This is a genomic window from Pseudomonas sp. LARHCG127, from assembly GCF_052871455.1.
In genome coordinates this window covers 259,379-453,385 of record NZ_JBIXJT010000002.1, presented here as the reverse complement: position 1 = coordinate 453,385, position 194,007 = coordinate 259,379, and the positions used below count along the sequence as shown (strand labels likewise).

Annotated in this window: 152 protein-coding genes and 2 pseudogenes; 74 read left to right on the top strand and 80 right to left on the bottom strand. The window is 60.9% G+C overall.

The window, feature by feature from the left end:
- Positions 1 to 195 precede the first annotated feature (195 nt).
- The 3 genes from ACIPQ1_RS05395 to ACIPQ1_RS05385 all read left to right on the top strand — a co-directional run bounded on the left by ACIPQ1_RS05395 (position 196) and on the right by ACIPQ1_RS05385 (position 4,498).
- A complete protein-coding gene (locus tag ACIPQ1_RS05395) occupies positions 196 to 972 on the top strand; it encodes a DeoR/GlpR family DNA-binding transcription regulator (RefSeq protein WP_060739917.1) in 777 nt (258 codons plus the stop codon).
- Position 973: 1 nt separating this feature from the next.
- Complete coding sequence (glmS, locus tag ACIPQ1_RS05390) at positions 974 to 2,806, top strand: glutamine--fructose-6-phosphate transaminase (isomerizing) (RefSeq protein WP_250961610.1); 1,833 nt, start codon at positions 974 to 976, stop codon at positions 2,804 to 2,806.
- A gap of 534 nt (positions 2,807 to 3,340) precedes the next feature.
- Positions 3,341 to 4,498 (top strand): ATP-binding protein, encoded by a 1,158-nt coding sequence (locus ACIPQ1_RS05385; RefSeq protein ID WP_250961623.1) that lies wholly within the window; start codon positions 3,341 to 3,343, stop codon positions 4,496 to 4,498.
- A gap of 76 nt (positions 4,499 to 4,574) precedes the next feature.
- Here the strand turns inward: ACIPQ1_RS05385 and ACIPQ1_RS05380 are convergent, their stop codons facing one another.
- Together ACIPQ1_RS05380 and ACIPQ1_RS05375 are read right to left on the bottom strand one after the other, a co-directional pair.
- A complete protein-coding gene (locus tag ACIPQ1_RS05380) occupies positions 4,575 to 5,282 on the bottom strand; it encodes an NUDIX hydrolase (protein ID WP_411386035.1) in 708 nt (235 codons plus the stop codon).
- Positions 5,272 to 5,829, bottom strand: a complete 558-nt coding sequence (locus tag ACIPQ1_RS05375; RefSeq protein ID WP_446533722.1) for an adenylyltransferase/cytidyltransferase family protein — start codon at positions 5,827 to 5,829, stop codon at positions 5,272 to 5,274. The genes ACIPQ1_RS05380 and ACIPQ1_RS05375 overlap by 11 nt, the downstream gene beginning before the upstream one ends.
- Before the next feature lie 180 nt (positions 5,830 to 6,009).
- On the opposite strand from ACIPQ1_RS05375, the gene ACIPQ1_RS05370 reads away from it, so the two are divergent.
- The 4 genes from ACIPQ1_RS05370 to nudK are packed head-to-tail and all read left to right on the top strand — an operon-like array spanning position 6,010 to position 9,370.
- Positions 6,010 to 6,657 (top strand): nicotinamidase, encoded by a 648-nt coding sequence (locus ACIPQ1_RS05370; RefSeq protein WP_250961626.1) that lies wholly within the window; start codon positions 6,010 to 6,012, stop codon positions 6,655 to 6,657.
- A 9-nt stretch (positions 6,658 to 6,666) separates the two neighbouring features.
- Complete coding sequence (pncB, locus tag ACIPQ1_RS05365) at positions 6,667 to 7,896, top strand: nicotinate phosphoribosyltransferase (protein WP_446533721.1); 1,230 nt, start codon at positions 6,667 to 6,669, stop codon at positions 7,894 to 7,896.
- A gap of 1 nt (position 7,897) precedes the next feature.
- Positions 7,898 to 8,731 carry an ammonia-dependent NAD(+) synthetase gene (gene nadE, locus ACIPQ1_RS05360; protein ID WP_446533720.1) on the top strand — a complete coding sequence of 278 codons (834 nt, stop codon included), beginning with the start codon at positions 7,898 to 7,900 and terminating at the stop codon, positions 8,729 to 8,731.
- Positions 8,732 to 8,773: 42 nt separating this feature from the next.
- Entirely contained in the window at positions 8,774 to 9,370 is a 597-nt protein-coding gene (nudK, locus tag ACIPQ1_RS05355; protein WP_186706474.1) for a GDP-mannose pyrophosphatase NudK, read from the top strand.
- 111 nt (positions 9,371 to 9,481) lie between these two features.
- Here the strand turns inward: nudK and ACIPQ1_RS05350 are convergent, their stop codons facing one another.
- The gene (locus ACIPQ1_RS05350) at positions 9,482 to 11,704 is read right to left on the bottom strand and encodes an LTA synthase family protein (RefSeq protein WP_446533740.1); all 2,223 of its coding nucleotides are present in this window, start codon (positions 11,702 to 11,704) and stop codon (positions 9,482 to 9,484) included.
- Positions 11,705 to 12,037: 333 nt separating this feature from the next.
- Between ACIPQ1_RS05350 and ACIPQ1_RS05345 the strand changes: the two genes are divergently transcribed.
- Positions 12,038 to 12,940 (top strand): LysR family transcriptional regulator, encoded by a 903-nt coding sequence (locus tag ACIPQ1_RS05345; protein ID WP_250961631.1) that lies wholly within the window; start codon positions 12,038 to 12,040, stop codon positions 12,938 to 12,940.
- A gap of 125 nt (positions 12,941 to 13,065) precedes the next feature.
- Positions 13,066 to 13,692, top strand: coding sequence for a glutathione S-transferase family protein (locus tag ACIPQ1_RS05340; RefSeq protein ID WP_446533719.1), 627 nt, complete (start codon positions 13,066 to 13,068; stop codon positions 13,690 to 13,692).
- 197 nt (positions 13,693 to 13,889) lie between these two features.
- Here ACIPQ1_RS05340 and ACIPQ1_RS05335 read toward each other — a convergent pair whose 3' ends face one another.
- Genes ACIPQ1_RS05335 through ACIPQ1_RS05300 form a run of 8 tightly spaced genes read right to left on the bottom strand, consistent with a single transcriptional unit; the run spans position 13,890 to position 22,896 of the window.
- The gene (locus ACIPQ1_RS05335; protein WP_446533718.1) at positions 13,890 to 15,020 is read right to left on the bottom strand and encodes a glycosyltransferase family 4 protein; all 1,131 of its coding nucleotides are present in this window, start codon (positions 15,018 to 15,020) and stop codon (positions 13,890 to 13,892) included.
- Complete coding sequence (locus tag ACIPQ1_RS05330) at positions 15,021 to 16,151, bottom strand: glycosyltransferase family 4 protein (protein ID WP_446533717.1); 1,131 nt, start codon at positions 16,149 to 16,151, stop codon at positions 15,021 to 15,023.
- Positions 16,142 to 17,512 carry a glycosyltransferase family 4 protein gene (locus ACIPQ1_RS05325; RefSeq protein WP_446533716.1) on the bottom strand — a complete coding sequence of 457 codons (1,371 nt, stop codon included), beginning with the start codon at positions 17,510 to 17,512 and terminating at the stop codon, positions 16,142 to 16,144. The genes ACIPQ1_RS05330 and ACIPQ1_RS05325 overlap by 10 nt, the downstream gene beginning before the upstream one ends.
- Entirely contained in the window at positions 17,509 to 18,774 is a 1,266-nt protein-coding gene (locus ACIPQ1_RS05320) for an ABC transporter ATP-binding protein (protein ID WP_434704388.1), read from the bottom strand. The genes ACIPQ1_RS05325 and ACIPQ1_RS05320 overlap by 4 nt, the downstream gene beginning before the upstream one ends.
- Positions 18,774 to 19,571 carry an ABC transporter permease gene (locus tag ACIPQ1_RS05315; protein WP_411386023.1) on the bottom strand — a complete coding sequence of 266 codons (798 nt, stop codon included), beginning with the start codon at positions 19,569 to 19,571 and terminating at the stop codon, positions 18,774 to 18,776. Before ACIPQ1_RS05315 ends, ACIPQ1_RS05320 begins: the two co-directional genes overlap by 1 nt.
- Complete coding sequence (locus ACIPQ1_RS05310; protein ID WP_411386022.1) at positions 19,562 to 21,013, bottom strand: mannose-1-phosphate guanylyltransferase/mannose-6-phosphate isomerase; 1,452 nt, start codon at positions 21,011 to 21,013, stop codon at positions 19,562 to 19,564. Before ACIPQ1_RS05310 ends, ACIPQ1_RS05315 begins: the two co-directional genes overlap by 10 nt.
- A 3-nt stretch (positions 21,014 to 21,016) precedes the next feature.
- Positions 21,017 to 21,985: a GDP-mannose 4,6-dehydratase gene (gmd, locus tag ACIPQ1_RS05305; protein WP_446533715.1), complete on the bottom strand. Its 969-nt coding sequence runs from the start codon at positions 21,983 to 21,985 to the stop codon at positions 21,017 to 21,019.
- On the bottom strand, positions 21,982 to 22,896 hold the full coding sequence (locus tag ACIPQ1_RS05300) for a GDP-mannose 4,6-dehydratase (RefSeq protein WP_446533714.1): 915 nt from the start codon (positions 22,894 to 22,896) through the stop codon (positions 21,982 to 21,984). Before ACIPQ1_RS05300 ends, gmd begins: the two co-directional genes overlap by 4 nt.
- A 429-nt stretch (positions 22,897 to 23,325) precedes the next feature.
- Here ACIPQ1_RS05300 and ACIPQ1_RS05295 point away from each other — a divergent pair, with 429 nt between their 5' ends.
- From ACIPQ1_RS05295 to ACIPQ1_RS05265, 7 genes are all read left to right on the top strand, one after another.
- Positions 23,326 to 24,930: a glycosyltransferase gene (locus ACIPQ1_RS05295; protein ID WP_446533713.1), complete on the top strand. Its 1,605-nt coding sequence runs from the start codon at positions 23,326 to 23,328 to the stop codon at positions 24,928 to 24,930.
- Positions 24,924 to 26,216 (top strand): glycosyltransferase, encoded by a 1,293-nt coding sequence (locus ACIPQ1_RS05290; protein WP_446533712.1) that lies wholly within the window; start codon positions 24,924 to 24,926, stop codon positions 26,214 to 26,216. Before ACIPQ1_RS05295 ends, ACIPQ1_RS05290 begins: the two co-directional genes overlap by 7 nt.
- Positions 26,213 to 27,085, top strand: a complete 873-nt coding sequence (locus ACIPQ1_RS05285; RefSeq protein ID WP_411386017.1) for a class I SAM-dependent methyltransferase — start codon at positions 26,213 to 26,215, stop codon at positions 27,083 to 27,085. Before ACIPQ1_RS05290 ends, ACIPQ1_RS05285 begins: the two co-directional genes overlap by 4 nt.
- Positions 27,082 to 28,236 carry an acyltransferase family protein gene (locus ACIPQ1_RS05280; RefSeq protein WP_411386016.1) on the top strand — a complete coding sequence of 385 codons (1,155 nt, stop codon included), beginning with the start codon at positions 27,082 to 27,084 and terminating at the stop codon, positions 28,234 to 28,236. Before ACIPQ1_RS05285 ends, ACIPQ1_RS05280 begins: the two co-directional genes overlap by 4 nt.
- A complete protein-coding gene (locus ACIPQ1_RS05275; protein ID WP_411386015.1) occupies positions 28,230 to 29,054 on the top strand; it encodes a class I SAM-dependent methyltransferase in 825 nt (274 codons plus the stop codon). The genes ACIPQ1_RS05280 and ACIPQ1_RS05275 overlap by 7 nt, the downstream gene beginning before the upstream one ends.
- A gap of 167 nt (positions 29,055 to 29,221) precedes the next feature.
- On the top strand, positions 29,222 to 30,415 hold the full coding sequence (locus ACIPQ1_RS05270) for a DUF3142 domain-containing protein (RefSeq protein WP_446533711.1): 1,194 nt from the start codon (positions 29,222 to 29,224) through the stop codon (positions 30,413 to 30,415).
- Positions 30,402 to 32,546: a hypothetical protein gene (locus ACIPQ1_RS05265; protein WP_446533710.1), complete on the top strand. Its 2,145-nt coding sequence runs from the start codon at positions 30,402 to 30,404 to the stop codon at positions 32,544 to 32,546. Before ACIPQ1_RS05270 ends, ACIPQ1_RS05265 begins: the two co-directional genes overlap by 14 nt.
- Positions 32,547 to 32,723: 177 nt before the next feature.
- Here the strand turns inward: ACIPQ1_RS05265 and lpdA are convergent, their stop codons facing one another.
- Positions 32,724 to 34,124: a dihydrolipoyl dehydrogenase gene (gene lpdA, locus ACIPQ1_RS05260; RefSeq protein ID WP_446533709.1), complete on the bottom strand. Its 1,401-nt coding sequence runs from the start codon at positions 34,122 to 34,124 to the stop codon at positions 32,724 to 32,726.
- 221 nt (positions 34,125 to 34,345) lie between these two features.
- Between lpdA and ACIPQ1_RS05255 the strand changes: the two genes are divergently transcribed.
- The 5 genes from ACIPQ1_RS05255 (at position 34,346) to cfaB (ending at position 41,668) form a co-directional block, all read left to right on the top strand.
- Positions 34,346 to 36,307, top strand: coding sequence for an SPFH domain-containing protein (locus ACIPQ1_RS05255; protein ID WP_446533708.1), 1,962 nt, complete (start codon positions 34,346 to 34,348; stop codon positions 36,305 to 36,307).
- Positions 36,304 to 37,332: a protease modulator HflC gene (gene hflC / locus ACIPQ1_RS05250; protein ID WP_446533707.1), complete on the top strand. Its 1,029-nt coding sequence runs from the start codon at positions 36,304 to 36,306 to the stop codon at positions 37,330 to 37,332. The genes ACIPQ1_RS05255 and hflC overlap by 4 nt, the downstream gene beginning before the upstream one ends.
- Positions 37,329 to 38,381 carry a protease modulator HflK gene (gene hflK, locus ACIPQ1_RS05245; protein ID WP_411386009.1) on the top strand — a complete coding sequence of 351 codons (1,053 nt, stop codon included), beginning with the start codon at positions 37,329 to 37,331 and terminating at the stop codon, positions 38,379 to 38,381. The genes hflC and hflK overlap by 4 nt, the downstream gene beginning before the upstream one ends.
- Complete coding sequence (locus tag ACIPQ1_RS05240) at positions 38,378 to 40,297, top strand: heavy metal translocating P-type ATPase (RefSeq protein WP_446533706.1); 1,920 nt, start codon at positions 38,378 to 38,380, stop codon at positions 40,295 to 40,297. Before hflK ends, ACIPQ1_RS05240 begins: the two co-directional genes overlap by 4 nt.
- Before the next feature lie 183 nt (positions 40,298 to 40,480).
- Positions 40,481 to 41,668: a C17 cyclopropane fatty acid synthase CfaB gene (gene cfaB / locus ACIPQ1_RS05235; RefSeq protein WP_411386007.1), complete on the top strand. Its 1,188-nt coding sequence runs from the start codon at positions 40,481 to 40,483 to the stop codon at positions 41,666 to 41,668.
- Here the strand turns inward: cfaB and cls are convergent.
- On the bottom strand, positions 41,665 to 43,104 hold the full coding sequence (gene cls / locus ACIPQ1_RS05230; protein ID WP_446533705.1) for a cardiolipin synthase: 1,440 nt from the start codon (positions 43,102 to 43,104) through the stop codon (positions 41,665 to 41,667). The genes cfaB and cls overlap by 4 nt on opposite strands.
- Positions 43,105 to 43,245: 141 nt before the next feature.
- Here cls and ACIPQ1_RS05225 point away from each other — a divergent pair, with 141 nt between their 5' ends.
- Positions 43,246 to 43,767 carry a DUF3617 domain-containing protein gene (locus ACIPQ1_RS05225; protein ID WP_250965403.1) on the top strand — a complete coding sequence of 174 codons (522 nt, stop codon included), beginning with the start codon at positions 43,246 to 43,248 and terminating at the stop codon, positions 43,765 to 43,767.
- Between the two features lie 93 nt (positions 43,768 to 43,860).
- On the opposite strand, the gene ACIPQ1_RS05220 is transcribed toward ACIPQ1_RS05225, so the two are convergent.
- From ACIPQ1_RS05220 to ACIPQ1_RS05200, 5 genes are all read right to left on the bottom strand, one after another.
- A complete protein-coding gene (locus tag ACIPQ1_RS05220; RefSeq protein WP_446533704.1) occupies positions 43,861 to 44,736 on the bottom strand; it encodes a metal ABC transporter substrate-binding protein in 876 nt (291 codons plus the stop codon).
- 11 nt (positions 44,737 to 44,747) lie between these two features.
- Positions 44,748 to 45,614: a metal ABC transporter permease gene (locus ACIPQ1_RS05215; protein ID WP_411386005.1), complete on the bottom strand. Its 867-nt coding sequence runs from the start codon at positions 45,612 to 45,614 to the stop codon at positions 44,748 to 44,750.
- On the bottom strand, positions 45,614 to 46,282 hold the full coding sequence (locus ACIPQ1_RS05210; RefSeq protein ID WP_446533703.1) for a metal ABC transporter ATP-binding protein: 669 nt from the start codon (positions 46,280 to 46,282) through the stop codon (positions 45,614 to 45,616). The genes ACIPQ1_RS05215 and ACIPQ1_RS05210 overlap by 1 nt, the downstream gene beginning before the upstream one ends.
- Positions 46,279 to 47,175, bottom strand: a complete 897-nt coding sequence (gene folE2, locus ACIPQ1_RS05205; RefSeq protein WP_446533739.1) for a GTP cyclohydrolase FolE2 — start codon at positions 47,173 to 47,175, stop codon at positions 46,279 to 46,281. Before folE2 ends, ACIPQ1_RS05210 begins: the two co-directional genes overlap by 4 nt.
- Positions 47,176 to 47,292: 117 nt before the next feature.
- Positions 47,293 to 47,685, bottom strand: a complete 393-nt coding sequence (locus ACIPQ1_RS05200; protein WP_446533702.1) for a glutamine synthetase — start codon at positions 47,683 to 47,685, stop codon at positions 47,293 to 47,295.
- Positions 47,686 to 47,828: 143 nt separating this feature from the next.
- Here ACIPQ1_RS05200 and zigA point away from each other — a divergent pair, with 143 nt between their 5' ends.
- A complete protein-coding gene (gene zigA / locus ACIPQ1_RS05195; RefSeq protein ID WP_411386001.1) occupies positions 47,829 to 49,037 on the top strand; it encodes a zinc metallochaperone GTPase ZigA in 1,209 nt (402 codons plus the stop codon).
- Positions 49,037 to 49,687, top strand: coding sequence for a DUF1826 domain-containing protein (locus tag ACIPQ1_RS05190; RefSeq protein WP_446533701.1), 651 nt, complete (start codon positions 49,037 to 49,039; stop codon positions 49,685 to 49,687). The genes zigA and ACIPQ1_RS05190 overlap by 1 nt, the downstream gene beginning before the upstream one ends.
- On the opposite strand, the gene ACIPQ1_RS05185 is transcribed toward ACIPQ1_RS05190, so the two are convergent.
- The gene (locus ACIPQ1_RS05185) at positions 49,684 to 50,037 is read right to left on the bottom strand and encodes an NADH:ubiquinone oxidoreductase (RefSeq protein ID WP_411385999.1); all 354 of its coding nucleotides are present in this window, start codon (positions 50,035 to 50,037) and stop codon (positions 49,684 to 49,686) included. The two genes, ACIPQ1_RS05190 and ACIPQ1_RS05185, sit on opposite strands and share 4 nt — an antisense overlap.
- A gap of 27 nt (positions 50,038 to 50,064) precedes the next feature.
- Between ACIPQ1_RS05185 and ACIPQ1_RS05180 the strand changes: the two genes are divergently transcribed.
- Positions 50,065 to 51,030: a CobW family GTP-binding protein gene (locus tag ACIPQ1_RS05180; RefSeq protein WP_250965396.1), complete on the top strand. Its 966-nt coding sequence runs from the start codon at positions 50,065 to 50,067 to the stop codon at positions 51,028 to 51,030.
- A 12-nt stretch (positions 51,031 to 51,042) separates the two neighbouring features.
- Here ACIPQ1_RS05180 and ACIPQ1_RS05175 read toward each other — a convergent pair whose 3' ends face one another.
- Complete coding sequence (locus tag ACIPQ1_RS05175) at positions 51,043 to 51,465, bottom strand: DUF3301 domain-containing protein (protein WP_250965395.1); 423 nt, start codon at positions 51,463 to 51,465, stop codon at positions 51,043 to 51,045.
- Positions 51,466 to 51,584: 119 nt separating this feature from the next.
- On the opposite strand from ACIPQ1_RS05175, the gene pdxY reads away from it, so the two are divergent.
- Positions 51,585 to 52,457, top strand: a complete 873-nt coding sequence (pdxY, locus tag ACIPQ1_RS05170; protein WP_250965394.1) for a pyridoxal kinase PdxY — start codon at positions 51,585 to 51,587, stop codon at positions 52,455 to 52,457.
- Positions 52,458 to 52,592: 135 nt separating this feature from the next.
- Here the strand turns inward: pdxY and ACIPQ1_RS05165 are convergent, their stop codons facing one another.
- Positions 52,593 to 53,078, bottom strand: a complete 486-nt coding sequence (locus tag ACIPQ1_RS05165) for an acyl-CoA thioesterase (protein ID WP_041023987.1) — start codon at positions 53,076 to 53,078, stop codon at positions 52,593 to 52,595.
- Positions 53,079 to 53,355: 277 nt separating this feature from the next.
- On the opposite strand from ACIPQ1_RS05165, the gene ACIPQ1_RS05160 reads away from it, so the two are divergent.
- The gene (locus ACIPQ1_RS05160; RefSeq protein WP_186728409.1) at positions 53,356 to 55,119 is read left to right on the top strand and encodes a cation:proton antiporter; all 1,764 of its coding nucleotides are present in this window, start codon (positions 53,356 to 53,358) and stop codon (positions 55,117 to 55,119) included.
- Between the two features lie 13 nt (positions 55,120 to 55,132).
- On the opposite strand, the gene ACIPQ1_RS05155 is transcribed toward ACIPQ1_RS05160, so the two are convergent.
- The 3 genes from ACIPQ1_RS05155 to uvrD form a co-directional block, all read right to left on the bottom strand.
- Positions 55,133 to 55,540, bottom strand: a complete 408-nt coding sequence (locus tag ACIPQ1_RS05155) for an SMI1/KNR4 family protein (RefSeq protein WP_003187120.1) — start codon at positions 55,538 to 55,540, stop codon at positions 55,133 to 55,135.
- A gap of 140 nt (positions 55,541 to 55,680) precedes the next feature.
- Entirely contained in the window at positions 55,681 to 56,556 is an 876-nt protein-coding gene (locus tag ACIPQ1_RS05150; protein WP_446533700.1) for a Tim44 domain-containing protein, read from the bottom strand.
- A gap of 304 nt (positions 56,557 to 56,860) precedes the next feature.
- Positions 56,861 to 59,044, bottom strand: a complete 2,184-nt coding sequence (gene uvrD, locus ACIPQ1_RS05145; RefSeq protein ID WP_446533699.1) for a DNA helicase II — start codon at positions 59,042 to 59,044, stop codon at positions 56,861 to 56,863.
- A gap of 261 nt (positions 59,045 to 59,305) precedes the next feature.
- Between uvrD and ACIPQ1_RS05140 the strand changes: the two genes are divergently transcribed.
- Positions 59,306 to 62,176: a putative bifunctional diguanylate cyclase/phosphodiesterase gene (locus tag ACIPQ1_RS05140; protein WP_411385996.1), complete on the top strand. Its 2,871-nt coding sequence runs from the start codon at positions 59,306 to 59,308 to the stop codon at positions 62,174 to 62,176.
- Positions 62,177 to 62,252: 76 nt separating this feature from the next.
- On the opposite strand, the gene ACIPQ1_RS05135 is transcribed toward ACIPQ1_RS05140, so the two are convergent.
- Positions 62,253 to 62,567: a hypothetical protein gene (locus ACIPQ1_RS05135; RefSeq protein ID WP_250965143.1), complete on the bottom strand. Its 315-nt coding sequence runs from the start codon at positions 62,565 to 62,567 to the stop codon at positions 62,253 to 62,255.
- Positions 62,568 to 63,010: 443 nt separating this feature from the next.
- Between ACIPQ1_RS05135 and hexR the strand changes: the two genes are divergently transcribed.
- Positions 63,011 to 63,877: a transcriptional regulator HexR gene (gene hexR, locus ACIPQ1_RS05130; RefSeq protein ID WP_003187110.1), complete on the top strand. Its 867-nt coding sequence runs from the start codon at positions 63,011 to 63,013 to the stop codon at positions 63,875 to 63,877.
- Between the two features lie 256 nt (positions 63,878 to 64,133).
- Positions 64,134 to 64,343: a PA3496 family putative envelope integrity protein gene (locus ACIPQ1_RS05125; protein WP_080675527.1), complete on the top strand. Its 210-nt coding sequence runs from the start codon at positions 64,134 to 64,136 to the stop codon at positions 64,341 to 64,343.
- Here ACIPQ1_RS05125 and ACIPQ1_RS05120 read toward each other — a convergent pair.
- The gene (locus ACIPQ1_RS05120) at positions 64,285 to 65,247 is read right to left on the bottom strand and encodes a LysR family transcriptional regulator (protein WP_411385995.1); all 963 of its coding nucleotides are present in this window, start codon (positions 65,245 to 65,247) and stop codon (positions 64,285 to 64,287) included. The two genes, ACIPQ1_RS05125 and ACIPQ1_RS05120, sit on opposite strands and share 59 nt — an antisense overlap.
- Before the next feature lie 187 nt (positions 65,248 to 65,434).
- Between ACIPQ1_RS05120 and ACIPQ1_RS05115 the strand changes: the two genes are divergently transcribed.
- On the top strand, positions 65,435 to 66,850 hold the full coding sequence (locus ACIPQ1_RS05115; RefSeq protein WP_003187105.1) for an acetyl-CoA carboxylase biotin carboxylase subunit: 1,416 nt from the start codon (positions 65,435 to 65,437) through the stop codon (positions 66,848 to 66,850).
- A 12-nt stretch (positions 66,851 to 66,862) separates the two neighbouring features.
- Complete coding sequence (oadA, locus tag ACIPQ1_RS05110; protein ID WP_186710765.1) at positions 66,863 to 68,671, top strand: sodium-extruding oxaloacetate decarboxylase subunit alpha; 1,809 nt, start codon at positions 66,863 to 66,865, stop codon at positions 68,669 to 68,671.
- A 63-nt stretch (positions 68,672 to 68,734) separates the two neighbouring features.
- Here oadA and ACIPQ1_RS05105 read toward each other — a convergent pair whose 3' ends face one another.
- From ACIPQ1_RS05105 to ACIPQ1_RS05095, 3 genes are all read right to left on the bottom strand, one after another.
- Complete coding sequence (locus ACIPQ1_RS05105; RefSeq protein ID WP_446533698.1) at positions 68,735 to 70,864, bottom strand: autotransporter domain-containing protein; 2,130 nt, start codon at positions 70,862 to 70,864, stop codon at positions 68,735 to 68,737.
- Positions 70,865 to 71,767: 903 nt separating this feature from the next.
- Positions 71,768 to 72,601, bottom strand: a complete 834-nt coding sequence (locus ACIPQ1_RS05100; RefSeq protein ID WP_250965139.1) for an amino acid ABC transporter permease — start codon at positions 72,599 to 72,601, stop codon at positions 71,768 to 71,770.
- The gene (locus ACIPQ1_RS05095) at positions 72,598 to 73,419 is read right to left on the bottom strand and encodes an ABC transporter substrate-binding protein (protein ID WP_250965138.1); all 822 of its coding nucleotides are present in this window, start codon (positions 73,417 to 73,419) and stop codon (positions 72,598 to 72,600) included. The genes ACIPQ1_RS05100 and ACIPQ1_RS05095 overlap by 4 nt, the downstream gene beginning before the upstream one ends.
- Before the next feature lie 113 nt (positions 73,420 to 73,532).
- Between ACIPQ1_RS05095 and ACIPQ1_RS05090 the strand changes: the two genes are divergently transcribed.
- The 3 genes from ACIPQ1_RS05090 (at position 73,533) to ACIPQ1_RS05080 (ending at position 85,063) form a co-directional block, all read left to right on the top strand.
- Entirely contained in the window at positions 73,533 to 74,429 is an 897-nt protein-coding gene (locus tag ACIPQ1_RS05090) for a homocysteine S-methyltransferase family protein (protein WP_411385992.1), read from the top strand.
- A gap of 265 nt (positions 74,430 to 74,694) precedes the next feature.
- Positions 74,695 to 79,590 (top strand): dermonecrotic toxin domain-containing protein, encoded by a 4,896-nt coding sequence (locus ACIPQ1_RS05085; protein WP_446533697.1) that lies wholly within the window; start codon positions 74,695 to 74,697, stop codon positions 79,588 to 79,590.
- Positions 79,591 to 79,750: 160 nt separating this feature from the next.
- Positions 79,751 to 85,063, top strand: a complete 5,313-nt coding sequence (locus ACIPQ1_RS05080; RefSeq protein WP_446533696.1) for a dermonecrotic toxin domain-containing protein — start codon at positions 79,751 to 79,753, stop codon at positions 85,061 to 85,063.
- A gap of 48 nt (positions 85,064 to 85,111) precedes the next feature.
- Here the strand turns inward: ACIPQ1_RS05080 and ACIPQ1_RS05075 are convergent, their stop codons facing one another.
- The 3 genes from ACIPQ1_RS05075 to ACIPQ1_RS05065 are packed head-to-tail and all read right to left on the bottom strand — an operon-like array spanning position 85,112 to position 86,881.
- Positions 85,112 to 85,780 (bottom strand): GNAT family N-acetyltransferase, encoded by a 669-nt coding sequence (locus tag ACIPQ1_RS05075; protein WP_411385989.1) that lies wholly within the window; start codon positions 85,778 to 85,780, stop codon positions 85,112 to 85,114.
- Positions 85,781 to 85,790: 10 nt separating this feature from the next.
- Entirely contained in the window at positions 85,791 to 86,237 is a 447-nt protein-coding gene (locus tag ACIPQ1_RS05070; protein WP_411385988.1) for a GNAT family N-acetyltransferase, read from the bottom strand.
- A 2-nt stretch (positions 86,238 to 86,239) separates the two neighbouring features.
- Entirely contained in the window at positions 86,240 to 86,881 is a 642-nt protein-coding gene (locus tag ACIPQ1_RS05065) for an FMN-binding negative transcriptional regulator (protein WP_446533695.1), read from the bottom strand.
- 97 nt (positions 86,882 to 86,978) lie between these two features.
- Here ACIPQ1_RS05065 and pdxR point away from each other — a divergent pair, with 97 nt between their 5' ends.
- Positions 86,979 to 88,523, top strand: a complete 1,545-nt coding sequence (pdxR, locus tag ACIPQ1_RS05060; RefSeq protein ID WP_446533694.1) for a MocR-like pyridoxine biosynthesis transcription factor PdxR — start codon at positions 86,979 to 86,981, stop codon at positions 88,521 to 88,523.
- 41 nt (positions 88,524 to 88,564) lie between these two features.
- Here the strand turns inward: pdxR and ACIPQ1_RS05055 are convergent, their stop codons facing one another.
- The 12 genes from ACIPQ1_RS05055 to ACIPQ1_RS05000 form a co-directional block, all read right to left on the bottom strand.
- Positions 88,565 to 93,169 (bottom strand): dermonecrotic toxin domain-containing protein, encoded by a 4,605-nt coding sequence (locus ACIPQ1_RS05055; RefSeq protein ID WP_411385985.1) that lies wholly within the window; start codon positions 93,167 to 93,169, stop codon positions 88,565 to 88,567.
- Between the two features lie 134 nt (positions 93,170 to 93,303).
- Positions 93,304 to 94,404, bottom strand: a complete 1,101-nt coding sequence (locus tag ACIPQ1_RS05050) for a polyamine ABC transporter substrate-binding protein (RefSeq protein ID WP_434704348.1) — start codon at positions 94,402 to 94,404, stop codon at positions 93,304 to 93,306.
- Positions 94,405 to 94,415: 11 nt separating this feature from the next.
- Positions 94,416 to 95,447: a histone deacetylase family protein gene (locus ACIPQ1_RS05045; protein WP_446533693.1), complete on the bottom strand. Its 1,032-nt coding sequence runs from the start codon at positions 95,445 to 95,447 to the stop codon at positions 94,416 to 94,418.
- A gap of 383 nt (positions 95,448 to 95,830) precedes the next feature.
- On the bottom strand, positions 95,831 to 96,190 hold the full coding sequence (locus ACIPQ1_RS05040) for a DUF6124 family protein (RefSeq protein WP_446533692.1): 360 nt from the start codon (positions 96,188 to 96,190) through the stop codon (positions 95,831 to 95,833).
- Between the two features lie 599 nt (positions 96,191 to 96,789).
- Complete coding sequence (locus tag ACIPQ1_RS05035; RefSeq protein ID WP_250962910.1) at positions 96,790 to 97,368, bottom strand: plasmid pRiA4b ORF-3 family protein; 579 nt, start codon at positions 97,366 to 97,368, stop codon at positions 96,790 to 96,792.
- Between the two features lie 94 nt (positions 97,369 to 97,462).
- A complete protein-coding gene (locus tag ACIPQ1_RS05030) occupies positions 97,463 to 98,359 on the bottom strand; it encodes a hypothetical protein (RefSeq protein WP_446533691.1) in 897 nt (298 codons plus the stop codon).
- Entirely contained in the window at positions 98,344 to 99,456 is a 1,113-nt protein-coding gene (locus ACIPQ1_RS05025) for a type IV toxin-antitoxin system AbiEi family antitoxin (protein WP_446533690.1), read from the bottom strand. The genes ACIPQ1_RS05030 and ACIPQ1_RS05025 overlap by 16 nt, the downstream gene beginning before the upstream one ends.
- Before the next feature lie 217 nt (positions 99,457 to 99,673).
- Positions 99,674 to 101,851: a lipase family protein gene (locus ACIPQ1_RS05020; RefSeq protein WP_446533689.1), complete on the bottom strand. Its 2,178-nt coding sequence runs from the start codon at positions 101,849 to 101,851 to the stop codon at positions 99,674 to 99,676.
- 11 nt (positions 101,852 to 101,862) lie between these two features.
- Positions 101,863 to 102,636, bottom strand: a complete 774-nt coding sequence (locus tag ACIPQ1_RS05015; protein WP_250962914.1) for a hypothetical protein — start codon at positions 102,634 to 102,636, stop codon at positions 101,863 to 101,865.
- A complete protein-coding gene (locus tag ACIPQ1_RS05010; protein ID WP_250962915.1) occupies positions 102,633 to 103,487 on the bottom strand; it encodes a DUF4123 domain-containing protein in 855 nt (284 codons plus the stop codon). The genes ACIPQ1_RS05015 and ACIPQ1_RS05010 overlap by 4 nt, the downstream gene beginning before the upstream one ends.
- Complete coding sequence (locus ACIPQ1_RS05005) at positions 103,484 to 105,547, bottom strand: type VI secretion system Vgr family protein (protein WP_446533688.1); 2,064 nt, start codon at positions 105,545 to 105,547, stop codon at positions 103,484 to 103,486. The genes ACIPQ1_RS05010 and ACIPQ1_RS05005 overlap by 4 nt, the downstream gene beginning before the upstream one ends.
- 208 nt (positions 105,548 to 105,755) lie before the next feature.
- Positions 105,756 to 105,953: a hypothetical protein gene (locus ACIPQ1_RS05000; protein WP_446533687.1), complete on the bottom strand. Its 198-nt coding sequence runs from the start codon at positions 105,951 to 105,953 to the stop codon at positions 105,756 to 105,758.
- Positions 105,954 to 105,990: 37 nt separating this feature from the next.
- On the opposite strand from ACIPQ1_RS05000, the gene tssA (ACIPQ1_RS04995) reads away from it, so the two are divergent.
- The 17 genes and pseudogenes from tssA (ACIPQ1_RS04995) (at position 105,991) to ACIPQ1_RS04915 (ending at position 126,356) form a co-directional block, all read left to right on the top strand.
- The gene (gene tssA / locus ACIPQ1_RS04995; RefSeq protein ID WP_446533686.1) at positions 105,991 to 107,547 is read left to right on the top strand and encodes a type VI secretion system protein TssA; all 1,557 of its coding nucleotides are present in this window, start codon (positions 105,991 to 105,993) and stop codon (positions 107,545 to 107,547) included.
- Positions 107,548 to 107,582: 35 nt separating this feature from the next.
- A complete protein-coding gene (gene tssB, locus ACIPQ1_RS04990; protein WP_446533685.1) occupies positions 107,583 to 108,086 on the top strand; it encodes a type VI secretion system contractile sheath small subunit in 504 nt (167 codons plus the stop codon).
- Between the two features lie 26 nt (positions 108,087 to 108,112).
- Positions 108,113 to 109,588: a type VI secretion system contractile sheath large subunit gene (gene tssC / locus ACIPQ1_RS04985; RefSeq protein ID WP_446533684.1), complete on the top strand. Its 1,476-nt coding sequence runs from the start codon at positions 108,113 to 108,115 to the stop codon at positions 109,586 to 109,588.
- A gap of 6 nt (positions 109,589 to 109,594) precedes the next feature.
- Positions 109,595 to 110,005 (top strand): type VI secretion system baseplate subunit TssE, encoded by a 411-nt coding sequence (gene tssE / locus ACIPQ1_RS04980; RefSeq protein ID WP_250962921.1) that lies wholly within the window; start codon positions 109,595 to 109,597, stop codon positions 110,003 to 110,005.
- 6 nt (positions 110,006 to 110,011) lie between these two features.
- Positions 110,012 to 111,799, top strand: coding sequence for a type VI secretion system baseplate subunit TssF (gene tssF, locus ACIPQ1_RS04975; RefSeq protein WP_446533683.1), 1,788 nt, complete (start codon positions 110,012 to 110,014; stop codon positions 111,797 to 111,799).
- Entirely contained in the window at positions 111,763 to 112,767 is a 1,005-nt protein-coding gene (gene tssG / locus ACIPQ1_RS04970; RefSeq protein WP_446533682.1) for a type VI secretion system baseplate subunit TssG, read from the top strand. Before tssF (ACIPQ1_RS04975) ends, tssG (ACIPQ1_RS04970) begins: the two co-directional genes overlap by 37 nt.
- An 11-nt stretch (positions 112,768 to 112,778) precedes the next feature.
- Positions 112,779 to 115,373 carry a type VI secretion system ATPase TssH gene (tssH, locus tag ACIPQ1_RS04965; RefSeq protein ID WP_446533681.1) on the top strand — a complete coding sequence of 865 codons (2,595 nt, stop codon included), beginning with the start codon at positions 112,779 to 112,781 and terminating at the stop codon, positions 115,371 to 115,373.
- Between the two features lies 1 nt (position 115,374).
- Entirely contained in the window at positions 115,375 to 116,895 is a 1,521-nt protein-coding gene (locus ACIPQ1_RS04960) for a sigma-54 interaction domain-containing protein (protein WP_446533680.1), read from the top strand.
- 61 nt (positions 116,896 to 116,956) lie between these two features.
- Positions 116,957 to 117,097, top strand: coding sequence for a type VI secretion protein (locus ACIPQ1_RS04955; RefSeq protein ID WP_186709547.1), 141 nt, complete (start codon positions 116,957 to 116,959; stop codon positions 117,095 to 117,097).
- Positions 117,098 to 117,117: 20 nt separating this feature from the next.
- Positions 117,118 to 117,909 (top strand): annotated as a pseudogene (gene tagH, locus ACIPQ1_RS04950) (type VI secretion system-associated FHA domain protein TagH); the annotation flags it as partial.
- Between the two features lie 59 nt (positions 117,910 to 117,968).
- Positions 117,969 to 118,472 (top strand): type VI secretion system lipoprotein TssJ, encoded by a 504-nt coding sequence (gene tssJ / locus ACIPQ1_RS04945; protein WP_250962926.1) that lies wholly within the window; start codon positions 117,969 to 117,971, stop codon positions 118,470 to 118,472.
- Positions 118,469 to 119,800, top strand: a complete 1,332-nt coding sequence (gene tssK / locus ACIPQ1_RS04940) for a type VI secretion system baseplate subunit TssK (protein ID WP_250962927.1) — start codon at positions 118,469 to 118,471, stop codon at positions 119,798 to 119,800. Before tssJ (ACIPQ1_RS04945) ends, tssK (ACIPQ1_RS04940) begins: the two co-directional genes overlap by 4 nt.
- A gap of 5 nt (positions 119,801 to 119,805) precedes the next feature.
- Positions 119,806 to 120,669 carry a type IVB secretion system protein IcmH/DotU gene (gene icmH, locus ACIPQ1_RS04935; RefSeq protein ID WP_250962928.1) on the top strand — a complete coding sequence of 288 codons (864 nt, stop codon included), beginning with the start codon at positions 119,806 to 119,808 and terminating at the stop codon, positions 120,667 to 120,669.
- A 13-nt stretch (positions 120,670 to 120,682) separates the two neighbouring features.
- A complete protein-coding gene (gene tssM, locus ACIPQ1_RS04930; RefSeq protein ID WP_446533679.1) occupies positions 120,683 to 124,156 on the top strand; it encodes a type VI secretion system membrane subunit TssM in 3,474 nt (1,157 codons plus the stop codon).
- Entirely contained in the window at positions 124,156 to 124,881 is a 726-nt protein-coding gene (locus ACIPQ1_RS04925) for a PP2C family protein-serine/threonine phosphatase (RefSeq protein ID WP_250962930.1), read from the top strand. The genes tssM (ACIPQ1_RS04930) and ACIPQ1_RS04925 overlap by 1 nt, the downstream gene beginning before the upstream one ends.
- Positions 124,878 to 125,810 carry a serine/threonine-protein kinase gene (locus ACIPQ1_RS04920; protein ID WP_250962931.1) on the top strand — a complete coding sequence of 311 codons (933 nt, stop codon included), beginning with the start codon at positions 124,878 to 124,880 and terminating at the stop codon, positions 125,808 to 125,810. The genes ACIPQ1_RS04925 and ACIPQ1_RS04920 overlap by 4 nt, the downstream gene beginning before the upstream one ends.
- A 132-nt stretch (positions 125,811 to 125,942) precedes the next feature.
- A complete protein-coding gene (locus ACIPQ1_RS04915; RefSeq protein ID WP_446533678.1) occupies positions 125,943 to 126,356 on the top strand; it encodes a PBECR2 nuclease fold domain-containing protein in 414 nt (137 codons plus the stop codon).
- Positions 126,357 to 127,072: 716 nt separating this feature from the next.
- Here the strand turns inward: ACIPQ1_RS04915 and ACIPQ1_RS04910 are convergent.
- From ACIPQ1_RS04910 to ACIPQ1_RS04880, 7 genes are all read right to left on the bottom strand, one after another.
- Positions 127,073 to 127,432, bottom strand: a complete 360-nt coding sequence (locus ACIPQ1_RS04910) for a DUF6124 family protein (RefSeq protein ID WP_446533677.1) — start codon at positions 127,430 to 127,432, stop codon at positions 127,073 to 127,075.
- 531 nt (positions 127,433 to 127,963) lie between these two features.
- On the bottom strand, positions 127,964 to 128,575 hold the full coding sequence (locus ACIPQ1_RS04905; RefSeq protein WP_446533738.1) for a DUF1349 domain-containing protein: 612 nt from the start codon (positions 128,573 to 128,575) through the stop codon (positions 127,964 to 127,966).
- 287 nt (positions 128,576 to 128,862) lie between these two features.
- Complete coding sequence (locus tag ACIPQ1_RS04900; RefSeq protein ID WP_446533676.1) at positions 128,863 to 129,333, bottom strand: hypothetical protein; 471 nt, start codon at positions 129,331 to 129,333, stop codon at positions 128,863 to 128,865.
- A 95-nt stretch (positions 129,334 to 129,428) separates the two neighbouring features.
- Positions 129,429 to 129,848: a hypothetical protein gene (locus ACIPQ1_RS04895; RefSeq protein ID WP_446533675.1), complete on the bottom strand. Its 420-nt coding sequence runs from the start codon at positions 129,846 to 129,848 to the stop codon at positions 129,429 to 129,431.
- A 9-nt stretch (positions 129,849 to 129,857) separates the two neighbouring features.
- A complete protein-coding gene (locus ACIPQ1_RS04890) occupies positions 129,858 to 134,234 on the bottom strand; it encodes an RHS repeat-associated core domain-containing protein (RefSeq protein WP_446533674.1) in 4,377 nt (1,458 codons plus the stop codon).
- Between the two features lie 381 nt (positions 134,235 to 134,615).
- Positions 134,616 to 135,038, bottom strand: a complete 423-nt coding sequence (locus tag ACIPQ1_RS04885; RefSeq protein ID WP_411385974.1) for a DcrB-related protein — start codon at positions 135,036 to 135,038, stop codon at positions 134,616 to 134,618.
- Positions 135,039 to 135,056: 18 nt separating this feature from the next.
- On the bottom strand, positions 135,057 to 136,988 hold the full coding sequence (locus ACIPQ1_RS04880) for a type VI secretion system Vgr family protein (RefSeq protein WP_446533673.1): 1,932 nt from the start codon (positions 136,986 to 136,988) through the stop codon (positions 135,057 to 135,059).
- A gap of 248 nt (positions 136,989 to 137,236) precedes the next feature.
- Between ACIPQ1_RS04880 and ACIPQ1_RS04875 the strand changes: the two genes are divergently transcribed.
- Genes ACIPQ1_RS04875 through ACIPQ1_RS04865 form a run of 3 tightly spaced genes read left to right on the top strand, consistent with a single transcriptional unit; the run spans position 137,237 to position 139,255 of the window.
- Complete coding sequence (locus ACIPQ1_RS04875; RefSeq protein ID WP_411385972.1) at positions 137,237 to 137,671, top strand: DcrB-related protein; 435 nt, start codon at positions 137,237 to 137,239, stop codon at positions 137,669 to 137,671.
- A gap of 35 nt (positions 137,672 to 137,706) precedes the next feature.
- A complete protein-coding gene (locus ACIPQ1_RS04870) occupies positions 137,707 to 138,972 on the top strand; it encodes a PAAR domain-containing protein (protein ID WP_411385971.1) in 1,266 nt (421 codons plus the stop codon).
- A gap of 19 nt (positions 138,973 to 138,991) precedes the next feature.
- A complete protein-coding gene (locus tag ACIPQ1_RS04865; RefSeq protein WP_186710278.1) occupies positions 138,992 to 139,255 on the top strand; it encodes a hypothetical protein in 264 nt (87 codons plus the stop codon).
- Positions 139,256 to 139,461: 206 nt separating this feature from the next.
- On the opposite strand, the gene ACIPQ1_RS04860 is transcribed toward ACIPQ1_RS04865, so the two are convergent.
- The 11 genes from ACIPQ1_RS04860 to tssA (ACIPQ1_RS04810) all read right to left on the bottom strand — a co-directional run bounded on the left by ACIPQ1_RS04860 (position 139,462) and on the right by tssA (ACIPQ1_RS04810) (position 152,419).
- Positions 139,462 to 141,402 carry a type VI secretion system Vgr family protein gene (locus ACIPQ1_RS04860; protein WP_411385970.1) on the bottom strand — a complete coding sequence of 647 codons (1,941 nt, stop codon included), beginning with the start codon at positions 141,400 to 141,402 and terminating at the stop codon, positions 139,462 to 139,464.
- Between the two features lie 160 nt (positions 141,403 to 141,562).
- Positions 141,563 to 144,253 carry a type VI secretion system ATPase TssH gene (tssH, locus tag ACIPQ1_RS04855; RefSeq protein ID WP_186729959.1) on the bottom strand — a complete coding sequence of 897 codons (2,691 nt, stop codon included), beginning with the start codon at positions 144,251 to 144,253 and terminating at the stop codon, positions 141,563 to 141,565.
- Positions 144,246 to 145,295 (bottom strand): type VI secretion system baseplate subunit TssG, encoded by a 1,050-nt coding sequence (gene tssG, locus ACIPQ1_RS04850; RefSeq protein ID WP_198796199.1) that lies wholly within the window; start codon positions 145,293 to 145,295, stop codon positions 144,246 to 144,248. The genes tssH (ACIPQ1_RS04855) and tssG (ACIPQ1_RS04850) overlap by 8 nt, the downstream gene beginning before the upstream one ends.
- Positions 145,259 to 147,118, bottom strand: coding sequence for a type VI secretion system baseplate subunit TssF (gene tssF, locus ACIPQ1_RS04845; RefSeq protein ID WP_250962943.1), 1,860 nt, complete (start codon positions 147,116 to 147,118; stop codon positions 145,259 to 145,261). Before tssF (ACIPQ1_RS04845) ends, tssG (ACIPQ1_RS04850) begins: the two co-directional genes overlap by 37 nt.
- Entirely contained in the window at positions 147,115 to 147,627 is a 513-nt protein-coding gene (gene tssE, locus ACIPQ1_RS04840) for a type VI secretion system baseplate subunit TssE (protein ID WP_039593609.1), read from the bottom strand. Before tssE (ACIPQ1_RS04840) ends, tssF (ACIPQ1_RS04845) begins: the two co-directional genes overlap by 4 nt.
- Complete coding sequence (locus ACIPQ1_RS04835) at positions 147,621 to 148,058, bottom strand: hypothetical protein (protein ID WP_446533672.1); 438 nt, start codon at positions 148,056 to 148,058, stop codon at positions 147,621 to 147,623. The genes tssE (ACIPQ1_RS04840) and ACIPQ1_RS04835 overlap by 7 nt, the downstream gene beginning before the upstream one ends.
- Positions 148,058 to 148,507 carry a type VI secretion system amidase effector protein Tae4 gene (locus tag ACIPQ1_RS04830; RefSeq protein ID WP_207966139.1) on the bottom strand — a complete coding sequence of 150 codons (450 nt, stop codon included), beginning with the start codon at positions 148,505 to 148,507 and terminating at the stop codon, positions 148,058 to 148,060. The genes ACIPQ1_RS04835 and ACIPQ1_RS04830 overlap by 1 nt, the downstream gene beginning before the upstream one ends.
- A gap of 81 nt (positions 148,508 to 148,588) precedes the next feature.
- Positions 148,589 to 149,077, bottom strand: coding sequence for an Hcp family type VI secretion system effector (locus ACIPQ1_RS04825; RefSeq protein WP_250962946.1), 489 nt, complete (start codon positions 149,075 to 149,077; stop codon positions 148,589 to 148,591).
- 223 nt (positions 149,078 to 149,300) lie between these two features.
- Positions 149,301 to 150,797, bottom strand: a complete 1,497-nt coding sequence (gene tssC, locus ACIPQ1_RS04820) for a type VI secretion system contractile sheath large subunit (protein ID WP_122567584.1) — start codon at positions 150,795 to 150,797, stop codon at positions 149,301 to 149,303.
- A gap of 2 nt (positions 150,798 to 150,799) precedes the next feature.
- Positions 150,800 to 151,306: a type VI secretion system contractile sheath small subunit gene (gene tssB / locus ACIPQ1_RS04815; protein ID WP_003177230.1), complete on the bottom strand. Its 507-nt coding sequence runs from the start codon at positions 151,304 to 151,306 to the stop codon at positions 150,800 to 150,802.
- Positions 151,307 to 151,387: 81 nt separating this feature from the next.
- Positions 151,388 to 152,419, bottom strand: a complete 1,032-nt coding sequence (gene tssA / locus ACIPQ1_RS04810) for a type VI secretion system protein TssA (protein WP_250962948.1) — start codon at positions 152,417 to 152,419, stop codon at positions 151,388 to 151,390.
- A gap of 416 nt (positions 152,420 to 152,835) precedes the next feature.
- On the opposite strand from tssA (ACIPQ1_RS04810), the gene tagH (ACIPQ1_RS04805) reads away from it, so the two are divergent.
- The 12 genes from tagH (ACIPQ1_RS04805) (at position 152,836) to tagQ (ending at position 170,243) form a co-directional block, all read left to right on the top strand.
- Positions 152,836 to 154,365, top strand: a complete 1,530-nt coding sequence (gene tagH, locus ACIPQ1_RS04805) for a type VI secretion system-associated FHA domain protein TagH (RefSeq protein ID WP_446533671.1) — start codon at positions 152,836 to 152,838, stop codon at positions 154,363 to 154,365.
- 68 nt (positions 154,366 to 154,433) lie between these two features.
- Positions 154,434 to 154,940, top strand: coding sequence for a type VI secretion system lipoprotein TssJ (gene tssJ, locus ACIPQ1_RS04800; protein ID WP_060740022.1), 507 nt, complete (start codon positions 154,434 to 154,436; stop codon positions 154,938 to 154,940).
- Between the two features lie 15 nt (positions 154,941 to 154,955).
- A complete protein-coding gene (gene tssK / locus ACIPQ1_RS04795) occupies positions 154,956 to 156,290 on the top strand; it encodes a type VI secretion system baseplate subunit TssK (protein ID WP_411385966.1) in 1,335 nt (444 codons plus the stop codon).
- 6 nt (positions 156,291 to 156,296) lie between these two features.
- Positions 156,297 to 157,607 carry a DotU family type VI secretion system protein gene (locus tag ACIPQ1_RS04790; RefSeq protein ID WP_411385965.1) on the top strand — a complete coding sequence of 437 codons (1,311 nt, stop codon included), beginning with the start codon at positions 156,297 to 156,299 and terminating at the stop codon, positions 157,605 to 157,607.
- Positions 157,604 to 161,104 (top strand): type VI secretion system membrane subunit TssM, encoded by a 3,501-nt coding sequence (gene tssM, locus ACIPQ1_RS04785; protein ID WP_446533670.1) that lies wholly within the window; start codon positions 157,604 to 157,606, stop codon positions 161,102 to 161,104. Before ACIPQ1_RS04790 ends, tssM (ACIPQ1_RS04785) begins: the two co-directional genes overlap by 4 nt.
- On the top strand, positions 161,101 to 161,754 hold the full coding sequence (gene tagF, locus ACIPQ1_RS04780) for a type VI secretion system-associated protein TagF (protein WP_446533669.1): 654 nt from the start codon (positions 161,101 to 161,103) through the stop codon (positions 161,752 to 161,754). Before tssM (ACIPQ1_RS04785) ends, tagF begins: the two co-directional genes overlap by 4 nt.
- Positions 161,755 to 162,486: a PP2C family protein-serine/threonine phosphatase gene (locus tag ACIPQ1_RS04775; protein ID WP_186710243.1), complete on the top strand. Its 732-nt coding sequence runs from the start codon at positions 161,755 to 161,757 to the stop codon at positions 162,484 to 162,486.
- Positions 162,483 to 165,584 carry a serine/threonine-protein kinase gene (locus ACIPQ1_RS04770; RefSeq protein WP_446533668.1) on the top strand — a complete coding sequence of 1,034 codons (3,102 nt, stop codon included), beginning with the start codon at positions 162,483 to 162,485 and terminating at the stop codon, positions 165,582 to 165,584. Before ACIPQ1_RS04775 ends, ACIPQ1_RS04770 begins: the two co-directional genes overlap by 4 nt.
- A complete protein-coding gene (locus ACIPQ1_RS04765) occupies positions 165,584 to 166,300 on the top strand; it encodes an ABC transporter ATP-binding protein (RefSeq protein ID WP_446533737.1) in 717 nt (238 codons plus the stop codon). The genes ACIPQ1_RS04770 and ACIPQ1_RS04765 overlap by 1 nt, the downstream gene beginning before the upstream one ends.
- The gene (locus tag ACIPQ1_RS04760) at positions 166,300 to 167,496 is read left to right on the top strand and encodes an ABC transporter permease (RefSeq protein ID WP_411385961.1); all 1,197 of its coding nucleotides are present in this window, start codon (positions 166,300 to 166,302) and stop codon (positions 167,494 to 167,496) included. Before ACIPQ1_RS04765 ends, ACIPQ1_RS04760 begins: the two co-directional genes overlap by 1 nt.
- Positions 167,489 to 169,216 (top strand): formylglycine-generating enzyme family protein, encoded by a 1,728-nt coding sequence (locus ACIPQ1_RS04755; protein WP_189656370.1) that lies wholly within the window; start codon positions 167,489 to 167,491, stop codon positions 169,214 to 169,216. The genes ACIPQ1_RS04760 and ACIPQ1_RS04755 overlap by 8 nt, the downstream gene beginning before the upstream one ends.
- Positions 169,217 to 169,301: 85 nt before the next feature.
- Positions 169,302 to 170,243 (top strand): type VI secretion system-associated lipoprotein TagQ, encoded by a 942-nt coding sequence (tagQ, locus tag ACIPQ1_RS04750; RefSeq protein ID WP_250962955.1) that lies wholly within the window; start codon positions 169,302 to 169,304, stop codon positions 170,241 to 170,243.
- Positions 170,244 to 170,619: 376 nt separating this feature from the next.
- Here the strand turns inward: tagQ and ACIPQ1_RS04745 are convergent, their stop codons facing one another.
- Positions 170,620 to 171,003 (bottom strand): DUF6124 family protein, encoded by a 384-nt coding sequence (locus tag ACIPQ1_RS04745; RefSeq protein WP_446533667.1) that lies wholly within the window; start codon positions 171,001 to 171,003, stop codon positions 170,620 to 170,622.
- 534 nt (positions 171,004 to 171,537) lie between these two features.
- On the opposite strand from ACIPQ1_RS04745, the gene ACIPQ1_RS04740 reads away from it, so the two are divergent.
- Positions 171,538 to 171,918 carry a helicase gene (locus ACIPQ1_RS04740; protein ID WP_250964568.1) on the top strand — a complete coding sequence of 127 codons (381 nt, stop codon included), beginning with the start codon at positions 171,538 to 171,540 and terminating at the stop codon, positions 171,916 to 171,918.
- Positions 171,919 to 172,084: 166 nt separating this feature from the next.
- On the opposite strand, the gene ACIPQ1_RS04735 is transcribed toward ACIPQ1_RS04740, so the two are convergent.
- The 6 genes from ACIPQ1_RS04735 to exbB all read right to left on the bottom strand — a co-directional run bounded on the left by ACIPQ1_RS04735 (position 172,085) and on the right by exbB (position 179,063).
- The gene (locus ACIPQ1_RS04735) at positions 172,085 to 173,482 is read right to left on the bottom strand and encodes an HDOD domain-containing protein (RefSeq protein ID WP_446533666.1); all 1,398 of its coding nucleotides are present in this window, start codon (positions 173,480 to 173,482) and stop codon (positions 172,085 to 172,087) included.
- A gap of 79 nt (positions 173,483 to 173,561) precedes the next feature.
- The gene (recG, locus tag ACIPQ1_RS04730) at positions 173,562 to 175,637 is read right to left on the bottom strand and encodes an ATP-dependent DNA helicase RecG (protein WP_411385958.1); all 2,076 of its coding nucleotides are present in this window, start codon (positions 175,635 to 175,637) and stop codon (positions 173,562 to 173,564) included.
- Positions 175,638 to 175,646: 9 nt separating this feature from the next.
- The gene (locus tag ACIPQ1_RS04725; protein WP_186706903.1) at positions 175,647 to 176,567 is read right to left on the bottom strand and encodes a hydrogen peroxide-inducible genes activator; all 921 of its coding nucleotides are present in this window, start codon (positions 176,565 to 176,567) and stop codon (positions 175,647 to 175,649) included.
- Positions 176,568 to 176,892: 325 nt separating this feature from the next.
- Positions 176,893 to 177,648 (bottom strand): energy transducer TonB, encoded by a 756-nt coding sequence (locus ACIPQ1_RS04720; protein WP_186730335.1) that lies wholly within the window; start codon positions 177,646 to 177,648, stop codon positions 176,893 to 176,895.
- A complete protein-coding gene (exbD, locus tag ACIPQ1_RS04715) occupies positions 177,645 to 178,073 on the bottom strand; it encodes a TonB system transport protein ExbD (RefSeq protein ID WP_053126573.1) in 429 nt (142 codons plus the stop codon). The genes ACIPQ1_RS04720 and exbD overlap by 4 nt, the downstream gene beginning before the upstream one ends.
- 6 nt (positions 178,074 to 178,079) lie before the next feature.
- Positions 178,080 to 179,063 (bottom strand): tonB-system energizer ExbB, encoded by a 984-nt coding sequence (gene exbB / locus ACIPQ1_RS04710; RefSeq protein WP_411385957.1) that lies wholly within the window; start codon positions 179,061 to 179,063, stop codon positions 178,080 to 178,082.
- 187 nt (positions 179,064 to 179,250) lie between these two features.
- Here exbB and ACIPQ1_RS04705 point away from each other — a divergent pair, with 187 nt between their 5' ends.
- Complete coding sequence (locus ACIPQ1_RS04705) at positions 179,251 to 180,108, top strand: SDR family oxidoreductase (protein WP_250964564.1); 858 nt, start codon at positions 179,251 to 179,253, stop codon at positions 180,106 to 180,108.
- A gap of 142 nt (positions 180,109 to 180,250) precedes the next feature.
- Here ACIPQ1_RS04705 and ACIPQ1_RS04700 read toward each other — a convergent pair whose 3' ends face one another.
- The 6 genes from ACIPQ1_RS04700 to ACIPQ1_RS04675 form a co-directional block, all read right to left on the bottom strand.
- Positions 180,251 to 180,991, bottom strand: a complete 741-nt coding sequence (locus tag ACIPQ1_RS04700; protein WP_411385956.1) for a hypothetical protein — start codon at positions 180,989 to 180,991, stop codon at positions 180,251 to 180,253.
- A gap of 55 nt (positions 180,992 to 181,046) precedes the next feature.
- On the bottom strand, positions 181,047 to 181,427 hold the full coding sequence (locus ACIPQ1_RS04695; RefSeq protein WP_186706898.1) for a RidA family protein: 381 nt from the start codon (positions 181,425 to 181,427) through the stop codon (positions 181,047 to 181,049).
- A 35-nt stretch (positions 181,428 to 181,462) separates the two neighbouring features.
- On the bottom strand, positions 181,463 to 183,568 hold the full coding sequence (gene spoT / locus ACIPQ1_RS04690; RefSeq protein WP_053126562.1) for a bifunctional GTP diphosphokinase/guanosine-3',5'-bis pyrophosphate 3'-pyrophosphohydrolase: 2,106 nt from the start codon (positions 183,566 to 183,568) through the stop codon (positions 181,463 to 181,465).
- Between the two features lie 60 nt (positions 183,569 to 183,628).
- Entirely contained in the window at positions 183,629 to 183,892 is a 264-nt protein-coding gene (gene rpoZ, locus ACIPQ1_RS04685) for a DNA-directed RNA polymerase subunit omega (RefSeq protein ID WP_003177259.1), read from the bottom strand.
- Positions 183,893 to 184,059: 167 nt separating this feature from the next.
- Complete coding sequence (gmk, locus tag ACIPQ1_RS04680) at positions 184,060 to 184,680, bottom strand: guanylate kinase (protein ID WP_053126561.1); 621 nt, start codon at positions 184,678 to 184,680, stop codon at positions 184,060 to 184,062.
- 12 nt (positions 184,681 to 184,692) lie between these two features.
- Complete coding sequence (locus ACIPQ1_RS04675; RefSeq protein ID WP_411385955.1) at positions 184,693 to 185,556, bottom strand: YicC/YloC family endoribonuclease; 864 nt, start codon at positions 185,554 to 185,556, stop codon at positions 184,693 to 184,695.
- A gap of 265 nt (positions 185,557 to 185,821) precedes the next feature.
- Here ACIPQ1_RS04675 and rph point away from each other — a divergent pair, with 265 nt between their 5' ends.
- Positions 185,822 to 186,544 (top strand): ribonuclease PH, encoded by a 723-nt coding sequence (gene rph, locus ACIPQ1_RS04670; RefSeq protein ID WP_003177262.1) that lies wholly within the window; start codon positions 185,822 to 185,824, stop codon positions 186,542 to 186,544.
- Between the two features lie 30 nt (positions 186,545 to 186,574).
- A complete protein-coding gene (locus ACIPQ1_RS04665; protein WP_186706896.1) occupies positions 186,575 to 186,943 on the top strand; it encodes a DUF4870 domain-containing protein in 369 nt (122 codons plus the stop codon).
- Positions 186,944 to 187,119: 176 nt separating this feature from the next.
- Here the strand turns inward: ACIPQ1_RS04665 and ACIPQ1_RS04660 are convergent, their stop codons facing one another.
- A complete protein-coding gene (locus ACIPQ1_RS04660) occupies positions 187,120 to 187,899 on the bottom strand; it encodes an exodeoxyribonuclease III (RefSeq protein WP_013694557.1) in 780 nt (259 codons plus the stop codon).
- A gap of 82 nt (positions 187,900 to 187,981) precedes the next feature.
- On the opposite strand from ACIPQ1_RS04660, the gene pyrE reads away from it, so the two are divergent.
- On the top strand, positions 187,982 to 188,626 hold the full coding sequence (gene pyrE, locus ACIPQ1_RS04655) for an orotate phosphoribosyltransferase (RefSeq protein WP_411385954.1): 645 nt from the start codon (positions 187,982 to 187,984) through the stop codon (positions 188,624 to 188,626).
- Between the two features lie 195 nt (positions 188,627 to 188,821).
- Here the strand turns inward: pyrE and argB are convergent, their stop codons facing one another.
- The 4 genes and pseudogenes from argB to coaBC form a co-directional block, all read right to left on the bottom strand.
- The gene (gene argB, locus ACIPQ1_RS04650) at positions 188,822 to 189,727 is read right to left on the bottom strand and encodes an acetylglutamate kinase (protein WP_003206871.1); all 906 of its coding nucleotides are present in this window, start codon (positions 189,725 to 189,727) and stop codon (positions 188,822 to 188,824) included.
- A 27-nt stretch (positions 189,728 to 189,754) separates the two neighbouring features.
- Positions 189,755 to 191,158, bottom strand: a pseudogene (locus ACIPQ1_RS04645) (phosphomannomutase/phosphoglucomutase); the annotation flags it as partial.
- A gap of 252 nt (positions 191,159 to 191,410) precedes the next feature.
- The gene (gene dut / locus ACIPQ1_RS04640; RefSeq protein ID WP_186706889.1) at positions 191,411 to 191,866 is read right to left on the bottom strand and encodes a dUTP diphosphatase; all 456 of its coding nucleotides are present in this window, start codon (positions 191,864 to 191,866) and stop codon (positions 191,411 to 191,413) included.
- Between the two features lie 4 nt (positions 191,867 to 191,870).
- Positions 191,871 to 193,079: a bifunctional phosphopantothenoylcysteine decarboxylase/phosphopantothenate--cysteine ligase CoaBC gene (gene coaBC, locus ACIPQ1_RS04635; RefSeq protein ID WP_411385953.1), complete on the bottom strand. Its 1,209-nt coding sequence runs from the start codon at positions 193,077 to 193,079 to the stop codon at positions 191,871 to 191,873.
- Between the two features lie 145 nt (positions 193,080 to 193,224).
- Here coaBC and radC point away from each other — a divergent pair, with 145 nt between their 5' ends.
- Positions 193,225 to 193,899, top strand: a complete 675-nt coding sequence (gene radC, locus ACIPQ1_RS04630; protein ID WP_250964558.1) for a RadC family protein — start codon at positions 193,225 to 193,227, stop codon at positions 193,897 to 193,899.
- Positions 193,900 to 194,007 lie beyond the last annotated feature (108 nt).

The following is a 194,007-nucleotide window of genomic DNA, read 5'->3' as shown; positions in this document are numbered from 1 at the left end:
GGGTGTGCGGGTGCTTCCTCCCTCCCGTGTCCCCCCCCCCCCCCTCTCCCCCCCCCCCCCCCCCCCCCCCCCCCCCCCCCCCGCTCCCACATTCGATTTGCGTGATTTCTGAATTTTTCTATCGGCGCCTTGACGATATCGCTGCAATAGGTTTTGATTGCTTACGTTATCTTTCGAATCGAAACTTAAGCCGCCATGTCGAAACGCAACACGCCACAGCGCCGTCACAACATCCTTGCTTTGCTCCAAGAGCAGGGCGAGGTCAGTGTGGATGAGCTGGCCAAGCGCTTCGAAACCTCGGAGGTTACGATTCGCAAGGACCTCGCCGCCCTGGAGACCAATGGCCTGCTGCTGCGTCGCTACGGTGGCGCGGTGCCGATGCCGCAGGAGTTGGTGGCCGATAACGGGCAAACCGTTTCCAAGTACAAACTCGCCATTGCCCGGGCCGCTGTGAAGCGGATCCGCGAACATGCGCGGATCATCATCGACAGCGGCAGCACGACCGCCGCCATGATCCCTCAACTCGGCCAACAGCCGGGCCTGGTGGTGATGACCAATTCCCTGCATGTCGCCAATGCCTTGAGCGAACTGGAGCACGAACCGGTGCTGTTGATGACCGGCGGTACCTGGGACCCTCACTCCGAGTCGTTCCAGGGGCAGGTGGCCGAGCAAGTGCTGCGTTCCTACGATTTCGACCAGTTGTTCATCGGCGCCGACGGCATCGATCTGGTTCGAGGTACCACCACCTTCAACGAACTGCTGGGCCTGAGCCGTGTGATGGCTGAGGTGGCCAGGGAAGTGATCGTGATGGTGGAGGCCGACAAGATCGGCCGCAAGATTCCCAACCTGGAACTGCCGTGGAGCAGCGTCCATACCCTCATTACCGATGATCGCCTGCCCGTAGAGGCCCGCGACCAGATTCAGGCCCGCGGCATTACCGTGATCTGCGCGCCTGTCAGCCAGGAGAAATAGCATGTGTGGAATTGTCGGCGCCGTTGCTGAACGCAACATCACTGCCATCTTGCTTGAAGGTCTCAAGCGTCTCGAATACCGCGGCTACGACAGCGCGGGTGTAGCGGTGCTCACCCAAGACGCGAAGCTCGAGCGCATGCGTCGCCCAGGCAAGGTCAGCGAGCTTGCGCAGGCGCTGGACGCCGAACCGCTGCTCGGTCGCCTGGGCATCGCCCACACCCGTTGGGCCACCCATGGCGCGCCATGCGAGCGTAACGCTCACCCGCATTTCTCCGGCGACCTGGCGGTGGTGCACAACGGCATCATCGAAAACCATGAAGCCCTGCGTGAACAGCTCAAGGCGCTCGGTTATGTGTTCACTTCGGACACTGACACTGAAGTCATCGCCCATCTGCTCAACCACAAGCTCAAGGACCTGGCAGACCTGACTGTCGCCCTCAAGGCCACCGTCAAGGAACTGCACGGTGCCTACGGCCTGGCGGTCATCAGCGCGAAACAACCCGATCGCCTGGTGGCGGCCCGCAGCGGCAGCCCCTTGGTGATCGGCCTGGGCCTGGGGGAAAACTTCCTCGCGTCCGATCAGTTGGCGCTGCGCCAGGTCACTGACCGATTCATGTACCTGGAAGAAGGCGACATCGCCGAGATTCGCCGCGACAGCGTGCAGATCTGGGACCTGGATGGCAAAAGCGTGGAACGTGAAACCGTCCAGTACCGCGACGGGGCCGAAGCCGCCGACAAGGGCGAGTTCCGCCACTTCATGCTCAAGGAAATCCACGAGCAACCGGCCGTGGTGCAACGCACCCTGGAAGGCCGCCTGAGCCAGAGCCAGGTGCTGGTCCAGGCGTTCGGTCCACAGGCGGCCGAGTTGTTCGCCAAGGTCCGCAACGTGCAGATCGTCGCCTGCGGCACCAGTTACCACGCCGGCATGGTCGCCCGTTACTGGCTGGAAGAGCTGGCGGGTATTCCGTGCCAGGTCGAAGTCGCCAGCGAGTTCCGTTATCGCAAAGTGGTGGTGCAACCCGACACGCTGTTCGTCACCATTTCCCAATCCGGCGAGACCGCCGACACCCTGGCTGCCCTGCGCAACGCCAAGGAACTGGGTTTCCTCGCCAGCCTGGCGATCTGCAACGTGGGCATCAGTTCGCTGGTGCGTGAGTCGGACCTGACCTTGCTGACCCAGGCCGGCCGTGAGATCGGCGTGGCGTCGACCAAGGCGTTCACCACGCAACTGGTGGGCCTGCTGTTGCTGACACTGTCCCTGGGCCAGGTCCGCGGCACGCTGGGTGAGGGCGTCGAGGCCAAGCTGGTGGAAGAACTGCGTCGCCTGCCGGCCCGCCTGGGCGAAGCCTTGGCCATGGACAGCACCGTGGAAAAAATCGCCGAGCTGTTCGCCGAGAAGAACCACACCCTGTTCCTGGGCCGTGGCGCGCAATTCCCGGTGGCGATGGAAGGAGCCCTGAAGCTCAAGGAAATCTCCTACATCCACGCCGAGGCCTACCCGGCCGGCGAGCTCAAGCACGGTCCGCTGGCGCTTGTGGATAACGACATGCCCGTCGTCACCGTCGCGCCGAACAACGAACTGTTGGAAAAGCTCAAGTCCAACCTGCAGGAAGTGCGCGCCCGTGGCGGCCAGTTGATTGTCTTTGCCGACGAGAAGGCCGGCATGACCAACGGCGAAGGCACCCACGTGGTGCACATGCCGCACATCCACGACATCCTGTCGCCGATTCTCTACACCATCCCGCTCCAACTGCTGTCCTACTACGTCGCCGTTCTCAAGGGTACCGACGTGGACCAGCCGCGTAACCTGGCAAAATCGGTAACGGTTGAGTAAGGACGTCGCGCGCAGGAACAGCCTCCCAGCTCGACGGTTTGTGGCTAGCTTTCTGGCCAAACTAACCCCCTGAGTCCAGGGGGTTTTTTATGGGCGCAGCTAAACGCTCTGGCGATTTGGATCAGCGCTCACGCTGGACCCGGCGGGGCTGATGAATCCTGGCAAGGTCTTTACTGGTGGGCTGGAGTGACTGAAGGTATTTCTCGATTATTCCCGCAATTATGAAAAAATACTTTCATATGATGATCTGACCGACATTCACCGAGAGCTGGAAAGCGCTAGAACAACAGCGTTCATTGCAACTGGTGGCCGATGGCTGGCAGCGATACGAGGCCTTGCAAGAGAAATTACATGAATGAAGCGACAGCGCTGCAAGTGTCAACAGCTTTAGAATCAGAAAAAACTGGCGCTGGGCAGGTTCAGGGGAACAGTCTATAGTCGCTCTATAATTGTCTATAATTCCCAAGGAGAAGCCGAAATAATTGGTCTATAGTCGCTCTATAATTTTCTATAGAATCCCGCCAGAGGTCCCCAATGGTCGAGATCGTTTACCACCGTCCCGTTTTGGCTGCCCGCCTTTCAAAACTGATCATGCAGGTTGCCATTGGTAGCGCTGCCAGTTCGGGCGTCTTTCTGGCTGCTCCTCGGCGTACGGGGAAGTCCACCTTCGCTCGAGAAGATTTGCGGCCAGCATTGGAGGCCGCAGGAGCGATCGTACTGTATGCCGATCTATGGAAAGACCTGACGAAAGATCCTGGCTTGGTCATCGTAGAGGCTGTCCGAGAAGCCGTTGGCCAGAGCGAAGGATTCGTGACCCGTCTGGCGAAAAGTGCTGGTATGGAGAAGGTGACTGTCGGTGGCCTGAGTTTCAGTCTGGACAAGATTGGGCTGGGCAGGGATATCGACTTGACCACCGCGCTCGCGGCGCTTTCGGATGAGTCGAAAAAGATCATCGTCCTGATGATCGACGAAGCTCAACATGCTATCACCACGGATGAAGGCGTTGCGGCGCTTTTCGCACTGAAAGCGGCAAGGGACGAGCTAAACAGTTCGAAGCACCACGGTCTTCGCATCGTGTGCACCGGATCGAACCGTGACAAGCTCGCCATGCTCCGAAACAGTAAGGACCAAGCTTTCTTTGGGGCCTCCATGGTTCAATTTCCAACCCTGGATCAGGATTTCATAAACTGGTTCTGCGCGAATATCGATCTCGCCTATCCGCTCGATCCCTCTAATGTGTTCGAGTTGTTCAAGGAGAGTGGTTACCGACCTGAGTTGCTAGGTGCCGCCGCCGATGAGATCAGGTTCGATTTTGCGTTGGATCCTGCAACCATCCCCGAGCGATTCGCAGTGTTGGTTCGGGCACAAGCTGACGAGCTCAACGCAAACCTTAAGAAAATTATTCATAGCTTGACCCCTATCCAGTCCGCCGTTATCCGCGTCATGAGCGCCAAAGGCGATAACTATGCGCCTTTCGAGGCTCCTACCATGGAGCTCTACGCGAAAGCGATGGAGCAGGCCGGTATCGCAGAGCGCGATATAAAGGTCGAAGTACCGGGTGTTCAGCAAGCACTCATTGCCCTTCAGGAAAAGAAGCTGGTCTGGAAAGCCTCTCGTGGTGTCTACGCGGTTGATGAGCATGTCATCGTGGATCTGCTGGGTGAGGCCGGATTGCTCGAAGGCCTCTCCTAGGCTGTTCTCGAATCCGGCAGAGACCCCATAGCCTTTGGTGTCGGGGTCAGGAAGGTGTGCTGGCCGCACGCACAAGTCACTCCAGAAAACACCGATCAAAAAGATAAACGCTGGCCGGTTTGAGATTTTCCACCGTGCGTTGCGGGCGTCCGCCGTCGCCGGCTTTTTTGCGGCCGGTTTCCTGCAAATAGCCCGCCTCGGTCATCTTCAGCAAACGCTGGCGCATGCTGGTCTTGAGCACCGGGCGGTCGAGTACTACGGAGAAGATGTTCACCGCTTCCGGCGCGCTGAATTCCGGGCCCAGGAACATCAGCGGCAGGCTGCTGTAGAGGGCTTTGGACAACAATCGCTCCTGTACCGCCGCCACCAGGCTGTTGTGATCGAAAGGAAGTTTGATCGAGGCGTTCGCGACGTCCTTGAATGGGAGAAAGCCCTGGTGTTCAGCGAGCTGGACCGCTTCGCTGACAATCGCCAGGTAGAACGTCGAGGACGACCAGCAGCGCGGATCGCGGAACGCGTCGCCGACGGTGCCGACCTGTTCGATCCACGCCAGCGGCATGCCGACCTTGTTTGAATTGCGCAGGCGCTCCACGGCGTCGTTCAGCGTGAGGTCTTCGACGTCCCCGTTGACCACGATCCCGGGCAGCGCCCAATGGCCGGCGAACGGCTCGGCTTCCCGTCTGTTCAGGAGGATTTCCAGCGCCTGGGTTTCCCGGCAGAAGCGCAGCACACAGAGGTCGATAGTGTGCAGATAACCGCGCGCAGGGGCTGTGCTAGTGGGCATGTCGATTTCCGTGGGTAGCGTAAAGGTCATAGTTTAACGGGTTCATGCCGGGTGCCATCCAGTCGGTGGGAAGCGGCTTGCCCAAGGCCAGGCGTTCGCGAACCCCCGTGCTGCGCACGTGGATCTTTTCCTCCACGCGAAGGATGGAAAACCGCTCCAGCAATTCCTGGCCGCGATAGAAGGTCGGCAGCGAATCCGCGACATCCTGGCCCACCACCAACGCGATCCGCTTGCCGTCCAGGGCCAGGCTGTCGGCGAGGTGTGCGAGCAGGGTGTAGCTGTAGATGGCACCTTCCACACCACGGGCCACGACTTGCTCCACCCGGCTTGCACGTACTTCGGCGCAACACAGCGGCTGCACGTTCTCGACGATCGATTCCAGCCAGTTCAGGCGCACCTCATAGTCGACCATTGGCTTGCCATAAGGATGCCGGAAGCTGGGGACCACCAGAACGCGCCTGGCCTGGCGTGAGGCCTCGATCATCACTTGGGCGTGGCCGGCGTGAGGGGGATTGAAGGCGCCGCCATACAGGGCAATCTCGAACATGGCTTATCCTCTTTTGGTACATGACATGTACTCTAGCAGCAAAGTCTTTCTGATGAAAACCTGCTTTTGCTCGCTAAACTTAATTGGTCAAGAATGACTCATCAAAAATATTTCTCCGAATGGCTTGTTATGAAAGTACACCTTATGTACTCTCGTGGCCATGAAGAGGAGAAACCCAGCATGAACAGCCTGACCCGGAAAACCGCTTCCTTCGATGTCGATGCGCAAAAGAGCTTCACGCCGCTATGCCCCGATGAGCTTCCGGTGCCGGGCGGTGACCAGATTGCCGGTGAGCTGAATTTCATCGCGTCCCTGGCCAGCCTCCGCATCGGCAGCAAGGACGCCCATTCGCCCAAAGCCCCTTGGGTGGTCGCCGATCACGCACAGATGTTCGTGCCGACCGGGCTGGAGCACGCCGACATAACCTGGGTCAGCCACTGCGTTCCCGGCACCGAAGGTTTCGCCTTGCTGGACCAACTGCCGATCCCCTACGACTACGACTATTTCGTCTGGAAGGGCGTCGAGCCGGATTTGCACCCGTACGGTGCCTGTTACCACGACTTGCACGGCAAGCTGTCCACCGGGGTGATCGAGTACCTCAAAGGCCAGGCTGTGGAGCAGGTCATCGTTGGCGGGCTGGCGCTGGATTTCTGCGTCAAGACCACCGCGCTGCAACTGGCCGCCGCTGGCTTCAAGGTGATCGTTCACCTTCCGGCCTGCCGGGCCATCAGTGAGCAGGGGGCCGTTCAAGCCACTGCCGACATGCAGCAAGCGGGCATCTTGGTCGCCGCGACACGCGAAGACATCCTCCGCCTGGCAAACGCATAAGGAACAGACATGGACAGTGCATTCGATACAAACAGCGGCACCATCCAGAGTCTTCTGGATACCGACTACTACACCTTCACCATGATGCAGGCGGTCTTGCACCAGCACCCGAATGTCGAGGTGGAATACCAGTTCATCGTGCGTTCCAAGGAGCGGCTCGGTCACCTGATCCCGGACATTCGTGTCGAACTGGAAAAACTCGCCGGTTTGCAACTGCGTGAGGGAGAGCAGCGGTTTTTGTTCAACAAGCGTTTCCGTGAGTACCTGACACCGGACTTCGAGCAGTTTCTCGGCCTGTTTCGCTTCAATTTGCGCTACATCCACGTTTCGGAAGTCGACGGCCAGCTGCACATCCGCGTCCGTGGGCCGATGCTGCACTGCATCATGTTCGAGCAACCGGTATTGGCGATGGTCAGCGAACTGCGCAACCGCGAGAAGTACCCCGAAGTCGAGTTGGCCGACGTCACTCGCAAGCTGTACCAGAAGTTCGAATGGCTGGAGAAGCATGCCAGCCGCGAAGAGCTCGCCGAGTTTCGCGTTTCAGACTTCTCCACCCGGCGGCGGCTGTCGTTCAGGGCCCAGCGTGAAGTGGTGAACGTCATGCGCAGCGATTTCCCTGGCGTCTTTGTCGGCACCAGTAACGCGCACTTGGCTTACGAGTTCGATCTCCCCCTGATCGGCACCATGGCCCACCAATGGCTGATGGTTCACCAGCAACTCGGGCGTTTGCGCGAGAGCCAGAACGCGGCGTTGGAAAACTGGGTGCGCGAGTATCGCGGCCGGCTCGGTATCGCCTTGACGGACTGCATCAGCACCGATTTTTTTCTCAAGGATTTCGACCTGTACTTTGCCAAGCTCTATGACGGCCTGCGCCAGGATTCCGGTGACCCGATCGTCTGGGCGGACAAGGTGCTGGGGCGTTACCAGGCGCTGGGCATCGACCCGCGCACCAAGGACCTGATGTTCTCCGATGGCCTCAATTTCGAGAAGTGCCTGCCGATCCTGCGTCATGTTCGCGGCAAGGCCAAATTCGGTTTTGGCATGGGCACCAGCCTGGCCTGTGATGTCGACGGTGTCGAACCGCTGAGCATTGTCATGAAACTGGTGCGGGTCCACGGCGAGCCGGTGGTGAAGTTCTCCGACGATCCGATCAAGAACGTCTGCGAGGATGCCTCGTTCCTGCGCTACGCCGCCCAAGTGTTCAACGTCGCCCTGATCAATCCACAAATGGGAGCCTGATATGACTACGCTCGCGCAAGAACGCATTGCCCGGGAACTGGGCATCGACCGCCAACTTACTCGGGGTGGCGAAGCCACTGAGATTGCCCGTCGGGTCGGGTTCATCAAGCAAATCCTGCGCGAGTCGAGCTGCCAGTCCCTGGTGCTGGGGATCAGCGGCGGCGTCGACTCGCTCACCGCCGGCCGCCTGTGCCAGTTGGCGGTGGAGCAACTGCGAGGGGAGGACTACTCGGCGCGGTTTATCGCCGTCCGACTGCCGTACAAGGCCCAGGCCGATGAGCAGGACGCCCAGGCGTCCCTGGACTTCATCCGACCGGACGCGATCACCACCAGCAACATCGCCGCGTGTGTCGACGGGCTGATGGGCAGTATCGCCATCGACGGCTTGCAGCCTTCGGCCGAACTCACCGACTTTACCAAAGGCAACGCCAAGGCCCGGGCACGGATGCTGGCGCAATACGCCATTGCCAACTTGAGCAACGGATTGGTGGTGGGAACCGATCATGGGGCGGAGGCGGTAATGGGTTTCTTCACCAAGTTCGGCGACGGCGCGTGCGACCTGGCACCGCTGTCCGGGCTGACGAAAACCCAGGTGAGATGGTTGGCGGACGCGATGGGTGCCCCCGCGCACCTGGTGCGCAAGGCGCCGACCGCGGATTTGGAAGACCTGGCACCCGGTAAGTTGGATGAAGTGGCGTATGGCTGTAGCTATGAGGAAATCGATGCGTACCTGATGGGCGAAGAGGTGTCGCCGCAGGCGCGACAGATCATTGAAGGCGCCTACCTCAAGACAGCCCACAAACGAGCATTGCCACGCGTCCCTGCATCGTTGTAATAGGGTTTTAATGGGACCTTTGACCTTGAACGGAGTGGGTAAATGACACAGGCAATCGGCATCAAGGACCGTGTACGCATCAAGCACGTCGAAGTCCTCTCGGACGACTGGTACGTGCTGCGCAAGACCACCTATGACTACCTCGGCCGCAATGGCCAATGGCGCGAACTGACGCGCGAAACCTATGACCGCGGCAACGGCGCCACCATCCTGCTGTACAGCAAGGCCAAGCAAACGGTGGTGTTGACCCGGCAATTCCGTTTCCCGGCCTTCGTCAACGGGCACGATGACCTGCTGATAGAAACCTGCGCCGGCCTGTTGGACAACGACGATCCACACACCTGCATCCGCAAGGAAACCCAGGAGGAAACCGGCTATATCATCCAGGACGTGCGCAAGGTGTTCGACGCCTTCATGAGCCCGGGTTCAGTGACTGAGCGGGTGCATTTTTTCGTCGGCGAATATTTCGACGAAGACAAGCAGCACGAAGGCGGTGGCCTGGAAGCCGAAGGCGAGGAGATCGAAGTGTTGGAGCTGTCCCTCGACCAGGCTTTGGGCATGATCGAGACCGGAGAGATTTGCGACGGCAAGACCATCATGCTGTTGCAGTACGCCAAGCTGCATCGGTTGCTGGATTAGCCCCGGGCCTTTTCGCGATAGAGGGTAGAACGCATTCAAAACCCTGCGATGATCAAGCCGGATCCTGAGCATAAAATGCGCAGCCATGCTCCATGGCTGCGCGTTTTTTGTTCAGCTGGATTGGGCCTCGCTGTCTTCCTGCATATCGTCCAGGTATTGCGGCTGGTCCGTCTGGCCTGCCTGATCCGGCAGTTCGGTCACGACGCTGAAGTCGCTGATCTCGATGGCGCCGACCCCATGACCGAGCAGATGGAAGGAAAACGCCTTGCGCTGCTGCGGGTTGTCGAAGCTGATGTTCATCACCAGCGGCTGGTCGGGTGTCACCGCCACCTCGGTCGGCAGGTCCATCGGCACATCCTGCTCGAACTCCTTGGCCTTGAGGGAAATGTAGGCGGCATGGTCAGCTTCCACGGCTCGGATGGTCAGGCTGACACGGGTCTGCGAGCCCTTGGGCATTTCCAGGTACTGGGCACCGATCAGGTTGTCGGCCCAGTCGTCGATGATCTGGGCCGGCAGTGGGATTTTATCGGCGCTGCCGAACTGATAATGCTGGTTCAAGGGCGTGCGCAACAGTGTCTGGTCCAGGGCGGTGGCCCGGGCGCTGATCAATCGGGCGCGCTGGCCGCTGTATTGCCCGCCATAGATGGCGCGGTCGGCGATGAAGCCTTCGCTGGTGTAGTCACGGCAATGCTGGAGGAAATCGCATTCGGTAAACGTGCCCTTGCCATCGTGGTAGCGCAGCTTGCCGTTGGTGAACGACATGATTTCCCGACCCGTCGGGTAGTCCCTGAACATCGAGCGGCCGGACAACGATTTGGGCACCGCAAAGCCGAAGTAATCGAGGATCGAGGCGGTCAGGTCCACATGCCCGTAGGTGCCTGACTTGATCCGGGGCAAGGGTTCCGGCGCCAGCGTCAGGTTGAACCCCCAGGACGAGGCCAGCCGCACATCGTCGATGCCATGGGATTCGTCCGAGGTGATGACCACCAGGGTGTTATCCAGGATGCCCTGGCGTTCCAGGCCCGCCAGGAAGTTCGCCAGTGCGTCGTCCAGGTAACCCACCGCCGCCTGCTTGGCCGTGTCGTAGCGTTGCAGGTAGTCGTCCGGCGCGGAGTAGGGCTGGTGCGTGCCCACGGTCAGCAGAGTCAGCATCCAGGGCTTGTCCGCCTGTTGCAGTTGCCCGACGTAGTCCAGCGCGCCTTCGAAGAACGTCTTGTCGTCCTTGCCCCAAGGAAATTCCAGATAGGCGGGGCGCGTAAACCACTCCATGCCCAGGGTCGTGTCGAAGCCGATGTGCGGCATGATCCGGTCCTTGGCCATGAAGCGCAGGCCTGCGCCTTGCAGGAAATGCGTGGAAAAGCCGTTCTGGCGCAACTGGGCCGGCAGGCAGGCTTGGTTGCGCTGGGTCTGGTTGAGCATTTCGACGCCTTTGGGCGTGCCGTCGTCGAGCTTGTCGTAATCGCCACACAGCATCGCGTACAAGCCACGAATGGTCTGGTGGCTGTGCAGGACGTAATCGGGGGTGTTCATGCCGCGCTCGGCCCAGGCGCTGAGGTGTGGCATCAGGTTTTCCTGGTAGCTGCTTTTCAAGGCCTGGCGATTGGCACTCACATAGGCGCCGGGAATGCCTTCCAGGGCGATAACCAGCACGTTGCGCGCACGCCCCGGTTCGGCCAGCAATTTGCGGCCATCGAGGTCCAGGCGGGTCAGCCCTTCCATGGGCGGGATTGGATCTACGGTGTCGCCATCGAGCCATTGCCGGGCCTGGTCCTGCCCGGCGGCGATCCCCGCCGTGACGAGTTGGTGGGGCAGGTTGAACACATTCCATTGATCCGCCTCACTGGGGCGCCAGGCTTGCAGTGCGCCGTGGCTCAGCAGGAGCAACACCGGCACGGCCCAGGCGCGGCGCGGCAAGCGTGGCGCATGGTGGGGGCGGCAGGTCCATTGGCTCACCAGCCACAACGCCAGTGCTGCCAACTGGATCGCAGCCAGCCACGGATGGGCGAAGCCGCCGCTGGTGGAGTTTTCAACGAACTGCGGGTCGGTCAGGTAATGAATATCCGAAGGACTGGGCATCCGTCCGACCGCACTGACCAGCTCGATGCTGGCCAGGGTCAATGCGCTCCAGGCCAGCAATACCGGGAATGCCAGCCACCCGGGACGGCGATGGAGCAGCACGATCAACAACCCGCCGATACCCAGGTCCGAGAGATAACCCAACGGGTCGGACCAACCCAGGGCGAGACGCAGGCCAATGGGGACCATCAATACGCAGCCAATCAGGGCGATGAGCGAGGCGCGGGGATGGGTTGAAGCGCGATAAATAATATTCACAAGCAGCAGGCCTTTCAGTTGAAGCCAATCCATTGAACAACACACCTACCCTGTGGGAGCGAGCTTGCTCGCGATAACGTCAGGTCAGCCGTGTTTATAAGGACTGACGCACCGCTATCGCGAGCAAGCTCGCTCCCACAGGGGTTCTTCGTTTCGTCATGAAACTGTCATGAAAAGAGATGGTAGCAAGGCCCGTCGCCCCTGGCCGGGCCAATGGCCCGGTGTCCGGCTGCGCTACGCTGTGGTTCACTGGCGCAGGCCCCTACAATGGCCGTGTCGCGTTGCTTTGAGGCGCGCAGAAAACTTGTATCAGGATTTCTCATCGGGGGATGGATGGACAGGTTCCAGGAAATGCAGGTTTTTCTCGCCGTGGCCCAGGCGTCGGGGTTTTCGTCGGCGGCGCGGCGCCTGGGCCTGTCGGCGGCCAGCGTTACGCGGGCGGTGGCGGCGTTGGAGCAACGCATCGGCACGCCACTGCTGGTCCGTACCACTCGCAACGTGTACCTGAGCGAAGCCGGCCAGCGCTTTCTCGAGGACTGTCGGCGGATCCTGAACGATTTGCAGGAGGCCGAGGATTCGGCGGCTGGCAGTCACGTCCAGCCCCGCGGGCAGTTGACGATTACCGCGCCGGTCCTGTTCGGGCAATTGTTCGTCACGCCGCTGCTGGTGGATTACCTGAACCGATTCCCCGAGGTCAGCATCAACGCCTTGTTGTTGGACCGCACGGTCAGTCTGGTAGAGGAGGGCATCGACGTTGCCCTGCGCATTGGCGAGCTGCCGGATAGCAACCTGCACGCCGTGCGGGTCGGTGAAGTGCGGCGGGTGGTGTGCGGCTCCCCGGATTTCTTCGTGCGCCACGGGCGGCCCCGGCATCCGGATGACCTGGAGCGAATGCCCGTGGTGGCGTCATCGGCCATTGGCCAGGTCAAAAGCTGGACCTTCATCGATTCAGGCCAACCGTTGGCCGTCCGGCCCGTGCCGCGGTTGGTAGTGACGGCCAACCAGGCGGCGATTACCGCCGCTTGTCAGGGGCTGGGGATGACGCGAATCCTGTCTTATCAGGTGGCGGGCAACGTGGCCGCCGGTGAGCTGGAAATCGTCCTGGCCGATTTCGAATTGCCGCCGCTGCCGATCCATGTGGTGTACCAAGGCGGGCGCAATGCGCCGGCGCGGGTCCGCAGTTTTGTTGATTTTGTTGTCAGTGCATTGCGCGAACATCCAGCCTTGAGCGGCTGAAGCATTGTTTCTCTGGCTGAAACAATGGATTGCATCTGCAGGTGATTCTCTTGTTTTTGCCTTGGGCGGAAGATGACCCCATCGACGCCGTTGTGCTGATGGCGTCACTTCCAGCGGAGTCGACCATGAACCCGATCAAGCATTATCACTTCCCGCTTTCCGGCCATTCCCATCGCGTTCAACTGATGCTGTCGTTACTCGAACTGCCGGTCGAGGAGATCTTTGTCGACTTGGCCAAGGGCGCGCACAAACAGGCGGATTTCCTTGCGCTCAATGCGTTTGGCCAAGTACCGGTCATCGATGATGACGGTGTGGTGCTGGCGGACTCCAACGCGATCCTTGTGTACCTGGCGCAAAAATATGGCAAGGGACGCTGGCTGCCCACCGACCCAATCGGCGCCGCGCGGGTGCAGCGCTGGTTGTCGGCGGCGGCCGGGCCGATCCATGCGGGGCCGGCCACGGCGCGGCTGATCACGGTGTTTGGCGCGGCCTACAACGCTGAGGACGTGATTGCCCGGTCCCACACTGTGTTGAGCGTCATTGATCAGGAATTGAGCGACCGTGCTTTCCTGGCGGGTGATGCAGTGACCGTCGCGGACATCGCCGGCTACAGTTACATTGCTCACGCACCGGAAGGCAATGTGTCGTTGGAGGACTACGCCAATGTGCGGGCCTGGCTGGCGCGGATCGAAGCGTTGCCAGGGTTCGTGGGCATGCCGCGTACGGTTGTCGGGTTGCAAAAGCACGCCTAAGCATTCGAGTGGGTAGGCTGTGTGGCGAGGGAGCTTGCTCCCGCTGGGTTGCGAAGCAACCCCCTGAAAAGGGCGCGCGGTGTGCCTGGCATGGCTGCGGTGTCGGCTCTGGGGCTGCTGCGCAGCCCAGCGGGAGCAAGCTCCCTCGCCACAGGGGTTAATGATGTCCCGGTCTAAACAGGGATTTCATTGGAATATCAGGCGTAGGAAAGCGCCTTTTCCTCCAGCAGTTCCTCATACAACTGCACCCACTTGCGGCCCATCTCTTCGGACGTGAACAACTGGCGGTAACGGGCTTCGGCCCTGGCACCCATTACCTGGGCCTGCGCCGGGTTTTCCCACAGGGTACGCATCGCTTCGCGGAAGGCCTCTGGGTTGCTCGGTGGCACCACCAGGCCGGTTTCGTCGTGGATGTTGATGTAGCTGGTGCCGGTGCCGATTTCGCTGCAGATCATCGGCTTGCCGAACATCGCGCCTTCAAGCAGTGAAATGCCAAAGGCTTCAGAGCGCAAATGCGAAGGGAATACGATGGCATAACTCAGTTCCAGCAATGCAACCTTGTCTTCGTCCCCGAGGCGGCCGAGGAAATGCAAATTGCGCAAGCCCAATGCCGCGGCTTGGGCATGCAGTTGTTTTTCCAGAGGCCCGGCACCCACGATGACCACGGGGTAATCCACGCCTTTGAGGGCGTCGAGCAGAATGTGCAGGCCTTTGTAGTACCGCATCACCCCCACGAACAAAAAGAAGCGTTCGCCCAGTTTTGCCTTCCATCCCGCCATGCGCTCGGCATCAGGCTGTGGATAACTCGTCTTGTTCAGGCCGTAGGTGATGACCCGGGTCTTGGCGCTGTATTCCTTGAGCACATCGCTGGTATGCACATAGTTAGGCGAGGCCGCGACGATGCGATCGGCGCCGTCCAGGAAACGTTTCATCAGCGGCCGATAAAGCTTGAGCAGTTGCCGCTGGCGAACGATGTCCGAATGGTAGGTTACGACGTAGGGTTTTTTCACGGCACTGCAAAAGTGCACCAGGTCCATGAATGGCCAAGGGAAGTGGAAATTGATGATGTCCGCTTCGGCGGCCAGCTCACGGAATTTCTTGAACACGCTGTAGGAGAAACCCGTGGACGCCAGTTGGAAGTCCATTCGGGCTTGATGGACGACATGCTGTCGAAGCTGGATCGGACCCGGTGCGGGATGTTCGCTCAATGTGAGCACGGTGTTATCGATACCCAGTTGGTCGCTGCTGTCGCACAGTTGGAAAATGACCTGTGCGATACCGCCCATGGAGTCAGTCAAATAACTTTTGTAAAAGTGCAGGACTCGCATTCAACCTCCCAAGACCTGGCGATACGCCTGAGCCGTGACCTTTGCACAGCGCTCCCAGGAAAACAGCGCAGCCTGTTGTAAGCCTGCTTCCCGACACGCCTGCCAGTGCGGGCGATCCTCAATCAACCGCTGCATGGCGTCGCGCATGCCTTGTGGATCGTCGGGCTCGCAATAAATGCCAGCCGCCCCGGCCACTTCAGGCATCGCCGAGCAGCGGGTGGTCATCACCGGCGTGCCGCTGGCCATGGCTTCAAGCACCGGTAGGCCAAAGCCTTCGTAGAACGACGGGAAAACCAATGCCCGTGCCCCCGCCAACAACTGGGCGACCTGTTCGTCAGGCAGGTAACCCGCCAGGCAGACATGACCATCAGCCAGGGCGCGTTTCAACTCATCATTGAGCTGTGCCTGTTGCCATCCGCTCATTCCTACAATGAACAAAGGAAAAGCCTGACGTATGGACTCAGGAAGCCCGGCATGGGCGCGCAAGGCCAATGACAGGTTCTTGCGTGGCTCCAGGGTGCCGACACAGAGAAAATATCGACCGTGCTCCAGCCCATGGGCCTTGAGCACGTTGTCGATCGCTTCCGGTTCGCGCGGGTGGAAACGTGCCGCCACCCCAAGCGGCGCGACCCTCAGGCGCTCGGCGGGAACGCCGAAATATTGCTGGGCTTCATCGGCGATGAACTGCGAATCGGTCAGAATCAATTGGGCCTGTTCCACTGCGCGGCTGAGCCGTCGCTCGATTTCCTTCAGGCGTGCCGGTGGCTGCGTCTCGGGGTAGCGCAGGTGCGTGAGGTCATGGAGGGTGATCACCGTCGGCCCTTCGAAAGCCAACGGCCACAGGCTGGGTTCGTGATACAGGTCGATAGCCTTTGAACGGCCTTGGTCGAAGCGTTTCTGCTCCAGCCAGCGCCGCGCTTGGTAGGCGCCCGGAACCCGTCGCAGCAACGGGCTCAGCTTGGAATAGCCTGGCTTGGCTGTTGGTGGCAACTGCGGGCTCCAGCCCCAACCGTGGAACAACGACAACTGTACGTCCGGCTCCCGCGCCAAGGCAGTCGCCAGTTCCGCTACGTAGTGGCCGATGCCCGTGCGGGGCGCCTGGAGAATGCGTGCGTTGAGGGCTATCCGCATGTTGTTTCCCTGTCGACGATCGCTGCACCAATAATGTGGCCCTCGATTCGCTCCACCAATTGCGCACTGGCCTGGCGCCAGCTCAGCCATTGCCATTGATCCAGATTGCGCTTGGCCGGGAATAGCCCGGTGTGTTCCATGTCGATGACCAGGTTCGCCAGGCTTTGGGGGTCGTCGAGATCGAAGTAGGCCATGAAATCACCGCCGATTTCCCGAAACACTTCAATGTCGCTGCCCATCGCTGGCAAGCCGCGTTGCATGGCCTCTACCAATGGCAGGCCGAAGCCCTCCACATAGGACGGGAACACCAGCGCAGTGGCGTGTCGGTAGGCGTGTTCCAGGCTTTGGTCCGCCAGGTTGTTGAACATGAACAGGCGGCTGTCGAGCTGCGGATGGCGTTGAATGCGCTCGATCAGGGCTTCGCATTTCCAGCCGATCTTGCCGACGATGCAGAGCCGCGCTTGTGAACCGGCGGCCCAGGCCCGCTCGAATGCATCGATCAGGTAGGCGTGGTTTTTCCGCGGCTCGATGGTGCTGACCATCAAGAACACTGGCTCGGGGCGCTTGAACAGCCGCAGCAAGTCCGGGTCGAGGGCCTGAGTGGCGTCAACCAGGTCCAGTTCGCTGCCCAGGTGGAAATAGTCAAACCAGCGCTTGCGCACCTCTTGCTCGCCAATGCGCCGGACCATTTCCTGGCGAAGCTGGTCGCGGATGGTGGTGGAGATGGCGATGTAGCCGTCGGCGGTGCGGGCGATCCAGTCGAACCAATGGTTGAACACCTTGACCAGTCCGGCATCGCAGAATTGCGGATGGGTCAGGGGAATCAGGTCGTAGACCACTGAGATGATCCCGACGCCATCACGCTTGAGCTGTTCGGCCAGGGGGAAGAAACCTGAGTGCCAGGAAGAGTCCAGCAACACCAGTTGATCGCCGGCCCGATGTGCCAGCGGTACGCTGCGTGCCGGGACTGGCTTGCGCTTGAGGAGACTATCGAGGATTCGAATGGGGAGGCTCAAGCACGCCAGGGCGAACAGTCGGCAAGCCACGTACAAGAAGCGGCGAGCCCAGATCGACTGGCTGAAGGGGCGCCGTTGTTCGAGGGTCCGCTGCCTGAGCCAGAACAGGTTGGCGAACTGTACCAGCCGTGCTCGCAGACTGGCCAGATCCAGTCCGTTCGTGGGCAGAGGGGCCAGGCTTTTCACTTCGTACAGCTTGCCCTGCAGCATCACCACGGGAATGCATTCGCGCCCCCGATCCTTGGCCGGCAATTCACGAATGACGTTGCGCACCACTCGCTGGATGCCGGAGTTGTCATTCGGGTGGTCATATACATAGGTGCAATCCACCAACAGACGGCTCATGGCAACTCCTTTTGCGGCACCGCCTCGACGGCCGTCTGGCTCGAACGCTGGATACTGGTCCGGGCCTGGAGCCAGGAACAGCCGACGAAATCTTCCTGGCGATTATTGATCACGTGGAACACCAATCCGTAGTCGCGCCATTCGAAGTTACGGTCCAGGTGCGAGTCCAGCCGCGACAGGCTGAGCGCGACGGAGTAATTGCCCTTGCCCAGGCGCATGTCGAAACTGAAACGGAAGGTGATCTGTTCGCCGGCCTTGAGGTCGGTCACGGCCTTGTCCTGGCGATGGGTGTTGATGCCGTACATGGGCTGGCCAAGGCGGTCCTTGATCAGAAAGCCCAATACCAGCCGCTCGATGTCTTGGCGGATTTCAACCCGCACTTGCAACACCATCGGCTGGCCGATCTCGGCCACTTCCACCGATTGCCCCTGGTTGTTGAGCAACTGCACATCGACGATGCCGGCCTCGCCGGTGCCGGAAATGGTCCGCACCTGACCATTGGCGAGCATTTCCTGGCGGACCACTTGGCCTTCGCGCTGGGCCAGCATCGCATTGTAGTAATCCATCACCTCTTCCGGCTTGCCGCGCATGGCCATGCGCCCGTGTTCGAGCAGAATCGCGGTGTCGCAGATCGACTGGATCGCCGAGCGATCATGGGACACGATCAGCAGCGTGGTGCCGGCCTTGCGGAAGCTGCGGATGCGCTCGAAACTCTTGTGCTGGAAGTAGGCATCGCCCACCGACAGCGCTTCGTCGACGATCAGGATGTCCGGGCGCCGGGCGGTGGCGACACTGAACGCCAAGCGCATCTGCATGCCGCTGGAATAGGTGCGTACCGGCTGGTCGATGGCCTCGCCGATTTCGGCGAAGCCCTCGATCTCGGGCATCAGGGCTTCGATTTCCTCCACCTGCATGCCCAGCAACTGACCGGCCATGAACGCGTTCTGGCGACCGGTGAAGTCCGGATGAAAGCCCATGCCCAGTTCCAGCAACGCGGCAACGCGGCCTTGTAGCTGGATGTGGCCGCAGGTGGGTTGGGTGGTGCCGGTGATCATCTTGAGCAACGTACTTTTGCCGGCACCGTTGACCCCGACGATGCCGACGGCTTCCCCGGGCTGGATCTCGAAATCCACGCCCTGGAGGATCCAGTGCAGTTGATGGCGCTGGCGGGAAAAGGGAACCAACCACTCCAACAGCCGGCTCCAGCGGTTCGGATACTGCTTGTAGGCCTTGCCCAGGCCGGTGACACGCAAATGTCCCATCAGAGTTCATCCACCATTTCACCGCCGCGCCGGCGAAACATGCGCAAGCCCAATACGCACAACAGCAGGGCGAGCACCAGCAACGGCACCAGCGAACTCCAGACCGGCCACTGGTTATAGAGAAACAGGTTCTGGTAGCTCTGCATCAGGGCGGTCATGGGGTTGAATGCGAGCAGTTGCTGGATCGACGGCGGCAGGATCGTCATCGGGTAGACGATCGGCGTGAGCCAGAACCAGAATTGCAGGCAAATGCCGAACAGTTGCCCGACATCGCGGAAAAACACATTGAGGATCCCCAGCAGCATGCCCAGCCCGGCGGCGAACATCACTTGCAAGACCAGCAGCGGCACCAGGGCCAGCAAGGTGACGCCTGGCCAGCGTCCGGTGATCAACAGGAAACCGAGAAACAGCCCAAGGATGATCGCGAAGTTGATGCCCGCGTTGAAGAGCACGATCACTGGCAGGCAGATCCGGGGGAAGCTGATCTTTTTCAGCAGGTTGGCGTTTTCCAGGAACATGCCCTGGCTGCGGGTGGTGATCTCCGCGAACAAGCCCCAGGTCAGCAGCCCGGCGCAGAGGTAGACGCTGTAGGCCATGCCATCTTCGACCCCCGGCAGGCGGGCACGCATGATGTGGGAAAAAATCACCGTGTAGACGAGGATCATCGACAACGGGTTGAGCACCGTCCACAACGCGCCGAACAACGAGTTGCGATACCGCGCCTGGAATTCGCGCTTGACGCTGCCCAGGACGAAGCCGCGGTAGTTCCACAGGGAGTGGGGCAGGCTCAGCAACATGCGTCGACCCTGCCGTAGTGGTCTTCGAAGCGAACGATGTCGTCTTCCCCCAGATATTCGCCACTTTGCACTTCGATGATCACCAGATCGATCACGCCGGGATTCTCCAGGCGATGCTTGTGTCCGGCCGGGATGAAGGTCGATTCATTCTTGGCGACCAGGTGCGAACCCGAGCCATTGTTGGTGACCTTGGCCATGCCTTCGACCACCACCCAGTGTTCGTTGCGATGGTGGTGCATTTGCAGCGACAGCGACGCGCCAGGCTTGACCACGATGCGCTTGATCTTGAAGCGCGGCCCCTCTTCGAGCACGGTATAACTGCCCCATGGACGGCTGACCGTGCGATGCAGGCGATAGGCTTCGTGCGCCTTGTCCTTGAGTTGCCGGGCGACGCGGCGCACATCCTGGGCGCGGTCGGCATGGGCCACCAGCACGGCGTCGGCGGTGTCGATGATGATCAGGTTTTCCACGCCCAGGGCCGCCACCAGACGGCCTTCGCTCTGGACGAAGTTGTGCTGGCTGTCGATGAACAGGGCCTCGCCGGTGGCGCGGTTGTTCTGCGCGTCGGCGGGCACCAGGCCGGCGACGGCGCTCCAGGAACCAATATCGCTCCAATCGAATGTGGCCGGGATCACCACGACATTGGCGGAGCGCTCCATCAGGGCATAGTCGATGGAGATGTCTGGCATGTCGGCGAAATGCGCCGCGGACAATTCCTGCTGCACGCACCCTGAGGTTTCCACCGCCGTGCTGGCCGCGACACAGGCGCGCGCCTGTTCCAGCAGCTCGGGCGCGTGGGCTTGCAGCTCCGCCAAGAGGGTCTTGACCGAGAAGCAGAACATTCCTGAGTTCCACAAGAAACGGCCGCTTTCCAGATACTGCGTGGCGGTCGGCAAGTCGGGCTTTTCGACGAAGCGAACGACCTTGGCTGCGCCCTTGGTGTCCAGCGGCTGGCCCCGTTCGATATAGCCGAATCCGGTTTCCGGCGCCGAGGGCAGCACGCCGAAGGTCACCAGGTGACCGCTCTTCGCCAGTTCCACGGCGTGCGCCACCGATGCCTGGAAGGCCGCCTCGTCCTGGATCAGGTGATCGGCCGGCATGACCACCAGGATCGCCTCGTCACCATGCAAGGCCTGAATGGCGAGGGTGGCCGTGGCAATGGCCGGCGCGGTGTTGCGGCCCGTGGGTTCGAGGACGAAGTGCCCACGGTGACGCTCCAGGTGAGCACTTTGATAGTGATCGCGGCTCTGGAAATAGTATTCGCGATTGGTGACCGTGACGATATCGCCCCGGCCATCGAACAACCCCGCGGCACGCCGGTAGGTTTTGCCCAGCAACGATTGGCCGTCGGGCAAGCGCATGAAAGGCTTGGGATGACCCTCGCGGGACACTGGCCACAACCTCGTCCCGGCTCCGCCGGAGAGAATCACAGGGATGAGCATGGCCTACTCCTTGGCGACGCGTTTCATGTCCGCATCCATCATCATGCGGATCAGGGTGTCGAGGTCGGTCCGGGGCTTCCAGCCCAGGACCCGTTGGGCCTTGGTCGGGTTGCCGAGCAAAACCTCGACTTCGGCCGGGCGGAAAAACGCCGGGTCGATCTTGACGAAGTCACGGTAGTCCAGTCCCACGTGTTCGAAGGCGATCCTGCACATCTCGCGCACGGTGGTGGTGACGCCAGTGGCCACTACGTAATCGTCGGGGGTGTCCTGTTGCAACATCAGCCACATGGCCTCGACGTAATCGCCGGCAAAGCCCCAATCGCGCTTGGCGTCGATATTGCCCAGGCGCAACTCCTGCTGCTTGCCCTGCTTGATGCGCGCGGCGGCGTCGGTGACCTTGCGGGTCACGAACTCGATGCCGCGCAGCGGTGATTCGTGGTTGAACAGGATGCCGCTGCTGGCATGCAGGCCGAAGCTTTCCCGGTAATTGACGGTGATCCAGTGGCCGTACAGTTTCGCGACGCCATAGGGGCTGCGCGGGTAAAACGGGGTGTGCTCGTCCTGTTGCTCGGCCTGGATCAGGCCGAACATTTCGCTGGTGGAGGCCTGGTAGAAACGGGTCTGCGTACTGAACTGGCGAATGGCTTCGAGCAGGTGAGTGACCCCCAGCCCGTCGACGATGCCGGTGGTCACCGGCTGGTCCCAGGAGGCCGCGACGAAACTTTGCGCGGCCAGGTTATACACCTCGTCCGGCGCCGACTTGATCACCGCCCGCTGCACCGAGCAGGCGTCGGCCATGTCACCGTCCAAGTAAACGATGTCTTGTTCGATGCCCATCTCTCGCAGCCGCCAGCGCGAGTCGCTGCTGCGTCGCGCTACCAGACCGTGGACTTTGTAACCCTTGTCGAGCAGCAACTTGGCCAGATACGCGCCGTCCTGGCCGGTGATCCCTGTGATCAATGCACTTTTCATTCTTGTCGTACCCGTATCTCCCAGTCGGACAGGATCGCCCGCAAGGATTGTTGTGTTGTTGTTTCGGGCGTCCATCCGGTGGCCTGTCGTAGCTTGGCAGGGCTACCACAGACGCGACGCTGTTCTGCGCGGCGAAGACGCGCAGGGTCCTGGATCAGTTGCACGTCGACCTGGGCGATATCGCCCAGTTGTTCGATCAGGCTGCGAATGCTCTGCTCGCGACCCGAACAGATGTTGTAGACCTGCCCCGGGGCGCCTTTTTCCAGCAGCCCCAGGTAGGCCGAAATCACATCGCCGACATCGAGGAAGTCGCGGGTCACGTCGATATCGCCCACCTGCAACCGGGCCGGTTGCAGGCCCAGCTTGATCCGGCTGATTTGCCGGGCGGCGCTGGCAATGACGAAGCTGTCCTTCTGGCCGGGGCCGATGTGATTGAACGGGCGAGCCACCAGCACCGGCCAGCCTTCGCTCATGCCCCATTGCAGGCTCAGCAGTTCGGCCGACAGCTTGCTCACGGCGTACGGGTTGCGCGGGGCGGGTGCTTGCAGTTCGGTAATCGGCAGCCGGTCTTCGCTGACCTGACCATAGACGTCACCGGAGCTGACATACAGGAACGTGCCGGTGAACCCCCGGGCCTTGAGGGCCTGGAGCAGGTTCAAGGTGCCCAACAGGTTGATGTTCAGGGTGCGGGCCGGGTCGCGGAAGGCTTCAGGGACAAAGGTCTGGCCCGCCAGGTGGATCACGGCGTCGGGAACCTCGGGCCAGAGGCCCTCCAGGGTCTTGGCATCCGTCAGGTCGTAGCGCGCGGCGACAGGCATCACCTGCCAGGCCGAATCATGACCGTTCAGTCGAGATTTGAGGTGACGTCCAACGAAACCGCTGAGGCCCGTAACGAACAGACGTTTTTTCAAGCACCAGCCCCCTTTACGGTGACTTCGTCTATCGCGAATGGAGTAGGAAATTTCCGTAAGATCGGGGAAAAGTCACTCAACGATCAGCTTAGCGAAGCATTTGTTGTAGTTGTTTGGTTGCCAATCTGTGCCAATTTCGCAGCAATTTCAACAGCGCAAACCGTGACTGGTCAGTTCTCATATTTATAGCGGGTTTATTCACATCCAGCGGTTCACGAACCCTTGGCGGATGTGTTTAGAATGCCCCTCGTCACACTTGCCCCTGGTTCCGATCTTCGGATCGAACCGCAAGGGACGGGACCATAAAAAAACAAGAACGAGACGGGTAGCAAGATGAACGACGCGTGGCGGCTCCCGGGCCGGCTCGATGCGTGACTCGACCGTCATGAAGTTGGGGCTGCCGGGATGGCGGCGCCATGATGGGATGCCATGAATTTCATTCTTTACTCGGATGTAAACGATCACTCCATCAGTCAGAGCCTCGGTCGCCCTGAGTACAGCTATTACTTCGTGCTCAAGGCCTATCGCCCCGTGCTGGAAAGCCTGGGGCCAGTGCATGTGGTGTCGTCGGTCGCAGAGGTCGATCCGCTTTATCAAACGTTGCGGCAGGCCGGACAGGACTGCTTGTTCCTTTCGTTTTCCCCCCCGCACAAGACCCCGCTCGACCTGCTGTGCCCGATGGTCTGCGTAGTGGCGTGGGAGTTCGATTCGATCCCGGCCGAGCACTGGGATGACGACCCGCGGCATGACTGGAGCCGCACGCTGGCCCGTCATGGCCGGGTGATTACCTTGTCCAGCCACACGGCCGAGGCGATCCGTCGGACGTTGGGTGAGGATTTCCCAGTGCTGGTGTTGCCCACGCCACTGTGGGAGCGTTTCGCGGCGGTTCGTGAGCAACACCCAAGCCGGCCGGTCAACCCCGGAACGACCTTGCGGATCAAGGGTTGCATCATCGACAGTCGGCCCCTCGGGTTGTCGGCGGATGGCTTGATCGCGCCGATTTTCGAAGGTGAGCCGGAACCAGAGCCTAGCGTTGATCCAGACATCGTACCGCCGCCGCTGACTTGGCGGCGGCGGGCATTCATTTCCCGTCATTACCTGCGCGAAGTCGTCCGCGCCTTCACCGGCAGGAGCGAGCAGGGCCCCGTCTGGCTGTTCAAGCACAGCCTGCTGTGCTGGTATCGCGAGGCGGTCCGCGACCTGATTCCGGTGCCGGTACGCGTTGCCACCAGCCGGGTCCTGAGGGGGCCAGCGCCGCCGTTAGTCGTCGAGCCCGTTCCTGAGCCCGCGCCACCGGAACATCCCCAAGCCGTCCTGCCGGACACCAGCCAGATGGCGGAAACCGACGTCAGCGGGGTGGTGTACGTCAGCGTGTTCAACCCTGATGACGGTCGCAAGAACTGGCATCAGTTGATCACCGCCTTCTGTTGGGCGCTACGCGACGTCGAAGACGCCACGCTGGTGCTGAAGATGACCCAGAACGATTTGTCGACCTACTACGTCGAGCTGCTGACGCTGCTGTCCCAGCTATCGCCATTCAGTTGCCGGGTGGTGGTGATGCACGGTTACCTGGAGGACGAACAATTCGCCCGGCTGTATGGCGCGGCGAGTTTCTACGTCAACGCGTCCCGTTGCGAAGGCCTGTGCCTGCCTCTAATGGAATTCATGTCCTGCGCGCGCCCGGCTATCGCGCCGGACCACACGGCGATGCGCGACTACATCGACGCGCAAGTGGCCTTCATCGTCAAATCCAGCCGCGAACCCACGATCTGGCCGGAAGACTCGCGCATTTTGTATCGCACCCTGCGCCATCGGCCCGACTGGGGATCATTGAAACTCGCCTATGAGCAGAGCTACGCCATGGCCAAGCAGCAGCCGCAGGCCTACCAGGCCATGGCCGTTGCCGCAAGCGAGCGGATGCGCCGCTATTGCGGGTTCGCCCCGGTGCAGCAGCGCCTGGCGGATTTCCTGGCGGCGCCAGGCTGTGATGAAGGGCTATCGCGGGTGGCCCAGGCAGGTACCGCCTCATGTTGATCATCATTTATTCGGAAACCAACCAGAGCAACATCCTGGAAAATCTCGGCAAGCCCGAGTACAGCTATTACTTCGTGCTCAAGGAGTTCCGCCCGGTGCTGGAGCGGTTGGGGCAGGTCGTCGAAGTGACTCAACCTGACGAAGAGGTCGATGAGCTTTATGCCGATTGCCTGGGGCGCGGCGAGGATTGCGTATTCCTGTCGTTTTCACCGCCGCACCGCACCGCCGCCCACTACGCCTGTCCGACGATCCCGGTGTTTGCCTGGGAGTTCAGCACCATTCCCACCGAAAGCTGGCAGGGCGAGCCCCGGCACGATTGGCGGGTGGTCTTGGGCGCAACCGGCATGGCGATCACCCATTCCAGCTTCACGGTCAAAACCGTTCGCGAGGTGATGGGGGCGGACTTCCCCATCGCCGCCGTCGCCGCGCCGGTATGGGACCGCTTTGCCGCCCGTGGGGCGGCGCTGGCCCAGCGGCCGACCGTGGATCACATGCGCCTGCAATTGCACGGCCTGTTGATCGACAGCCGCACCACCGACCTGCGGCCGTATGGCCCACCGGCGCATCAGGCCGGTATGCCGCTGGTGCTGGACGGCCCGGCCGAGGATTGCGAGTTACTGCTGGACGGTGTGATCTACACCTCCGTGTTCAATCCTTACGACGGTCGCAAGAACTGGAAGGACATGATCAGCGCATTTTGCACGACGTTTCGCGACGTTGCCGACGCAACCCTGGTGCTCAAGCTGACTCATCACGACGTCAGCGCCGCGCTGACCGACATGCTCCACCATGTCTACAAGAACCAGTCGTACCGCTGCCGCATCGTGCTGATACACGGTTACCTGGCGGACGCGGACTACGAACGGCTGGTGGAAGCCACCCGATACGTGGTCAACAGTTCCTACGGCGAAGGGCAGTGCCTGCCTTTGATGGAGTTCATGTCGTGCGGCCGTCCGGCGATTGCGCCGCTGAACACGGCGATGGCCGACTACATCGACCCTGACAACGCCTTCATCGTGGAGTCGACCGAGGAATTGACCGCCTGGCCCCACGACCCGCGTGCCGCGTACCGCACCCTGCGGTATGTCACCGATTGGGACTCGCTGTGTTTGGCCTATCGCGCCAGTTATCACGTGGCCAAGAACGACCCCGAGCGTTATCGCCGGATGTCGGCCCACGCCGTGCGCAGCCTGGAAAAATTCTGCAGCCAGGCCAACGCCGAGCAGCGTTTGCGGGCGTTTTTCGAAGCCATACCCGAGCGGCGCCGGAACGCGCAGCAGCCATGATCCGCCGATGGCTGGCCGGGCTCAGGCCACCGGTCGAACCCTCGCCACCGCCGACGGCGGCCGTTTCGCCCCGGGATGCCGGCCTCTACGACGCGATGCTCGACGGTTGGTTTTGCAGTGAAACCGGTGAGTTGCTCAAGGGCTTTGCTATCACGGCCGAGGATACTTTGCTGGATGTCGGCTGTGGCGAAGGCGTGGCGACCCTGTTTGCAATGCGCCAGGGCGCGTCCGTGATCTTTACCGACAGCGAACAGGACAAGGTGCGCGACCTCGCCCGCCAGGTCGAAGCCCAGGCCGCCGCGCCGTTCCTGGGCCTGGTCAGCAACAGCCTGCCGCTGCCCCTGGCCGATGGCTGTGCGAACAAGATCGTCTGCATGGAAGTGCTCGAGCATATCCCTGATCCAGCGCCGTTCATGGCCGAACTGGTGCGCATGGGCCGGCCCGGGGCGCAGTACCTGCTCAGCGTGCCGGCCTCGGTGGGCGAGCATTTGCAGCAAGGCATCGCGCCGCCGGGCTACTTTCAAGCGCCCAACCATGTGCAGATTTTCACTGCCGAACGATTCGCTGCGCTGGTGGAAGACGCCGGGCTGGTGATCGAGCATCGTCAGGCCAACGGATTTTTTTGGGTCATGGGCATGATTTTCTTCTGGGCTAGCGAGCGAGCGGCGGGCCGGGACCTCGAGGGGGCCGTGCGCGACCGTATCCAGGCGCCGTACCCACCGTTGATGGAGCGCTGGGCGAGCCTCTGGCAGGACTTGCTGGCGCAGCCCGACGGCTTGGCGATCAAGCAGGGGCTGGACCGGTTCATGCCCAAGAGCCAGGTCATCATCGCGCGTAAACCCGATCGTTCTTCCGGGAGTCCTTCATGAGCAGCAAGCGGATCATGGACATCGAGTTGTTGCGCGCCGTTGCGGTGATCGGCGTGTTGTTCCATCACCTGCAAGGCATGCCGTTTCCGGGCGGATGGCCGCGCCTGGCGGCCCTGGCCGACAGTTTCCAGTTGTGGTGGGGCGTGGACCTGTTCTTCGCGATTTCCGGGTTCGTCATCGGACGCAGCCTGATCCCGCAATTGCGGCGCTGCGATAACCCCCGGCAATTCTGGGCCGTCACCCGGGACTTCTGGATTCGCCGCGCGTTTCGCCTGTTGCCGTCGGCCTGGCTCTGGCTGCTGCTGGTGCTGTTCGCGGTGTTCTTCCTGAACCGCTCCGGGGCGTTTGGCAGCGTGCAGGCCAACCTGCAGGCGACGCTGGCCGGTTTCCTGCAATTCGCCAACCTGCGTTTTGCCGATGCGTTCATGCAGTATGAATACGGCGCAAGCTTCGTGTACTGGACGCTGTCGCTGGAAGAGCAGTTCTATCTGATCCTGCCGTTGCTGGTGTTCGTCTCGCGTCGCTACCTGGTGTGGGTGTTGCTGGCGGTGGTGCTGGTGCAATTCTTCACTTGGCGGGCGCTGTGGTTGTCGGTGATCCGTACCGATGCCTTGGCGCTGGGTGTGTTGTTGTCGATCTGGAGCCTGCGGCCCAGCTACTGGCGCTTCGAGCCCACGTGGTTGCGCCGCCCGCCCTTGGGCGTGCTGCTGGTGCTGGGCCTTGGCAGCGTGATGGCCGGGATCGCCACCGAGCACTTCAATTTGTCGTTCTACCGTCTCGGGGTCATTGCCGTGCTCAGCGCCGTGCTGGTCTGGGTGGCCTCGTATGATCGGGATTATCTGTTGCCCCGCGGTCGACTGAAAACGGCGCTGACTTGGGTGGGCAGTCGTTCCTATGGGATCTACCTGATCCACATCCCGGTGTTTTTCCTGCTGCGTGAGTTGTGGTTTCGTTTCGCCCCCTTGGGCTCGCCGGACCCTGCAAGCCATCCCTGGCCGGCGCTGGTGTGTGCGTTGTTATTGATCGGGCTGTTGAGCGAGCTCAATTACCGCTGGGTCGAAATGCCCATGCGCAACCGTGGTGCCCGGCTGGTTGAACGCCTGTCCGCCGCCCGAACCGTCCTTCCTCTCCCTGGAGCCCCGACATGCTGAGCCTTTTGAAGAAACTCACCACGGGCATGCCCGCGCCCGCCGAGCCGGCCGCCGAGAAAGTCGACCCGTATATGCTCGGGCTGCACGATGCGATGCTCAGCGGCTGGTTCAACCAGCGAACCGGCGAACTGTTCACGGGTTTCCCGGTGACGCCTGAAGACACGCTGCTGGACGTGGGCTGCGGCGACGGCGGCAACGTGCATTTTTGTGGAATGCGCGGGGCGAAGATCATCATTGCCGACATCGACGCGGCCAAGGTCGAAGCCACTCGCCAGCGCTTGAGCGACACCCCCGCGCGCGAAGTCGAGTGCCACGTGACCGACTGCAACCCGCTGCCGATTGCCGACGCCACGGCCACCCGGGTGGTGTCCACCGAAGTCATCGAGCACGTCGACGACCCGGCGCAATTCCTCGCCGAGCTGGTGCGGGTCGGCCAGCCCGGTGCGCTGTACCTGCTGAGCGTGCCGCACCCCAGTTCCGAAGACCTGCAAAAGGACATCGCCGCGCCGGAGTACTTCCGCAAGCCCAACCACATTCGCATCATCAGCGAAGAGCAGTTCAAGGCGATGGTCAGCGAGGCCGGCTTGGAAGTGTTGAGCCACAGCCAATACGGATTCTATTGGTCGATGTGGATGCTGTTGTTCTGGGAGGCCAAGGTCGACTTCAGCAACCCCGACCACCCGTTGCTCAATCATTGGGCCGACACCTGGCAAGCCGTGCTGAATTCGCCGCGTGGCGCGCAGATCAAGCAGGCGCTGGACGCGGTGGTGGCCAAGAGTCAGGTCATTATTGCGCGTAAGCCTGGCGCGCTCTCCTAGCAGCAAGGGCGCCTTTTGGGGCGAGGGAGCTTGCTCCCGCTGGGTTGCGAAGCGACCCCCATTCGGTGGGCGCTGCGCACCCAAGCGGGAGCAAGCTCCCTCGCCACAGATATTCGCCAGGATCCGGGGGGCGTAATCTGCCAGACTTTTATGGATGGTAAGGCTTCATGACGTTTCTTTCCCGGCTCACCCTGGCCCTCGCCGCGTTGCTTCTAGGGGGCTGCGAACAATCCCCGGCGCCGGCCCTCGATCAACAACTCTATATCTGGCAACGCCAATGGACGCCGGCCCACGGGCTGGCGCTGCGCCAAAGCCAGGGTGACTTTTCCACGCTGCGGGTGCTGGCGTTGCAGGCGTTCCCCGGGGCGGGCTGGCGTCGTGCGCGGATCGATCCGGCCTTGCTCAAGGCGGACGGTCGTCCGCTGATCGCCGTGATTCGCCTGGACGGCCAGCTCAAGGCCCTGGACCAGGACGAAGTCATCGCGCAAATCCAGCAAGTGCTGGGCGATTGGCAAGCCCAAGGCCTGACCCCGGTGGGCGTGGAGATCGACCACGATGCTGGCAATGCACGGTTGCCGGCCTATGGACAATTCCTCGGCCAATTGCGGCACAGCCTGCCGGCCAATCTGCGGCTCAGCATCACGGCGCTACCGGCCTGGCTCGACAGCCCCGCATTGCCGGGGTTGCTGGAAGCGGTGGACAGCAGCGTGCTGCAGGTCCACGCGGTGAGTGATCCACGGCAAGGCCTGTTCGATCCGAAACAGGCCCGACGCTGGGCACAACGCTGGGGTGAACTCACGTCGCGACCGTTTTACCTGGCCCTGCCGGCCTACGGCGTGGCGCTGCTGACCCAGGAGAGCGGCATGCCGGTGGTGGAAAGCGAAGTGCCGATCGATCGCGGCGGCGAGCGTCAGGAGTTGCTGGCCGATCCGCAACAAGTGGCCGGGCTTGCGGCAGATTTGCGGGCGGACCCGCCGCAACATCTTGCCGGGCTGATCTGGTTTCGCCTGCCCCTGGCCGGGGACCGACGGGCATGGAGCCTGACCACCCTCGGTGCTGTCGCTCGGGGCGATCATCTGGACAGTCGCTTGGCGTTGCAGTGGGAGCAGCAGGACGGCTTGTACGATATCCGCCTGGTCAACCAGGGCAATCTTGACAGTCCCTGGCCCCAGCGGCTGACGCTGACGGTCGGCGCCTGTGACGGTGTCGATGCCTTGGCCGGTTATACGTTGCAACAAACCCCCGGACTGCTTACCTTCACCCGCATTCAGGAAGGCCGCTTGGCGGCGGGTAGCCAACGGGCAATCGGCTGGGCGCGCTGTACGAAAATCGACCAAGGAGGTTTCAATGTTTACCCGTGAGTGGCCTCGTCATCTGCTGTGCCTGAGCCTCTGCCTGCCGTTGGGCCCGGCGCTGGCCTGCGGGCCGGATTTCCCGATGCGCCTGCTGGATAACCGCGCCCAGACGTTGGCGGAATTGCCCGAAGGCAGCTTTCGCTTCGAGGTCAGCCGTCTCGGCCAGGCGATTGCCGGGCTCAAGCCGGCCACCGAGGCGACGCGCAACCCGGACTACAGCTATGACGACCTGCCTTCCTACGTGGAGCAACGCACCAAGGCCGAACAGATTGGCCTCACACCGCCGCAACAAGCGGTGGTGGAGCGCTTGCGCGCGTTGACTGACATCGACCAGGTGGCGGCTGAAGCGGCGAATCTGCCGGACGAGCTGCGCCTGTATGCGCTCGGCGCGGCGGCTTTTAATGTCGGTGAACATCAGCGCGCCGTGGAGGCCTTCCAGCAATTGCTGGCATTGCCGGCTGATCAACGTCGGTTGCGCAGCACCTGGGCCGCGTATTCCCTGGGACGGGCCTTGTTCGCCGTGAGCACCGAGGCGGGCAGTGGCGACCCCGTGGCCTTGCAGGACCAGGCCCGCGCAGTGTTTCGCCAGGCCCGGGAAATGAGCATTGCCGGCTTCAGCGATCCGTTGGAGCTGGGTATTGCCAGCCTCGGTGAAGAAGCCCGGGTGGCCTACACCGCAGACGACTGGGACAGCGCCATCGGCCTGTACGCGATCCAGAACCTGCAAGGCTCACCGGTCGGCTACAGCTCGTTGCTGCAATTGGCACAAGGCTTGAGCGTCCAGCCAGATGAACGCTTGAGTGAATTGCTCAAGACCAAGTCGGTGCAACGTCTGGTCACCGCCTATCTGCTCAGCCGCGTCGGCTGGTGGGACGGTGAAGAACCTTCGGGTGAGAAAAGGCTGGTCAAGCTGTTACAGGCCAACGCTCGGGACAACCTGGACGATGCCGACCGTTTGGCGGCGGTGAGTTACCAGCACGGCGATTACGCCAGCGCCCAGGCTTTTGTGCAAAAGGCTGCCGACACAGGCCTGGCCTGGTGGGTGCGCGCCAAGCTGGCCTTGCGCGAAGGCGACAAGGTGGCCGCGGCGGCAGCTTATGCCAAGGCTGCCCAGGCCTTTCCGAACGATGAGTCCTGGGGCAACCGTCGCACACCGGATTGGAACTACGAGTCGGTGCAACCCAAGTGCCGGGTCGAGGGTGAAAGCGCAATCCTGGCCTTGCAGCGCGGTGATTATCTGCAAGCCTTCGATCAGCTCTATCGCGGCCAGGGCAACTATTGGTATGACGCCGCCGCCGTCGCTGAGCGGGTGCTCACGGTGGAGGAGCTCAAGCAGTACGTCGACGCCCAAGTCCCGGCGCCACCGGCGTTGAGCCAGGCGGATCGAGACAACTACGTGCCGCTGCCCGTGGCCGCGAGCCTGCGCAATCTGCTGGGTCGGCGTTTGCTGAGGGAAGGGCGCTTTGATGAGGCGCCGGCTTATTTCGATAACCCGGACCTGCAGAACAAGGCCCGTGCCTATGGGCAGTTGCGCCAGGACGCGGAGTCCAAATGGTGGCCAACCCGGCGGGCCGAGGCGTATTTCGATGCGTCCCGGATGGCGCGTAAATGGGGCATGGAACTGCTCGGCTATGAGATGGCGCCGGATTACGCCAGCCTGGGCGGCAACTACAGCCTGGAACCGGTCGAGCTGAAGGTCGGGCCGCTGGTGGCCGAAGGTGAAGTGCAACGCCAGCAGGCCAGCGCCGCGCAGCCGGACGTGCGTTATCACTATCGGTTTGTCGCTACGGCGCTGGCGAGCCAAGCGGCGGATTATCTGCCCCATACCAGCCAGGCGTTTGCGGCGGTGCTGTGCAAAGCCGTGGGATACAACTCCAGCCTTGAAGAGCAAAGCGTGTTGTACCAGCGTTATGTGAAGGACGGTCCGTATGTGGTTTGGGCCGGGGATTTCGGCCATCAATGCCAGGAACCGGATTTCAGCTCGGCGAACAAACGCTACGTGACCCAGGCCTTGGACCCGATTCGCTCGACGCTGCGGCCTTACAAGGTTTGGCTGCAAGTGGGCGGGGTCGTGCTGGTGGTGGCGATGGGGCTGATCAGCCGGCGCCGGCGCAAGGCGCGGATGTCGGCCAGCTAAACTAACGGCCAGCCGAACACAAATTGTGGCGAGGGAGCTTGCTCCCGCTCGGCTGCGCAGCGGCCGTCATTTTGCGAGTCTGCTGCCTGACCTGGGAAACGATGGGGACCGCTTCGCGGTCCAGCGGGAGCAAGCTCCCTCGCCACAAAAGATTGTTCGCTCCAGCTTTGCGTGTTCCTACATCTGCGTCGCCATCCCCTCCACATCCATGGCCGCCTGGCGCAACGCCTCCGAGCGGGTAGGGTGGGGGTGGCAGGTCAGGGCAATGTCCTCGGCCGAGGCGCTGAACTCCATGGCCACGCAGTACTCACCGATCATCTCGCTGACGCTCGGGCCCACCAGGTGCACGCCAAGGATTTCATCGGTGCGTTCATCGGCCAGGACCTTGGCGAACCCTTCGGTCTCGTGGTTGATCTTGGCCCGGCTGTTGGCGGTGAACGGAAACTTGCCGACCTTGTAGGCCCGGCCTTCAGCCTTGAGTTGTTCCTCGGTCTTGCCGACGCTGGCCAGTTCCGGACGGGTGTAGATGACGCTGGGGATCAGCCCATAATTGACCTCGGCGGCCTTGCCGGCGATCTGTTCGATGCAGGCCATGGCTTCGTCTTCAGCCTTGTGGGCCAGCATCGGTCCGGCCGTCACGTCACCAATCACCCAGACGCCGGGCGCTTCGGTGCGGTGACGCTGGTTGGCGAGCATGCCGCGTTTGTCGGTGCTCAACCCGACGTTCTCCAGTCCCAGCCCTTGCGTGTAGGGCCGACGACCGATGGCGACCAACACATAGTCGGCGTCCAGGGTCTGTGCTTCTCCGCCTGCCGCCGGTTCGACCTGCAATTGCACGCCGCTGGCCGAAGAAGCGGCGCCGGTGACCTTCGCACTCAACTTGAATTGGATGCCTTGTTTAGCCAAGGCCCGTTGCAAGGTCTTGCCAGCTTCGGCGTCCACGCCCGGGCAGATGCGATCCAGGTATTCCACCACGGTGACCTGGGCGCCCAGGCGCCGCCAGACCGAGCCCAGTTCCAGGCCGATCACGCCGGCGCCGATCACCACCAGATGCCGGGGCACCTCACCCAGGGACAAGACTCCGGTGGAGTCGAGGATGCGATGGTTATCGATGGTCACGCCTGGCAACGGCATGGGTTCCGAGCCGGTGGCGATGACGATGTCCTTGGCGCTCAGTTCGGTCTTGGTCCCATCGTCAGCGGTGACGGTCACCTTGCCCGGCCCGTCGATGTGGCCCCAACCTTTGATCCAGTCGACTTTGTTCTTGCGAAACAGAAACTCGATGCCTTTGGTCAGGCCCGCCACGCTGTCGTCTTTCTGCTTCATCATTTGCGCAAGGTTGAGGGTGGGGCTGACCTCAATGCCCAGGTTGGCGAACTCCGCGCCCGTGGCCGCTTCGTACAGTTCCGAGGCATGCAGCAGCGCCTTGGAGGGCATGCAACCAACGTTCAGGCAGGTGCCGCCCAGGGTGGCTCGACCTTCGACGCAGGCGGCCTTCAGTCCCAACTGCCCGGCCCGAATCGCCGCGTTATACCCGCCAGGGCCGCCGCCCAGAATGACCACGTCGTAGTTGCTCATCGCTGTTCTCCCGCTTGGCCTGATAAAAAATTATGGCTGTAATATGAGCGTTTCCAGAGATTTCGGTCAAGGCTTAAGTCAAGCGGCCAGCGGGGGCCTTGCCATGAAGAATTCAAAACGGAAATTTCACAGCAATCGTTATAAGGTAACGACCTATAACAGCGTGTCGGTGGCGTCTGCCCACGGGCCCGGATTTTGATCGCCACAAGTGCTGGGGTGGTATGCAAGTCGATCTAGCTATCGAGGGGGCACAAGTCGCCGAATGGCCGCGTTTTCAGCGAGCGTCGTTCCAAGGGCGCCGCTTGAAACGGATCGCCTTCGCCTTGGGAAGCGTGGCGGGCGTGGGCCTGGTACTGGCGTTTTTTATCGGGGTGTTTTCGCCGCAATCGCTATGGCCAGCCTTGTTGGTCAGCCAAAGTGCGGGGCTACTGGTGCTGGTGGCAGGTTTGCAATCGGCCTGGTGGGTAACGTTATGGCGCAGCAAAGCGCTGTTGCCGGCTGTGGATAACCTGCCGATTGAAAACGTGCCTGTTGATAACCTGGGTTGGTATGAGCGGTTGCTGGACCGCATCGGCGCACGCTCGGTCGGCCTGCTCAAGCAAATCGGTGCGCCTACGCTGTGGCTGGCCGGTTGGGCGGTGCTGGCATTATTGAGCCTGGAGCAAGCCTGGGACTTGCAACTGCCCGCCGCCGTCCTCGGGGTCTCGGCCAGTGTGGGGGCGGTGCTGTCGTTGTTGTTGGCGTTCGGGTTATTGGTATTCGAGCGGCAATTGGCTCAGCAATCCACGGCGCAATGGCCGGAAGCGCCGGCGCTGGCGCAACTGACCCGAGTGGCGATCATCGTGCTGGTGCTCGGCGCCTTGTGCTTGCTGTTCGCCACCGAAACGTCGCTCTGGCCGATGCGCCTGGCGGTACTGATGGGGCTATTGCCGGGGCTGGTGGCGGCGGAGTTGTTGCTGCGCGCGGTGCTGTCCTTATTCATTCCGCGCCGGGACAGCCTGGAACCGACGCTGTTGGGGCGCAGCGTCATCGCCGATCTGCTGCGCTGGCCGCCGCAACCGTTGCTGGCCTTGCAGCATGAGCTGCACAACCGTTTTGGCATCGACCTGCGCCAGATCTGGGCCTTCAGCTACATGCGCCGGGCTTTTTTGCCGGTGTTGGCGCTGGTGGCGCTGGTGGGCTGGTTGTTGACGGGCGTACATGAGGTGCCGCTGCAAGGGCGGGGCATCTATGAGCGTTTCGGTAAACCGGTAGAAGTATTCGGTCCCGGTTTGCACGTCGCGTTGCCTTGGCCGTGGGGCAGGGTGCTCAACGTCGAGAACGGTGTTGTGCATGAACTGGCGACCAGCGTCGCGGATAACCGGGCGGTGGTCGAGGCTGCGCCGGCGGAAGGCCCGGCGCCGGCCATTGCCAATCGGTTGTGGGACGCCAGCCATGTGAACGACAAGTCCCAGGTCATTGCCAGCCGTCGTGCCAACCAACAGAGCTTCCAGATCGTCAACATGGACGTGCGGTTTGTCTATCGCATCGGCCTGACTGACGCCGCGGCATTGGCGGCGACCTACAACAGCGCCGATGTGCCAACGCTGATCCGCAGCACCGCTAGCCGCATCCTGGTGCATGAATTTGCTTCGCGCACGTTGGATGGTTTGCTGGGTGCGGACCGTGTCAGTCTGGCCGACGAAATTGGTCGCGCCGTGCAGGCGGATTTGCAGTCGCTCGACAGCGGTGTGGAAATCCTGGCGACGGTGGTGGAGGCGATTCATCCGCCGGCCGGTGCAGCCAATGCCTACCACGGCGTGCAGGCAGCGCAGATCGGCGCCCAAGCATTGATCGCCCGGGAGCGTGGTGCGGCGGCGGAACAGACCAACCAAGCGCAGTTGCAGGCCAGCATCGCCCATGACCAGGCCACTGCCACCGCCCAGGAAATCAACGCGACCGCCCAGGCTGCCGATTTGCGTTTCAGCGCCGACCGCAGAGCCTACGCCACGGCGGGGCATGCTTTTATGCTGGAACACTATCTGAGCCAACTGAGCCAGGGCCTCGGCAATGCCCAGTTGTTGATTCTCGATCATCGCCTGGGCGGCAGCAGCAACGCGCCGACCATCGACTTGCGTACCTTCACGCTGCCGGCCGACCCCGCGTCGCCGCGTAACCCTGCCTCACCAGGAGCTGCCCATTGAGCCAGTCCTCTTCACACGGTCACCACGACCACGCCGGTCACGATCACGGCCATGGCGGTCATCACCACCACCATCACGGCGATCCGCAGCAAGCCGGTCCGTTTCCTTGGCGACGGATGGGCTGGGCGGTGTTGTTGGTGACATTCGCCGTCGCGGCCGCGAGCCTGGTGCAGGTGCGTTCGGGGGAGGCCACGGTCATTACCCGTTTCGGTAATCCGGCCCGGGTGTTGCTGCAACCCGGCCTGGGGTGGCGCTGGCCGATGCCGTTCGAGGCAGCGATCCCGGTGGACCTGCGATTGCGTACCACATCCAGCGGCCTGCAGGACGTCGGTACTCGCGACGGACTGCGGATCATCGTCCAGGCGTATGTGGCTTGGCAGGTGCAGGGGGACCCGGATAACGTGCAGCGTTTCATGCGCGCGGTGCAGAACCAACCGGACGAAGCGGCGCGACAGATCCGAACGTTTGTCGGCTCAGCGCTGGAAACCACGGCCGCCAGTTTCGACTTGGCGAACCTGGTCAACACCGATGCCAGCCAGGTGCGCATCGCCGATTTCGAAGCCCAGCTGCGTCAGCAGATCGATCAACAGTTGCTTACCACTTACGGCGTGCGTGTGTTGCAAGTCGGTATCGAGCGCTTGACCTTGCCCTCGGTGACACTGACCGCAACGGTGGATCGCATGCGAGCCGAGCGCGAGACGATCGCCACCGAGCGCACCGCCATCGGCAAGCGGGAAGCGGCGCAGATTCGCTCCGCCGCGGAACGTGATGCCCGCGTGATGCAAGCGGATGCAACGGTGAAAGCTGCCGATATCGAAGCGCAGTCCCGGGTAGAAGCGGCCGAGATTTATGGTCGGGCATACGCTGGTTCCCCGCAGCTCTACAACTTGCTCCGTTCGCTGGACACCTTGGGCACCATCGTCGGCCCTGGCACCAAGCTCATTTTGCGCACCGATGCCGCGCCATTCCGTGTGCTAGTGGACGGCCCTGCTTCCGTGGAAGGCAAAGGTGGAACACAACCATGAGTGTGGTTCCACGTGGAACAAACGAGTTATCCAGTCCGTGGATCCAGGCCGGGCGCCTGGCGTTCCTGGCGCTTTACGCCGTGACGGTGTTGGCGGCGTTGGCTTGGGTCTTTTCCAATGTGCGGCAAATCGATCCGCAGAATCGCGCGGTGGTCCTGCACTTTGGCGCCTTGGATCGAGTCCAGAATGCCGGTCTCTTACTGGCGTGGCCGCGTCCCGTGGAACAAGTGATCCTGCTGCCTGCCGCGGATCGGGTGCTTGAGCGGCGGGTGGAAAATCTGCTGCGCTCGGATGCGGCCTTGCAAGCCGATCGTGTCGCCAGTTTCGCCACGCCGGTCAGCGATGCGTTGGCCGGTTCTGGTTATTTATTGACCGGTGATGCCGGCGTGGTGCAACTGGATGTGCGCGTGTTTTACAAAGTCACCGACCCTTACGCTTTCGTCTTGCAAGACGAACACGTCCTGCCGGCACTGGATCGGCTGACGACTCGCAGTGCCGTGGCGCTGACGGCGGCCCGGGACCTCGACACTATTCTGGTGGCTCGCCCCGAACTGATGGGCAGCGATAACCAGGCCGCCGAACGGCGCGAGCGCTTGCGGGGTGATCTGGTGCAAGGCATCAACCGACGCTTGGCTGATTTGGCGGCGACGGGGCAGGGGCTGGGTATCGAAGTGGTGCGGGTCGATGTGCAATCGAGTCTGCCGGGACCGGCGGTGAGTGCGTTCAACGCGGTCCTGACCGCCAGCCAGCAGGCCGACAAAGCCGTTGCCAACGCCCGCACCGAAGCGGAAAAACTCACCCAGGCCGCTCGCCAAGACGCAGACCGTGCCGTGCAAGTCGCTCACGCCCAGGCCAGCGAACGGCTCGCCAAGGCTTCGGCCGACACGGCCACGGTGCTCGGCCTGGCGAAGACCCAAGGCAGTGATCCGCAAATGCTGCTGCGCCTGTATCGCGAACGCATGCCTGCCATCCTTCGACAGGCCGGTTCTGTGACCACGGTCGACCCGAAAGACGATTCTCGTCTGATCATCCAGGGAGCTGGCCAATGAGCGCCCAAACCCCCGCAGCACCGATATTGTCCTCGGCGGAACAACGCACCGCTGCTCGGCAATTGACCTTGGCAATGGTCGCCCTCGGCTTGCTCGCATTGGGCCTGGCATGGCGCGGCTGGTCGCCGGAGCAGAGCGGTGTCAGCCAACTGCTGTTGGGGGTCGCCTCGCTGCTGGTGGCCGTGCCGGTGATGCGTTCGGCCTGGTACAGCTTGCGTTACCCAAGCCTGCACGGGATCACTGACCAACTGATCGCCCTGGCGATGCTCGGCGCCTGGGCCACTGGCGATCTGCTGACGGCGGCGTTACTGCCGATCATCATGATCTTCGGTCATGTGCTGGAAGAGCGCAGTGTCATTGGTTCCCAGGAAGCGATCCATGCCCTTGGCCAATTGACCCGCAGCCAAGGTCGCAAAGTGCAGGCCGATGGCTCGATCATTGATGTCGACAACGCGACTCTCCAGCCTGGCGATGTTGTCGAGGTGCGCGCCGGCGACCGAGTGCCGGCCGATGGCCGGGTGTTGTCCGGCCAGGCCAGCCTCGACACCGCGCCCATCACCGGTGAATCGGTGCCGCTGGAGGCGGTCGTTGGCACCGAGGTCTATGGCGGGGCGATCAATCTGGACGGCCTGCTGCGCCTGGAAGTGACCCGCACCGGCGAAGCGTCCACCCTGGGCAAAGTCATTGCCCTGATGCAAAACGCCGAACGTTCCAAGCCACCCATTACCCGTTTGTTGGAGCGCTATGCCGGCAGCTACTTGGTACTGGTGTTGTTGCTGGCAGCCGTGACCTGGTTCGTCACCAACGATGCCCAGGCGATGTTGGCGGTATTGGTGGCGGCGTGTCCTTGCGCATTGGTGCTGTCGGCGCCAGCCACGGCCATCGCCGGCATTGCAGTGGCGGCGCGCCACGGGATCCTGATCCGCAGCTCGGCCTTCCTGGAAGAACTGGCAGACCTGACCTCGTTGGTGGTCGATAAGACCGGCACCTTGACCTACGGCGTGCTGCGTCTGCAATCCATCGAACGTGCCCAGGATGCCCACGCATCGTTGTTGCTGCCATTGGCCGCCAGCCTGGGTTCGGCCAGCAGTCATCCGGTCAGTCGTGCATTGGCGGGGTTGGTGGAACAGGAAAACGGCCTGCCGCTGTCGGATATCCGTGAGCGCCAAGGGTTGGGTGTGGTCGCCATGACCGCACAGGGGGAAGCGGCCCTCGGTCGGCCGGAATTGTTTGCACAGCTGGGCATTCAAACGTCAGCGATCCCTGAACACGACGGTCCGATTGCCGGGCTGGCCCTGGACGGGCAATTTCTTGCCTGGCTGCTGCTGGCCGACAGCGTCAAGCCGGAGGCGCAGATGGCCATGGCTGAACTGCGGGAGTTGGGTCTGGGCCGCCAGCTGCTGTTGACCGGCGACCGTCAGAGCGTGGCTGCGACCCTGGCCCGGGACGTCGGCATCAGCGAGGTGCAAGCCCAGGCCTTGCCGGAAGACAAACTTGAACGGGTCATGGCTGAAATCGACCATGGGTTCCGCCCCATGGTGGTAGGCGATGGCATCAACGATTCCCTGGCGCTCAAGGCCGGGGTGGTCGGTGTGGCCATGGGCGCGGGCGGTGCCGACATCGCCCTGGCGTCGGCGGACATCGTGTTGATCGGCAGCGACCTGCGGCGCCTCGGCACCTGCGTGCGGTTGAGTCGCCAGTGCCGTCGCACGTTGCAGGTCAACGTGATCATTGGCTTGGGTTGGACGTTGGCCATCGTTGCGTTTGCCGCTTTCGGTTGGCTTGGCGCGGCGGGGGCAATGATCGCAGCGTTGCTGCACAATTTGAGTACGCTGCTAGTCTTGGGTAATGCCGGGCGCTTGCTGCGCTTCCATGAGCCATTGCTCAAGGTCCAAGCGAAAGGCACCGTTGGATAGCTCCAGGCGAACTGTGCGTTCCACGCGCAGTCTGCTGTTGGAGAGGGCATACCGCCGCGGGACTTACCCGTCACAGGGAGTGTTATGGGACAGCGATAGAAAAAGGCTATAAATTCGATAGCCAGCTATTTTTCTAACATGGTCTACCCTCATTTCAGACGTCTGAAACAAGGGGGATTATCCATGCTCGCGCAACTTCCACCGGCCTTACAGAATCTGCATCTCCCGCTTCGGCTGCGGCTCTGGGATGGCCATGAATTTTCATTGGGTGCCGATCCCAGCGTCACGATTGTGGTCAAGGACCCACAAATGGTCGCGCAATTCACCCACCCCAGCCTGGACGCATTGGGGGCGGCGTTTGTCGAAGGTAAGCTGGAACTCGAAGGTTCGATCCACGAAGTCATTCGGGTCTGCGATGAATTGAGCCAGGCATTGGTGGCGGATGATGCCGGTAACCAGCCGGTACGTTCGGTCCACGACAAGGAAACCGACGCCAAGGCGATCTCCTACCACTACGATCTTTCCAATGCGTTCTATCAGCTGTGGCTCGACAGTGACATGGTCTATTCCTGCGCTTACTTCGAGACGGGCAGCGAAACCCTCGAACAAGCCCAGCAGGCCAAATTCCGTCATCTGTGCCGCAAGCTGCGATTGCAGCCAGGCGATTACCTGCTGGATGTCGGCTGCGGCTGGGGCGGTCTGGCGCGATACGCCGCGCGGGAGTTCGGTGCCAAGGTCTTCGGTATCACCCTGAGCAAGGCGCAGTTGGCCCTGGCCCGGGAACGGGTCAAGGCCGAAGGCCTGGAGGGTCAGGTCGAATTGCAACTGCTGGATTACCGCGACCTGCCCCAGGACGGCCGCTTCGACAAAGTGGTCAGCGTCGGCATGTTCGAGCATGTCGGCCATGCCAACCTCGAGCAGTATTGCAAGACGTTGTTCGGCGCCGTGCGAGAGGGCGGGTTGGTGATGAACCATGGCATCACCGCCAAGCACACCGACGGGCGTCCGGTCGGTCGCGGCGCTGGCGAGTTCATTGAGAAGTACGTATTCCCCAACGGTGAGTTGCCGCACCTGTCGATGATTTCCGCGCAGATCAGCGAAGCCGGGCTAGAGATTGTCGACGTGGAAAGCCTGCGCATGCACTACGCACGCACCCTCGATCACTGGAGTGAACGCCTGGAGGACAACCTTGAGGCGGCGTCCAAGGAAGTGTCGGAGCAGGCGTTACGGATCTGGCGACTGTACCTGGCCGGCTGCGCCTACGCGTTCGCCAAGGGCTGGATCAATCTGCACCAGATCCTGGCGGTGAAGGCGCACGCCGACGGCAGTCACGAGTTGCCCTGGACCCGGGACGATCTCTACGTCCCTTAAAGAATCGGCGAAATAAGCCGGGCGATCCGCATGCCGATCTTCTGCAGGCGGTGGGTCTCCCGGCTTTCCTGTTTGTCGATTTCCTGGGCCTGGGCGAAGTCCTCTTCAAGCATCTGCTCGACCTCGCTGGCGAACGGAATATCCACGGTGAGCAGCATGACTTCGAAGTTCAAGCGGAACGAACGGTTGTCCAGGTTCGCACTGCCGATGGCGCTGATTTCCCGGTCAATCAACACCACTTTCTGGTGCAGGAAACCCGGCGCATAACGGAACACCCGCACGCCGGCCCGAACCGCTTCAAATGCATACAGGCTGGACGCTGCGTAGACGATCTTGTGATCGGGCCGCGAGGGCAGCAGGATGCGCACATCCACGCCGCGTAGTACCGCCAGGCGTAAGGCGGCGAACACGGCTTCATCGGGGATGAAGTATGGCGTAGTGATCCACACGCGTTCGCTGGCGGCGTGAATGGCCTCGACAAAAAACAACGAGCAGGTTTCATAGTCATCGGCCGGGCCGCTGGCTAGCAACTGGCACAGTACGCCGTCGTCTGGGTAGCTGTCTGGCAGGATCAATGGAGGCAGCGAACGGGCCGCCCAGAACCAGTCTTCGGCGAACGACTCCTGCATGCTTGCCACCACCGGCCCGCGCACTTGGATGTGGGTGTCGCGCCACGGCGCCAAGGGTGGTTTTTCGCCCAGGTATTCGTCACCGACGTTGTGCCCGCCGACGAACCCCAGCACGCCGTCCACAACGACGATCTTGCGATGGTTGCGAAAGTTGACCTGGAACCGATTGAGCCAGCCACTGCGGGTGGCGAACGCTTTTACATGGACGCCGCCGTCGCGCAAGGCTTGCACATAACGGTGGGGCAGGGAGTGGCTGCCGATACGGTCGTAGAGTAGGTATACCGCCACGCCTTCGGCGGCTTTTTTCAAGAGCAGTGTTTGCAGGCGTTGACCGAGGCGGTCGTCATGGATGATGAAGAACTGAATCAGCACGGCCTGTCGTGCCTGGTCGATGGCCTGGAAAATCGCTTCGAACGTGGCATGGCCGTTGACGAGCAACCGCACCTGGTTATTCGCCAGGCACGGTGCGCGCCCCAGTTTCGGCATGGCCCGCAATGAAGCGTAGGCCTGGGAGGCGCGAGCGGTCAGGGCTTCTTCGACCCACGGCCGCCAGTTCAGCTCGGAGATCGCCTTGCGCATTTCCTCGTTGGCTTGCCGGCGCGCCTTGATGTAGCCATCGAAGGTGCTGCGGCCAAACACCAGATAAGGAATCAACGTCAGGTAGGGAATGAAGGTCAGCGACAGGGCCCAGGCAATCGAGCCTTGGGCGGTGCGCACCGTCAGTACAGCATGGACAGCGGCGATGGAACCCAGGGTGTGGAGCAGCGCGATCAGGTAACCGAAAACATGCGGGCCGAAATAATCCATGGGGCAGCCTTGCTCCTGAAGTTTCAATGCTTAACAGACCATGTTCCAAGGTGAATGTCGCTATTTAATTCACAGGTCTTGGCCCTGAACCGAAGCCTGTCGGTGGCGTCTAACGGCCACTTGTCCTCTGGAGTTTGTGCAATGAATGTTCGTCTGCTGGGTGTGGCCTTGGCGATGGGTTTGTCGGTTCCGATGGCGGCTCAGGCGCAGATGCTCCAGCCGGGTTTGTGGGAATTGACCACTAGCAACATGAAGGTCGATAACCAGAACCTGCCGGACCTGCAACTGATCCTCGGCCAGTTGCAAACCCAGATGACCCCGGAGCAACGGGCGATGCTGGAAAAGCAGGGGATCACCATGGGCGGTAAAGGCATTCGCGTGTGCCTGACCCCGGCGCAGGTGCAGACCAATGATATTCCGCTGCAAGACCCGCAATCGGGTTGTAAACAGGAGATCACCGAGCGCACCGGCAATCAGTGGAAGTTTCGCTTCAGTTGCCCGAAAGCCAAGGGGAATGGGGTCGCTACGTTCCAGAGCGATCGTGAATTCACCACCAAGGTTAACGGCACCTTTAACGCCACCGGCATCCAGCAGAACGGCAGCCTCGACACGCGCGCGGTGTGGCTGGGGCAGGATTGCGGAACGGTCAAGCCGAGGGCTTGACCCTTTCAGGCGACAGCAACCCTGTGGCGAGGGAGCTTGCTCCCGCTGGGCTGCGCAGCAGCCCCCATGCTCCCCACCCATTACACAACCTGATCACGGCCGACTCAGCGCTCCATACAACGTATTGAGGTTGTACTCGAACAGGCCAGTGAACGTACTGGCCGGTCCGCTGGCGGCGAGTGCATCGGAGTACAGCGTGCCACCGATGTGGGCGCCGCTCTCGTTGGCGATCTGCTTGAGCAGGCGGGCGTCCTTGATGTTTTCCATGAACACCGCTTTGACCTTTGCCTGCCGGATCTGGGTAATCAGCGCCGCGACTTCTGCCGCCGAGGGTTCGCGATCGGTGGACAAACCCTGGGGCGCCATAAACTCGATGCCGTAGGCCTGGCCCAGGTAACCGAATGCATCATGGGACGTCACGATCTTGCGATTACCGGCAGGCAATGCGCCGAGCTTGGCCTTGGCTTCGGCGAGCAGGGCGTAGATCTTCTTCAGGTACGCCTGGCTGTTGCGTTCGTAATCGGCTTTGTTGGCCGGGTCGGCCGCTTCCAGTGCCTTGGTGATGTTGCTGACGTACAGCTCGGCGTTCGCCAGGTTGTGCCACGCGTGCGGATCGGGAATGGTCTCGCCATCCTCATCCAACGACCGCGGGATAACGCCGCGGCTGGCGCTGATCACCGGGGCGCTGGTTTCGGTGCTGGTCACCAGGCGGTCCAGCCACGGCTCGAAGCCCAAGCCATTCTTGATGATCAGTTTTGCCTTGAGCAATGCCTTGGCGTCGTCTGGCGTGGGTTCGTAGGTGTGTGCATCGGCGTCCGGCCCGACCATGTTGGTGATTTGAATATGCTCACCGCCGACCTGCCGGGTCATGTCGGCGAGGATGCTGAAGCTGGTCACGACCTGGAGTTTTTCGGCGGCGGACAGGGACATGGACAGCATCAGACTGAGTAGCACGAGCAGAACGCGCATCGGGAGACACCTCATTGGGATGTGAGCAAAGGCGGGCGGCGCAGCAAACCGTGCACCGGACCGAATACCACCGACAACAGATACAACACGCCTGCCACCAGAACGATGGACGGCCCGCTGGGCAGTGAGTAATAGAAGGACAGCAACAGGCCAAGCCAGACTGAGAGGCAACCGAGCAGTCCGGCGATGAGCATCAGCAGCGGCAGGCGACGGCTCCAGAATCGCGACGCGGCGGCCGGCAGCATCATCAGGCCGACCACCATCAGTGCGCCGATGGCCTGGAAGCCGATCACCAGGTTCAGCACCACCAAGGTCAGGAACACGCCATGGGCCAACGGGCCGAGACGACTCACGGTTTGCAGGAACAGCGGGTCCAGTGTATCGAGCAGCAACGGTCGATAGATCAACGCCATCGCCACCAGGCTGGCGCCGGAAACCCACAGCATGCCGTTGAGCGTCGGGCCGTCCACCGCCAAGGCCGAGCCGAACAGCAGGTGAAGCAAGTCCAGGCGTTTGCCCGCCATGCCAAGGATCAGCACACCCGCGGCCAAGGAAATGGGATAAATCGCCGCGAGGCTGGCGTCCTCTCGCAGGCCGGTGCGGCGGGTAATCCAGGCGGCGAGTCCGGCCATGCTCAAGCCCGCGCCCAGGCCGCCGATGGTCAACGCTGGCAGGCTTAGTCCGGCAAACCAAAAGCCGAGGGCGGCACCAGGCAGGATGCCGTGAGCCACCGCGTCACCGATCAAGCTCATGCGCCGAAGAATCAGGAACACACCCAACGGCGCCGTGCTGCACGCCAACACCAGGCCGCCCAGCAAGGCCCGACGCATGAAGACAAACTCCAGGAAGGGTTGCCAGAAATGCGTGGCCGTGAGCATCAAGCCACCCACGTTTGGGGTTGTTGGGCAATCAAGTCGATACTGCGGCCCAGCACGCAGCCAGTGTTTTTGATCAGCAGCGTATGGGGGACATGTTGGCGTACCGCCGCCAAATCATGACACACCACCACGATCGTTCTGCCTGCGGCATGCCAGCGTTGAATGTGTTTCCACAGTAGCGCCTGGCCTTGTTCGTCGAGGGCGGCATGGGGTTCGTCGAGCAACAGCAAGGGCGCTTCGGCCAGGCTCAGGCGAGCGAGCAGGGCGCGTTGCAACTCGCCCCCGGACAACGCCATCAATGGACGATGTTCAAGGCCGCTCAGTGCCCAATCCTTGAGTACGGTTTGCAGCAACTGTCTTCGCATCGCAGGCGTGTGCCGATTGCCCCAGGAGCCGGCGGCCACCAGTTCTTGCAAGCTGATGGGAAATTGCCGATCCAGATGTTGCTGCTGTGGCATGAATGAAACGCTACCACGTCGTGGAACATTCAGGGTGACCTTGCCGGAGAGCGGTTTTTGCAGGCCTGCGAGCACTTTCAGCAAACTGCTTTTGCCCGAGCCGTTGGCACCGATGATGGCTGTGAGGCTGCCTTCCGGCCGCTCCATGGCGAGCGGCGGCGTGAGCGGTTGGCCGGAAATGCCCCAGCGCAGTGCTTGGCAGTTGATCATGATGGGTCTCGGGTCCAGCGGCTTTGAGCCACGGCGTCATGGGCATGGAGGCTTTCGGCATGAACGACGCGTACCTCCAGGGCAGTGATCCCGGGGGACCGGGCCAGGGCCGTGCTCAGTCGCCGCGCAGCGTCTTCGCAGAACATCAGGTTTTGGCCGTTGGCCAGGGCGAATGCTTGTTCATCGGCGCGTTTGACGGCGGTCTGCACAGGGGTGCCGAGGGCTGCTTCGGCTTCGTCGATGAACGACTGTAGAGGCAATTCCTCAACATCGGCGTCCAGGCGCAGGGTCAGGGTTGCGGTACTGCGCTGGCTATGTGGGGTGGCGACGATGCCCTTCGATGAACCCAACCAAGCCAGGATTTCAGCGTGCTCGGGTTTCTTATTGGCGAAATCGTCGACGAATTGCTGCTGAATCAACTGCCGGGAAAGGGCTGCCGAGCATGGGCAAGTCGAGGAATAGGGAATCTGGATTTTCAGTTCCACGTGGAACATTGTGTTTTTCAAGTGAGCTTCAATGCTCACCGGATAGCCTTTCCAGCCCATCAACGGGCTGATTAACGCCGGACGCTTGAGCAGCAGATCGGTGTGCACGCTGAGCGAAGCCGCAACGGACAAACCTTCATGACTGTCGAGGAATTGCTCCAGGATTTGGCGCATTAGCGATGGTGAAAGTGGCCTTTCCTCAAGCAACCCTAGCGCCAGGTATAAACGTGACATGTGGATACCGCGCGCTTCACCGTCATCAAGGCTGACGCCGGCGTCGGCCGTTGCACTTAGACGCTGACCGTCAATCAACACCGGTGTGGCGATGCCGCACATACCCACCCAATCAAGGGGCAGGGTTTGACGTGAAACCTGCGCAGCCACGTCGGGCAGCGTTAACGCATTCATGGTCAAGGCCCATCGAAGGTTCAAAATTAGATGTTATATTATAACGGTAAAATTAAAGAAGCCTTTTTCCATGAAAGGAGTTTCATCTTCCTAAACGTTCACGTTCCACGTGAAACATCAGCGCGGTGAAGCCTGACAACCGTTCATACGACCGCATACAAATGATCCGCCGCTACCGCCCGAGCTTGAAAAGCGATTAAGGGTTGTCCAGCCCACACGCCGGCTGTAGCCAACCCAACTTTCTCCATCCGATGCCAAGCCCGTAAAGAACGTAAGCTGACCGTAACGGCTGTTTGTTTGCGCCCAATAGCGGCGACTGGTGGCTTCGAAACCGCGCAAATAAATCGTATTCCCCGCCGTCGCGACGCTGTAGGCATTGCCTTGGCCATCCACGCAGGCCAGCAAATTCGCGCTTCGGGTGCAGTTCGCCAATAGTGGACTTTGGGCCGCCGCACTCAGCGCCCATAGCAAAAGCGGACCCGCCAAAACAAATTTCAGATGGTTGCGCATGGATTGATCTCGGGCCAATGAGAGCCGGCGGGGCTGGTTGAATAGTGTTGTTATACTATAACATAAAAAGAACCAGGCCCTGAACCCAGCCAAACCCTGGAAACGAGCCGTCGTCGAAGCGGCCGCCCGATGAGGATATACCGATGCCCAATCGCCTACCCGTAACCGTGCTTTCCGGATTTCTCGGTGCCGGTAAAAGCACGCTGCTCAACCACGTCCTGCGTAATCGCGACAATTTGCGGGTCGCCGTAATCGTCAACGATATGAGCGAAATCAACATCGATGGCAGCGAAGTCCAGCGAGATGTCACCCTGAGTCGTTCCGAAGAGAAATTGGTCGAGATGAGCAACGGCTGCATCTGCTGCACGCTGCGTGAGGACTTGCTTGAAGAAGTCGGGCAGCTCGCCAGGGAAGGGCGTTTCGATTACCTGTTGATCGAATCCACGGGAATCTCCGAGCCGTTGCCCGTGGCGGAAACTTTCACGTTTCGTGATGAAGAAGGCCGAAGCCTGGCCGACGTGGCGCGACTCGACACCATGGTCACGGTGGTTGATGGGGTGAACTTCCTGTTGGATTACCAAGCTGCCGAAAGCCTGGCCTCAAGGGGCGAAACCTTGGGAGACGAGGATGAGCGCTCGATCACCGATTTGCTGATCGAACAGATCGAGTTTGCCGACGTCATTCTGATCAGCAAAATCGACTTAATCAGCCAACACGAGCGGGAAGAGTTGAGCGCGATTCTGCGGCGCCTCAACGCCCAGGCACAGATTATTCCCATGGTCATGGGGCAGGTGCCCCTGGGCCGAATTCTCGACACGGGGCTTTTTGATTTTGAACGCGCCGCCCAGGCGCCCGGCTGGCTACAGGAACTGCGTGGTGAGCATGTGCCAGAAACCGAGGAATATGGCATCGCCTCGACTGCCTACCGTGCCCGCCGGCCGTTCCATCCCCAACGGTTCTTCAGCTTCATCGACCGTCCGTGGCCCAACGGCAAGCTCCTGCGCTCCAAGGGTTTTTTCTGGCTGGCCAGCAAGCCTGAGGAGGCGGGCAGTTGGTCCCAGGCGGGAGGCTTGATGCGGCATGGTTTCGCCGGGCGCTGGTGGCGGTTCGTGCCGAAGAATCAATGGCCGCAGGATGAAGAGAGCACGGCGACAATCATGAAGAACTGGCTGGCCACCACGGGCGATTGTCGCCAGGAACTGGTCTTCATTGGCCAGGACATCGATTTTGCCCAACTGACCGCTGAGCTGGACGATTGCCTGCTCACCGATGCGGAGATGGCCCTCGGCGCCGAAAGCTGGCGGCTGTTGCCCGATCCGTTCGGCCCATGGCATGAAGAGGTCGCAGCGTGATGCTGGCGCCGACTCTGAAAAGAATGATGCAGATCCGGCAGGTCCAAGGCGACACGCCAGGCATCTTCACGAAGATCCTGCAGGACGGCACCAACCTGGCGGTCTGGCAGCGGCAGCTTCCTGCACACATCGGCGATTTTGCCGCCATGGTGCTGGCGATGGACCAGCCACTGGCCGAATCCCGTGTGCTCGACTTGCCAGAGGAAGACACCCAGCCGGCGCTGCACGGCCTGGCTGCGGGTTTCAGCGACCTGCAAGGCTATGAAGGCTTTATCGCCGATGTTTCCTGGCTCGTCAGTGCGTTTGCCTGCCTGCTGGGCGCCCAACGTGTCGGTTTGCGTCTACGCACCTTGGATAAGGCCATGTGCCCGCGCTTCCATGTCGACCACGTGCCGGTGCGGTTGCTGACTACCTATGCGGGTGTCGGCAGCCAGTGGCTCAAGGAGGAAGCCATGGACCGCCGGCGCCTGGCACAGCCTGAAGCCGGGCCGGTTGATCCGCGCGTGATCCAGCAGTTTGGTTGCGGTGATGTCGGCTTGCTTAAAGGCGAGAAATGGCACGGTAATGAGGGGTTTGGCCTGATCCATCGCTCGCCGGAGCCCGCGCCGGGAGAGCGTCGCCTGATTCTCACCCTGGACTGGCTGGCTTAAGGCTTGAACCAGGTTCCCTGGCTTTGCCCTTCGCAAAATGGCTGCAGGTAAGCGGCATCGGTCGCCACGCCGTAATAGTGAATATCCTGGCGGTAAGGCATATTGGCGACCTGGGCGTTGCTGCACACGCCGAACGCGCCGCCAGGACATTGATCGACGTATTGCACCTCGACTTTCTGACCGGCAAGGTTTGGCTGGCAGAAACCGTCGGCAAACAGCTTCTGCGGGATGTTGCGGTTCTGCTGGCAGACTTTCACATCCAGTCGTTCCGCCTGGCTGTGGACCACGCAAGCCTGGGCCAATGCCTGGTTCGAAGTCAGTGCCAGTAACAACCAACCGATCATTCGCATCTTCACCTCCATCGAAAGTCGTCGATTATGTTGCAGCACATTCCCACCCATGTCATCGCCGGTCCCTTGGGCGCTGGCAAGACCAGCCTGATCAAGCATTTGCTGGCCCAACGCCCGGCCAATGAGCGCTGGGCGGTACTGATCAATGAGTTTGGCCAGATCGGCCTGGATGCCGCGCTGCTGACCCAGGCTGGCGATGGTATCGCACTGGGCGAAGTGGCCGGCGGCTGCTTGTGCTGCGTCAACGGCGCGCCGTTTCAGATCGGTCTTGGGCGTTTGCTGCGCAAGGCCAGGCCCGATCGGCTGTTCATCGAACCTTCGGGCCTGGGTCATCCGGCGCAGTTGATGCGGCAGTTGAGCGAGGCGCCATGGCTCGGCGTGCTGGCGGTGCAACCCTGTGTGCTGGTGTTGGATGCCCGGGCGATGTTGGACGGCAAGCCCTTGCCCGATGCACAGCAACAAGCCTTGGCGGATGCCGGACTGCTGGTGCTGAACAAATCCAACACCCTCACCCAAGCCGACCGCGAACGGTTGACGGCGCAACTGCCAGGGCGGGCGTTGTACTGGACGCAACACGCGGCATTACCGATCGAGCGATTGCCAGGCCTGATGGCGCTGGGCCACGGGGCTGTGGATAACTTGACCCTGCCCAAGCGCTTGGGGCAGATACCGGCCATCTGGTCCGACCCAACTCAGCCAATCTGCCTGCATCAGCAACAGGAGGGTGGCTGGAGTATCGGTTGGCGCTGGCACCCAAGCCAACGACTCGATGCAGCGGCGCTGACACGATGGCTACAGGGCCAGGACTGGAAACGGGCCAAGATGGTTATCCACAGCCTCGACGGTTGGGTTTCAGCCAATGCGTTGGAAGGGACGGCGCTGGGCTGGCAGGCCAGCGAATGGCGCCAGGATTCCCGGATCGAGCTGATTTTCGATCAGCCGCAAGACGTCGATCACCTGCAAGCCGGACTGGCGAACTGCCGGTGTGCCTGAATCAACCCTGTTTCAAGGCTTCCACTTGTTGTGTTCCTGGCGCCACTGGCTCAACTCGATGACTTCGGCCCTGGGCCTGGTCTGGACCGGTTCAATAGGGGTTGGTGGTGTTTCTTCGAACGGCATCGGGTAGGGCGCCAGTTCTATGTGGGCGCTGTGGGCACCGAACTGAGTGATGGTGCCCGAATGGCGGCTTTCGCCGGTGACGGTGAACTCGAAGGTGTAGACGCGAGCCAGGCGTCGTCGACCATTGGCGTCCTTTACGAAGCCGATTTTTTTCAGCGCCACGTTGCCGTCCAGCAGCTCGATCTTGAGGTTGGCGCAATGCTGCATGACCCTCGCCAACGCCCGTTCGCGCAAGCCATGGTTGTGCCACAGCCAGGCGCCGCCGCTAGCCAGCAGCATCAGCACGAAAATGTTTCCAAGGGTCAGCATGAACGAAGTGCTCCGACAAGTTGCTGTCAGCTTAACTGTCTCGCCGGTCTGTCGTACAGGCTGCGTTTAGTCGCATACTGCGCGGCTTGAATTTCAATCGTTTTACGGAAACTTCCCGCATGAAACGTACGCCTCATCTGCTTGCCATTCAGTCCCACGTGGTGTTCGGGCACGCCGGCAATAGCGCCGCAGTGTTTCCGATGCAGCGGGTCGGCGTGAACGTCTGGCCGCTCAATACCGTGCAATTTTCCAATCACACCCAGTACGGCCAATGGACCGGCGAGGTGCTGGCGCCCGAGCAAATACCCGCATTGGTAGAAGGCATCGCCGCCATCGGTGAGCTGGGGCATTGCGATGCGGTGTTATCCGGTTACCTGGGCAGCGCGGCCCAGGGGCGGGCGATTCTGACGGGCGTGGCGCGGATCAAGGCGGCCAATCCAAAGGCGCTGTACCTGTGTGACCCGGTCATGGGGCATCCAGAGAAGGGCTGTATCGTGGCGCCCGAGGTGAGCAAATTTCTCTTGGAAGAAGCCGCTGCCGTGGCGGATCTCATGTGCCCGAACCAACTGGAACTGGACAGTTTTTCCGGGCGCAAGGCGCAGTCGTTGCTGGACTGCCTGGCGATGGCTCGCGCGCTGCTGGCCCGTGGGCCGAAAGCGGTGCTGGTCAAGCACTTGGCCTACCCCGGCAAACCCGATGACAGCTTCGAAATGCTGTTGGTGACCGCCGAGGGCAGTTGGCACCTGCGCCGTCCACTGTTGGCGTTCCCGCGCCAGCCGGTGGGTGTGGGTGACCTGACCTCGGGGTTGTTCCTGGCACGGATACTGTTGGGGGACAGCCTGGTGGCGGCGTTCGAATTCACCGCCGCTGCGGTGCACGAAGTGCTGCTGGAAACCCAGGCCTGCACAAGCTATGAACTTGAACTGGTCCGTGCCCAGGACCGGATCGCCCATCCACGGGTGCGGTTCGAGGCGGTGCCGATCAGCCTCTGATCGCCCCTGTGGAAATGCTGCAAAACCCCTGTGGGAGCGAGCTTGCTCGCGATAGCAGCCGATCAGTCAATACTGATGCTGACTGACACACCGCCATCGCGAGCAAGCTCGCACAGTTGATTTTTCATTGACCGATCAAGGCCCGTCTGCCTTGATCTCCTGGTAGCGCTTCTCCAGTTCCTGGCGAATCTGCCGCCGTTGCTGGGCTTGTTCGTAGCGGCGCTTTTCTTCGCTGTTTTGCGGCTGCAAGGGCGGCACGGCAGCGGGTTTGCGCTGGTCATCCACCGCAACCATGGTGAAGAAGCAACTGTTGGTGTGACGCACCGAGCGTTCGCGAATATTTTCGGTCACGACTTTGATGCCCACTTCCATCGACGTGTTGCCGGTGTAGTTCACCGAGGCCAGGAAGGTCACCAGCTCGCCGACATGAATCGGCTCGCGGAAGATCACCTGGTCAACCGACAGGGTCACCACGTAGCGCCCGGCATAGCGGCTGGCGCAGGCGTAGGCGACTTCATCGAGGTATTTGAGCAAGGTGCCGCCATGGACATTGCCAGAGAAATTGGCCATATCGGGGGTCATCAACACCGTCATCGACAGCTGGGCGTTTCCGGGTTCCATAACGTACTCACGGTTCAAGGCAGTCATTCGGGAGTGCACCTCTGCGGATGCTGGAGAGTGGCCTGCAAACAGGTCACCCCGTTTTAAAACCACCGATATCGGGACGCTGCGCCTGTGCTTGCCGTCACGCGCCGATGGATCTGTTTCCATATATTGCACCGTCTTTTTGTCGGAAGTCGCGGTGTTACCCTTCAAAAGCCCCTTGTGAGGGCAATTCCTACAGCGGAAACGGATTTCTCCAGCTCGGCAGTGCGTCATTTGAACAGGGAGCCCCGACATGCATGCCATCAGTTTCATCCAGGATCTGGCGATCATCATGATGGCTGCGGGGCTGGTAACCGTACTCTTTCATCGTTTCAAACAACCGGTGGTACTGGGCTATATCGTGGCCGGCTTCATCATTGGCCCGCACACGCCGCCGTTTGGTTTTATCCACGACGAAGACACGATCAAGACCCTGGCCGAGCTCGGGGTGATCTTCCTGATGTTTTGCCTGGGGCTGGAATTCAGCCTGCGCAAACTGTTCAAGGTCGGCGCCACGGCCTTCATCGCGGCGTTCCTCGAAATCGTGTTGATGATCTGGATCGGCTATGAAATCGGCCGCTGGTTCGAATGGAGCACCATGGACTCGCTGTTTTTGGGCGCGATCCTGGCCATTTCCTCCACCACCATCATCGTCAAGGCCCTCAACGACCTGAAGATGAAGAACGAGCGCTTCGCGCAGTTGATCTTCGGGGTGTTGATCGTCGAGGACATCCTCGGTATCGGCATCATCGCCTTGCTGTCGAGCATTGCCGTCAGCGGCACCGTGAGCTCCGGCGAGGTGTTTTCCACCGTTGGCAAGTTGTCGCTGTTCATGATCGTCGCGTTGGTCATCGGCATTCTGCTGGTGCCGAGGTTGCTGGCCTACGTGGCGAAGTTCGACAGCAACGAAATGCTGCTGATTACCGTACTGGGCCTGTGTTTCGGCTTCTGCCTGCTGGTGGTGAAGCTGGAATACAGCATGGTGCTCGGGGCGTTCCTGATCGGTGCGATCATGGCCGAGTCCCGGCAGTTGCTGAAGATCGAGCGGTTGGTGGAGCCGGTGCGTGATCTGTTCAGCGCGATTTTCTTCGTCGCCATCGGGCTGATGCTCGATCCGGCGATATTGCTGCAATACGCCTGGCCGATTGCGGTGATTACGGGCGCCGTGGTGCTTGGCAAGATGTTGTCCTGCGGCCTCGGTGCCTTTATCGCCGGCAACGATGGACGCACCTCGTTGCGCGTTGGGATGGGGCTTTCGCAGATCGGTGAATTCTCCTTCATCATCGCGTCGCTGGGGATGACCTTGCAGGTCACCAGCGATTTCCTCTACCCGGTAGCGGTCGCCGTCTCGGTGCTGACCACACTGCTGACGCCTTACTTGATCCGGGCCGCCGACCCGCTGTCCGTCAAGTTGGCAACGGCCATGCCGCAACGGCTGACGCGAGTGCTGGGGATGTATGGCGAATGGCTGCGTAGCATCCAGCCCCACGGCGAAGGCGCGATGCTGGCGTCGATGATCCGGCGGATTCTCCTGCAGGTAGGCGTCAACCTGGCGTTGGTCATCGCCATTTTTGTCTCGGGGGGATATTTCGCCGAGCGGATGTCGGCTTACCTGCAAGCCTGGATCAGCGATCCGAGCTGGCAAAAAGCATTGATCTGGGGCGGAGCGTTACTGCTGTCGCTGCCGTTCCTGATTGCCGCTTACCGCAAGCTCAAGGCGCTGTCGATGCTGCTGGCGGAGATGGGCGTGAAGCCGGAGATGGCTGGCCGCCACACCCAGCGCGTGCGCCGGGTGATCGCCGAAGTGATCCCGATTCTCTCGCTGCTGGTGATTTTTCTGCTATTGGCAGCCTTGTCGGCCAGCATCCTGCCGACCAACAAGTTGCTTGTGCTGATTGCCGTGGTGGCGACTGCCGTGGCGGCACTGCTCTGGCGCTGGTTCATCCGCTTGCATACGCGGATGCAGGTGGCCTTGCTTGAAACCCTGGACAACCACAAGGAGTCGTCCGGCCATTGACCGGCGGCGGGGCTCAGCTTTCCAGCCAGACGTCCCGGGCCCAGTGCCAGACCGATTCCCAGGTTTCCTCGGCGATCAGTTCTTCCTCGGCTTGCCACAACACCACCGTGCCGTCCTCTTCGACGCAGTAATAATCATCGCCGTCCTGGCAGATCGGGATCAGGCTGCGGTCGACACCGGCATCCCAGGCATTGGCGGCCACATCCGGCAGGTAGGTGTGGGACTGTGGATCGGTGACGGTTACCGGTTCCAGGCTGCCGTAGACGACGTCGCTGACGGTCAGCAAAAACTCCCTGAAGACGAACGGGATATCGATGAACAGCTGCTCTTCGATCTCTACCAGCAAGTCTTCGTCGGGCAATTCCAGCGGGACCGGTACGGGCTCGTTGGCTTCACGCAATTGTTCGATGATTTCTTCCACGTCCGGGGATCCTCTTTCTCGATGGCGCGGTTTTATATGGAGCGGTTTATACAGTAGCTCGCTATAGATGCAACCGCGAAATAGAAAACCCCGGCCTGAGCCGGGGTTCTTTTATTTCAACATGCAAAACCGGTAAAGGTTCAACCGTTCTGGCGGATACCGGCCACCAGCCAAGGCTGGTCATCGCCCTGGGCACGTTCCATGTTCCAGCTTTCGCTGAACGCTTCGCCCTTGTCGAAGCGAGAATCCTTCGACAGACCGCTGAAGGTCAGGGTGGCGATGGTCTTGTCGGCGCGATCGTCGACACCATCCAGTTGCACCTGGAGGTTGTCGATGTAGGTGGACTGGAAGCCGTCACCCAGCTCGGCCCGCTCGCGCTTGAGGAATTCCAGCAATTGCGGGGTGACGAACTCGGAGATCTTGTCCATCTCGTTCGCGTCCCAATGTTGCTGCAGGGCCATGAAGTGGTTGCGCGCGGCTTCGATGAAGCGTTGTTCATTGAACCAGGCCGGCGCATTGATCACCGGACGAGCGGCCACAGGCGCTGCCGAACCACCGAAGATCGAAGCGCTGGCAGGCTGCTGGTTGAACACTTCACGCTGCATCGGCGCGTGGCCAGCTGGAGCGAGTTGCTCCTGCTGCTTGCGACGACGAGCGGCAATGAAGCGGAAGACCAGGAAGGCGATGACCGCCATGATCAGGATGTCGAAGATCTGCATGCCCTGGAAGCCGTCACCCATGAACATGGAGGCGAGCAGGCCACCGGCAGCGATGCCGGCCAGGGGGCCGAGCCAGCGCGACGCGCCGCTGGCCTTGGTGGCAGCGCCCGCGGCACCGGCCGCGCCTGCGGTGGCAGCGGTAGAGCCGGCGGCAGAAGACGGCGCCATCTGGCTGGTCTGGTGAGTCGGGGCTGCTCCCGAGCTTTTACCACCGCCAAAGCGCTTGGCGGCATTGGCGTCGATGGCCATCGTCAGGCCGATGCACAACGCCATGGCGATGCTAAGAAAACGTTTCATATAAAGGCATTCCCATTTGTGGATAGCACGCGCGCCATGTTGCACAGCAGAACTGTTGCTGGCTAGCAGCAGAGTGTTTCGGGCTTTTGCGTGACAGGTGAGGTTCAGCTTCAGCTGCGCAAGAAAGCTTGTTCGCTTTGGGCTGTAGGAAAGGGGAACAAGTTCTATCGGAAATGTTTGGCGTCCCCAGAACAACCTGTGGGAGCGAGCTTGCTCGCGATAGCGGTGTGTCAGTCAGCAACAATAGTGACTGATCCACCGCTATCGCGAGCAAGCTCGCTTCCACAGAGTTCCTGCAAGGCCTTTAGATCGCTTCGAGCTTGGCATATCCCAGCATCAGCCACTTGCTGCCTTCGCTGAAATTCACCTGCACCCGGGCCTGGGCGCCGGCGCCTTCGAAGTTGAGGATAACGCCGTCGCCGAATACCGAATGCCGCACGGTCTGGCCGAGGCTGAAGCCGGTTTCCGGGATATCGCTGCCGCCAAACAAGCTGCTGGTGCTTTGTTGCTGGCCGCCGCCGAACGGCCGGCTGACACTGTTGGACAGCCGCACTTCCTGGATCAAGCCCTTCGGCACTTCACGTACGAAGCGCGACACTTTGTTGTAGGTCTCGCTGCCATACAAGCGTCGGGTTTCGGCGTAGGTCATGACCAGGTTCTGCATGGCGCGGGTGATGCCGACATAGGCCAGGCGTCGTTCCTCTTCCAGGCGTCCCGGCTCTTCCAGGCTCATCTTGTGGGGGAACAGGCCTTCTTCCATGCCCACGAGAAACACGTAGGGAAATTCCAGGCCCTTGGCGCTGTGCAGGGTCATCAGCTGGATGCTGTCTTCATGTTCGTCGGCCTGGGTGTCGCCGGCCTCCAGCGAGGCGTGACCGAGGAAGGCCGACAGGGGCGACAGGTCTGCGTCTTCTTCGGTGTTCTCGAAGTTGCGCGCGGCGCTGACCAGTTCCTCGAGGTTTTCCACCCGGGCCTGGCCTTTCTCGCCTTTTTCCGCTTCGTGGTAGGCGATCAGGCCGGACTGCTCGATGACAGTCTGGGTCATCAAGTGCAGGGGCATTTCCCCACACTTGGCGGCCAGGTCTTCGATCAGGTCCATGAAGGCCTTCAGGGCACCGGCGGCGCGACCGGTCACGCCTTTGTTGGTGACCAGCTGGCGCATGGATTCCCACATGGACACATGGCTGTGGCGCGCGTGATCGCGAATCGCCTCGACGGTTTTCTCGCCAATGCCCCGCGTCGGCACGTTGATGACCCGCTCCAGGGCCGCGTCGTTGCCCCGACCTTCGATCAGGCGCAGGTAGGCCATAGCGTTCTTGATTTCCGCACGTTCGAAGAAGCGCTGGCCACCATAGATGCGGTAAGGGATCCGTTCCCGCAGCAATGCCTCTTCCAGCACTCGCGACTGGGCGTTGGAACGGTACAGGATGGCAATGTCGCTACGGGCCAGGCCGGTTTTCAGCGCGCTCTCGATGGTTTCCACCACGTAGCGGGCTTCATCGTGTTCGTTGAAGGCGGCATAGAGGTTGATCGCTTCGCCTTCGCCGCCATCAGTCCACAGCTCTTTGCCCAGGCGACCGGTGTTGTTGGCGATCAGGGCGTTGGCGGCTTTGAGGATGCCGGCGGTGGAGCGGTAGTTCTGTTCCAGGCGGATGACTTCGGCGTCGGGAAAGTCCGCCGAGTACTGGTGAATGTTCTCGATCTTGGCGCCGCGCCAGCCGTAGATCGACTGATCGTCGTCACCCACCACCATCAGGCTGTCGCCGCCCTTGGCGAGCAGGCGCAACCAGGCGTATTGCACGGCGTTGGTGTCCTGGAACTCGTCTACCAGTACATGCCGGAAGCGCTTTTGGTAGTGAGCCAGCAGGCCCGGGTGGTCGCGCCACAGGTCCAGGGCACGCAGCAGCAGCTCGGAAAAGTCGATTACCCCGGCACGCTGGCACGCCGCCTCGTAGGCTTCGTAGATGCTGCGCATGGTTGCCAGGAACAGGTCGCCGCTGGCCTGGATATGCTGCGGGCGCAGGCCTTCGTCTTTCTGGCCGTTGATGAACCATTGGGCCTGGCGGGCCGGCCAGCGTTGTTCGTCCAGGCCCAGCTCGCGGATCACCCGTTTGACCAGGCGTTGCTGGTCGTCGCTGTCCAGGATCTGGAAGGTCTGGCTCAGCCCGGCCTCCTGCCAATGCGCCCGCAACAAGCGGTGCGCCAGGCCGTGGAAGGTGCCGACCCACATGCCGGCGGGGTTGATGCCCATCAGTTGTTCGATGCGATGGCGCATCTCGGCCGCGGCCTTGTTGGTGAACGTCACCGACAGGATCGAATGGGGCGAGGCGTTCTCGACCTGGATCAACCAGGCGATACGGTGCACCAGCACTCGGGTTTTACCGGAGCCGGCACCGGCCAGGACCAACTGACGACCCACGGAGGCGGCTACGGCCTGGCGTTGGGCATCGTTGAGGGAGTTCAGCAGAAGGGAGAGATCATCGCGCATCGGAGCATTCTAGGGTGCAGCGTCACCCCGGGCAAACCGAGCTTTGCATCGGCCGATAAAAGACCGTTTGGTGATGACCGGCGAGTCACGGGCTACAGGCGTTGGCGGGACTCGCTCGGGAGGGGCGCCATCCAATGAAATAGCGACTTTTTTCAATGTTTTTATGAGCTGGGGCAGTGTGGGATGGCCCATGGCTTGTGTATGCTCGGCGCTTGTTTCGGGTTCTCCACGCTCCTCTCTATAAGAACAAGAACAGTGCCAATGACCCTCAATTCCGATCCGGCGGGCCCCTGTGTGGAACCGCGGGTCATCTGCAAGCAGTACGCCACGGAGATGGCGGTCGAGCGCACACGTCTGCTGTATCAGGGCTCACTGCTTCCTACATTGTTCATGCTGCTCAACGGTCTGGTCTGCGCCGCACTGTTATGGGAGCCGCGGCGCTATTTCCTGGTCAGCGTCTGGCTCGTCTGGTTGTTGTCACTGGTGGCGTTGCGGGTGATCCAGGTGGCGGCTTTCGATTCGGCAATGCCAAGCCGCCAGGCCCACCCGATCTGGTTGCGTATGTTTTTGCTGGGCTCGGCGATGACCGGCCTTACGCTGGCGGGGGCCGGCATCGCGTTGGTCCCGGCCGACAGCTTCCAGCAGCAGGCCTGGGTGTTCGGCCTGATTGGCGCGGCCGCGTTGTCGGCCAGCGTGGCCTATGCCGTGAGTCTTCCGGCGTTCCTGTCCTTTGCCTTGCCCTGCCTGTTACCGGCCATCGGCTATCTCTTCTGGGGCGGCGATGAGCAGCAGCGGGGTTGGGGCTGGCTCGGGCTGATTGTGTTGGTTTCCTTGAGCGTGGTGGCTTGGCAAGTCAATCGCCTGATCCAGAATGGCATGTTGCGCCGTTTCCAGAACCAGGCGTTGATCGAGCATCTGCAGCAAACCCAAACCCGCGGTGCGATGCTCAACGAGGCGCTGGGCCGGGAGGTTGAGCAACGGCGCTCGGCCGAGGAAAAATTGCGAGCGGCCCAGGTGGGCCTGGAGGCGCGTGTCGCGCAGCGCAGCCTTGAACTGGAGGCCGCCAGCCAGGCCCTGAGCAAAAGTGAGGCGCGCCTGGCCCTGGCCCTCAAGGCCAGTGAGCTGGGGTTGTGGGATTGGAATCTGCAGACTGACGAAGTCCATCACACCCAGCTCAAGGAGCTGTTCGGCCTGGAGCCCGAATACGTCACGGCGATGCTCAGTCATCTCACCCCGCGCCTGCACCCTCAAGACCTGCCGGCGCTCAAGCGGGCCCTGGTCGAGCACCTCAAGGGCCGCAGCGAGGATTACCAGATCGAATACCGGGTGCGGCACGGCGATGGCCATTGGGTCTGGATCGAGGACCGTGGCCGAGCCGTGGAGCGCAGCGCCAGCGGACGGGTGCTGCGCATGGTCGGGACCCGGCGCGACATCAGCGCGAGCAAGGAACTCGAGCAGCAACGGCAGCTGGCGGCCACGGTGTTCGAGGCCGCCAGCGAAGGGATTGTGATTTTCGACCCCAATTATGTGCTGCTCGCGGCCAATCAAGCGTTCACGCGAGTCACCGGTTTCAATATCGATGACATGCTCGGGCGCAATGTCGTCAACCTGCCATGCAGTCGCGACGCGCGCCGGCACTATCCCATCATCCGCCAAGCGCTCAAACAGCATGGCACCTGGCAGGGTGAGCTGGTGGAGGCGCGGGCCAACGGCGAGTTGTACCCGCAATGGCTGCAACTGAACGTCGTGCGCGATGCTCGGGGAAATATCAGCCATATCGTGGGCTTTTTCGCCGATCTTTCGGCGCGCCGCGAATCTGAAGAGCGCATGCGCTACCTGACCCATTACGACGAACTGACCGGGCTGGCGAATCGCTCGCTGTTCCGTGAGCGCCTGAACGAAGCTCATCAGCGGGTGCGCCAGGGTGGACGGCGTAGCCTGGCGTTGCTGCATATCAACCTGGACCGTTTCAAACTGCTCAACGATAGCCTGGGCCATGACATCGCCGACCAGTTGTTGCAGAAAATGGCGCGGCGCTTGATCAATGCACTGCCCGAGGCCGACACCATTGCCCGGTTATCCGGCGATGAGTTTGCGGTGTTGTTCGATGCCTACGGCAGCCTTTCCAGCCTGGCGCGGGTGGCGACCCGGCTGGCCGCCAAGCTGCGCGTGCCGTTGACCATCGAAGGTCATGAATTGGTGCTCAGTGCCTCCATCGGCATCAGCTTGTTGCCGGACAACACGCGGGAAATTGCCACGCTGGTCAGCCAGGCGAACATGGCCATGCAGCACGCCAAGCATCTGGGGGGCAACAACTTCCAGTTCTACACCGAGAGCCTCCAGGCCAGCACGCTGGAGCGCCTGCAACTGGAAAACCAACTGCGCAAGGCCTTGGAAGAGCAACAACTGAAGGTCTTTTATCAGCCCAAATTGTGCCTGGCCACCGGTCGCCTGAACGCCGCCGAGGCGCTGGTGCGTTGGGATCATCCGGCCATGGGCCGAGTCCCGCCGGGAGATTTCATCGGCTTGGCTGAAGAGACCGGGCTGATCGGACCGATTGGCGAGTTCGTGTTGCGCCAAGCCTGTTGGCAGGCGTGCGAATGGCAGCGCCAAGGGCTTGAGCCGATCAGGGTGTCGGTCAACCTGTCAGTGCATCAGTTGCGCCAGGGCAAGCTGGTCAGCCTGGTGCGACAAGTGCTGGAGGAAACCGGCCTGGCGCCCCAGTACCTGGAGCTGGAGTTGACCGAGAGCCAGTTGCTCGACAGCGTTGAACACATCATCGCCACGTTCCAGCAATTGCGCGACCTTGGGGTCAAGCTGGCGATCGACGATTTTGGCACCGGCTACTCATCCCTGAGCTACCTCAAGCGTATCCCGGTGGACTACGTGAAGATCGACCAGGCGTTCATCCGCGGGCTGGGCGAGGGCAGCGTGGATACCGCCATTACCCGGGCAATCATTGCAATGGCCCATGGCTTGTCGCTCAAGGTAGTGGCTGAAGGCGTTGAGCGTCAGGAGCAGCTTGAGTTCCTCAGGAACGAGGGTTGCGATGAGGTGCAGGGGTATCTGATCAGCCGGCCGGTGGAGGCAGACGGTTTGGCCGGGTTGTTGCGGGCGCAGCACCTGGGTTGAATTAACCTGAACGACGACGATAACTTCCCGGTAGACGACGAGCGCGTCTGCCGGGAAGTTGTTTATGGGCGAATGCTTAGTGGGTGATTAGAACTTCATCAATGTGGTGCAGCAACTCGCCTTCGAAAAAAATACTGACGCCCGTGACGTTGGATTCACCCAGCTCTTTGTATTCGACAATCTTGTCTGTGAGCACTTGTAGTGAAACCCCGTCGGAGTTTTGAAGTATCAACTCCAATCGTAGATCAAGAGATTTGTCCTGATTGGCGCTCCGGACCAGCGTCGGGATAACGCCGGAATTTGCTACGGTTACGGTGCCAAAGGTGCGGAAAGATGCAGTGCCCGGCATACGATCGATTTGTGCGGTCCAACCTTTAGTTGTGATTTTCATAGTGGTAACTCCTTTAGTTAAAGTTGATTGCTTCCTGCGGGAGCCAATATAACGGCTTTGACTTGATGGTGTTAGTTAAGTGGCGGTTGGGATTGTAAGGAGAAATGAACTTTCAATGGCCTACTTGGTTTTGGCTTGAGAGCTACTGCCTAGGGTTGTAGGGATATATATTGTTAAGGGCTGCAAGTTATCGAATGTTTGGCTCATTGGAAATAGGCGCTATTGCCTACGTTGGAAGCTCTGGCCGGGTCAGGAAGTCAGGCGATCGACAGCGCAGAGGGTTTGCGCTACGGCCCAGGCTGCTACATCGGGCAATCCTCGGCCAAAACAAAGGGGCAGCGAGGCAATCCAGTTACGTTTTGGACGGGCAAAGCGCCAATTCTTGTAGTATAACTACAAGCTTGCTACATCCCGGCATCTGCCCATAACAAGAGTCCAGCCCCTTGAACCTGTTGCAACACATCGCCCAGTCACGCCACTTGCTGCGCAAGTCGGAGCTGAAAGTCGCCGATCACGTACTGCTTGATCCCGCGGCCGTGATGCATAGCTCCATGGCCGATCTTGCCCACAGCGTCGGCATCAGCGAACCGACCATCGTGCGCTTCTGCCGGGCCATCGGTTGCTCGGGTTTCCAGGATCTGAAACTCAAGCTGGCGCAAAGCCTGGCCGCCGGCGCGAGCTTCGGTCAGTTTGCGATCCATGAAGATGATTCAGTGGCGGACTACAGCCTGAAAATCTTCGACACGACCCTGCATACGTTGATGGAGGTTCGCGAGAAGCTCGACCCGGTGGCGTTGCAAAAAGCCGTCACGGCCATGTCCCAGGCCCAGCGAGTCGAGTTTTATGGCTTCGGCGCCTCGGGCGCAGTGGCGGCCGATGCCCAGCACAAGTTCTTCCGGTTGCTGCTGACGGCAGCAGCCTATTCTGACCCGCACATGCAGGCCATGTCGGCAGTGACCTTGAAACCCACCGATGTGGCGATCTGCATTTCCCAATCGGGGCGCTCCAAGGACCTGCTGATCACCGCGAACCTGGTGCGCGAAAGCGGTGCTTCGCTGATCACCTTGTGTCCGAGCCAGACCCCCTTGGCGGAGCTGTCCACGGTGAACCTGGCCATCGATGTGCATGAAGACACTGAGATCTACACGCCGCTAACCTCGCGCATCGCCCATCTGGTGGTGATCGACGTACTGGCGATGGGCGTCGCCATGGCCCGTGGCCCGAGCTTGGTCAACCACCTCAAGAGCGTGAAGCGCAGCCTTCGCAGCCTGCGGCTGTCGCCCAAGTCGGTGAAGGCGCTGGACGACTGAATCCCAAGCCCTGAGGTCGAGGGGCTTTTGTGGCGAGGGAGCTTGCTCCCGCTGGGCTGCGAAGCAGCCCCCAACGATTTTTCCAGATACACCGCATTGGCTGGTTTGCGACTGCTGCGCAGCCGAGCGGGAGCAAGCTCCCTCGCCACAAAGTGTCATTTCCCCCTGAATTCATCGTTCTGTAACGCACGCGCCGCCAAACCGTCATCCCTCATCGTCATCGTAAAGCTCCCGTATACGTCTTGGGAGTCTCGACATGACCCAGTCCTACGAAGAACGCAGCGCCGTCAAAACCCGTCGTCAGCAGGAAGACCAGCGCCGCATGGCGTTCCGTCGTGCAATCGAAGACCGCTATGAACAGCGTCAGCTTCTGGCCGAGATCAGCGAGTTTCCTGACGCGGTAGAGTTCAATTACTGGCAGGCAACGCCGGCGGCTTCCCGTCGAAACGCTCAACCAGGCCGATGATCTGAGCGCGCTCGCCGCGAACGAAGGCCAGGAAGGCATGGGCCACCGGTGACAGGCGCTTGGCCCTGGCCTGCACCAGGCACCAACTGCGGTACAGCGGCAATTCCTCCACCGGCAACTCGATGAGTGCGCCGGACGACAATTCCCGGCTCGCGGCGTGACGTGTCAGCAGCGCCACGCCCAGCCCGGCCACTACGCATTCGCGCTGGGCTTCCGCCGACGCCACTTCCAGCGTCTGGGTGAAGTGCACCCGTTTCTCCTTGAAATATTCCTCACAGGCCAGTCGCGTGCCGGACCCCGGCTCGCGCAACAGCAGCGTGTAGGGCTCCAGGTCCTGCAAGCGCAGCGGACCCAGGTGGCACAGCGGATGGTCGGGCGGCGCCACGGCGACGATCGGATTGTTGAGAAAGGGCAGGAATTCCAGGCCCATGTCCTGGGGCACCATGGACATGATCACCAGGTCGTCGCGGTTGTCCGAGAGCCGGCGGATGACCTGGCCGCGATTGACCACCGTGAGGTTGAGGTTGACCTCCGGATGCTGGCGCTTGAATGCGGCGAATAGATGCGGGACGAAGTATTTTGCGCTGGACTCTACCGCCAGCTTCAGTTGGCCTTGCAGCGAACCCTGCATGTCCGAGAGCTGCATATCGAGGTTTTCCAGGCGCCCGAAGATGTCGCGGCTGGCACGTTGCAGGGCTTCGGCGGCTTCGGTCATGTAGAGTTTCTTGCCGACATACTCGAATAACGGCTGGCCAATCAGCTCTTCCAGAGATCGAATCTGTAGGCTAACGGCCGGTTGTGTGAGAGACATTTCGTCGGCTGCACGGCTGTAGGACCTCAGGTCGCACACCTCGTTGAAAATTTGCAATTGACGCAATGTCATACGCATCAACGACTTACGCATCTTTTAAGTACTCTGGTGTGGGACGGGCAGCTCAACTATAAGTCTTTGCTTATGCATGACCCAATAATTATTCATTTTTGTTAATCCACAGCCAGGACTAGTGTGGAGCTGCGACCAATTGTTACATCTGGTCACGCGTCGGCCTGGATCCCAGGCCGTGGTATCACCGGCTCAAGGGAACCTCCAATTGATAACAAAGATCCTGATCGCCAACCGTGGTGAGATTGCCGTCCGCATCGTGCGCGCTTGCGCCGAGATGGGCATTCGCTCGGTCGCGGTCTACTCCGACGCGGACCGCCATGCGTTGCACGTCAAGCGTGCGGACGAGGCCCACAGCATCGGCGCCGATCCGCTGGCCGGCTACCTCAACCCGCGCAAACTGGTGAACCTGGCGGTGGAAACCGGCTGTGATGCCTTGCATCCTGGCTACGGGTTTCTCTCGGAAAATGCCGAACTGGCAGACATCTGCGCTGAACGCGGCATCAAATTCATTGGCCCTTCGGCGGAAGTCATTCGCCGCATGGGTGACAAGACCGAAGCGCGTCGCAGCATGATCAAGGCCGGTGTGCCGGTCACGCCGGGCACCGAAGGCAACGTGGCGGGCATCGAAGAGGCCCTGACCGAAGGTGATCGGATCGGTTACCCGGTGATGCTCAAGGCCACCTCTGGTGGCGGCGGTCGCGGTATCCGTCGTTGCAACAGCCGTGAAGAACTCGAACAGGCCTTCCCGCGGGTGATTTCCGAAGCCACCAAGGCGTTCGGTTCGGCGGAAGTGTTCCTGGAAAAATGCATCGTCAATCCCAAGCACATCGAAGCGCAGATCCTGGGCGACAGTTTCGGCAACGTGGTGCACCTGTTCGAACGCGATTGCTCGATCCAGCGCCGTAACCAGAAGCTGATCGAAATCGCCCCGAGCCCGCAATTGACCCCTGAGCAGCGCGCCTATATCGGCGACCTGTCGGTGCGCGCGGCCAAGGCCGTGGGCTACGAGAACGCCGGCACCGTGGAGTTTTTGCTCGCCGAAGGCGAGGTGTACTTCATGGAGATGAACACCCGGGTGCAGGTGGAACACACCATCACCGAAGAAATCACCGGTATCGACATTGTTCGCGAACAGATCCGCATCGCCTCCGGGCTGCCGCTGTCGGTCAAGCAGGAAGACATCCAGCACCGGGGTTTTGCGTTGCAGTTCCGCATCAACGCCGAGGATCCGAAAAACAACTTCCTGCCCAGCTTCGGCAAGATAACCCGCTACTACGCCCCGGGCGGCCCGGGTGTGCGCACCGACACGGCGATCTACACCGGCTACACCATTCCGCCGTTCTACGATTCGATGTGCCTGAAACTGGTGGTCTGGGCGTTGACCTGGGAAGAAGCGATGGACCGTGGCCTGCGAGCCCTGGATGACATGCGCCTGCAGGGGGTCAAGACCACCGCCGCGTATTACCAGGAAATCCTGCGCAATCCGGAATTCCGCAGCGGCCAGTTCAACACCAGCTTCGTTGAAAGCCATCCTGAACTGACCAACTACTCGATCAAGCGCAAACCCGAAGAGCTGGCCTTGGCCATCGCCGCCGCCATTGCCGCCCACGCAGGCCTGTAAGGAATCATGACAATGTCCAAGAAGATCCACGTTACCGACACAATCCTGCGCGACGCTCACCAATCGCTGCTCGCCACGCGCATGCGCACCGAAGACATGCTGCCGATCTGCGACAAGCTCGACAAGGTCGGCTATTGGTCGCTGGAAGTCTGGGGCGGCGCAACCTTCGACGCCTGCGTGCGCTTCCTGAAGGAAGACCCGTGGGAGCGCCTGCGTCAACTGCGCGCGGCGCTGCCCAACACGCGCCTGCAAATGCTCCTGCGTGGCCAGAACCTGCTGGGCTACCGCCACTACAGCGACGACGTGGTCAAGGCCTTCGTGGCCAAGGCCGCCGTCAACGGCATCGATGTGTTCCGCATTTTCGATGCGATGAACGACGTGCGTAACCTGCGGGTCGCTATCGAAGCGGTGAAAGCTGCCGGCAAGCACGCCCAGGGCACCATCGCCTACACCACCAGCCCGGTGCACACCATCGACGCGTTCGTGGCCCAGGCCAAGCAGATGGAAGCCATGGGGTGCGACTCGGTGGCGATCAAGGACATGGCCGGCCTGCTGACCCCATATGCCACTGGCGAGCTGGTGAAAGCGCTGAAGAGCGAGCAATCGTTGCCGGTGTTCATCCACTCCCACGACACTGCCGGCCTGGCCGCGATGTGCCAACTCAAGGCCATCGAAAACGGTGCTGACCACATTGACACCGCGATCTCCAGCTTCGCCTGGGGCACCAGCCATCCGGGCACCGAATCGATGGTTGCGGCCCTTAAAGGCAGCGAGTTCGACACCGGGCTGGACTTGGAACTGTTGCAGGAAATCGGCCTGTACTTCTATGCCGTGCGCAAGAAATACCACCAGTTCGAAAGCGAGTTCACCGCGGTGGACACTCGCGTCCAGGTCAACCAGGTGCCGGGCGGGATGATTTCCAACCTCGCCAACCAGCTGAAAGAGCAGGGCGCGCTGAACCGGATGAACGAAGTGCTGGCGGAAATCCCGCGGGTACGCGAAGACCTCGGCTTCCCGCCGCTGGTGACCCCGACCTCGCAGATCGTCGGCACCCAGGCGTTCTTCAACGTGCTGGCCGGTGAGCGCTACAAGACCATCACCAACGAAGTGAAGCTCTATCTGCAGGGCGGTTACGGCAAGGCGCCGGGCTCGGTGAGTGAGAAGCTGCGTCGCCAGGCCATCGGCAGCGAAGAAGTGATCGACGTGCGCCCGGCCGATTTGCTCAAGCCGGAAATGACCAAGCTGCGCGGCGAAATCGGCGCACTGGCCAAGTCCGAAGAGGACGTGCTGACCTATGCCATGTTCCCGGACATCGGTCGCAAGTTCCTCGAGGAGCGCGAAGCCGGCACCCTGACCCCGGAAGTGCTGCTGCCAATTCCTGAGGCAGGCAGCGTGAGCTCCGCGGGCGGTGAAGGTGTGCCGACCGAGTTCGTCATCGACGTGCACGGCGAAACCTATCGCGTCGACATCACCGGTGTGGGCGTCAAGGCCGAAGGCAAGCGTCACTTCTACTTGTCCATCGATGGCATGCCCGAAGAGGTCGTGTTCGAACCGCTCAATGAATTCGTCGGCGGCGGCAGCAGCAAGCGCAAGCAAGCCACTGCGCCCGGCCATGTCAGCACCACCATGCCGGGTAACATCGTCGATGTCCTGGTCAAGGAGGGCGACGTGGTGAAAGCCGGCCAAGCGGTGCTGATCACCGAAGCCATGAAGATGGAAACCGAAGTCCAGGCGGCCATCGCCGGCAAGGTCACCGCCATTCATGTGGCCAAGGGCGACCGGGTCAACCCGGGCGAGATCCTGATCGAAATCGAAGGCTGATTCCAACAGCCTCGATGCAATGTTTTACCTCGGGGGAGCAGGTGCTCCCCTTTTTTTCGCCCGTCAGAACATCATCCGCCATTGCCCGATCAACGCACCGTTACGGTTGTCCTGGCCCGTTTCGCCGCTGTAATTCAGTCCCAGGGTATGACGTGGCGATACGGCCAAATCTAGCCCTGCCTGCCAGAGCAAGCTGTCACGGTCCAGTTCGACGCCTTTGATGGTGTAGGTATTGCCGCCATTAACCAAGCGTTGATGGGAGCCGCCCCTGATGTCGCCGTATAGGTGCTTCCAGCCGACATCGAGGCGTGGTGTCAACCGCATGCCTTGGTCGAACACAAAAGGGCGGGCGAGGCGCAGGCCGAGGTCGCTGCTGTAGTGCTCCTGCGCCTGGCCGTTGTACCGCAATGCAGCATCGCAACCTTTTTCTGAATAGGCATCGCGTTGATAGCGCTGGTAACCCACTTGGGCATAGGGTTCGATATCGAAATGACCGACGTCCAGGTTGTAGCCAACCTGTCCAAAGACCTGTTGCGTCGTGGCGGCGTAACGACCCTTGAGGTGATCCTTGAAACCATTGAACGCGACATGGCGCTTGGTGCTGCCGTCATGGCTGCCATGGACGGCACCCAGGCGCAGCGCCAGCGGTCCTTCCTGGCGCACGGCATAGGCGCCTACGAGCCAACTGTCGAGCGCTCCCTCGAATTGATAGCTGTCCAGTCGTGTCTGGGTCTTGCTGCCGATGACACCCAACCGCCAATTGGAGCTGACAGCCCAATCGGTTCCCAGCATCAGGCCCTTGGTGGAATGCTTGAGGGCAAAGTTGCCCAATTGCTTGGCGAGGCTGCCGTTGTTTCCGATGGCCTGGACCCAGACCTGGCCGTTGCCATGTTCGCCCTCAGGTGTATTCAGGCTCATGGCGGAAAGCATTCCCGAGCTGATCGGTGCGACGCTGCTCAGGGTGGCATTGCCTAGATCTGCAGTGTCGTAGCCGCCCAGTTGGTCGATGGCATCGGCGGCTGTGGCCATGTTGGTGCCGAGTAGGGCAGCGATGGCGGCGTTGGGTTTTGGAGCTGGCTTGGTGGCTGTCGATTGGGTCGCTGGTTTTAGTTTGGCGCTGGCAACGATTGGAGATGCGGTGGGTTTTGATGCAGGACGTTCGGCTGGCGACTCGACGGTCGGAGGTTGCATAGCCGTGGCCTCGGATTCCAGCGGCGTTGGTTTGGCCAGTTTCGGTCCAGGCAGACTCTCTACAAACTCTTCAGCGTTTTCGTTGGTCGCGGCAATTTTTAATGGAATGTTGTTACGTTCGAAAATCAGCCCTACTTCTGTTTCTGTATAGTCAGGTGTTGCTGTCAGGAAGACGAGCTCATTTTCGATCTTCCCAAACTTCCCCACCACCTTACCCGCGTCGATCACGACTCGCCTGTTCGTGTCGACGAATTCACCGGGTATGGCGGGGATTTTCAATGTCGCATTGCCCAGCGTCGCGGTACCGCCAACCTTAATCGTGGCGCTGCCTTTTTCCGCGTCAATTCCGTAAACCAGCGTCGCGCTCTTGAGTAGCTTGAGATCATGGGTAACCGAAGGGGCGCCAACGTCTGGACCGACCTTCATCAAGCCGGTCACATCCAGCGCGTCGACCGTCCCGTTGCCGCTGAACGTGGCGTTTCTTCCAACGAACACGGGACCGGCCACGGTACCCCGGTTATCGAATACACCAAGCACGTGCACCGCACCCGCAATCTGACCGGTGTTGGTCAGCTTGGCCTTCGAGTCGACCAGGCTCGCACCGTTGAAAGCGACGCCGCTGGACCATTCGCCTTGCTTGAGATGCAGATCGGTAACGTTACTTATCTGATTGATCACGCCTCCCTTGGCGATATCCAATTGCAGGACATTAGTCCCGCCGCCTCCGTCAGTAAGCCCGAAAAGATCGCCTTGCTTGCTGACAATCACCAGGTCGTCGCTGTCGCCCATCGACAGGGGCGCTTCCTGAACTTCGGTGACCCTCTCGATCTTTGTATCCGGTGCCGCCGCGAACGTCTTGAGCCTCGCCTGCATCTTGGCGGTCGTTTCAACGGGGCGGGCTTCTCCGGTAACTGACTGAGCCATTGAAACCTCGGCACAGCCAAGCGCCAAGGTTATTGCCAGTGCGAGGTGTTGGGGCAGGAATACGTGTTGGGTAGGCATCGAATGTGACCTCTGATGAAAGAGGTCGCACTTTAAAAATTTCACCCTGTGCGGCGATGCCAGCCATCTCCTCGCCATGGGAAAGATTCGGCGGATGAAATTTGTAGGCTGCTCGTGCTGCGATCAGCGTGTTGGTTCGTTGGCTTTCATGGTCCGGAGCTTTGCCCTACGGCCCTTTCAGAAGTGTACTGACCGGACACATGGTTAACGGGGCGCCCGAGATCGACGTCCACCGCAAGGCGGCCTGATAGCCGACCGGGTTCTTGATGGGAACCGCGTTTCTCCTGTGGGAGCGGGCTTGCTCGCGAAGGCGGTGTCACAGTCGATGAGGATGTTGGATGGGCCGGCCTCTTCGCGAGCAAGCCCGCTCCCACAGGAGGGCTGTGTTGGATATGAATTTTGTGTTCACTGGAGATTGAATGTGGGAGCGAGCCTGCTCGCGAAGGCGGTGGCTCAGTCACATGGATATTGGGCTTGCTGGCCTCATCGCGAGCAAGCTCGCTCCCACAGGAGGTCTGTGTTGGATATGAATTTTGTGTCCGCTGAAGATTGAATGTGGGAGCGAGCCTGCTCGCGATGGCGATGGTTCGGTTATATGGATGCTGGGCTTGCCGGCCTCTTCGCGAGCAGGCTCGCTCCCACAGGAGAAACGCGGTTCCCATCAAGAGCCAGGTCGGCTACCAGGCCGCCTCGTGGTGGACGTTGATCTCGGGCCCACGGAGCAATGCCGGAGTGAGGGCATGCCGAGCCTAAGCGAGGCACCGAGTGGTGGGGCAGAAGCGCTTTGGTTACTTTCGACTGGGCCGGCTTCCGGGCTTTTCGAAAGTGACTCGCCGTAAGGGCGAAACCGCCAGCCGCCGTTACCGCAGCAACGGATATACCCACCAACCTTAAACCCCCAACTCAACGATTATTCAGATAAGCCTTCCCATAATGTCGCTCCATCCGCGCCTGAATCAGCTCCAACGCAATAGACATCAACCAGTAAATAATCGCCGCCGTAGTCAGCATCTCAATATAACGATAACTGGAACGCCCATAAGACTGCGCCAGAAACATCACCTCCCAGACCCCCATCACCGAGATCAGCGAGGAATCCTTGAGCATGGAGATGAATTGGTTGGTGGTCGGCGGGATGATGGTGCGCATGGCCTGGGGCAGGGTGACGCGCCAGAAGATCACGGTTTCCCCCAGGCCCAGGGCGAGGGAGGCTTCGCGTTGGCCGTGGGGGACGCCGAGGATGCCGGCGCGGAAGATTTCGCTCAGGTAGGCGCCGTAGTTCAGCGACAGGGCGATGATCCCGGCGGCGATGGCGCCAGGGACCACGCCCAGTTGGGGCAGGCCCAGGTAGATCAGCAAGATCTGGATCAGCAGCGGCGTGCCGCGAAAGAACGACGCGTAGAAGCTGGCGATGCCGAAGGCCACCGCACTGCTGGACAGTCGCGCCAGGGCAGTGATGAAACCCAGCAACGATGAGGCTACGATCGAACACAAGCACAGGAACAGCGTCAGCACCGCGCCCTGTAAAAAGCCATTGGGGGCCAAATGCAGCCCCAGCAGGTTTGGCAGTTTGTCGAGGATGATCGAGAACTTCAGGTCGAAGCTCAGGAAAAAACTCGCGAACAGCACCAACATCGCCGCCCAGGTCAGGTACAGCCGAGTGCGAAAACCGAAGATTTTCTGCAGGCGTGATTCAGCCACCGATGGCGGTGGCTGAGGGGGTGGAAAAGAAGTCATTGAGTGATGTCGGCGCCGATCCATTTCTGCGAGAGTTTGCTCAAGGTGCCATCCTGTTTCAACTGGGCAAAGACTTCACGCACCTTGCTGTCCCACTGCGCGTCGCCCTTTTCGATGGCCACCGAGTTCGGTTCGGAGTAGAGCGCATCGCCGGCCAGCTTGAAGCGCTTGTCTTCGGTCAGGCGCGGCTGGGCGGTCACCAGGTTGGTCAGCACCGCGTCCAGGCGCACCCCGGCGCCCAGGCCCAGGTCCTGGAACGCCACGTTGTCGGTGTCGTACGGAGCGATCTGCACTTCCTCGAACGGATAACTCAGTTGGGTATCCTCGGCGCCTTCGATCACCAGGTTCTTGTTCAGGTAGCTCTCGTAGCTGGAGGCGCTGGTGAGGCCGACTTTCTTGCCGCTCAGGTCCTTGGCGCCGTGGATACGGTCGTCCTTGGCGTTGACCACGATCACCGCGGGCGAAGCGTAGTACTGCACCGGGAAGTCGAACACTTCGGCGCGGGCCTTGCTCGGCGTCATGGAGCAGATGCAGATGTCATAGCGCCCGCTCCAGTGACCGGCCGCGATGACGTCCCAGGACGGTGTTTCCAGGCGCAGCTTCACCCCCAGTTTCTGCGCCACGGCCTTGGCGACGTCCACATCGAAACCGTCGAGCTGGTTCTGATCGTTGAGGAACGAGAAGGGCGGATAGCTTTCCATCAGCACGCCAACCAGCTCTTTTTTCTGTTCGATGCGGTCCAGCGTGGCACCGGCAAACGCTTGCGGAGAGGCAGCCAGCAGCGTAAGGCCCAGGGCCAGCAATGGTTGTAATTTCATGTGAGGGCCCTGTTAGAAAAATAAGTTGTAGTTCTCTGAATGGTGCGTATTAAATAGTTATAAGAACAACTCCGGTAGTGAGTATTTTTCATAAGCTTATGAGTGAATCGCATATGGGCGTAGCAACAGTCATTCTCGATGGCGGCATGGGCCGTGAACTGCAACGCCGTGGCGCGCCGTTTCGACAACCCGAGTGGTCGGCGCTGGCACTGAGCGAAGCGCCCCGGGCCGTGGAAGATGTTCATGGGGCCTACATCGCCAGCGGTGCCAATGTGATCACCACCAACAGCTACGCCGTCGTGCCGTTCCATATCGGTGAGGCGCGTTTCGCCGCCGAAGGCCAGGCGCTGGCGGCTTTGGCCGGTGAGCTGGCGCGGCGGGCTGTGCAGGCTTCAGGCAAGGCCGTACGAGTGGCCGGATCGCTGCCGCCGCTGTTCGGCTCCTATCGTCCCGATCTGTTCGATGCGTCTCGCGCCGCTGAACTGCTGACGCCCTTGGTGGCGGGCCTGGCACCCCACGTTGACCTGTGGCTGGCGGAAACCCAAAGCTCAACGGTCGAGGCACGAGCCATACGTGCCGGGATCCCGCAGGATGGCAAGCCATTCTGGCTATCGTTCACCTTGAAAGACGAGGACACGGATGAAGTGCCGCGCCTGCGTTCCGGTGAACCCGTGGCGGATGCCGCGGCAGTCGCAGCGGAGCTGGGCGTCGAGACGCTGCTGTTCAACTGCAGCCAGCCGGAGGTGATCGGTGCGGCCATCGATGCCGCGCGGCAGACGTTCGAGCGCCTGGGCGTGAAAATCCACATCGGTGCCTACGCCAACGCATTTCCGCCGCAGCCCAAGGAGGCGACCGCCAACGACGGGTTGGACCCGTTGCGTGAGGACCTGGATCCGCCGGGTTATCTGCAATGGGCGGCGGACTGGCAAAAGCGCGGGGCCAGTCACTTGGGCGGCTGCTGCGGAATCGGGCCGGAGCATATTGCCGTCCTGGCGCAACAATTGGGTTGAGTGGCGTGGCGGTTGGCCGAGGCATCGGCTGGCCACCTGTTCATCCCCGCTTACGATTTTCACCCAAAGCGACAGCGACGCCATACATATGTATGGCCGTGCTGCGTGACTGACGCGTTAGGTTTCCGGACTTTCCAATCAACCCTTGGACAGTCCGATGCCCTCTGATTCGACAAATCAACCCACCCCCCTCCCGATATCCAGCGCGGCGCCATTGAGTGGTGACCGCCAGCCGTCCTGCGAGCCTGTACCAACAGAAACGCCCATGCCAGACGACGACCTGAGCGCCGCCGGCAAAGAGCAGCTGCGACAATTGAAGCTGCTGGACGCCAACCAGAAGAGCCTGGCGCTTCTATTCGCCGGCCTGCCAACTTTCGATTCGGTGATCAATAGCCTGTTGGTCAGCTCGATCAAGAAAAAAATACCCGAGCGTAAGCTCCGTCCATCGCTGCTTGAACATATCGACCCTGATCATTGCTACGTGAATCACTTCGCCATCGATTCGGATGGCGGGCGCATGTTGACGCACTCGCAGAGTTTTACCGACGTGATGCGTAGCAGTTTGAAAGCCGATACGCCGCCCACCTATACGGCCGGTGGCGTGGGTTTCTACATTCGCCCGGATACCGTGGACGAAGCTGACAGTATTTTTTCCAGCCCTGCGGATAGCAAAATCCTACAAGCGATGGAGTCGACGTTTTACATAGCCGGCCCGACGACCAACGAGACGGTGAGGCAGCAATTGCGTGACGACCTCCGTCTCTTTCGCAACAGCGAGCGCTGGGCGGGCATCCTCGACAAGGCAGACTCATCGACGGCGCAAGCGGTCTTCGTTCATCTGCTTTCAAGGCGCTTCCTGCACCTTTGCAACCTGTACAAAGCCGACCGCAAGCCGGCTGCCTCACCGGGTGAGCGAACGCAACAGGCCGACGATGACCGCCTGTTGAACATCATCAGCACTCACCCCTCCATGCTCGACAGGGGGCGCTTGCAGCGAGCGCCCATCCCCCATGTTTATGCGGTCATGCTCGATACGGGACGCGCAACGCCGCAGCAGTGGCCCGCCGCTATGGTGATCAAGCAAACCGAACGACAACGGTTGTTTTTGTATTCCCTGGAAGGCGGCCTGCAGGGCTTCCCGTCCGTTGAGGCGATGACCGCCGCGGTGAGTCCGCTTTATGACGGGCAGGAACGCACGATCCTGAATATCTCCTCCGAGCTGTCCGGGCATGTGTTTGAAGTGGCGGCCTCGGCTCTTTTCCAGTGGCAAAGCGCAGCGCTCGAGAAATTCCTGAGCACACCCATCGACGGGACGATGGCCCTGGAGGCGTTTGCCCAACAGGCAGAAGAGGCGCTGAGTCTGCCTGTGCTATCGCTCTCCGAGCCGTTGGCGGTGCGTCGGTTGACCCGGGTCGAAAACAACCGTCCGGTCTACTACGCATCCGCGACACTGTCGGAGCAAGCGACCTATCGTCGTCTGGAAGCCCGGGTGTACCGGGGGGTCTATGAACTGAGTGGTCGCGCCCAGACGCTCGTGCAATTCACTCAGGAGAAGATCAAGCAATACCTTAAGCAAACGTTGCACCCGGCCATTAAGCCCGATCCGGACCGGACCCAGGTCACGCTGTCTTTTGGCAACAAAGCCAACCCAAGGCAGTCGCGCACCATCAGCCTGACCCAGCTGATGCTGGACAATCTCCGCTCGCCAGACTATCCGGAGGCGATGAGCGAAGTGTCGACCGTCTATCTTGTCGACCAGCACTGTCAGCGCATTCGACACCCGGAGAATGACGTTCTGATCACTTTGACCGGGAGCGAGCTCGCCCGCATGGCCAAGAGCCTGGATGTCGGCGGTCACTATGAAATCCTGCTGCGAGAGGAGATGAACAAACCGCAATACAAGGCGGCATGGCAAGCGGCGTATCTGGCGAACTTGAAGTTCAAGGGCTACGAGGCTGGACTGAAGGGCGACAGCGTGTTCAAGGCTACTGGCCTGGACAAGACCGGCAACCCACCGAAGCTGCAAAAGCGGGTGCCTCTCTGGTTGGCCGCCGTGTTGAAGTCTCCGGTGGCGGAGGCTCGTGCCCAGGTCTTCGGGCGAAGAGTGCATGTCCATGGCCTGCTGCTCGGAGGAAGCGTGGGCGCAGGAGGGCAGCATGGGGCGATGGGCAACGCCCTCAGTGTGGATGGCGCACTGATTTTTACCGATCAGCTCGGACCGGAAATCAAGGGCCCCGTCGGGGTGTACTTTCCAGACAGCCCTGAGGGCGACGACTTCCAGGAATTTTCCGATCTGGGTGAGGGCGTCGGGGCGCTTCTGCTGCAAGAAAAATGGCAGGCGTATTTCCGTTCGCGAATCTCCGCGCCCGATGCTGACGAATTGAAGGGTTTATCAGCGCAGCGACGCGGTCGGCCGCTGATTCGTGGTTCCTTGATTACCGGTGACTTGTTGGAAACGCTTCATCGCGCCTATGTAAATTTTCACAGCGCCCATGCCGATCACTTGTCCAACAGCAACCTGGACGTCCGGCGTCACCACGCTGCCCGGGTGTTCATGGTGACGGTCGATATTCTGTTGGAAGTGGCAGGTGTGCTGGCGGTGCCGGGTGTCCAGCTACTCAAGCGAGCCGTGAGAACCGGCTCGTTCGTGCTCAGGAGCGGTGTGGTTCCACGGGACCTTGATACCTTGGTCTTCATCGACAAAGTGGCTAACCGTCTTGGACACGGCAGGGCCCACGGCTGGACGATTCCATCACGGGGCCAAGCCTCGTTTCTAGCGGTGAAAGCTCGTCAACATGCAGGCGAAGCGTTGGCCGGATTGCCACTGGAGGAAGCGATCTATCATCGTTACGCCGTTAAGGATACGGCGCCGATCCGAGGGCTGGCCCCTGATGCCCAAGGCTTCTATCGTCCCAGGCTCAACAATGACGGCACGGCACAGGTCTATGTGCGGCAACCCGACGGGACGGTTTTTCGCGTGCACGATCACACGAAAATGACCGCCATCGAGGCCACGATCGTCGATCCATTAACGGGTCTGAACATCCGTTCCAGTGGTGTGATGAGAAGTACCGTGGCACGCATGCCCAATGGCGAATGGCGCGCCGTGGGATTCGGCCAGGGCGGGGGTAAACGGCCTTCCCAGACACCGCCTCCGTCGGACCCTTCCAAGCCCAAGGTGCCTGCCCTGACTGACCCAAGTATCGCCGACGCCGTCCGTACCTTGGGCAACTGGGACAACGAGGTCATGGACCTGGTCCCCTCCATCATCACCCGAATGCCGAGTTGGCCGCAGAATCGCAGCTTGTTGATCATCGATGAGATGTCCGCCGGGCGCGCATGGTCAGTGCGCTACACCCCAGGGCGGGATGAGCGTGTATACCCAAATAGCGTTCATCCCGACAGGGCGAGCACGGATATTGTCCTGCGGCGAACGGGCCAAAATCATTACAGCCTGGTCTTGGGCAATCGCGTCATGGAGATCCCCGCCGACGGTGACTGCTTTTTCAACGCCGTTGCTCGCGGCCTGAATGATGGGCGGCTACAGGGGGACTTTTCCATAAGAGGGCTGCGTGATGCCGCCGCCGATTACATCGATCAGCATCCAGAGATCCATCATTATTTGGCCCCTCAAGTCTCCGGGATACGGCAGGCGCTTGTCGATAACGCGCCGACGTTGGAGCAACTTCTGGGAAAGGCGGCAGTGCTTGACCTGACGCAAATGATTCATGGCGGCCCCAATCCGCACCACCTGTTCCAACCGATCATGAATTATTTGCGGTCATCCGCCGAAGCTTCGCTGCGTGACTATTTGCGAAATGCACAATCCTTGAGCTTGCCTCCGGAAATGCTGCATAGCATCGCCAGACATTTCTCGCCACGAACGCCTGGCCAATTGATACAGAGCGATTTTCCTTTTTACCTGGCCAACGAAGACGACCTGATCAAGTTTTTCGAGGACATATTATTGGGTCCAATTGTTGATCGTGAAATTCTCGAACTGATGAACAACGAATACCTCATGCTCTCCCAGGACGTGTTGCACATCATGCTTGAATACGGCCTGAGGGCCCGGGAACTGACCGATCACCATCCGCGGAATCTCATGGCTTATGTCAAGTTTGACCAGGCCTTGCACGGCGAAATGAGCCATGAACAGTTGGATGAGCTGGTGGGGGACGCTTATCTGATAGATCGGGGTGACCTCAAGGATGTCCAGCGCAGACTTGAGCGCGAAACAGGCAAGCTTGTTAGTGACGATGCGCGGTTGATGGATCAGTACATTTACTATGACCGCGCCGAAGACCTCGTTGACTTGCTCAGGGTAGCCCTTGGCCGGTTTCCCGATTTGCTCAGGCGCGCCGAAATCGCTTTGCAGTCCCCAGTTATCGCTTCCAACCTGGGCGGCATGCTGCCATTGAGCGTGGTGTCCCAGTGGATACGCGATCCGAGCCTGACCGATGAGCGGCTTCGACACATCGCCGCCTACACCGTCACGCGTTATACCGAAGTCGTGATCACCGGCGACATCGATATCAGCTGGATGCGAGCGTTCGACGACCATAACCTTCGCGACATTATTTTCCGCCAGCAGATATTGATGAGTTTCATGCGATTCATTGGCGGTGTTCGGGGCAATCTGGTGGATGTCGATCTACCTGCCGTCGTCAGATTGTTCAGCGCGCCAGGACAGTCTCCTTCTAACACCCGGGTCGCTTTGTTGTTACAAAGCCCTGGTGTCTGGAGCTCAATCTACAACATGCCCGGCATCACAGCCGAGGGCGCCAGAAGCGTTTGGGACGATCTGATCAGCGTGCAATACAGCGACGACCTGATTCGCGAAACGCTCCAGCGGCCTGGTTCGCTGGCGTCCGAGTCGGCTTTCGCGGGCGCATTGGTGGACAGTCTGCTAAGCGAGGAAACGCGTGCGCATCAACTGCTGCTGGGGGCATACGCGGTGAGCCAAGGAGAGGCCCAGCAGTTCCTGCGGCGCTTCAGGTTTTCGGGCAACCGGGCGGAGCACAGCCGCCTGAGCTTCGCGCGCTACGTGAGTCATCACGGCGGAATACCCGAATGGGCGTGGCAGTATGCCAACGAGGGCGTCACACCCGAATCACTCAGGCGATTTCTTGCCTCGAGACGACCACCAAAAGCGGAGTGATCCGATCGCCATCGCGTGGCTGGCACGCGATGGCAACGCTGCGGAAACACGCATTCACATATGCATGTGGCCGCCCAAGGTTGCCTATATATATGTATCGCTCCATGGCGGCGACGGAAGGATAGGGTCGGGGTTCTTCAATAAACAAACGGACCCCCCCATGACCTTATTTATTAACGATGAACCAGGCGTGCCGCTCCAAGCGCCTGGCATCACGCTTACGCCTATTCATTCACTACCCGACGGCCATGCATTCGAGCCGCACAAGTTTGCCGATCAGTGGTTGCTGGCGTTGGGACTGCTGGGTGATACACCGCTTCGTGTGACGTACCGGGAAGTTGGAGCCGCTGGTTCGGCTGCTGAAGATAAAATCGCATCGGTTCCCTTGCGTGCCGCTGTTACGCAGGGTTTTCTCAAGGCCTATCAAAGCAAGCCTATTGCTTCCCTCGGGGCTTACAACCGATGCGAGGATTGGATCGAGTATCCCCACAGAAGCCATATGAAGCGGGACTTTTCGGCACTTCGTATCGACGGCTTTGTGCTTCCAAGAAGCCTGTTGCAGAAGTTGCAGGCAGGCGTGCCGCCGGGCTACAGGGGGCCTGGACTCGCTTTTGAGACCGATTCCGTCAGTCAAGATAACCCGCTCGCCCCTCAAGAAGCGGCTCGCCACAAACAGCTCACACGTCTGGCCACCCATAAAGCCGATCTGGATCGTTTGTTCGCAGGCTTGCCCACGTTCGACACGGCGCTGAAGAATTTGCTGGTCAATTCGATCAGGGAAAAGATCAAACCGGACAAATTCCGTGGCGCAGCGCTACTGGCGATCGACCCGGACAATTGTTATGTGAATCACTTCACGACAGATTCGCTCGGGGCGCGCTCATTGGTTTCTTCATTGAGTTTCAGCGAAGTCATGATGGACTGTTTGTCCACTGATGAGCCTCCTGTATACGCCCAGGGAAGCGTAGGGTTCTTCAGTCGCTCGGACACGGTGCAAGAGACCGAAAGCCTATTCGTCGACCCGGTGGATGTGCATATCCTGACGGCCATGACGTCGGCGTTCCATATCGAGAACCCGACCACCCATATTCACCTGAGGCGTCAGTTTCTTGATGATCTGGCCGCATTTCGCACGAAGGAGACCGTGAGAGATGCCCTCGACCCGGTTATCCCCTCCACCGCGCAAGATGAGCTGGTGCTCAGGCTTTCCCAACGATTCCTGTATTTATTCGATTTATACAAAGCCGATCGAGACCCCGCTGCACGGCTAACCCAGGCAGAGCGGAACCTGCGCAATGACGAGGATCGCCTGCTGAGCATCATCACGACGCACCCTTCAGAGTCGGCCAGGGGAAGTTTGATGAGGCAAGCGCATCGTCCCCATGTGTACAAAGTCATGCTTGAAATGGAGGGCGGCCTGGCTCAGAAGTGGCCGGCTGCGATGGTGATCAAACAAAGTGATCAGCCGGTTTTATTCCTGTACTCCCTGGAAGGAGGTATACAGCGGTTCGATGAGCTCCGCGAGCTGGTGAATTCGGTAATCCCGGTCTATCAAGGGCAGCAGCGCAAAATCAAAAGTATTGACCAGGCGCTTCCCGAACATGTCTTCGAGCAGGCAGCAAAAGACCTGCTTGATCTTCAGTACGCGGCGTTACAAGCCGTTCTGAAAGCACCGGAACGGGTTCAGTTCGATTTGGCCCGCTTTGCGCTGGATGCCGAGCAAGCGCTGGAATTGCCGATGCTGGCGCTCGACGGTGTGCTGATCGCCCGAAGCGAAACCTTGTTCAAGAACAGCCGTCCGAGCGCCTACAAAGTCGCGACGGTTGCACAGAAGCGCATCTATCGCTTCCTCGAAGAGGAGGCGCTGACCGCGGAAGGCGAAATTGCCAAAAGACGCGTTCAGACACTATCGGAGTTCACTCGCGAAAAAATCGTCGCTTATCTCCAGGAGCATCTGCACCAGGACATTGATCCGGATCCAGACCGGACGTTGATTACCCTGTTTCAAGGGCGCGCGTGTACCTCGAAGGACTCGCGGGCCACCAGCCTGACCCAATTGATGATCGAGAATACGCGCCCTTCACAGTACCCCAATGCCATGAAGGAAATCCGGCCGGTCTATCTGGTCGATCAGGACGGCCAACCCATCAGCCATCCCCAGACCCGTCGTTTCATTCTTTTGAAGGGGCCTGAGCTTGCCAAGATGGCGACAAGCCTTGATATCGGTGGCCGCTACGAGACGTACCTCAGGGAAAAAATGAATGCGCCGGATTACAAGGAGGCCTGGTGGGACGCTTACCTGGCCAATATGACTTTCAAGGGCTACGAAGCCGCCCTCAAGGGTGATGATGTACTCAAAGAGACCGTGACAGATGTCACTGCCCATCCAGCGCGCACCGAAAAACGGGTCGTGCTCTGGCAGGATGCGGTGATCAAATCATTGCTGGCGAAGGATCGCATAAGGGTTCAGGGAAGGGAGGTACACGTCTACAGTCTGCTGCTCGGTGGAGCGGTAGGCGCTGGAGGCCAGCATGGCACCTTGGGCAACGCAACCAGTGTCGACGGTGTGTTGATTTTTTCAGATCAGGACGGGCCGATAATACAGGGCACTGTTGGCGTCTATTTTCCGGACAGTCCCGGTGGCGATGATCTCCATGAGTTTGCCAATCTCAATGATGGTGTTGCGCAGCTTCTTCAACAGGAAGAATGGCAGGTCTATTTCTCCTCCCGCATCGCCACTGACAATCCTGAAGAACTGAAACAAATCTTCGGGACGCGAAGCGGTCGCCCCTTGGTCCGTGGCGCGTTGATCAGCGGTAATTTGTCTGAAGCGCTGCATGAGGCGCACGTGAGATTTCGAATCGCCCATGCCGATCATCGTTCCAACAGCAACCGCAACATCCTGCACCAAACCATTTTCAACCTGACCGTGATGGCGTTCGAAACGCTTCTGGACGTGGTTTCGTTTGTAGCCCCTGGCTATGCCGCTTTGCAGATGTACTTGAGGGTAGCCAAGACCGGCCAAATCCCGCTTCACCTGAACATCGTCAAATACTTGATCCGCGCCGGCATCGCGCCGCGACCTGTCGGTGGCGCGATGGGCACCTCACGAAAGACATCGTTCTCCCTAGCGGTATTGGCCCGTCTAAGCCAACAGGGAACATCCCTTGGGCTGCCATTGGAACAAGCGGTCTACAGCCGCTACGCGGTACAGGATGGAACGGTTCTACGAGGGCTGAGCCCGGATGCTGGTGGGTTTTATCGCGTTACAGTCCGGGATGCAGCCACAGGCACTGTCACCGCTCGCCCGGTGTATGTGCGACAACCGGAGGGAATGGTGCTCCGGGTGCACGACAGTACAAAGCTGAACGCAACCGAGGCGACCTTGGTCGACCCCGTTTCAGGGGCGAGCATCCGCTCCAGTGGCGTGATGAGAAGCACCGTGGCGCGGATGCCTGACGGGGAGTGGCGAGCGGTGGGGTTCGGCCGGGGAGGTGGCGGGGACCGTCCAACGCGGCAGTCCTCGCGGCCGGGCCCGTCAAGTTCGGGCACTGCTGGCCAGACGCTCGAAGACATGATCGCTGTGCTGGAACAGCCCGGCCAATGGGATTTCCTCCTGATGGATATCGTTCCGGAACTCGTGCCCCGTATTCCGAACTGGCCGCAAAACCGCGGCCTGGTCATCATGGATATCAGGCCCGGAAGGCTTCCTTCCACCCTGCGGTTCTCGCGCCAGGCAGGCCCGGAACGTTTGTCGAGCAGTCCGGATTACGCCACGGACGTGGTGGTGAGACGGTCGAGCGACAGTCACTATGATTTGATCCAGGCAGGTCGTGTCATTCCAATCCGCAGCCTCGGTGACTGTTTCTTCTCGGCGGTTACCCAGGGCTTGGACGAACTTGAGGGGAGGGTTGTTTTCTCCCCGACGGAGTTGCGCCTGGCGTCGGCAAGATACATTCGCGAAAACCTTGAATCGTTTCGCCACCTGGAAGTCCAGGACGCCCCCCGCCGAATGCGGCCGTCGGATAGCCAGGGGGAGGAGGCGGTGGCGAAGGCGGGGCAGGTGTTTGTGAAAACGGAGACCACGCTTGAAAATCTTCTGGGCAGGGAGACCCTGGATGTTGTAACGAGGCTGCTCGCTGGCGCGCCTAACCCGTATAGGTTGTTTAGATCGCCGCGGGTACGCCTGTCGCTGCGTGCAGGTTTGGCTGCCGTCGGTTTCTCGTCGCAGCTCTGGAGACAAATCGAGCAGTTGGCGCCGGTCCGGCCTTTGTATGGATTGGCAACCTCATTCACGCCCTACACGCCCGCCCAGAGAAGCGTTGTCGAAGAGCTCCTGGATATGACGCTGGTCGGCAACGAAGGTGGGCGAACGATCGATCTCCTGGCCAGGGATGGCTATTTCCAGTTGAACCGGGATTCGATTCATATCTTGCTTGAGTACGGCGTCGGTATCGATGAGTGGTACAAGTTTTATCCCAAGAGCCCGACAGCCTATATTCCGAGCAGACAGGCGGGTGCCGGGGATGTGCGGGGGCTCCTTAACGGCAGGGAGCTGGTGCATCCACATCAGTTGGCCGAGCTTGCCAATACACTTAACCTAAATCCCGGCCTGGGAAGCCCGATCAGCGGAATGATTGAGTTATTCCGCTATAAGAAAATGACCGGACGCACCGTTGGGTTACTTCGAGGTGCCCTGCGCAATAAGGGTCGGTTGGTGGCCCGGGCTGAGCGGGTTCTAGCCTCTCGTGTGATCGAAACCAATCTTGGCGGTGCGTTGCCCGTATCGGTATTTTCAAGGTGGATAAGTCATCCAGCGCTCAGTTCGGCGAAGCTTGAGTTTATTGCCAGGTATGCCGAAACCCGTGTGCAGGAGATATTGGATACCGGCGATATCGATATCCAATGGATCCACGGGTTCACAGACAAGACGCTGAGAACCATCGAAATGCATTCAGCATCGCTAGCAGCTTTTGTTCGCTTCCTGGAACCACAATCGGGAAGTGCTACGGATATCGGTATGGCGGCCATCGCCAGCCTGCTAACCGGCCCCGATGGCGTTCCGTCGAACTCCAGAACTATTATTTTGCTCGATGTCCCTAACTTGTTGGCTAATCTGACCAACAATTTTACCCGCGAGGAAGCCAGGAGTATTTGGACAGAGTTGATCAGCCCTTACTACAGTGACCTGAACATCTACGACGCGCTTGGGCAGGTCCGCCCGTTGAACTCCGAAGCGAATTTCACATCGGCATTAATCAATGCTCTCCAGCAGGATGTGGCACGCGCGCACCAGCTGATTGACCGTGTCTTTGCCGATCCCACGACCTCGGCGCAGGTACTGAATCACCTGTATCGCTTTGACTTTACGGCGAATCGAGCGGAACACAGCCTTTTGATGTTCGCCGAATACGTGAGTTGTTTTAACCGAATACCGGATTGGGCATGGCAATACAAAAAACATAAAAACTGATGGAACGATGGCTATCGCGGGGCTTCCCGCGATAGCCATCTTTTCTATTTAACGGCACGCCGCCAAGTTTCGGACCTGCCCGCCTTCGCGTTGATTCTCTTCGCTCAACCATCGTTCAAATGCTGCTCCGATCGCCGGCCATTCCGAATCGAGCATCGAATACCACGCCGTGTCGCGGTTCTGGCCCTTGACGACCATGTGCTGGCGGAACACGCCTTCAAACGTGAAGCCCAGTCGCTCGGCGGCATATTTGGAACGGGCGTTGCCGTTGTTGCATTTCCATTCGAGGCGCCGGTAGCCGAGGGCAAACGACTCCTTGGCCAGCAGATAAACCGCCTCGGTGCTTTTCGGCGAGCGCTGCATTGGCGCGCCGAAGGTGACGTGGCCGATCTCGATGCGGCCGTGGGCCGGAACGATGGACATCAGGCTCAGGATACCTTGCACCTCGCCGCTGGCCCGGTCGATCACGCTGAAGAAATACGGGTCGATGTTGGAGGCGTGGTTGTCCAGCCAGGCATCGAAGGCGCCCCGGTCCTTGAACGGACCGTAGGGCAAATAATCCCAGAGTTTCGGATCGGCGCCGGGGCCTTCGAGGGCTTGCCAAAGACCCTCGGCATGACGCGCCGGGTCGAGTTTTTCCAGGCGGATGAATCGCCCTTCGAGCAAGCGCGTAAAGGGCGCCGAGACGCCTTTCCAACCGGTCAGCGAGGTCGACATGCTGTGCTCCTTACAGGGCTTTGCGAAATTGAATGAAACCTGGGCGTTCGGCAATGCGTTCGTAGAGTTGGATCGCCGTCGCGTTGGTCTCGTGGGTCAGCCAGTGGACTTTGCAGCAACCGTCGGCCTTGGCGGTGGCATAGACGAATTCGATCAATTGCCGACCGACACCGGTGCCTCGACTTTGCTCGGTCACCAGCAAATCTTGCAGGTAACAGGAATTCTCGATGCTCCAGTTCGAGCGATGATAAATGAAATGCACCAGGCCCACCGCCGTGTCGCCGTGCCAGGCGAGGGCGCCGTGGGTCGGTTCGCGGTCATCGAGCAGGCGCTGCCAAGTGCTCTGGGTCACCGCCTCCGGCAGTTCGGTGTTGTAGAACCGCAGGTAGGCCTGCCATAGCGGCAGCCAGGCCGCGTGATCTTCGGCGGTGACGAGGCGGATCTCGGTGTGGCTCATGTTCACTCCTTGGCGGATGCGTCGGGGATCAGGCGTGCGAGCGCCTGGTCTTGGGGGTCGAGGCTGGCGGCCAGGCCATTGCGCACCCCGGCGACATCTTCGGGGCTGCGGTTCTGGCTGAGCTTGCGTTTACCTTCCAGGCGTTGGATGGGCAGCGAAAAGCCGACGATGGCCTTGAGCATCGCATCGACGTACTCGGCCGGTGCGTCATCGAGTTTCCACGGCTGGGCGCGGCCGGTTTCGTGTCGATAGGTGAGGGTGCTGACCAGCTCGCGCAGGCGAGTCGCGTCGCTGAAAACGTCGGCAGTGCCATAGGCGTGTACGGCCAGGTAATTCCAGGTCGGCACGACTTTGCCGTGTTCGGCCTTGCTGGGGTACAGACTCGGGCTGACATAGGCGTCGGCGCCGGCGAATATCACCAGGGCCTCGGCACCGGCTTCCAGGTCGCGCCATTGCGGATTGGCCCGGGCCATATGCCCGTGCAGGGTTCCGTGGAGGCCCTGTCGCGTATCCAACAGCAGCGGCAAGTGGCTCGCCTGCAAACCGTGTTCACCATGAGTGACCAGCACGGCCAAGCGGCATTCGTTGATCATTTGCTGTAGCTGGGGGAGATCCTGGACGGCAAAGGCTTTTGGGTTGTACATGGACATTTTCCTTGGCGAATGCCAGCATCCTAGGCAGGCTATTGGTCTGTTGTAAGAGCCACTCCAGACCAATTCGATAGGTCCATTCGAGACTGCGATGAATACCAACGCGCTGCCCCTGTCGTTCAACCCCGCCGGAATCGAACTGGATCGCCGCCATGGGCTCAGTCGGCAGCTGTATCAGGCATTGCGGGCTCGCGTCCTCGATGGGCGCCTGACAAGCGGCACACGCCTGCCTGCCAGCCGCGACCTGGCGGCGGCCTTGTCGATCTCGCGCAACAGCGTGGTGCGTGCGTATGACCAGCTCTACGCTGAGGGTTTCATCGAAGGGCGAGTCGGTGACGGGACTTATGTGGCGAATCTGTCCTCGACGGCATTGCCCTTGAAAAAATTATCCACAAAACCATCCACAGGCTTTTCAACAGGCTTACCCACAGGGTTATCCACAGAATGGCTCGATTTACCTGTCGGTCCATCCAGTAAAGTTACCCACAGCAACGCTCTGCACCGTGTCGAAAAACATCATTTGGCCCAGCCTCCAGCGGGACCTCCCCGGGCATTTCGGGTGGGCGTGCCGGCCTTTGACCTGTTCCCGTTCGAGGTTTGGGCCAAGCTGAATGGGGCTTTCTGGCGCAAGCCCGATCTGCAGCAGCTATGTTATGGAGACTCCCAAGGCGATGCACGGCTGCGAGGCCTGATCGCGGCTTACCTGCGCAGTTCCAGAGGGCTGCACTGCACGGCTGAGCAAATTGTGATCACCAGCGGCGCGCAGCAGGGCATCAGCCTTTGTGCACAGCTGCTGGTGGACCCGGATGACGTGGTGGCGGTGGAAAACCCTGGCTATCGCGCTGCCGGGCATGCGTTCGCGGTGGCCGGAGGCGACGTCAGGGGCGTGCCGGTGGACAGCGATGGGTTGGATTGCGCAGCGCTCGCGACGTTGAGCCATTGTCGGCTGGTGTATGTCACGCCATCCCACCAATACCCGACCGGGGTGGTGATGAGCCTTGCGCGGCGCCTGGAGTTGCTGGCCTGGGCCGAGCGCAACGACGGCTGGATCGTCGAGGACGACTACGACGGCGAATACCGCTACAGCGGCGCGCCGCTGGCGCCCTTGGCCGCGCTGGATCGCCAGGGGCGGGTACTTTACGTTGGCACCTTCGGCAAGGTGGCCTTCCCGGCCCTGCGCCTGGGTTACCTGGTACTGCCGCCGGGCCTGGTGGACGCCTTCGCCCGACGGCGCGCCGTGGATGTGCGTCATTCCGAAGTCAGCACCCAGGCCGTGATGGCCGAGTTCATGGCGGCCGGGCATTTCCAGCGGCATATCCGGCGCATGCGTCGAGCGGCCCTGGCTCGGCGGGATGCGTTGCTGGCGGGTTGGCCGAAGGCTGTGGCGGGTGTCGGTGCGATGCCCACGGTCGTCGCTGGGCTGCATGTCACGGTCCCCGTGGACAGCGTCGAGCGTGAACGTGAACTGATTGCCCAGGCCACCGGCGTAGGCGTGGAGATCAACGGCCTGAGTGGCTATTGGTTGCCTACCACGCCTGCGCAAGTCCGCGCTGGGCTGGTGCTGGGGTTTGCGGCGGTCCCGCCGGCGGCGATCGGCACCGCGCTGGCGAGCCTGGCAAAAGCCTGGGATGTCTGACGGCCCGCGGCCGGGACATCAATCGCAGGCCAGGTTCGGCTTCATGGCCGTTTCTTTGGAAAGAACACCTGTATGGCCTGATCCACGGCAATTTCGCTGCGGTAATGATCAATCAGTTGACGTTGGTTCAATACATCCAGGGGAACGTCTGTGATGGCTGACTTGACCTGTTCCGGCGTTCTCAGGTGCCCCGAAAGAAACTTGAGATCGAACCCCCAAAAGGTGGAGTAGTGAAAGTCCGCAAGCCAAAGTGGTTTGCTGCTTGATTTGTCCCGGATTTCATATCGGTCCAGGTATCGCTTTCCTGCCGGCGTGTTGATGCGTTTCCGGTTGATTCGTTTAACGACGTGGATGAGGTTTCGTTCGTTTAGCCAAGTGACGCCGCTCATGTTGGGCGGGCTTCGTTTGATGAGCCCCAGTACGGCCTCGTATTCCTCTGCGCGTAGGGCCGTCGCTTCGTTCTTGAGCTGCAATCGCAAGGATTCGGCCGAGCCCTGCGCTTCTTTCGGCTGTTCCAGTGTTTCGTTCTTGGCCCGGTCCAGTGCCTTTTTGATTGCAGCCGCGACGGTATCCATCCGGCTGGCATGGGCTCCCATAATGAGGGATATACCGGAAGCGGTACGGCCTGGCTGTTGTAAGTCATTTTGGATGTGTGTTCTGAAGGCCGGGAGTCCCTTGATCAGGGCTTTGCCTTTCTGAACGCTGGTTTTCAGGGCTGGAACCGCCGGGGATACGTTGGACATAATATGGGGGATCCATTCACCGGTTTCCTTACGGTGGAATAAAGCGATCAAGTCACCGGACAACGGATTCGTCACCTCGACCCAACCCGTTTCTTCGTAGGCGCTGGACAGGCGAGCTACACCGCTGACGACGCCCCAGAAGCGGCCTCTGATGAATCTTCTCCTGGAGCGCGGGCGTTCTTCATAAAGGGTCAGGGATTGTCGTTGATCGCTTCGCTCATCAAGGGCCTTGGCCAAATGACGCAAGGCTCTTTCCTTGGAATCGGTTATTCGATCACGCAAGCGCTTGAGTTGCTGGGCGTTGGTACTGTCCTGGTATTCGCTACCCATGTAGTCGATGTGCTCTTCGATAGCCGTGAACTGTTCCGTCAGGCTGCCGAGTGCATCGATTTGTTCGTCCAGCCGGATCTTGGTTGTTTCATCGATCGCGTCGCGCAAGGTTTGAAAGGCCACTATTGCATTGTCGACCAGTTGGTCAATTTCCAGCCAGCCTTCGGGCATCGTTTCGATACTTTCAAGGGGTAGGCACAGGTGGCGATACATTTCCAGTTGAAGGAGTCGTAGACCGTCGCTGGTGTAGGAGGGCAGTTTCCTACGGTAATCGCGCACGAGCTCGAAGCCGCCGAGCCCCAGTTTCTTGAGCCTGGAAAAGCGCGTCTCCATATACTCCAGGCGCTCGATCATGGTGTCACCGAGCTGAATCATGTCGTTGGCTGCATCGACGTGTCGTTGTTGTCGCACTTGGAAGCGAGGTTTGATCATGTCCTGCGCCTGCTCCAAGGCAGGAAGAAATCGTTCTCGTAATATGTCCATGTCCGCGAACGTGAAATTTATCTGCGCGTTCAAATAACCAGCGCTCACGCGGGGAGCATCCGGCCTCGACTGGAAGACCGGCCATTCAATCAAAGCGCTCAGCGCGCTTTCATAGTTTTTCTGCTGTGTTTGCAGGGTCTGCCTATAAACGTCACTAAATAATTGCCGGGTATCGACCGAGGCCTGCTCCATGTTGTGGGCGTCGTCATTGAGCTGCCATTCGTTATGCGTTCTGCTTTCTTCAAACTTCCTGAGTTCAGCAAGCAATTCGATGTTGCGCCGTTGTGCCTGGGCGACAACATGCTGCCGGACGCCTTTGGATCCGCTGCCCCTTAATCGCAAGCGGCTGTCGATCCGCCACTGGCCACGCTCATCCCGGACCAAGGGGGGGCCGGAGCGTGTGTCCTTGATGATGCTGACCTGCTCACCCTCGATGCTGATCTCGAAGCACTGGCTCGCCAGCTTTGCGTACCACTTCCCGTCTTTCTGGTAGAGGCCTTCGAGCGCGCCTTCGCTCTCGGGTTGTCCGAGGTTATCGGGCACATCGATGCTGAAGTGATCGAGAAGCCCTGCGTAATTTTTGGTTTTACCCATCAAGGCGCCGAAGGTATGGATGACCTCGTAGTGCTCCTGTGGCCATTCTTCCCGGGTGATTGGCGCGAGTCTCTCGATGCTCAGTTTGGGTACGGGCGCGGGTACATCTTGCTTCGGGACAATGGCAGGCGCCTCTGTCGGACGTCCGCGGCTGCCGGCTTTTGAACGTTCGATGGCGATGTTGACCACGCCCAACGCCACGTTCAGCAGCAAGTCGACGACGATCTCCCACTTGGGCTGGGCTTTGCGCTCTGCATCGTCCTGGGCCAATCGTTCCAAATCCTCCAGTATTTGCCAGAGCCAGATCGCGGTGTTCGCCGTGGTGCCAAGATAGGGCAATGCCAGGTTGAAAATCAGCCAACCCGCCTGTTTGAAAGACTCCCAGCGGCTCTCGCTATTGGAAACCGACTGTCTATCGGCGAGTGTGACCAAGGCATTGGCGTTGGCCTTGAACAACAGCGGCATGAAATCGGCTCCCAGGGATTCATCGCTGAGGGTGACGGGCCCCGCGTCGGCTATTGATGTTATTGGGTTCGCCACGAACTCCGCGACGGCCCAAGGCGAAGGCAGGGCGCCCGGAAAAACCAGTCGGTTGTAAGTTTCCCGCACTCCGTCGGGCAGCCACGCCAGCACCGATTGGCGCAAGGTGGCTGACTGCTTGATGGCATACAGCAAGTTGCTGAACGAGGGGAACTGGCACAGCTGAGGTTCGAGCAAGGGGCGGTACAGCAGACAGGGCCCGGCGCTGGGGGGCTGTGGCCCGATCACGAACATATTGGCGACGATGTCCTCGGCAATACCGAGTTGCAACTCTGGCACGAACGCCAGTTTGCGCAGCACGATAGTTTGCCCGTCAACCTTGCGGTCGGCTTCCAGCGGCTCCATCAGCGCGAAGACATAACGACAGCCGCGCTCATCGATATCGCCTAGCCCCCTCAATTTGCACTCCAACGCAAGTAGGGGCAGTTGTATGCGTAGCTGTGAGCTGTACAGGCCCTCTCGGCGGGTCGACTCCTCTGGATCGTCGAGCAGTTTGCGTTTAATCAGCTCGGGATAAACCCGACCGATATCGACTTGGCTAATAAGCCGCTCGAGGTAGTCCACTGTCACCCCTTCGGGGAGCTCGGTCCCGTCCAAGGACTTCACGGTCTTGTTGCCCTGTGGAAGCGCCACCAGGTTTTGCAGTGCGAGATCGACTAAGTTGAACTCGGTCGTGTCGAACTTGAACGGAACGACAAAGGTCCCCCAGACGACCGGGCTTGTTATCTCGATTACGATTTTTTCCGGGTCCAGAGTCGAACCATCACCATGGTCAGATTGCATCTGGGTTTTCAAGGCATTTGACGCGTAGTCCTTGATGGAAGGGATACCGTCCAGGTAGGTTTTGCCGGCGTGTGAACTGCCCAGCGCGGACAGGTTTTTCATGTATTGAGCGAACAACGTCTGGTCGGCTACTGACGCGTTGCGTAGCCAATCGGGTATTTGTTGCTTGAACCAAGCCTCGTCAGGTCCGACCTTCAGGGCGCTGAGGGATATTTCGGACTCAGGCGAGGATGGGTCTGACTCTGCTGCAGGCTTTCCGAGCAACTGGATCTTCAAACCAATAAGGCCACAGGCCTTGCTGTCAAAAATGTTTCCGCGCGGCTCATAGAGCTGCCACCGTATCCCGGTGGTGGGGTGAGAGAGAATCAGATGGTCGGCAATGGACTGGCCCAATGCATCTCGTGATTCGAATTTCTCATAACCGTTGTACAGCGAGTGCGTAAGGATGACTTCCTTGTCGTCGACATGGCCGATCAATACGATCAGCGAGTTTTCGTTCAAGCGAGCGACCCGATCAACGGCGATTGCATCGACGTCGACCAGATACGCGTGGCTTTGGAATTGATCCTTGCGGTCTTGTGCGTCGGGGTATAGGTAAAGCTGCCTGGCCATGGCGCATTCGTTCGCCGTCCAGCCCTCGATTTGCCGGACGTCCCAGAACTTGCGAAATGTGGCGGACAATTCGTGCCAGCGGGGACCGTAGTTGCCAAATGGCATATTCCAATAAGCGAGTTGTTGTTCCTGGCTGGCCTTCAACATCGCGGGCGCCAGCTCATTGATCAACCTTCCGATTTGTTCGATGCGTACCGGCAAGTGCACTTCGGGCTCGGTAATCGGCAGTCGGGTCAAGAAGTGAAAGCCTTCAATCAATAAGGTCGGACGGCCCCGGTCTATGTGATCGGCCAGCAAGTTGCTCAGTGGTTCATAACGGGTAGGCAGCGCTACGATTTCGCCGCCGATAATGTCCCAGGCCGGTTCGGCGAGGACGGTTGTGTAGGGATCGAGGTCCAATGACGGGTAAAGCTCTTTGAGCGCATCTCGCAGGAGTACGGCGGCCACTTCAAGGTCGGAGGGGCCTGCAAGCAATTGGTTGAGCAATGCTGCCTTGATGCTTGCCTCTGAGGTCGGGTCTGTGTCGGACGTGGGGTCTGTGTCGGTCGAGTCGAGTGTCATTTGCGTGTCCCTCCTTGAACATGAAAAAAACCGAAGCCGAACGCTTCGGTTTTTTCATGCTAAGGAGGCACGGACTGGGGCAGGTGGTAACTATGTATAGGTCGACGTATGACCTTGGCGCCGATACGACGCGGTCACTGGCCGGATTTGATTCGTGTCCAGGCCCGCGTGCGTGCGCGTTCGGCGTCCCTCGGCAACGGTTGCAACGTGTACAGCGAGGCCATGGCCGCTTCAGTCGGGTACAGGTTGGGGTTGCCGCGAATCGCCGGGTCGACCAGGTCGGTCGCGTCCTTGTTCGGGTTCGGATAACCGACAAAATCACTCACCGGCGCGATCACCTGGGGTTGCAGCAAATAGTTGATGAAGGTGTAGGCGTCGCCCGGGTTCTTCGCCCCTTTGGGGATGGCGAGCATGTCGAACCAGATCGGCGCGCCTTCCTTGGGCAGGCGCATGTCCACGGTCACGCCATTCTTGGCTTCCTTGGCGCGGTTGGCGGCCTGGGAAAAACTCCCGGAATAACCGACGGCCACGCAGATGTCACCGTTGGCGATATCCGCCATATATTTCGACGAGTGGAAATAGGTGATGTAGGGGCGGATTTTCAACAGCAGCGCTTCAGCCTTGGCGTAATCCGCCGGCTTCTTGCTGTTGGGGTCCAGGCCCAGGTGCTGCAAGGCCAGGGGCAGGATTTCCGATGGCGAATCGAGCAAGGCCACGCCGCACTGCTTGAGCTTGCTGATATTCTCTTCCTTGAAGATCAGGTCCCAACTGTCCACTGGCGCGTTGGCGCCCAGGGCGGCCTTGACCTTGTCCGGGTTGAAGCCGATCAGGATGGTGCCGTACATGTAGGGCACGGCGAACTTGTTGCCCGGGTCGTTGGCTTCGATCAGCTTCATCAGCTTGGGGTCGAGGTGGTTCCAGTTCGGCAGCTTGCTGCGGTCCAGGGGCTGGAACACCCCGGCTTCGATCTGCTTGGCCAGGAACACGTTGGACGGCACCACCACGTCATAGCCTGAGTTGCCCGTCAGCAGCTTGGCCTCCAGGGCCTCGTTGGTGTCGAAGATGTCATAGACCAGCTTGACCTGGCTGTTCTGCGCCTTGAAATCCTCCAGGGCCTTGGGCGTGATGTAGTCGAACCAGTTGTAGACGCGCAAGGTGCGCTCCTCGGCCTGGGCAGCGCCGCAAAGCAGCGCGGCGCACACGGCTGGGGCCATTAAACGCTTGAGTCTGTTCATGCTGTTGTTCCTCATGGGGCGCTTTGGAAACCTTCAAGAACGTTCACGGCATTGATGCCAATTTCTGCCACCGCGTAGCCGCCTTCCATCACGAACAGCGTCGGCTTGCCGAGCGCCGCGATGCGCTTGCCCATTGCCAGGTAGTCCGGGCTGTCGAGCTTGAATTGCGAGATCGGGTCGTCCTTGAACGTGTCCACGCCCAGGGACACGACGATGACATCGGCGTCGTAGCCGCGGATTTGCCCACAGGCCTGCTCCAGCGCCGCGCTCCAGGTGTCCCAGCCTGAACCGGCTGGCAAAGGGTAGTTGAAATTGAAACCCTCACCGTCGCCCTCGCCGTGCTCGTCGGCATAACCCAGGAAAAACGGAAACTCCGCCTCCGGATGGCCGTGGATCGACGCGAACAACACGTCGCTGCGCTCATAAAAAATCGATTGGGTGCCGTTGCCGTGGTGGTAATCCACATCCAGGATCGCGACCTTCTTGTGGCCCTGGTCGAGAAAGGCCTGGGCGGCGATGGCCGCGTTGTTGAGGTAGCAATAACCCCCCATCAAGTCGCCAGCGGCGTGGTGCCCCGGTGGACGGCACAAGGCAAAGGCACTGCGCGCACCACGCTGGATGTCCGCTTGGGCGGTGAGGGCGACTTGCGCGGCGCTGTAGGCCGCCTGCCAAGTGCCGGCGGTGATCGGCGCGCCGGCGTCGAAACTGTAATAACCCAACTGGCCGTGCAGGCTGGTGGGGATGACCGTACGAAAGGTCCGCGCCGGCCAGGTGAAGGGCAACAAATCGCCGTCGCGGTTGTACTTGGCCCAGCGGTCCCAGGCGCCTTTGAAAAATTCCAGGTACGCCGCGCTGTGGATACGCTGGATCGGCCCCAGGCCAAAATCCTGCGGCGCTTCTACCGGCCCCAGCCCCTGCGTCTTGACCCGCTCCAACACATGATCGGCCCGGGACGGCATCTCGAAACAAGGCATCAACTGCCCGTCCATCAACTCGCAGCGGCCGTGGTGCAGGTGGTGATCGTCTGAGTAGATCGTCAGCATTTTGTTGTTCTCCGCAAGGCTGGTCCGTGGACTACAGTCTTGCGGAGTGCAGCGTTTCAGAGAACGGCGGGAGAGGCCAAAAGGGGATCGAAATGGCCAATAAGTTTGACCGTAAATCGCCCCTTGTTAGCGCGGGTGTGCGCGGGGTTGGGGCACAAGGTCCCCTGTGGGAGCGAGCTTGCTCGCGAAGGCGGCGGCACGTTACACACCGATCTCAAAATACACTCGATCCCCGTGGCGAGGGAGCTTGCTCCCGCTCGGCGGCGCAGCCGTCGTAAACCGGCCGACGTGGTATTTGCGAAGAAATGCGTCAGCCTGTTTTGGGGCGGCTTCGCCACCCAGCGGGAGCAAGCTCCCTCGCCACGGGGTTGGTGGTGTTGCCGTTAGCGCGGGTCGACGTTATCCAGCGCACGGTTGGCCAGCAATGAACTCATCTCGATCAGTTGCTGAATGCCAAGGGCGATGTGGCGGCGGGGGCCTTCCAGGTCGAAGGCGAGGTTGCTGATCATCGCGTCGGCGGATGCCAGGTTTTCGCTGAGGTTGGCGAGCAGGCATTCGTTGTCCGCTTTTTTTGACACGGTGAAGAGCTGGTCCGGTTTGGGTGCATCTTCGGACTTTTCCGGCTTCGGTCGCAGGTAGTAATCCAAGGCGCGCTTTTCTGCGTCATCTTGTTTCTTCGTCTTGGATTGAGCGGACGCAGAGGTGCGCTCTGCTTCGGGGGGATTCGGTGTTGGCTTGAACATGTGCTGATACTCCATGGTTAAGCCGCAACCTCTTCCCTACTAAAAGAAGGGTGGCGGCTGTACGCAGGTTAGTAGACCGGGGAGATCAGCATTGCCGGCGCGCCGAAGCGCCCTGCGCACAGCCACCATCAAGGACAGGTTAGAAACCTGCTTGGATGGAGAGCTCATGCATCCTACTGACACAACCTCGGGCTACTAAACCCGACCACTGATGGACAGTGGCAGGGAAACGATAGAACCCATGAGCAAGGCGCACAAGCGGGCGGATTCTGGCGTAGTTGTAGGCAATGGCGCAAGGATTCGTAGCTGGGTGGAAGCGTTGCGGCGGGAGAATAAACAAGCCTTGGTAATGCCCAGGAATCGGGGCGATGGAGCTTGCCCTTGCTCGGTGGCGCAGCGGTTTTTCTGTAGGAATGTGCCCGCCTTTTTTGGGGTCGCTGCGCAGCCCAGCGGGGCGGTGCGGCGTTTCACTGAATCCCCTCGCCACAAAATCGGTGCCCACCACCAATCCCCTGTGGGAGCGAGCTTGCTCGCGATGGCGCCAGCACGTTACATACCCAATTCGAAGGGGACGCGTTCGAACTACACCCGCTTGCAACTCAGACCTTGATACCTTTAAGCCATTGATTCACTTGCCCGCAATCAAAGATCGTCGGGTCGAAGATTTCCCCATACCACTCCACCGTAGCGCCGTGCTCGGGATGTCCGGGGTCGGCCATGGCCTCTAAAAACATTTCGTAACCAGGCCCTCCACCCACGTCTTCCGGTGGGCAGGCATTGGCACCTTCGATGCAATAAGGCACTTGAGGACAAGCAGTAGCGGGTAATGTTTTTTCGACCTTGATACGGTGATGCCAATCATCACCAAAGTCATAAAGATAATTGAATGTCCGTTTTCCGTTTAGTGCCTTGATCAGTGTTTTACGAGCTTCCGGATTCACCGGCGGCCCCCAGCCATCAGGGTCGGGCATGCCGTAATTCGCACCGGCAATTTCAAATTCATGCAAATGGTAGTCGCTCCAGCCCATCACGATCTGGATCACGTGATGCAACCTGCCCAAGGTAATGTTTTCAGGCACTGCGAACCGACGCCAAATCGTGGGAGTCATCCACTTCAGCTCGATGTGCAGCAGCAATAAGTCACGCTCGGGCTTTGGCAGGCGAACAGTTTTAGTCATGGGTCAGGCAGCCTCGCTGTGTTTTTTGAGTTTGAGAGTTACACTCCAGCGGTCATGCCAGAGTGCAGCTTCAAGGTGATTGAACAACCTGAAGTCAGGCCATTTGAGCTTCGATTTCTGCGAGCAAGCCTTGAATCAAGCCTGCCGCATAACGTTGTGCGCTGATCAGATCGTCTTCATCGTCGCTGCCATGAAACCGTGCGTATGCGACTGCTCCGACCTTTTCAAAACCATCGCTGAATTTATCGTCGCCAAAGCGCTGGGCCAATGCAGCCAACCCATCGCTCACGGCCTCTCCATGCTGTCCCGAGCGAATTCGCTCAACAAAGAGCCCGGCAACATTTTCAAGTGAGCCTGAGTACCGAACTACATGGTTGAGATCCGCTGCATCCTTGTTCTCTTGCCGCTGATCGAGCGCAATAGCTTTCAGAATCACGAATGCAGGCACGTCTGCAAAACGTATGATGTCGACCGACATTCCTCCACCGTCGAGCAGTTGAGCACCGACCTCTTTTTCTTGATACCAGTCGTGCACGATTTTGGCGTGTTTAATGGTCAGTGCTGAGACCTGCTCGCCGCTGACGCTTACGGCCTTTCCAGGTTGCTCGTCACCGGCATCACGCAGTAGCTCGACAACGACCTCAATATGCTCATCAACTGGTCTGCGCCATCTCCAAGACGTTGGCTTTCCATCCTCGACCCAACGTGAAAACCCACGCGCCTTCAACTGATCGGCAAGGCTGGCATATTCGTCGCCGGTCGCCAGGACTTCTAGGTTCAGCACAATGTCTACATCAGACGTACCCGCATGCATTGGCACGTCTGGTGGTGCCTCTGGAGTCAGGTAGCGAGGCACTAGGCCGCCGATTAAACGCAATGTGTCCTTCAAATTACCAAATGCACTGAGTAGCGTGAGTAGGGTCCTCTCACAAGCGTTCGTTACATCAGCGTCGTACCCCGCGGCCGTGCGGGGTTTCAGTTCCTTGACCATTCAACCTCCAAGATTTTCCTGATGTGTTCAGCCAGCTCTTTGTTTCGCCCTCGACCGTCAAGTAGATCAAGATAAAGAATGTATGGGCTTACAAAATATGCAGGGTATTCGGGATGGCGCTGCCTAAACAGCAAGCTAGCGCCATCACGCTCCGTGATGGTTACGTTCGACCCTTTTTTTGCGGGCTTTAGCCTGAGCATATCCGCTATGTTCCCCGCATACCCTTTAGGGACAATCAGGTCCACAGCGTCTGTGCTTGTTAGCAATGGTGCGAATACGTTGCCAGCAGCGGTCCCTGTGAATGCCCATGGAAAATCGATCTGCTTTTCGGCAACAGTTTCTGCAACCCGTGCAAGCAGGTGCTTTGGGCTTTCCACAAACGTATGCCAAGTGGATGAATTCTCACGTGCCCGTGCCTGCCATTGCTCGGCCCACGCGTCGAGTAACGCTCCTGGGTTGACCAATCGTCTGCGTCGGGTTGGACCTCCACCTACGGACTCGCACCATTCGCGCTGAGTCAGCTCTTGAAGCACCAGGGAGCACGTGTACTGAGAGGTCTCTGCTAAATTTGATAGCTCAGTGCCCGTCAGCCATTCATGACTGTGCGCTAGCAGCGAATGAATGACATTTTCGCGAGCGCCTGTAAAAAGCTGTAACGCTCGCCTTGAAGCGCTGGGTTTTGATGGCCGCTGTATATCAATTAGCCAAGAGTCATGCTTGAGGTAGAGGCTTCCACCTAGCTCAAAAAATGCGATGTCTCTCTCTTTCAGTTCTTTTTTTGCGCCAGGGCTCAGCGACTCCGCTGCAATCATCCGGACACTGTCAACATCGTGGAGTCGATTTCGTTCAAAACTGTCCAGGCGCCAGACTGCATCTCGGATGTCCCGAGGGTAAGCACTGCCAATGACCTCGACGAGTATCTTTAAATCTTTAGCTGAGGTGCTCAGTTCGATCACACCATCGGGATCTGCGGCTAGACCATGCCCTGAGTGCACTTTAACGCGCGCCTCGTGACCAAAAGCGTCAGTGAGACTGTGCCCTAAGCTGTCCAAGACCTGACTCTCAAGCTTGGAGTCCCAATCATGATGTCTTTCCATCTCTTAGCTCCTTTCCGGTCTTTAGCTGCCCAGCAAAATTTCCCCTTAGAGCTATATCTTAGCTTAAAGCGGATTTTTAGCTCGACAGCTAAATATATGATTTAGGCTAAAGATAGATCATTTTTTAAGCTAGTAAGGCTCTGGCGAACTAGAATGGGCTTGCAGCCAATAAGACTATTGGCGTCCCAGCTCAGACCATTGGATGGACCTGCGCCGGTCAACTAACGGAATCGAGATCCAACGTATACGATTCACCAATCGCGTACCCATGAGCGCCACGGATCAGCTCACCGGCGTCATCCAGAGCCGGCGCCATTGCCAGTGGCTCGGCCACTCTGTTCTCCGGATGCGCCTGCCAGCGAGCCAGGTTTTGTGCCAATTGCTCAGGTTGTTCCGACAAACTCCCATAGACATTTTTTTCGCTGACCGACGTGGTGCACAGCGTGGCTAGGCGCGCGCGCGTGTTGTGCATCTTGTCGACTTCTCGGATGAGCGCAATGTTGATGGCGCTTTCGCTACGCCCATTGGGTGCGCCCCGTCCCGCCATGCGACGCTCTTCATCACGCAACTGTTGGGTAATCCGTGCCAGCGCATTGTCGATCCATTCATATTCGCGTTTTGTCGCCAGCGTGCTTCCGCTGATCTGCGCTTCCTGCCAGCGTCGCAGAGTCGCCCAACAAGCGGGGATGTAGCTGGGTACCATGAAGTGATCACCGGTCTGGATGAGTTGGGCCAGCAATGCCGGACGGTTTGGCAAGCCATGTTTATGCTCAAGGGCCACTTCGCAGGCGGCGTGTTGGGTGATGGTGTCGCAATGGGGCATCCACAGGATTGAAGAGCGCTCCTTGCGATCGAACTCCACCGGCAGGAAGTGCCGCAAGATGCCGTGGTGTTCGTAGGGCTCGCCCGTCAGGTTAGTGATGCCCGCCACGAACACGGAAAGGCCGACCGGTACGTTGGCGAATGCAAGGGCCAACCCCGTGCCATAAACACCGCTCTTGGTATTCATCCAACTACCGGGCACGCTGGGTATCGGGTCGTTGTGGTTGACCATTCGATAATGCACCAGGGCTTCGGCGTTTTTTGTAAAGGTAGCGTCGGCTGCGCGAGGGGCGCCGTAGGTGTAAAGCTGGAGGGTGTAGCCTTCTGGTCTGCGCCGCAGCATTTCTGAAAGGAGTAACGCTACCGCACCGCCCAGGCTGTGGCCGCATATCAGCAGTTTTTGCCCGGCGTAGAACCTGTCCAGATAGCTCGTCACGAAGGCCGCAGTTTTTTTGGCGGCGCCATAGAACCCTCGATGCACCTGGCCGACACCTTCTTCAAACGGCACTTGGAGCGCATCGGCGTCGCGCAGGGAATCGGCGGTTTGCTGGGTGCCACGTACTGCTATCAGGATCAGTTCGTCGTTGTGGGTGATGTAGGCCTGGGTGTCGGTGCTTTCTTGCTTGTCGGTGTCATCGAGAAAATGGACTTTGGCGGGATGTTCCTGATGTACACCCAATTCCGGATCGTTGGCCGCGTAGAGGGCCGGGTCGAACGGCACGATCTCCAGGCGTTTGGAGTAGGGCACGTCTTCATAAAGTGGGTAATAGGGTTTTGTCTGCTCCGGATAGAACTCCCCGAGTTCTTCGAACTTGGCCAACGCATCCGCGAACCAATTGCCCACGCTTGGTTTCTTGGTGAAGCTCAGCGGCGTTGTTATCGGAGCCTTGCCAGGTGTTTGCCCGAAGGGGCAGTAGGTCAAGGTCGACATGAGCGCCAATTGATACAAGTTGAGCGCGCAGAATTCAGGGGCGGTGGACAGCATGGGGCGTAAGGCGCGCAACGGGCGAACTTCCAGCACAGTGTGTTTTTGCGGCATCAGCGCTACGCCGAGCCTGCCATGTTCACCCATCAGGCGTGCCGGCCCCGAAGGGGCTGGGTAATGGCGGTACACCTCGGGGGGCAAATGCGCGACATGCTTGACCAGGTGCCGTACTTCCACTTGGAAGTAATCGTCTGCACAGGCTTGTGCGGGATTTTCCCGGGTGCGTGTGGCGTTTGGGTTCAGGTAGCGGGTTTGCTCGGCGCGGACTTGTAGTTCGGTGATTTGGAGGGGGTAGTGAGTTCTACGTTGAAGCTCGATATAAAACTTCTCCTGCCCTTGATACGGTTGTTCAAAGGCAAGGGCAAGCGGCCCTGCGTAGTGGTTGATGACCTTGCCGATGCCCATGGCATCCAGGTTGCCTGAGTATTGTTGTCCTTCCGAATCGGTCGCCATATAGGCCAGTCCCGCATAGGGCTCGCCAGAGCCCAACTCATCGACGAGCTGAAAACTGGTCCATCTACCCCCGACAGGACAGGCCAAATTGCGCCTGCTTAGCCTCGACTCCAATTCCTTTTGAAACGACGTCATACGCGATCTCCTTATTCCGTACAACCGGGGTAAATAGTGCATTTGCGCCCATCGGGCATCTGAAAGCCGCTGAAGTCTTTGTAATTACCGAAACAAAATGCGTATGGATCTTCGAAGTTCTCGCCCATGCAGCGTTTCCAGCCGTTGGGCACCTTCACCCAGGTATCACCCATGTAGGGCTTCTCTTCGCGGGCCAACTTGATCTTCATCCTCACGGTTTTACCCGGCAGTTGATCAAGGGTGTACGCCGAGAAAGGACGTCCACGCCCAAGCTCGCCTTGTAGGTTGGTTTTTTTGCAGTCAAGAATTTTTCTGAGAATGCGGGGCTTGCCTGAGGTGCGGAACAACCATTGGCATTGGCCGTAAAAAGTGCTTTCACCCGCTTCGCTGAACGTGCCTTTGTATTGCGCTTCCAGGTCATCGCGAATCACGACGTTGGCTGAATCTTGACTGATATCGCTCCAGTCCTTGCCATAGGCGGAGTTGATTTCTAGCTCAATGCGGCTGATCACCAGCGGGCAACCCATACGGGTTCGGCGAATAACGATTTCGGAATCGGGTTTGTATGCCTTCCGCCACTCCCTGTTGAATACCGGCGCTTTGTTATACCGGGTCTCGACGGCGCAGGTTTCGCTTGGGGCGGGCACGTAGTACACCGCTGCTTGGTAGGCAAAGCCAGGCGGCAAATCCGCCGTAAAAATAAAGGTGTTCAGTTGTCTGTCGGCACAACCTGTCGTGAGCGCCAGGCAGCCGCTCAAACCCGCCATTCGCAGGGTATGTTTCATCGCGACGTATCTCCTTGCCAGGACGCCGTCATCAGGAGTACCCGTTCAAAATGCTCGTCGGGGCTTTCAGCTGATCGTACTTGCCAATACGGCGCCGGCGCCTGGGCGGGTGCTTGCAGGCGCTGGGTCAGTAAAAACTCCAACTGCTCGGGCGCCCGCCACTGCCAGGCCTCGGCCTGGTCGAGCGTGGCACGCAACCACGCCTCCGGCTTTTGTTGCTCGGCCAGTGTTGCGAAGGCCTGGACATGCTCGGCCAACAGGAAGCGACGGGCATTGAGGAGCCGAACCTGCATCGCTTGTTGCGGGGTAACGGGCACCTGCAGCCAAAGAGGCGAATCAGGCACCGGATAGGTTCCTGGCGCCGGGTTATGCGTGCTTGACCAATGATGGCCCTGCCAATAGCAGACACTGATCGCTGGTCCGAGGTAGGCCGGATAGTCTTCAACGGACAGGTGCTTGAGCGCCCGGGACAGTACACGGTTGTCATGGAAGCGGTACAACGCCTGATGGGGGCGCTCTCCGATGATCAGCCGTTCCCGCCAGTGCTCCACCAGTGTAGGCAGCCGCCCTTTGGGAAGGCTGGCAAACCATCCCCAGTGGCTGTCCGGTCGGTCGAGCAATTCATTGATGTGTTCGTCGCCGGGCCGATCGAAGTTGAAGACAAAGGGGCCGGCGTCAGCGAGGTCAGCAACCAGCGTTTGGCCGTACACGCTCAAGTATTGGTCGGGACGACTGTTCTTGAGCAATGTCTGGCGCGTGGGGTGCTCATGTTCTGAGTCCAGGACGAGGCACAGGGCGTGGCCGAGGCGTTGCTGTTCGATCAACCATTGATGGGGGAGTGAGCGAGTCATGCGGCGGCGACTTCCATTGCGCAGAGACCCTCGCGGCAGGCCTCGCAGATCGGACAAAAGTCCAATCCCGCTGCTTTGCTGGCTGTTATCAGCGCGCGTTGAGTGGGAGCGAATACTGGGGCTGGAGCCGCCAAGGGATCGGTCAAACCGGGTCTGAATGATGAGGCAGTGGCGCCGGCCATGGGGGCGCCGCCGAGTTGGATTTCACTGCTGCTGTAGATACCACTGTGGTCGATCACGATGTGCTGGCCCCCGGCTTTCAAACTGAGGGTTGCGCCTGCTTCAAGGACCACATGAGCGCCTGCCTTGATATGTATCTGTTGTCCGGCCTCGACGGCCAGTGTCTGATCGACACGGGTGTGGCGGTTGGCGACGCGCAGGTAGTCATTGCCTTCGACCTGGACCGTGCGGTCGGCGGCCGTGGTCCGATGCTCTTCGGCGTGCAGGACAGTGATGCTATTGCCCTTGATGGTTTCTCGTCGCTCGTTGCCAATCTCCAATCGGCTGTCGTTTTCGATTTTCTGTTCCATGTCACGCTGAGCTCGCAAATAGATCAGTTCCTGACCTGCGCGATCTTCCAGATGCAGCTCATTGAAGCCCTTGCCGTCCGGTGAGCTGCGAGAGCGAAACACGGTACGGGTCTTGTGCGCAGGCAACGGGTAGGGCGAGGCATTGGCGCTGTTGGTCAGGCATCCGATGATCAACGGCTTGTCGGGATCGCCCTCCATGAAGGCCACCAATACCTCCATGCCCACCCGCGGGATCGTGGCGCCCCCATAGCTGTTACCCGCCCAGTTGGAGGCGACTCGCAACCAACAACTGCTGCCGTCATCGACTTGTCCCGCACGATCCCAAAAGAACCTGACCTTGACCCGACCATACCGGTCGCAGTGGATATCTTCGCCCAGGGGGCCGGTGACGATTGCGGTCTGACTGCCGGATATACGTGGCTTCTTATAGACCCGCTGCGAACGGAAGATCGCGTCCCAAGGCGTGGCAACGAAGCGATTGCGATAGCCCTGATTGAAGCGGTCTTCAGCCTCGCCAGCGTTACTGGGGGTGATTTCCCCCAGCACTTGCGGCTGTTTGCCTTTGTGATGCACTTCGGTCAGGAGCCATAGATCATTCCATTCCTGGCGAGGGTGCTCACTCAATGTCAGGAAGTGCCCCGTCCTCAATGCTGGCTGATCACTCTTTCCTTCGGCCTGGCGGTAGTCGGCGCGATGGCGTTCCAGGGCTCTCTGGCTCAATAATTTGCCGCGTTTTTCCTGGTTAAAGTCGCCCGGATAATCATAGGCTTCCAGGTCTGGCTGAACGTTTTCGACGCCGGGCTGACAGCTGCTCTCCAACAGGAATGTCGCCTTCTCGAAATCGTAATCACGGCGGGTGACGCGGCTGGTCCGGGTCTCCAGTCGCAGGCCAAATCGGTGGATGACCGGCTCGTCGTCAACCATGCCGCTGCCGTGTTTATAAACAGTGCGGTGCTCAAGCCGGGGAAATACGGTCTGGTTATCACCAAATACCAGGTGATGGCCCGACTCACTGTGCTGGAAGTGATAATGCAGGCCCTCTTCGTGACACAGGCGCTCAATGAAGTGCAAGTCGGATTCGTGATACTGCACACAGTAGTCACGAGGTAGATAACTCGTACTTAACTGGAAACGATGGGCATCGGTGAGAATGCCGTGCTCTTTGAGGATCGATGTAATGATCTGCGGAACACTGGCGTGTTGGAAGATGCGCTGGTTGGTGCGGTTCTCCAAGTAAATCAGGCGTGGCATTAATGTTATTGCGTAATAAGTCAGCCTTTTGCCTGAATCGCCTTGCGCAGCACGATAAATCACCCCGTGGACACCGCCTCCCTGTTTATCAAATGCTAGAAAGGCCTGTTTGTTTAATAAATGTTCCAGGTTTATATCCCATTGTTCGCTGACAAGTTCAATGTCGAATGAATAGGGGGTGCTGATGGCTTCTGAACCTTCGAAGGCCAGGACTTGGAAGTCGTGCGTGAGGTCACGGATCGTAAGGCGGAAGTTGGACAGATCAAAGGTGGGTAACATGGCGAACGTCCTTGGGTTGTGGCTTTAGCTCCTGATTCCATTGAAGCAGACTTGGCGGATGATCGCGTAGACCCCGGTAAAAAAGGAAAGGGATGTAGGAATTTTCTTTCATTGATCAACGAGATTGCGACAGAAATAATTTGAAGCGTTTTGTCATTTTTTGAAAGGTAAATTCATCATCTCCAATACTGGCTCGACGTGGGAAATTTCACTTGGAGTCCATTTGGTTTTGTTTCTTTAAAAAAAGGAAAGCTCCTACTTTTTTATTCTGAAAACCTTGGCATTCTTCGCGGCGTTCGGCAGGTAAGAGAGCGGTGAGTGTTTGGGGCGAGGCGGCTGGATTGTATTTGGCGAAATCTCCTACAAACGAAGCTGAATATTTGCCTTGAATAACCATGCTGTCCAAACAACCCATGCCACTAGCAGAACTTTCAGGGGGGTAAATGTCATATTCCGAAAAACTGTCCGTCCATTATTTGTTGCTCGCCAAGACTCCCGTTTCCAAGGACAGTTTTGCGGGTTCGGACGTGCGTTTTTCAAATGAATACGAAGCCTTGGAAAGCGAGGTGGGCAAAGCCCAGTCGATGCACGAAAGTGGTCAGGTCGACTGGATGAAGGTCCTTGAGGGAAGCGAAGCGCTGTTGCGGACCCAGTCGAAGGATCTACGTGTGGTGGCTTGGCTGGTTTGGGCGCTGTATCAGCGAGAGTCGTTCCAAGGGCTGCTGGCGGGTCTCGGTCTTTTGCAGCACTTATGCAAGCACCATTGGCTGGATATCCACCCGCTCAAGAATCGAACCCGTGCCGCCAGCTTCAATTGGCTGTTGCCTCGCCTGGAGCAAGCGTTCGGCGATGACATTGCGATCAAGGAGCAGTTGCCGATGTTCCGCCATCTGGCGGAACAACTGGAAGGCCTCGATGCCGCTTGCACCGCCCAATTGGGTGACGACGCACCTCTGCTGCTGCCGCTGTGTCGGCGCCTCGACAGTATGATCCAGCGAGCCACCGAAAACCGGCCGCAGCCTGGTGCCATTGGAACGGTTGTGGCTCAGGTAAAACAGGTTGCCACCCAACTGCTCACGCCCGGCTCTCCGATCGAAAACGAAAAAGAAGCCCACAAGGCCCTGCGCGCCCAGCAGGAAGGTGCGCGTCCGTTATGCGCCTGGTGGCTCAAACAAAAAGCGACTGACGCTCGTGCCCTGCGCCTGAATCGCACCATGCTCTGGCTGGCCATCGATGTATTGCCCGAGCGCAATGCCGAGCAGGTCACCCAGCTGCGCGGCCTGCCGGCGGACAAACTCAAGATTTATCAAGATCGATTCCAGCAGGGTGATTACGCAGACCTGCTTGTGGAGATCGAGGCGAGCCTGGCGACGGCACCGTTCTGGTTCGATGGCCAGAGGCTTGCCTGGGAATGCCTGCAAGGGTTGAACGCCGAGTTGGCCATGCGGGAAGTGGAAGTCCATTTTGCGTTATTCATCCAGCGCCTGCCGGGCATTATCGAATTGCGCTGGCATGACGGTACGCCGTTCGCCGATTCGGCCACCCGGAGTTGGATCGCTGCCCAAGTCAAGCCTCACCTGCAGAGTCCCGGCGCGGCACCCACGGCCGATGTCGCCGACAACCTTGCGCCTTGGGAAGGGGCGCTGAAGGAGGCCGAGGCGATCCTGCGCAACGACGGTCTCAAACCCGCCGTTAAGTTGCTCAGGCAAGGCATGCAAAGCGCCAATGGGGCGCGCGAGCGATTCCTTTGGCACTTCGCGTTGGCTCGTGTGTGCTTTTCGGCCAGGAAATACGAACTCGCCAAGGTCCAGTTGGAGGCCCTCGATCAGACGCTACGAAACGCAGGCCTGAATGCCTGGGAGCCGCTCTTGGAGCTGCAGGTGCTGCACCTGTTGCATAGCTGCTGCGAGCTGTTGCCACAAAACCACTCTGTACGTGAATGCAAGGAAGAGACCCATCGCAGGTTATGTCACCTCGATCTGGAACGGGTCATTGAATAGGCCTCCGGGTCCCAAATTGAAAGAAGGAGAAAATCATGGCCAAAGAAGGCTCGGTCGCCCCTAAGGAACGTATCAACGTTACCTTCAAGCCTGCCACCGGCGGTGCCCAGGAAGACATTGAACTGCCGTTGAAACTGTTGGCGATCGGTGATTACACCCACCGTTTGGATGAACGCAAGGTCGAGGATCGCAAGCCGATCGGCATCGACAAAATGACCTTCGACGAAGTGTTGGCCAAGCAAGAGCTGAACCTGACCCTGAGCGTACCGAATCGTCTCCAGTCAGAGAGCGGCGCTGAGGAGCTGCCTGTACAGCTGCGCTTGAACTCGATGAAAGACTTCAATCCGGCGAGCCTGGTCGAGCAAGTACCGGAACTCAGCAAGCTGATGGCGCTGCGCGAGGCGCTGGTGGCACTCAAAGGGCCGTTGGGCAACGCGCCGGCGTTTCGTAAAGCCATCGAAGGCGTACTCGCCAATGACGACTCCCGCCGCCGCGTATTGGATGAGCTGGGCCTGGACACCACAGCGAAGAGCGCTTGATTTCTTTCAGCCAAGGAAGCCGAAACATGAGTACCCATGCAGTACAGCAGCAGAGCCAGGACAACGCGGACTACAGCATTCTTGAAAGCATCATCGCCCAGACCCGTCTGACTCCGGACGATGAAGCCTACGACATTGCCAGGCGCGGTGTGTCTGCATTCATCGAAGAGCTGCTCAAGCCGCAAAACAGCGGCGAGCCGGTCAAGAAGGCCATGGTTGACCGCATGATCGCCGAGATCGACGCCAAGCTCAGTCGCCAGGTGGACGAAATCCTCCACCACCCGCAATTCCAGGCGTTGGAATCGGCGTGGCGCGGTTTGCAGTTGCTGGTGGACCGCACCGACTTCCGCGAAAACATCAAGATAGAAATACTCAATGTGTCCAAGGACGATTTGCTGGACGACTTCGAGGACTCACCGGAGGTCATGCAGTCGGGCCTGTACAAGCACATCTACACCGCAGAGTACGGCCAGTTCGGTGGGCAACCGGTGGGCGCGGTCATCGCCAACTACTACATGTCCCCAAGCTCGCCGGATGTGAAATTGATGCAGTACGTGTCCAGTGTCGCCTGCATGTCCCATGCGCCATTCATTGCTGCGGCCGGTCCGAAATTCTTTGGCCTGGAGAGTTTCACGGGACTGCCGGACCTCAAGGACCTGAAAGATCATTTCGAAGGCCCGCAATTCGCCAAGTGGCAGAGCTTTCGTCAATCGGAAGACGCTCGCTATTTCGGCCTGACCGTCCCGCGCTTCCTGTTGCGCAACCCATACGATCCGCAAGAGAACCCGGTCAAGTCGTTCGTCTACAAGGAAACCGTTGCCAACAGCCACGAGCACTACCTGTGGGGCAACACGGCGTACGCGTTCGGCACGAGGCTGACCGACAGCTTCGCCAAATTCCGCTGGTGCCCGAATATCGTCGGCCCACAAAGCGGTGGCGCAGTCGAAGACCTGCCGTTGCATCACTTCGAAAGCATGGGCGAAATCGAAACCAAGATCCCGACTGAAGTACTGGTGTCCGATCGTCGCGAATACGAATTGGCCGAGGAGGGCTTCATCTCCCTGACCATGCGCAAAGGTAGTGACAATGCCGCGTTCTTCTCCGCCAGCTCCGTGCAGAAATCAAAGTTCTTCGGTAACAGCGCCGAGGACAAGCATGCAGAGCTGAACTACAAGCTCGGCACCCAGTTGCCTTACATGATGATCGTCAATCGCCTGGCTCATTACTTGAAAGTTCTGCAGCGCGAGCAACTGGGGTCCTGGAAAGAACGCACGGACCTGGAGCGTGAACTCAACAACTGGATCCGCCAGTACGTGGCCGACCAGGAGAACCCAAGTGCCGAAGTCCGTGGCCGTCGTCCGCTGCGTGCCGCGAAGATTGTGGTCTGTGACGTGGAAGGTGACCCGGGCTGGTACCGCGTCGGCCTCAATGTAAGGCCGCACTTTAAGTACATGGGCGCCGATTTCACGCTGTCACTGGTTGGCAAACTGGACAAGGCGTAAGCACCCATGACTTACGGCAGTCTTTTCGAACGACTGGCTAGTGATTCTGAAAAGCGCAGGGGTTTGAGCCGCGAGGTTTGCGTTGTCACATCCGTTGCTGCGCATCTGGCCAAGATGCTCAGTACGCGGGCAGGTAGCGTGCAGACACTCGCGGATTATGGACTGCCGGATCTCAATGACATGCGCTTTAGCCTGCACGATGTCGGGAGCCAAGCCCGCAAGGCAATCGAGACCTTCATCAAGGCCTACGAACCACGTTTGCGCGATGTCTGTGTCGTTTTAATGCCGAGCAACGCCGATCAACTTCGCCTGTCCTTGCGCATCGACGCGTTACTGGATGTGGACGGGACCAGGCGACAGGTCAGTTTTTCCGCGCGCCTGGACGGCAGCGGTCAGGTCAAGGTCAGACAAGGATAGCCACTGATGTCGTTCAATCATTACTACCAGAGCGAACTGACGGCGCTCCGCCAGTTGGGTCGATGTTTCGCCGAGCGCAACCCGGCATTGGCACCCTTTCTCGGGCAGGCCGGACGGGACCCGGATGTAGAGCGGCTACTGGAGGGGTTTGCATTCCTGACCGGGCGGCTGCGCCAGAAGCTCGACGACCAGTTGCCGGAGCTGAGTCATTCGCTGATGCAACTGTTGTGGCCGAACTACATGCGGCCATTGCCAGCCTTCGGCATTTTGCAGTTCGATCCGCTGCAGCGATCTGGGCCCGCGTTTCGGGTCGAGCGCGATACGCCGGTCGAAAGCAAGCCGGTCCAGCAGGTGCGTTGTCGTTTCCTTACCTGTTACCCCACCGACGTACTCGCGCTTGATCTGACCCAGCTGAGTTATTCGGTAAAAGGGGAGGGGTCGCTGTTGAGTTTGCATCTGCAGATGCGTTGCGACGGTCATTTGGGCGAGCTGCAACTGAGCCGCTTACGCCTGCATTTGACTGGCGAACGCTACATCAGCCAGATGCTCTATCTCAGCCTGCTGCGTAATCTTGAAGGTATCGAGCTGATCCCGTTGGACGGTACCAGCGAGGCCCTACGGACGGCAGATGGCAGCCCGACGACGTTCAGGCTCCCCGCTGACGGGGTACAGCCGGTCGGGTTTGCCGAGGAGGAAGCGCTGGTCCCGTACCCGCTGAATACCTTTCGTGGCTATCGCTACCTGCAAGAATATTTCGCTTTCCAGGACAAGTTCCTGTTCGTCGATATCAATGGCCTGGACGTGATCAACACCTTGCCGCATGGCAACATCGAGCAGATACGAGGCTTGGAGCTGCGCTTCGATATTGGCAAAAGTGGTATCCAGCGAATGCGCCCGACGCTGGATAACATAAAGCTGTACTGCACGCCGATCGTCAATCTGTTCAAGCATGACGCCCACCCGATCCGCCTGGACAGCAAACAAGATGAGTATCTGCTGTTGCCAGCTGATTACGACCAGGAGCACTGCGGCGTGTTTTCGGTCGAAAGCGTCACCGGCTGGAGTCCCGGAGGCCTGGGTTATCAGGCCTATGTGCCGTTCGAATCCTTCGAGCACGATTCAAGCTTCGATGTGCCCCACAGCCGCCCCTACTACAGCGTTCGCCAGCGGCCTTCCATGATGCACGACGGTCTGGACACCTGCCTGGGCTTTGGCGTCCGGCACGCTCACCCTCATGAAACCCTGTCGATCGAATTGATGTGCACCAACCGGAACCTGCCGCGCCAGCTCAAGCCCGGGGACATCGATCAACCCAGCGAAAAAAGCCCCGAGGGGCTGAGTTTCCGCAACATCGGTCCGGTCACGCCAAGTTTCGCGCCGCCACTCAACCGCGACTTCCTCTGGAAGTTGATCAGCAACATGTCACTCAACTATCTGTCGCTGGCCGACGTCAATGCGCTCAAGGTGATTCTCGAAACCTACGATTTTCCGCGTTACCACGACGAACAGGCAGAGAAAGTCAGCAAGCGTTTGCTCAATGGACTCAAGTCAATCCGGCACGAGGCTGTCGACCGCTTGCACCGGGGCTTGCCAGTGCGTGGCCTGCGCACTGAACTGACCATCGACCCGCTGGGTTACATCGGCGAGGGCGACCTGTTCGTCTTCGCTTCGGTCCTCAACGAGTTTTTCGCGTTGTATGCCAGCCTCAATTCGTACCACGAGTTGCGGGTGAACAGCACACAAGGAGAGGTGTACCAATGGACACCCCGCATGGGCCAACAGCCGCTGCTATAAACGTGCTGACGCAAGGGATACGCGAGTACTCGTTATTCCAGGCCGTGTTGCTGGTCATTGATCGGCTGCGCGAGGCTCATCCTGGTTTGGACGATGAAGCGCTGTATGACCGGTTGGAGTTCCAGGCCAACCCAAGCCTGGGTTTCCCGTCCAGCGACATTGATCGTGTGGAGTTTTTTGAAGAACACGGCCAGGTGCGGGCGCGTCTTCGCTTGAACCTGATCAGCCTGGTGGGTGCGGGTTCGCCGTTGCCGGCGTTCTACGGTGAGCAGGCGGTAGGAGAGGAAAACGGCAATCCGACACGCGACTTTCTCGATGTCTTTCACCATCGTCTCCAACGGCTGATGCTGCCGATCTGGCGCAAGTACCGTTACTGCGCAAGTTTTCAGAGCGGTGCCCGAGACCCGTTTTCCGAACAGTTGTACGCACTGATCGGTTTGGGGGGCGAAGAGATTCGCAAGGCCAGCCAACTGAACTGGAAGCGTCTCCTGCCGTACCTCGGCTTGCTGAGCCTGCGTGCCCATTCGGCGGCGTTGATCGAGGCCGTACTGCGTTACTACTTCAAGCACGTCGAACTGAACCTCGAACAGTGCATCGAGCGGCGTGTGGACATTCTTGACGAACAGCGTAATCGCCTGGGGACCGCCAACAGTCTGCTCGGCCAAGACCTGGTGATTGGCGAGCGGGTGCGCGACCGCAGCGGCAAGTTCCGGATCCATATCTACGAGCTGGACTGGCAGCGTTTCCACGAATTCCTGCCCGTCGGAAACGGCTACCGACCGTTGTGCGCGCTGGTGCAATTCACCCTGCGTGATCCCCTCGAATATGACATTCGCCTGGTCCTGCGCCAGCAGGCGATTCGTGAGTTATGCATCGGAGAGCAGAACACCTGCCGCCTGGGATGGACCAGTTGGCTGGGACACGAGCGCGCTGATGGCGTGGTGACCCTTGGTAGAAAAATTCATTAGGAATGGATGACATGATCAACGTAGACCTTCAGCAACTGATCCAGGCATTGGATGCCGAAACCAGGCGTGACCTGGAGCGCTCGGCCGAGCATTGCGTAGCCTATGGCGCGGACAAGGTCCTGGTGGAAGACTTGATGCTGAGTCTGCTGGAACGACCCCAGAGTCTGCTGGCGCGCGCCTTGCAGGATGTCCAGGTCAGTGCCAGCGAGTTGAGCGCGGCCCTGCAACCGCGGATAGGGCACAGCGCTTCGCGCAACCCGGTATTCGCTCCGGAACTGGTGCAGTGGTTGCAGGATGCGCTGCTGGTGGCCAATCTCGAACTCGGCCGCAGCGACGTCGGACAAGCAGCGTTGCTCCTGGCGTTGCTGCGAAACCCGCTTCGCTACGCGGGGAGTGCTTATCTGGCGCTGCTTAACCGATTGAACATTGATCGGCTGAAAGCGTTCGCCCTGGCGCAACAGGCGCAACAGGCGCAACCGGTTGCCGGCCAGTCCATCACGTCGCACGGCTCGCTGCTGTCGCGCTTTACCCATGACCTGAGTCGACAGGCTCGCGAAGGCCAACTCGACCCGGTGCTCTGTCGCGACGGCGAAATCAGGCAGATGATCGATATCCTCGTTCGTCGCCGCAAAAACAATCCAATCGTCGTCGGTGAAGCAGGGGTGGGCAAGACCGCCATCGTCGAAGGGCTGGCGTTGCGCATCGCCGCCGGGGAGGTTCCGTCGGTGCTTCAAGGCGTTGAATTGCTTTCACTGGATATGGGGCTGCTGCAGGCTGGCGCCAGCATCAAAGGAGAATTCGAGCGTCGTCTCAAGGGGGTGATCGACGAGGTCAAGGCTTCGCCAAAACCCATCATCCTGTTCATCGACGAGGCCCATACCTTGATCGGCGCGGGTAACCACGCCGGGGGCACCGATGCGGCCAACCTGCTCAAGCCTGCCTTGGCCCGGGGCGAGCTGCGTACCATCGCGGCTACCACCTGGACTGAGTATAAAAAGTATTTTGAGAAAGACCCGGCCCTGGCCCGTCGTTTCCAAGCGGTGCAATTGCACGAGCCGACCGTCAGCGAGGCAGTGACCATACTGCGTGGCCTGGCCCGGGTCTACGAAAACAGTCATGGCGTCTACCTGCGCGATGACGCGGTGGTCACGGCAGCGCAATTGTCGGCCCGCTACCTGGCCGGTCGTCAGTTGCCGGACAAGGCCGTGGACGTGCTCGACACCGCCTGCGCTCGCGTGCGGATCAGCTTGGCCGCAGCCCCACAGAGCCTGGAGCGACTACGTGGTGAGTTGGCCGAAGGCGCGCGCCAACGCCAGGCGCTGCGTCGCGACGCAGAGGCTGGCCTGTCGGTTGATCTTCAGGCCCTGGAGGCGCTGGAGGTACGTCTGGCAGCCATCGAAGACGAGAGTCACACGCTGGAAATCCAATGGACCGAGCAACGTATCCTCGCGGAACGTTTGCTGTCGCTGCGTCAGCAATTGGCCAGGGCGCGGGAAAGCGCGGAGGATCAAGCCCACGGTATCGAGGCGCTGGAAGCGGCCGTGCATGAAACACACGACTCGCTGGTGGCCGCACAAACCCAGGAGCGCCTGGTCAGCTTTGAAGTTTGCCCGCGACTGGTCGCCGAAGTGATTCATGCCTGGACCGGTGTACCGCTGGCGCAACTGGCGCGCGAGCACAATCTGAAAGTGGCCAGTTTCGCCACAGACCTGCGTGCACGTATTCGTGGCCAGGAACCGGCCGTACAGGCGCTTGATCGCGCGATGCGCGCCGCCGCCGCAGGCTTGAACAAACCCGACGCCCCGATAGGCGTATTTTTGTTGGTGGGCCCCAGTGGCGTCGGCAAGACTGAAACAGCACATGCCTTGGCCGACCTGCTCTATGGCGGTGAGCGTTTCCTCACAACGATCAACATGACCGAGTTCCAGGAGAAACATACCGTTTCCCGACTGATCGGAGCGCCGCCGGGCTACGTCGGTTTTGGCGAGGGCGGCATGCTCACCGAAGCTGTGCGGCAAAAACCCTACAGCGTGGTGTTGCTCGATGAGGTCGAAAAAGCCGACCCGGATGTATTGAACCTGTTCTACCAGATCTTCGACAAAGGCCTGGCCAATGATGGGGAAGGACGGGAAATCGATTTTCGCAACACCCTGATTCTGATGACATCGAACCTGGGCAGTGAACGTATCGACGAGCTGTGCGAAAACGGCGCACGACCAAGTGCCGAGCGCCTTGAGGAATCCATTCGCCTGATCCTCAGCAACCATTTCAAGCCAGCGCTGCTGGCCCGCATGCGCGTGGTGCCGTATTACCCGGTCAGCGGGCCTGTGCTGCGTGAACTGGTGGAAATCAAACTCGACCGCCTGGGCGAGCGGTTGCGTCGACGTCAGTTGGGCTTCAGTTATTGCGAGCACCTCGTGAGCCATCTGGTTGAGCGCTGCAGTCGTAATGACCGTGGAGCGCGGCTGATTGGTCAATTGCTTGACCAGCACCTGATGCCGCTGGTTGCCGATCGCTTGCTCGCGGCCATGGCCGGCGGCGAACCGCTACGGCATGTGCGCGCGGTGCTCAAGGGTGAAGCCAGTGTCGCGTGCGAGTTCTCTTGAAATGGGCGCTCTGTTCAAAAAACTCTCGCAGCCACTGGACTATGCCGAAGCGCTCTTGGCGCAGTTTTCCAACCTCTCGCTGTTGACGGAAGGTGAGGCGTTGGTGGGGAATTTCATCCAGGGTGTGTCGCGGCTCAGCGGTTGTGAGCTGGTGCAGTTGTACCTGCTCGACGCCACCGGTACACGCCTGGAAATGAACACCGAATGCCTGGAAGGCCAATTGCATTTTCGTGAGCCGCAAAGCCTGCCTTCCGATTATCAGGCTGAGCAATTGTTGCAATTCTCCCTGGGCCAGAATCGTGTGGTGTGCCTCGGGTCGTTGAGCGACAGCGTTCACGAAACCCGCTTCCTGCCAGCCCGGGCCACACCTTGGCAGTCACTGCTTTGTGTTCCCCTGGTTGACCCGCAGAGTAGCGTCGGTGGCTTGTTGTTGTGTGCCAGTGCTCAGCATCTCGACTTGCATGGCGTCGCTGAATCCCTGGGGCATCTCGGGGCCTTCGCCCTTGGCCAGATGCATCTGCTGCAGCGTCTGCACCGTCCGGCCGAGGCACCTGTTACCTCAAGCCTGCCGAGCGGCATCAGCTACGGCCTGATCGGCAAGAGCATGGCCATGCGCAAGACCTGCTCATTGATCAGTAAGGTCCTGCACAGTCCCTATACCGTCTTGCTGCGGGGCGAAACCGGTACCGGCAAGGAGGTGGTGGCCCGGGCCCTCCATGACCACGGTCCGCGTCGATCCAAGGCGTTTATCGTGCAGAACTGTGCGGCGGTCCCCGAGAATTTGCTGGAGAGTGAGCTTTTCGGCTATCGCAGAGGGGCGTTCACCGGTGCCGATCGAGACCGTGCCGGGCTGTTCGACGTGGCTAACGGCGGCACGCTGTTGCTGGACGAAATTGGCGATATGCCGTTGTCCCTGCAAGCCAAGTTGCTGCGAGTGTTGCAGGAGGGCGAAATTCGTCCTTTGGGGTCCAACGACACCCATCACGTCGATGTACGCATCGTTGCCGCGACTCATCGCGACCTTAAGCAATTGATGGAGGAGGGCAAGTTCCGCGAAGACCTGTATTACCGTCTCGCACAGTTTCCGATCCAGCTACCGGCGTTGCGTCAGCGCGACGGCGACATCATCGAACTGGCGCGGCATTTTGCCGACAAAGCTTGCACGCTGCTGCAGCGTGATCCGGTGTGTTGGTCAGACGCGGCGCTCGATCACCTGTCGGCCTACGGCTTCCCGGGGAACGTGCGGGAACTCAAGAGCGTCGTGGAAAGGGCTGTGCTCCTGTGCGAGGGCGGTGAACTGCTCATCGAGCACTTTGCATTGCACATCGAGACCCCTTCCGAGCGCGGCCGCATCAACCTGCGTGAGCGGATGGAGCAGATCGAACGTGGTTTGCTGATCGATTGCTTGCGCGAGAACTCGGGCAACAAGACCCGCGCCGCCCGCGAGCTCGGCCTGCCGCTGCGCACCTTGATCTATCGCCTCGCGCGTCTGAACGTCCAGCGCGGTGATTTCAATGATTGACCCTTTCTTCGCGTTATTCGTAACCGTTCCAGCCCGATCCTTTCATTCTGGAGACTTCTTCATGCCTGTCTTTCCCTGGCGAGCCGTCCTGTCGGCGATTCTCGTGTCATTGGCCCTGGGCGGTTGTAACGCCAATTACAAATTCAACGACAGTGGTTATCGCCCTCTGGGTGATCCGCAGGCGGTCAATCGCGGCAAGTGATGCCAAGGAGCTTTTGATAGATGGAACTTGTTTTTGAAATGCTCAACGCCAGCCAGTTCGTCCCGTCACGGCTGTGCCGAAAGACCTTCGGGCCGACCGGCGGCGTGATCGGGCGGGGCGAGGGCTGCCACTGGCTCATTCCTGACCGCGAGCGCCTGTTGTCCAAGCGTCACGCGCAGGTCAGCTTTCGTGACGGCGCATTTTTCCTGACCGACACCAGTGGTAATGGTACGACCCATCGCGAAAGCGGCGTGCGCCTGCCCAGGGGCGAGCCGATACCCATACTGGATGGGAATGCCTACATTATGGGCGATTTCGAGATCCTCGCACGGCTGGTCTCCGGGCCGGCGGACAAGCCTGCCGAAGCGAGCCGCCCGAGGCCGATCGACAGTCTCATTCCCGACGACGCCTTTCTGGAGCTCGATCCGCTGAAGGCGTTGGATCAGCAGGACCGGGCCTTGCTGGACATCGATGAGCCGATAAATCCTGCGACCGTCCCGCCGGATGCCCTTGGGCGGCCGGATTATGCGCGTATCGACATGGAAAGCCTGCTCTTGCCGGAGCTGGTCGGAGCGCCAGTCGAACCAGGGCCCGCCCCCATCCAGCCCACCGAAACTATTGGCCACCCCCACGACGGCTTTTGGCAGCGCTTCGGTACGGCCTTGGGCATAGATCTCGAAAGCCTGGACGGCACGGCCCGCGAAGCCTTGGCGATCAACGCCGCGCTGCTGCTCAAGCAAAGCATCCAGGGCTTGCAACAGAGCCTGCGTATTCACTCGGGGCTGAAAAGCGAACTGCGCCTGGCCCAGACCTATGAAGAGCAGGTTCGCTTGATTGCCAGCCTGCAAATCGACCACCACGGATGATGTCCATGCTGCACTGCACGATGCACCTACCCAAGATTTTGATTGCGCTCGCCACGACTCTGCTGCTTGCCGGTTGCACCACGTTGTCGCCCTTTTCGACGATGACCAAGCTCAACCTCACCCTGACGGCCAATGATCGACTCAACCCTGATCTCAATGGCCGGCCATCGCCGGTGGTGGTGCGGTTGTTCGAACTCAAGCATCCGGTGGCTTTTGAAAATGCCGATTTCTTCAGCCTCTATGAGCGTCCGAGGGGAACACTGGCCCCTGATCTGGTTGCCAGCGAGGAGTTGGAGCTACGTCCGGGCGAAACCGTCGAGCTCAGGCTCGGTATCACCGGGGATGGCCGTTACGTCGGCCTGCTCGCGGCGTACCGTGACCTGCCACACGCCCGCTGGCGCTATACGCTGCCAGTGGCTGCGGCACAGTTGACCGAAGCAAGCCTGACCCTCGACCAGAAGGGGATCGCCAACACGCTTGAGCGACTGGCCAAGGTGGCTGACCGATGAATCACGACAAGGTCATCTGGCAGGAAGGCATGCTGTTGCGCCCCCAACATTTGCAACACAACGATCGCTACTTCGACCATCAGTTGAAGGTTCGCACCCGGTTGCTGGCCAGCTACGCCTGGGGCTTCCTGGCGCTTGAGATCGATCTGCAATTCCTCAACATGGGGCAACTGGTGGTCAGCCAGGCCAGCGGGGTCCTGCCGGATGGCAGCCTTTTCGAACTGGGTGGCAACGCCGAGCCGCTGGCCTTGGAAGTACCGTCCAATACCCGCAATACCCCGATTTACCTTGCGCTGCCATTGGTGACCGGTAATCACATCGAGTCCCGTCGTCCAGAGCAGTCTGACGTGTTGGCGCGCTACACCGTCTACGACGCGCAGGTGAGCGACTCCAACGCCGGAGAGGCCGGAGGGAGCCAAATCAGTTGCGGTCGTCCGGACTTGCGCCTGCTGTTGGGCGAGCGGCAGAGTGATCATGCGTTCGTGAAGCTCAAGCTCTGTGAAGTGCTCGATACCACGGCCGATGGGGTGATCAGGCTCGATCCGAACTTTGTACCGACCTTCATCCAGGCTCGCGCTTCCCACTACTTGCTGTCGTGTCTCAAGGAAATCATCGGCATGCTTGCCCATCGAGGCGACACCCTGGCTGAGCGGATCCGCTCCAATGGCAAGGCCGGTGGTGCGCAAGTCGGCGATTTCATGATGTTGCAACTGATCAACCGCAACGAACTGTTGCTGCGTCATGACCTGGATCTGGAGCAGGTGCACCCCGAAACGCTGTACCGAACGCTACTGGCGCTGCTGGGTGACTTGGCAACGTTCTCCAGTGACAGCAAGCGACCAACGCTCAACAACCGCTACCAGCACAGCGACCAAGGCGCATGTTTTCGAAGCCTGATGCAAGCGATTCGCCAGGTCCTGTCGATGGTGCTCGAGCAACACGCTATCGAACTGCCGCTGCAGCCGCGCCAATACGGAATCATCGTCTCGCCGGTGCAGGACCTGTCGCTGCTGGACACCGCTTCATTCGTGCTGGCGGCAAGTGCCCACTGTGACAGCGAAGAGCTGCGCCATCGATTGCCGGCGCACCTCAAGGTCGGTTCGGTGGAGCACATCCGCCAATTGGTCAACCTGCATCTGCCCGGCATCAAGATAAGGCCTCTGCCCGTGGCCCCGCGGCAGATCGCGTTCCATGCCAACAAAACCTATTTCATTCTCGAGCCCAACGCCGAAGACCTGGCGCAACTGAAGCGCTCCGCAGGTTTTGCATTCCATGTCAGCGGTGATTTCGCCGAGCTTGAATTGAATTTCTGGGCCATCAGGAACTGAACCAAATGGATAAGGAACATCTTCAGGATGAAACAACGGTCCTGCTCGACCAACATGGACAACGCACTGCTTCAGTGCCTTTGACGGACGCTGCCCCGCCGCCACGTTTCGAACAGTTGCAAGAGCGAATGATCTACGCCGCGCACCTGCCGCAGCCCCAGACGTTCACGGTCAGCCTCAATCCGCTGGTTGCGGCGGCGTCCGGATTGCTGTCGCACATGGTTCAGCTCAAGCACGGTCGTGAACGCGAGGACCTGCACGCCCTTAAAGGGGAACTGAAGCGGAGCCTGGAACAGTTCGAAACCTGTGCCTTGCAGGGCGGTGTTGAAAGCAGTCAGTTGATCGCCGCGCGTTACGTGTTGTGCACTGCGATTGATGAGGCGATTGTCACCACGCCGTGGGGTCACGGGGGCGGTTGGTCACAGATAAGTTTGCTCAGCACCTTCCACAACGAAACCTTTGGTGGCGAGAAAGTCTTTCAATTGCTTGAGCGCTTATCGAAGAACCCCCTCAAGCACTTGCCCATGCTGGAGTTGTTGTACTTGTGCCTATCCCTGGGCTTCGAAGGCAAATACCGGATTCAGACCCGCGGGATGCTTGAACTCGAAAGCCTGCGTGACGCCCTGTATCGGTTGATTCGCCAGACCCGCGGCGACACCCCACGTGAACTGTCACCTCACTGGGAGGGCTTCGGCGGCGCGCGACGCCGTCCGATGCGCATTGTCCCGATTTGGATGGTCGCGGCTTTCACGCTGGCCTGCCTGGGGGTGATGTACGCGAGTTTCGCCTGGGTATTGGATGAGCAACGCAAAAGCGTATTGCAACCTTATCAACTGTCAGAACCGGTCGCCGCTCAGCCGCTGCCGTAAACAGGGACGTGTCATGAAATCGCTTTTCAGGAAAATCAGTGCCTGGGTACGCCAGACCTGGGTTTGGACGCTGCTGCTGATGCTTAGTGTCGCGCTGTTGGTGTGGTTCGCCGGGCCACTTCTGGCCGTCAATGACTACAAGTTCTGGGCGAGCCCGACGGCGCGACTGCTGACTGTCGCCGTGCTTGCGCTGGGCTGGGGCCTTGGCATGGTTGTCGTCAACGGGCGCGCCGGTTCAAGGGCGAATTCCCAACAAAACGCCCCCGATCAGGCTCGAACCCTGCATCAGGCCAGGATTGTTGATGAGCGGCGCGAAGTGCGCTCGCGCTTCAAGCAGGCCTTAATCACGTTAAGGTCCTCGAACCTTTATTCCGGCCGCAGCGATCTGCCCTGGTATCTGCTGATAGGCCCGCCTGGCAGCGGTAAAACCCATCTGCTGGAGTGCTCGGGTCTGGATTTCTCGTTCAATAGGCTAACGCGAAGCGCTGTCAGCAACGGATCCGATACTCGGCATTGCGATTGGTATTTTGCCGAGCACGCCGTGCTGGTCGATACCGCCGGGCGCTACCTGACCCAACCGGACCGCGAGCTCGACGGCAGCGGCTGGACTGTATTGCTCGAACTGTTGCGCAAGCGTCGCCGCAGTCGTCCGTTGGGCGGTGTGCTGGTGACCGTGCCGTCCGAGGTCCTGTTGCTGGGCAGCGAGGATGAAGTCACTACACTGGCCCGCCAGATTCGTGGTCGCCTGCAGGAACTGCAACGGCGACTGCGCATCGATGTCCCGATTTACCTGATCCTGAGCAAAGCAGACAGCGTACCCGGTTTTAACGAGTTCTTTGATTCACTGACTCGCGAGGAAAACGACCAGGTACTGGGCGCGAGTTTCAGCCGGAACTCGCGCGGCAGTGACATCACCGTGTTACGTGCTGAGTTCGAGGCACTGCTGCATCGGCTCAACAGCCAAATGATCATGCGCATGCATCAGGAGCGCGACACGTTGCGCCGTAGTCGCATGCTTGATTTCCCCCACCAACTTGGACAACTCGGCACCAGCCTGAGCCTACTGGCCGAGCAGGCATTCAGCGGCAATGTCGGGACGTTGCGTGGTTTCTATCTGACCTGCGCATCGTCGCCGGACCGTTCGACGGCCCCGACCTCCGAGCCCGTAAATTCAAGCTTGGGGCCCAGCCATAGCGCGCCTGGACGGCGCTCGCGATTCATTCATCACCTGCTCAGTCGGGTGATTTTTCCGGAAGCCGATCTGAGCGACCTCGTTCAGCGTGAACGCCGTCGTATTCATTGGGGGCAGCGGGCGTTGTACCTGGGAGCGCTGACGGTCGTTGGCCTGTGCGGGCTGTTGTGGGCGAACGCTTTTTCAATCAATCACGATCGCTTGGACAACTTGCGTACGCTGGCGCAGCGCTGGGATCGGCAACAATCGACCCCGGCGAGCACCGATGATTGGACCGCGACGCTCGAATCATTGGATATCCGCTTCGAGGCCACTCGGGTTTTCCCACCCTACAATGCGGTGCCGTTGCATGAGCGTGTCGGCCTGTATCAGGGTGAAGCGACCAAGGCTGCGGTGACCGACGCATACGAGCGCGAATTGCAGGCGCAGCTATTGCCAAGAATCGCGAAGAGGCTGGAGGAACATGTCCGCAAACACCGTGATGATCGCGGGCAACTGCTCGACAGCCTGCGCGCGTACTTGATGCTGGGCTTGAAAGAGCGTCGCGATGTCGCCTGGCTCAAGGATCGGGTGGCCAAAGACGGATCGCTTCGTTACCCCGGCAACACGGCGCTGCAAGAGCGTTTGAATGCTCACTTTGCGCGCCTGTTGGAGCTGCCCTTCATTCAGGTGCTCAACGAGCCACTGGTGACCCAGGCCCGGGAGGCCCTTCGCCGTGAGTCCTTGGCTGCCGTCATGTACAGGATGCTGCATGAACAGGCCAGTCATCTGCCGCCATATCGACTCAACCCATACCTGGGGTCACAAGGGGCGCTGCTGGTCGGCACTGACCGTGAGATTCCCGGTATCTATACCCGACAAGGTTATGAACGCTACTTTTCGGTTCGAGGTGCGACCCTCGTCACCGAACTGCTGCGGGACAACTGGGTGCTGGGAGAGAGTGAGAGTCTTAGTGCTATGGACATGCGGCGCCTGATGGTCGAGCTGGAGCAACTGTATTTTCGTGATTATGCCGACCACTGGAGCGAGGCGGTCGGCCAGGTCGCCCTCCAGACCATCAGCAATGCGGGCGAGGGCGCCGAGCAACTTGCGGGCCTGACCTCGGCTCATTCGCCGATTTTGCGGCTGCTGGTACAGGTGCGCGAAAACACCCGCTTCCAGACTGTTGCCGAAGTATTCGACGACCTGCCGCCAGCAGCAGGGAAGCAAGGAGCAGCCGATAAGAAACTTGCCGCCGTGGCGGGGAAAGCCGCTGCGTCCCTGACCGAGCATCTGCCGGACACTGCGCAAAAATCCTTGCGAAGGCGTTTCGAACCGCTGCATCGCCTATTGGATGAAGAGGGTGGGCCCACGGCTGATCTGGTCCAGGCCTTGCGTGCCCTCGATGAGGTGCAATTGCAATTGGCGAACCTGGCCCGGGCCAGTGCGCCGGAACAAGCAGCGTTCGAACTGGCCAGGCACCGCATGGATGGCCAGCGCGATGCGTTGAGCAAGCTGCGCAATGCCTCTGCTCGCCTGCCGCGACCGGTCAATGGGTGGTTCAACGTACTGGCCGAGGACAGTTGGCGTTTGGTGCTCAACGACGCTTATCGTTACCTGAACCAGCGGTATCAGAGCGAGCTGTACAGCTTTTATGGCAAGGCGATCAACAAGCGGTACCCGTTCAGCGCCCACAGTGCCAGCGACGTTGCGCTCAACGACTTCCGGGTATTTTTCAAGGACCAGGGCATCGTCGATCGATTCTTCAACCATTACATGCAGCCCTTCATCAGCGGCGCCGAAGGAAACTATCGCCTGCGCAGCATCGACGGCCAGAGCTTGCCGATGTCCCGTGTCTACCTGGATCAGATGGCGACCGCGCAGGCCATCCGGCGGAGCTTTTTCGCCGATAACCCGAACGAACCGCAAGTGCAGTTCACGCTTGAACCGTACACGTTGGATCCGGCGGTGAGCCGTGCTGAATTCCGCTTTGGCGACCAGACGCTTGAGTACCGCCACGGTCCGATCCTGCCGGTGGCGTTTACCTGGCCAAGTGACGCGCAGGATGGTCGAACCGCCCTGGTGCTGGACAAAATGGTCGGACGCGGCGTCGGCATGGAAAAAAATACCGGGCCGTGGTCACTGTTTCGTTTGTTCGACCTGATGCAGAGCGAATACCTGACCGGGCGTGATGTACGCGTGTTGAAGGCGGACTTGGGTGGCCTGCGTGCCAATTATTTGCTGACGAGCCAGCGCACACCGAACCCGTTCGACATGAGCGTGCTGCGCACATTCCGTCTGCCGGCGCAGCTTTGATGCCACAATCAGGCCCCTGGCGCAGCGCCGCGCGTACGCATCCCGGCAAGACCCGGGCACGTAATGAGGATGCCTTTCTTGACCGCCCACAATGGGGAATATGGGCTGTCGCTGACGGTATGGGCGGCCACTCGGGCGGTGACATCGCCAGCCAGTTGATCGTGGCCAACCTGACGGAACTGCCAGTCTGCCAGGACCTGGATCAACGTTCCAAAGCGGTGCGTCAATGCCTGCGCTGGACCAATCGGCGGCTGAGCCAGGAACTTACCGTCACCGACGATCATCCTGGCATTACTGGCAGCACGGTGGTGGTGCTGTTGCTGGAAGGGAACCGCGGCGTGTGCATTTGGGCGGGCGATAGCCGTTGTTACCTGTGGCGCGGTCGACGGTTGTACCAATTGACCAAGGATCACTCATTGCAACAGCAACTGATGGACACGCAACACATCAGCCGCGATGAGGCCGGTGCTCACCCTGCGGCCCAGGCGTTGACTCGCGCAGTGGGCGCCGCGCCAGAACTGAAGTTGGAGGTGTTGGAACTGGATGTTCACCCGGGCGATACGTTCCTGCTATGTAGCGACGGCCTGTATCAGGGCTTTGGCGCACGGGCCCTTGGCAACGCCTTGAGCCTGGCTTCGCCATGTAAGGTCCTTGAGCAGCTTTTCGATGTCGTCTTGCGTGGCCCGGCGCGGGATAACCTGACCGCTGTAGTGATCCGAGCGTGAATGAAGAGGGTGGCCATCCTACGTATTTCGCCTTTGCCAACCCGGTGCCCGCTGTGGCATCCGGTCAGCGTTGCCTCAGCGAATTACCGGACCTACTCGCAGGACGCTATCGCCTCGAACGCTTGCTGGGGGCGGGCGGCATGGGCGTTGTTTACCGCGCGCGAGATTTATTGCATGAACAATATGCCGACCCTGATCCGTACCTTGCGTTGAAAATGCTCAGTGGAGCATTCGACGAATCAGCCGACGCGAGCGCGCTGCTCTACAGCGAGTTCGCCCTGATGCGGCGATTGCACCACCCGAATATCTTGCGTCCCTACACCTTCGAAGTGGATGCCGCCCAACGACGGGCTTTCATCACCATGGAGTTGATGCGCGGGCTGACCCTGGACCAATTGCTGTGCGAACGTCCCCTGGGGCTGCCTTGGCCCGAACTGAAGGCGATCGCCGTGCCGCTGCTCGATGCCCTGGCGTATGCCCATGGACGTGGCGTACTGCACGGCGATATGAAGCCCAGCAACATCATGTTGAGCGAAGAAGGCCTGCGCCTGTTCGATTTTGGCTTGGGCCTGGCCGAGGAAGGGCCTTCGCAGCACCTGCCGAACCTGAACCGTGAACGCCTCAACGCCTGGACCCCTGGGTACGCGGCGCCTGAACTGCTTGAAGGTGCGCCCCTATCTGCGAGTGCCGATGTCTATGGTGTGGCTTGCGTGTTGTATGAACTGGCGAGCGGCAAACACCCGTTCCGACGCCTGCCCGCCACCCAGGCTCGCGATACCCGGTTGGATCGCGGGCTCAAGGCTCCGCAAAACCTGCCCAGGCGTTGCTGGCCGGCACTGCGAACGGCGTTGGCGTTTGAGCCGGGGCAGCGGCGTGTTAGTGCGGTTCGATTGCGTGATGCCTTAAGGGATGTGTCTTTCTGGTGGTAAAGGGGATGCATGGCATCTGGTCACCTACCCGGCCCACCTGGTCCTTATTGATTGCGCTGGGCTGCTGCGAACATTTTTCGCTGGGCATGGCGCAACGATGACCTAACCAACGCCAAAATTGAGCGACGACGTTTGAGCACGGACACTCTCCTATCGAAGATTTCTGAAGTAAAAGGCCAGCCCACTTGGGTTGATAGCAATCTTCCCGACCTGCGTACCCTGGCGCGTGAGCTGCGTACACACGCCCTTGAGGAAGTGATTGCGGCGACTAACCATGAAGACGCCATCGAGGTGACGGCTCAGTACCTGGGATTTATTGACCCAGCGATCTTGTCCCTAACCGTCGAGACGCCCATGGGCGACGTGACCATTTTGCGCAGCAGCATTTACCACATCGTCGAAAAGCGAATGGATGCCCGTGAGCGCTACGTGAGGCTTGCTCTAGATACGCTCACAGGGCCGTTGGAAGTGTGGAAAGTTGCCTTTACTGACGGCACTGATCGTCTGGCGTTCATCGGCGCGTATGAGTCAAGCGGCAAATGTTAGTAAGCGTTGTGTTCTTCGAGGGGCAGATGCTGTGGAACTTCATGCACACTGACGCGAAATCGCTCAACAAGCACCGCCATGGCGAGCTGCTGTACAAGCGCTACACGCTTTTGTGGCGGGCAAAGAAAAGGGCTACTGGTGACAGTAGCCTTCGAACTTTGAGCTTGATATTCATATACACACCCTCAAGCAGGGGTGTGGAGGTCTCACCCTACGCTGATGTCCCAACCATCGACGGGGTTCCTACGCCAGTTATAGCCGCTGGGAGGCAACTGGTTTCGCGCCCAAGGATAGACTGTTCGCCTTTGAGCGTACCGTCAATCAAATGTGATGAATGGCCGAGGGATGAGCCGTCATAGCGCAAATGCTTAATGTTCGGCCTGTGGCGCAAGATTTCTTTCAGGGCGCCAAGAAAATCTTCATTTGAGCCAGTTTTGCGGATTTTTTCTTAACTCGAAACGTTCAGGCTGAGTTTCACAGAACGGATAACTACCAATCCCCTGTGGGAGCGAGCTTGCTCGCGAAGGCGGCAGCACGTTCATGCGCTGTCTCAAGGTGTACGCGATCCGTGGCGAGGGAGCTTGCTCCCGCTCGGCGGCGCAGCCGTCGTAAACCGGCTGATGCGGTTTTTCCGGAGAAATGCGTCAGCCTGTTTTGGGGCGGCTTCGCCACCAGCGGGAGCAAGCTCCCTCGCCACGGGGGTGGTGGTGCTGCGGCTATCGTGGGTCGACGTTATCCAGCACACGGTTGGCCAGCATTGAACTCAGTTCGATCAGTTGCTGGATGCCGAGGGCAATGTGGCGGCGGGGGCCTTCGAGGTCGAAGGCCAGGTTGCTGATCATCGCATCGGCGGATGCCAGGTTTTCGCTGAGGTTGGCGAGCAGGCATTCGTTGTCGGCGTTTTTTGACACGGTGAAGAGCTGGCCCGGTTTGGATACATCTTCGGACTTTTCCGGTTTCGGATGCAGGTAATAATCCAAGACGCGCTTTTCTGCTTCGTCTTGTTTCTTAGTCTTGGATTGAGTGGACGCAGAGGTGCGATCTGCTTCGGGGGGATTCGGTGTAATTTTGAACATGGTGCAGCTCCTTTCGTAAGAGGAACCATCACCGTCTGCCGCCAAGCAGATGGGGTGACGGGTTACGCAAGATTGGCGGACCGGAACGAAAGGAACCCGGCATCCCCGAAGGGATCCTTGCGCAACCCGCCATAACATGGGGATGCCAATGCCAGAGAGCATGGCAATCATATCGAGGGGCTGTTGCGCCTTTCGTGTACCGGGCCGCCAAGCCCGACCACTGATGGGCAGTGGCAGGGAAACGATAGAACCCATGGACAAGGCGCACAAGCGGGCGAATTCTGGCGTAGTTGTAGGCAATGGCGCAAGGATTCGTAGTTTGGTGGAAGCGTTGGGGAGGGCGAATAAACAAGCCTTCGTAATGCCCTGAATGCGGGGCGAGGAAGCTCGCTCCCGCTCCGCGGCGCATCTTTCGTAGAGCGGTTGATGCAGGTCCGGAGGGTTGGTCGGGCCGGTGTTCGAACACCCTCACTCCGCCTGTTAACTGGCCTGACAGCTTTACAAGGTAGGCCTGCCTTCGAACATGTCCGCTTAGCTCAAATCATGCAGGTCTCGCTCCAAGGGACGTGTCAAACACCACTCGGAAAACTTCACCTTCAGGCCTTGCCGCTGCGGTGTGCAGCAAATCGGGCCGACCAGATAACTTTCCGCCTCAGGAAAGGGGGCGAGCCTAAGCAACGGCCAGTTCAGGCCATCCGTTGAATATTGCAAGCGCAGCACGCCATTGGCGACGGTCATGCGAAGCCAAAAGTCGCCGGGGTTGCCAGAAAAATAGCTAGGCGCCCAGTCCGAACGGCCCTGGGTGAGGACGCTACTGATCATTGGGTTCCCATCGTTGAACTCTATCCCTGCCTTGACCCAGGTCTCCTCGTTGAGCCTGACCATGATGCCCGCTTGATCGTAAAGCTCGCGAAAGTCGGCATTGACTCTGACTTGAGCGGTAAAGCCTCCGGCGGTTGGGAACCCCAGGAAATGTCCGCTATCGCGTATGAAGCCGTAGTGGGTTTCACGCCAAAAGTCGGTCTTGAGATCAGTGATCACCTCCAATGAACCGTCTGGATAGACGAGAGAATGGCTTGGTTTATTCAACCACTTGGCAGCGCGCCATATAGAGTCTTCAAAATGCTGGTTGGCCACTGCCATCTGCTTTTTATCGACCAAGCTACCCTCCACAATTTATCGCTGAACATGGGTGATAAGAATCTGGCTTGCGCAGAACCAAGCTGGGTCGGCGGCGCAGCCGTCGTAAACTGGCTGGCGCGGTTTGCCTGGAAGAATGCGCCAGCCCTGTTGTAGGGTGGCTTCGCCACCCAGCGGGAGCAAGCTCCCTCGCCACGGGATTTGCGTTTCGCCTCAAATCTTGTGCTCAGCCAGCGTTCCGGTCTGCCTCTTTCTAGCTGGAATTCAGACGGATAATTTGATGGTTTATGTTATTGCGGTTTATGAAGCCAGGAAGAAAAGTCCGATATGTAGATTTCATTTAGCGTTAGCGTCGGCGGTATATTTTCGATGCTGTCAGCTATTTCGTCATAAGGCGCTGGTAAGGCATAACAGAGGCCGAAGTCCTCGTTAAGGATTATGACGCCATTAAATATGCGCTGGCGTTTGGTCAGTTTTTTTATCTGGTCAAAAGGCATTCCTGCAGAAAGCATGTTCTGGTAAAGCCCTTTGTATTGCTCGTTGCAACCGATTGAAAAAATTGTTCCGTCAGGAAGGGTCGAGAGGGTGAGCGTACTATCGATGATGTACGCTGTTCTTGTCTCACCGTCAGGTAACGTGTAGTTCTTTATCTCGACTTTATGATGCTCGTAGAGCTCATTCATGTAGGTTGAGATATTGTCTTGCAATAAGATGTTCGCAATTGAATGCTTAGATTTTATTTCAGCTGCAAGATCTATCATTAAATTCAACCGTTAATCAACGTACCGTTTACGTTCATGCGTCGTGCTAGGGCTGGCCCGTGCAATCCTTGTTTTAGGCGAATGGGTTGACGGGTTCAGAAGTCGTAAACCCAAAGCTCATCGAATATAAAGTCGAGAGCGAAGTGGTCGGTTAACGACTCAAAATCATCGTGCTCCTCTGGTAATGAAAGTCCGATGCCGCCGATCTTATCCACTTGTACGAAGCCGGACCACGCTATTTGCTCTTTAGAATGCGTGAGGACTTCTGCTACCGTCATGCCTGCCCATAACTTATTTTGATAGCTGCCGGTGAATTTTGAGTTGCAGGAAATCGCGGTAATTATCCCGTCCGGGCCGTAATATGCTCTGATAAAGCCGTCGTCTAGGGTGAGCGAGTTTTGTTCTTTGTGAATTTTATAGTGACCTGAAAGGCCCGCTTCAATTTTTTCTATGCTATCTCCGATGCATACTCCGCCGATTGATTTTTTGGGAACTATTAGATTAGTGATGTCCATGGGATTCCTCTATTTGGGAGCGTTCATTAAGACGCCATCTATAAAAACGGGGCTGCTTACAATTCTGTCGTAGTTTTCAAAACCTGTAGGAGCTATTCGCCCCTGAACCTCACCATTTCTGTACACCTTCCAATAGTTCGACGTATGGTCGCCGCCACCAGGGTGGAAGTCTAAAACGTCTTTTTGTCCTGACTTTGTAGACCGGGTGAACTGAGTATGTTGGGTTTTGTTGGTGTTCAGGTTTGTAATGCTTTTGGTATAGCCTTTTTTCAATAGCATGGCTTCCACCTGTTGAGGCGTTTTTCCCGAAAGCTTACTGACCCATTTCTTTGAAATGTTATGCCTTTTGTTGAAGGCTTTAGTGCACGTTAATCCGAGTGGGTCTATCCACCCGATGGGGTTTTTCGCATAGGCATAAAAATTAATCCCCCCCGCCAACCCAATCGGATCCGGCGTCGTAAACCGCCCCACATCCGGATCATAAAACCTGAACGTATTGAAATGCAGTCCGGTTTCCCGGTCCAGGTACTGCCCCTGGAACCGCAAATTCTGCTCTTCGATGTAATACGGCTCGCGCACCTCTTCCAGCGTGTTACCCCACACCCGATACGTGGCCTGCCAAACGTTGTGTCCGTCGGCTTCGGTGAGTTGTTCCGGCAGGCCGTTGAGGTCGTTGTGGTAGTAGCGGATCTTTTGCAGCGGGCCGCTGCCGTCGACGCGGGCCAGGGGTTCGTAGCCGTCGTCTTCGTAGAGGTACAGGCTGGTTTGCTGGTGACGATTTTCCTGCAACAGGCGCAGACCGTCCCAGGTGAAGCGGGTTTCGCCCAGCGGGTAACCGTTGTTGTCATGCTCGTTCTTGATGATGCGCCGGCCCAGCGGGTCGTAGGCCATGTTGACCACGCTGCCGTTGTCGTTGCGCACCTCGATCAAGCGGCTTTCGGCGTCGTAGGCAAAATGTTGCACGCCGCGTTTGGCGCTGCGTTTTTCGATCATCCGGCCGAAGGCGTCGTAGCGGTAGCGCTTGTCCTGGTAGGTCAGCAGTTTGTTGTGCACCACCAATCCGGCGCCGGGGGCCGGGCCGTCCAGCAGGTTGGCGGCGGCGTCGTAGGTGAAGGTTTCGCGCTGGCCGTGCAGGCTGTCCTGGCTGGCGATGATGCGGCCGGTGGCGTCGTAGTGCAGGAGCTGGCGCTGTTGCGCGGCGGGTTGCTGGTCGAGTTTGCCGATGAGGTTATCGGCGGGGTCGTACTCGAAGTGTTTTTGCACCGCCGCCGGCAACAGCGAGGGTTGGCTACTGTGGCGGCGTTGTCGCGTGCGCAGGCGGCCGCTGCGGTCGTATTCGCTGCGGGTGCTGATCTGCCCTTGGGTGCGCAGCACTTCGCGGTGCAGGCGGTCGCGTTCGAAGTCGCTGATGACCTGGCCGTCGAGGTTGATCTGGTGCAGGTGGCCGCTGCCGTAGTACAGGCGGTTGACCCAGCGGCCATCGGGCAGTTGGCTCTGGATCAGGTTGCCGAGTTCGTCGTAGTGGTGTTGCAGGCTGCCGGCGGCGCTGTTTTCGGCGAGCAACTGGCCGAGGGCGTCGTAGGCGAAACTCAGGGTCTGGGCGTTGCCTTGCAGGTCGGTGAAGGTGACGGCGGTGAGTTGGTCCAGCGGGTCGTAACTGTATTCAGTGCGGCCATCGTCGGTGACTTTGGCGATCAACCGGCCCACGGCGTCGCGTTCCAGGCGATGGACGATGGGCGTCGGCGGTGCTTCGGGAATAATCGCCAGGCCTGTGCCGTATGGCGCGGGTATCGCCGTTACTGCCGCGACGTTGTCGAGGCGGTCGTAGTCGTAGCGCTTGGCGCTGCCATCCAGATCTTGTTGTTCGATCAACCGATCGCCGATATCCCAGGCAAACCGGTAGCTCTCGCCATTCTCGTTGGTCAGCGCTTGCAGCCGGCCGAAGCTGTCGTAGGCAAACTGCACCTGCCGGCCCTGGGCGTCGGTGCGTTGGCGGACCTGGCCGCGGCGGTTGTGTTGGTAAAGCGTGGTGTGCCCGGCCGGGTCGGTGTAGCCGGTGAGTTGGCCGGTGGTGTCGCGCTGGTAATGCTCGGTGCGGCCGTCCGGCAATTGGCTGCCGAGCAGCCGGCCTTGGGCGTCGTAGCTGAATTGGGTGCGCTCGCCGAGGGCGTCGGTAATGGTGTGCAGGTAACCGCGCGCGTCATAACTGAAGCGCGTCGGGTAACCCGAGCAATCGACGTGTTCCACCAATTGGCCGAACGGGTTCCAGCGCAGCTTTTTGCTTTTGCCGGTGGCGTCGATGATTTCCACGACCTGGCCGTGGGCGTCGTAGCGGTAGCGGGTGATGTGGCCCAGCGGGTCGGTTTCCGCTGTGCAGTTGCCGCGCTGATCGTAGCGGTATTTCCAGCTGTGGCCGGCGGCGTTGGTGTCCGCCAGCGGCAGGGCCCAATGTTCGAGCCATAGGGTAGATTCGCTGCGGCCCAACGGGTCGGTTTCGCTGATCAGATTGCCGGCGTCGTCGTAGTTGAATTGATACTCGCCGCCCTGCGGATCGGTAGCACCGAGCATCTGGCGCTCATCGTTCCACTCGAACAACCACGTCTGGCCTAGGTTGTCGCTGAACCGGGTGATCTGATGCTGGCTGTTCCACTGCCGAATGCTCACGCGTTGCAGGCTGTCGCTGATGCGGGTGATGCCAGCGGCAAGGTCATAGTCGAACTGGTAGGCGTCGCCTTCGTCGGTCCAGTGCCGGACCACGCGCCATTCCTGGTCGTCGATCAGGGCCCATTCGTAGAAGCAGTGCAGGCCGGTGGGCAACTGGTGCTCGACCATCCGTTGCCCGGTGTCGTAGCGGAAGCGCCGTTGGACCTGGCCGGTGGCGTCGCGCACTTCGGCGAGGGTGTTCGCCGCGTCGTAGGCGTAGCTGACCAGCACTTCGCGGGATTGGTCGGGGTAGAGGCGCTCGATGTGGGTGACGCGTTCGCCTTCACGAATCAGCTCGACTTGCACCAGGTCGAAGGTGTCGCGCAGCCGCACCAGGCGTCCGGCCTCGTCGTAGTCGAGGTGGATGCGGTTGTCGTTGCGGTCACCCAGTTGGCTCAGGCGCAGGTGCGAAGGGTTGGCGGGCGAAGGTTCGAACAAACGGTACAGGCCGTCTTCGCTTTCGATCAGCAAATGCCCGCTCACATGGCGGCGCACGGCCAGGCCTTCGCCGGCGCTGAACACCGCGCCGCCCAAGGGGATGGAACCCATGTCGATGGGCCGGCCTTGTTCGTCGGTGTAGACCAGGGTTTCGCCGCCGTCGGGGTGGGGCAGGATTTCTACTTGGACTTCGTAGGCCACACTCCAGCCGGCGCCGAACAAGGTATCGCGGCGTTCGTCGCGGCTGTTGTACACGCGTTGCCAGTCGATGGGCAGGATGCCGGGCAAGACGAAATCCAGCTCCTCGTCACCGCCCAGCACTTTGGCCCCGGTGGCGGCATGCACCGGGTTCGACGAACCCATGGCCGCATTGGCCGCTGCGTTCGCCGCGCTGCTGGCGGCCATGGACACCGCGCCGCCCACCAGCATGCACGGCAGTTTGCTGAAGAACTTGCCCTTGCCACCCTTGAGCATCAGCAGCGCCGTGACTGCCAGGCCGACGCCCGGGGTCTTGCCGCTGCGAATCTCGCGCACCACCACCGAACCGCCGCCGATGGTCACGTCGGGCGAGATCAGCCCGGCCGACACCACCGTCGCATCGCAGGTGCTGCGGTCGCCACTGCGCACGGCGGGCTGGCCGTTGATGGTGACCTTTTCCGAGCCTTCGGCCATGAACTGCGGTGGCATCGGTGGGTGCTTGGTGCAGATCACCAGGTCTTCGGGCCGGGTCTCCGTACCGGGGGCCGGCGAGGCGACCGTGGGGCGCCACATCTGCGAAAAGAATTCCCCGGCCATGTCCAGGTAACTGGCTTCGGCTTCTTCTTCCGGCTCGGGCATGTCCAGTTCGGTGCCGGCCGGCGCGACGTGGGACACAACAGCGCCAGCGGCGCGGGCCGAGGGGATGTTGTTGGTAAAGGTGTCTTTGGAGCCGGTGAGGATGTTGGCCTGCACCGTGGGCGGAAAGAGGGCGTTGCCGATGCCCTCGCATATATTGCTCAGGCCTTTGTCAGCCCCGGTCTTGCTCATGGCCAGGCCGACGATGGTGCCCACCACCAGGCCCAGGACGAAGCAGCCCAGGCCGCCGGTGACCACGGTGATGCCCGTGGCCGCGACCACGGCGGCGGTCGCCAGGGCGGTGATCGCGATGTTCGCCGCCACTTCCAGGACGCCGCCGAGGATGTCGGCCATCATCGAGGTGTGGTTGAGTGCATCGCCCAGGCGGGCGGCCCAGAGCGCGTCAGACATGCAAGTCGCTCAGGTGGACAGGGTGGCTGTGGAGTGTGTGTTCAAGCAATTTGATGCCTTCCATTGCGCCGGTGTCCTTGTGGGTGACGGCATGCTCATTGATGCCATTTCTGGCGCTTGATCCGCTTTGGTTTGCCCCTGTGGGAGCGAGCTTGCTCGCGATGGGGCCCGTTCAGTCAACCTCATCAGTGCCTGACCCACCGCAATCGCGAGCAAGCTCGCTCCCACATTTTGATCGATGATGCCTTCCACTTCCTGATCACCACCCACCCCGGTGGGAGCGAGCTTGCTCGCGATGGGGCCCGTTCAGTCAACCTCGTCAGTGCCTGACCCACCGCAATCGCGAGCAAGCTCGCTCCCACAGTGGATTGATGGAGGCCATCAGAACACCAGCGAACCCTTGATCGTCGCCCAATGCGCCGCTTCGGCATCGCCCAGTTTCTCGGCTTTCACGTAACTCAGGGCCAGCATCTTGCGGGTGCCGGGCAGTACCAGTGCGAGCTGATACTGGAAAACCTTTTCATTGCCCTTGTTGAACTGGCTGCGCAATTCGATGGCTTCGACCTCCTGGTTTGCGCCCACGCGCACGGTGGCGCCCGGCTGGCAGCGCAGTTGCTGGACCTGTTTTTCCAGGCGCTTGAGTTGGTCGTCGAGGTTGCTTTGCAGGGTTTCGCCTTCGGCCAGCAAGCTGCGGCTGACGATCAGGGAGGTGCCCAGTTCAGGAAACTTGAGGATATTGATCGTCGCGTCCAGCAACTCGCTTGGCGGCAGTTGGAGCTGGAATTCGTTGAGGCGGTAAGTCATGGCGCTTGAATCTCGAAGTTAGCCCTTGGGGAACGCGGCGCTGATGTTGGCATCGATGCTGCCCTTGACGCCCTGGCCGTCCGGCGTGGCGCCCGGGCCGCCACCGTTGTTCAGGTGCAGCACGCCGCCGGTGTTGAACTCGGCATCGCCGCTGGCGTAGAAGCTGATCTGCACGCCGGTCAGGTTGATCTGGCCGCTGGCGTTGAGCTCCAGGATGCTTTCCCCGCACACCAGGCGCAGGTTCTCGCCCACTTCGATGACGTAGCTCTGGCTGATGCTGTCGGTCTTGCGCTGGCCCACCGAGAGGATGTCCTCCTGCTTGACGATGCGCAGGCGGTTGTTGCCGATGGTCACCGTTTCGTTGTGGCCGATGCTTTTGTTGCGGTCATGGCCCACCGAATGGCTCTCGTCCACCTCGACCACGATGTCCTGGTTGCGCTCGGCATGGATGTACAACTGCTCGGCGCCTTTCTTGTCTTCCATGCGGATTTCGTTGAAATTCGCCGGCGTGCCGCCCTTGCTCGAACGGCTTTTCATGCCGCTCTGGGTCGCGTTATCTGGCAGGTCGTAGGGCACGGTCTGTTCGGCGTTATAGACGCGGCCGGTGATGATCGGGCGGTCTGGATCACCCTCGAGAAAGCTCACGATGACTTCCTGGCCGATGCGCGGAATTTGCATCGAGCCCCAGTTTTTCCCGGCCCAGGATTGCGACACCCGAATCCAGCACGAGCTGTTCTCGTTGGACTGGTCGTGACGGTCCCAATAGAAATGCACCTTCACCCGGCCGAACTGATCGGTCCAGATTTCCTCGCCCTTGGGGCCGACTACCAACGCGGTTTGCGGGCCTTTGACGATGGGGCGGTGAGTAATCGCCAGCGGACGATAACTCTGCTGGGCGTCGATGCAGGTCAGGCTGCTTTCGAACTGCGCGGTTGGCGCGCCGCCACCGGTCTCGCCGCTTTCCTGGGAGAGGTAATAACGAGCGCCGACGACCAGGTACTCGCGGTTCTGGTCCTGGCGGCTGAAACCCGTGAGGCTGAACAGATGCCCCGAGCCCAGGCCCCGGGCATTGCCCGCCAGTTCGACTTGCTCGTGCAGGGTCTGCAAGGCCTCGATGCGGGTGCGGGCGTAGTGTTCGCCGTCCTCGCTTTGCACATAGGTGCCGGGATAGTCGTAGAGCGGATAGTCGCCGGCGGTGTGCGGACGGGGCATGGCCGAGCGCACGTCGATGCGCGCGCTGGGGCGTTGGAAGTCGTAGTCGTTGAGTTCCAGCGAACCCGGTTGGACTTCCTGGGCCAAGTGCCAATCATGAATATGATCGCGCTCGCGCTGTTGCTCATTCTTGGGGTAGTAGGGCACCGAACCGTAGCCGGGTGCCGTGGTGTGGGCGCCATAGGCATCGGCCAGCACCAACACGTGACGGCCCTGCTCGTGACGGAAGAAATAGTAGATCCCTTCCTGCTCCATCAGCCGGCTGACGAAATCAAAACTGGTCTCGCGGTACTGCACGCAGTATTCCCACTCCCGATAGGGGTGGCTCAAGGCGTCTTCGAAATCGGAAAAACCCAGGTCGCGGAACACCTGCTTGATGATCTGCGGGATGGTCAGGTTCTGGAAAATCCGGCAATCGGAGGTGCGGGTCAGCAGCCAAAGCCACGGGCGCAAGGTGGCCTGGTAGCTGGCGAACTGGCCCTGGTCGACGTTCTGGCTGCAACGGGCGACGATGCCATGGAAGTAGCGCTCGCCACCGCCATCGAGTTGCAGGCTCACGCACATGGGCTTGCCGAGCAGTTGATTGAGGTCGATGGCGTTGTCCAGCGAATGCAACTGCAACTCGTAGTTGAACAGCCGCCCCAGCTCTTCGCCGCCGCCCATGTCCTTGAGCAGCAGAACCTCGGGTCCGAGGGGGCTGGTGACCTTGGCCAGGCGTGTGGCTTGGTTGAATAGCATCGGTAGTCCTTATCGCGGCCGCAGTCCATTTGACGCTGCGCAAGATTGCCGGCTTTTGATGTTCAAGATCAAGAGAGCGCGCCTTTCGACAGCGTGTGCACAGGCATGTAAACGCCAGAGTAGTGACGCTGATCGCATAATGTAGTTTGTTACGCGGGGCAGAGGAACCCGGTTCTTGATTGTTCCCAGGCATTACTTGAATATCTGCTCCTTCGCGCGTCACCTCACGTCCATGGAAAGCGATTACTGTGACCTCTTACCGCATTCAAGAAGCCGATCTCGAAATTCCCGATGCCTGGCAGGACCAGAGCATCAATATTTTCAAGCTGCCGGCCGTCGGTCCCGCTAAAGAAGCCAGTTTTGTAATCAGCCGCGATGCCACCCAGGGCGACTCGCCCTTTGCCGAGTACGTGGACCGCCAGCTCAAAAGCGCCGAGCAGCAACTGCCGGGCTTCAAGCTGGTGCAGCGCTGGGACACGGTGCTGCAGGGGCTCACCACCACGTTGCTGGATTACACCTGGCAACGCGAGGGGCGTGAACTGATGCTGCGCCAGGTGTTCATCGAGCGTAAGCCGGCGGTGCTGATCACCACCTTGACCACTACACCGAACGATTTCCCTTATCACGAGCCGGCCTGGAAGCTGGCGATGCATTCGTTCAAGCCACAGCCTCCGATTGCCTGAGCATCGACACGTCCCACTGAGTACTCATACACATCATGGATGCACAGGCTGCAGCACGTCTGGGTGATGAAATAGCCCACGGGTTCGGGTTGGCCGCGATGGTCGCCGGAGCCGTGGCCGGCGCCTTGATTGGCGCCGCGGTCGTTGCCGCGACGGTGGCCACGGGCGGTGTGGCGCTGGCGATCATGGCCGGCTCGATTGCCGCTGGCGGCTTGTCGATGTTCCAGATCGTCAAAGGCCTTTCCACCATCTTCAACCTGCCCGAACCCACCACGGGGGCGTTGATCATGGGCAGCTTCAACGTCTACATCAACGACCGCAATGCCATGCGGGCGGGCGAAGACGTTTCGTCGTCCTGCACCGGGCTGCCGATGAACCACCCGATCTGGCCCTTCCCGGTGTTGATCGCCGAAGGCAGCGCCACGGTGTTCATCAACGGCAAACCGGCGGCGCGCCTGCACAGCAAAATGGTCTGTGGCGCTCACATCAAGACGGGCAGCCCGAATACCTTCATCGGCGGGCCGACGGTGTCGGTGGCGTTTGTCCTGGACCTTGAAGGGTGGATGCATTCCGGGTTGGAAGTGTTGGGGCTATTGGCGGCAGGTGCTGCGTTGGTCATGGCCGCCATGGCGGGTATCGCCGTGCTCGTCGAATTCGTGGTGGTGGGCGGGTTGATCGTGGGGGGCATGGAGCTTCTCGGCGATTTAGGTGACCGCCTGGGGCCTGGCTATCGGGACCTGCTGCAAGGTGTCGCCGGCATGGCCATGCTGGGGCTGAGCCCGAAAATGGCCAAGGCCGCCAAGCCTGCCGAACTGCCGCCGCCCAAGTACAAGCCTGGCGTCACCGAGGCCGATATCCTGGCCATGCCGAAAGGCTCGCGACCCGACGCCGACAAGTACTTGTCACCCCAGTATGTGAAAGAACACTTGGCCCAGTTCGAAAACGGCGCCTCACGCTTCACCACAAAGGCCAACCTGGACAAGTACGGCATCGCCCAGCGCGATGGCACGACATTCCTCATGCCCAAGGCTGAAGCCGATCAATTGGTTGCCAATGCCAAGGGTGACAAGCGGGCGTTGGAGAAGGCGCTGGGGCTGCCAGAAAATACCTTGGAAAGTAGTACGCTGGTTCGGGTCGATATTCCCGCGCCTAAAGACATGAACCTGCGGATTCCGTCAGGTAACGAGGCCGGCGCCAACGAATTCTGGATTCCTGGCGGCAAGCTGCCGACCGGTGCCAGCGAGGCGGTCATCGATGCCGGGGGCATTTCGCCCAAAGACTTCAGTTGGACGCCATTATGATGGTAGAGGTAGGCAAGTTATGAAATTTCAAGATGTTCTGGTCAGTCGCGAGCACATGTTTTCCGTGGGTATCGAACAAGATTCGGGTCGGTTCTACGTGTCCATACCGGTCAGCAATGGCATGGCCGACTACGAGGAATACTACGAAATCAATCAGGCGACCTTCGAGCTGTTCAAGCGTGACCCGGACGCCGCGCTGCCGTTTGTGGCCCGCTGCAAAAAGCGTGAACTGGATGAGCTGTTGATTGTCGCGCCGGGAACGAATCGCGGCACGGCCATCTGATCGTCGAAAGGGCCTGTGAGGCGGCACTGCTGTTCACGTTGAGGCTGTAGATAGACCCCGTGGCGAGGGAGCTTGCTCCCGCTGGGCTGCGTAGCAGCCCCTTTGGTGAGCGCTTCGCACTCAAGCGGGAGCAAGCTCCCTCGCCACGGGATCATCGTTTACTTAAATGAGCAGCGTTGCAGCCAGGGTTGCTCCGGCGATGAGCCTCAGTGTTTGGCCCTTGCTGGGAACAACGCTTTTACTGCCGCATCGATAACGCCCTTGATGCCCTTGCCCTTGGCATCCACTTCGCTGGCGCCTCCGGAGTTCAAGTCCAAACGGCCGCCGGTGTCGATGTTGCCATTGCCACTGGCGTAGATGTTGAAGGCGGTGCCCGAGATGTTGATCTCGCCACTGGCATTGAACTCCAGCACGCTTTTGCCACACACCAGTCGAATCTGCGAGCCCGCTTCCACGAGATATTGGGTGCTGATGCTATCGCTCTTGGTGCCGCCGACGACCAAGGCATCGTTGCGCTGCACGGCCCGCAGTCGGTCTTGGCCAATGCGTACGGTTTCGTTGTGGCCGATGCTTTTATTGCGGTCGTGGCCTACCGAATGGCTCTCATCTACCTCGACCACGATGTCCTGGTTGCGCTCGGCATGGATGTACAACTGCTCGGCGCCTTTCTTGTCTTCCATGCGGATTTCGTTGAAATTCGCCGGCGTGCCGCCCTTGCTCGAACGGCTCTTGGTGCCGCTCTGGGTGGCATTGGCGGGCAGCGCATAGGGCACGGTTTGTTCGGCGTTGTACACGCGACCGGTGACGATGGGCCGGTCGGGGTCGCCTTCAAGGAAGCTCACGATCACTTCCTGACCAATGCGCGGTATCTGCACCGAGCCCCAATTCTTGCCGGCCCATGCCTGCGACACCCGAATCCAGCACGAGCTGTTTTCATTGGATTGGTCGTGACGGTCCCAATAGAAATGCACCTTCACCCGGCCGAACTGATCGGTCCAGATTTCCTCGCCCTTGGGCCCGACCACCAACGCAGTCTGCGGGCCCTTGACGATCGGGCGATGGGTAATCGCCAAGGGACGATAACTTTGCTGGGCATTGATGCAGGTCAGGCTGCTTTCGAATTGTGCTGAAGGCGCGCCGCCCCCGGTCTCGCCGCTTTCCTGGGAGAGGTAGTAGCGAGCGCCGACGATCAGGTATTCGCGGTTCTGGTCCTGGCGGCTGAAGCCGGTGAGGCTGAACAAATGCCCCGAACCCAGGCCCCGGGCGTTGCCCGACAACTCGACTTGCTCGTGCAGGGTCTGCAAGGCCTCGATGCGGGTGCGGGCGTAGTGTTCGCCGTCGGCGCTTTGCACGTAGGTGCCCGGGTAGTCGTACAGAGGATAATCGCCGGCGGTGTGCGGGCGCGGCATGGCCGCACGCACATCAATGTGTGCACTCGGGCGCTGGAAGTCGTAGTCGTTGAGCTCCAACGAACCCGGTTGGACTTCCTGGGCCAGGTGCCAATCATGAATATGATCGCGCTCGCGCTGCTGCTCATTCTTCGGGTAGTAGGGCACCGATGCGTAGCCGGGTGCAGGGGCGTGGGCGCCATAAGCGTCGGCCATCACCAGTACATGACGGCCCTGCTCATGGCGGAAGAAGTAGTAAATGCCTTCCTGTTCCATCAAACGGCTGACGAAATCAAAACTGGTCTCGCGGTACTGGACGCAGTATTCCCACTCGCGATAAGGCCGGCTCAAGGCATCTTCGAAATCCGAAAAGCCCAGGTCGCGGAACACCTGCTTGATAATCTGCGGGATGGTCAGGTTCTGGAAGATCCGGCAATCGGAGGTGCGGGTCAGCAGCCACAGCCACGGGCGCAAGGTGGCCTGGTAGCTGGCGAACTGGCCCTGGTCGACGTTCTGGCTGCAACGGGCGACGATGCCATGGAAGTAGCGCTCGCCACCGCCATCAAGCTGCAGGCTCACGCACATGGGCTTGCCGAGCAATTGGTTGAGGTCGATGGCGTTGTCCAGCGAATGCAACTGCAACTCGTAGTTGAACAGCCGCCCCAGCTCTTCACCGCCGCCCATGTCCTTGAGCAGCAGAACCTCGGGCCCGAGGGGGCTGGTGATCTTGGCCAGGCGGGTGGCTTGGTTAAATAACATCGAATGTTCCGTGCAAATGGTAGTAACTGAAGGAACCCAATACCCACTGTGGGAGCGAGCTTGCTCGCGATAACGGTATGTCAGTCAACATGGATGTTGAATGTGACTGCGCTATCGCGAGCAAGCTCGCTCCCACAGGGTTATGCGGTGTTACTTCGGGTCAGGCCGCGTCGCTGAAATCGTACTTCAGTTCGTTGTCCACGGCACTGATCCGCACGCCGGCCAGGGCCTTGCCTTCGAGCATGCGGGTCAGGAACTCGCGGCTCATGTCCGGCAGCAGGCTGTTGGTCAGGATGGTGTCGATCATGCGCCCGCCGCTTTCGGTTTCGGTGCAACGCGAGACGATCAAATCAATCACCGCATCGTCGTAGTCGAAGGCGACTTTGTGGGTGCTTTCCACGCGCTTCTTGATGCGGTTGAGTTGCAGGCGGGTGATGGCCTTGAGCATCTCATCGCTGAGCGGGTAGTACGGGATCGTCACCAGGCGGCCGAGCAAGGCCGGCGGGAAAATCTCCAGCAGCGGCTGGCGCAACGCCTTGGCGATCTCTTCCGGCTCGGGCACGTTCTGCGGGTCCTTGCAGACCTGGGCGATCAACTCGGTGCCGGCGTTGGTGGTCAGCAGGATCAAGGTGTTCTTGAAGTCGATCACCCGGCCTTCGCCGTCCTCCATCACGCCTTTGTCGAACACCTGGAAGAAGATCTCATGCACGTCCGGGTGGGCTTTTTCCACCTCGTCCAGCAGCACCACGCTGTACGGTTTGCGCCGCACGGCTTCGGTCAGCACACCGCCTTCGCCGTAGCCGATGTAGCCCGGTGGCGCGCCCTTGAGGGTGGACACGGTGTGGGCTTCCTGGAACTCGCTCATGTTGATGGTGATGACGTTCTGCTCACCGCCGTACATGGCTTCGGCCAGGGCCAGGGCGGTTTCGGTCTTGCCCACGCCGGAGGTGCCGGCAAGCATGAACACGCCAATCGGCTTGCTCGGGTTGTCGAGGCCGGCGCGGGAGGTCTGGATGCGCTTGGCGATCATCTGCAAGGCATGGTCCTGGCCGATGATGCGCTTTTTCAGGTGCTGGTCGAGGTTGAGCACGGTTTCCAGTTCGTTGCGGGCCATGCGGCCCACGGGGATACCGGTCCAGTCGGCGACCACCGAGGCCACGGCCTGGTAATCCACGGTCGGCAGGATCAACGGGGTTTCGCCTTGCAGGGCGGTCAGGCGCTGTTGCAGGTCCACCAGTTTCTCGCGCAGTTGGTGGCTTTCGTTGTCAGAAGCTTCGCTGTTGTCTTCGCTGTCCACCACGCCGACGCGTTCGCGCAGGGTCGCGCGGGTTTCCAGCAGTTCGTCCACCAGGGTTTTCTCTTCGGCCCAGCGGCTTTCCAGCTCGGCCAGGCGCTCGCGCTCGGCGCTCAGCAGGCTTTCGCTGTGGGTCTGGCGGGTGCCGATGACCACGCCAATCGCGTGCTCACGGGCGATGATTTGCAGCTCGGTTTCCAGCGCTTCGATGCGCCGCCGGCTGTCGTCCACTTCGGCCGGCACGGCGTGCAGGCTGATGGCGACGCGGGCGCAGGCGGTGTCCAGCAGGCTCACGGATTTGTCCGGCAACTGGCGCGCGGGAATGTAGCGGTGGGACAGCTTGACCGAGGCTTCCAGGGCTTCGTCGAGGATCTGCACCTGGTGGTGTTTTTCCATGGTCGAGGCCACGCCGCGCATCATCAGCAGGGCCTTGTCTTCCGACGGCTCGGCCACTTGCACTACTTGGAAACGGCGGGTCAGGGCCGGGTCTTTTTCGATGTGCTTCTTGTACTCGGCCCAGGTTGTGGCGGCCACGGTGCGCAAGGTGCCGCGGGCCAACGCCGGTTTGAGCAGGTTGGCCGCATCGCCCGTGCCGGCGGCGCCACCGGCACCCACCAGGGTGTGGGCTTCGTCGATGAACAGGATGATCGGCTTGGGCGAGGCCTGGACGTCTTCGATGACCTGGCGCAGGCGCTGTTCGAATTCGCCTTTCATGCTCGCGCCGGCCTGCAACAGGCCCACGTCGAGGCTGCGCAATTCCACGTCCTTGAGGGCCGGTGGCACGTCGCCGGCGACGATGCGCAGGGCGAAGCCTTCGACCACAGCGGTCTTGCCCACGCCGGCTTCGCCGGTGAGGATCGGGTTGTTCTGCCGGCGGCGCATGAGGATGTCCACCAGTTGGCGGATCTCTTCGTCACGGCCGACGATCGGGTCGAGCTTGCCGCTGCGGGCCTGCTCGGTGAGGTCGACGGTGAAGCGCTTGAGGGCTTCCTGCTTGCCCATGGCGGCAGGGGCCATGGCGCCGCTGGCTTCGCCCGGCACGGCGCCGGCATTGAAACCGTCGCTGGCGGTCAGGGCGTTTTCCGGCGAGTCGCCGACGTATTCGTCAAAGCGTTCGCTCAGGGCTTCGACCTTGACCTTGTCGAACTCCGACGACAGGCCAAGCAGCGCGTGGCGCAGGCTTGGTGTCTTGAGGATGCCCAGCACCAGGTAACCGGTGCGCACCTGGCTTTCGCCGAACATCAGGCTGCCATAGACCCAGCCGCGTTCCACGGCTTCTTCCACGTGGGAGGACAAGTCGGTGATCGACGTCGAACCCCGTGGCAAACGATCCAATGCCTCGGTCAGGTCACGGGCCAGGCGCGCCGGCTCGATGTTGAACTGGCGGATGATGCGGTGCAGGTCCGAGTCCTGCAGTTGCAGCAACTGGTGAAACCAGTGGGCCAGTTCCACATAAGGGTTACCGCGCAACTTGCAGAACACGGTGGCGGCTTCGATGGCTTTGTAGGCCACGCTGTTGAGTTTGCCGAACAACGCGGCGCGACTGATTTCACCCATGCTCATGGCTCCTTGAGGTCTGTGAGGTGTTGGCCTGTTCGGCGTAATGCCGGGCCAGTATTAAATCGTTGGCATCTTTTTCAGGACGTCCCAGCCAGGTGTTGAAGCCCAGGCGGAAACGGCCATTGAGTTGTAGTGCGGGCACTTCGGGCTGTTCCAGGACCAGGTTCAGGTCCCAGTCCAACTCGTGGCCCAGGTATTCGGCAACCCAGGCCACCAGCTCGTTGAACGGTTGGCTGCCGGGCAGCATGCCCATGTAGTCAACGAGCTTGAGTGGCCCCAGGCGAATGCGGAATTTGTGCTGGCGATCCCACACGAAGCGGCCCAGGCAGAAGTCCACGCCTAATTGCGCGTTGACACCGACGCGGCTGCGCTCGGGCAGTTCCAGCCATTGGCCGACGTATTCTTCGATCTCCACCGGCAGGCCGAAGTACTCGCTGAGGATCGCCTTCAAACCGTCCGGGTAGCGGGTCTGCGCCGACAGGTGGCCGCTGTAATGCAGCTTCGCCGTGTCGGGAATCAGCCCCTGGTTGAGCAGGCTCGGCATGCCCCGGCCGCTGAGTGCCGCCAGGCGCGCCGACCAATAGTCATCGTCCGGACGGTCATGGCTGACCGTCGGCCGCGCTTCGGCCCAGGCCCGGTAGAACAGGCTGAGCAGGCGATGGTGGAACACATCGAGAAAGCGCTTGCTGGTGCTGTCGCCATTGTTGCGCTGGCGCTCGCGCACGTATTCGGTGATGTGCAACGGCATCGGGCCGTTGGGGCCGCCGAGGCCAAAAAAGAATTGCTCCAGGCGCGCCGGCGTACCGTCGCCGCCCGGTTGCACCGAGGCGAGGGTGGCCGGGGCGAAGGTGCAGTCGGCCTGTTGCCCGAGGCGCAACGGGTCATCGGCCAGGCGCAGGGAATGGCCCAGGCGCGGCAGCTCGGGGGATTCGCACTCGATGCGCCGCAACGCCTGGAAGAAGTCGTATTCCCAGGGTTCCTGGTGCATCGCCTCCAGGGTACTCACAGGGTCGGACGACGTCCGGGCTTGGCTTTCCATCGCATGATCTCGCCGCGTTCGGTGGTACGGATCACCGTCTCGGTAAAACTGTTGATCGACACGTAGCGTGCCAGGAAGCGCTCGAACACCGCACCGAGCAGGAACACCCCGGTGCCGCGAAACGCGTTTTCATCAAATTCCAGGGTGATCTCCAGGCCTCGACCGAACACGATCGGGCCGGGCATCGGCAAGCGCCGGGTGCAGGCCTTGCTGCTGACTTCCCGCAGGCCTTCGATCTGCAATTGCAAGGCCGCGTCGTTGCTGTCGCCGTACAGGCGCAGCAGTTCGCGCAGGGCGGCGGCGCCTTGGCCTTGTTCGCTCAACGACAAGTAGTTCAGCGACAACTGGCTGATCAACCGCCAGGCCTTGGCATCGTGGGCATGGCTGGCCCGGGGTCGACTGGGTCCGGCCACGCAGCGCACGGCGCCCACCGGGGCACTGTCGGCCAGGGTGAAATCGGTCTTGCCGTTGCCCACGCTCATGAACAGCGGCAGGTCGCGGTTGGTGCACAGCGCGGTCACGCCGAGTTGGCGCAGGTCGTGGCGGTAGGGCGCTTGCTGGCTGTCCACCAGGCTGACGAAGGTTTCGCTGCCGATGTAGGTCGAGCGCGGGCCGTTGCGTCGTTGGTCGCTGGACAGCACGCGCGGTTCGCGCCGCACGGTGTAGTAGGCCAGGTCGCGGCCATAACGGGACGGATCGCGCACGGCGTAGAACGGCAGGAACGGTTGCTCCGGCCCGGTGCCGTGGCCAGTGAGGCCACTCAGGGAATGCACTTCGAAATCCATCGGCCGGGTGCGGTCGGCGATCACGTGGTGTTCGTTGACCCGTTCCGACAGGTGGATGCGATCCAGGCGCTTGGGAAACAGGTTGATGGCCGGGGTGCAGAACGGTAGGAACTGCGAAGCACCCACGCTGCCTTCCAGGCTCGGATCGTGACGGTCGAACAACACGATCAGCTCCAGTTCCTGGCCGTCGCAGCGCTTGACCGCACGGCCCAACTGAGTGAAGTCGACAAACAGGAAGCGGTGGGGCAGGGCGAAGTATTCCTGCAACAGGCGATAGCCCTGGAAGGCCCGCGACACCACCGGCAACGCGGCATCGGCGTCGTCGAAACCACGCGAGCGCAACGCATCCTGGGGCAGCCGCTCCACCCAGTCGCCGCCGGGCTTGCGGGCGAACACCGCGCAGGCATTGCCCAGCAGTTGTTCGTAGAGGCGGAAAGGCTGCTCATCGGCGCCGCTCAAGTACAGCGGCAGGTTGTCCAGGGCCAGGCTGTTGAACGGCAGTTCGGCGCCGGTGCGCAGGGTCAGGCGCAGGCCGGCCTTGGCTTTCGGCTCACTGGCGGCCAGGCGCCCGAGCACGGCGGACGGGTTGCCGAAGTATTCGGCCTGGCTGACCTGCAACGGCCACAACGTCACCGCGTGGGCGGTGCGGTACTCGCAGCAGGTCTGGGTTTCGCGACCCAGGGCGGCGCGCAGGACGGTGTCGCGGGGCAGCGGGAAACCACTGCTCAGCGAGCCTTCGTCCGGGTCGGCCTGCATTTGCACCACGGTCATCGACGGCGTCGGCGCCAAGTAATGCGGGTAGGCGATTTCCAGCAGGTTGTGGGTGAAGGTCGGGTACTCGGCATCGAGCTTGAGCTGAACCCGGGCCGTCAGGTAGGCGAAGCCTTCGAGCAGGCGCTCGACATACGGGTCGGCGCAGTCCATGCCGGCCAAGGTCAGCCGACTGGCGATCTTAGGGTATTCCTTCGCGAACTCCGCCGCGCTTTCGCGCACATGGTGCAGTTCCTGGTTGTACAGCTCCAACAGGCGCGGGTTCATGGGCGTCTCCGCTGGTCGGCGTTGACCACGCGCACATGGCCGGTTTCCAGGTCCAGATCAGTTTGCAGCATCAGCCGCAGCGGCACCGGCTGGGCCCAGAGGTCGCCTTCGATCTCGAAACTCAGCGCGTTGTGGTTCATCTCGGCCGTCGCCCGGGCCCGCACCCGCAGGGTGTGGCGCAGGATGCGCGGTTCGAAGGTGGCAATGGCCTGGTGGATCAAGGTTTCCAGGGCCGAGACATCGACGTTCGACGCGCTGTTGCCGGCCAGCGCCGGCAACCCGAAATTCACCACCGAAGTGCCTGCCGGGGTGTGCAGCGTGGCATCGGCGTCGAGCAATGAGGTGGTGTTGAGCAGCCACGCCAGGTCACGCAGCACCGAGGCCTTCAATTGGGTCAGGGAGAGCACGCGCTTGTCGGCGCTTTCCTTGGGGTTGGTCGGATCGTCGTCGGTCAACCGGTCCAGCAGGGACGGTTGCAGGCGATCGCGAGTGGCAATTTCGGTTACCACCGAAAGAGCGCCGTATACATTTTTTGATCCCATTGGCCAGGGCCGCAGGAGGCGAACTGACTCACATCCGAGACTTCCAGTGTCTCCTTGATCAGGCGTACTGCTTGAATTTTGGTCAAGCAATCGCGGCTGGGAGCGGGCATGTGTTCGCTGCGTTCGACCAAGAAAATCGGCACTTGGTTGAACGTCTCCACACGCAGTTGCTTGTCCGGACCCAGGCTGAACTGGCAAGGCCATTCCATATCGAGCGTCTGGTGGCTTTGGTCAGGTTTAACGAGCGTACAGCGACCTTGAACGTCAGTCAGGCTCACCGGATGCCCGACGAAGACTGCTTGAATTGGGGCTGGCGCAGTGGCTGTTTCCTGCCCGGCGCACGCGCTTAGACTGACGAGGCTTGCCGCCAGCGCCGCAAGAAACAAAGGGCTGTGCATCACGAAAGCTCCCAGAACCAGATGGCCTTGGATCTTGAGAACAGATCACCGCTCTTGGTCAGGCCACGGTTCCACAGGTCGATGTGATCACCCGTAGGTCGGCCGGCAGTGTCGCTGTTCTGTTGGTAGCAGTCTTTGAAGAAGATGATTCCAGTCTTGCCCATCAGCGTTGTGCGATCTGCCACGCTGGTGGTGTAGACCTTCGGCGCGCCGAGGCGGTTCTTCTTCCATAGCCAGTTGGCCAATGACTCCGCGCCGCGGGCATGTCCATGGGCGCATTTGGGATCCAGCGTATAAGTCGAAGTATTGACCGGTAAGGTCTTTTCCCCGCACAAGGCGATGCTCATACGAATAGCGCACTGGTTGATATAGGGACCGTCACAAGCCGGAGTGGCGGACGGGTAGGGCGGATAGCTGTTCCACAAATTGACAAACGAAGGCTTGGCCATGACTCAGATACCACGTGGGAAAGGGTTGGATTCGAGCAAGCACCAAATACCCCCGGCGCGTGGCACCGGGGGCGTGTTCGATTACACCTTGATGTTCTGACGGATGTTCCAGCCGAACTTGACCGGACCGCCTTCCTTGGTGCCGTCGGCTTTCTGTGGCTGGTAGTCCACCAGCACCTTGGCGAAGTTCAGGGTGACGTTTTCGGTCAGGCGATCATCGCTGCCCGAGCCGCCAGTGCTCAGGGACGTGACCAGCACTTCTTCCAGGTTGATGATCATGTACTCGACCTGGCTTTCACCGCCGGCCTTGCGCACGGTCAGCTTGACCTTGTCGATGTGCTTGCCGCTGGCGCAGTGCATCATCAGGTTCGGCGACGCCTTGTCGACGAACTTGGTCAGGGACAGGTCCTGGACGTTGACCTTGCCCGCACCGCCGCCGCTGCCCACGTGCATGTTGCCGGACTGGGACATGCCCCAGCTCCAGTTCAGGACATCGATCTCGTCCTTGTGGGCCTTGTCCATGGACTCGCCCTTGATGTCGCCAATCTTGATGAAAATATCAACAGCCATGTTTTCTCCCTGTGTGGTCTTTACCACATTGTTTGGTTGACGCTGACCTTGCGAAATTACTGCTGTTGAACGTTACGCAGGCGATCTCCAATCCACTGAAGATCCCCTGTGGGAGCGAGCTTGCTCGCGATAGCGGAGTGTCAGGCATGCTCATGACAACTGATCCACCGCCATCGCGAGCAAGCTCGCTCCCACATTGGCCCTTGTACCGCTCAGTAAAGCTTTACGCGCCCTTGGCCGAAGGCAGTTTCGATACCAGGCGCAGCGACACGGTCAGCCCTTCGAGCTGGTAGTGCGGGCGCAGGTAGAACTTGGAGTTGTAGTACCCCGGGTTGCCTTCGACTTCTTCGACGATCACTTCAGCAGCAGCCAGTGGATGCTGGGCCTTGGTGGTCTCGGTGGAGTGCGCCGGGTCACCGTCGACGTAGTTGAGGATCCAGTCCTGCAACCAGCGCTGCATCTCGTCCTTCTCTTTGAAGGAACCGATCTTGTCGCGCACGATGCACTTGAGGTAATGGGCGAAACGGCAGGTGGCGAACAGGTACGGCAGGCGCGCGGCCAGGTTGGCGTTGGCGGTGGCGTCCGGGTCGTCATATTCGGCCGGTTTCTGCAGCGACTGGGCGCCGATGAAGGCCGCGAAGTCGGTGTTTTTCTTGTGCAGCAGCGGCATGAAACCGTTCTTCGCCAGTTCCGCTTCACGGCGGTCCGAGATGGCGATTTCGGTCGGGCACTTCATGTCCACGCCACCGTCGTCGGTCGGGAAGGTGTGGGCTGGCAGGTTTTCCACTTCGCCGCCGGACTCCACGCCACGGATGCGCGAGCACCAGCCGAAGTGTTTGAACGAACGGTTGATGTTCACGGCCATCGCGTAGGCGGCGTTGGCCCAGGTGTACTTGGAGCTGTCGGCGCCGTCGGTGTTTTCTTCGAAGGCGAAGGCTTCCACCGGGTCGGTCTTGGCGCCGTACGGCAGGCGCGCCAGGAAGCGCGGCATGGTCAGGCCGATGTAGCGCGAGTCTTCCGATTCACGCAGCGAGCGCCAGCCGGCGTATTCCGGAGTGGTGAAGATCTTGGTCAGGTCGCGCGGGTTCGACAGTTCCTGCCACGAGCCCATGCCCATCACGGTCGGCGAAGCCGCAGCGATGAATGGGGAGTGCATGGCCGCGCAGACTTTCGACAGTTCGCCCAGCAGTTCCACGTCTGGTGGCGACTGGTCGAAGTAGTAGTCACCCACCAGGCAGCCGTAAGGTTCGCCGCCGAACTGGCCGTATTCTTCTTCGTACATCTTCTTGAAGAGCGGGCTCTGGTCCCACGCGGTGCCCTTGAATTTCTTCAGGGTCTTGTGCAGGTCGGTCTTGGAGATGTTGAGCACGCGGATCTTGAGCTGCTCATCGGTCTCGGTGTTGTTGACCAGGTAGTGCAGGCCACGCCAGGCGCTTTCCAGTTGCTGGAAGTCCGGGTGATGGATGACCTGGTTGACCTGGGCGGTGAGCTTGGCGTCGATGGCGGCGATGATCGATTCGATCGACTTGATGGCGTCGTTGGACACCAGGTCGGTCTGCGCCAGGGCCTGCTCGGCCAGGGTGCGCACGGCCGTTTCAACGGCTTCGCGGGCACGCTCGGTCTTGGGCTTGAATTCTTGCAGCAGCAGGGACGCAAACTCGCTGGTTTCTTGGGTGGCGCCCAGGTTCTGCACGCCTTCGCGGGCGGTATTGTCAGTCATGATCATTGGTCCTGTGCTGGCTTCGGCGCGCTCGCCAGGGCCTGCAACAGCGCTGGGTCCTTGATCGCCTTCATGATGATTTCTTCGGCACCGGTCTTGCCGTCCATGTAGGTCAGCAGGTTGGCCAATTGGGTGCGCGCTTCGAGCAGCTTGTTCAGCGAGTCGACCTTGCGGGCGACGGCCGCCGGGCTGAAGTCGTCCATGCTTTCGAACGTCAGGTCCAGGCTCAGGTTGCCTTCGCCGGTCAGTTCGTTAGGCACATGGAACGCCACGCGCGGCTGCATGGCCTTGAGGCGCGAGTCGAAGTTGTCGACGTCGATCTCGAGGAACTTGCGGTCGGCCACCGGTGCCAGAGGCTCGGCGGGCTTGCCGGCGAGGTCGGCCATGACGCCCATGACGAAGGGCAACTGGACCTTTTTCTCGGCGCCGTAGAGCTCGACGTCGTACTCGATCTGCACTCGAGGCGCGCGGTTGCGCGCGATGAATTTCTGAGAACTTTGCTTCGCCACGTTGCTGCTCCTGGTCGCTTGAGCGACGGTGTTGGCGTCATCGGGGGTGCCGGTGACGTGACTGCGTGATCCGCTCGCTTTTTATTCGCTGTCTGGGCCGCGCAGGTTTTCAAATTGACTCATGCCGTCGGGAATCAGGTTGCGCACGATGGCCGCGAAGTCGGCGTGCACCAGATTCTTGGCCCGGTTCAACAGCACCGGCAGCGGGCTGGAGGGCTCATGACGGGTGTAGTAAGCGAGAATCCGGTCCAGGCTGCGCAGCACGTCGTCGCGGTTGTTGATGTCGCCGCTGATGGTGCTGGTATTACGCTGTGCGCTTGTGACACTTGCATGTTCGGTGGGCGCTGCGCTGTCGTCGCTGACGGGCTCGGCCTGGGCGCTGTCGCCGCTCTGCGGGGCGAACTGACCGAGAATCTGCAGGGCCATTTTCAACGGTTGCTTCAACGGGCCCAGGTCCACGCCTTGGGCGGAACCGACCTGGTCGCTGACCTGCTGCTCGATGGCTTCGGCGGCGCTGCGCGCTTCCAGCAGGGCGGCACGGGTGATCTCCAACTGTTCGGGATCGCTGTCGAGCAGGGCCCCGGCGAGCTGTTCGGCGCCGAGGTTTTCATCCGGGAAACTTTGCAGGCCGCTGGCATTGGCGGCGGCGCGCAGGCTGACGGCACCGAAGGTGCGCGAACGGGTCAGGATGCTTTCGCGCAGCAGGCGGATGGTGACATCGGACGTCAGGCCGGCGAGGGCATTGATGCGCACGGTGGGGTCGTTGTCGTCATCGGCGTCCAGGCGCGGATGCAGTTCGGCCCAGTATTGCTTGAGCAGCTCGCTGATCAGCGTCAGCACACGGGCCATGCCCGGCAGGCCTTCGAGGGCCAGTGAGCTTTGCATCAGGTAATGGGTGATGCGCAGGTCTTTGCTGCGCGCAAGCAAGTCCAGGCTCTGCTGCTGGATGCTGCGCCATTCAGGCGGTTCGGCAGGCAGGATCGAGTCGCCCATGCTGCGCTCGGGTTGGCCTCGGGAGTCGCGCTCCAGGCGCAGGAAATCCGCGTCATATTCCAGGTCTTCACCGCACGGCGAAGTCGCGGAAACGGCGGCGAGCAGCAAAGGCACATCCACTTGGATCGATCTCCCTATCACCCGCTTGAAGAAGTCGGGCAGTTCACACGCAAGTTTCGGATGAAACTCCACATGTTCCTTGAAGGTAATGGCCCTTTAGATCTGCGATGATTTTAAAGTGCCATCATGTATATTCAAGAAGTTGTGCATTTTTGGTGTAGTACTTATCGCTTGTCAAGGTAAGCTATTTCGCCTGTGTATGCCCTATGTAACAGTTGTGATGCGCTTAACAGCCTGCCCGACCCACCGGTCGAAGCGGCAACTGACGTGGGGTTTTTGTCACGCAAGCCGGTTATGATCAGCAATCATGCTGGCAAAAAGCCGTTCCCACGGTTGTTGGCAAGGTTGCCGGCGGGTCGTCAGGGCCTCAAACCCTCACTCCCGCCCGCGCGCGAAGTATTCAGCAAGGAGGCAAGATGCCGCTGTGTTTGACTATCACTAGTTATCACAAAATTACCCCAGGCCAGTGTTCTGAAAAGTCCATGGACCAGGGGGTGATGGCAATTGGCCGCAATTCCGATAATGACTGGGTATTACCGGACCCCGAGCGTCTGGTTTCCGGTAAACATTGCGTTATCCAATACAAAGACGGGCGTTATTACTTGACCGATAACAGCACCAATGGTGTGGAATTGGTCAAGGCCGGCGTGCGCCTGCGCAAGGGCAACAGCGAACCCCTGCAAGACGGCGAAGTGATCCGCATCGGTGATTATGAAATCCAGGCCCGCGTGGATTTCAGCCTGCCGGTTACCGACAGCAACCCGTTCGCCGAGTCCCCCAGCAGTTTCGAGGCCTTGATGGGGCAACAGAGCGCGCCGGTGTATTCGCCGTCGCCGATTTCCGGACCATCGCCGGTCCAGGTGCCTGCGCATTTCCAGGGTGTGTCGGCCATGGACACCCTGCCGGACCTGTTCGATTTCTTGGCCCCGAGCAGCGTCCCGCCGGCCACCCAGCCTGACCATGTCCCGGCCGAGCAACACAATTTCCGCCCGCCGACGCCGATTGCCCAGCCGAGCCCGCCGCCGGTGATAGCGCCGTCCGCCTCGGTGATTCCGGACGACTGGGACCCGTTCAGCGACAAGCCTGCGCCGGTGGCGGTTGCGCCGCTGCCCGTGGCCCCGCTGCCCGTGGCCCCGCCGCCGGTGCCGTTACCGCCGGTGGTCGAACCAGTCGCGACGCCTGTTGCGCAGCCGCCGCTCGCCGACATCTTTGCTGAAATCATTACACCGCCGCCGGCCCCCGTGCCTGAAGCGTCGGTCACCCGCGTCGAGCCTCCGGTCGCACCGCCAGTTGCGCCAGTTGCTCCGGTTACCCCGGTTGCTCCAGTGACTCCGACTGCTCCGGCCGAGTCTGCCCAGCCCGACTTGCTGCAAGCCTTCCTGCGCGGTGCCGGGCTGGACCAGTTGCGCCTGGACAAGGCCAACGCCGAAGCGCAGATGGAAAACATCGGGCGCAGTTATCGCTTGATGGTCGAAGGCCTGATCGATGTCCTGCGCGCCCGCAGCAGCCTCAAGGGTGAATTCCGTATCCAGCAGACGATGATCCAGCCGGTGGAAAACAACCCGCTGAAGTTCGCCCCCAATGTCGATGAAGCCCTGTTGTTGCTGTTGCGCCACGGCAACCAGGCGTTCATGGCCCCGGACGCGGCGGTGCGCGACAGTTTCGATGACTTGCGCGCCCACCAGCTGGCGGTGATGGCCGGTGTTGAGGCGGCCATCAAGCATTTGCTGGGGCGCTTCGAGCCGTCGCAACTGGAAGAGCGCATGGCCAAGCCCGGCGGCCTGTCGGGTATTTTCAGCGGCTCGCGACAGGCCCAGTACTGGCAGCAGTTCACCGAGCTCTACAGCAACATTTCCCGGGAAGCCCAGGAGGATTTCCAGGACCTGTTCGGTCGTGAGTTCAGTCGCGCCTACGAAGAACACAGCACGCGACAGCGACGCCGTTGAGCGGCGTCGCCTAATAACAATACTGATAAGCCCACAACGGATAGCTCAAACGTCATTGAGGACGCAGGATGATTCCCAGGTTTTTACTCGCAGTCGCCACCGCGCTTCTGCTGACGGCGTGCGCCAAGGATGCGGCCAACCCCCAGCCCGAAGAAGCTGAGGCCGACACCGCCGCCATCGAGCTGCATTTCCATGCCATTGCCGGCCTCAACCCCGGCGCCACCGGCCAACCGGCCCCGGTCCGGGTGCGCATTTTCGAACTGAAAAATGCCGCGACCTTCGGCCGCTCCGATTATTTCGCCCTGGCCGAACGGGCCCAGGCCACGCTGGGCGCCGACCTGATCGACCAGGACGAGGTGCTGATCCAGCCCGGCCAGCAATTGAGCCTGCAACGCGACCTCGACCCGGCCACGCGGCACATTGGAATACTGGTGGGCTATCGCGAGCTGGACCAGTCGCTGTGGCGCACGGTGATGAATGTCCCGGCGCGCGAATACACCGAATACCAGATCAGCCTCGATGTGCGCGCCGTGCGCAGCGCCGTCGTCGTTCCCCCATCCAGCCCTGCCCAATAAGCAATCGGAGCCCCCATGTCCTGGAACAATCGCGTGGTCTGGTCGGAAGGCATGTTCATTGGAACGCAGCACTTCCAACAGCATGACCGTTACCTGGAAAACCTCATCGACGCCCGCAGCCGCCCGTTGTCGGCCGGCGCCTGGGGTTTTTCCGAATTGCTGATCGACCAGGGCCTGCTGGCCCAGGGCAAGCTGGCGATCATTTCGGCGCGGGGCCTGTTGCCGGACGGTACGCCGTTCAATATTCCCCAGGATGACCTGGCGCCAACCCCGCTGAACGTCGATGACAACCTGCGCGATGGCCTGGTGTACCTGGCCTTGCCACTCAAGCGTGCCGGTGCCCGCGACACCGTGGATGAAGGCGAAGACCTCGGCGCTGCGCGGTATGTGAGCCAGGTCTGCGAAGTGCGCGACGACAACGCACCGTTCGAAAACCGCGCGCCGGTGGCCCTCGGCTCCCGGGCGCTGCGGTTGTTGACCGAACAGGATGGCATCGGCGACTACGCCGCCATCGGCGTGGTGCGCATCAAGGAAAAACGCGCCGACCGTGCGCTGGTGCTCGACGACAACTACATCCCGCCGCTGCTGGACGTCATCGCCTCGAAACCGCTGGCGGCATTCCGCAGCGAACTGCTGGGCCTGTTGCACCAGCGTGGCGAAGCCCTGGCCGGGCGGGTGGTGGCGTCGGGTGCCGGTGGCGCCTCGGAAATTGCCGACTTCATGCTGTTGCAACTGGTCAACCGCGCCCAGCCGCTGATCCAGCACCTGAGCCAGTTGAGCCCGCTGCACCCCGAGCGTTTCTACAGCGAACTGGTGAGCCTGGCCGGGGAGTTCTCCACGTTCACCGCCTCCGGGCGACGACCGCAACAGTACCCGCCTTACCAGCACGATGACCTGGCGCTCAGCTACGCGCCAGTGATGCAGGCCCTGCGCGAAGCCCTGTCGATGCTGATCGACAGCAAGGCGACGCCGATTCCGATTGTCGAAAAAGCCTACGGCATCCACGTGGCGATGCTGGCCGACAAGACCCTGCTCGACAGCGCCAGCTTCATCCTGGTGGTACGCGCCGACGTGCCGGCCGAAACCCTGCGCAGCCGCTTCGGCCAGCAGAGCAAGGTCGGGTCGGTGGAGCACATCCGCGACCTGGTCAATCTGCAATTGCCGGGCATCGGCCTGTTGCCGTTGCCGGTGGCGCCACGGCAGTTGCCGTACCACGCCGGTTCCACCTACTACGAACTCGACCGGGGCAGTGACCACTGGCAGCAGTTGAGCAACTCCGGCGGCTTTGCGTTCCACATCGCCGGCCAGTTCCCAGGGCTGAACCTGGCGTTCTGGGCGATCCGAGGATAAACCGCGATGAGCAACGACGATCGTACCCAGTTCATGCCGACGCCCGGTGGCCGTGGCGCCGATCCCTTTCGCCCGGACCCTGGCCGGCCCCAGCCTGCGCCGGCGTCCGCGCCGCTGTCGATGCCGGCCGCGCCGGTCCTGACCGGCAAGGCCCAGGGCCTCAACCCGCTGGAAAGCGCCGCCGGTCCGTTGCTGGCCCTGCTGACGCGCCTGCGCAACACCATCGCCCACCCGGCGCCGGCGAGTTTGCGTGCGCAACTGCTGGCCTACCTGCGCCAATTCGAAGAGCGCGCCGAGGCCGCCGGCGTGGTGCGCAACGATGTGTTGCTGGCCCGCTACGCCTTGTGCACCGCCCTGGACGAAGCGGTGTTGAGTACCCCATGGGGCGGCACCAGCGACTGGGGCAAGCAAAGCCTGCTGATCACCGTGCACAACGAAGCCTGGGGCGGCGAGAAGGTGTTCCAGTTGCTGGAGCATTGCCTGCAAAGCCCCCGCGAGCGCCTGTACCTGCTGGAGCTTTTGTACCTGTGCATGTGCCTCGGTTTCGAAGGGCGCTACCGGGTAATGAACGACGGTCGCAGCCAACTGGAAGCGTTGCGTGAGCGCACCAGCGCGGTGATCCGCAGCGCCCGGGGCGACTACGAGCGCGAGCTGTCGCCGCACTGGCGCGGGGTCACCGTGGCCCGCGATCGCCTGGCGCAATTCATGCCGCCGTGGATCGCCGTGGCCATCGGCGTGGCCCTGCTGCTGGCGTTGCTGTTCGGCCTGCGCATGAAACTGGCCTCCGATGCCGAGCCGGTGTTCAAGAACATTCATTTCCTCGGTGAGATCCCGGTGCAGACCATCGACCGTCCCGTGGTGCAGCCGAAAGTGATCGAGCGCCCACGCCTGGCCGGCTTCCTCGCCGACGAAATCCGCGCCAACCGCATAGCGGTGGAAGATGCCGTCGACCGCTCGGTGGTGACCATCCGTGGCGATGAACTGTTCGCCTCGGGCAGCGCCAGCATCAAGGACGATTTCCAGCCATTGATGCTGCGCATCGCCGATGCGGTGCGCAAGGTCAAGGGTCAGGTCCTGGTCACCGGCCACAGCGACAATCGGCCGATCGCCACCCTCCGGTTCCCGTCCAACTGGGCGTTGTCCGAAGCGCGGGCGCAATCGGTGCTGCAAATTCTCTCGGCCAAGACCGGCCAGCCCGAGCGCTTCAGCGCCGAAGGCCGCAGCGACACCGAGCCGCTGGCGTCCAACGCCACCACAGAGGGGCGTGCGCGCAATCGTCGGGTTGAAATCACAGTATTGGCGGAGGGGGTCGAGTGAAGGCGTTTTTCAGTTTTATGACCCGCTGGGTCATCCCATTGCTGGGGCTGATCGCCCTGAGCCTGATCATCTGGTTCGTTGGCCCGCTGCTCGATTGGCTGGTGCCCGAAGGCCGGCGCTGGGCCTTGATCATCTTGGTGTTCGCGGTATGGATCGCCTACCGATTGTTCCGCATCATCCAGGCCCGCCGTCAGGCCGCCGAAGTGATGCGCAGCCTGGCCGCGCAAACCCCGCCGGACCCGACCAGCATCGCCACCGCCGAAGAACTCGAAACCCTGCGCCAGCGCATGGACGAAGCCTTGGCCTTGCTCAAGAAAGCCAAGCTGGGCGGCGACGAGCGCCGTAACCTCTACGAGCTGCCGTGGTACGTGATCATCGGCCCGCCGGGTTCGGGCAAGACCACCGCCCTGGTCAACTCCGGGCTGCATTTCCCGCTGGCCGCGCAATTGGGCGCCGGTGCCGTGCGCGGTGTCGGCGGTACGCGCAATTGCGATTGGTGGTTCACCGACCAGGCGGTCCTGCTCGACACCGCCGGCCGCTACACCACCCAGGACAGCGACGCGACCATCGACAAGGCCGCGTGGCTGGGCTTCCTCGGCCTGCTGAAAAAACAACGGGCCCGACGTCCGATTGACGGGGCGTTCATCGCCATCAGCCTGTCCGACCTGCTGCTGGGCAGCGACGCCGAGCGCGCCGCCCATGCCGCGGCGATTCGCTTGCGAATCCAGGAGTTGTACACCCAACTGGGCGTGCGCTTCCCGATCTACCTGATGCTCACCAAGCTCGACCTCGTGCCCGGGTTCATGGAGTATTTCGACACCCTGAGCAAGGAAGAGCGCGCCCAAGTCTGGGGCATGACCTTCGCCCTGGACGACGGCAAGAGCAACGACAGCCCGCTGGCGCACCTGCAAAGCGAATTCACCGGTCTTGAGCAGCGCCTCAACGACCGCCTGGTGGAGCGCCTGCAACAAGAGCGTGACCCGGCGCGGCGTGACCTGATCTACGGCTTCCCGCAGCAGTTCGGCGCCTTGAAGGATTGCCTGCAAAGCTTCCTCGAAGGCGTGTTCAAACCCAACGCCTTCGAAGAGCGGGTGTTGCTGCGCGGTGTGTATTTCACCAGCGGCACCCAGGAAGGCAGCCCGATCGACCGCCTGATCGGTTCCATGGCCCAGAGCATGAACCTGGACCGCCAGCACCTGGCGCGCCAGACCGGCACCGGGCGCAGCTACTTCATCGAAAAACTCTTCACCGCCGTGGCTTTCGCCGAACGCGGGTTGGTGGGCGTCGACCCGAAAGTCGAGCGTCGGCGTAAATGGATCGCTCGCGGTGTGCTGGCCTCCACGGTGGTGCTGGTGCTGGTGGTCAGCACGTTGTGGTGGGTCAGCTACCGGGCCAACCAGGCCTACATCGCCCAGGTCGATCAGAAGGTCGCGCCATTGGGCCAGACCGTGCAGAACCTCAGCCCGGCACAACGGGATGTCCTCGCGGTGTTGCCGCTGCTCAACGCCGTGAAGCACCTGGCCGACGACGCCCCGAGCTGGGCCGAAGGCCTGGGCCTGTACCAGGGTGACATGCTTGAAGCCGAGTCCGGCAGCGTCTATCGCAAGCTGCTGATCGCGGTGTTCGCGCCACGCCTGCTGACGCGCATCGAAGAGCAACTGCACAGCGGTGGCAATTCGGATTTCCTCTACGAAGGCTTGAAGGCCTACCTGATGCTCGCCGACACCGAGCATTACGACGCCGATTTCATCAAGGCCTGGATCGCCCTGGATTGGGACCGCAGCCTGCCGCGGGACTTGCCAGCCGAGCAGCGTCAGGCCCTGACCGGGCATTTGCAGGCGCTGTTCGAGCGGCGTCCGCCCCTCGCGCGCCTTGACCCACGCCTGGTCGAAGACCTGCGCCGCCAGTTGCAGCAATTGCCGGTGGCCCAGCGGGTCTATGACCGGATCAAGCGGCAGAAACTGCCCGAAGGCATCCCGGACTTCCGCATCAACGAAGCCGCCGGGCGTGACGCCGCGCTGGTGTTCAGCCGCAAGAGCGGCAAGCCATTGGGCGAACCCTTGAGCGGGCTCTTCACCGTCAAGGGCTACCGCCAGGGTTTCTTGCTCAGCAGCCTGAGCCAGACCGGCACCCTGGCCGAAGAGCAATGGGTGCTGGGCCACGAAGAGGCCGACCAGCAGAACGTCGCCAGCCTGGCCGCCGACGTGCGTCGCCTGTACTTCCAGGACTATCTGCGCCAATGGGACGCCCTGCTGGCCGACATTGACTTCGTGCCGATCACCAGCGTGGCCCAGGCCGCCGATGTGCTGCGGGTGATTTCCGGCCCGACCTCACCGTTGAAAAAGCTGCTGGTGGCGGTGGCGAAGGAAACCGACCTGCAACAGGATGAGCGCCTGCTGGCCGCCCAAGGCGCACCGGTGGAAGGCGGCGTGGACAAGCTCAAGGAACGCCTGGGCAGCTTGCTCGGCCAGGAGCAGGCGACGCAAAACGCACCGGCGCAAAGCGATGACCCGATCACCGCGCACTTCGCCGAACTCAACAGCATCGTCAGCAAAAGCGAAGGCGAGCCGGCAGCCATCGACGGCTTGCTGGCGGACATGAACGCCTTGTACGTGCAGGTCAGCGCCATGGTCGGTGCCAGCGGCGACGCCTTGCTCGGCGAAGCCAAGAACCAGGCCTCGGCCGCCGCCACCCGCGTCAGCCTCAACGCCGAACGCCAGCCGCCGCTGGTGCAGGGCCTGGTCAAGTCGGTGGTCAACTCCACCACCAACAGCATGATGGGCGGGGTGCGCAATCAACTGAACGCCGCCTGGACCAGCGAAGTGGTGAACATCTATCGCCAATCCCTGGCCGGGCGCTATCCGATGTCGCCGGGCAGCGCGCGGGACGCGACCCTGGATGACTTCGGCCAGTTCTTCGGCGTCGGCGGGGTGATGGACAACTACTTCCGCAAGTACCTGCAACCTTACGTCGATACCTCGACCCCGACCTGGCGCTGGCAGCCGGGCGCAGCGCAGAAGCTCGGCATCGCCCCCGGCGTGCTGCAGACCTTCCAGCGCGCGGCGACCATCCGCGACGCGTTCTTCCGTTCCGGCGGCACCCAGCCGATGGTGCGTTTCGAACTCAAGCCGGTGGCGATGGACTCGACCATCACCCAGTTCCTGCTCGACCTCGACGGCCAGCAACTGAGCTACGACCACGGCCCGAGCCGCCCGACCGCCATGCAGTGGCCGAACCCGGGCAGCATTGGCGTGGTGCGGATCTCGATCATGCCGCCGTCGTCCAACGGTCGCTCCGGCATCACCCTAGATGGGCCGTGGGCCTGGTTCCGCCTGCTGGAGCAATCGGACCTGACCGCCGGCAACTCACCGGATCGCTTCAACCTGCGGCTGCGGGTCGATGGCGCCAGCGCCTCTTATGAGCTGCGGGCCAACAGCGCCTTCAACCCGTTCAAGAGCCGGGTACTCAGCGGCTTCAGCCTGCCGGAGCGGCTATGAGTACACCGGGCTTCTATGGAAAGTTGGCCAGCCGCGGTGACTTCGTCAGCCGTGGTTTGCCCCAGGGCTTTATCGGCCCGTGGGATTCGTGGCTGGCGGCGGGTTTGCTCGCCAGCCAGACCAGCCTCGGCGAGCGCTGGCTGGACGCCTATCTGGTCAGCCCGTTGTGGCGCTTCATGGTCGCGCCGGGGGTGTGTGGCCCGGACGCCGCTGTTGGGGTGGTGATGCCGAGCATCGATCGGGTCGGTCGTTATTTCCCGCTGACCATTGCCGTGCTGCTGGAGCCCGACGCGGACCCGGCCTCGGTGGTGGGCGGCGCGGACGAGTGGTTCGAGCGGGTCGAGAACCTGTTGCTGAGCACCCTGAGTGTCGAGGCCAGTTTCGAGGCGTTCAACGAACAACTGGAAACCCTCGGCAGCCCGATGTACCTGCCGCGCACGCCGAGCAGCCGTTTCGCCAGCCTGCATCGCTTCGATGCCAGCGACCCGCTGCGGCGCATGAGCGCCTTGGCCGAGGCGGCCTGTGAAGGTGTGAGCCTGTGGTGGGGCCAGGGATCGGAGCGCATTGCCCCGGGTTTGATGCGCTGCCAGGGATTGCCGGCGGCGGCTGATTTTGCGCAATTTTTGCTCGGCCAAGAAGGTGTTGTGTAGATGCGTCCAAGTGCCGGAAAAGCAATCAAGTCTGCAAGCAAGAGCCATGTCGGGATGGTCCGCCAGGTCAATGAAGACGCCTGCCTGGACCTGCCGGAAAACGGCCTCTGGGTCGTGGCCGACGGCATGGGCGGGCACGCAGCGGGCGACTACGTCAGCAGCCTGATCGTCGACAGCCTGCGCGGCATTGCCGTGGGCCGTTCGCTGGACGAATACGTCGCGGCGCTGCAAAGCGACCTGCTGCGGGTCAACGCCGCCGTGCGGGAAGAAACCGCCAACCGTGGCGTGACGATGATGGGCAGCACCGTGGTGGTGCTGGCCGTTCGCGACCTGCGTGGCATGTGCCTGTGGGCCGGTGACAGCCGTTTGTATCGCCTGCGCGACGGCGTGCTCGAAGGTATCTCCCGGGACCACAGCTATGTCCAGGACTTGCAGGACAGCGGCCTGCTCAGCGAAGCCGAGGCGCGCGTGCATCCTCGGGCCAACATCGTCACCCGGGCCATCGGCGTCGAGGCGCAACTGAACGTGGCGCTGACCGAACTGCTGCTGGTGCCTGGCGACAGCTACTTGTTGTGCAGCGACGGGCTGACCAAGACCGTCGAGGACGATGAGATCCGCGAAGTGTTGAGCCACGACGAGCCCGGTGAAATCGCCAGCAGCCTGGTGTCCCTGGGCTTGATGCGCGGCGCGCCGGACAACATCACCGTGGTGGTCGTGAAGGTGCCGTCATGAGCTTGACCTTGAACATTGTCATCCCCGGCTACGACATCGAAGGGCCGATCGGCGAAGGTGCGATGGCCAGCGTGTACCTGGCGACCCAGCGTTCGCTGGAGCGCAAGGTGGCGTTGAAAGTCATGGCCGCCGCCTTGGCCGCCGACCCGACTTTCTGCGAGCGTTTCCTGCGCGAAGGCAAGACCCTGGCGCGCTTGTCGCATCCGCACACCGTCACCATCCATGACATCGGCAACGTCGGTGAGCTGTATTACATGGCGATGGAATACCTGCCCAACGGCACGCTCAAGGAACGCATCGCCGCGGGCCTGACGCCGGAGCAGGGCCTGACCTACATTCGCCAGATCGCTTCGGCACTGGGTTATGCCCACGGGCTGGGCCTGGTCCACCGTGACGTCAAGCCGGCCAACATCCTGTTCCGCGCCGATGGCACGGCGGTGCTGTCGGACTTCGGCATCGCCAAGTCCCTCGACGACCGCACTCAGTTCACCCAGGCTGGTTTTGCTGTCGGTACGCCCAGCTACATGAGTCCGGAACAGGCCCGTGGGCAAGACATCGACGGCCGCGCCGACCTGTATGCCCTGGGCGTGGTGCTCTACGAAATCCTCGTCGGCAAACTGCCGTACACCGGCAACGACGCACTCTCCACGGCCCTGGCGCACCTGACCGAGCCGTTGCCGGAGTTGCCGGTGCATCACGGCCGTTACCAGGACGTGTTGCGCAAGTTGCTGGCTAAGGACCCGGCGGAGCGTTTCCCGGACGCGGCGGCGTTGCTGCGGGCGTTGGATAACCTGCCTGAGGCATCGGCGGAAGCGACGCTGATCCGGCCGTTGTCGTTTGAACTGCCTGTCGCGCCGCCTCCGGTGGATGACTTGGCGGGCCTGACGCCCATGTCCATCGACATTCCCAGCGGCCCGGCTCAGTCACAACCGCACTCGCAACCACAGCCCAAGCCTGTCCCGCCGCCAATAAAACCGGCGCCTCAGTCGACGGTGTCGGAGCAGCGCAAGGGTCCGGTGTTCGCCCTGGCCGCCGTTGCGGTCGCCGTGGCGCTGGCGTTGGGTGGCGCGGGTTATTGGTGGTTGGCCGGTGACGATGGCAAGGACGTGAAGACGCCCGTGGCCACGAACACCTCGGTCAAGCCACCGGAAGTGAAGCCGCCGAAGGCCCCGGAAGTGCCGGCGGTCAAACCGCCCGTCGTCCCTGCGGCTCAGCCCCCCGTGGCGACCGAGGCCGATGGCGGCCAGCGTCCGCTCTTGATGGCCGGCAAGAAAACCCTGTTCCAGCGCGTGCTCAGCAAGCCAGGGGCGAAACTCGCCGAGACGCCGGGCGCCGCACCGGGCAAGGCGCTGCCAGCGTTCTCGGTGTTGTATGTGTACCAGCGCAAGGACGTGGATGGCAGCGCCTGGGTTCGCGTCGGCGCGGCCACCGATGGGCGCAGCGACGGCTGGTTGCCCGCTGCCCAGGTCAGCGACTGGAAGCAGAGCCTGGTGCTCAAGTTCACTGAACGTTCCGGCCGTGCGCCGGTGATGTTCCTGCGTCAGCCCGGCGAGGTGGAAAAACTCCTGGCTAACCCTTCGGCGGCCAAGAACGTGCTGCTCAAGGCCCAGCAGAGCCCCCAGGAAGATCAACAAGTGCTGGCCCTGGAACCGGCCGCCAGCGCCGTGCCGCAGAGCCAGTTCTACCTGTTGCCGATCTTCGATTCCCGCGAGAGCCTCGATGAGAACGGCCAGCCGGTGCAGTTGCTGAATGTCGCCTCCATCGACCCAGGCAACACGCCCAGGGCTTCGAACAACAACACGCCGATCACCACTGCCAACGCCGATGCATTCCGCACCGCCGTAGTGCTGGTGGTGGACACCACCGTGTCGATGCAGCCCTACATCGATCAGGTGCGCGATGTGGTCCATCAACTGCAAACCCGCATCGCCGAGCGCGGCGAGTTGGACAGTGTCAGTTTCGGCATGGTGGGTTTCCGCAGCAGCATCCAGAAAACCCCGGGCCTGGAATACGTCGCCAAGACCTTGATCACCCTCGAACAGGGCCGTGACCCGCAACGCTTCATGGAGCTGGCGCGGCAGGTCAAGGCCTCGACGGTGTCGAGCCATTCGTTCAACGAAGATGCGTTCGCCGGGGTCATGCAGGCCGTCGAAGCCATGGACTGGTCCGGTTACGGCGGGCGCTTGATCCTGTTGGTCACCGACGCCGGCGCCCTGCGCAAGAACGACCCGTTTGCCGCCACGCAAATGAACGAGGCCGAAGTGCGCCAGGCGGCGCTGGGCAAGCAAATCAAGATCTATGCCTTGCACCTGCTCAGCGACGCGGGCAAGAAAACTCATGCCGGCGCCCAGAGCCAATACCGGATCCTGACCGCCGACGCCAACCCGCAGATCGGCGACCTGTACATTCCGGTGCCCGGCGCGGATGTGCGCAAATTCGGCGAGCGGGTCGACGAGATCGGCTCGGTGTTCGCCGACCTGGTGCACCAGGTGCGCAGCAATAAGCCGCAAAGCGTGCCGCTGCTCAGCGCCGCGCCGAGCCTGGCCGATAAATCGGCGGCGGTCGGCTACGCGATGCACATGGACTTTTTGGGGCGCAAATCCGCCAGCCAGGCGCCGCAACTGGTCAGCGCCTGGACCGCCGACCGCGACCTGACCAACCCGGCGCTGCCGGCGTTCCAGGTCTGCGTGATGCTGACCAAGCTGCAACTCAACGACCTGCAGCAGTCGCTGAAGCTGATCGTCGACGCGGCTCGCAAGACCCAGAGCTCGCCCAAGGATTTCTTCCAGGAAATCGCCAGTGCCAGTGCCTACATGAGCCGCGACCCGTCGGCCCTGCGCAAAGGCGGCAACCTCGCCGATGGCGGGATTCTTGGCGAGTACCTGGAAGGGCTGCCGTACCGCAGCAAGTCGCTGAACATGACCCAGGACCTGTGGCTGTCCTTGAGCGTGGCCGAGCAGGAAGATTTCATCGACGAGCTGGATTCGAAAATCCGCCTCTACGAAACCTTCCACAACGACCTCGCCAACTGGGTGCGCTTCGGCGACGCCGAGCCGGGCGACGCCTTGTACCGCGTTCCGTTGTCGACGCTGCCGTGATGCTGACCCTGAACGCCGTGCACAAAAGCCGGGGCGCCGGCAGCCAGCGCTACAGCCTGGTGATTCCACGGCTGCATTTGCGCGGCGGTGAACAACTGGCGGTGGTCGGCCCCAGCGGCTGTGGCAAGAGCACCTTGTTGGATATGTTGGCGCTGGTGTTGGCGCCGGATCAGGCCGGGCAGTTCGATTTCACGCCCGCCGACTCGCTGCTGGACATCGCCAAATTGTGGCGTGCGTCGCAACAGGGCACCTTGGCCGAGCTGCGCAGCCGTTACCTGGGTTATGTTCTGCAAACCGGCGGCCTGCTGGGTTTTTTGGATGTGCGTGGCAACATCGCGTTGTCGCGCAAATTGCTGGGCTTGAAGGATGACGCTAGCGTGACGCGCCTGGCTGGGCAGTTGGACATTGCCGATCAACTGGACAAGAAACCGGCGGACTTATCCGTGGGCCAACGCCAGCGGGTCAGTTGTGCCCGGGCGTTGGCCCACGGCCCACGCCTGTTGCTGGCCGATGAGCCGACCGCCGCCCTCGACCCGCTGAACGCCGAGCGCGTCATGCAGTTGCTGGTGGCCCAGGCCCGCGAACACGGCGTCTGCTGCGTAGTTGCCACCCACGACGAAGCGCTGGCCCGGGCCAGCGGTTTGCAGGTACGGCGCATCAGTTGCCGTCGCGATGCCGACGGCGGTGTCACCGCCACGCTCGGGGAGGCTTGCTGATGCGCGGCGCGCTGGTGGCTTCCCTGGCCTGGCAGGATTACCGCAACGATGCCTGGCTGTCGGCCTGCTCGGTGCTGGCTTTGGTGGCCGTGGTGGCGCCGTTGCTGGTGCTGTTCGGCCTGAAGTTCGGCCTGGTCAGCAGCCTGACCGAGCGCTTGCAGAACGACCCGGCCACCCGGGAAATCATCCCCTTGGGCGGCGGTCGCTTCAGTGCCGAATTCGTCGAACAATTGAGCCAGCGCGGTGATGTGGCCTTTGCCTTGCCGCGCACCCGGCAGATAGCCGCCACGGCGGATTTGAGCAGCGAGGCGTCGGCTGTCACGGTCGAGATGATTCCCACCGCGGCCAACGATCCGTTGTTCGATCACTTGCCGGTGCCCCAAGGTTTGGATCAAGTGGTGCTCAGCCAGACCGCCGCTGAAAAACTCGGGGCCAAGGCGGGGGATTGGCTGCAGGCCAGTTTCGGCCGGCAGGTGGCCGGTCGCAGCGAGGCCCAGCGCACCCGCGTGCAGGTGCTGCAGGTGCTGCCACTGGAAGCCTTCGCCCGGGACGGCCTGTTCGCGCCGCTGGCGTTGCTGGAGGCGGCGGAGGATTACCGCGACGGCCGCGCCGTGCCTGCGTTCGGCTGGCCGGGCGATGCGGTGGGCGAGGCCGGGCAGCGCGTGTATCCGGCGTTTCGCTTGTATGCTCGCAGCCTCGGCGATGTCGAGCCGCTGCGGCAGTATTTCGCCGGGCAGAACCTGTTGGTATCGACCCAGGCCCAGACCATCGCACAAGTGCAATCGTTGAGCCGCAACCTGTCGATCGTGTTCTGGATCATCGCCGGGTTGGCCTTGGCCGGCGCGTTCGCGGCGATCTTTGCCGGTGCCTTGGCGGCGGTCGAGCGTAAGCGTCGGGAATTGTCGGTGTTGCGCCTGTTGGGGGTTTCCACCGCGGCGCTGTTGCTGTTCGTGGTGTTGCAGGCGCTCTACAGCGCCACGTTTGCGGCCCTGCTGAGTGCCGGCCTGTATGGCCTGGCGCAGTCAGGCCTGAATTATTTATTTGCACAGATGCCCGGCGAATACGCCAGTCATCTGTTGGTGCGTCACTACACCTTGGCCCTGGTGGCCGTGCTCGGCGTCAGCGCCGTCGCGGCGGCTTGCGGCGGCTGGCGAGTGGCGCGCATCCAGGCGTGTGAAGGAATTCGCGATGTATAAGTTATTAGGCGCCGCCGTGGCGCTGAGCCTCGCCAGCCTGACATGGGCTGATGAGGCCACGGACAAGCTGGACAACCCCAAGCCATTGCCCGACGACGTCAGCCTGCCGCTGCCGTGCGAAGGCCAGATGGTGTTCCGCTACGTCTACATCCTCGCCCAGGGCACCCTGGACGACCGCGAGATCAGCCTCGGCTACCCGTTCAGCGAAGGCGAGGCGGGCTATCAGCAGTCGTTCATTTCCGGCTACCGGCGCGACTTCATCAACGGCCAGTTCACCCTCAAGGACCTGCCCAAGGACTGGAACACGACCATCACGCCGTTGATGCCCAAGACCGACGCCAAGACGCCGCTCAAGCCGATGCTGTACTTCATTGGCAAGTACGAGGTCACGGCCCGGCAATACGCCCAGGTCATGGCCCAAGCGCAATCACTGGCCAGCGGCGAAGCGGCGCCAGCCTGCGAAACCTTGCAAGCCGAGTTGCCCCAAGGCGTGGCCGGGCGTTTGCCCAAGGTGAAACTGTCGAAATTCGAGGCCGAGCGCTTCTCGGCGGTGTACAGCGCCTGGCTGATGAAATACCACAAGGACCTGCTGCCGGTCAGCGGTCGCGGCACCTCCGCCGAAGACGGCGGGCTGGGTTTCGTGCGCTTGCCAACGGAAGTCGAGTGGGAGTTCGCTGCTCGTGGCGGCCAAGCTGTGAGTCGTCAGGACCTGGAAGGGCGCCTGTTCCCTCGGCGCCTGGAAGGCAGTGAAAGCGACGGACCCCTGGCCGATTGGGCGGTATTCAACCAGGTCGCCGGCGGCACTGGCCAGGCGGCCCGGCTGATGCCCATCGGCACCAAGCTGCCGAACCCCATCGGCTTGTTCGATGTGGTGGGCAACGCGGCCGAGATGGTCCAGGAATCCTTCCAGTTGGTGCATGCCGGTCGCCGCCAGGGCGCCTATGGCGGCTTCGTGGTCAAGGGCGGCAACTACCTGGAAGGCGAGGGCACGCTGTTCACCGGAATGCGCCGCGAGTACCCGTTGTTCACCGCCGATGGCACTGAGCAAAGCAACGAGACCACCGGTTTTCGCGTGGCCGTCGGCGCGTTGTCGGCGCCGCGTTCGCGCTACAAGGAATTGTTCGCCCAATGGCAGAAAGAGGGGCGGCTCGCGTCGCTGACCGACGCCATCGACGATGCCGACGACCCGACCAAGCGCCTGGACAGCATCATCGCCGCCAGCGTCGATCCGCGCCTGCAAGCCGAACTGGGCCTGGTCAACGAAGAACTCAAGCGCAACGTCTCGCTCATCGCCCAGCAGCGCGAGGAAGCGGCGGGCAACCTGATCCAGTCCTCGGCCCTGGTGGCCGAGACCGTCAACAACTACAACATTCGCCTGACCAATCTGCAGAACAGTCGGCAAGCCGCCTTGGACGCCAAGGACGAGGCCAGCGCCACGCTGTTCGCCACGGCCATCGACAACGGCCGCAGCGCGCTGGATGGCGCGGTGGCGATCTACATCGACAACCTGGCCACCGGCACGCGCTACACCGATGCCGTGATCCAGGCGCAGTTTCAGCGCATCAAGGAAGAATTGGAGCGCAAACCGGTGCTGGGCAAGAGCCTGGTGGCGCGTGCAACGTTATTCGTTCGTCATGTCGGGGATTATCGTCAGCAAAAACGAGCCGACCCGGCGGCGATATTGAAGGAATTGCTCGCATCGAACGCTCAGCGGTCTTGAGTGTTCGTTGTCAGCGAGCTTGGAAGGGACTCAGGCGGCGATAGCGCCGTGCTGAGCTGGTCAACACTTAAAAGAGAACACAACTATGCTTTTCTCCCGTAAACCTTTGGCTTCGGTTTCCAAGCGTCACTTGCTGATGGTCGCTGTCGGCTTCAGCACCGTACTGACCGGCTGCGCCACGTCGCCGACGTCCAAGGTCGCGTCGAGCACCAAGGTCGAGTACTACCCGAACTGCTACGAGCCGGTGCAGCACTTGCGCGCCACCGAAGGCAACATGACCAAGTCGGTTGTCACCGGTGCGGCCGTTGGCGCGGTCGGCGGGGCGCTGCTGGGCGCCCTGACCGCTGACAAGGAAGATCGTGGTCGCAACGCCGCCATCGGTGCCGCGGGCGGCGCCTTGGCCGGTGGTGCCGCCGGTTATTACACCGAGCGCCAGAAGCAGATCGCCGATGACAACATGCGCATCGCCTCTTACGCTGCCGACGTTAGCAAAAGCGCTTCGGACATCGACCGCAGCACCGCCTACGCCAAGACCTCGCAGCAGTGCTACCAGAACGCGTTCAGCAAACTGGTTGCCGACCGCAAGGCCAAGACCATCAACGATACCGAAGGCCGCAAGCGCCTGGCAGAAATCGTCGCGGGCCTGAAAGAGTCGAACGACCTGATCGTCGCGGTCAACGGCAAAGCCTCCGAAGACCTGAACAACTACACCCAGGCCTACGAGAAAGACCTGCAGCAAGTGGGTGTGCAGCGTACTGACGTGGTGACCGTGGCCACTGCCGATACCACGCAGGTTGTGGCGGCTCAGACCAGCACCAAGACCAAGAAGAAAGTGACGCCGGCGAAGAAGAAAGAGCTGCCAGTCGTGCCGAAAGAAGCGGTCGCCACTGAGAAGACCTTGCAGGACGCCAAGGCCAAGCAAGATCAAAGCAAGCAGGTTGCCAGCGCGGGTACTACTCAGGTGAACAGCATGTGCAAAAACCCGGACCTGGGCGACTGGGCACCGGTTCCTTGCCCGAATGTTTGATTGAGTGAGGGTGGCTGATCATCCCCTTGGGGAGTGATCACTGTGTGAAACCTGTGGGAGCGGGCTTGCTCGCGAAGGCGTCGGTTCAGTTGGCATCAATGTCGACTGACCCACCGCCATCGCGAGCAAGCTCGCTCCCACAGTTGTTTTTGTGGTGATCGAAATATCCGCAACACCCCCAATCCCCTGTGGGAGCGAGCCTGCTCGCGAAGGCGTCGGTTCAGCTTGCATCGTTGTTGCCTGACACTCCGCTATCGCGAGCAGGCTCGCTCCCACAGTGGATTGGTGTTGAACTTGAGATTCGGTCCGACACAGAACCCTGTGGGAGCGAGCTTGCTCGCGATGGCGCCGGCCCAGCTTGCATCAAAGCAAGGCGCTACCCCTTGGCACCAGGCGCCGCCATCTCCTTGGTTTCCAAATGATCCAATGCCCGCTCAACCAGCAACTGCACCCCATCGGCCATCCGGCTGATCGCCAGGGCGACGCAGCGGCGTGAGTCATCCACATCATCAGCCAGGTCGGCGGCGATGGTGCTGATGGAGAGCAGGTCTTCGGAGGCGTTGGCCAGCAGGGTTTCGGTGTCGATGTGGGGGGACACGATGAAGAGTTGGTTTTTGTCGGGTTCGGGCGGTGAGGCGGGCTTGGGGTTGAGGTAGTAGTCGAGGGCGCGGGTGGCGGCGTCTTCGAGCTTTTTTTCTTCCTGCGCTTCGACTCGGGATTTGTGGCCGCTTTGTGGCGGATTGGGAGTGACCTTGAACATAAATGTATTTCCGATATGTATTGAAGGAAGGCTGGCACCTTTCGTTGCACCGAAAGGGGTGGCAGCTGTGCGCGGGTGTGCAAGACCGGGCATATCGGACCCCGGCAGACCTCGAGAGTCTCCCGCGCGCAGCCGCCATAAACACACCAATACGAGCGTGAGCCGTTTGGCGTAGCAGTTGCGCGCCGATATGTACCGGACTTGCACGTCCGTGTCACCGTTTTTTGCGATGACGAACCCAGGTTAGCCGCGCAAAACCAGGGTGCCTAGTTCATGAACAGCCCGCCGTGTTGAAGGAAATGTCCCAGGGTTTGGCAGGGGAAAAGGATCAAAGGATCGCAGCCTTCGGCAGCTCCTACGGAAATCGATGTAGGAGCTGCCGAAGGCTGCGATCTTTTGATTTTTGGATTCGTGACTTAGCAGTCATCTTTCGCGAAAACCAGCTGATCTTCCGCTAAAGCGATCCGATGATGGCGTTGCGCCGAAGAATCGCTAAACTGCCAGCCATTGATCTTTTCTCACGAGGCTGTGCCCATGAAATTTCGTTTTCTGTTGTGGATGCTGGGGTTGTTGATGGGCAAGGCCAGCCGGACCAACCCGGCGTTCCAACAGCAGTTGGGCGACAAGGAATTGGTGTTCCAGCTGCAAACCCTGGATGGCAAGGTCGCCCGGCATTTCACCGTGAAGAACCAGCGCATCACCAGCCAGTCCGGGGTTTACCCGACCCCGGCCTTCGCCATCGCCTTCAAGGACGCCGCCTATGGCTTCGCGACGATGCAGGCCAAGAACAAGCAGTTGGCATTCATGACGGGGATTCAGGACAAGTCGATCCAGATCAAGGGCAACCCGGCGCTGGTGATCTGGTTCCAGGGGCTGACCAAGTATTTGAAGCCGAGGAAGGCCAAGAAGGTCTAGTCGGGAAGCCTGTGGCGAGGGAGCTTGCTCCCGCTGGGCTGCGAAGCGGCCCCAAATGGATTGACGCGGTCCTCCAGGCGGATCGCGTCGGCAGGTTTTGCGTCTGCTGCGCAGCCGAGCGGGAGCAAGCTCCCTCGCCACAAAAGCTCAGTTGCCTGCAATGCGGTCAGTGGCCGAACTGCGAAGCCAATTCCCGCAGCAGCACTTCGGCTTCAAGCACTTTGCTGACCACATCGTTGGCCTTTTCCCGGGTCAGGCCCACACGTTCGAGCAACGCATCCGGGATGTCTTCATCCGGGCCGGAGCCAATGCTGCGCGAGCGCAGCAGGCGCACGGCCAGGCACACCAAGTTCGGGTAGGCGGCGTATTCGCCGTCGTAGTGCGGGTCGTGCTGGAAGCGCAGGGCGGTGGCCAGTTCGTCGGGCATGTCCCAGTAGCGCATCAGCCAGGCGCCGATCTGCTCGCGGCTGATGCCCAGCAAGTGTTGCTCCACGTAGCTATGGCACAGGTGCGGGTTGACCTCCAGGTGTCGGCAGATCAGCGAGAAGTGCGGCGGGAACACGTGGGCCAGCAGCAGATAACCGAAGTTATGCAGCAGGCCCGACAGGTAGGTCAGGCCGCCTTCGGGGCGCTGGGCCCGCGGCATGGCGCGGGTCAGGCCCTCGATGACGGCGGCGGTGTAGATCGATTGCTGCCAGTACGGCGTGGTGTGTTGCGGGTGGTCCTTGGGCAGGCTCAGGGTCTTGCCCAGGGCCAGGCCCAGTGCGAGGTTGATCACCAGGTCGAAGCCCAGCACCCGGACGATGGCGTCTTCCACCGAGCGAATCTTGCCGGGCGAGGCGTAGTAGGGCGAGGCGGCCCAGCTCACCACTTGCGCGGCCAGGGCCGGATCGGTTTCCACCACGCCGGTGATGTCGTCGATGGTGGCGTCGGGGTCGACCCGCAGCTTGATGATTTTTTGCGCGGTTTCAGCCAGCGGCGGGATTTCGATGGTTTCTTCCAGCCGTTGCTGGATACGCCGGGCGGTAAACGCTTGCACAGCCTGGGTGATTTCCGCGCGGTCGTCGTGCGGGCGGTCCAGGTTGGGGGTGATATTGCTCACGGCTTCGCCAAATGTCGCGGCGCTGGCCTTGGTGAGCATGGTCTTGAACGCTTCGCTGGTCACTTCCAGCAGCAGCCCCGGCTCGCCGGAGTTGATCAGCAATTTGGGTTCGCGCAGCAGGCTTTCTTCGTACAGGCACGGTGAGCTGGTTAGCGCGGGCAGGCCGGGCAGCAGGCTCAGGCTGTGTTTGCCGAGCATGCGCTCCAGGCGTTCGGTCGGCACCGCCGTGAGCTTGCGACCGGTGAGTTCGGCCAGGCGATTGAGGTCCAGCAGCTGGCTTTGTGGAAACAGCACCATGAGCGCGCCAACGGCATCGTGCAGCAACACAGCCTGCACCTTGCGGGCTGGGTTCAGGCCGGGTCGTTCGAGTACTTCGTCATAGCCGATGCCCAATTTCTCGAGCAACAGCCGAATAACAGACGGAGCGTGCGGGGCTTCGGGGACGAGGGCAGCTTCTGTCATGGTCTGTATCCGTTTTCCTACAAGTTGGTCAGTATAACCAGCTTGTCCGGCACGCGGGTCTTGAAAACTGAGCGCGTGCTCACACTTGGCCGTATTGCTGCCCATGACGCAGCCAGCGATCCAGCAGCGGGCTGACGTGGTCGGGCCAGCGTTCCAACAGGGCCTGGGCGGCGTCGCGCACGGCAGGGAGCAGATCGGCGTCGCGCATCAAGTCGGCTACCTTGAATTGAAGCAGACCGGTCTGGCGCGTGCCGAGCATTTCACCGGGGCCGCGCAATTCGAGGTCTTTTTCGGCGATGACGAAACCGTCGTTGGTTTCGCGCATGATCCCCAGCCGCTGGCGCCCGATCTGCGACAGTGGCGGGTGATAGAGCAAGACGCAATGGCTGGCGGCGCTGCCCCGGCCCACCCGGCCGCGCAGCTGGTGCAACTGCGCCAGGCCCAGGCGCTCGGGGTTTTCGATGATCATCAGGCTGGCGTTTGGCACGTCGACGCCGACCTCGATCACCGTTGTGGCGACCAGCAGTTGCAGGGCGCCGGCCTTGAATTCAGCCATGACCGCGGCTTTTTCGACGGGTTTCATGCGGCCGTGGATCAGCCCGACCTTCAACTCTCCGAGGGCGGCGGTGAGGTCCTCGAAGGTGGTTTCGGCCGCCTGGCAGGTCAGCTCTTCCGACTCTTCGATCAATGTGCACACCCAATAGGCCTGCCGCCCTTCGGCACAGGCGCTGCGCACGCGCTCGATCACTTCCACTCGTCGGGTATCGGTGACCAGCACGGTGTTGACCGGTGTGCGGCCGGGGGGCAGTTCGTCGAGGATCGAGGTGTCGAGGTCGGCGTAGGCGCTCATCGCCAGGGTCCGTGGGATCGGCGTGGCGGTCATGATCAGTTGATGAGGGCACATCCGGCCACCCACGCCTTTCTGCCGCAAAGCCAGGCGTTGTTGCACGCCGAAGCGGTGCTGTTCGTCGATGATCACCAGCGCCAGGTTCTTGAACTGCACTTCATCCTGGAACAGCGCATGGGTGCCGACCACCATCGGCGCGCCCTCGGCGATCTGCGCCAGGGCGGCGGCGCGGTTCTTGCCCTTGAGCTTGCCGGCCAGCCAGGCGACTTCAATGCCCAGTGGTTCGAGCCAGCGCTGGAAGGTGATGAAATGTTGCTCGGCCAGGATCTCGGTGGGCGCCATCAACGCCACTTGATAACCGGCCTCCAAGGCCTGCAGCGCGGCGAGGGCGGCAACCACGGTCTTGCCGGCGCCGACATCGCCCTGGATCAGCCGCAGCATCGGCTCGGGCTGGCTCAGGTCGTAGGCGATTTCGTTGCCCACCCGTTGCTGGGCGCCCGTTGGGGTGAAGCCGAGGTTGGCCAGGTAGCGGGCCGGCAGGTCCTTGGCCTTGGGCATGGCCGGGGCGCGCAGGGAACGCAGGCTTTCGCGCAGGCGTTGCTGGGACAGTTGATGGGTCAGCAGTTCTTCGAACGCGAGGCGATGCTGGGCCCAGTGATGGCCGAGGGCGAGTTCGTCGACGTCGGCATCGGCGGGCGGATGGTGCAGGTAGCGGATCGCATCGGCCAGCGGCGCCAACTGGTAATCCCGCGCCAGTTCCGTGGGCAGCCAGTCGGGCAGGCTGCTGGGGCCCAGTAGCGTCAGGGTTTGCTGGCAGAGCTGGCGCAAACGTTGTTGGGTCAGGCCTTCGGTGAGCGGATAGACCGGGGTCAGGGTTTCATCCACGGGCGGCGGTTCGTCACCGGTAATGCTGCGGTATTCCGGGTGATAGATCTCCAGCCCCGACGCCCCGGGCCGTGCTTCGCCGTAGCAACGCACGCGGGTGCCGCGCTTGAGACCTTCCTTTTGCGCATTGCTGAAGTGATAGAAGCGCAGGCTGAGCCCACCGGTGCCATCCTGCAGGCGCACCACCAGGCTGCGACGACGGCCCATGACTACATCGGCGCCGCTGACGGTGCCTTCAATCACCGCGTCCTGCCCCGGGCGCAGATGGCCGATGGGCACCACGCGGGTGCGGTCCTGATAGCGCAACGGCAGGTGAAACAGCAGGTCCTGGAGGTTTTCCAGGCCGACCTTGGCCAGTTTCTCGGCCATGGCTTCACCGACACCCTTGAGTGTCGTGACCGGCACTTTCGACAGCTCAGTCATGGCAGCGGCTTACTTGGCAGCGGGCGGCTTGGCCACGGAGCACAGGCGGATCGAGTCGGCGAGGATTTCGATGGCCTTGGGCCGCGGGAAGCTGGCGCGCCAGGCGATGGCAACGGTGCGGAACGGCACGGGTGGCGTCAGCGGGCGGACTTCGATCACGCCAGGGGAGTAATGATGGCTGTCCACCGCCGACAGCGGCAGGATCGAGATACCCAGGCCGGAAGCGACCATGTGGCGAATGGTTTCCAGGGAGCTGGATTCCACCGTGGTGTGCTTGGCGCCTTCGCTGCCCTTGGTCAGGGTCGGGCAGGCTTCGAGCACCTGGTCGCGGAAGCAGTGGCCCTCGCCGAGCAGCAGCAGGCTCTTGTCGTTGAGCAGGGCGGCGTCGATGGTTTTTTTCTGGGTCCAGGGGTGCTCTGCCGGCATCAGGACGTAGAACGGTTCGTCATAGAGCGGCAGGGTCAGGACGTCGGCTTCGTTGAACGGCAGGGCGATGATGATCGCGTCCAGCTCGCCGTTGCGCAGCTTGTCGCGCAGCACGTGGGTGAAATTTTCTTCGATGTACAACGGCATCTGCGGGGCGACCCGGTGCAGTTGCGGAATCAGGTGCGGAAACAGGTACGGGCCGACGGTGTAGATCGCGCCGACTTTCAGCGGGGCGGTCAGTTGGTTCTTGCCGGCCTGGGCCAGTTCGCGAATGCCTTGGGCCTGTTCAAGGACCTTCTGTGCCTGGGCGACGATGCCTTCGCCCACCGGGGTCAGGCGCACGGCGCTTTTGCTGCGCTCGAAAATCAGCACACCGAGTTCGTCTTCAAGTTTTTTCACACCCACCGACAGCGTCGGCTGGCTGACGTGGCAGCGCTCGGCCGCATGGCCGAAATGCTGCTCTTGGGCGAGGGTCACGATGTAGCGTAATTCTGTGAGGGTCATGGCGAGCGTCCGTGAAGTTGCGAGCCAAGCATACCGGCTGCAATCGATAGACGCACGTTATCAGACTGGGGGTGCGGTGGGACACTGGCGAATGTCTGTGGGGCGTTGCTGGATATGAAAAAGGCATCTTTCGATGCCTTTAGGTCGGTTGTGCTCATTGTGGCGAGGGAGCTTGCTCCCGCTGGCCTGCGCAGCAGGCCTCTGGTGCGGCGAACGCGGTCTGCCTGATGCAGCACATTCGCTGGTTTTGGGGCCGCTTCGCGGCCCAGCGGGAGCAAGCTCCCTCGCCACAGGATTCAACCTGCAATCGGGTTGCCAGATTGGGTCAACGCCGGCGCTTGTCGATGGAGTACACAAACGGTGCCGTCAGTTCGATAGTGCCGTTGGTCAGCAACTCCGCCGGTGGCTTGGGCAACGGCTGGGCGCGGCGGATCATTTCCAGGGTGGCCCGGTCCAGCAACTCGGTGCCGGAACTGCCCACCAGTTCGAATGACAACACGTTGCCGTCGGCATCCACCACGAAACGCAGGCGGTTGGTGCCTTCCTTGTTCATTTGCTGGGCCCTGGGCGGGTACTTCTTGTACTTGCCCAGGTGCGCCAGCAGCGTGCCCTGCCAGTTGGCCTTGGCGGCTGATTGCGCGGGCGACGGGCCAGGCGCCGGTTGCGCGGACTTCTCGGCCACTGACTGGGTTGGCGGCGTGTCGCTGGGTTTCTGCTCCGACGGCTGTTCCTTCGGCGGCTCGGGTTTTTTCTCCACCGGTTTGGGCTTGGGCGGTTGAGGCTTGGGCTTGGGCTTGACCGGCTTGGGCACGGCGATTTCAGGCTTCGGTGCTTCGGCGAGTTTAGGCAGCGGCAGCTCTTCCACCGGCTCGGGCGGTTGCGGCGGTGTGACGACTTTTGGCGGTGCCGGTGGCGGCGGGGCTGGGACCGGCGCCAGCTCGACCATCATCGCCTGGGGCGGCAACTCGATGGGCGCTCGCGTGGTCCAGTTCAGCGCCAGGGCGATGGCGAGCGCATGCACGCCCAGCACCACTGCCAGGCTACCGCTGTAACGCGTCAGCTTTTGGCGCGTCGTGATCATTTTTTAGGCGCCGTCTCGAGTCCGACCAGGCCGACCTTCAGGTAGCCGGCGCTTCGCAGTGCGTCCATCACGCTCATCAGGTCGCCGTAGTCCACGCCTTTATCGGCCTGGAAGAAGATCGTCGTGTCTTTCTTGCCCTGGGTCTTGGCGTCGAGGGTCGCGCCGAGGGTGTCGGCCTTGACCTCTTCCTCACCGAGGAACAGGCGCTGATCGGCCTTGACGCTGAGGAACACCGGTTTCTCCGGCCGCGGCGAAGGCTTGGCCGTCGACGCCGGCAGGTCGACCTTGATGTCCACGGTGGCCAGCGGGGCCGCCACCATGAAGATGATCAACAGCACCAGCATCACGTCGATGAACGGCGTGACGTTGATTTCGTGGTTCTCGGCCAGATCGTCGTCTGCGCCTTCTTTCAAATGCAGGCCCATGGCCGATTACCCCACTTTCACCATGTGCGGTTGCGAGCCACGCTCGGGCGGCAAGTGGTCGAGGTCACGGCTGACCAGCAGCAGGACTTCAGCCGAAGCGTCGGAAACCTGGGCCTTGTAGCCGGCAATGGAGCGGGCGAAGACGTTGTAGATCACCACCGCCGGGATTGCCGCGACCAGGCCCAGTGCCGTTGCCAGCAGGGCTTCGGCAATACCCGGAGCGACGACGGCGAGGTTGGTGGTCTGGGTCTTGGCGATGCCGATGAAGCTGTTCATGATGCCCCACACGGTGCCGAACAGGCCGACGAACGGCGCGGTGGAACCAATGGTGGCGAGCACACCGGTGCCGCTGCTCATGTTGCGACCGCAGGCGGCGACCAGGCGCTCGAGGCGGAAGCTCACGCGCTCCTTGATGCCTTCCTTCTCGCGGCTGTTGGCCGACAGGCGCATCTCTTCGAGGGCGTCATGCACCAGCAGGTTGGCGAGGGTGCCTTCCTTCGCCGCGGTGGCGCTGGCTTCCTTGAGGGTGGCGGCTTTTTTCAGGGCGGCGATTTCACCGCGCAAGCGACGCTTGGCACCCAGCAGCTCGAAGCCTTTGGCGATCCAGATGGTCCAGGTGATGATCGAGGCGATGGCCAGACCGATCATCACGATCTTCACGATGATGTCGGCGTTCTGGTACATGCCCCATGGCGACAGGTCGTGGGCCATGCCCAGGGTATTGTCGGCTTCGAGCACTTCAGGTGCCGGGGCCTCGACGGCTTGGGCCGGGTCGGTGGCGACCGGCGTCGCAACAGGAGCGGCCGGATCGGCAGGCGCCTGGGCGGCAGCAGGTGCGGCGGCCGGAGTCGTCGCTGGGGTCGTGGCGGGCGCCTGTGCATCGGCGAAGGCCGCGGCAGGTGCCAGCAACAGGCTGAACAACAAGGCGGCTACCGTGCTCCAGGCACGAGGTCGATTGGTTGGCGAAGCGGGGGATAGAGAGCGTTTCATGCTGGCCGGACCTGAGAAAAAAAGAAGATGGATGTTCTTCCAGGCCTCGTGGGCCGAGAACAAAAGTGGCGAGCATTATTGCAAGTAATTCTTGTTAACAAAAGTAATACAGTAACTTTTTTTCTCACATGGCTAGCCGCTCATCCCCCGCGGAGGCTAGTCTGCGGCTTTGCCAGAGGAGTTCTTGATGTCCGCGCCTTCTGTTTTGATCGCCGGCTGCGGTGATATCGGCGGCCGCCTGGCCAGCCGGTTAGTGGCCGAACATTGGCAAGTCCATGGCCTGCGGCGCACGGTTTCGAACTTGCCGGCGGGCGTCATCGGGGTGGCAGGGGATTTGTTCAGCGAGCAATGCCCCGCCGACTGGCCCACCGGGTCGCTGGATTACCTGGTGTACAGCGCGGCGGCCACCGACCATGACGAGGCGGGCTATCGCACCGCTTACGTCGAAGGGTTGCAGCATGTGCTGGGCTGGCTGAAGCAGCATGGCCAACGGCCCAAGCGCCTGTTGTTTGTGTCCAGCAGCAGTGTGTATGGGCAGCAGCAGGGCGAATGGGTGGATGAAACTTCGCCCACCGTGGCCGGCGGGTATTCCGGTCGACTGATGCTCGAAGCCGAGCAAGTCGCCCTGGACAGCGGCATTCCGGCCAGTCGCGTGCGCCTGACCGGCATTTATGGTCCAGGTCGGGAGTGGTTGCTGAGCCAGGTGCGCCAGGGTTATCGCGTGGTGATCGACCCGCCGCTGTACGCCAATCGTATCCACGCTGACGACGCGGCCGGCTTGCTGGCGTTTCTGCTGGAGGCTGATCGCCAAGGCAAGGTTCTGGACGACTGCTACATCGGCGTCGACGATGCCCCTGCGCCGTTGGCCGAAGTCGTGGGCTGGCTGCGGGAATTCATGGGTGTTACCGAGTGGGCCGAAGATGCCAGCGTGCGGCGCGCCGGCAGCAAGCGCTGCAGCAATGCCCGGGCGAAGGCCTTGGGCTGGACGCCGCGTTATCCGAGTTTTCGCGAGGGGTATGCGGCGATTCTGGAAGGGCGCTGCTGATTCCCCTGGCAGCCCAAAAACAAACTGTGGGAGCGAACTTGCTCGCGATGAGGCCCTGACAGTCAATATCGAAGTTGACTGTTACACCGCTATCGCGAGCAAGTTCGCTCCCACAGGGAGTTTTGTTGTCACCTGAATCGCGTTACTGCTTTTCAAGCACCCACTGCCGGTTGCCCGGCGTGAACGACGGCATTTCGTCCGCCAATGCCGCATTCACGGTCTGGAAAATTTCCAATTTCTTGCCGTCGCGGGCAAAGATCCATGTATTGCCCTGGCCGTTCTGCTGCAGCCAGATGTTGTCGTTGCCGCCGCTCATGGAGGCGCAATCGCCGGCCAGGCACAAGGCGTAGCGATCGGCACCCGGCAGGCCGCTGACCTGGCCGTCGGGCTGGAATTGCACGGTGGCGCCCTGGCCGGGGCCGCTGGTGATGTTCCAAGTGCCACCGAGGTAAGCGGCATACAGCGCGCGCTCGAAACTGGCACCGATGGGTGCGCCTTCCGGTACCTGGACTTGCGCGCGGTCGAACACCTGTTGCGGTTCGTTTTCGGTGGCGGCCTGGCTCAACTGGTCGCCGTCGCGCTTGAGTTCGCTGGCGGAGCTGCCGTAGAAGTCGACTTTCCAGGCGCCGTCTTCTTCGCCCAGCAACTTGCCTTCGACGTTTTCAAAACCGTTGGTGTAGCGCGCCTGGCCGGCCCGGGTGTTGACGTCCCATTCCAGGTTCGGGCCATAGCCTTGCAGCGCTTCGCGCAGCGGGCCGCCCTTGGCGGCAGCGTCGATGGCCGCCTGGTTGATCCAGGTGCCGCTGATGTCACGGTCGGCAGGGTCGCTGGCGCAGCCGCCCAGAAGCAGGGCTGCCAGCGAGAGAGCAAGCGCTTTGCGCATGGTGGAATCCTTTCAAGACGAAAACGGCGCAGCGGGGGAAGCTGCGCCGACCTTATTACTCGAGGACCAGGATGGCATCCATCTCGACCTGCGAACCCTTCGGCAGGGCCGCTACGCCGATGGCGGCGCGGGCAGGGTAGGGCTGGTCGAAGTATTTGCCCATGATCTCGTTGACCTTGGCAAAGTGGCTCAGGTCGGTGAGGAAGATATTCAGCTTGACGATGTCCTTGAACGAACCACCGGCAGCCTCGGCCACGGCCTTGAGGTTTTCGAACACCTGCACGGTCTGGGCTTCGAAGCCTTCCACCAGTTCCATGGTTTTCGGGTCCAGTGGGATCTGGCCCGACATGTACACCGTGTTGCCGGCCTTGATCGCCTGGGAATAGGTGCCGATGGCGGCTGGGGCCTTGTCGCTGGTGATTACGGTCTTGGTCATCGATGACTCCTTGTAAGGAATAGGCTATTGAGGCGTTATGCGCGCATCCGGGTGATGCGGATAACGCCGGTCAGGGCGCGCAGCTTCTTGATCACGCGGGCCAGGTGCACACGGTCGTGCACGCTGACCACCAATTGGACGACACTGATGCGACCATCGCGCTCGTCCATGCTGATTTTTTCGATATTGCCGTCGGCGGCGTTGACGCTGCTGGCCAGCAGGGCGATCAGGCCGCGCTGGTGTTCCAGCTCGACTCGCAGCTCGACATTGAATTCGCCGGTGACATCCTTGGCCCAGGAGAGCTGGATGCATTTTTCCGGGTTGTGGCGGATTTCGCTGATGTTGCGGCAGTTGTCCAGGTGCACCACCATTCCCTTGCCGGCGGACAGGTGGCCGACAATCGGATCGCCCGGGATCGGCGTGCAACACTTGGCATAGCTGAGCACCAGGCCTTCGGTGCCGCGAATCGCCAGCGGGCCTTCGGGGCTTGGCAGCTGTTCGCCTTCGCCGAGCAGGCGACGGGCGACGACATAGGCCATGCGATTGCCCAGGCCGATGTCTTCGAGCAGGTCTTCGATCAATTCGAGACGGTATTCGTGGAGCATCACCTGCACCCGCTCACCCGGGATCTTGTCCAGGGAGCTGTCGAAGCCGTTCAGGACCTTGTTCAGCAGGCGTTCGCCGAGGCTGATGGATTCGGAGCGACGTTGCAGCTTCAGCGCGTGACGGATGTGCGTGCGGGCCTTGCCGGTGACCACGAAGTTGAGCCATGCCGGGTTGGGGCGCGCGCCGGGGGCGCTGACGATCTCCACCGTGGAGCCACTTTGCAGCGGTTCGGACAACGGTGCCAGGCGGCGGTTGATGCGACAGGCAATGCAGCTGTTGCCGACGTCGGTGTGCACCGCATAGGCAAAGTCCACGGCCGTGGAGCCCTTGGGCAGCTCCATGATCCGGCCCTTGGGCGTGAAGACGTAGACCTCGTCCGGGAACAGGTCGATCTTCACGCTCTCGATGAATTCCAGGGAGTTGCCGGCGCGCTGCTGCATTTCCAGCACGCCCTTGACCCACTGCCGGGCGCGGGCGTGGGTGCTCTTGGGCTGTTCGTCACCGCTGGATTTGTAGAGCCAGTGGGCGGCGATGCCGTTGTTGGCCATCTCTTCCATTTCACGGGTGCGGATCTGGATTTCGATCGGCACGCCGTGCATGCCGAAGAGCGTGGTGTGCAGCGACTGGTAGCCGTTGGCCTTGGGGATCGCGATGTAGTCCTTGAAGCGCCCCGGCAACGGTTTGTACAAATTATGCACAGCACCCAGCACGCGGTAGCAGGTGTCGACCTTGTCGACGATGATCCGGAACGCGTAGACGTCCATGATCTCGTTGAAGGCCCGGCGCTTGCCGCGCATTTTCTTGTAGATGCCGTAGAGATGTTTCTGGCGCCCGCTGACTTCGCCTTCGATGCCGTCGATGGCCAGGCAGTGGCTCAGGGACTCTTCGATCTTGTTGACGATTTCCTTGCGGTTGCCCCGGGCGCGCTTGACGGCCTGGTTGATCCGCGCCGAACGCATCGGGTGCATCGCCTTGAAGCCCAGGTCTTCAAACTCAATGCGGATGGCATGCATGCCCAGGCGATTGGCGATGGGGGCGTAGATTTCCAGGGTTTCCTTGGCGATGCGCCGGCGTTTTTCGCCGGACAGCACTTCCAGGGTGCGCATGTTGTGCAGGCGGTCGGCGAGCTTGACCAGGATCACGCGGATGTCGCGCGCCATGGCCATGGCCATTTTCTGGAAGTTTTCGGCCTGGGCCTCGGCCTTGGTCTCGAAGTTCATCTGGGTCAGCTTGCTGACCCCGTCGACCAGTTCGGCCACGGTTTCGCCGAACTGCGCTTGCAGCGCTTCCTTGGCAATGCCGGTGTCTTCGATCACGTCATGCAGCATCGCCGCCATCAGGCTCTGATGGTCCATGTGCATGTCGGCAAGAATGTTCGCCACCGCAAGCGGGTGCGTGACGTACGCCTCGCCGCTGCGTCGGCGTTGGCCGTCGTGGGCTTGTTCGGCGTAGAAATAGGCTCGGCGGACCAAGTTGACCTGGTCCGTGCCGAGGTAGGCCGATAAGCGATCGGCGAGGGCGTCTATGCTCGGCATGATGGTGACTCCTGCCGTTTGCTGTGACCCCGCGCCGTGCTACGTCGACCAGGCATAGGCTTAGACCGCCTCGTTGGACTCGTCCTCGAACGCTGCGAACAGCGGTTCGTCTTCGACGATCTCAGCGTTGGCGATGAACTCGTAGCTCATCAGGCCTTCGGCGATTTCACGCAGCGCTACCACGGTAGGCTTGTCGTTTTCCCACTGGACCAATGGCTCTTTGCCGCCGGTGGCCAGTTGACGGGCACGCTTGGTAGAGAGCATGACCAGCTCAAAGCGGTTTTCCACGTGTTCTAGGCAGTCTTCAACGGTTACGCGGGCCATGGTATTCCTCGGAGCGAATGCAATATGCGCGCTGCCCGGTTGGGCGAGCGGACTCGACAGTTTAAAAAAACACCAGCGTTTAGGGAAGCGCTGATTTTTTAACCAAACCCCTCGGCGCGCTGCGAGTACCAATGTAAAGCCGTCGCAGCGGTTTTGGGAAGGGCTGTTCAGCCCAGTAGTTCGGCCAATAATTTACCGAAACGTTGCTGCTGGCGTTTCTGTTGCAGCTGGCTGGCGCGGAAAATCGCCTTCAGGTCGTCCAGCGCGTGGGCGAAATCGTCGTTGATGATCAGGTAATCGTAGTCGACGTAGTGGCTCATTTCGCTGACCGCTTCACGCATCCGGCCCTCGATGATTTCGTCGCTGTCCTGGCCGCGGTTGGTCAGGCGCTGGCGCAAGGCCTGCTGGCTCGGTGGCAGGATGAAGATCGAGCGGGCCTGGGGCATCAGCTTGCGCACCTGCTCGGCGCCTTGCCAGTCGATTTCCAGGATCAGGTCGTGGCCTTCGTCGAGGGTCTGCTGCAGATAGCTTTGCGACGTGCCGTAGAGGTTGCCGAAGACTTCGGCGCGCTCCAGGAAGTCGCCGTGCTCGGCCATCTTCACGAACTCTTCGCGGTCGACGAAGTGATAGTTCACGCCGTTGACTTCGCCCGGGCGCATGGCACGGGTGGTGTGCGAGACCGAGACGCGGATCTGCGGCTCGGCGTCGATCAGCGCCTTGACCAGGCTGGTCTTGCCGGCGCCCGAGGGCGCGGAAATGATATAGAGAGTGCCGGTGCTGTGGGTCATGTCGGGTTAGCCTTACTCAATGTTCTGCACTTGTTCGCGCATTTGCTCGATCAACACCTTGAGGTTGACCGCTGCCTGGGTGCTGCGCGGGTCGAAGGCTTTGGAGCCCAGTGTATTGGCTTCGCGGTTGAGCTCTTGCATCAGGAAGTCGAGGCGGCGACCGGCCGCGCCGCCGGACTTGAGCACCCGGCGGACTTCGATGATGTGGGTGCTCAGGCGATCCAGTTCTTCGGCCACGTCGCTCTTTTGCGCGAGCATGACCATTTCCTGTTCCAGGCGTTGCGGGTCCAGCTCGGCCTTCATGTCGGCGAAACGATCGAGGACCTTCTGGCGCTGGGTGGCGAGCATCTGCGGGACCAGCTCGCGCAGGGTGCTGACGTCTTCTTCGATGGAAGTCAGGCGCTCGTTGATCAGCCGGGCCAGCTCCGCGCCTTCACGCTCGCGACCGGCCTTGAGCTCTTTCAAGCCTTGGTTGAACAGTGCCAGCGCTTCGGCGTTCAGCGCCTGGGGGTCGCTCGCGTCACCCACCAGCACGCCGGGCCAGGCCAGGACTTCCAATGGATTCAGGGCCGCGGGGTTTTTGATCAGGCTGGCGATGGTTTCGGCGGCGGCGACCAACTGCGCGGCGCGCTCGCGGTCTACTTGCAGGGGTTTGCCGGTGCTTTCTTCGGTGAAACGCAGGGTGCATTCCAGCTTGCCTCGGGACAGGCCCTGGCGCAGCGCTTCGCGCACGTTGCCTTCCAGGTCGCGGAAGGACTCGGGCAGGCGCAGGTGCGGTTCCAGGTAACGGCTGTTGACCGAGCGCAGCTCCCAGCTCAGCGTGCCTTGGGCCCCGGCTTTCTCGACGCGGGCGAAGGCGGTCATGCTGTGCACCATGGGGGTTCCTCGCAATGCAGGCCGGCCACAATCAATGGTCGCGGGGCCTGGGATCTGTGGATAAATGCTGAAGGACAGCAAAGGCGCGGGATTGTAGCGCAGTGGGACCCAAGCGCCCAAACAGCTCCGGCAACAAACCGCTGCAGCCCGTCGGCCGGGGCTTTGGGCGCGTTCATCGGTCGCGTCAGCTTTTTTAAACTGCCCTCTGGCGGCCCACGGCTCTATAATGTCCGGCAGTTTTCCGTCCTCTGTACAGGTGTTCCCTATGAAACGTCCAAGTGGTCGCGCTGCCGATCAGCTTCGCTCGATCCGCATTACCCGCAACTACACCAAACACGCCGAGGGATCTGTACTGGTCGAATTCGGTGATACCAAGGTCATCTGCACCGTCAGCGTCGAAAACGGCGTACCACGGTTTCTCAAGGGCCAAGGCCAGGGCTGGTTGACCGCCGAATACGGCATGCTGCCGCGCGCCACCGGCGAGCGGAACCAGCGTGAGGCCAGCCGTGGCAAGCAGGGCGGCCGCACCCTGGAAATCCAGCGTCTGATCGGTCGTTCGCTGCGCGCTGCGCTGGACATGTCCAAGCTGGGCGACGTGACGCTGTATGTCGATTGCGATGTGATCCAGGCCGACGGCGGCACGCGTACGGCTTCCATTACCGGGGCCATGGTTGCGCTGGTCGATGCCTTGAAAGTGATCAAGAAGCGCGGCGGCCTCAAGGGCGGTGACCCGCTCAAGCAAATGATCGCCGCCGTGTCCGTGGGCATGTACCAGGGCGAGCCGGTGCTGGACCTGGATTACCTGGAAGATTCCGCCGCCGAGACCGACCTGAACGTGGTCATGACCAGCGCCGGTGGTTTCATCGAAGTCCAGGGCACCGCCGAGGGCGCGCCGTTCCAGCCGGAAGAATTGAACGCTATGCTGGAATTGGCGAAGAAAGGCATGAACGAGATCTTCGAACTGCAAAAGGCCGCCTTGGCCGACTGATCGTTGTGCGCTTCAGACAAGGAGAATGTCATGAGTGATGAGCAAGTCCTGTTGCCCCAGCCGAGCAAAGAAGTGCGGCAATGGGCGATGTTTTGTCACCTGTCTGCACTAGTGGGAATTTTCATTCCGTTCGGTTCGCTGATCGGGCCACTGGTCATCTGGCAGATCAAGCGTGAATCCGACCCGTTCATCGATGCCCAGGGCAAGGAAGCGCTGAACTTCCAGATCACCGTGGCGATCGCCGCGGCGATCAGCCTGCTGCTGATGATCGTGGTGATCGGCTTCTTCCTGTTCGGCCTGGTGGCCATCGGTGCGCTGGTACTGACCATCATTGGCGGCGTGAAGGCCAATGAAGGGCAACCGTATCGGTATCCGTTTACCTGGCGGTTGGTTAAATAACGATCAGTGGCGCATTGCTTTTTTGGGAGCGAGCTTGCTCGCGATAGCGGTGCAACATTCGACATGAATGTTGACTGATACATGGCTATCGCGAGCAAGCTCGCTCTCGCAATTGATTTCCAGCACCTACAAAAAAACCGACATCGCTGTCGGTTTTTTGTAGGTACGAATGGTGCTTAGATGGTCAGCGTCCAATCGTAATCCACGATCAGCGGCGCATGCTGCGAGAACCGTGGCTGGCGCGGCAGGCGGGCGCTGCGTACGAAGCGGCGCAACCCGGGCGTCAGCAACTGGTAGTCGAAACGCCAGCCGAGGTTGAGCATCTCGGCCTGCTCGTTGTCTGGCCACCAGCTGTATTGGTCGCCTTCGCGGCTGACTTCACGCAGGGCGTCGACATAACCCATGTTGCCAATGATCTCGTCCATCCAGGCCCGTTCCGGCGCCAGGAAACCAGGAGATTGCTGGCTGTCGCGCCAGTTCTTGATATCCAGCTTCTGTTGCGCCACGTACAGCGAGCCACAATAAATGTACTCGCGACGTTTGCGTCGCTGTTTATCAAGGTAACGGGCGAAGTCGTCCATCAACTTGAATTTCTGATTCAAATCTTCATCGCCGTTCTGCCCCGAAGGGAGCAGCAAGGTCGCGATGCTGACCTTGTCGAAATCGGCTTGCAGGTAGCGCCCGTAGCGGTCCGCCGTCTCGAAACCGAGACCGTTGATGACAGCCTTCGGTTGCAGCCGCGAGTACAAAGCCACGCCACCCTGGGCGGGGACTTCGGCATCGCAGGCATAAAGGAAGTAACCATCCAGTTGGAAGGCTGCATCGTCCAGTTCAAAGGCGGAGGCGCGGGTGTCCTGCAGGCAGATGACGTCGGCATTCTGTGCTTGCAGCCAACTGAGCAAACCACGCTCGACTGCAGCCTGAATACCATTGACGTTCACACTGATGATCCGCATAAATGGCCCCAAAAATCACGTGCGTGTATGATACACGCCGTGTACCTATTTAGCTAAATCCGCGGTATTTGAGGCTTTTTTCATGCAGGCGTATCAGCGCGATTTCATTCGCTTTGCCATCGATCGCGGCGTTTTGCGCTTCGGTGAATTCACCCTCAAGTCCGGGCGCACCAGCCCGTACTTCTTCAATGCGGGCCTGTTCAACAGCGGAACCGCCCTGGCGCAGTTGGGCCGGTTCTATGCCGCAGCCATCGTCGAGAGCGGCATCCCGTTCGACGTATTGTTTGGCCCGGCCTACAAAGGCATCCCGCTGGCTGCCACCACCGCTGTGGCCTTGGCCGAACACCACGATCGCGACCTGCCCTGGTGCTTCAACCGCAAGGAAGCCAAGGCCCACGGCGAAGGCGGCAGCCTGGTCGGCGCGCCGCTGGCCGGCGAAGTATTGATCATCGACGACGTGATCACCGCGGGCACCGCCATTCGCGAAGTGATGCAGATCATCGGTTCCCAGGAAGGCGCCAAGGCCGCTGGTGTGCTGATCGCCCTGAACCGCCAGGAGCGCGGCAATGGAGAGCTGTCGGCGATCCAGGAAGTGGAGCGCGACTTTGGTATTCCGGTGATCAGCATCGTGTCGCTGAACCAGGTGCTGGAATTTTTGGCCGATGATCCGCAGCTCAAGCAGCATTTGCCGGCAGTGGAAGCCTACCGCGCCCAGTTCGGCGTCTAAAAAGCCCCGCTGGTTTTGATCTTGTGGCGAGGGAGCTTGCTCCCGCTCGGTCGCGCAGCGACCGCAAAATGTTGGGGCCGCTGCGCAGCCCAGCGGGAGCAAGCTCCCTCGCCACAAAAGCATCATCTGAAAAAGTGGTGCAAAAAAAGACCCCGCTCAACCAGGTTGAGCGGGGTCTTTTTTTGCAGGTATCGCTTAAGGACGCTTGCGATTGCTGATCAACGTACCCACGCCGGTGTCGGTGAAGATCTCCAGCAGGATCGCATTGGGCACCCGGCCGTCGATGATCAGCGAGCTGCCGACGCCGCCCTGTACCGCTTCCAGCGCGCAACGAATCTTTGGCAGCATGCCGCCGTAGATGGTGCCGTCGGCGATGAGGTCATCGACCTGCTGGGTCGACAGTCCGGTCAGGACCTTGCCCGACTTGTCCATCAGGCCGGCGATGTTGGTCAGCAGCATCAGCTTTTCAGCTTTCAGTGCCTCGGCAACCTTGCCTGCCACCAAATCGGCGTTGATGTTGTACGACTCACCGTTGGCACCCACGCCGATGGGTGCGATGACCGGGATGAAGTCGCCCTTGACCAGCAGGTTCAGCAGGTCGGTGTTGATGCCGACTACTTCGCCCACGTGACCGATGTCGATGATTTCCGGCTGGGTCATCTCCGGGGTCTGGCGGGTGACGGTGAGTTTCTTCGCCCGGATCAGCTCGGCGTCCTTGCCCGTCAGACCGATGGCGCTGCCGCCATGGCGGTTGATCAGGTTGACGATGTCCTTGTTGACCTGGCCGCCAAGGACCATCTCCACCACATCCATGGTCTGTGCATCGGTCACGCGCATGCCGTCGATGAAGTGACTCTCGATCGACAGGCGCTTGAGCAGGTCGCCGATCTGCGGGCCACCACCGTGGACCACCACCGGGTTGATGCCCACGGCCTTCATCAGCACGATGTCGCGGGCGAAGCCGGTCTTGAGCTCCTCGCTTTCCATCGCGTTGCCGCCGTATTTGATCACCAGGGTCTTGCCGACGTAGCGTCGGATATAAGGCAACGCTTCGGACAGGACCTTGGCGGTGTTGGCGGCGGCTTCGCGTTCGAGGGTCATTCAGGGCTCCGGTAGTGCTTCAAAAAATCAAAACGGTAGTTGGAGATCAGGTGCAACACGTTTGAGTTGGGCGTGGAATACGTCCTTGATGCGCTGCAGTTCCGCCTCGTTGTCGGCTTCGAAACGCAGCACCAGCACCGGCGTGGTGTTGGAGGCGCGGACCAGGCCCCAGCCTTGTGGGTAGTCGACCCGCACACCGTCGATGGTGGTCAGTTCGGCGCCTTCGCCCCACTGGGCGTCGTGCAGTGCATCAATGATGCTGAATTTGCTCTCTTCGGTCACATGGATATTGATTTCTGGCGTAGAAATATCGTTCGGGAAGGTCGCGAACAGTTCTTCGGCCGTGGATTTTTCCTTGCTGAGGATCTCCAGCAGGCGCGCGGCGCTGTAGATGCCATCGTCGAAACCGAACCAGCGTTCCTTGAAGAAGATGTGGCCGCTCATTTCGCCGGCCAGCAGGGCGCCGCTCTGCTTCATTTTCTTCTTGATCAACGAGTGACCGGTTTTCCACATGAGCGGGCGACCGCCATATTCCTTGATCAGCGGCACCAGGCGACGGGTGCATTTCACGTCGAAAATGATCTCGGCATCGGGGTTGCGCGCCACCACGTCCTTGGCAAACAGCATCAGCAGGCGGTCCGGGAACACCACGCTGCCGGTATTGGTCACCACGCCCACGCGGTCGCCATCGCCGTCGAAGGCCAGGCCCAGGTCGGCGTTGGTTTCCTTGACCTTGGCGATCAGGTCTTGCAGGTTTTCCAGCTTGCCCGGGTCCGGGTGGTGATTAGGGAAATTGCCGTCGACTTCGCAGAACAGCGGGATAACTTCGCAGTTCAGGGCTTCGATCAGTTGCGGGGCGATCACGCCGGCCGCGCCGTTGCCGCAATCGACCACCACTTTCAGGCGGCGGGCGAGCTTCACGTCCTTGACGATCTCGTCGTTGTAGCGCGGGAGAATGTCGACCTTGGTCACGCTGCCCTGGCCGCTGCTCAGGTCATTGGTCTTGAGGCGGGTGTGCAGGGCCTGGATCTGCTCGTTGGCGAGGGTGTCGCCGGCGATAACGATCTTGAAACCGTTGTAGTTCGACGGGTTGTGGCTACCGGTGAGCATCACCCCGGATTTACCGGCCAGCACGTTGGCGGCGTAATACAGCGCGGGCGTCGGCACCAGGCCCACGTCGCTGACGTGGCAGCCGCTGTCGGCAACGCCTTTGATCAATTGCTCAACCAGCTCGGGGCCCGACAAGCGGCCGTCACGGCCGACGCACACGTTCGGTTCGCCCTGGGCCAGGCTCTGGGAGCCAATGGCGCGGCCGATCCAGTAGGCGGTTTCGGCGGTGAGGGTTTCCGGTACCACGCCACGGATGTCGTAGGCGCGGAAAATGCTTTCAGGGAAGATCGGGGCGATTGCGGCTGGGGTGTTCATGGGCGGGGCGCTCTATCAGGAAAGTGACTGGACAGGCCGACACTGGGTGTCGGCAGGCTCAAGCTGAAGGGTATGACGGCGTTTTTGACAGAGAGTTCGTGGTGGGAAAGTGCCATGAGACAGCGGTACCCCGGCCTCGCTCGCCTAATACATTGATTCCGGATGGGAAACCTAGCAGAAAGCCATTGCGCATTTTTTGTCCTGAAACAGAAGCTTCATGAACGGGCCGGGCAGGACGCCGGGCCCGCAATCGAGCGGTCAATGGCTGCCGGAATGTCCGAAACCACCGGCGCCGCGCTGGCTCTCGTCGAATTCGTCGACCAGTTCGAAGTGGGCCTGGACCACCGGCACCAGTACCAACTGCGCGATGCGCTCGCCCACGGCAATATTGAAGGCCGTTTGGCCGCGGTTCCAGCACGACACCATCAGTTCGCCCTGGTAGTCGGAATCGATCAGGCCCACCAGGTTGCCCAGCACGATGCCGTGTTTGTGGCCCAGGCCCGAGCGCGGCAGGATCAGTGCGGCCAGGCCCGGGTCGCCGATGTACACCGACAGGCCGGTAGGAATCAGCAGGGTCTGGCCTGGCTCCAGGATCGTGTCTTGCTTGAGCATCGCCCGCAGATCGAGGCCGGCGGAGCCTGGTGTGGCGTATTGCGGCAGCGGGAATTCGCTGCCGATGCGTGGGTCGAGGATCTTGGCTTGTAGAGCGTGCATGACATTAAACCTGGTTCAGACGTTCGGCGATGAAAGTGATCAGCTGGCGGGCAATCTTGCTCTTGCTGGTCTGGGCGAAAAGTGTGGCGTGCAACTGGCGGTCGATCACGCTGCAGGCGTTTTCTTCGCTGTTGAAGCCGATGCTCGGGTTGGCCACATCGTTGGCGACGATCAAGTCGAGGTTCTTGTCCTTGAGCTTGCGGGCGGCGTAATCGAGCAGGTGTTCGGTCTCGGCGGCGAAGCCGACACTGAAGGGTCGGTCGGGGCGGGTGGCGATGCTGGCCAGGATGTCCGGGTTGCGCACCATTTGCAGGAGCAGGCCGTCGCCGCTTGTAGGGTCTTTCTTCAATTTTTGCGGGGCAACGACTTCGGGGCGGTAGTCCGCTACCGCAGCCGAGGCGATGAACAGGTCGCACGGGATGGCCGCTTCGCAGGCCGCGAGCATGTCTCGGGCGCTGACCACGTCGATGCGCGTGACCCGGTCCGGGGTCGGCAGGTGCACGGGACCTGTGATCAGCGTCACCCGGGCGCCGGCTTCGACGGCGGCTTCGGCCAGGGCGAAGCCCATTTTTCCGGAGCTGTGGTTGGTGATGTAGCGCACCGGGTCGATGTTTTCCTGGGTCGGCCCGGCGGTGATCAGCACATGCTTGCCGGTCAGGGCCTGGCGCTGGAAGCAATCGGCGGCGCACTGGGCCAGGTCGGTAGCCTCGAGCATGCGCCCCATGCCGACGTCGCCGCAGGCCTGGCTGCCGGAGGCTGGGCCGAAGACTTTCAGGGCGCGGCTTTCCAGCAGTTGCAGGTTGGCCTGGGTGGCCGGGTCGCGCCACATGGCCTGGTTCATGGCGGGGGCGACGGCGACCACGGCGTCGGTGGCGAGCACCAGGGTGGTCAGCAGGTCGTCGGCGATGCCTTGGGCCAAACGGGCGATCAGGTCGGCCGTGGCCGGGGCGATCAGCACCAGGTCGGCCCACTTGGCCAGTTCGATATGGCCCATGGCGGCTTCGGCCGCCGGGTCGAGCAAATCCAGGTGGACCGGGTGCCCGGACAGGGCTTGCAGGGTCAGCGGGGTGATGAACTCGCTGCCGCCACGGGTCATGACGACCCGTACTTCCGCGCCCTGGTCGATGAGTCGGCGAACCAGCTCGGCGCTCTTGTAGGCGGCAATGCCGCCGCCGACGCCCAGAACGATGCGTTTCCGATACAGCCGCTGCATAGGCCTGCCTTTCGATTTCAGTGGTCAGTGCAGGGCGAACCCCTTGGCAGCAGCCTGCCAGGGTGCAAATCGCCTGCAAAAAAGATGGGCTACGATATCACAGCGACCGCTACGGAACAGCGGCGCCCACAATCAGGGAGATGCCATGAGTATTCGCGATTGGCCCGCGGCCGAGCGACCGCGGGAGAGGTTATTGGCGCTGGGGGCGGGAAGTCTTTCGGACGCCGAGCTGCTGGCGATTTTTTTACGCACCGGCGTGTCGGGCAAAAGCGCGGTGGATCTGGCGCGACAACTGTTGATTCAATTTGGCAGCCTGCGCGCGCTGCTTGAAGCCGATCAGATTACATTCAGCAATCATATGGGGCTCGGGCCGGCGAAGTTTGCCCAGTTGCAGGCGGCCCAGGAAATGAGTCGGCGGCATTTGGCTGAGCGGGCACGGGAAAAGACTTCACTGGAAAGCCCATTCGCGGTGCGTGAATACCTCAAGTCCATGCTGCGCCACGAGCCCCACGAGGTGTTCGGTTGCCTGTTTCTCAATTCCAAGCACCAGGTGCTGACCTTCGAGGCGCTGTTTCGCGGTTCTATCGACAGCGCCAGTGTCCATCCCCGGCAGGTGGTCAAGCGCGCCCTGGCCCATAACGCCGCTGCGTTGATCCTGTGCCACAACCACCCCTCCGGCAACGCCGAGCCCAGCCAGGCCGACCGTGTGCTCACTGAGCGTCTCCAGGAGGCCCTGGAGTTGATCGATGTGCGGGTGCTCGACCATTTCATCGTTGGCGATGGCGAGCCGTTGTCGATGGCGGAGTGGGGGTGGATGTAGGCCGGGTCTGACGAAGCGAGGCCCTTTGTGGGAGCGAGCTTGCTCGCGATAGCGGGGGGACACCCCACCGTGAAGGTTGAGTTGGGCCGCAATACCGGCCAATCACCC

Excerpts from the sequence above, each read along its gene's own strand:
- rpoZ (WP_003177259.1), bottom strand. The coding sequence starts at position 183,892 with ATGGCCCGCGTAACCGTTGAAGACTGCCTAGAACACGTGGAAAACCGC.
- ACIPQ1_RS05200 (WP_446533702.1), bottom strand. The coding sequence starts at position 47,685 with ATGCGCAACCATCTGAAATTTGTTTTGGCGGGTCCGCTTTTGCTATGG.
- ACIPQ1_RS04725 (WP_186706903.1), bottom strand. The coding sequence starts at position 176,567 with ATGACCCTCACAGAATTACGCTACATCGTGACCCTCGCCCAAGAGCAG.
- ACIPQ1_RS04870 (WP_411385971.1), top strand. The coding sequence starts at position 137,707 with ATGGATGCACAGGCTGCAGCACGTCTGGGTGATGAAATAGCCCACGGG.
- lpdA (WP_446533709.1), bottom strand. The coding sequence starts at position 34,124 with ATGAGCAACTACGACGTGGTCATTCTGGGCGGCGGCCCTGGCGGGTAT.
- ACIPQ1_RS04755 (WP_189656370.1), top strand. The coding sequence starts at position 167,489 with ATGTATAAGTTATTAGGCGCCGCCGTGGCGCTGAGCCTCGCCAGCCTG.
- ACIPQ1_RS05370 (WP_250961626.1), top strand. The coding sequence starts at position 6,010 with ATGAACAGCCTGACCCGGAAAACCGCTTCCTTCGATGTCGATGCGCAA.
- ACIPQ1_RS04695 (WP_186706898.1), bottom strand. The coding sequence starts at position 181,427 with ATGACCAAGACCGTAATCACCAGCGACAAGGCCCCAGCCGCCATCGGC.
- ACIPQ1_RS05160 (WP_186728409.1), top strand. The coding sequence starts at position 53,356 with ATGCATGCCATCAGTTTCATCCAGGATCTGGCGATCATCATGATGGCT.
- spoT (WP_053126562.1), bottom strand. The coding sequence starts at position 183,568 with ATGCCGAGCATAGACGCCCTCGCCGATCGCTTATCGGCCTACCTCGGC.
- ACIPQ1_RS05295 (WP_446533713.1), top strand. The coding sequence starts at position 23,326 with ATGAATTTCATTCTTTACTCGGATGTAAACGATCACTCCATCAGTCAG.
- pdxR (WP_446533694.1), top strand. The coding sequence starts at position 86,979 with ATGAATACCAACGCGCTGCCCCTGTCGTTCAACCCCGCCGGAATCGAA.
- ACIPQ1_RS04745 (WP_446533667.1), bottom strand. The coding sequence starts at position 171,003 with ATGTTCAAGGTCACTCCCAATCCGCCACAAAGCGGCCACAAATCCCGA.
- cfaB (WP_411386007.1), top strand. The coding sequence starts at position 40,481 with ATGCTCGCGCAACTTCCACCGGCCTTACAGAATCTGCATCTCCCGCTT.
- ACIPQ1_RS05140 (WP_411385996.1), top strand. The coding sequence starts at position 59,306 with ATGACCCTCAATTCCGATCCGGCGGGCCCCTGTGTGGAACCGCGGGTC.
- ACIPQ1_RS05105 (WP_446533698.1), bottom strand. The coding sequence starts at position 70,864 with ATGCCTACCCAACACGTATTCCTGCCCCAACACCTCGCACTGGCAATA.
- ACIPQ1_RS05010 (WP_250962915.1), bottom strand. The coding sequence starts at position 103,487 with ATGACTCGCTCACTCCCCCATCAATGGTTGATCGAACAGCAACGCCTC.
- ACIPQ1_RS05210 (WP_446533703.1), bottom strand. The coding sequence starts at position 46,282 with ATGATCAACTGCCAAGCACTGCGCTGGGGCATTTCCGGCCAACCGCTC.
- ACIPQ1_RS05320 (WP_434704388.1), bottom strand. The coding sequence starts at position 18,774 with ATGGGACATTTGCGTGTCACCGGCCTGGGCAAGGCCTACAAGCAGTAT.
- ACIPQ1_RS05285 (WP_411386017.1), top strand. The coding sequence starts at position 26,213 with ATGATCCGCCGATGGCTGGCCGGGCTCAGGCCACCGGTCGAACCCTCG.
- rph (WP_003177262.1), top strand. The coding sequence starts at position 185,822 with ATGAAACGTCCAAGTGGTCGCGCTGCCGATCAGCTTCGCTCGATCCGC.
- tssF (WP_250962943.1), bottom strand. The coding sequence starts at position 147,118 with ATGAACCCGCGCCTGTTGGAGCTGTACAACCAGGAACTGCACCATGTG.
- ACIPQ1_RS05090 (WP_411385992.1), top strand. The coding sequence starts at position 73,533 with ATGGGCGTAGCAACAGTCATTCTCGATGGCGGCATGGGCCGTGAACTG.
- ACIPQ1_RS05315 (WP_411386023.1), bottom strand. The coding sequence starts at position 19,571 with ATGTTGCTGAGCCTGCCCCACTCCCTGTGGAACTACCGCGGCTTCGTC.
- ACIPQ1_RS05135 (WP_250965143.1), bottom strand. The coding sequence starts at position 62,567 with ATGAAAATCACAACTAAAGGTTGGACCGCACAAATCGATCGTATGCCG.
- tssJ (WP_250962926.1), top strand. The coding sequence starts at position 117,969 with ATGCTGCACTGCACGATGCACCTACCCAAGATTTTGATTGCGCTCGCC.
- ACIPQ1_RS05025 (WP_446533690.1), bottom strand. The coding sequence starts at position 99,456 with ATGGAAAGACATCATGATTGGGACTCCAAGCTTGAGAGTCAGGTCTTG.
- tssH (WP_446533681.1), top strand. The coding sequence starts at position 112,779 with ATGATCAACGTAGACCTTCAGCAACTGATCCAGGCATTGGATGCCGAA.
- ACIPQ1_RS05240 (WP_446533706.1), top strand. The coding sequence starts at position 38,378 with ATGAGCGCCCAAACCCCCGCAGCACCGATATTGTCCTCGGCGGAACAA.
- ACIPQ1_RS05325 (WP_446533716.1), bottom strand. The coding sequence starts at position 17,512 with ATGAGCCGTCTGTTGGTGGATTGCACCTATGTATATGACCACCCGAAT.
- ACIPQ1_RS04705 (WP_250964564.1), top strand. The coding sequence starts at position 179,251 with ATGTCCGCGCCTTCTGTTTTGATCGCCGGCTGCGGTGATATCGGCGGC.
- ACIPQ1_RS05055 (WP_411385985.1), bottom strand. The coding sequence starts at position 93,169 with ATGACACTCGACTCGACCGACACAGACCCCACGTCCGACACAGACCCG.
- radC (WP_250964558.1), top strand. The coding sequence starts at position 193,225 with ATGAGTATTCGCGATTGGCCCGCGGCCGAGCGACCGCGGGAGAGGTTA.
- tagH (WP_446533671.1), top strand. The coding sequence starts at position 152,836 with ATGCCGCTGTGTTTGACTATCACTAGTTATCACAAAATTACCCCAGGC.
- ACIPQ1_RS05185 (WP_411385999.1), bottom strand. The coding sequence starts at position 50,037 with ATGCGAATGATCGGTTGGTTGTTACTGGCACTGACTTCGAACCAGGCA.
- ACIPQ1_RS04900 (WP_446533676.1), bottom strand. The coding sequence starts at position 129,333 with ATGATAGATCTTGCAGCTGAAATAAAATCTAAGCATTCAATTGCGAAC.
- ACIPQ1_RS04865 (WP_186710278.1), top strand. The coding sequence starts at position 138,992 with ATGAAATTTCAAGATGTTCTGGTCAGTCGCGAGCACATGTTTTCCGTG.
- ACIPQ1_RS04925 (WP_250962930.1), top strand. The coding sequence starts at position 124,156 with ATGCCACAATCAGGCCCCTGGCGCAGCGCCGCGCGTACGCATCCCGGC.
- ACIPQ1_RS04910 (WP_446533677.1), bottom strand. The coding sequence starts at position 127,432 with ATGTTCAAAATTACACCGAATCCCCCCGAAGCAGATCGCACCTCTGCG.
- nadE (WP_446533720.1), top strand. The coding sequence starts at position 7,898 with ATGACTACGCTCGCGCAAGAACGCATTGCCCGGGAACTGGGCATCGAC.
- ACIPQ1_RS04675 (WP_411385955.1), bottom strand. The coding sequence starts at position 185,556 with ATGGTGCACAGCATGACCGCCTTCGCCCGCGTCGAGAAAGCCGGGGCC.
- icmH (WP_250962928.1), top strand. The coding sequence starts at position 119,806 with ATGGATAAGGAACATCTTCAGGATGAAACAACGGTCCTGCTCGACCAA.
- tssG (WP_198796199.1), bottom strand. The coding sequence starts at position 145,295 with ATGGAAAGCCAAGCCCGGACGTCGTCCGACCCTGTGAGTACCCTGGAG.
- ACIPQ1_RS05180 (WP_250965396.1), top strand. The coding sequence starts at position 50,065 with ATGTTGCAGCACATTCCCACCCATGTCATCGCCGGTCCCTTGGGCGCT.
- ACIPQ1_RS05070 (WP_411385988.1), bottom strand. The coding sequence starts at position 86,237 with ATGAGCCACACCGAGATCCGCCTCGTCACCGCCGAAGATCACGCGGCC.
- ACIPQ1_RS05150 (WP_446533700.1), bottom strand. The coding sequence starts at position 56,556 with ATGAAACGTTTTCTTAGCATCGCCATGGCGTTGTGCATCGGCCTGACG.
- ACIPQ1_RS04770 (WP_446533668.1), top strand. The coding sequence starts at position 162,483 with ATGAGCTTGACCTTGAACATTGTCATCCCCGGCTACGACATCGAAGGG.
- ACIPQ1_RS05080 (WP_446533696.1), top strand. The coding sequence starts at position 79,751 with ATGACCTTATTTATTAACGATGAACCAGGCGTGCCGCTCCAAGCGCCT.
- ACIPQ1_RS04895 (WP_446533675.1), bottom strand. The coding sequence starts at position 129,848 with ATGGACATCACTAATCTAATAGTTCCCAAAAAATCAATCGGCGGAGTA.
- ACIPQ1_RS05125 (WP_080675527.1), top strand. The coding sequence starts at position 64,134 with ATGACCCAGTCCTACGAAGAACGCAGCGCCGTCAAAACCCGTCGTCAG.
- ACIPQ1_RS04860 (WP_411385970.1), bottom strand. The coding sequence starts at position 141,402 with ATGTTATTTAACCAAGCCACCCGCCTGGCCAAGATCACCAGCCCCCTC.
- gmk (WP_053126561.1), bottom strand. The coding sequence starts at position 184,680 with ATGACCCACAGCACCGGCACTCTCTATATCATTTCCGCGCCCTCGGGC.
- ACIPQ1_RS04825 (WP_250962946.1), bottom strand. The coding sequence starts at position 149,077 with ATGGCTGTTGATATTTTCATCAAGATTGGCGACATCAAGGGCGAGTCC.
- ACIPQ1_RS05340 (WP_446533719.1), top strand. The coding sequence starts at position 13,066 with ATGAACCCGATCAAGCATTATCACTTCCCGCTTTCCGGCCATTCCCAT.
- tssF (WP_446533683.1), top strand. The coding sequence starts at position 110,012 with ATGTCGTTCAATCATTACTACCAGAGCGAACTGACGGCGCTCCGCCAG.
- glmS (WP_250961610.1), top strand. The coding sequence starts at position 974 with ATGTGTGGAATTGTCGGCGCCGTTGCTGAACGCAACATCACTGCCATC.
- argB (WP_003206871.1), bottom strand. The coding sequence starts at position 189,727 with ATGACCCTCGAACGCGAAGCCGCCGCCAACACCGCCAAGGTCCTGTCC.
- nudK (WP_186706474.1), top strand. The coding sequence starts at position 8,774 with ATGACACAGGCAATCGGCATCAAGGACCGTGTACGCATCAAGCACGTC.
- ACIPQ1_RS04955 (WP_186709547.1), top strand. The coding sequence starts at position 116,957 with ATGCCTGTCTTTCCCTGGCGAGCCGTCCTGTCGGCGATTCTCGTGTCA.
- coaBC (WP_411385953.1), bottom strand. The coding sequence starts at position 193,079 with ATGCAGCGGCTGTATCGGAAACGCATCGTTCTGGGCGTCGGCGGCGGC.
- tssE (WP_250962921.1), top strand. The coding sequence starts at position 109,595 with ATGACTTACGGCAGTCTTTTCGAACGACTGGCTAGTGATTCTGAAAAG.
- ACIPQ1_RS04890 (WP_446533674.1), bottom strand. The coding sequence starts at position 134,234 with ATGTCTGACGCGCTCTGGGCCGCCCGCCTGGGCGATGCACTCAACCAC.
- tssJ (WP_060740022.1), top strand. The coding sequence starts at position 154,434 with ATGATTCCCAGGTTTTTACTCGCAGTCGCCACCGCGCTTCTGCTGACG.
- pncB (WP_446533721.1), top strand. The coding sequence starts at position 6,667 with ATGGACAGTGCATTCGATACAAACAGCGGCACCATCCAGAGTCTTCTG.
- ACIPQ1_RS05030 (WP_446533691.1), bottom strand. The coding sequence starts at position 98,359 with ATGGTCAAGGAACTGAAACCCCGCACGGCCGCGGGGTACGACGCTGAT.
- ACIPQ1_RS05265 (WP_446533710.1), top strand. The coding sequence starts at position 30,402 with ATGTTTACCCGTGAGTGGCCTCGTCATCTGCTGTGCCTGAGCCTCTGC.
- ACIPQ1_RS05385 (WP_250961623.1), top strand. The coding sequence starts at position 3,341 with ATGGTCGAGATCGTTTACCACCGTCCCGTTTTGGCTGCCCGCCTTTCA.
- tagQ (WP_250962955.1), top strand. The coding sequence starts at position 169,302 with ATGCTTTTCTCCCGTAAACCTTTGGCTTCGGTTTCCAAGCGTCACTTG.
- exbB (WP_411385957.1), bottom strand. The coding sequence starts at position 179,063 with ATGAAACGCTCTCTATCCCCCGCTTCGCCAACCAATCGACCTCGTGCC.
- ACIPQ1_RS05045 (WP_446533693.1), bottom strand. The coding sequence starts at position 95,447 with ATGCTGACGATCTACTCAGACGATCACCACCTGCACCACGGCCGCTGC.
- ACIPQ1_RS04760 (WP_411385961.1), top strand. The coding sequence starts at position 166,300 with ATGCGCGGCGCGCTGGTGGCTTCCCTGGCCTGGCAGGATTACCGCAAC.
- ACIPQ1_RS05215 (WP_411386005.1), bottom strand. The coding sequence starts at position 45,614 with ATGCTCACGGCCACGCATTTCTGGCAACCCTTCCTGGAGTTTGTCTTC.
- ACIPQ1_RS04880 (WP_446533673.1), bottom strand. The coding sequence starts at position 136,988 with ATGCTATTCAACCAAGCCACACGCCTGGCCAAGGTCACCAGCCCCCTC.
- ACIPQ1_RS05310 (WP_411386022.1), bottom strand. The coding sequence starts at position 21,013 with ATGCTCATCCCTGTGATTCTCTCCGGCGGAGCCGGGACGAGGTTGTGG.
- tssA (WP_446533686.1), top strand. The coding sequence starts at position 105,991 with ATGTCATATTCCGAAAAACTGTCCGTCCATTATTTGTTGCTCGCCAAG.
- ACIPQ1_RS05290 (WP_446533712.1), top strand. The coding sequence starts at position 24,924 with ATGTTGATCATCATTTATTCGGAAACCAACCAGAGCAACATCCTGGAA.
- ACIPQ1_RS04960 (WP_446533680.1), top strand. The coding sequence starts at position 115,375 with ATGGGCGCTCTGTTCAAAAAACTCTCGCAGCCACTGGACTATGCCGAA.
- ACIPQ1_RS05395 (WP_060739917.1), top strand. The coding sequence starts at position 196 with ATGTCGAAACGCAACACGCCACAGCGCCGTCACAACATCCTTGCTTTG.
- ACIPQ1_RS05100 (WP_250965139.1), bottom strand. The coding sequence starts at position 72,601 with ATGACTTCTTTTCCACCCCCTCAGCCACCGCCATCGGTGGCTGAATCA.
- ACIPQ1_RS04835 (WP_446533672.1), bottom strand. The coding sequence starts at position 148,058 with ATGCACAGCCCTTTGTTTCTTGCGGCGCTGGCGGCAAGCCTCGTCAGT.
- tssK (WP_250962927.1), top strand. The coding sequence starts at position 118,469 with ATGAATCACGACAAGGTCATCTGGCAGGAAGGCATGCTGTTGCGCCCC.
- cls (WP_446533705.1), bottom strand. The coding sequence starts at position 43,104 with ATGGATTATTTCGGCCCGCATGTTTTCGGTTACCTGATCGCGCTGCTC.
- ACIPQ1_RS04735 (WP_446533666.1), bottom strand. The coding sequence starts at position 173,482 with ATGACAGAAGCTGCCCTCGTCCCCGAAGCCCCGCACGCTCCGTCTGTT.
- ACIPQ1_RS05270 (WP_446533711.1), top strand. The coding sequence starts at position 29,222 with ATGACGTTTCTTTCCCGGCTCACCCTGGCCCTCGCCGCGTTGCTTCTA.
- ACIPQ1_RS05335 (WP_446533718.1), bottom strand. The coding sequence starts at position 15,020 with ATGCGAGTCCTGCACTTTTACAAAAGTTATTTGACTGACTCCATGGGC.
- ACIPQ1_RS05190 (WP_446533701.1), top strand. The coding sequence starts at position 49,037 with ATGCTGGCGCCGACTCTGAAAAGAATGATGCAGATCCGGCAGGTCCAA.
- ACIPQ1_RS05015 (WP_250962914.1), bottom strand. The coding sequence starts at position 102,636 with ATGAAACATACCCTGCGAATGGCGGGTTTGAGCGGCTGCCTGGCGCTC.
- ACIPQ1_RS05255 (WP_446533708.1), top strand. The coding sequence starts at position 34,346 with ATGCAAGTCGATCTAGCTATCGAGGGGGCACAAGTCGCCGAATGGCCG.
- oadA (WP_186710765.1), top strand. The coding sequence starts at position 66,863 with ATGTCCAAGAAGATCCACGTTACCGACACAATCCTGCGCGACGCTCAC.
- recG (WP_411385958.1), bottom strand. The coding sequence starts at position 175,637 with ATGACTGAGCTGTCGAAAGTGCCGGTCACGACACTCAAGGGTGTCGGT.
- tssC (WP_446533684.1), top strand. The coding sequence starts at position 108,113 with ATGAGTACCCATGCAGTACAGCAGCAGAGCCAGGACAACGCGGACTAC.
- exbD (WP_053126573.1), bottom strand. The coding sequence starts at position 178,073 with ATGGGCCTGCATTTGAAAGAAGGCGCAGACGACGATCTGGCCGAGAAC.
- ACIPQ1_RS05035 (WP_250962910.1), bottom strand. The coding sequence starts at position 97,368 with ATGACTAAAACTGTTCGCCTGCCAAAGCCCGAGCGTGACTTATTGCTG.
- ACIPQ1_RS04765 (WP_446533737.1), top strand. The coding sequence starts at position 165,584 with ATGCTGACCCTGAACGCCGTGCACAAAAGCCGGGGCGCCGGCAGCCAG.
- hflK (WP_411386009.1), top strand. The coding sequence starts at position 37,329 with ATGAGTGTGGTTCCACGTGGAACAAACGAGTTATCCAGTCCGTGGATC.
- ACIPQ1_RS04830 (WP_207966139.1), bottom strand. The coding sequence starts at position 148,507 with ATGGCCAAGCCTTCGTTTGTCAATTTGTGGAACAGCTATCCGCCCTAC.
- ACIPQ1_RS05380 (WP_411386035.1), bottom strand. The coding sequence starts at position 5,282 with ATGCCCACTAGCACAGCCCCTGCGCGCGGTTATCTGCACACTATCGAC.
- folE2 (WP_446533739.1), bottom strand. The coding sequence starts at position 47,175 with ATGAATGCGTTAACGCTGCCCGACGTGGCTGCGCAGGTTTCACGTCAA.
- pdxY (WP_250965394.1), top strand. The coding sequence starts at position 51,585 with ATGAAACGTACGCCTCATCTGCTTGCCATTCAGTCCCACGTGGTGTTC.
- ACIPQ1_RS05175 (WP_250965395.1), bottom strand. The coding sequence starts at position 51,465 with ATGCTGACCCTTGGAAACATTTTCGTGCTGATGCTGCTGGCTAGCGGC.
- ACIPQ1_RS05275 (WP_411386015.1), top strand. The coding sequence starts at position 28,230 with ATGCTGAGCCTTTTGAAGAAACTCACCACGGGCATGCCCGCGCCCGCC.
- ACIPQ1_RS05330 (WP_446533717.1), bottom strand. The coding sequence starts at position 16,151 with ATGCGGATAGCCCTCAACGCACGCATTCTCCAGGCGCCCCGCACGGGC.
- tssM (WP_446533679.1), top strand. The coding sequence starts at position 120,683 with ATGAAATCGCTTTTCAGGAAAATCAGTGCCTGGGTACGCCAGACCTGG.
- zigA (WP_411386001.1), top strand. The coding sequence starts at position 47,829 with ATGCCCAATCGCCTACCCGTAACCGTGCTTTCCGGATTTCTCGGTGCC.
- ACIPQ1_RS05280 (WP_411386016.1), top strand. The coding sequence starts at position 27,082 with ATGAGCAGCAAGCGGATCATGGACATCGAGTTGTTGCGCGCCGTTGCG.
- ACIPQ1_RS05095 (WP_250965138.1), bottom strand. The coding sequence starts at position 73,419 with ATGAAATTACAACCATTGCTGGCCCTGGGCCTTACGCTGCTGGCTGCC.
- ACIPQ1_RS05005 (WP_446533688.1), bottom strand. The coding sequence starts at position 105,547 with ATGTTACCCACCTTTGATCTGTCCAACTTCCGCCTTACGATCCGTGAC.
- ACIPQ1_RS04720 (WP_186730335.1), bottom strand. The coding sequence starts at position 177,648 with ATGATCACGACGCGCCAAAAGCTGACGCGTTACAGCGGTAGCCTGGCA.
- uvrD (WP_446533699.1), bottom strand. The coding sequence starts at position 59,044 with ATGCGCGATGATCTCTCCCTTCTGCTGAACTCCCTCAACGATGCCCAA.
- ACIPQ1_RS05375 (WP_446533722.1), bottom strand. The coding sequence starts at position 5,829 with ATGTTCGAGATTGCCCTGTATGGCGGCGCCTTCAATCCCCCTCACGCC.
- ACIPQ1_RS05225 (WP_250965403.1), top strand. The coding sequence starts at position 43,246 with ATGAATGTTCGTCTGCTGGGTGTGGCCTTGGCGATGGGTTTGTCGGTT.
- ACIPQ1_RS05075 (WP_411385989.1), bottom strand. The coding sequence starts at position 85,780 with ATGTCGACCTCGCTGACCGGTTGGAAAGGCGTCTCGGCGCCCTTTACG.
- ACIPQ1_RS05120 (WP_411385995.1), bottom strand. The coding sequence starts at position 65,247 with ATGCGTAAGTCGTTGATGCGTATGACATTGCGTCAATTGCAAATTTTC.
- ACIPQ1_RS04665 (WP_186706896.1), top strand. The coding sequence starts at position 186,575 with ATGAGTGATGAGCAAGTCCTGTTGCCCCAGCCGAGCAAAGAAGTGCGG.
- ACIPQ1_RS05020 (WP_446533689.1), bottom strand. The coding sequence starts at position 101,851 with ATGACGTCGTTTCAAAAGGAATTGGAGTCGAGGCTAAGCAGGCGCAAT.
- gmd (WP_446533715.1), bottom strand. The coding sequence starts at position 21,985 with ATGAAAAGTGCATTGATCACAGGGATCACCGGCCAGGACGGCGCGTAT.
- tssC (WP_122567584.1), bottom strand. The coding sequence starts at position 150,797 with ATGACTGACAATACCGCCCGCGAAGGCGTGCAGAACCTGGGCGCCACC.
- ACIPQ1_RS05165 (WP_041023987.1), bottom strand. The coding sequence starts at position 53,078 with ATGGAACCCGGAAACGCCCAGCTGTCGATGACGGTGTTGATGACCCCC.
- pyrE (WP_411385954.1), top strand. The coding sequence starts at position 187,982 with ATGCAGGCGTATCAGCGCGATTTCATTCGCTTTGCCATCGATCGCGGC.
- ACIPQ1_RS05345 (WP_250961631.1), top strand. The coding sequence starts at position 12,038 with ATGGACAGGTTCCAGGAAATGCAGGTTTTTCTCGCCGTGGCCCAGGCG.
- ACIPQ1_RS04740 (WP_250964568.1), top strand. The coding sequence starts at position 171,538 with ATGAAATTTCGTTTTCTGTTGTGGATGCTGGGGTTGTTGATGGGCAAG.
- tssH (WP_186729959.1), bottom strand. The coding sequence starts at position 144,253 with ATGGGTGAAATCAGTCGCGCCGCGTTGTTCGGCAAACTCAACAGCGTG.
- tagF (WP_446533669.1), top strand. The coding sequence starts at position 161,101 with ATGAGTACACCGGGCTTCTATGGAAAGTTGGCCAGCCGCGGTGACTTC.
- ACIPQ1_RS05050 (WP_434704348.1), bottom strand. The coding sequence starts at position 94,404 with ATGAACAGACTCAAGCGTTTAATGGCCCCAGCCGTGTGCGCCGCGCTG.
- ACIPQ1_RS04660 (WP_013694557.1), bottom strand. The coding sequence starts at position 187,899 with ATGCGGATCATCAGTGTGAACGTCAATGGTATTCAGGCTGCAGTCGAG.
- ACIPQ1_RS05220 (WP_446533704.1), bottom strand. The coding sequence starts at position 44,736 with ATGCGCGTTCTGCTCGTGCTACTCAGTCTGATGCTGTCCATGTCCCTG.
- ACIPQ1_RS04905 (WP_446533738.1), bottom strand. The coding sequence starts at position 128,575 with ATGGCAGTGGCCAACCAGCATTTTGAAGACTCTATATGGCGCGCTGCC.
- ACIPQ1_RS05065 (WP_446533695.1), bottom strand. The coding sequence starts at position 86,881 with ATGTACAACCCAAAAGCCTTTGCCGTCCAGGATCTCCCCCAGCTACAG.
- dut (WP_186706889.1), bottom strand. The coding sequence starts at position 191,866 with ATGCACGCTCTACAAGCCAAGATCCTCGACCCACGCATCGGCAGCGAA.
- ACIPQ1_RS04790 (WP_411385965.1), top strand. The coding sequence starts at position 156,297 with ATGAGCAACGACGATCGTACCCAGTTCATGCCGACGCCCGGTGGCCGT.
- tssB (WP_446533685.1), top strand. The coding sequence starts at position 107,583 with ATGGCCAAAGAAGGCTCGGTCGCCCCTAAGGAACGTATCAACGTTACC.
- ACIPQ1_RS04775 (WP_186710243.1), top strand. The coding sequence starts at position 161,755 with ATGCGTCCAAGTGCCGGAAAAGCAATCAAGTCTGCAAGCAAGAGCCAT.
- tssK (WP_411385966.1), top strand. The coding sequence starts at position 154,956 with ATGTCCTGGAACAATCGCGTGGTCTGGTCGGAAGGCATGTTCATTGGA.
- ACIPQ1_RS04700 (WP_411385956.1), bottom strand. The coding sequence starts at position 180,991 with ATGCGCAAAGCGCTTGCTCTCTCGCTGGCAGCCCTGCTTCTGGGCGGC.
- ACIPQ1_RS05040 (WP_446533692.1), bottom strand. The coding sequence starts at position 96,190 with ATGTTCAAGCCAACACCGAATCCCCCCGAAGCAGAGCGCACCTCTGCG.
- ACIPQ1_RS05085 (WP_446533697.1), top strand. The coding sequence starts at position 74,695 with ATGCCAGACGACGACCTGAGCGCCGCCGGCAAAGAGCAGCTGCGACAA.
- ACIPQ1_RS04885 (WP_411385974.1), bottom strand. The coding sequence starts at position 135,038 with ATGACTTACCGCCTCAACGAATTCCAGCTCCAACTGCCGCCAAGCGAG.
- tssG (WP_446533682.1), top strand. The coding sequence starts at position 111,763 with ATGGACACCCCGCATGGGCCAACAGCCGCTGCTATAAACGTGCTGACG.